This window comes from Kosakonia beeri (assembly GCF_054165705.1).
In genome coordinates, this window is record NZ_CM135106.1 from 4,310,680 (window position 1) to 4,541,365 (window position 230,686).

Sequence of the window (230,686 nt, forward strand, 5' to 3'; positions counted from 1 at the left end):
TCAGCGTTTTCCCAGGTGGTTGCTGTGCCCGCTTTGGTGCAACCATCTTTAGGACCATTGGTACGATCTACAAGCCATTGATCTGATTTTGCAATATGGCAGGTATCCATATGACCACCAGCCTTATCCTGCGCTTTTGCCCATTCTGCCGCTGACAGTTTGTCATCCGGGAATACGCAAGCAGGCCCCTTATTCTCTGCAAGTACGCCAGCCGAGAATAAAAACAGTGATGCTGCAACAGCAGAAATAATGCCGTGCGTTTTTACCTTACGTGATAAAACATATTTAACAGACATAATCATCTCCTGCGAGTGGAATAAAAGATATGCGAATTCGCAGGTTCAAATTAACGCCATTACAGCATGTGGAATATTTGGCAACTGGCCGGGAATGGAGTGATAAATGGCCTGGGCCATTTCACGGGGTAACCGGTTCGGCAGTTACCCCGTGTTGATTATTGTGCGGGGGTTCTTTTACGCGGCGTTCGCGGCGTGGTGGCTTTTTTGGTCGCGGGCGCTTTTTTACGCGCCGGGGCTTTTTTCGGTTTTTCATCTTTATGCATGGTGTGCCAGAAATAATAAATTGAAATCATCCCAATGCCGACATCTTTTAAGATCCAGAACGGTAATTCCTGTGCCATTAAAATAACGTTAAATAACAGAAAGGGTAAATTAAGGCAGCCCTGCACAGTAAAACCAAAGGCCGTAATTAATAAACCGATGCGATACCATAACGGAATCGTCAGCATTTTATTGCTCAACGCGCTAACAAAAATAATTACCGCGATCGCCACATCCAACAGTGTTACGACCCAGAATAAAAGCTTTAACGTCATGATGATTCCCCCGGTTTAGGCCGTCTGGGCGCGCGGCGGCGCGGCGCAGCTTTTGCGCCACGGGCGGCGCGTTTTAACTCTCCTGCCACCTGCAAAATATCGTGCCCTTCCCGGCGGTTAAAGAAGTTGGCCAGCCAGGCAATCATTCCTACGCTTATCGCCCCGACAAAATAGCCGATGCCCATAGCAATATCGCTGTCTTTAAAGTTCATGCCCAGCCAGCGCGCGATAAACCCGCCGAGCGTAAACGTGGTGCTGACGCTAATCGCGCCAATGATCACCCCGGCAGCAAGCCGGCCATGCTGATGCAGTTTTTTTGGCTGCCAGAAAAAAGAGACGCTCAGCCCGCCAAACAATCCGGCGAGCGCGGCCAGTCCCTGGCTTAATAACTGAATACCGTCAACGGCCATCGCGTTATCCTCCTGAACAGGCGGCCTCAACAAATAGGATGAGGCCGCTAACGTGCCTACTGGCAAGGGGGAAGCGTGACGGTAGTGGCGTCATTATCTGTAGTGAGATAACGCGTCGCGCTTTCCGGGCTGTAGATCAGATGCTTGTTACTGCGCAGACCGCGTACGCTATCCACATCTGCGCTGTACCATTTACCTTTGCCCGGTAGCGGTTTACCGGTCCAGAGATCGCCGCCCAGTTGCTTTTTATTCAGCGCCCAGACACTCCATAGCGAATCTTCCGCTTTGCCGCTCCAGCCCAGTTTTAGCGCCTGCTCGCGGGTGACGTAATCAGCGGGCAACACGTCATCGCGGTTCAGGGTTTTGAGCAGAGCCGTCAGCTTTTTCTCATCCTGAACAGTCTTCTTATTCTGCTGCGCCAGTAGCTGGTTGGCCGCCTGCACCACCGCGCTGCACTGCGGCAAGTCGGCACGGGCAGGCAGCACAAACAGCGAGGCCAGCAGTCCGGCCCCCACCATCATCGGGAAATAACGTTTCATCAATAATTCTCCTTGCGCTATCAGTTTAACGGAGCCAGAAACAGCGCACGTTCGGCCTCACGGCGGCGCGTCAGCCCCGCCAGGACGTTACCGCCGGCTTTATTCCAGCGCGGCAGTTGATCGGCCGCCGCCTGGTACTGCCCCTGGTTAAGCAAGCGTAGCAGGGTCGAACTCTGCAAATTGCCCAGCCCAACGTTAAACGCGAAGGCCACCAGTGCATCAAACTGGTTCTGATTAAGATCCACGGTCACCTGCTTGCGGATTCCGCGTTCGGTCATTCCTAAATCGGCGCGCAGCAGATCTTCGGCTTGCTCTTTGGTCAGCGCCTGCGGAAAGCTCTCGTTGGGCAGGATCAAGTGGCCGTAGCCAATGGTCCATTTGCCGACCGCGTCGCGGTACTTCTCAAGACTCAAACCTTCAAAGGATTTAATTAATGTCAGTCCGGCCACGCCGGTGTTCAGCGGTTGATTAGCCATTGTCATTACTCCTGTTGGTGGGTTGGGGAAGAACCTGCCTGGTGTACTCTTCAATGAGCCGCATTACGCTCTCTGGCGGCTCCAGCACGGTGAACTGCATTTCAATATCCACATGCCCGCTATCACGCCCGCTACCTTCACGGCCTGGCGGCGACATGCTGACGTGAAAGCGACTGACTGCGTCATCAGGGGCGCCTGAGAGGGTGCTCTGTTGCTCAACCGCATCGGTGCGTACGGTGAGGAAGACTTTCATCTTCTCGAGCATCAGCCCACGCGGCGTAGACAGCGCCACCAGCGGCAATTTGAAGTGGTGCTCATCGTCTAACGCCATCTCAACGACTTTCGGTACCAGTCGCCCGTCGTCGCTGTGTTCAAAAAAGGGATCCAGCGCCTGCATATACTGGTGGGCGATCAGCTGGTTCGCCGCCGATGCCGCGTGCTGCATACCGCGCGTGATATCCGCCAGCGTGACCGGAACCCCGCCAGGCGTGGAGGGTGGCGTACCGTCACCCGAGGGCGGTGGAGGCGGCGGCGGATCCTGTGGCGGGTCGGCAGGCGGCAGGCCAACGTTCTCTTCCGCGGGCGGATCGGCCGGCGGCAACCCGGCGCTCTCTTCCGGTGATGGGGGTGGCGGTGGTGTAGTTGAACCCGCCTTCGGTTCCGCGCCACGGTTGCCGCGAAGCCAGTCTTTCATTGACATAGTGCGCTCCGTGAGAAATGAGGCTGCCAGGCAGCCTCAGGGTGAACATCAGGGGTGTGCCGCCGGAGCGGGTTCCGCTGCCGTTGGCGTTGCGGGGTAGGCATCAAGCTGTTTGGACTCCAGCTTTTGAGCCTCAGACGGCAGAACAGCCGGGCGTGTTGCGGCATCCGTCAGGAAATCAATCACACGCATCAGGGCTTCCGGCGGTGGCTGACGTTTAACCTGGGTATGGATGCTGTACTTCGCACGGGTATCGCTGGAGCGGGTTTGCTGCGCTTTATGCGACACACGGCCGGAGATTTTCACGCTGAACGGCCCCCAGCCAACAGATGCTTCCAGTGAGGCTTCGGCACTGGTTTCGCTGTTGCTGGATTCGCTTTGAGACACTTCCAGTTCGAAGTCGATGGTGCCTTCTTCGATACTGATGTTCGGGTGAGAGATGGCGGCCAACAGCGGGATGCGCATGGTTTTTTTCACCACGCCCTGAATCACGCCCTTGTCGTCAACCACGGTTTCGTCGTAGTCAAACTGTACTGACTCCGCCTTACCGTCCTTGATACACACCGAGAGCAGGAAGTCGGCATACGCTTTACTTGCCTGCACCTGCGCTTTGATCATTGCCTGCAGAGGACCGCCAATCATGTGCTCCAGCGGCAGTGCATTAATGACCGATCCAATAAATTGTGAATCCATAATGCATACTCCTGTGGGTTATACGAAAACATCGCGTTGCGAATTCGCAAACCCACAGTAACGGGGGCAAGAGCGTGAAAATATTGGCTGGATGACGGTAAAAGACGGGGAAAATGGCCCAGGGCAGACAGCCCAGGGAAAACGCAGAACACGCGGCCTGGCGATCATCGCAGACAGGCCGCTATCCAACGCATCATACCTCTTTTAAAAACAGCGCTCGTTCCGCTTCGCGCCGCCGGGTCAGCCCGGCCAGCACTTTGCCGCCCGCTTTGTTCCAGCGAGGGAACTGGTCGGCAGCCTGTGAATACTCGCCAGCATTAAGCAGTCTGAGCAGTGTAGAAGTCTGCAAATTACCGGCCCCGAGGTTAAAGGTAAACGACACCAGTGCATCGAACTGGTTCTGATTGAGATCCACCGTTACCAGCCGGTGAAGACTGCGTTCGGCACTTCCCAGATCGGCACGCAATAGCGCGTCGGCTTCGGCCTGAGTAAGCGGCCCGGTGAAGCTCTCATTCGGCAGGATCAGGTGGCCGTAACCGATGGTCCACTTGCCGACGGCATCTTTGTATTTCTCTAATCTAAGCCCTTCAAAAGACTTAATTAATTGCACACCCGCATCGCCAGTGCTGTCCGGTTGATTGGCCATGATTTTGCTCCTGTTTTCAGTGGGGACATCCCCTCCATTTCAGGATGGTTCTGACACATCGTGTTGCAAAGTTGCGGGGCGGAATTAGCCTTGTGGAGATTCCGAAAATCCAGCCGGGAGGAGCCCTGCAGCCGCTCGGTGTTAACGAAACGGGCGATCTACGCGCCAGTGGGCTGCCAGCCGACCGCCAGATGCCCTACACTTCATGCGTTCCCCTCTCAATCAAAGGAATCCGTGATGAGCATCATTAAAAGTTACGCCGCGCCGCAGGCCGGTGCGGCACTGGAGTTGCAGGAGTTCGACGCAGGCCCGCTGTCGGCGGAAGATGTGGAAGTGCAGGTGGATTATTGCGGAATTTGCCACTCCGACTTGTCGATGATCGACAACGAGTGGGGCTTTTCGCAGTACCCGCTGGTCGCCGGGCATGAAGTGATTGGCCGCGTGGTCGAGCTGGGCAGTGCTGCGCAGAACAAAGGCCTGAAAGTCGGCCAGCGCGTGGGCATTGGCTGGACGGCACGCAGCTGCGGGCACTGCGATGCCTGTATCGATGGCAACCAGATCAACTGCCAGAACGGCGCCGTGCCGACGATCCTTAATCGCGGCGGTTTTGCCGATAAAATCCGCGCCGACTGGCAGTGGGTGATCCCGTTGCCGGACAGCATTGATATTGAAACCGCCGGCCCGTTACTGTGCGGCGGGATTACGGTGTTCAAGCCGCTGCTGATGCACAACATTACCGCCACCAGCCGCGTCGGCGTGATTGGCATTGGCGGCCTCGGGCATATCGCCATTAAGCTGCTGCACGCCATGGGTTGCGAAGTGACGGCGTTCAGCTCCAACCCGGCAAAAGAAGCGGAAGTGCGCATTATGGGGGCGGATTACGTCGTTAACAGCCGCGATCCAGAAGCGCTGAAAGCGCTGGCAGGCCAGTATGATTTGATCATCAATACCGTTAACGTCGATCTGAACTGGCAGCCCTATTTTGAAGCGCTGACGCACGGCGGACACTTCCACACCGTGGGTGCGGTGATGAAGCCACTGGAAGTACCAGCATTTACCCTGATCGCGGGCGATCGCAGCATCTCGGGTTCGGCGACCGGTACGCCATTTGAGCTACGTAAGCTGATGAAGTTTGCCGGGCGCGCCAAAGTGGCACCAACCACTGAAATGTTCCCGATGTCGCAAATCAATGACGCGATCCAGCATGTGCGTGACGGAAAAGCCCGTTATCGCGTGGTGTTGAAAGCCGATTTTTAACCCGCAGGCTTAGTGGCTTGCTGCCCAGGCAGGCCGTATATGCAACGCGCCCCCAGGTACATGCCGTGCCAGGGGGCGCTATCAGATAACGATTATCGGGCCTGTTCTGCGATGGCGGCAAACACCCCGGCAATGGCCACCGCCCCCGGATCGCTCACGCCATTAAGGTTTTCGCTGTTGACATAGGATGAGCGCCCCGCCCCCGCTTTTTGCATGGTCGCGGTGCTGGCAGCTCCGGTTTTTGCCGCTGCCACGGCCGCATCCAGCCCGCTGTCGCGCAGCGCTTCTAATGCCGGTTGCAGCGCATCGATCAGGGTGCGATCGCCCAGATCCGCCCCGCCATAATGTTTCATCTGCTTCAGCCCAAGGAGCAATGCTTCAGGCAGAGCCGTTCCGCTTTGTACCGCCTGGCCTGCGGCGGTAAAGAAGATTGACATCAGCACGCCGCTGGAGCCGCCCATTACCGTTGCCAGACGCTCGCCCGTCAGTTGCAGCAACTGGGCGCTGTTATTAAGCGGTAGCGCATTGTTTCCCAGTAAACGCACGATTTCATGCGCGCCTTCGGCAAAAGTGGAGCCGGTATCGCCGTCGCCAACCTTCGCATCCAGCGCATTGAGGCGGTTTTCCAGGTCGATCAGCGTTTGTGCGGCACGGCTGACCAGCGCCCTCACCTTCGGGTTCTCTGAAGGTTCAATTTCCAGTCCATCGTATACGGCATTGTGCGACTGTGTTTTCATCGGCGCGAACGGCACCGGTTTCTGCCAGCCGACGGTCTGCACCTCGGCGCAAATGGCCTGCTCAAACTGTTCATTCAGCCGCAGTAATGACAACGAGAAACCTTTCATATCCAGTGAACTGACCAGCGGCGCGGGACCAATCAGATAGGCAATCTGGTCTTTTAACGCGGAGTGCGCCAGTTCTTTGGTCAGCAGCGCCATTTCCAGTGCTGATACCCCGCCCAGGTTGTTGATCAGTACCGCGACGCGATCGTTACCGACCGCCGCCTGTAACGGTTTAACCAGCGTCTCGATCAGCGCTTTGCTGTTGTGGGTATCAACCGTGCTGGCGCCCGGTTCGCCATGGATGCCTAACCCCAGTTCAACTTTGCCTTGCTGAATACGCCCTTCCTCGCTGTCACTGCCCGGCAGGTTGCAGGTTTCCATTGCCAGCCCGAGGCTGTAGACGTTGTCGCAGGCCTGTTGGGCAATGTCGCGTACTTCGCTGAGCGATTTACCGTGTTCAGCAGCATGACCGGCGATTTTGTGGACCAGTGCAGTACCCGCAATGCCGCGCGGCTGTTTGTTGTCTGGCAGGGCGATGTCATCAGCGACAATCACCATCTCCACCTTCAGGCCGTAGCGCTTGGCTTTTTCAGCCGCGAGGCCAAAGTTCAGCCGGTCGCCAGTGTAGTTTTTGACAATCAGCAGGCAACCGCGATCGCCGGTGACCGCGACAATGGCATTGAGAACGGCATCGACACTCGGCGAGGCAAAAACATCGCCACAGACGGCCGCTGTCAGCATGCCTTTACCCACAAACCCGGCATGGGCGGGTTCGTGGCCGGAGCCACCGCCGGAAATCACCGCCACGCGGCTTTTATCCCAGTCGGCACGGGCAACAATACGAATAGCAGGATCAATATCGAGTCGGACGAGGTTGCCGTGCGGAGCTGAAATTACCAAACCTTCAATGGCATCATTGACCAGTTGTTTGCGGTCATTGAAAAAGAATCTGGACATGGTCTTCCACTATGTTGTGAATGGTATGCAAAAGCATAGCCCCTGGCGCGCGCCACGACACAAAGAACAGAATTTACTGAGTTACGGTTACGGTGTTGTCCGGCCAAAGATGGTGCGATACCCGCGAAGCGCGCGCAGCTGTTCAAGGCGATGGCTTTGCCAGAATGCGCCCACCATTGCCAGCACCAGCAACCCGCCGTGCAGGTACATAGAAAGGCGCTCATCAAGCAGGACAAAACCGGCAATCGCGGGCGGTAAAAAGATAAAACAGGCAAATTCGAGCGTTTTTTCCGCAAGATCAAAGCGGGGTAATACCCGATCAGCCTGCTTTTCTTCCGGAGAGCCTGGCCGCACTGTCCCCACGACGCGTGCCAGCGCATCGGCACGGCGGGTGAAATACGCCACCAGGCCTAACGCCATCATGGTGATCAGAACTTCAACTACCAGCACGACGCTGTCGCCAATCAACGAAGCAAACCACTGCGCGCCAATTACCGCCAGGATCAGCACGGAACTGAGCATGGCGAAAAAGAAAATAGCGGAAAAACGCAGGATACTGCGGATCAACCATGACAACATGCCAATTCCTTGCTGAAAAGCGAAGAGAGGCCGCAGCCTCTCCAGAGATAGACACAAACCGCTTCGGCCACTGCCTGAAAACGGTAGCGGGTTAACTTTTGCGCATCATCAACCATAAACTGATGCAGAAGAAGGTCGCACTTGGTAACAGTGCTCCCAATACCGGGGGAATGCCGTAATACAGCGTCAGTGGGCCAAAAATCTTATCCAGCAGGTAGAACACAAACCCAAAGCTGATACCGGTCACCACGCGTAGGCCCATCGCCACGCTACGCAGCGGGCCAAAGATAAACGACAGCGCCATCAACATCATCACCGCGACGGAGAGCGGCTGGAAGATTTTGCTCCACATGTTGAGCTGGTAACGCCCGGAATCCTGGCCACTCGACTTCAGATACTTCACATAGTTGTGCAAGCCGCTAATCGACAGCGCGTCTGGATCAAGCGCCACCACGCCGAGTTTGTCTGGCGTGAGGTTTGTTTTCCACGTGTTGCTGACGGTCTGCGTGCCGGTGATCTGTTTCGGATCGGTCAGGTTCGATTCATCCACCTGCGACAGACGCCAGATTTTCTGGTCGGTATCAAACTTCGCGGAGGCCGCATACCGAACCGACTGCAAGCGGCGCTCATTGTTGAACGCGTAAATACTGACGCCGCCCAGTTCATTCTCGTCTTTCACCCGCTCGATATAGACAAAGTCGTTGCCGTCTTTAGCCCACAGCCCTTGCTGGGTAGAGAGCAACGAACCGCCATACATCGACTGCGCGCGCTGATTACGTGCCATCTGCTCGCCCTGGGGAGCTACCCACTCGCCAATCGCCATGGTCAGCAGCACCAGCGGGATCGCTGTTTTCATCACCGATAACGCCACCTGCATACGGGTGTAGCCGGAAGCCTGCATCACCACCAGCTCACTGCGTTGCGCCAGCATGCCCAGGCCCAGCAGTGCGCCAAGCAGCGCCGCCATTGGGAAGAAGACCTGAATATCTTTCGGCACGCTGAGGATGGTGTACATCCCCGCGCCCAGCGCGTCGTACGAGCCTTGCCCGGCTTTTTTCAGCTGATCAACAAACTTGATAATGCCGGAGAGCGACACCAGCATGAATAACGTCATCATGATGGTGGTGAAAATGGTTTTACCGATATAGCGGTCAAGTACGCCAAAAGCCTGCATTATACCGCTCCTCCTGGCGCAAAACGGGCGCGGATCCGGCGCATTAGCACGGTATCCCAGAGATTCAGCGCGACAGCCAGCGCCAGATAAAGAAGGTTCACTGCCCACATCCAGATCATTGGATCCAGCTTGCCTTTCGCACCGTTGGAACGCAGCGACGTTTGCAGCAGGAAGAAAACAAGGTACAGCAGCATTGCCGGCAACATGGAGAGCACCCGCCCCTGACGCGGGTTCACCACGCTCAGCGGCACAACCATCAGCGCCATCATAAACACCGTGAATACCAGCGTTAAACGCCAGTGCAGCTCTGCGCGGGCGCGATCGTTATCGGTATTGATGAGCGTGCGCATATCCATCTGCTCGGTATCCGAAGGATCGAGCGTAACGGCCTGATGGCCAATAACCGCCTGGTAATTCTGGAAATCCGTGATGCGGAAATCACGCAGCATCGCTGTCCCTTCAAAGCGCGTGCCTTTGTTAAGCGTCACCACCTGGGAACCATCTTTATGCTGGCTAATTTGCCCCGAATCGGCAACCACGACCGACGGGCGCGCATTGCCTTTTGGGCGAAGCTGCGCAAGGAAGACGTTATGGAAAGTGCGGCCTTCCACCCCTTCGATAAACAGGACGGAATTGCCATCTGATGCCTGCTGGAACTGGCCCTGTGCCAGTGCGGCCATGCCGGGGTTGGCTTTGGCATCTGCCAGCACCTGATCCTGATGGCGAGACGACCACGGGCCAGCCCACATCACGTTGACTGCCGCCACCGCACCGGTAAACAGCGCAAGGATCATGGCGGCTTTCACCAGGACGCCGCGACTGAGACCGCAGGCGTGCATAACCGTGATTTCGCTTTCGGTATAAAGTTTACCCAGCGTCATGAGCAGGCCGAGAAACAGACTCAACGGCAGGATAAGCTGCGCCATTTCAGGCACGCCCAGACCCAGCAAGGAGAGTACAAGGTTGGTAGGGATTTCACCGTCTGCCGCTGCGCCTAAAATTCGTACCAGTTTTTGACAAAAGAAAATCAAAAGCAGGATGAATAGTATCGCAAGCTGGCTTTTCAGCGTCTCCCGAGCCAGATATCTTATGATTATCACTTTAATTACGCCCGTAAAAACCAGTCTTTTTCCTGGAAAATCGCTTGTTTCATGGCTTAAACGTCATTTATTCTCTTGAGTCGTCGAAATCATCGCTAAGATTAATATACTCAGCGGATACGTGCGTAAGACCCGATTCTGACGCGCCTAAACCGAAGTAACATTAAGATTAACACGAAGTCACCGCAACAGCGGACACGAGTTACGAAAGCTTGCAATTCTATCCGTAGCCGCCGCCGTTGTCTTTAAGATTCAGGAGCGTAGTGCATGGAGTTCAGTGTAAAAAGCGGTAGCCCGGAGAAACAGCGGAGTGCCTGCATCGTTGTCGGTGTCTTTGAGCCGCGCCGACTCTCTCCGATTGCCGAACAACTTGATAAGATCAGCGACGGCTACATCAGCGCGCTGCTGCGTCGCGGCGAACTGGAAGGCAAGCCGGGGCAAACGTTGTTGCTTCATCACGTACCGAATGTCCTCTCTGAGCGTATTTTGCTGATTGGCTGCGGTAAAGAGCGTGAACTGGATGAGCGCCAGTACAAGCAAGTAATCCAGAAAACAATCAATACGCTGAATGATACAGGCTCAATGGAAGCCGTCTGTTTCCTGACTGAATTGCACGTCAAGGGGCGTAACACTTACTGGAAAGTACGCCAGGCCGTCGAAACCGCGAAAGAGACGCTGTACAGCTTCGATCAACTGAAAACCAACAAAAGCGAGCCACGTCGTCCGCTGCGTAAAATGGTGTTTAACGTGCCGACCCGCCGCGAGCTGACCAGTGGCGAGCGCGCCATTCAGCATGGGCTGGCCATTGCCGCCGGTATTAAAGCAGCGAAAGATCTCGGTAACATGCCGCCAAACATTTGTAATGCCGGTTACCTCGCCTCTCAGGCACGCCAGCTGGCCGACACCTATAGTAAAAACGTCATCACGCGCGTTATTGGCGAGCAACAGATGCGCGAGCTGGGGATGCACTCCTACCTGGCAGTAGGCCAGGGTTCGCAGAACGAATCGCTGATGTCGGTCATCGAATACAAAGGCAACCCGTCTGAAGATGCGCGCCCGATCGTGCTGGTCGGTAAAGGCCTGACGTTCGACTCTGGCGGTATTTCGATCAAACCTGCCGAAGGCATGGATGAGATGAAATACGATATGTGCGGCGCGGCGGCTGTATATGGCGTGATGCGCATGGTGGCCGAGCTGCAATTGCCGATCAACGTGATTGGTGTGCTGGCGGGCTGTGAAAACATGCCTGGTGGGCGTGCGTACCGCCCGGGTGATGTGCTGACCACCATGTCCGGCCAGACCGTTGAAGTACTGAATACGGACGCGGAAGGCCGCCTGGTACTGTGCGATGTACTGACCTATGTGGAGCGTTTCGAGCCGGAAGCGGTGATCGATGTGGCAACGCTGACCGGCGCATGCGTGATTGCGTTGGGCCATCATATTACCGGCCTGCTGTCGAACCATAATCCGCTAGCGCATGAACTGATTGGCGCGTCTGAACAGGCGGGTGACCGCGCATGGCGTTTACCGCTGGGCGACGAATACCAGGAGCAACTGGAGTCTAATTTTGCGGATATGGCGAACATTGGCGGCCGTCCTGGCGGAGCAATCACCGCGGGTTGCTTCCTGTCGCGCTTTGCGCGTAAGTACAACTGGGCCCACCTGGACATCGCCGGGACGGCATGGCGCTCCGGTAAAGCCAAAGGTGCCACCGGCCGTCCGGTTGCGATGCTGTCGCAATTCCTGCTGAACCGCGCCGGATTTAACGGCGAAGAGTAGTTGTCGTCCACGCCGGATGGCTGCGATTGCCGGGTGACGGCAACTGTGCAAATCCCCAAGAGCAGAGTGACCTCTGTGACTGGGGTGCGCAAAGGCAGCCGACAAAGCGGCTACGCCAACGACGACAGATATAGCGTTTAAATCCTCAACCAAAAGCCCCATATATGAAAAATGCAACGTTCTACCTTCTGGACAATGACAACGCCGTTGATGGCTTAAACGCCGTAGAACAACTGGTGTGTGAGATTGCCGCAGAACGTTGGCGCAATGGCAAACGCGTGTTGATCGCCTGTGCTGATGAGCAACAGGCGATTCGGCTGGATGAGGCGCTGTGGGCGCGTCCGCCGGAAAGCTTTGTTCCGCACAACCTGGCGGGCGAAGGTCCACGCGGTGGTGCGCCAGTCGAGCTGGCCTGGCCGCAAAAGCGCAGTAGCAGTCCGCGCGATGTATTGATCAGCCTGCGCGTGGAATTTGCAGATTTTGCCACCGCTTTCACAGAAGTGGTAGACTTCGTTCCTTATGAAGACTCTCTGAAACAACTGGCGCGCGAACGCTATAAAGCCTACCGCGTGGCCGGTTTCAACCTGAACACGGCAACCTGGAAATAATGGAAAAGACATACAACCCCAAAGATATCGAACAGCCGCTGTACGAGCAGTGGGAAAAGCAGGGCTATTTCAAACCCAACGGTGATGAAAGCCAGGAAAGCTTCTGCATCATGATCCCGCCGCCGAACGTCACCGGCAGTTTGCATATGGGCCACGCCTTCCAGCAAACCATCATGGATACCATGATCCGTTACCAGCGCATGCAGGGCAAAAACACCCTGTGGCAGGCGGGGACTGACCATGCCGGTATCGCTACCCAGATGGTGGTTGAACGTAAAATTGCCGCAGAAGAAGGGAAAACCCGTCACGACTACGGTCGCGAAGCGTTTATCGATAAAATCTGGCAGTGGAAAGCGGAATCTGGCGGCACCATTACCCGCCAGATGCGCCGTCTTGGCAACTCTGTGGACTGGGAGCGTGAGCGCTTCACCATGGACGAAGGCCTATCCAATGCCGTAAAAGAAGTCTTTGTCCGCCTGTACCAGGAAGACCTGATTTACCGTGGCAAACGCCTGGTAAACTGGGATCCGAAACTGCGCACCGCCATTTCCGATCTGGAAGTGGAAAACCGCGAGTCCAAAGGCTCAATGTGGCATATCCGCTACCCGCTGGCCGACGGTGCAAAAACCGCCGACGGTAAAGATTATCTTGTCGTCGCCACCACGCGTCCGGAAACCCTGCTCGGCGATACCGGCGTAGCGGTAAACCCGGAAGATCCGCGTTACAAAGATCTGATTGGCAAATTTGTAGTACTGCCGCTGGTGAACCGCCGTATTCCGATTGTTGGCGATGAACACGCCGACATGGAAAAAGGCACCGGCTGCGTGAAAATTACCCCGGCGCATGACTTTAACGACTACGAAGTGGGTCGTCGCCACAAGTTGCCGATGATCAACATCCTGACCTTTGACGGCGATATCCGTGAAAGCGCGCAGGTGTATGACACCAACGGTAACGAATCCGACGTTTACCCGGCAGACATCCCGGCAGATTTCCAGAAACTGGAGCGTTTTGCCGCGCGTAAAGCAATGGTCGCCGCAGTAGACGCGCTCGGCCTGCTGGAAGAGATCAAACCGCACGACCTGACCGTTCCTTATGGCGATCGCGGCGGCGTGGTGATTGAACCGATGCTGACCGACCAGTGGTACGTGCGTGCCGACGTACTGGCGAAACCGGCAGTTGAAGCAGTGGAAAACGGCGATATCCAGTTCGTACCGAAGCAGTACGAAAACATGTACTTCTCCTGGATGCGTGACATTCAGGACTGGTGTATCTCCCGCCAGCTGTGGTGGGGCCACCGTATTCCGGCCTGGTACGACAACGATGGCAACGTTTATGTTGGTCGCAGCGAAGACGAAGTGCGTCAGGAGAATAACCTCTCTGCGGACATCGCCCTGCGTCAGGACGAAGACGTGCTCGATACCTGGTTCTCTTCTGCGCTGTGGACCTTCTCGACCCTCGGCTGGCCGGAAAACACCGACGCGCTGCGTCAGTTCCACCCGACCAGCGTCATGGTCAGCGGCTTCGACATCATCTTCTTCTGGATTGCGCGCATGATCATGATGACCATGCACTTTATCAAAGATGAGAATGGCAAACCGCAGGTGCCGTTTAAGACCGTCTACATGACGGGCCTTATCCGCGATGACGAAGGCCAGAAGATGTCCAAATCCAAGGGCAACGTGATTGACCCGCTGGATATGGTGGACGGTATTTCGCTGGCGGATCTGTTGGAAAAACGCACCGGCAACATGATGCAGCCGCAGCTGGCGGAGAAAATCCGCAAGCGCACCGAGAAACAGTTCCCGGACGGCATTGAACCGCATGGCACCGATGCCCTGCGCTTCACGCTAGCGGCGCTGGCATCTACCGGACGCGATATCAACTGGGATATGAAGCGCCTGGAAGGTTATCGTAACTTCTGTAACAAGCTGTGGAACGCCAGCCGCTTTGTGCTGATGAACACCGAAGATCAGGATTGTGGCTTTAACGGCGGCGAAAAAGTGCTGTCGCTGGCAGATCGCTGGATCCTCGCTGAATTCAACCAGACCATTAAAGCTTACCGTGATGCGCTGGATAACTACCGCTTCGACATTGCAGCAGGCATCCTGTACGAGTTCACGTGGAACCAGTTCTGTGACTGGTACCTTGAGCTGACCAAACCGGTTATGAATGGCGGTTCTGACGCGGAACTGCGCGGTACCCGCCATACGCTGGTTACCGTGCTGGAAGGTCTGCTGCGTCTTGCGCATCCGATCATTCCGTTTATCACGGAAACGATCTGGCAGCGCGTGAAAGTGCTGAAAGGCATTACTGCAGACACCATCATGCTGCAGCCGTTCCCGCAATACGACGCCGCTCAGGTTGACGAGAAAGCGCTGGCGGATACCGAATGGCTGAAGCAGGCGATCATCGCAGTACGTAATATCCGTGCTGAGATGAACATCTCCCCGGGTAAACCGCTGGAGCTGCTGCTGCGTAGCGCAAGCGAAGAGGTTAAACGTCGTGTGAACGATAACCTCAGCTTCCTGCAAACGCTGGCGCGCCTGGAGAACATCACCCTGCTCGCTGACAACGATAAAGGCCCGGTATCGGTTACCAAGATCGTTGATGGCGCAGAGTTACTGATCCCAATGGCTGGTCTTATCGATAAAGAGACTGAGCTGGCGCGTCTGGCAAAAGAAGTGGCGAAAGTGGAGCAAGAAATTGGCCGCATCGAAAGCAAACTCGGCAATGAAGGCTTTGTTGCTCGCGCACCGGAAGCGGTGATTGCGAAAGAGCGTGAGAAGCTGGAAGGGTATGCAGAAGCCAAAGCGAAGTTGATTGAGCAACAGGCCGTTATCGCCGCGCTGTAATCACTCTGCGTTAAAGAAAAAACCGGGCTATATGCCCGGTTTTTTTATTGGCAGGACGAAAAAGCCCTGCGCAATACACGCAGATTAAAACGCTGCCGGATAGAACGACAGACCACGCGCCAGCAGGTTTGCCGGATCTTTGGCCGGTTGCACGCCGTGATCTTCAAGCGTGACAGCTTCCAGATCGCCATGTACAAGGGTATTTTCCAGCAAGTAACGGGTCATACGCACTTTTGCCCACGGCCAGGCCAGGAACAGCGTAATGAAGCACACCAGCATGTTAGAGATGGAGATCCAGAACATGCGACCGATGCCGACCGTAGAAGAGAAACGAATCCCCCCTTCCAGAACCAGTTGCCCGTAAATGTAAGCACGCAGTTTCACAAACGCGAACAGGAAGCAGACAATCGCCCCGGCGATATAAATCAGGTAGCTCAGCATTAATTTGCCATACAGCGGCCCCATCATCATGGCTAATTGCTCCGGATCGCCGCCCGCTGCGTAGGCATACTCTTGCAACGTAATAAATGACGGAACGACCAGCACCATAACCAGCACGATAAACGGCACGAACAGCAACATCGACAGCACCACAATGGTGATGCATTTTTTCATTGAGATCTCGCCGGAGAATTTCAGTTTGCCGTATTGCAGATTATTTATCAGCATACCGAACCACTGCGCAGCATATACACCTTGCATAATGGCAATGCCCAGCAGTAATACCAACATACCGATGCCAATTAGCGTAGCAATAGCGCCATATGAGTCACTACTTAATGCCGATGTGGTAAAGAAAGAGAACACGACCACCGATGCGATAATAATCAGCAGCGGGCACCCCATCATTACCCACCAGGCGCGAAGCGGGCTCGCATAAAAGTTAAAACGTACGCCGTTGATTTCCGTCATCAACATCTGATAACGCAGCCCCTGCGTGATCAACCACGGGAAGAAAATCAGGAACAGCGCAATCATACAGAGTTGCAGAGCGATGTTTTCATACGCAACGTTAATAAAGAAAATCGCATACAGTACCAGCAGACACAGCCAGCCCACGAAAATAGAGCGCCCGGTGGCATGGTAAGAAAAACGGGCACCAGCGAGTTCGGTATTTTCGTAAAAATAACGGCGCGCGCGTACTAACGCCCAGGGCAAATATAACCCCAACGTTATTAAGGTAAGCAGAATATTTACCAGCCACACCAAGAAATAGCCTTTACCACTGCCTTGAAAAAGAAAACGACGCACAGGCGTGGCCGCGGAACCAGGAGTTTCGGAAGTCATAACAATCCTTATCGTAAAAGAGACATAAAAAAGTACACCACAACAATATTGCGGCAGGGTTATCTCCACAATTTATTTTAGATTAGTTAAGGCTAAAATATAGCGCCCAATATTCCTGGTCTTGCCAGAAGGTTTCTGTAGTGGTATTAAGCAGGATCACGTTATCCCCACAAAAACAGAGTGCAGAAATGAATGTGACCGCGCCGGTAGAGGTAAAAATGCGCCGGATTGCTGCGACAGACAACGCAGCTATCGCCTCGGTGATCCGTCAGGTTTCGGCGGAATATGGCCTTACCGCCGATAAAGGCTACACCGTTGCCGACCCGGAACTGGACGAGCTCTATCAGCTTTACAGCCGACCTGGCTGTGCGTACTGGGTTGTGGAACAAAACGGCAATGTCGTAGGCGGAGGCGGCGTTGCGCCGCTCAAATGCAGCGAACCGGACATCTGCGAATTGCAGAAGATGTATTTCCTGCCCGCCGCACGCGGCCAGGGCCTGGCGAAAAAACTGGCGCACATGGCACTGGAACACGCCCGCATTCAGGGATTCAAACGCTGTTATCTGGAAACCACCGCCTTTCTTACCGATGCCATCGGCCTGTATGAGCATTTAGGTTTTGAGCATATCGACGGGCCGCTGGGTTGTACCGGCCACGTGGACTGCGAAGTTCGGATGTTGAAAACGCTGTAATAGCGCAGCGCGCAGTATTACACCGGCACACCGCTGTGAAAACGAAACTCCGAATCCGGCGTCGTGATAAGCAACGCTTCCACCTCACCGAAATGGCGTACACGCGGGGCAATATCCACCGTTGAAATCGCCTGCGCCAGCGTCAGGTAATCCTGGTAATGGCGCGCCTCGGAGCGCAACAGCGACAAATAGAACTTGCGCAAATCCTCTTCCAGCCACGGTGCCAGAGCCGCAAAACGCTCACAAGAACGGGCTTCGATATAAGCCCCGCAAATTAATTTATCGACCAGCGTCAGCGGCTCATGGGTGCGAACTTCTTTCAGCATCCCTTTGGCATAGCGGCTGGCTGTGATTTTCACGTAGGGAATGTGACGGACCTGCATCGCTTCGCGCACTTGCCAGAAGTGGTGCAGCTCTTCTTTAATCAACAACACCATGCTGTCGATAAGTTGTTGGCCCCAGGCGTCATCAGTCTGCGGCATGACGCTTTTGCTGATTTGCTTATGCAGTGCAACAAAGTCCGGCTCCGGCCCTTCGCGAAAGGTGAATGCTTCATAGGGTTTCAGCCACGCCAGCAGCGCATCTGCGCCGCTTTTATCCGCCACATATTTGCGCACCAGTAACATCGCGGTTTGCGCGGCTTTCAGCTCGCACACCATATGATCGGTTAAGAGCAGCGGTAGCATTGCCGGATCGCGGGCTTTGTCTATCCAGGATTGCGGTGTCGGGCAGTGAAGGAAGGCTGAAACAGGGGCGAGTATTTGCAGGTAATCCATGGCTGTTCCTTGCTATGCGGCAGCCTGGGCTGCCGCAACGGTCACTCAGTGACGTACTCCATCATCTTCTTCGTCGAGGTACTCGTCATCATCATCCTCGTCGCCTTCTTCGGCGTTCGGATCTTCGTAGTAAGTGCCCCACCCGTCATATTCGACGTCGAACTTCTCGGCCAGATTCAGCAACTGCTCAACCTGCGCATCGATCAGATCGGCATTCAATGCACTTTCGCTCAGCACATCGCAACAGATCACGACGTCGCCCTCTTCCAGCTCCAGCTCTTCCGGCTCGGTCACTTCGTAACCCAGTTTGAACGCTTCAACCGCCGCTTTTTCCAGCGTCTCAAAGTCGTCTGCCGACAGGTGATGCTCAATGGTGTAAAGCGCGTCAGGATCGCTGCCGTCTTCCAGCAATTCTTCAATAATCAAACGCGTCTCTTCGCGCTGTTCTTCCAGGTGTTCCGGGTTCGCCATGGCTCGTTCCTCATAATGTGGCAGATACACTTATTGTCACACACCGCCGTCAATGCCTCCACTCTCTGCAGAAAAGATTTCTTTCCCGGGGTTGCAAATGCATATTCATACATATAAATTGAATTTTAATTCAACTAGTGGCCTTTGCCATGTGAGGAAAACATGTCTTCTTTTTATCAAAAACACTTCTTAAAATTACTCGATTTTACCTCTGCGGAAATCAATTCCCTGCTGCAACTTGCCTCTCAACTGAAGGCTGACAAGAAAAAAGGCCAGGAAGTCCAGAAGCTTACCGGCAAAAACATCGCGCTCATCTTCGAAAAAGACTCAACCCGTACACGATGCTCTTTCGAAGTTGCCGCATTTGATCAGGGTGCCCGCGTAACGTATCTCGGCTCAAGCGGCAGTCAGATTGGGCATAAAGAGTCAATTAAAGATACCGCGCGCGTACTGGGCCGGATGTATGACGGCATTCAGTATCGCGGCTACGGCCAGCCGATCGTTGAAACACTGGCGCAGTATGCCGGCGTGCCGGTCTGGAATGGATTAACCGATGAGTTTCACCCAACACAGTTGCTGGCGGATCTGCTAACGATGCGTGAGCATCTGCCGGGTAAACCGTTCAGCCAGATGACGCTGGTCTATGCGGGCGATGCGCGCAACAACATGGGTAACTCCATGCTGGAGGCTGCAGCGCTGGTGGGGCTGGACTTACGTCTGGTCGCGCCAAAAGCCTGTTGGCCGAATGCCAGCCTGGTGGCGGAATGCCAGGCGCTGGCAATCAAAAACGGCGGCAATATTACCCTGACGGAAGATATCGCTGCAGGCGTGAAGGGTGCGGATTTCATCTATACCGATGTCTGGTTGTCGATGGGAGAAGCCAAAGAGAAGTGGGCGGAACGTATTGCGCTGCTGCGTCCCTTCCAGGTCAACAGCAAAATGCTGTCGCTGACCGGCAACCCGCAGGTGAAATTCCTGCATTGCCTGCCCGCATTCCATGATGATCAAACCACGCTTGGCAAAAAAATGGCGGAAGAGTTTGGTTTACACGGCGGAATGGAAGTGACCGACGAGGTGTTCGAATCCCCGGCAAGCATTGTGTTTGACCAGGCGGAAAACCGCATGCACACCATCAAAGCGGTAATGGTAGCAACCCTGAGCCAATAACCTTTACAGGCCCGGTGTGCGCAACGCTACCGGGCCGCCATTTTTAGCCCACCAGCAGTTTCACAACCACTTTGCGTACCTGTGCGGGCGCGTTCACTGCACACAGCGGTTTATGCACTTCGCCCGGATAGAACACAACAAAGTCGCCTTCGTTCAGCACCACGGTCTTTTCCTGCACCCCTTCCGGCAAAAAGGCGATGTCTTTGTCTGCCAGCCAGTCGGTGTCCGGCGCGCCCGCGGGCTGCGTACTGAATGTCATCCCCTCCTGCCCTTTCAGCACGATCTGAATATCAAGATACCGGGCGTGATACTCCGCGCGACGTTCAACAAACGGTTGTGTCATATCTTCTGATACCAGATAAAACAAACGGCTACCGTCGATATCATGCTTACCCACCGGCGTTGCATCGGTAACATGCTGCTTAATATGCTCGATAGCCTGGCGCAGCTCCTGCGGCAACCAGGACTGTAAATGGTGAATATTGCCAACGATCATTGTTCAAACCCTCGATATAAAACACTGTTTCATTTCTCATGTTTATACGAAAATTCCCGCGCACCTACCACCCTTTTTTGCAGGAGATTTGTTACAGCGCATAGTTATTGGAAATGATGTTAATTGGCTGTTAAAGCGCAGGCCGAATTTATGCAGTAATCCTGCATAAAGCCAGAAATGATTAACGGTGGCTTGTACCACAATGCATTGATAATTAACCTCTTATCAAAAAACATGCTGGCACATCACATTTTATCATCCCGTTTATTTCTGCATAAAAACAATAATTATCCCTGACGAAGGCCAAGGGAAAGAATATTGTATTCCCTTTAGTGCATATCTATGTATCAAGAACCGCTAACACATTAAAAATCAACGAGTTAAATAATAATAAAAATCAATCAATCACCACATACTCATAACAACCATAAATAATTACACGCATTAACGCGTAGGCATTCATCCTTATATTATGGCTAAATTACTATTCTCTGATACGAATCATGCATTCGAAAACAAAGCATTCTGTCGCCATTTCGACGTGAGCCATGTCACATTTTTAATTCCCGTCACATCTACTATTAGCCGTGAAAATTAATTGAATTTACCCCGCCATGAAATTAATGCATTTACATGGCGCGCCCCCTTTTTATTCTTAAAAACAGTTAAAGGAATAATTATGGAAAAGCATTACGTCGGTTCTGAAATAGGTCAATTACGTAGTGTCATGTTGCACCGCCCAAATTTAAGCCTGAAACGCTTAACCCCGTCTAATTGTCAGGAGTTGCTCTTTGATGATGTTTTATCGGTGGAGCGGGCCGGTGCCGAACATGATATTTTTGCTAACACGCTGCGCGAACAGGGTGTTGAAGTCCTGCTGTTAACCGACTTGCTGACACAAACGCTTGATATAGCAGAAGCAAAAGCCTGGCTACTGGAGATGCAAATCTCTGATTATCGACTCGGGCCAACCTTCGCTGGCGATGTGCGAAGCTGGCTGGCAGATATGCCGCACCGCGAACTGGCGCGGCGACTGAGCGGTGGCCTGACTTATGGTGAAATTCCGGCAATGATTAAAAATATGGTTGTTGATACCCACACAGCCAATGATTTTATTATGAAGCCGCTGCCTAACCATTTATTTACCCGCGATACCTCATGCTGGATTTATAACGGTGTGTCGATTAATCCGATGGCTAAAACAGCCCGTCAACGCGAAACCAATAATCTCCGCGCAATATATCGCTGGCACCCAGCCTTCGCCGGGGGTGATTTTATTAAATATTTCGGCGATGAAAATATTAATTATGACCATGCCACTCTCGAAGGCGGCGATGTTTTAGTCATTGGTCGCGGCGCGGTATTAATTGGACTGTCGGAACGCACCACGCCGCAGGGCGTCGAGTTTCTTGCCAACAGCCTGTTTAAACACCGTCAGGCAGAGCGCGTTATCGCCGTAGAACTGCCGAAGCACCGGTCCTGCATGCACCTCGATACGGTAATGACACATATCGATGTCGACGTTTTCTCTGTTTACCCCGAAGTGGTACGCAAAGACGCCCAGTGCTGGACGCTCACCCCGGACGGGCGCGGCGGCCTGCAACGCACCCAGGAACAGGACTTATTGCACGCCATTGAAAAAGCCCTCGGCATTGATCAGGTGCGTTTGATCACCACCGGCGGCGATGCCTTTGAAGCGGAGCGCGAACAGTGGAACGACGCCAACAATGTCCTGACGCTGCGCCCAGGTGTGGTGGTGGGCTATGAACGCAACATCTGGACCAACGAAAAATACGACAAAGCGGGGATCACTGTTCTGCCAATCCCCGGCGACGAACTGGGACGCGGGCGCGGCGGCGCACGCTGCATGAGTTGCCCGCTGGAACGAGACGGAATTTAAAGGAGCCATCATGGACAGAAAACCGACGCTGGTTGTCGCTCTCGGCGGCAATGCACTACTCAAACGTGGCGAACCTCTTGAAGCGGCAATCCAAAGGCAGAACATCGATCTCGCCGCCCGCACCATCGCCGCGCTGACCGGGCAATGGAACGTGGTGCTGGTGCACGGCAACGGGCCGCAAGTCGGCTTGCTGGCGCTGCAAAATAGTGCCTATGACAAAGTGACACCCTACCCGCTCGACATTCTGGGAGCGGAAAGCCAGGGAATGATTGGCTACATGCTGCAACAGGCACTGAAAAATCAGCTGCCACAGCGTGAAGTGAGCGTCCTGCTCACACAGGTCGAAGTGGATGCAGCCGATCCGGCATTCCGCAACCCGACCAAATATATCGGCCCGGTTTATAGCGAAGCGCAGGCAAATGCGTTACAGCACGAAAAAGGCTGGTTATTCAAAGCCGACGGGCGTTATTTCCGTCGCGTTGTTCCCTCTCCACAACCCAAACGCATTGTAGAAAGCGACGCCATTATGGCGCTGATCCAGCGAGACCATCTGGTGATCTGTAACGGCGGTGGCGGCGTGCCGGTGGTGGAAAACGCCAACGGCTACCACGGTATTGAAGCCGTGATCGACAAAGACCTCTCCGCCGCGCTACTGGCACGCCAGATCGAAGCCGATGCCCTGCTGATCCTGACCGATGCCGACGCTGTCTATCTCGATTGGGGAAAACCGACGCAGCGCCCGCTGGCGCAAATCTCACCCGCGGTTCTGAAAGAAATGACCTTCGACGCCGGTTCGATGGGCCCCAAAGTCGCCGCCTGTCGCCAGTTCGTTGAAGCCTGCAACGGCATCGCCGGGATCGGCGCACTGGCCGATGGCCTTTCCATCCTCGCCGGGGATAAAGGCACTCTGATTCGTAACTGATTTCATAAGGACACTGAAATGACTATCACGCTGAAAAACCGTAACTTTCTTAAACTGCTGGACTACACACCGGCCGAGATCCAACACCTGATCGATCTGGCCATTACGCTAAAAGCCGACAAAAAAGCCGGGCGAGAAAAGAAAACACTGGTCGGCAAAAACATTGCGCTGATCTTTGAAAAAACCTCTACCCGCACCCGTTGCGCGTTTGAAGTTGGTGCTTTCGATCAGGGCGCACAGGTGACTTATCTCGGGCCAAGCGGTTCACAAATTGGCCATAAAGAATCAATGAAGGACACTGCACGCGTACTGGGCCGGATGTATGACGGCATTGAATATCGCGGTTACGGGCAAGCGATCGTGGAAGAGCTGGGGCAATATGCTGGCGTGCCGGTATGGAACGGCTTAACCAACGAGTTCCACCCCACGCAGATCCTCGCCGATCTGATGACCATGCTGGAGCATGCGCCCGGTAAGTCCCTGCAAGATTTGAGTTTTGCCTATCTGGGCGACGCCCGTAACAACATGGGTAACTCGCTGATGGTGGGGGGGGCAAAAATGGGGATGGATATCCGCCTGGTGGCACCGAAGTCCTTCTGGCCGGAAGAGACGCTGGTTGCCCGCTGCCGCGACATTGCGCAGCAGACCGGCGCTCGCATTATGCTCACCGAAGATGTGGAGGAAGGCGTTCAGGGTGTTGATTTTCTTTACACCGACGTCTGGGTGTCGATGGGTGAGCCGAAAGAAGCCTGGTCTGAACGCGTCAGCCTGATGAAACCCTATCAGATCAATGCCGCCGTAGTGAAAGCGACCGGCAACCCTAACGTCAAATTTATGCACTGTCTGCCCGCCTTCCACAACGAGCACACCAAAGTGGGCAGTGAAATTGAAATGGCGTACGGGTTGAAAGGGCTGGAAGTCACCGAAGAGGTGTTTGAGTCCCCTGCCTCTATCGTCTTTGACGAAGCAGAAAACCGTATGCACACCATTAAAGCGGTCATGGTGGCAACACTCGGCGACTAACCTTCACCCGGCGCGCCACGGGTGCGCCGGGGCTACGGAGAACATCATGGGCAAGTTCAAATTCCCTTCCGCTTACACCATTCTCTTTTGTCTGATTGCCGCTGTTGCAGCACTAAGCTGGGTGATCCCCGCCGGGCAGTATCAAATGGCAATGAACCCGGCGCTCGGTAAAGAGGTGCCCATTGCCGGAACCTATGCGCACGTTGCAGCCCATCCACAAGGGCTGATTGCGGTGATCATGGCGCCAATCAGCGGCCTCTACGATCCCGTGAGCGGCCAGGCGGGCGCCATTGATGTGGCGTTATTTATTCTGATCATCGGCGGTTTTCTGGGCATCGTCACCAAAACAGGGGCGATCGATGCCGGTATTGAGCGCGTCACTACCCGTCTGCGCGGGCGTGAAGAGTGGATGATCCCGATTCTGATGGCGCTCTTCGCCGCAGGCGGCACCATCTACGGTATGGCGGAAGAGTCGTTACCGTTCTATACGTTGCTGGTGCCGGTGATGCTGGCTGCCGGGTTCGATCCAGTGGTTGCGGCCTCGACCATCCTGCTCGGCGCGGGGATTGGTACACTCGGTTCGACCATCAACCCCTTTGCCACGGTGATTGCCGCCAACGCCGCCGGGATCCCCTTTACCCACGGCATGATCCTGCGTGTTGTTATGTTATTAACTGGCTGGCTAGTCTGCGTGGCGTGGGTGATGCGTTACGCGCGGAAAGTGCGGAGTAACCCGGCGCTATCAATAGTCGCCGACAAGCAGGAAGAAGACCGGGCCTGGTTTCTCGGCAATAAATCGGCACAGTCGCTGGCGTTTACGCCGGTTCGAAAAATTATCCTGATGATTTTTGTGCTGGCTTTCGCGGTGATGATTTACGGCGTTTCGGTGCGCGGCTGGTGGATGGCGGAGATCTCGGCGGTGTTTCTCGCCAGTGCGATTATCATTGGCGTTATTGCCAGAATGAGTGAAGAGGAGCTGACGTCCACCTTTATCAACGGTGCGCGGGACTTGCTGGGCGTGGCACTGATTATTGGCATTGCGCGCGGCATCGTGGTGATCATGGATAAGGGAATGATTACTCACACGATTCTGCACAGCGCAGAGGGCATGGTCAGCGGGTTATCCACGATTGCGTTTATCAACGTGATGTACTGGCTGGAGGTGGTGCTGTCGTTTCTTGTGCCTTCTTCATCCGGGCTGGCGGTTCTGACGATGCCGATCATGGCGCCGCTGGCTGATTTCGCTAACGTCAACCGCGACCTGGTGGTCACGGCCTATCAATCGGCATCTGGCCTTGTCAATCTGGTCACGCCCACCTCCGCGGTGGTGATGGGCGGTCTGGCGATTGCTCATGTTCCCTATGTGCGTTACCTGAAATGGGTGGCACCGCTGCTGGCGATCCTGACTGTTCTGATCATGGCGGCGTTGAGCCTTGGCGCCCTGCTGTAGCGTACCGGATGACGCTGTGCTTATCTGGCCTACAGTCAGGTTTATGTAGGCCCGGTTGCACTGTATTGCCGGGCTGTTGGCACATCAATGGGAAAAATAACATGAACGAATATGGAGATTATTCTGCAAAAGAGCAGCTACAGCTGGAGGTTTGCCAGCGTCTGATCAGCGAAAAAAGCTACCTCTCGCAGGAGGAAATTCGCCGCGATCTGCAGGATCGCGGTTTTGACAGTATCAGCCAGTCTACCGTTTCCCGTCTGTTGAAATTGCTCGGCGTGATTAAAATTCGCAACGCAAAAGGGCAAAAAATTTATTCGGTAAATCCGCAGTCACGTCCCGCGCCGGATGCCGCCAGATCGGTATCTGAAATGGTGGTCAGCGTCGAGCACAATAGCGAATTTATCCTTATCCATACGGCGGCAGGCTATGGCCGCGCCGTGGCTCGGATTCTGGATTACCAGCAGTTATCCGGCGTGCTCGGGGTGGTGGCCGGCAGCAGCATTGTCTGGGTCGCTCCGCGTGAGGTCGCACGCACTGCGCTGGTGTACAAGCAAATAAAATATTTACTTAAAACGCATTTATATTCATAGAGAACCGTTTGCCATGATTAAAATGTGCATCATTCGCTTGATCCGCAAAAACAGCTGCGTATAATCCGGGACAATTTGCCGGGAGGATGCATGGTCAAGTGTGTACGACAAACTGTCTTACCGCGCCTGAAAAAGGGCGCTGACCTGCCGTTTTTCTTTCCCGTTGCTCACCGTATTCCACAGCCCCTCTATTGAGGGGCTTTTTTTTTGCGCAGTCGTCAGGAGATAAACATGGCTAACCCGCTGTATCAAAAACATATCATTTCCATAAACGATCTCAGCCGCGAAGAACTGGAACTGGTACTCGACACCGCAGCACGCCTGAAGGCTAACCCCCAGCCAGAACTGCTGAAGCATAAAGTGATCGCCAGTTGTTTCTTTGAAGCCTCTACCCGCACGCGTCTCTCTTTCGAAACGTCGATGCACCGACTCGGCGCCAGCGTCGTCGGTTTCTCTGACAGCAGCAACACCTCGCTTGGCAAGAAAGGTGAAACGCTGGCAGACACCGTCTCGGTGATCAGCACCTATGTGGACGCTATTGTGATGCGACACCCACAGGAAGGTGCGGCACGACTGGCCACGGAGTTTTCTGGCGGCATTCCGGTCCTGAACGCAGGCGACGGCGCGAATCAGCACCCGACGCAAACCTTGCTGGATCTGTTTACCATTCAGGAAACGCAGGGCCGCCTGGAAAATCTTCATATCGCGATGGTCGGCGACCTGAAGTATGGCCGTACCGTGCACTCGCTGGCGCAGGCGCTGGCCAAGTTCAGCGGTAACCGTTTCTACTTTATCGCGCCGGATGCGCTGGCAATGCCGCAGTACATCCTCGACATGCTGGATGAGAAAGGCATGGCCTGGAGCGTACACGCCAGCATCGAAGAGGTGATGGCAGACGTCGATATCCTGTATATGACCCGCGTGCAGAAAGAGCGCCTCGACCCGTCGGAATACGCCAACGTTAAAGCGCAGTTTGTGCTGCGCGCCAGCGACCTGACCGGGGCGCGCAGCAATATGAAAGTGCTGCACCCACTGCCGCGTGTTGATGAAATCACCACCGATGTGGATAAAACGCCGCACGCCTGGTATTTCCAGCAAGCCGGTAACGGTATTTTCGCCCGCCAGGCACTGCTGGCGCTGGTTCTCAATCGCGATTTGGCTCTGTAAGGGAGAATGACAATGACTCACGATAATAAACTGCAGGTCGAAGCCATCAAATGCGGCACCGTGATTGACCATATTCCGGCACGGGTCGGCTTTAAGCTGCTGACGCTGTTCAAACTGACCGAAACCGATCAACGCATCACCATCGGCCTGAATCTGCCATCGGGCGAGATGGGCCGTAAGGATTTGATTAAAATTGAAAACACCTTTCTGACCGCCGAGCAGGTTAATCAGTTAGCACTGTATGCCCCGCACGCCACGGTAAACCGTATTGACGATTACGAAGTTGTGGGTAAATCGCGCCCGAGTCTGCCGGATCATATTGTCGGCGTGCTGGTGTGCCCGAACAGTAACTGCATCAGCCACGCGGAGCCGGTCTTCTCCAGCTTCGCCGTGAAAAAACGGGCGGACGATATCGCGCTGAAGTGCAAATACTGTGAGAAAGAGTTCTCGCACCATGTGGTGCTGGCGAACTAATTGCGGTTGGTATTGGGGTACGCCCTCCCTATAATGAGCAGGAACCCCTATTTGTAGTCATTCAGGAACTATTATGACCAAAGTTATCGCGACGGAAAATGCACCAGCAGCTATCGGCCCGTATGTGCAGGCTGTTGATCTTGGCAATATGATCCTTACTTCCGGTCAGATCCCGGTTGATCCGAAAACGGGTAGCGTGCCGGACGACATCGCAGCACAGGCGCGTCAGTCGCTGGAAAACGTGAAAGCAATCGTCGAAGCGGCGGGTCTGAAAGTGGGCGACATTGTGAAAACCACAGTGTTCGTCAAAGATCTTAATGATTTCGCGACCGTAAACGCCACCTACGAAGCGTTCTTTACTGAGCACAATGCCGCGTTCCCGGCGCGCTCCTGCGTGGAAGTGGCACGTCTGCCGAAAGATGTGAAGATCGAAATCGAAGCCATTGCTGTACGCCGTTAAGACACGGGCCTGATGGCGGTTCCGTCATCAGGCCTGCGCTCTTCAGAGCCGGACATACTCACTCGCTGTCCGGCTCTTTTATTATCGGTTATGTGTTGCCCGCAGCAGTGTTTCCAGCGGTACGACGGCGGCAATCACCACTTCATCCTGGGTCTTCGCCGCATTATCCAGCTCATTCTGAATCGCGGTAATTTCGCCCTCATCCAGCGTTCCCTGCCTCGCCACCAGATCCGTCAGCCGCAGGCCAATCGCTGCCAGTTTGTCGACCTCGGTTATTACCGGCTGCATCGGTTTTAACAGCGCGTTGCTGGTGCTGAGCGCCAGCGCATCGCTGGTATTGTTCTGCCAACGGTTGAAGATATGGCGCAGTGCATCGGCACTTTCGCTATCTTCTGCATCGCTGACCAGTCGCTCGGCCCATTTATTCATCTGCCGCACGGTATAGCTCTCTGCAGCCAGCGCATCGGCAAAACGGTTAAGCGGCTCAAACTGATGGTAATTGCCCGCCTGGAATTTCAGATGCTGGCGCGTGTAGTAATGCGCCGGTTCAATCGCCTGGGCGAGGATTTGTAGCGGCACCGTATCGGCACTGTTCGCCAGACGGGTAAACTGTGCGAGTTGCTGGCTATGCTGCTGCAGACCAACCGAAACCGTGGACCAGCTGTCCATCGCTTGCAGGCGGGTGTACATATTGTCGATATCGTTCACATCCTGCGCCGACCACAAGCGCTCTGCCACCGCAAACGCGCGCGGCCACAGTTTGATATCCAGTACGGGTGCCACGACGTTTTCCGCCCACAGCGCCGCTTCGCCCCCAAGCAGGTTCGCCTGTTGACTGGCGTCCGGCACCACGGGAGGCTTCCCGTCGGGTACCGCATCCAACCGCATACCGGAGATGGGGTAACGCGTATTGCCCAGCAGGAAATAGCCGCCGATGTTGTTCTCGTTAATGGTGATCACCGGTCGGGTTTCGCCCATCCAGCTGTCGACGGTAAACGTGACCTGATGGTCGCTGTACCAGTGAATGTTCTGCACAGCGCGCCGCGATTTCCCTTTAAAATCAATAAAGCCGCGCCAGCCTTCCCGGCCTTTCACCAGCGTAAAACTCCCTTCGACCGGGCTTCCTTTCAGGCGCGGCATCGAAAACGCCCAGCTCTGGGCACTGTCGTTATCGGTGAGCGTATCCACACCGTTCAACCCTTGCGGCACAATTTCATTGCGGTAGTGATAAGCCGTGTACTGCGGCTGATCGAGATAAAAGCCTGTCGAAAGGATACCTTTGTAACCCTGTTTCGCTACCTCGCCCAGCGCATCCTGCCCTTGCCAGGATTGGATCAAAATACGCTTCGGCAGATCAGGGTGGTAAATCTCATCCCAGCCAACCATCTGGCGGTGGTGTTTTTCGAGGAGTGTTTCCAGTTTGCGGTTGAAATAGGCCTGCAACGCATGGCTGTCGGCCAGCGCGTTTTGCTGCATAAATTGCTGGATCGCCGCATTGTTCTTCCATTGCGTGTCATCCACCTCATCGCCGCCAACATGCAGGTAAGGATCGGGAAAGATCGCGGCCAGTTCGCTGATCATTGTCTCAGCAAAAGCGTATGTTGCCGCTTTTGTCGGATCCAGCACCGGTTTCAGTACGCCCCAGTGACGTTCCATTGTGTAAGGCCCTGGCGCACTCATCAGCTCCGGGTAAGCCACCGCAATGGCCGATGCATGCCCCGGCATGTCGATTTCCGGCACCACACGAATACCGCGCACCATGGCATAACGCACCACATCGCGCATTTGATCTTCGCTGTACCACTGCCCATCGCTGGCGAGTTGGGTCAGTTTGGGGTAGCGCTTCGAGCTGAAGCGCCAGCCTTGATCGTCGGTTAAATGCCAGTGCAGGACGTTCAGTTTTGCCGCCGCCATACCGTCAATCTGGCGTTTGATGTCTTCGACGGGCACAAAATGACGGGCCGAGTCGAGCAGTAAACCACGCCACGGAAAACGCGGCGCATCATGAATGGTAACCCATGGCAGCGCGGTATTTTCTGCACCGTTTTGCATCAGTTGCAGCAGCGTTTCCATTGCGCGTAGCGCGCCGAAGCGTGTGTTTGCCGCGATTGCCACACCACTGGCGTCCACGTTCAGGGTGTAGCTTTCATCGCTATCCGGCATCGGCTGTGCGGGTACTTTATGGGCAATGGCGATCGTGATGGTGGCGGTGTTCGGGTGGTCCGCTTGCGGCTGGAGCGTCCAGCCGGTCTGGCGTGCAATACGCGCACGTAGTCGACTCACGGCATCACCCAGATCGTCGCCCTGGACGCGCACCGACAGCGCATTATCAAGTACCAGGCTTCCCTGCGTCGCCGGACGTTCAACATGTGCCGGCCACGGCATCAAGGGTAAATCCCCGGCGGGTGCAGCAAGGGCAGACGTGCCGAGCAGCAACCCGGCGGTTAAGAGGCTGTGACGTAACATAATGTTCCTTCAGACGGCGGGAAGGCGAAGTAGAACATTGGGTTAGCATGCGCCGGATGCGGGGTCAAGCGCACGGCCAGACGACGATCACAGGTTATTGAAATTAAGAGAAATACCCGGCTTTTATACCGGGTATTTAATGGGGTTATTGCCAGCCGTAACGACGGCTGTAGCGCCCTTTAACCCACTGGGTCAGCGTCATATAGCCTGCCAGGATAGCCACCAGCCAAGGGAAATAGCTGAGCGGCAGCGCCTGCAATTGCAGGTAAGTTGCCAGCGGCGAGAACGGCAGCGCAATGCCAACGCCAATAACCATCACCGTCATCGCCATCAGTGGCCATGCAGCGCGGCTCTGGATAAACGGCACGCGGCGAGTGCGGATCATATGCACAATCAAGGTTTGCGACAGCAAACCCACCACGAACCAGCCGGACTGGAACAGCGTTTGCGCTTCCGGCACGTTAGCCTTAAACACAAACCACATCAGGCAAAAGGTCAGAATATCGAAGATAGAGCTGATAGGGCCAAAGCAGATCATAAACCGCCCCAAATCGGCCGGGTTCCAGCGCTGCGGTTTCTCGATCTGTTCGTCATCGACGTTATCAAAGGGGATCGCCACCTGTGACACATCGTACAGCAGGTTCTGGATCAACAAGTGTAACGGCAGCATCGGCAGGAAGGGCAGAAAAGCGCTTGCCACCAACACGCTAAAGACGTTACCGAAGTTCGAACTGGCGGTCATTTTGATGTATTTCAGCATATTGGCGAAAGTACGACGCCCTTCAATCACCCCCTCTTCGAGCACCATCAGGCTCTTTTCAAGCAGGATAATGTCGGCCGCTTCCCGGGCGATATCCACCGCACCGTCAACAGAAATACCGATATCAGCAGCGCGCAGCGCGGGCGCGTCGTTAATGCCATCGCCCATAAAGCCCACCACATGCCCTTCACGTTTGAGCAAAGTCACAATGCGCTCTTTGTGCATTGGCGTCAGGCGGGCGAACAGCGTGGTACGCTTCGCCAGCGCGGCTAACGCATCGTCGCTCAGCGACTCAATCTCGTTACCCGTTACAGCCTCGCCAACGTCCAGCCCCACTTCGCGGCACACTTTGCTGGCAACCAGTTCACTGTCGCCGGTCAGAATTTTCACGGTAATACCACTGGCTTTTAGCGCTTTCAGCGCCGGAGCGGTACTTTCTTTCGGCGGATCGAGAAAGGCAATGTAGCCTTCAAGGATCAAATCCGACTCATCCACGCGCTGGTAGTCACCGCTGCGCGCCGGGAGATATTTTGTGGCAACGGCCACAACCCGCAATCCCTGCCGATTGAGATTACTGGTCACGCGCTCAATGCGGCGCAGCATGCTGTCATCCAGCGGAACAATCTCACCGTTGAAACGCACCTGCGAGCAAACGCTCAGGATCTCGGCCAGCGCGCCTTTGCAAATCAGTTGATGAACCTCCGCCTGCTGAGCCACAACAACTGACATCCTGCGGCGCTCAAAATCAAAAGGAATTTCGTCGATTTTGCGCCAGTCTGCCGCCAGCGTCCGGGCAACATCTGCATCGACGCCTTCCAGCACAGCGGTATCAAGCAGGTTTTTCAGCCCGGTCTGGTAATGGCTGTTCAGCCAGGCGCTGTGCAATACCCGCTCGCTGCTTTTACCGCTTATATCCGTATGATTTTCAAGTACAATTTTATCCTGCGTCAGCGTCCCGGTTTTATCGGTGCACAGAATGTCCATCGCGCCAAAGTTCTGGATCGCATCCAGATGTTTGACGATCACTTTTTGTTTCGACAGTTTCACCGCGCCGCGCGCCAGCGTGGAGGTCACAATCATCGGCAGCATTTCCGGCGTCAGGCCAACGGCGACGGACAGCGAAAACAGCGCCGCTTCCCACCAGTCACCTTTGGTAAAGCCGTTGATCAGCAACACAATCGGCGTCATTACCAACATAAAACGGATCAACAGCATGCTGACGCGACCAATCCCTTTCTGGAAGGCGTTCGGCTCGCTTTCCTGCTCGCTTACCCGCCCGGCCAGTTGTCCGAACCAGGTCTCCGCGCCAGTAGCGATAACCATTGTCTGCGCCGTGCCACTCACCACATTGGTGCCCATAAAGCACAACGTGTCGCATTCCAACGGATTCAGTTGCCCTTGCTGACGGGTCGTGGCCACCTTCTCTACGGGTAACGATTCACCCGTCAGCGAGGCCTGCGCAACAAACAGATCCCGCGCCTGAATCACCCGCAGATCGGCCGGGATCATATCGCCGGCGGCCAGCTTGACGATGTCGCCCGGCACCAGTTGATCAATAGGGATCTCGCACCAGACGTTTTCACCTTTCTCATTCACCACGCGCAACACGGTCGCGGTATTGCTGACCATCGCTTTCAGCGCATCCGCCGCTTTGGTCGAGCGTGCTTCCTGCAAAAAGTTAAGCAGCGTGGAAATCGCCACCATCAGGGCGATCACCCCGGCGGCAAACAGATCTTCCGAGGCATAAGAAAAGGCGCCAAGGCACGTCAGCAAAAGGTTAAAAGGATTGCGGTAACACACCCATAAATGTACCCACCACGGTGAGGGTTTTTGCGCCGGGATTAGGTTGGCACCGTGCGTTTCCCGCGCCAGTTCGACTTCCTGTGGATTCAGCCCTTCCGGGTGACTGGCGAACCTGTGCCACAGCTGATCCTGCGCCATCAAAGCCAGCGTCAGGCAGCGCTCGCTTAACGAAGCCGGAATATCGCCATGCGTGACATGCTGTACGCCGGGCAGCGGATCGCGCTGTACCAGACGACGTGGTAAATGGCGGTGAAGGCGAGCAAAAAGCTGCCGGGTCATGTTTTTCAGCATAATTGTGTCCTTGCCCCCGCATCTCGCGGGTGCATTCCTACACCTCATTTCACTCATGGCCTTGTTGTGGAGTGTGGTGTCGGCTCCCGGCGCTAAGCACCATGGTTCCGCCACCGAAACGCCCCGGCACATCAGGCAAGGTAAGGTGTAAATTGTTGACAAGTGGCGTAGCAAAGCCGCGCCAATTGGCGTTTATTGGACAGGGACGAAAATGGCGTCGCTGCCTTACGCATCCGGTAAGGCAGCAAAAGCGAGCTTACCGGAAAAGGTTTCTCCGTCGCGGGAGAGGGGTGGGATCGGGATCCATCTGGCCTCCGGTAAGTGAGTGAAAAGGGAATTATTGCGTGGCCGTATCATAACTCCGCTGAATTAAACCAAGCGTATACACACTTCTGTTTATCGGGTCGCGCCGCAAAGTGCATAAACCAGACTTTGCTCATTGTTGTGAGTTGGAACCAGGACGAAACTCCTTTATTCTGCAAACCGCCTTAATAAGGAACAGGACAGAGCGTATGCAAAACCGGCTGACGATCAAAGACATCGCGCGCTTGAGCGGCGTGGGTAAATCCACCGTTTCTCGCGTGCTGAATAATGAAAGCGGCGTCAGTGAGCGTACGCGTCAGCGGGTGGAGGCGGTGGTTAATCAGCACGGTTTCTCCCCGTCCCGTTCTGCCCGCGCCATGCGAGGGCAGAGCGATAAAGTCGTGGCGATTATTGTCTCCCGTCTTGATTCTCTGTCAGAAAATCTTGCCGTGCAGACCATGCTGCCCGCCTTTTATGAACAGGGCTACGATCCCATCATGATGGAAAGCCAGTTCTCGCCAACGCTGGTTGAGGAACATTTGCAGATGCTCAGCCGCCGCAATATTGATGGCGTGGTGCTGTTTGGTTTCACTGGCGTAACAGAGAGTTTGCTCGCCTCCTGGCAATCCTCACTCGTGTTGCTGGCACGCGACGCCAGTGGTTTTGCCTCGGTGTGCTATGACGATGAGGGCGCAATCCAGTTGCTGATGGAGAAGCTCTACGCGCAGGGTCATCGCCATATCAGCTTTATTGGCGTACCGCATAGCGATATCACCACCGGTAAACGCCGCCACGACGCCTATCTGGCGTTCTGCAAAACGCATCAACTTGCGCCGGTGTCAGCGTTGCCGGGTCTGGCTATGAAACAGGGTTATGAGCATGTGGCGGAGGTCTTAACGCCTGATACCACTGCGCTACTGTGTGCCACTGATACGCTGGCGCTCGGTGCCAGCAAATATTTGCAGGAGCAGCGAATTGATAACCTGCAACTCGCCAGCGTTGGCAACACGCCGCTGATGAAATTCCTGCATCCAGAAATAGTCACCGTCGATCCCGGTTATGCCGAAGCCGGTCGGCAGGCTGCCGCACAGCTAATCAATCAGGTCAATGGCCGCGCCGATCCACGGCAAATCATCATCCCACCACAACTGGTTTAACTGCCCCGCCGTACGGTTTATTGTGATCCTCGCCCGATTTCGGGAACGTTCCCATTTTCTATTAACGCGCTCCTGGTTACGCTTCTTTCCGGTCATTACCCAGCATTTCTCCCCCGAGAGGCACCACGATGAGCAAAGTAAATCAGGCAGACATTGAACAGCTGATCGCGCTGGTCGGCGGGCGCGAAAATATCGCCACCGTCAGCCACTGTATTACGCGGTTACGCTTTGTATTGAATAACCCGGCCGCCGCCGATCCAAAAGGCATTGAACAGTTACCGATGGTAAAAGGGTGTTTTACTAACGCCGGGCAGTTCCAGGTCGTAATCGGCACAAACGTGGGCGATTATTACCAGGCTCTGCGCACGGCCACCGGACTGGCGCATGCGGATAAAGAGCAGGCTAAGCTGGCAGCGCGGCAAAATATGAAATGGCACGAACGCCTGATTTCGCATTTTGCGGAGATCTTCTTCCCCCTGCTGCCAGCGCTGATCAGCGGCGGGTTGATCCTCGGTTTTCGTAACGTCATCGGCGATGTGCCGATGAGCAACGGGCAAACGCTGGCGCAAATGTTCCCTGCGCTGAAAACGGTCTATGACTTCCTGTGGCTGATCGGCGAAGCCATTTTCTTCTATCTGCCCGTCGGGATTTGTTGGTCGGCGGTGCGCAAACTCGGCGGTACGCCAATTCTCGGCATCGTACTTGGCATCACGCTGGTGTCGCCGCAGTTGATGAACGCGTATCTGCTCGGCTCGCAAACGCCAGAAGTGTGGAACTTCGGCCTGTTTAGCATCGCCAAAGTGGGTTATCAGGCGCAGGTGATCCCGGCTCTGCTGGCGGGTCTTGCTCTGGGCTTTATTGAAACCCGTTTAAAACGCCTGGTGCCGGATTACCTCTACCTGGTGGTGGTCCCGGTCTGCTCGTTGATCCTCGCTGTTTTCCTGGCTCACGCTCTTATTGGCCCGTTTGGCCGCCTAATCGGCGATGGTGTCGCCTTCGCCGTGCGTCATCTGATGACCGGTAGCTTTGCACCGATTGGCGCGGCGCTGTTCGGTTTCCTGTATGCCCCACTGGTGATCACTGGCGTGCATCAGACCACGCTGGCGGTCGATATGCAGATGATCCAAAGCCTGGGCGGCACGCCCGTATGGCCGATGATTGCGCTGTCGAATATTGCGCAGGGCTCGGCAGTGGTGGGCATTATTATCAGCAGCCGGAAACACAACGAACGTGAAATCTCTGTACCTGCCGCGATTTCCGCTTACCTTGGGGTGACGGAGCCGGCCATGTACGGCATCAACCTGAAATATCGCTTCCCCATGCTGTGCGCCATGATTGGCTCCGGCATCGCCGGGTTACTGTGCGGCCTGAACGGCGTAATGGCCAACGGGATTGGTGTGGGCGGATTGCCGGGGATCCTCTCCATTCAACCCGCATTCTGGCAGGTCTTTATGATGGCGATGGCCATCGCTGTGGTGGTTCCCATGGTACTGACATCATTTGTCTATCAACGCAAGTTCCGTCACGGCACCTTGCAGATTGTGTAATGTTTTGGGGCGCCTTTGCGCCCCTTCCTTTTTTGCAGGAAATCGCTATGAATACCCTTCCCCACTGGTGGCAAAACGGCGTTATTTACCAGATCTATCCCAAAAGTTTCCAGGATACGACCGGTAGCGGCACCGGCGATCTGCGCGGCGTGATCGCGCGTCTCGACTACTTACAAACCCTGGGCGTTGATGCCATCTGGCTGACTCCGTTCTATGTCTCGCCGCAGGTGGACAACGGCTATGACGTGGCCAATTACACGGCTATCGACCCTTTATACGGCACGCTGGACGATTTTGACGAACTGGTGGCACAGGCACATCAGCGTGGTATTCGTCTGGTGCTGGATATGGTGTTTAACCATACCTCGACGCAGCACGCATGGTTTCAGGCATCCCAGGATCCTGCGAGCCCTTATCGCGACTTCTATATCTGGCGCGATGGTGAACCGCAAACGCCGCCGAACAACTGGCGCTCCAAATTCGGTGGCGGCGCATGGCGCTGGCACAGCGAGAGCGGGCAATACTATCTCCATCTGTTTGCACCCGAGCAGGCCGATCTCAACTGGGAAAACCCGGCAGTACGCGACGAATTGAAAAAAGTGTGCGCCTTCTGGGCCGATCGCGGCGTCGATGGCCTGCGCCTCGATGTGGTGAATCTGATCTCCAAGGCGCAAACTTTCCCGGACGATCCTGAAGGTGATGGTCGCCGACACTACACAGACGGCCCACGTGCCCATACTTTTCTTCAGGAAATGAGCCGCGAGGTCTTTCAACCTCGCAACTTGATGACGGTAGGGGAAATGTCTTCTACCTCGCTGGCGCATTGCCAGCGCTATGCCGCACTGGACGGCAGTGAATTGTCGATGACGTTTAACTTCCATCACCTGAAAGTCGATTACCCCGGCGGCGAAAAATGGACGCTCGCGCGGCCAGATTTTAGTGCCCTGAAAGCGCTTTTCCGCCACTGGCAACAAGGCATGCATAATGTGGCATGGAATGCGTTGTTCTGGTGTAACCACGATCAGCCACGGGTTGTTTCACGCTTTGGTGATGAAGGCCCGCTTCGCACCGTCTCCGCTAAAATGCTGGCGATGATACTGCACGGAATGCAAGGCACACCGTACATTTATCAGGGTGAGGAGATCGGCATGACCAACCCCCACTTCACCCGAATTACCGATTACCGCGACGTTGAAAGCCACAATATGTTTGCTGAAAGGCGGGCTGCAGGCAGAGAGCCGGAAGAATTACTGGCGATCCTGGCCAGTAAATCACGTGATAACAGTCGCACGCCGATGCAGTGGACCGCACGCAAAAACGCCGGTTTTACCACCGGCGATCCGTGGATTGGCTTGTGCGATAACTACCGCGAGATCAACGTGGAAAACGCCGTCAGCGATCCTGGCTCCGTTTTCTACACCTATCAAACGCTGATCCGCCTGCGCAAAACCTTGCCACTCCTCACGTGGGGCGACTATCAGGATCTGCTCCCAGCCCACGCGGATTTGTGGTGTTACCGCCGCCAGTGGCAAGGGCAGACGCTGCTGGTTATGGCTAATCTCAGCAATGCGTGCCAGCCCTGGCGTCCTGAGATCATGCCTGGCAACTGGCAAGTATTGCACAGCAATTATGCCGAAGTTGCGTCCTGCCCCGGCGAGATGACCCTGCGCCCGTTTGAAGCGGTGTGGTGGCTGCAAGCCTGATTTTTCGACGTTGCGCACAGAAAAACAGCAGGGAATAAACCTGCTGTTTTTGTTGAATTTTTAGTCAAAATAAGAATCAGAAAATTTACATTCCGCCAGGCCGCCCGTCCTGTGTGCTATCTGATTTTTACTTTGTCCTGAGTCAATAAAAGCGTAAACATGTTTGATGCAAATCACTATATATAGAAATTAGAATGCACGCCGACCCAATATGTTGTATTAATCGACTAAAATTCACTCAGCCCAATCGGCTGGACAGCGTAACACGCTGTGGATAACACGGGTCAGGAAAGGACGAACTTATTGGTTTTGGTAATGAATAACCCACCAGTCAGTGCCTCCTTCATTGTGGATAACCTGTTTTCTAAAATGGAGTGATCATGACACCGCATGTGATGAAACGAGACGGCTGTAAAGTGCCTTTCAACTCAGCGCGCATCCAGGAAGCTATTTTGCGTGCAGCTAAAGCAGCGGGAGTCGATGACGCAGACTATTGCGCCACCGTCGCAGACGTTATCAGTGGCCAAATGCAGGGCCGTTCGCAGGTGGATATCAGCGAAATTCAGACCGCAGTCGAAAACCAGCTTATGTCCGGGCCTTACAAACAGCTGGCACGCGCCTACATTGAATATCGTCACGATCGCGATATTGCGCGTGAAAAACGTGGCCGCCTGAATCAGGACATTCGCGGGCTGGTTGAGCAGACCAACTCAGCGCTGCTGAACGAAAACGCCAACAAAGACAGTAAAGTGATCCCTACCCAGCGCGATCTGCTGGCCGGCATTGTTGCCAAACACTACGCACGCCAGCATTTGTTGCCGCGTGACGTTGTGCTGGCGCACGAGCGTGGCGAGATCCACTATCACGACCTCGATTACTCCCCGTTCTTCCCCATGTTCAACTGCATGCTGATCGACCTGAAAGGCATGCTGACCCACGGTTTCAAAATGGGTAACGCAGAGATCGAACCACCAAAATCGATCTCTACGGCCACCGCCGTGACGGCGCAGATTATTGCGCAGGTCGCCAGCCACATTTATGGCGGCACGACCATCAACCGTATTGATGAAGTACTGGCACCGTTTGTGGCCGCCAGCTTCGAAAAACACCGCCGTGTCGCCAGCGAATGGAATATTCCGGACGCAGACGGCTATGCGCGCAGCCGCACGGAAAAAGAGTGCTACGACGCGTTCCAGTCGCTGGAATATGAGGTCAATACGCTGCACACCGCCAACGGTCAGACGCCGTTCGTGACCTTCGGTTTTGGTCTGGGCACCCGTTGGGAATCCCGCCTGATCCAGCAATCGATTCTGCGTAACCGTATTGCCGGCCTCGGTAAAAACCGCAAAACGGCGGTCTTCCCGAAACTGGTTTTCGCCATTCGCGACGGCCTGAACCACAAGTTTGACGATCCGAATTACGACATTAAGCAACTGGCGCTCGAGTGCGCAAGCAAACGGATGTATCCGGATATCCTTAACTACGATCAGGTCGTCAAAGTCACCGGGTCGTTTAAAACGCCGATGGGTTGCCGCAGCTTCCTGGGTGTATATGAAGAAAACGGTGAGCAGATCCACGATGGGCGTAACAATCTTGGTGTGATCAGTCTGAACTTGCCGCGCATCGCACTGGAAGCGAAGGGTAACGAAGAGGCGTTCTGGGCATTGCTGGACAGCCGACTGCTGTTGGCACGTAAAGCCCTGATGACGCGTATTGCCCGCCTGGAAGGGGTAAAAGCCCGCGTTGCGCCGATCCTTTATATGGAAGGTGCCTGCGGTGTACGCCTGAAAGCGGATGACGATATTGCGCCAATTTTCAAAAATGGCCGCGCGTCGATCTCGCTGGGGTATATCGGTATTCACGAAACCATTAATGCTTTGTCCGGTAATCAACATATTTACGACAGCGAAACTCTGCGCGCGAAAGGCGTGGCGATTGTTGAACGCTTACGTAAAGCGGTAGACGAGTGGAAAGAGGAAACCGGCTACGGTTTCAGCCTTTACAGCACACCAAGCGAGAACCTGTGCGACCGTTTCTGCCGTCTCGATACTGCAGAGTTTGGCGTGGTAGATGGCGTAACGGACAAAGGCTATTACACCAACAGCTTCCACCTTGATGTGGAGAAAAAGGTTAACCCGTACGACAAGATCGATTTCGAAGCGCCTTATCCACCTTTGGCCAGCGGCGGTTTCATCTGCTATGGCGAGTACCCGAACATTCAGCATAACCTGCGGGCGCTGGAAGATGTCTGGGATTACAGCTATCAGCATGTACCGTATTACGGTACCAACACACCGATCGATGAGTGTTACGAGTGCGGCTTTACCGGTGAGTTTGAGTGCACCAGCAAGGGTTTTACCTGCCCGAAATGCGGCAACCACGATGCGTCACGGGTGTCGGTAACGCGTCGGGTATGCGGTTACCTTGGTAGCCCGGATGCCCGCCCGTTTAACGCGGGTAAGCAGGAAGAAGTGAAACGCCGCGTGAAGCACCTGGGTAATGGGCAAATCGGGTAACCGGACTTTGCCCAATGGCACTGCACGATCAATTTGTTATGTATCCGCAACGCACTTAATGTCAGAACAAGGCGGCAATGTCGTGTCTCCCGGGGAGCGTAATCTCCGGGTGCTCGCAAACAGCCAACGCAGTAATGGCGTCAATTGCTAAGCGGATGAGATACGAAAGATGAATTTTCACCAATATTACCCTGTCGATATCGTCAATGGCCCGGGCACACGCTGCACCCTGTTCGTTTCCGGTTGTGTGCATGAATGCCCCGGCTGCTATAACAAAAGCACCTGGCGGCTGAATTCTGGCGTGCCGTTTACCGCTGAAATGGAAGAGCGGATTATTGCCGATCTCAACGATACGCGCGTGAAGCGCCAGGGCATCTCCTTGTCCGGCGGCGATCCGCTGCACCCGCAAAACGTCCCGTCTGTCTTAAAGCTGGTCACCCGCATCCGCGCAGAGTGCCCGGGCAAAGATATCTGGGTGTGGACCGGTTACAAAATTGACGAGCTCAATGCCGACCAGCAAGAAGTGGTGGCGCTGATTAACGTGCTGGTGGACGGTAAATTTGTCCAGGATCTGAAAGATCCGATGCTGATCTGGCGCGGCAGCAGCAACCAGGTGGTGCACCATTTACGTTAATCTCCCTTCGGTAAATCATTAGAGGCTGAATAATTTACTCTCCTTTTTAGTAAGGAAAGCCCTCTTCCTCTCGTCTCAAACTCAAATCAAAACATTATTTCAAATACATTAATCCTTATTTTTAATTTTAGATAAGGATCGCGTATATCTTCGTCTGGTTGCCAGTAAACCTTCAACACTGGCAGTAAGGCAAAGGTGGTTGAAAAAACATCGGATTACTCTGCTGACTATTTTCAACCTTTAATGAAATAACGGCCGACATGCACTAACTAACCCAACATAACATTGAAAAAGACCATTTACTCTCTGGGTAATATGGTTCTATAACAGGAACAAAAACATGCACATTCGGTATGGTGTTACCGCTTTACTTTTATTTTCTTCACTGAGTTACAGCAATACCGATTTACCGGTATCGCTGACTGTCTCAGGGATGAATGCCACCCTGGATAATGGCTTGCTGCACGTCGAATTTAATGAGGATGCCAGCGCCGTCGCGATGGTGAAAGACGGCATAAATTTGCTGACCTCATTATCTGGCGCGCAGCGTGATCCCAGCAAAACACGCAGTGCTTATCTCGACTTTTATTCGAAAGGCGTAAAAGATTTTCTGCCGGAACGCCTGGAGGTCATCCGCAATGATAAAGACATGGTACATATTGCATGGGTTGATGACAAAAAAAGCCTGTTACGGCTGGAATACCATTTAATCATGCGTAAAGGCATTAGTGGTATTTACAGTTATGTAGTTGCAGAAAATACCGGTCAACAAACGGTACAGGTCAGTGAATTGCGCAATGTTTACCGCTTTAACCCGCAACGTCTTGATCATATTTTTAACGGCGAACGCCACGGCAAACCGTATTTATATGCGCAACTGGAAAAAATGCCGAAAGTGCAGGACGAAACGTGGCAGTTACCGAACGGCGACGTCTATTCAAAATATGATTTTGCCGGTTATCAACGCGGCAGCGCGTTTTGGGGGGTATACGGCGAAGGTATTGGCGCGTGGTTGATCCCCGGCAGTGGCGAATATTTTTCTGGCGATGCATTGAAGCAGGATCTGATGGTGCATCAGGACGCCATCATACTGAACTATATGACCGGGGCACATATGGGCACGCCAGATATGCAGGCGCAACCCGGCTGGAAAAAAGTCTACGGCCCCTGGTTGCTGTACATCAACCGCGGCGACAAAAAGCAGATGCTTGTAGATGCAGGCCAGCAATCGCGCACCGAGCGCGCCAACTGGCCCTATAAATGGGTAGATGACGCGCGCTACATCGACAAACGGACACAGGTGACTGGCCATATCAGCAGCGCTACGCCGGTCACCGTGGTGCTCTCTTCCTCACTGGATGAGCCTTTCGATTTGCAGACGCGGGGTTATCTGTTTTCGGCCAGCACGGACAATCAAGGTGCTTTCCACCTCGACAATGTCATCCCCGGGCGTTACCAGCTCGCGGTATATGCCAATGCCGGAACACAGCCCGGCATACTGGCCCAGCAGCAGGTGGTCATTGAAGGGGATAAACAAACGCTGGGCGATATTGCCCTCAAACCGGCCTCCAGGGTGTTGTGGTCGATTGGCCAGGCCAACCGCCAGGCGCGCGAGTTCCGTTATGGTAACGAGCCGAGAGGCTATCACTGGCAGAACGATGTGCCTGCCGACCTGGTATTCGACATTGGCCGCAGCGACTATAGCCGCGACTGGTACTATGCCCAGACTAAACCTGGAAAATGGGACATACGCTTTGCCATGATGCCAGATAAGCCCGTCTACACGCTGAATATTGCGCTGGCTGCCGCCAGTAACAGCGGAATGGGCAGCAGCAACAGCGCGCCGTCACTGGTGGTTAAAGTGAATGGCAAAGCGGTGAATACGCTGAAATACGCCAACGATAAAACGCTGTATCGCGGTGCATTACAAAATGGGCAATACCATCTTGCCGCTATTCCACTCAATGCCGACCTGTTACGTCAGGGAAATAATACGATTACGCTGCAATTAACAGGCGGTAGCGTAATGTACGATGTGATTACCCTTAGCGAATAATTTTATTGATACCCCCCGTATTGTGAGAATGCCACAGTACGGGTGACTGCCCTTGCCGATAATAAATGAAAAAGGCTTTCGACCATGAATAAGAAAACCATCAATACGCTCTGTGCCGCACTCCCTTTATTTGCCATTAGCTATGCCACAGCAGATGACATTGTATTACGCAATGTCAGCCTGGATTATCGTCATGAGTATCGCCTTCGCGATCGCACCCATTACGACAAATTAACCCTGGCCACCCAGCTGCCGCAAAACTTCTCTTTCGCCGTGGAAACGAAATTCAAAACCGGCGGATCTGATGTCAAAGATAAATATTATGAAGATCCCGTTCTCAATGCGGTGGAAATGACGCTGGCGAAAAAATACAGTTTTGGCAACTGGACCGTCTCTCCGTTATTTCAACCGGAATTTAACTCAACCCGCACTGAATGGAAAGTTGGCGTGTCGCCATGGTACAAAATTAATGATAGTTGGTCAGTCGGCGGCCTTTACCGCCTGGAATTAACGGATTACGCCCATGATAATAGCGGCTGCGCCAACTGCAGCACCAATAAGCATCGTACGGTCAATCGTGTGGATGGTTACCTGCGTTATAACATTGCCAACCTGACGACCACCTACAAATTGATTTACCAATATGGTGATGAAAATCTCTATGCCAACAAAAAGTATAATTATGAGCAGGAATTACAATTTAATTATGCGTTAGGCGATAAGCGGGAATGGAGTCCCTATATTAGCTTTGGCGACATTAACCGCTCATCGAAATCCAGCGAACGCCAGCTTCGCCTGCGCGCCGGTATCGCCTATACCTTTAAATAATCCGCCCAGGAGAGGGGGTGCCCCTCTCCTCTACTTAAAAACGGCTGAGGGATTCCATTGCCACGCTTTTAAAGGCGGCAAAGTCCTTGCACACACATAACCTGGCGGTCGCCCGCTCGCGCAAAAAGGTGACGAAGATATCGTAGATGGCCATCGCCTCTTCGTACTCGCTTTTACTGATCGCCAGTAAAAAAATAACGTGAGCGGTTTCATCCCCCCACGCGATGCCCTGCGGAGCCAGCACGGTATAGACCACGGTTTTTTTCGCCAGCAGCCCAAGAGCGTGTGGTAATGCAATGCCTTCCCCCAGCAGGGTGCTGACAATCGCCTCACGTTCGACCACCGAATCGAGAAACGTCGCGTCGACAAACCCTTCGTCATATAACTGATCACAAAGCGTTTTGAACAGGGTTTGCTGATCCATTGCCCCATCAATAATGCGGAAATGGAGCGCGTCAAAATACTTTTCAAGCATCCACGGCCGCGTTCTGTCTACCAGCACCAGCTTGCCGATCTGCTCGAGTTGGTAATCGCTCGGGAACGGCGCAATGGTAACAACGGGTTTATCTTTTTCGCTGACCCTGGCCGTCGAGATAACAAAATCTTCTGCAATGCCCGCGCACTGCTCATATTCACGCAACGTCACCGTGCGCGTGACCCTAACCTGCGGATATTTACGCGCCAGTACGGCTTCAATCATCCGCACCATTGCATTCCCGGCGTCGCACACTAACAGCACGCAGGGCTGACGCTGGTAACCGACGTTGTAATGGCGTTCCAGCCCAACACCAATGTGCAGAACGAGAAATCCAATCTCGTTTTCGCTGATCACATACGGGGTGTATTTTCCCCAACTGGACACCGCCGCCAGTGTCATATCCCATGCCATTGGGTAGTGCTGCTTGATGTTATCCAACAAGGGATTGGGGATCATTATCTGGTAGCGCACACGGGTGATCATGGTTTTGATATGGGTGAGCAGATCCGCATGCAGTTGCGTGTCGTTTTGCAGGTTGTAGTTATAGTGCGTGTTGATATAGCCAAGGATGTAGTTAACCAGGGTTTCATCGTCATCGGCGCTGATGGCGCTTGGTGCAAGCTCCTGTACGCGTCGCCCGGCAATATGCACCCGCAGCCAGTGCTCTTCTGCTGCCGCCAGCGGTTTTCCCGCCAGTTGCTGTAACGCCGTTGAGATATCCCGCGCGGCATCACGCACATTTTCATCCCCATCTTCGGCGGTGAATTCCGACAGCGGATATCCTTCGCTAATGCGACGTATCGCCACGGCACAATACAAGCGGATAAACAGCTCGCCCTCATCGGTCAGGCGAATATGATAACGGCTAAAGCTCGCCTGCAGCACGGGCACCAGCGCCTCCGGCACGCCGGGATTGAGGGCCTCTTCGGTGATCAGTGGATTGTGCGCATTTTGTTGCGCCAGCTCCCACAGTAAATCGGTCAGGCAGGCGCGCAGCGCCATTTCACTGCCAAACAGCTTCATGCCATGACGCGGGCGCGTCTCCAGCGTCAGACGGTAGCGAGAGAACCATTCCCGTACTTCGGTCATATCGTTCTGGAGCGTCGCGCGGCTCACAAACCATTCGTCTGCCAGATCTTCCAGCTTGAGCGAAAACGCCGAAGTCAGAAAGCGCACCACCAGATAATGCACGCGCTCCTGCCCGTTACGCGGAATGCGCAACGCACGCGGGCGGGCAGCCTGCAGACTCTGATAACGCACGGCATCGTCAATTTTTAGCTGGTAGCCACTGCCACGCGTTAATACAAACTGCGCGCCGTGGTGATGCAGCAACGCATTTAATGCGGTGATGTCAGCCCGAACGGTACGCGTCGACACCGCCAGCCGCTGCGCCAGCTCGTCCTGCGGCAGCGTCTCGTTTTGCAACATCATAAACAGTTGCGCTAAACGTTGGTTCGGGAATCGCACGTCGTTCTCCAGGGCTTAAGGTTGAGTAGAAATGACCATCTGAGATGGGCTGCCCACCGGCGTATAATCCGGTGTAAAGCGCAGTTTGCCATCCTGCGCTACACGAAAACGGGTAATGTTATCGCTGCGCTGATTCATGACATACAGCCAGCGGCCGTGATTATCCAGCGTGAGTGAGCGGGGATAATCACCGCGCGTCCAGACATCATCCAGATGCGTGAGTGTGCCGTCAGGCTGGACGCGAAAATGCCCGATGCTGTTGTGCAATCGGTTGGCGACATACAGTTGACTGCCATCACGGCTTAGTACCAGCCCGGCGGCAAAACTGGTGCCTTTATACTCTTTCGGCAACGCTGAAATTGTTTTCCCCTCTTTCAACGTGCCGCTGGCGTGATCCAGACGGTAGTGAGTCAGCGTCGAGGCTTCTTCATTAATCAGCCACAGCCCATCGCCCTGCGGTGTAAAAACAAAATGACGCGGCCCCGCGCCTTGTGAGGACGCCTCAATATAAGGTGGGTCGTTTGGCGTCAACTTGCCACTCTGTTCATCAAACCGATATTGATAAATGCGATCCAGGCCCAAATCGGTAGAAAAGACAAATTTCCCGCCCGGATCCGCCGCAATCATATGCGCATGCGGCCCGTTATGATCGCTGATGGCAAAGCTGCCCTCTGCCGCTGCCTGCGGTTTTGCTGCCCCCGGCGTTCCCTGATCCTGATGACTGTCCACGGCCTCACCGAGGCTACCATCCGCATTCACTGGCAAAACGGTGATTGAACCGCTGACATAATTCGCCACCAGCAGATGATGCCCCTGTGGTGTCAACGCCAGCCAGACTGGCCCGGCGCCGCCCGAAGCGACCTGGTTTAATGCGCTCAATTCACCGTCACTGCCTATGCGCAGCGCCTGTACCATGCCTTTTTCCACTTCGCTGGCCACATACAGTGTTTTGCCATCATGCGACACCGCAAGCTGTGCGGCATTGGGCAACTGGCTGACGAGCATTCTCTGGCTGAGTGCGCCAGATTGTGGGTCGACGTTAAAGCGATAGACGCCTTCGCCATTCGGATTATAGGTCCCTACCCAGGCGTACTGGGTCTGGGCTATGGCAGTGGTCGCCAGCAGCGAAAGTGACGCGGCAAGCAAATGGCGGGCAGTGTGCATGGTCGCTCCTTAATGGTTGTCTCAAACGCCCCTTCTCCCGCCTGGAGCAGGAGAACAGGACTACTGTACCAACGCTTTCGTCATCGCCAGTAATTGGCGTACATCCTGCGGGCGGGTGTTGCCGCTCGCTTTATCAATAATCGAACTGTAAATATGCGGAATGATTTTGCTGACGCCCGCATCCAACGCGATTTGCAGGATGTCATTGTAATTATCCAGATCGATCCCTCCCGTCGGCTCCAGCCAAAAATCGTAACGGGCACAGGCTTCGGCCACCGCCTGGTACTCGTCGCGGCACGCCAGGCCGCCCATCGGGAAATATTTAATCGAGCTCCCGCCCATGTCTTTTAGCAACGCAATCGCGGTATCGATAGGCACGATGCCCGCCGCCGCTTTGCTGCTCAACGGCCCGGTCGAAATCTTCACCTGCCCCGGCGTCCCCGTTGGCGAGACCAGACCATTGACCACCGTCTCGCGCTGCCCCAGCAGCGCGCGGCTGGTTGCCACGCCAGTAAAGACCTGATTAACGTGCTGTGGTTGCACTTCCCGCGAGATGGCGCTGACCATCGCCGATTGATTCGGATCGCCCGCCCCCAGCCCAACGGAGAGCGCGTTATCAATGCGCGCAGCATAGTCGCGCATATCGGCAACCGCCGTTGCAACGTCCGGGTAGTTTTTTGACAGTACTCCCACCAGCACATGCCCTTCTGCCGCCTGATAAATGGCGCTGGCATTATCTTTACTTCCGGCCAGCACATTCAGGCAGACACGATCGCGGTAAAAATTGGGGGTCAGTTTCATGCCTGTTGCTCCTTGTTCAGTTCTTCGGCGATACGGCGATAAACAATGTCCAGTTGGTCTGCCGTTACACTGCGCACATCGGCTTCAATAATGCCTTCATTGGCTTTATAGCCCCGGAAATAAATGGCGTACTCGCCCTGTTTCAGCGCGCTCACCAGATCACCGGTTGCCATGCCGGTGACTGCTTCATCAAATTTGATTTCACTGCGGGCGATATCACGCCCGGCGCTGTCCCACACTACGCGAGCGCTTACGCCCTGCAGGGTATTTAGCTGGTCGATAAAGGGCGTCATTTTGGCGACCATCTCCGCCCCGCTCTCTTTACGTGCGCTAAGGTAGTGTTCAATGGCGCAGGTCAAACCGAGAATGCCCTCTTTGCCCACTTTCATGGCGCGGCCAATGCCCGCCGTCTGGCGTTTTACCCACTCCACATACTGGGTTTTGCCAATCACAAGCCCGCTGGTTGGCCCTTCAATGGCCTTTGCACCACTGTAAATCACCAGGTCTGCACCGGCGCGGTAATAGCACTGCAAATCTTCTTCTGCGGCCGCATCCACAATCAGCGGCAGGTTGTGTTTACGTGCTACAACAGCAGCCTGCTCCACGCTGAGCATGCTTTTTTGTACGCAGTGGTGTGACTTGATGTAGAGGATCGCCGCCGTGCGGGGAGAGATCGCCGCCGCCAGTTGATCGGCGGAGCATTCGTTGGCGTAGCCGGCTTCCACCACTTTTCCGCCGCCCAGCGCCACCATGGTGCCGACCGGCGCACCAAAGTTGACGTTATGCCCACGCGGCAGCACGATTTCGTTATTTTCGACGGGCGTGCTGTGCAGATTTTCGAGCAGCCAGTCGCTATCGCGCACCAGCACCGCAGCCACCGACTGAGCAAGGCCTGCCGACGCGCAGGAGACGACCGTCGCGCCCTCCACCTCCAGCAACTTCGCAATGTACTCGCCGGTTTTATTCACCAGATCTTTCATTTCGAAGTAGTGGTTCATGCCGCTTAACACCGCGTCAACCACCTCCGGGCGCGGGGTAGAAACACCGAGGGCCGTCATCCGCCCTGAAGCATTAATCACATGTTTCAACTGGTACTTATCATAAATCGAAGGCATTTTCCGCACTCCCTTGTTCGGTCATATAGCCGTGGCCCGCGCGAATAGCAGCCAGCGGCGTGATTATCTGTTCGGCCTGTAAGCCCACCTTTTCCGCATCGGTAAATACCACTGGCTGGCGCTTCAGGTCGAAAATCGTCAGGTCAGCATCAAAACCGACCGCCAGACGCCCTTTTTGCGTCAGACGCAGGGCTTCAGCGGCGTGATCGGTCACACAGGCAATGACCTGCGGCAGCGACAAGCCAATGGCGAGGAATTTAGACATGACATTCGCCAGCGATCGCACCGGGCCGTCAATTCGATTGCGGCAGTAAATATCTGAGCTGATGGTGTGCGGCAAAATACCCAGGCTGATGGCCTGCCTGGCAACGGCAAAGCTAAAGCTGGCGCTACCGTGCCCTACATCCAGACGCACACCGCGGCGGATAGCGCGGGCAACTGAGGCTCGTAGTTCGCCACCAGGCGTGAGAATGCGGTTCGGCTTCCCGTTGTAACAGTGGGTAATGATATCGCCCGAGGTCAGCAGGTCGGCGATCTCATCCAGATTGGGCGGGTTATTGCCGATATGCACCATTAGCGGCAAATCGCCGTTCTCTTTCTGGATGGCTTTCGCTCGCACCAGCGGCGTGATGCCGTTCTCCCCCACCACGCTACTGCTCATGCGCGCCTTCAGCCCGACAATAAAATCGGGATGGCGCTGCACTGCCGCGCGTACCGCTCCGGCATCGATATGGCTCAGGTTTGCCAGTTCGTTTTGGGCAATCAGCCCCACGCGGGAGATATTCAGCAGGGCAAAAACGTCGGTCGTTGCCTGGCGGGTCAGAGCATAAAAATCGTCAATGTCATCAGCGCCGGTGCTGCCTGCATCGATCACCGTGGTCACCCCGGTGTGGATACCGACGCTGTCGGGCTGGTCATGATAAATCGGAGAGTTCGGGTAACAGTGCACGTGGGAATCAATCCACCCGGCGCTGACGTAATACTCGCCGCATAAATCGACGGTTTTGCTCGCCGGATCGCGGATGTCGCCCAGTGCGGCGATTTTCCCCGCCTCGATGGCGATATCCGTCACCGTATCGTCAACCAGACGCGCCCGGCGCAGGAGTAAATCAAACATGCGTATCTCCAGGAGTAACGGGCGCCGCAGCGCCCGTGTGTATCAGAGGGCTACCGGGAAGAGTGATCCCAGCAGCATCGCGCCAAGGATCGCGCCCCCGGTAATCGGCTTTTGCCAGAGGTAGAACAGCAGCGCGCCCACCAGCGACCCCATGCCGATAGGAATCGACGCGGTCATGGCGCTGAGAATAATCAACGGGCCAAGAAAACGGCCAGACGCATTGCCTGCGCCCATCATTACGTCAGCACCGTAGGTGGAGTCGCTCTGGTTGATGGTGAATTTACGCGCCAGGATAATCAGGTAACCAATCGCCAGCCCAATCACCAGGCCAGTTGCCAGCGAAGCAACAAAGTTTGCCACCGGGAAGACAAAGCCTGCGCCCAACAACAGCGCCGGGACACCCAGCCCTACACCGGTCTGGATCGCCCCGCCGATGTCGAGGATGCCGACCAGCGCCCCTTCAATAATGCGGGCAAAGAGAAAACTGGCGCCAAACGCGGCTACCGCGCCATAGACGCCGGTATCCATACCGGAACGCAGCATTGACACGAAAGCCACCTCGTTAAACGCGCCAATACCGTACAGGTAGTACATGTGCGTCCCGGCAAACACGCCGGATGAGAGCAGGCCGACAAAAATCGGAAATGACCAGTCGGCGTACCAAAAACCTTTATTCTGTTCCATGTCGGTTCCTTATTTGCCGCTGAGCGAGTTATGGATGAGCTCCAGCCAGTTCGGCGCGCTCAGATTAAAAGAAGCGATCATTTTCAGGTCGAAGCCGCGGAAGAAAGCGCTGAGTACAAACAGCGCGACAATCGCCGTCATCATGACTTTAGTGACGCGGTTCCAGCCGCTCTCCTCAACGCCTTTACCAATCAGAATGCCCAGCACCAGACCGGGTACGGCGTTACCCATTATCAGTTGCGCCGCACCACCAAAGACAGTTGCCCAGAAGCCGGATTTTTTCCCCGCGTCGATGGCCGCCAGCCAGAAAATTACCGGCATCACGGTGTTCACCAGCAGGTTTGCCGCCGGCACCAATACTTTTACCGCGGTCACTTGCAGCGCCGCCGGAACGGATGAGGCCGTCAGGTTAAGGAAGGTGACCACTACCATGCCGATCAGCGCACAGGCGATGGCCATTTTTTTCGGATCGTGCAGGGTTTCGCCCACGTTGCGGTTTTTCACCATCAACGCTGCAGCGCCCCAGTTGGGGATAATGCGGTGATCAACATCCTGGGTGAACGACCCCGCCGCCACAGACGACGCCCAGGCGTTAAAAAAGAAGCCCAGGCCAAAGGAGAAGTGAGACGCCGGATCACCCTCACAGGAGTTGAGTTCCCCCAAAGTACGAAATGCGCCCATCCCCTGAGTGGTCGGCGCATGGAACATGCGTGCAGCCCCGGCGCCTACACCCACGCCGACCAGACCGCCAATGATGAGCGATTTTATTAGTATGATTAAGAACATCAGTCTGCCCTCTTCTACCCTGTGGGTCTGACTCACGGGTATGCGTTTAGTTACTTCGTGACGAAATCCACTTTGTCGAGATTGATGGCGGTCACGTTGACAGTCACATCCAGCTCCACGCTGTATGCACGTCGTTCCCGACGCAGAAAAAGGAACAAAAAGGCCTCTTTCCGCGTCGTTTCCTGCGCATGAACAACCCGCACATCCTGTGGCTCAATACGCAGTAAAATATGCGGCGACGTTTTCATCACCGCGGCCTGAACATGGTTCAACGCATCGGCGAAGGCGCGCGCTTTCGCATCGCCCTTGCCTTTAACCCTGACCGTGGTGGTGAACTGTTCTTTCATGGTTATGCGCCGTATTTTTTCAGCCACGCCTGCACCAGACGCTCGCCCAATTCTTCTTTATCCATAAAGCCGAAGCCCAGCACATTGCAGCCTTCATTGATGGCGGTAACGCCCTCTTCGACTGAACGCATGCCATATTTGGCTTTGTAGCCATGTTTGTTCTGCGCGGTGATAGCGCCCGCACCGCCGCTACCGCAAAACGAAATGCCGAAGGTGGCGTTTTCTGCTTTCATCACATCTCCCAGCTTCATATCTGCCGCCACACCCGGCACGACCACTGCGCGGCCGCCTGCTTTTTCCACGCCTGCAGCGACTTTTTGGCCTTTGCCCAGACGATCGCCAATCACTACGGTAATTTGTTCCATCGTTTGCTCCTTACAGGTTGTATTTCGCCACTTCGAAGTGCACGGAGAGCAGCCAGGCTTCTTCTTCCGGGAGGTTGCCAAAAGCGGCCACCACATCGCGGGCAAGGTTCATCGACTCGGCCGAGATTTCGTCAAACAGGCTGGCATCCACATCCGGCAATGGTTCGCCGGTCACCGAGCGGTGCGCCATCGCCCTTACATGAGAAGTCAGCATCTGTTGCTGTACTGCGTTCGGCGTGATGTTCTGCTCGCTTAACAAGCGATACACCTGCGCCAGCATGCGTTCCGCGAGGGTCGCCATTTGCTCCGCGTCGTTCATTACTGCTCCGTTATTCACAGGTCTGCCCCATTAATGGCCCTGAATAAAACTAGCGTCGCAGGTTACGAGTTTGTAGCGAGGAGTTTTCCACTTCGAAGTGGAAAGGAGACAGGTGTTAGTGATCTGCGCCACATAAATGCACCCAGGAGGGATTTTTCACTGTGCGGCGGTCACAGGATTGAAGAAAAGTGGCGGAAATTTGCGTCTTCGAAAGCATAACAACGCAGGTAACAGAAAGGAGAAAGTGTGAGATGAATAAGGTTTGCTTATTGATTAAGCGGGGCCGTAGCCCCGCTCAGGTATTTTAGCGGAACTTCTTGTGGTAAGTGTTGCGGGTATTGGCAAGACCTTCTGCTGCGGCCTGCGCCTCTTTCACTTTGCCTTCGTTGGCCAGTTTCAGCGCACCGTCAATCTGACCGACCAGGATATCAAAGCCGTGGCGGTAATCTTTCATCTCGGCGCTGTCCGGCGCTTTGCCTTCCAGCTTCGGCGGGGTGGCTTTTTGCGCATCCAGCGCGGCGGTACGCATTTTGGTTAATGCCGTTTTCATTTCACTGGCATCACTGGTTTTTTGCACCACTTTCAGGTTATCGCTGAGGATTTCCATATCATCTTCCAGATCGGCGGCAAACGCCGCAGAGCCGATAAACAACGAAGATACGGCAAGGATTGCTAACAGGTTTTTACGCATTGCTCACTTCCTTTTTTATTATTACGCTTCAGGCGCAGGTCTTAGCGCCACGGAGTTATTGTCCGGCGATTTTCATCTCCGGGAGTAACACTGAACCACATTGAATGTTGCTGCGATGTTCAATATCGTCGCCAATCGTGACAATATTGCGCCACATTTCTTTCAAATTACCTGCGATGGTGATCTCACTTACCGGATACTGGATTTCACCGTTTTCCACCCAAAAACCCGCCGCGCCGCGCGAGTAGTCACCGGTAATCCCGCTGACACCCTGGCCCATCAGCTCCGTAACCACCAGGCCAGTGCCCATCTCCTTCAACATCTGCTCAAAACTCAGCCCACGCCCGGCGATACGCCAGTTGTGAATGCCACCTGCGTGACCCGTGCTTTTCAGCCCGAGCTTGCGTGCCGAATAATTGGTCAGCAGCCACTGGGTGAGGATGCCCTCTTTCACAATATCTCGCCGTTCGGTGCGTACGCCCTCGCTGTCGAACGGCGTTGATGCCAGCCCCTTGCGCAAGTGCGGATGCTCTTCAATGGTCAGCCACTCCGGCAGGATCTGTTTGCCCAGATAATCCAGTAAGAAGGTGGATTTACGGTACACTGAACCGCCCGCAATCGCTCCGACCAGGTGACCAAACAGCCCGGTCGCCACTTCATGACCAAAAATCACGGGCGCTTTCATCGTCGGTAGTTTGCGCGGAGAAAGGCGGGACAAAGTACGACGCGCGCACTCTTCACCAACCCACTCCGGGGTTTGCAGATCGCGAATGTCGCGCCCGATGGTGTAAGCGTAATCCCGCTCCATATCCCCGTTTTCTTCGGCAATCACACAACTGGAGAGTGAGTGGCGCGTTGAGCAGTAGCTCTGCAGCATTCCGTGGCTGTTGCCGAACACTTTGATGCCATAGTGACTGTTAAAGCTGCCGCCTTCGGTATTGTTGATGCGTTTGTCCGCTTTCAGCGCGGTCTGCTCGGCGCGAGCTGCCCATTCGATGGCTTCATCCGGCGTCACTTCTGCCGGGTGAAAAAGGTCAAGATCCGGCGCGTCGAACGCCAGCAGCTCTTTGTCCGCCACGCCCGCATACGGGTCTGGCGAGGTATAGCGGGCGATGTCGAGCGCTGCCTGCACGGTACGGGCTATCGCATCCGGGCTAAGGTCGGTCGACGAGGCACTGCCTTTACGGTTCTGGTGATAAACCGTGATGCCCAGCGCCCCGTCGCTGTTAAATTCCACATTCTCCACTTCGCCGTAGCGTGTGCTGACACCAATGCCGGTGGTTTTGCTGACGGCCACTTCCGCACCGTCCGATTTCCCGGCGGCCAGCTCCAGCGCCGTGGAAACTGCGTCTTCCAGTACTTTGCGTTGTTGTGCAACTTGTGTGATCACTTTCATCGCCAATGCCATAATTAAGGGAGAGAATCTTTGAAGTCTAACAGAGAACCGTTTTTCAGTGCGCGCCTTAACTGGTAACATTAGCCTCTTTTTTAAGGAGCCTGAGATGACAAAGCAGCCCGACGACTGGCTCGACGACGTGCCCGGTGATGATATTGAAGACGAAGATGATGAGATCATCTGGGTCAGTAAGAGTGAAATTAAGCGCGATGCGGAAGAGTTAAAGCAGCTTGGCGCGGAAATGGTAGACCTGGGGAAAAACGCGCTGGATAAACTCCCGCTCGACCAGGATCTGCGCGACGCGATTGAACTGGCGCAGCGCATTAAGAAAGAGGGCCGCCGCCGTCAAATGCAGCTGATCGGCAAAATGCTTCGTCAACGCGATGTGGATCCCATTCGCCAGGCGCTGGACAAGCTGAAAAACCGTCATAACCAGCAGGTGGCGTTTTTCCACAAGCTGGAGCATTTACGTGATCGTCTGATTGAAGAAGGCGATGATGCCGTGCCGGAGGTACTGAACCTGTGGCCAGCTGCTGACCGTCAGCAATTGCGTTCGCTGGTCCGCAACGCCCAAAAAGAGAAAGAAGGGAACAAAGCGCCAAAATCCGCGCGTTTGATCTTCCAGTACCTGCGTGAACTGGCTGAAAGCAGCGAAGCCTGATTGCCGTCTCTGAACCCTCCCCGCCGGGAGGGTTTTTCTTTTCTGCCTGCTGCGTTTTGGTTAGTGGTTTCTCGTTTTTCCTTTTTTGCCTGTGATTTCTGTCTGGTAAAACGACCGCAAGTTTAGCTGAATCGTTAAATCTAAAATCTGCTCACTTCACAAATTTATTCTATCAATACTTTGCATTTCAATTATAAATGCGATCAATATCTGCTATTGACGCTCTTCTCGCTGCTCATTTTCATCAGATGAAACGGATCACATTTTCTTTTCTGCGCAATCCGTAAATTCCGGTTGCGACACATCTAATCGATTCAGCATAAAAGGAAGAAATGATGAAAAAGACGGTAATGTTCTCTGCGCTTGCTCTGCTTATTTCTGGTCCGGTAATGGCAAAAACCTGGGTGCTGACCAGTGCTGAAGGCGGTACTGAACAAGGAAACTGGCGTATTACCAGCGATCAGCTGAACATCAAAAATCAACAGTTCAGCATTGAGCAGGTTGTGCTGCACGGAGGGAAGCAGGAAGGCAGTAAAGTCATCAAAATAAGCGATAAAAACGGCCTCAGCATTGCCCTGAGTCCGACTCGCGGTATGAACTTACTCTATGCCGATGGTTTCGGGGTGCATTTGGGCTGGAGTTCGCCAGTGAAAGAAGTGGTGAACCCGGCGTTTATCAATCTGGAAAGCCGTAATGGCCTGGGCTGGCTGGAAGGTTTCAACGAGATGGTTGTGCGTTGCGGCTACGAATGGACCGGCCATCCGGTGACCGCTGACGGGCAGATTTATACTCTGCATGGCAAAGCCGGCAATACCCCGGCGTCGCAAGTTTCTGTCGAGGTCAGTGAAAAAGCGCCATACGAAATCCGTATACGCGGGCGTGTGTTAGAGAGCACCTTCAAAAAGGCTGACCTGCAAACTGAAATGGAGCTGCGTTACATTCCGGGCAGCAACAGCTTTAGCCTGCATGATGTGCTGACGAACCATGCCGATTACCCACATGACTACCAAATCATTTACCACAGCAACTTCAGCAAACCGATCCTTGAACAAGGCGCGCGTTTTATTACACCGCATGAAAATGTCAGCCCGTTCAACGATTATGCAAAAGATGGACTGAAAACGTGGCAAACCTATGCCGGGCCGACCAAAGGTTTTGATGAAATGGTCTTTAATATCAAACCGCTGGCCGATGCCAACAAGCAGACCGTTGCCGCCTTGCTGAACAAAGCTGGCGATAAAGGGGTGGCCATCGGTTATAACACCGACCAGCTGCCGGTACTAACGCTGTGGAAAAACACCGACACGGAAAAACAGGGCTACGTCACCGGTATCGAACCGGGTACCAGCTACGCCTATCCGGTTACTATTGAGCGGGAGCAAAAACGCGTGAAACAGCTGCAACCCGGCCAGAGTACCCGTTTTGATCTGACCTACACCCTGCTGCACAACAGCAATCAGGTGGCGGAAGTGGAAAAACGCGTACAGACGATCCAGGGAAGCAAAACTCCACAAACCATTGAAACACCGATGGCAAAAGAGTAATCACCGCATAAAAAAAACCGCGCCGGTGTACCGGTCGCGGTTTTTATTCAGCCACGCAGGCTCAGACGTTTTCAGCCGCCAGTTCCGCTTTCTTCGTCAGGCCATCCAGCAGTTTCTGATGAATGCCGCCAAAACCACCGTTGCTCATCACCAGAATGTGATCGCCCGGCTGCGCACTCTTCACGATCATATCGGCCAGCGTGTCGACATCCGCGCTCCAGTAAGCTGGCTGCACACAGGCATCTGCCACTTCGGCAACCTGCCACGGAATATGCTGCGGCTGCAGCAGGTAAACTTCATCAGCACGTCCCAGAGACGGGGCCAGATCGTCTTTGCACACGCCCATTTTCATGGTGTTGGAACGCGGCTCCAGCACGGCGATGATCTTGGCCGTGCCACCCACTTTACCGCGCAGTGCAGCAAGCGTCGCCAGAATTGCCGTCGGATGGTGAGCAAAGTCGTCGTACACCGTTACGCCGTTGGCTTCACCACGCAGTTCAAGACGGCGACGGGCATTGATGAACGATCCCAGCGCATTGGCCGCATCTGCCGGCGCAACCCCCACGTGGCGCGCCGCAGCAATCGCCATCAGGCCATTGTGCATATTGTGCTCGCCAACCAGACCCCAGTTCACCTGGCCGACACATTCGTTATCCAGCCAGACTTCCCAATGGGAGGCATCGGTATTGAGTTTTTTCGCCTGCCAGTGGCCTTGTTCACCCACCAGTTCCTGCTCGCTCCAGCAGCCCATCGCCATCGTCTGTTTCAGATTGATGTCGTTTTCAGGCCAGATAATTTTCCCCTGCCCTGGCACAATACGCACCAGGTGGTGGAACTGTTTCTGGATCGCTTTCAGATCGTCAAAAATATCCGCATGGTCAAACTCAAGGTTGTTGAGCACCAGCGAACGCGGGCAGTAATGCACAAATTTGGAACGCTTGTCGAAGAAGGCGCAATCATATTCATCTGCTTCGATAACGAAGAACGGGCTTTCACCCAGACGTGCAGAAACCTCAAAATTACCCGGAACACCGCCGATCACAAACCCAGGCTTGTAACCGCACGCGTCAAGGATCCAGGTCGCCATTCCGGCGGTGGTCGTTTTACCGTGTGTCCCGGCAATGGCCACCACCCAGCGGTCGCGTAGTACGAAGTCGTGCAGCCATTGCGGGCCGGACATAAACGGAATGTTTTTCTCCAGAACGGCTTCAACACACGGATTACCGCGCTTCATTACATTACCGACAATCACCAAATCCGGCGCAGGATCGAGCTGGCTGGCGTCGTATCCCTGCGTCAGCGCAATGCCTTCTTTTTCGAGCAGGGTGCTCATCGGCGGATAAATATCGGTATCCGACCCGGTAACCTGGTGTCCAAGGGAGCGCGCCAGCATGGCAAGCCCTCCCATGAACGTGCCACAAATCCCCAAAATATGAATGCGCATGCGTCATTATCCTTTCTTAAACTGGCGCACATTTTACTCATATGTTTAACGTCTGAGAAATGCATTTCAGGATAATCCGTATGTAGCTGGCGCGATTCACCTGAGCACGAACTTTTGAATCTTTGTTAGTATTGTTGCATGTACGTCGCGTTTTCGTTTGCGAAAGCTCTGGCTGTTACAGCGTCAGCTGTTTAATATCCGGAACTTGCTGTCATCAGCAACCTGAAAACCACAGGCTACAATCGCTTTACTCCATATTAAAAATGCAGGGAAAGTGTTATGAAAACGTTAGGTGAATTTATTGTCGAAAAGCAGCATGAGTTCTCGCATGCAACGGGTGAACTGACTGCTTTGCTGTCGGCGATAAAACTGGGCGCCAAGATCATTCATCGCGATATCAATAAGGCCGGTCTGGTCGATATCCTGGGTGCCAGTGGTGCTGAAAACGTGCAGGGCGAGGAGCAACAAAAACTCGATCTGTTCGCGAATGAAAAACTGAAAAATGCACTTCGCGCCCGCGATATCGTGGCGGGTATCGCTTCCGAAGAAGAAGATGAAATTGTCGTTTTCGAAGGTTGCGAGCACGCCAAGTACGTGGTGCTGATGGATCCTCTGGATGGCTCTTCCAACATCGACGTTAACGTCTCTGTCGGGACGATTTTCTCTATCTACCGCCGTGTAACCCCAGTGGGTACGCCGGTTACGATGGAAGATTTCCTGCAACCGGGTAACAAACAGGTCGCAGCGGGTTATGTGGTGTACGGCTCCTCCACGATGCTGGTTTACACCACCGGCTGCGGTGTTCATGCCTTTACGTATGACCCGTCGCTGGGCGTGTTCTGCCTGTGCCAGGAGCGGATGCGCTTCCCGGAGCAGGGTTACACTTACTCCATCAACGAAGGTAACTACATCAAGTTCCCGCAGGGCGTGAAGAAATACCTGAAATTCTGCCAGGAAGAAGATAAGGCCACGCACCGTCCTTATACTACGCGTTACATCGGCTCACTGGTGGCGGATTTCCATCGTAACCTGCTGAAAGGCGGTATTTATCTCTACCCTAGCACCGCCAGCCACCCGGAAGGGAAACTGCGTCTGCTGTACGAATGCAACCCGATGGCGTTCCTCGCGGAACAAGCGGGTGGCAAGGCCAGCGATGGTAAAGCACGTATTCTGGATATCCAGCCGGAAAGCCTGCACCAGCGCCGTCCATTCTTCGTCGGCAATGAGCATATGGTTGAAGATGTTGAACGTTTTATGCGTGAGTACCCGGACGCATAATCCGTTTTGGCGCTGTAAGCGCCAGTTAGGGACTTGCCCGGCCACAGCCTGACACGCCTGGACGGGCAAATTTCAGAGCATCAGCGTACAAATGTGCGTTTTACCCGCACAGAAACAAGGAAATAAGGGATCCAGATACAGGCGCTAAGGATATTGCGGATCACCGGCTGTACTGTCTCATAGGCAAAGGGCATTGCCAGATACTGATGCGCAAGCAACAAATCAATCACCATAAACGCAACCCACATCACCAACAGCGCGATATAGCAGCGCGGCAGCAGACGCTTCTTGCGGAAAAACAGGCTGCTGGTAAACAGCGAAAACCCAAACAGAATCAGCCAGGCAAACAGTTCAAAAAACAGAATGGCTTTTCGCGTGCCGTCAATCTGGGCGTAGTACTCCATTAACAGGCGCAGGCTGCTGTTAATGCTGAGGACTGTGCTCAGAATGCTCATGATCAGCCCGAAGGCGGCCACATACAGCCAGCCACGAATTTTTTTGAATTCGCGCTCCTCACACTGTGCACAATAATCACTGTCTTTGAGTGCTTCTTTATCGCACTGAATACAAACGCCCATGTTCCTTCCTGATTACGCCTGAGTTTGCAGGCGAAATGATGCCATAGCCTGTAACAACTCGCGAGACTGTTCTTCCAGTGAACGCGTCGCCGCAGAGGACTGCTGCACCAGCGCTGCGTTTTGCTGCGCCGTTTCATCCATCTGGCTGACCGCAATGTTCACCTGCTCAATGCCCCGGCTCTGTTCCTGCGATGCATTGGCGATTTCGCGCATTAATTTGGTCATTCGCAACACTTCTTCTGCGATTTCGTCCATCGTTTCCCCGGCCTGCATTGCCAAATCACTCCCTTCAGAGACTTGCGCCTGCGAGCTGCTGATAAGCGTGCGGATCTCTTTGGCTGCTTCTGCGCTACGGCTGGCGAGGTTACGCACTTCACCGGCTACCACAGCGAAACCACGGCCCTGCTCTCCGGCGCGGGCGGCTTCTACCGCTGCGTTCAGCGCCAGAATATTAGTCTGGAAGGCGATGGAGTCGATAACGCTAAGAATGTCGGCGATACGGTCAGAACTGCCGGAGATATCGCGCATTTTTTCAATCACATAACACACCATTTCGCTACCGCGATCCGCGGTATCAGAGACGGTCTGCGCCAGTTGGTGCGCCTGCTCGGCATTGTCGGCATTCAGTTTTACCGTGGCGGTGATCTGTTCCATACTCGCGGCCGTCTGCTCGAGCGACGTGGCCGTAGATTCCGTACGCTGTGACAGATCGACGTTGCCGGCAGCGAGTTCGCGGCTACCGGTATCGATTTGGGAACTGGCATCGCGCACCCGCGTTACTGAGTTGATCAGCGCATGGCGCATCTCCTCAATGGCGGCGTTCAGGCGGTTGAACTCCTGGCTCGCCACTTCGGCTTTCACCTGTGCCAAATCACCCGCGGCAACCTTTTCAAGCTGTTCGATGGAGCTTTCCAGCGGTTTCAATAGCATATGGCGCAGCGCCAGCCAGGCCAGCACGATAATGCCCGCCACCAGCAGCGCCACGACCATAATCAGCAGCATCACCACGTTTTTACTGCTCTGTACGGCGGCCACTTCGGTTTTACCCCGCGCCTCGCCCCAGCGCTGGAAAGATTGCATATCGTTGTCGAACTGGCGGGAGATAGGGATAAGTTTGTTTTCCAGCAGATCGTAATACGCATCGGCGCTCTGTTTGTTCAGGGCATCCTGCATCGGCGTAATGCCCTGGTTGACGTAATCGCCATAGCTTTTTGCCATTTGCCCCAGCAGCGCAGCGCCTTGTTCGTCATCCACACCCATCTTGATCACGCCGGACAGCGCATTCTCGCCCTGGGCGATTTCGGTGTTGATCATCTTAACGGATTTTGCTGCATCATCCAGCAGGCCGACTTCCATCATACGCACAGCCTGGCCTGCTTCATTACGTGCGCGCAGGATCAGGGTATACCCTTCACTCAGACGCGCCATTTTCTCGCCCTGCAACTGACTAATACGCTCCAGCGACGAAGAGCTTTTATTTAATGCATACACTCCAATACCGCTGACCAGCAGCAGCAGGAGGGTCATAACAGCCAACAACGAAAGTAAACCAGTACGGATCGAAAGCGTTTTAAGCATGATGTGAATTCCGGTAGCAGTGATACTTTTTGGCGCAAATTAAGCCCATTCGTCAGTTATCGACTGCTAACGGAATTACTTTAGGAATACATCAATTTTTCATGACGTTACTATTTTGTTACGGTTGTGCTAACACGTGTTACAGGAGAGCTTTGTCGGTTCTCCCACAATACTGTCAGGCCACGTTGCAACGCGATAAAAATAAACAACAGAATACCAATGGCGATTTTGGTCCACCACGAGCTGAGCGTACCATCAAAGTTGATATAGGTCTGAATCAGCCCCTGGATCGCTACGCCAAACAGCGTGCCGAGCACCGTCCCCACGCCGCCGCTCAATAAAGTGCCGCCAATCACCACCGAGGCAATGGCGTCCAGCTCCACGCCAACGCCCGCCAGCGCATAGCCAGCCTGGGTATAAACAGAGAACACAATCCCGGCCAGCGTCGCCAGTCCGGTCGACAACATGTAAATCCGCACCGTGGTACTTCGGGTAGAGATGCCCATTAAATTCGCCGAGGTTGCATTACCGCCGATGGCATAAACCTCATTACCGAACCGGGTACGGTGCGCCAGAAAAATACCCATCACCACAACCAGCAACATCAGTAACCCCATTGCGCTTAAGCGCCCGCCGCCAGGGATTTTCCACGCAAGGCTGGAGAGCGTGTCGTAAATGGGGTGGTTGATAGGAATGGACTCCTCCGACAATAAGTAGCTGACCCCACGCAGGAAAAACATCCCCGCCAGGGTAATGATAAAAGCGGGAATTTTTAACGCATCAATCAGCAACCCCATAAACGCACCGAAAGCGCAGCCCATCGCCAGGATCAGCGGGAAAGCCAGCAGTGGTGAGATGCCCCAGTCGCCAATGGCCTTCGCCAGGAAGACGCCGCTAAAAGCGATGACGGAACCGACCGATAAATCGATACCGCCGGAGAGGATCACAAAGGTCATACCAACGGCGATAATCCCGAGAAACGCATTATCTGTCAGGATGTTGCAGATAACCCGCGTCGAGGCAAAGCCCGGAAACTGTGTCAGGCAGTAGAGGTAGCCGAGCACGAACACGCCCAGCGTGATCATGAGCGGCAAATTACGTTTTATCATGACCGCGGACTCCTTTAATCAACGCGATAAAGCGCGGCGACTGCACAATCAGTACGCACATCACCACCACGGCTTTCACAACCTGGTTGAGTTCTGGCTGGAACCCGGAGAGCAGAATACCGGTGTTCATCCCTTGAATAATCAATGCGCCCACCACCGACAACACGAGATTGAAGCGTCCCCCCATCAGCGAGCCGCCGCCGATCACCACCGCCAGGATAGCGTCCAGCTCCAGCCACAGCCCCGCATTATTGGCATCGGCACCGCGAATATCGGCCGTGACAATGACACCTGCAATCGCGGCGCAGACGCCGCTCAGCACGTAGGTCAACATAACCACGAGGCGGGTGCTGACCCCGGCGTTTTTCGCCGCGCGAATGTTGATCCCCACCGCTTCGATAAACATACCCAGCGCGGTTTTACGGGTGAATAACCAGAACAGCACCAGCGTCGCCAGCGCAATCATCACCGGCGTTGGGAATAACAACAGCGAACCGCTGCCCAGCCACGCCAGCGAGGGGGCATTGAAAGTAACGATTTGCCCCGAGGTGATCAACTGCGCAACACCGCGCCCCGCCACCATCAGGATCAACGTGGCAACAAAGGGCTGAATTTTCAGGATCGCCACCAGAATGCCGTTCCACAGCCCCGCCAGGATGCCCGTCCCCAGCGCTGCCAGCAGCACCATGCCCAGGCTGTAGCCGGCAACGGTCATCGACGCCGCCGTCGCCCCGGCGATGGCCATCACCGCTCCAACAGAGAGGTCAATGCCGCCCGTGGCAATCACCAGCGTCATACCGATCGCCAGCAACGCGACCGGCGCGGCACGGTTAAGAATGTCGACAGGGCTGCCGAACAGCCGCCCGTCCTGCAACACCACCTGGTAAAAATGCGGTGCGACAAGGCTATCCACCACCAGTACCAGCAGCAGAGCTATCAGTTGCGGCGTGCCGACAGGCCACTTAAACCGCCGCTTTGGCTGCCCGGTTTGCCCAAGAGATTGAGGCATCACACTCTACTCCTTATGCCGCAATGGCATTCATGATCGCCGGAACCGATAGCTCAGCGAGCGGGATCTCTGCGACCTGTTTGCGATCGCGCATGATAATCACCCGATCCGCATAGCCTACTAACTCTTCCAGTTCGGACGAAATGACCAGCAGCGCCAGGCCATCAGCACATAGCGTCTCAATCAGACGGATGATCTCGGCATGTGCGCCCACATCGATGCCGCGTGTCGGCTCGTCGAGAATAAGAAATTGCGGGCGAGTCAGCAGCCAGCGCGAAAGCAGGACTTTTTGCTGATTGCCGCCAGAGAGGAACTCAATGGGTTGTTCCGCGCTGGGCGTGCGAATGCCTAACTGGCGGATAAAGCGTTCGGCAATCGCATTTTGCTCTTTGCGGGGAATGGGTCGCAGCCAGCCGCGCTGTGCCTGCAGCGCCAGCACAATATTTTCCCTTACGGAAGCCGCCGCAATAATGCCGTCGGTTTTGCGATCTTCCGGGCAAAAGCCAATACCAAGACAGGATGCCTGGTGCGGAGAACGTAACGTCTGCGCTTTGCCTTTGATGGTGGCGCTACCGCTGTCGGCAGGTTTGATGCCAAAAATCACTTCGGCAGTTTCAGTACGCCCGGAACCAAGCAGCCCGGCCAGGCCGACGATTTCACCAGGGCGAACCTCCAGATCAAACGGCAAAATCGTGCCTTTCTTACCGAAGCCTTTAAACGCCGCTACCGGTTTTTCGCTCAACAGCGTACGCCCGGCACGTTGCAGTGCATTACTCTCCAGCTCGCGGCCCAGCATCATTTTGACCAGTTCGATTTGCGGCAATTCGCTGGTCGGCTGACAGCCAACAAAGCCGCCGTTACGCAGAACGGTAATGCGGTCGCTGACTTCATAAACCTGGTCAAGAAAATGGGTGACGAATATCAGGCTGACGCCCTGCGCGCTAAGCTGGCGCATCAGGGTAAACAGCATTTCCACCTCCTGGGTATCCAGGCTGGCGGTCGGCTCGTCGAGGATCAACACTTTTGCGGAGAGATCAATCGCGCGACAGATCGCCACGATCTGCTGCATCGCCACTGAATAGCGGTTTAGCGGCTCGCGCACATCCAGCGAAAAGCCGTAAGACTCCATTAATGCGGTTGCGCGCGCTTCCATCTCTTTTCGGCGCAGCAGGCCAAACCGTCGCGGCTCACGGCCAATAAAAAGATTATCCGCTACCGACATATTCGGCAGCAGGTTCACTTCCTGGTAAACCGTGCCAATGCCCAGTTGCTGAGCGTGGGCGGTGTTTTTTGGCCGAATCTGCTGGCCTTCCAGCCAGATTGCGCCTTTATCGGCCTGGTAAACCCCCGTCAGGGCCTTAATCAGCGTTGATTTTCCCGCGCCGTTTTCGCCGAGCAGAGCCATGATCTCGCCGCGTCGCAGGCTAAAATCCACGTTATCGAGCGCCTTAACGCCGGGAAAGAATTTACTTAATCCTTCGGTTCGCAGGATCTCCTGCGGTGCTGCGTCAGTCATGACCCTCTCCCCTTCTACATCGCCCTCTCCCCAGCGGGGAGAGGGAACTCAGGACTCAATAGCCCATGTTTTTCTTCTTCTCGAGCTCCTCTTTCGCCGTATCCGGCAGATAGAGCGTGGACTTGGTAATGGTCAGCTTCGGCGGCTGAGTACCGTCTTTTTTAAATTTCTCCAGTGCATCGAAAGCCGGGCCGGCCATATTTGGCGTCAGCTCGACGCTGGCGTTCGCTTCACCGTCAATCATCGCTTTGTAGATATCCGGCACGCCGTCGATAGAGCCGGTCAGAATGTCTTTGCCCGGCTTCAGGCCTGCTTCTTTGATCGCCTGGATGGCACCGATCGCCATGTCATCGTTATGGGCGTAAACCATGCAAATGTTCTTGCCGTTGTTTTCCGCCTTGATAAAGCTCTCCATCACCTCTTTGCCCTTGCTGCGGGTAAAGTCGCCAGACTGAGAACGAATAATTTTGATGTTCGAGGCTTTTGAGATGGCTTCGGCGAAACCTTTTTTACGATCGATCGCAACGCTGGCACCCACGGTACCCTGCAGCTCTACAACGTTACAGGGCTTACCCGCCACTGTTTTCACCAGCCAGTCGCCAATCAATTTGCCTTCCAGCACGTTGTCAGCGGTGACGGTGGTCATATAGAGCGATTTGTCTTTTACATCAATGGAGCGGTCGAGAAGGAAAACCGGAATTTCGGCATCTTTCGCTTCTTTCAGTACCGGCTCCCAGCCGGTCGCTACCACCGGGGCAATAAAGATGGCGTCCACGCCCTGGGCGATAAACGAACGCACGGCTTTGATCTGGTTTTCCTGTTTTTGCTGACCGTCAGCAATCTTCAGCGTAATGCCGCGTTTGCTGGCTTCGCTTTTCGCGACGTTGGTTTCAGCGGCACGCCAGCCGGACTCTGATCCGACCTGCGAAAATCCCACGGTTAACGGGGCGGCCATTACCATAGACGACATGGCTGCCGAAACTGCTGTGACAAGAAGTAAGCGCTTCCACATAAGAGCATCCTCGTAGGGTTATTGTTGGCTACAACTTCACCTGCGGGGAAACTATAGACAATCGGGGATGTAACAAAATGCGTTACATCACAAATCGGAAAAGTGAATGAATTGTTGTGAGTCAGTTGCGATCTGGCGCGCGAAAAGGGGTGGTTTAATTCACCTCAATTATCCATTGAAATTGCAGAAATTTACTGCGCTGAAACAGTGCGACAATTTCACTGTAATCGCTTACATAAATTTATTCAGTATGCTGCTATGGTTATGGACAAAACTGTCACAAACTGGCACAAGAAAAGCGTCTGAAAAGTGTGAGTAAGTTAAAACAAGCAAAGACATTCACAACCAGTTGGCTATAATACCCGGCACTTGTTTGCCACACATTTTAAAGGAAACAAACATGAGCTTACTTAACGTCCCGGCGGGTAAAGATCTGCCAGAAGATATCTACGTTGTTATCGAAATCCCGGCTAACGCAGACCCGATCAAATACGAAGTCGACAAAGAAAGCGGCGCGCTGTTTGTTGACCGTTTTATGTCCACCGCGATGTTCTATCCGTGCAACTACGGTTACATCAACCACACCCTCTCTCTGGATGGTGACCCGGTAGACGTGCTGGTCCCGACGCCTTACCCGCTGGAGCCAGGCTCTGTTATTCGCTGCCGTCCGGTTGGCGTGCTGAAAATGACCGACGAGTCCGGTGAAGATGCGAAACTGGTTGCTGTTCCGCACACTAAGCTGAGCAAAGAGTACGATCACATTAAAGATGTGAACGACCTGCCGGAACTGCTGAAAGCGCAGATCACCCACTTCTTCGAGCACTATAAAGATCTTGAAAAAGGCAAATGGGTGAAAGTGGACGGTTGGGACAACGCTGAAGCGGCGAAAGCTGAAATCGTTGCCTCCTTCGAACGCGCTGCCAAGAAGTAATTCGCTTTTATGGCCAAAAGCCCTGACGCGGTTAACGCGGTCGGGGCTTTTTTATGCCTGTCTTTTTTTCGTCTGCCACAAACCACGCTCAGACCCGGGAAAAAGCCTTAGCGACGGGCCCTGACGAAGAGCACTACGATCACTGTGCTCAATAACATTTCCGGAGAGAAATACTGGTGGGTGATATTAATACTGATCCCGTCAGGTAACGTCGGTGCCAGCGCGAACTTGTGGATAACGACAAACAGGCTGTAGAGCACGGCGTTGCTGATCACTACCCCCACGCCGGTGAGTGCCAGACCATGTGTTGTGAAACGGCGCCGGGCATTCCGGCGTATCAACACCATCAACATTAAAAAGCCGCAGAAGGCAAATTGCAGGCCGTTGAGCAGATTGGCCACCAGCATATCCTGTATGGATGTGGTAACCAGTTCGGCCGGCCCCCAGAAATAGCGCAGGAACGAGTAGTAAGTCTGATAGCCAAAACTGAACGATCCGATCAGCAGCAGTACGCCCACGATTGCCCAGACTGTTTTTCTCATTGACCCTGCCGTCCTTTATTTTACCCAAAGAAAAACCGCGCCCTGCGGCGCGGTCTTCTGATACTGACTATTTCTGGTACTTATCTCTGTCGAGCCAGTTACCGGTTTCGATGAGGGTTTTACCCTCAACCGAACGCTGATACACATACATCCAGGCGCTGCCATAAGGCGTCTGGATAAGCTGACGTTTATATTCGCCGCCAGCGGTGCGCAGCGCATCCAGCTCGCCGAGCGTTGCCGCATCAATACGATACACTTCGCCCTGCACGCTTCCTTCACCCGGCACTGCACCCGGGTAATGTCCCAGACTAAACAGCTGATGATTTTCGACGCAAAAATCCCCCAGCCACTGCGCATTGGTCATCCAGTGACTGTTGCCTTGTTTGCTTCGTAAACTGCCGTAGACAAATATTCGCATTGCTAAAACTCAAACTGATAGAGCAAATCAAGTGCCTGATCTACGCCAGACACCGCTTCAAGATACAGCTTAGGCATCAGGCGATAACGTAACGTGAGAGTCGCCAGTGAGTCAAAAATTCCGACACCATATTTTACCTGTAGACCCGGCAGCACATAACCACTGACCACCACCTGAGAGGAGTCGCCTACTCCCTGGGTATCCAGCGCCAGGTTGCTTACGCCAAACGTCTCGCCGATTTTACCCACAACCTGACCACTTTGTGCAACCCCCAGGCCTACCAACATAGAGGTCATTGCTGCACTATCGCTCTGTTGACTGTCCAGACCCTGCCCGCGCAGCAGGTAGGAGAGCGCTTCCTGCTGCGACATCGCCGGATCGGAGAAGATCTCCGCTTTCGGCTCGTCTGCAGTCCCGGTGACCCGCACCCCGGCGATCACATCGTTTTCTGTCGAGTCCGGGTTACGGATCGCCTCAATGTTCAGCAGCGGTTGATCGGGCGGCCCGGAGAACAGCAACTCGCCTTTACGCACGATCAAATCCTGACCATAAGCATGGAATCGCCCTTCAGGAATATTAATTTGCCCATTAAGCCCCAGTCCCTGTTTATCCTGCGCCACTTTCAGGTCGCCGGTCAGCCTGGCTTTCAGGCCAAACGCATCCAGACGAACGTTATTCCCAACGTGGATAACCAGATTACTGTTTATCGGGATCGATGCGGTCTGCGGCTTCTCGGGTTTCAGCTGATCGTTAAGCATCACCTCATCACTGGAGACGCCGACTGCGCTTTCCGGTACGTCATGCACCACAATGCGCGCCCACGGCACGTCGACACTGCCATCAAGCGTAAACAAGCTTGGGGTGGCCTCAAACACCACGTCCGGCGACACGTCCAGCCGCACCATCGGCGGTACGGTAATGCGCACTTTACTGCCCTTCGCCGCAATGCGTGCGCGCCAGTTATCAATTTGGCTCCAGTCGGCATCGCCACTGAGGTTGATTTGCCCCTGTCCGGTCCGCACCACGCCCTGCAATACAGATCGCATGCCATTGAAGTTAATCGCCAGCTGGCTGGGTTGCATATCGAACGGCATAAAATTGCCTTCCACATCAATGCCATTCAGGCCCAACTGACCGAACAGTTGCGGGCTCCGGGCATTACCTGCCAGCCGCAGGTTCGCATTCAGGGTACCGGCTACTTTCTCGCCACGGCTGAAAATGGCATTGGCCATAGCCAGTGAGAAGTTGCGAATATTGACGTTACCGCCCAGATTGCGCCGACCTTGCGGATCGGTGATCTGCACCTGTCCATCGAATTGCCCGTTATTAGTCAGGCGGATCAGCCAGCCCAGATCGGCGCGGTTATTACGTAACTGGGCATTAAGATTCAGCGTCTCAAAGGCCACCGGCAGCGGCGCATCGTTTACCACCTGCGTCACTTTCACATTGCGCCCGGATAACGTCACCTGTCCTTGCGGTAGCCCCTCTTTGCTGGCATCCCAACTGACGTCCGCTTTACCGCTAAACACACCGCTCGCTTGAGTAGTGTCTGGCATAAAGGGTTTCAGCATTGCCAAATCGAAACGGTTGAGGTTCACCACCGCATGCCCCTGCGCGCCAGCATCGATGGTTTGCGGCACACACAGCTCCGCATTAGGGTTAAGCCAGCAGTGCGGGCCAATGGCGATTTTCTGCTCCTGGTTTCGGTAATCCAGCGCGATCGGTCTGTTAATCGACCAGGGCCCTACCGGCGTGGCGAAGCGCGTATCGCTCAGAGTGCCTTTCCAGCGCTGTTCCTGGCGATCAAAGCTCCCTGCCAGGTTCAGTTGCCCGGATACCGGCTCGCCCTGGACACGCAACTGTAGCTTGTGCTGTTTTTCATTGCCGTCGGCCGCCAGCGTCACCAGGCTGACGTTAACACCCGGCTGGCTGATACGCTCGACACGAACATCCAGCTTGCCGGCGATCTGATCGCTGGATTTCACATCCCCTTCCACCCGAACCCGGGCAATGGAAAGATCCTGCCAGCGTAATCCGTTGGCCGTAATGTCCGCCAGCGCCTGCGGCGCATCGACTGTGCCGCGTATTTTTACGATCCCTTTTGCCGTACCGCCAAGTCCTGGCAGAGCGTTATCCAGTCCTGGCGCATCAATGTTGGCATCCAGATTGAGATCTTTAACCCCCAGCTCACCTTTGATATCAGCGCTGTTACGCCCCAGTTCCAGGTGCAAATCAGGGATCGTCCACTGCAGGTAGCTGTTGCCTTTCACCTGCCCGGCCACATTAACTTTGTTATTCTTCACATTGCCATTGAGCTTCAGTTCTGGCACATCCAGTTGCCAGCTTCCGCCATAAAGGCTGCCGCGGGTTTTGATCAGGCCATTCAGCTTTGATGGCCATTCCGGGAAAGCTTTTGCGGTATCAATACCGTTCAGGGTCAGTTCACCACGCCAGCTAATCGCCTGCTGCCAGTCGAGCAGCGCGGTTAATTCGGTTTTACCTTCCAGCGCCGCGATGGTGAGCTTATCGATGCTGATTTGCTGCTCATTACCTTTCCCTGCAAGCTGGAAAGTCGCAGGGGGGATCTCCTGGCCTTTAACCGCAGCCCGGAACGCCAGCGTGTAATCGGTCATTTTGCCGCTAAAGGTCAGCGCCAGATCGTCCGCCTGGAACTCCTTTTCGCCGGTAAACGGCCAGTACAGCTGTTTACTGGTGATCGCCAGGTTCAACGGCAGCCCGGCTTCCGCCAGTTGCGTTTGCGCCTGCATTACCATATCCACCGGGCCGGAAAGATTGACGTTAACGTCCAGCTGCTTGCGCATTTCGCCGCCAATGTGCAGCTTCACTTTCTCGCCTTGCAGCGGCGCCATATTCAGCGCGCTGTTCAGGGTGATATCCACCGGCCAGTTATCACGCAGTTGAGCACTGCCAGTGGCGCTGACCTGCCCCTGGTTTGAATCCACCTCCAGCGCGTCGAGCTTCATCTGTCCGTTCATGCTGCTCACTTTAAGCAGCAGGTTACGCACCAGGATGTCGGTGTCCCCCGTGACACGCAGTTGCTCGCCGCGAAATTCCTCAATGTTAAGATTGAGCGGCAGATGCACATCGGTCATTTCTGGCAACAGCGGTTTTTCAAACAGCGCTTTCAGCGTTTCGCCAAGCGGTTTCTCTTCCGGTTTCGGGTTGTCTATCTTGGGTTCAATGACCTGTTCCTGCGCCACTTTCTCCACTTTTGGCAACGCTATCAGCAACCCTTGTAGCGATGTCGGTTTCAGCGTCAGATCTTTGTCTTGCCAGTTCAGCCCGGTGCTGAAATCCATTACTGAGACCGTGGTGTCATCGATAGTGACATTGACGTTGTTCAATGCCACGCGGCTCAGGGTAATCGGGTACGGTGTTGAGAGATTGAGCGGGCCGCTATCCTCTTCCTGTACCGGCGCGGCAGGGGGCATTTTTTTGCTGTCGATGGCGACATTAATGTCTTTTAGCGACAGATCGTTCACACATAAACTGCTGCTGCGCAGGCAGCCCAAATTGACTGCAAGGTGAAACTCCCCGGCATTGACGGCGACACCCGGCTGGTCATAGCGAACATTTTTTAATGTCAGATCGCGCCAGCCACCGATGACCTGACCGATATGCAACCCGGGCACCCAACGGTTCGCGGCGCTAAACAGCAGATGCAGCCCGCTGGTGGTGCCAACCAAAAATGCCACCGTACCCAGCACCAGCAAGATAAACACCAGTACACTGAGGCTGATTTTCTTCCATAAACTCATAATTCTGGCCCCAGACCGATGTAAAACTGTAACCCATGCTCATCTTTGTCGCCGACCGGTACGGCAAAATCGAGCTTGATTGGCCCTACCGGCGACTCCCAGCGCACGCCAATACCAGTGCCGGTTTTGATATCGCTCTTGCGGATATCGCTCACCGCTTCGCCGCTGTCGACAAAGACGGCGCCCCACCATTTACCGCTCACGTTGTACTGGTATTCCAGCGATCCGGTCGCCAGTTTCGAGGCACCGATCAGCTTGCCATCGTCATCTTTCGGCGCGATAGATTTGTATTTGTAGCCGCGAATACTGCGATCACCCCCGGCGAAGAAACGCAGATCCGGCGGGACACGATCAAAATCACCGGTTTCGATCCAGCCAAGATTGCCGCGCACCACAAAGCGGTGGCGATCATAGAGGGTACGGATCCAGACGTTTTGCGCCTGCAGCACAAGGAAGTCGACATCCGATCCCCATGCGGTGTTGGAGTAGTCCACGGAGTAGCGCTGCGAGTCTCCCCACGTTGGCATCAGGCCGCCGCGTGAGCGGGTGCGGCTGATCATCACGCCAGGGTAAAGCAACATAGTGGTATTGGTCACGCTGGCCTGGGTAAAGTGATCGAGACTCCAGCGCAGGTTAATGGCACGCTGCCAGCCGCTGGAGAGGTCCCAGTAGCGCGAGAGCGCAAGCGTGGTGGAGTCGGCTTCGGTATCGTTAAGATCCGTGCGTTTAAAGCCGCCCTGCACCAGGTAATACTGTTCCAGCGGATTCTTCAGCAGCGGCATTTTATAGCTGAAATCCAGCTGCTGCTCCGGTGCCGACACACTCATGCTGGTGGTCAGGCTGTGGCCGTAGGAGTTCATCCACGGTTTTTTCCACGTCGCTTTGACGCGCGGCCCCACATCGGTAGAGTAACCCACCCCGGTTTCGATGGTGTTCTCCGTGCGCGGCGAAACAACGCCCTTCAGCGGCAGCACTTTGGTCTGACGGGCTTTATCAAACTCTGGCGCCACCACCACCGAGTTAAACCAGCCCGTGGCTGATAAGCGGCGGTTCAGCTCGGCCAGATCTTTGGTCTGGTAATAATCACCTGCGTGGAAAGGAACCAGATTTTGCAGATATTCTTCGCGGATTTGCGACCCTTCAAAGGTGACCGCGCCAAAACGGTAACGCTGGCCGCTGTCGTAATCGATATCCCAGAATGCAAGACGTCTGTCGAGGGCGATGCCCAGCTGGCTTTTACTAAACTGGCTGTCAAAGTAGCCTTTACGCAGAGCGACGTTGGTGAGGCTCTTTTTAAAGGCGTCATAGTCGCCGTGATTCAGCACCGAGCCAATGGCCGGGCGTTTCTTGAGTAAATCGAGGTAGTCGCTGTCGGTGCGTGCGCCGCCACGCAGCACCACATCGGTGCCGCCAATGCGCACCGGCTCGCCAGGTGACACGCGTGCCACCAGCACCTGACGCCCCTTTTTCGGTGGCGGACGCAGTTCAAAATCAATCGTCGGCTCGTAGTAGCCCAACGCTTTTAATCCTTCACGGATGGCATCGTCCACACGTGCCTGAAAACGTCGATCGGGCGTGACTTCATCGCTCTCGATGGTCGACAACTGGGCGCGGACATTTTTTTGCAGCGCTCCGGTCAACCCTTCCAGTTGCAATCGCACATTGGCAGCGAAGGCCGTTTCGCTCGCCAGCAACAAACCGGCAAAACATAACAGACGGATCTTTGGCACGTTCTCTCCTGAATATCCTTGTTCCCACCCCTGGAAGGAAACGTAAGCGCAGCTCCGCGCTGAGCTTTGCACCGCGTTGTTGGCGGTACACAAGCCGATAAAAACCCAAAACATGGGTTGAAAAACGGACGACTACCCCAAAATTTCTTATGTTTAAATCTAGTCGGTTTACGGTGCATATTGTGTTAAAACACACGCTCCGTTACAACCTTAACCGCAATTCGACCCTCCGGGAGGTTCAACCGTGAGTCTGTTTGATAAAAAAGAGCTTGTTTCTCAGTCGGATGCATTACCCGGACGCAATACACCGATGCCTGTCGCCAGTTTACATGCCGTCAACGAGCATTCAATGACGCATGTTCCGGATGGGATGGAAATTGCACTGTTCGCCATGGGCTGCTTCTGGGGCGTTGAACGTCTTTTCTGGCAATTACCGGGCGTTTACAGCACTGCGGCGGGTTATACAGGCGGGTACACCCCAAACCCGACCTATCGGGAAGTGTGTAGCGGGCAGACCGGTCACGCCGAAGCCGTGCGCGTGGTGTACGATCCCCAGCTAGTGAGCTACGAACAGCTGTTGCAGGTATTCTGGGAGAATCACGATCCGGCGCAGGGCATGCGTCAGGGCAACGATCAGGGTACCCAGTACCGTTCCGGGATCTACCCCTTAACGCCAGAGCAAAGCGCAGCGGCGCAAGCCAGCCTCGAACGTTTTCAGGCCGCCATGCGTAGCGCAGGCGATGATCGCCAGGTGACAACCGAAATCAAAACCGCCACACCGTTCTATTACGCAGAAGATGACCACCAGCAGTATCTGCATAAAAATCCGTATGGTTACTGCGGTATCGCTGGTATTGGCGTTTGCCTGCCGCCGCAAGCGTAGGCGCAGTAATAACCGATCCACGGGGTGGATCGGTTTTCTCTTCCTTTGGCCTGGCGGCGGGCAAATCGCATCTGCATCTATATCCCCTCACAAAGTGTGCTTTTTTATCGCCGTAACATAATGCTTACACCTCTGGCAGGCTGTAACAGGCTTACGCTATACTAACGGCGAAATTGCCTGCCCACCGCTTCGGTCAGGCTTTCAGTGTGTTTACCACATGGATATTCAAAAAACCCTTCCGAGGATCCGGTTAATAGCTGGATAAATTATGTTAAACAGTATCTTAGTCATACTCTGTCTGATCGCAGTAAGTGCGTTTTTCTCGTTATCGGAGATATCGCTTGCCGCATCGCGAAAAATCAAACTCAAGTTGCTGGCGGATGAAGGCAACATCAATGCGCAACGTGTTCTGAAAATGCAGGAAACGCCCGGTATGTTCTTTACCGTGGTACAAATCGGTCTTAATGCCGTTGCAATCCTTGGCGGTATCGTCGGCGACGCGGCCTTCTCACCGGTCTTCCACAGCATCCTGATCAACGTTGTCTCCCCGGAGCTTGCTGAACAGCTCAGTTTCATTATCTCTTTCTCGCTGGTGACCGGGTTGTTCATCCTGTTTGCCGACCTGACACCGAAACGCATCGGTATGATTGCGCCTGAAGCCGTGGCTTTGCGTATCATCAACCCGATGCGCTTCTGTTTATTTATCTTCCGCCCGCTGGTCTGGTTCTTTAATGGCCTTGCCAATGTCATCTTCCGCATTTTTAAACTGCCGATGGCGCGCAAAGACGATATTACTTCAGACGATATTTATGCCGTGGTGGAAGCCGGCGCGCTGGCAGGCGTGTTGCGTAAACAGGAACATGAGCTGATTGAGAACGTGTTTGAGCTGGAATCACGCACTGTGCCGTCGTCGATGACGTCGCGCGAGAACGTGATTTGGTTCGATCTGCATGAAGATGAGCAGAGCCTGAAGAACAAAGTCGCCGAACATCCGCATTCGAAGTTCCTCGTCTGTAAAGATGATATTGACCACATTGTGGGTTATGTGGATTCGAAAGATCTGCTGAACCGCGTGCTGGCAAATCAGAGTATGGCGTTAAATAGCGGTGTGCAAATCCGTAATACGCTGATCGTGCCGGACACCTTAACCCTCTCCGAGGCGCTGGAAAGCTTCAAAACCGCCGGGGAGGATTTCGCCGTTATCATGAACGAATACGCGCTGGTGGTGGGTGTGATCACCCTCAACGACGTGATGACGACGCTAATGGGCGACCTGGTCGGCCAGGTCGAAGAGATGATCGTGGCGCGTGATGAAAACTCATGGCTGATCGACGGCGGCACGCCGATTGACGACGTTATGCGTGTACTGGATATCGATGAATTCCCGCAGTCTGGTAACTATGAAACCATCGGCGGATTTATGATGTTCATGCTGCGCAAAATCCCGAAGCGCACCGATGCGGTGAAGTTCTCTGGCTATAAATTTGAAGTGGTAGACATTGATAACTACCGGATTGATCAGTTGCTGGTTACCCGCGTTGATACGCGTGCGGCAGTACTGACGCCGAAGCTGCCGGATGCGAAAGAGCAAGGCGCAGCGTAACGTTGCGCAGAAATATCAACGGCCCCATCGGGGCCGTTTTTTTATCGTACTTGAACTACTGCATAGCACTACGGATTACGCCATCTCGGTTTGCAAGCGCAAAACCTGACGGTTAACTTCAGACATCACAGATAAATGCTGCTTGTCTTTGACCTTCGGCACAAGGATCTTACCCTTGTCGAACTCGAAAGCCCCAACGTCCTTGATATACAACCGTCCACGAAACAGGATCTTAACGTACTTGGCCACCTGAAGTGGGTTGTAACGCTGGAAAATTTTCATTCTTGTATCTCCTGTAAAGCATTACGCCCTTGCGGTACCACAATCGGACCAGCGTTGATGAGCGCAAATTTAATGCTCAATGACTATAGTTCAGAACCTCACTCATACATAGTGTGAATAACTTTATTTACCTTTTGATGACAATTATTCAGAATTTTCTTTTCAGCACTTTTCTCTACGCAGTATAAATCCACGTTTTTTCACGGATATGTGCGTTCGCCCGCAAACTGGCATCCTGATTGCGGGAAAAACAGATTGATCGCACTTATGATTAAATCGACCGCTCAAGTGGTCGGATCACCTGCATAACAACAAGGAAACACCATGACCCTACGTAAGATACTGGCAGCGACATGCCTGTTACTGCCGCTGGTTGCTTCGGCACATAATTTCCAAACCAACCAACGCGTGCCGCCTGTGGGCATAGCCGACAGAGGGGAATTGATTCTTGATAACGACAAGTTTAGCTATAAAAAATGGAATAGCGCCCAGCTTCCTGGCAAAGTGCGGGTTGTGCAGCATATTGCCGGTCGGACCTCTGCCAAAGAGAAGAATGCAGCGCTGATAGAAGCGATTAAATCAGCCGGGCTGCCTCACGACCGCTACCAGACCACCACTATCATTAATACTGACGACGCCATTCCCGGCAGCGCCATGTTTGTGCGCAGCAGCATTGAGAGCAATAAGAAGCTCTATCCGTGGTCACAATTTATTGTCGATAGCGACGGTGTCGCGCGCAAAGCCTGGCAACTGGAAGAAGAGAGCTCGGCAATTGTCGTGCTGGATAAAGAGGGACGGGTTGAATACGCAAAAGATGGCGGCCTGAGCCAGCAAGAGGTGCAGCAGGTCATCGCCCTGCTGCACAAACTGCTTAATAAATAGAGACGCGGAAGCCGGGGTTCAGGAAGGATTCACGCGGGGTGTAATCCAGCGTGCGCCCCTGCCAGTCATGCACATGGGCCCCGGCAGCTGCCGCCACTGCATGGCCTGCCGCCGTATCCCAGACGTTGGTAGGCCCAAAGCGGGGGTAGAGTTGCGCCTTCCCTTCCGCCACCAGACAGAATTTCAGCGACGAGCCAATCGCGGTGGTCTGATGCTCGCCCAACTGGTGTAAATACTCCCTCAGTTCGTCGTCCGCATGTGATCGACTCACTACCACCAGCGGCGGCCGCGCATCGCGCACCTGAATGGCCTGCCGATTGCCCGCCTCATCTTTCCAGGCTTTGCCGCCGCCAGCGAAATACATCACCTTCAGCACCGGCGCGTAAACTACGCCCATTACCGGTTTACCGTTTTCAATCAGCGCGATATTGACGGTAAATTCGCCGTTACGCTTAATAAACTCTTTGGTGCCATCCAGCGGATCGACCAGCCAGTAGCGTTGCCAGGCCTGGCGGATCTCCCAGGCTGGCGGATCTTCTTCCGACAATACCGGAATTTCCGGCGTTAGCGCCTGCAACCCACGCACGATGACCTCATGCGCCGCAATATCCGCCGCCGTCACGGGGGAGTCGTCCACTTTGCTGGTGACATCCATCGGCTTGTGCCCCTCGTAAACCTGCATAATGGCGTCGCCCGCGTCACGCGCGAGCTGGCAAATTGCATCTAACATTATCCACCTCTTGTCTGTTCAGTGGTTTGTAACTCGTTGTTTTACTTATATCGTATTGCGCCCGGATCTGCCATCTGTGATAGCGATTGCGTTTTCTTCGCTCACTTTTATGGCAGTATTCACAATTCTGTAAGCAACAAAATGTACATAACAATTTCTTTTGTGGCCCAGATCGAAAAAAGGATGCCTCTGATGATTAAGTTTAGTGTAACGCTTCTTGCCACGCTGATCGCGGCAAGCGTGCAAGCTGCAACGGTGGATTTACGGATACTGGAAACCACTGATCTGCATAGCAACATGATGGATTTTGATTACTACAAAGACTCGGCGACGGAAAAATTTGGCCTGGTGCGTACCGCCAGCCTGATCAACGCCGCCCGCCAAGAAGTCAAAAACAGCGTGCTGGTCGATAATGGCGACTTAATCCAGGGCAGCCCGCTCGGTGACTATATGGCGGCAAAAGGGCTGAAAGCCGGGCAGGTTCATCCTGTTTATAAGGCAATGAATACGCTGGATTACGCCGTTGGTAATTTGGGTAACCACGAATTCAACTACGGCCTTGATTACCTGCATAGTGCGCTGGCGGGGGCGAAATTCCCCTACGTCAACGCCAATATTATTGATGCCAAAAGCAAAAAGCCGCTATTCACGCCATATCTGATTAAAGAAACCGCTGTTCAGGATAAAGACGGCAAGACGCACACCTTACGCATTGGTTATATCGGTTTTGTGCCGCCACAAATCATGGTCTGGGATAAAGCCAACCTGAACGGCAAAGTGACGGTTAACGACATTACTGAAACCGCACGCAAATATGTGCCAGAAATGCGTGCCAAAGGTGCCGATCTGGTCGTGGTGGTGGCGCACTCCGGGTTATCTGCTGAGCCTTACCAGGCTATGGCGGAAAACTCTGTTTATTACCTTAGTGAAGTCCCCGGCGTGGATGCCATCCTCTTCGGCCACGCCCATGCGGTTTTCCCCGGCAAGGAGTTTGCGTCCATTAAAGGCGCCGATATCAGCAAAGGCACGCTGAATGGCGTCCCTTCTGTGATGCCTGGCATGTGGGGCGATCATCTGGGGGTCGTCGATCTGGTACTGAATAATGATGCCGGGAAATGGCAGGTCACCGACTCGAAAGCCGAAGCGCGCCCCATTTATGACACAGCAGCGAAAAAAGCGCTGGTCGGCGAAGACAGCAAACTGGTGGCGATACTGAAACACGATCATGACGCTACCCGCGAGTTTGTCGGTAAACCTATCGGTAAATCGGCAGACAACATGTACAGCTACCTGTCGCTGGTACAGGATGACCCGACCGTTCAGGTGGTGAACAACGCGCAAAAAGCCTACGTTGAGCACTTTATTCAGGGCGATCCGGACCTGGCGAAACTGCCGGTATTGTCGGCAGCCGCCCCGTTTAAAGCCGGTGGCCGTAAAAACGATCCCGCCAGCTTTGTGGAAGTGGAAAAAGGCCAATTAACCTTCCGAAACGCGGCCGATCTTTACCTTTATCCCAACACGCTGGTCGTCGTCAAAGCGAGCGGAAAAGAGGTAAAAGAGTGGCTGGAGTGTTCTGCGGGCCAGTTCAACCAAATTGATCCCAACAGCGACAAACCGCAAAGCCTGCTGAACTGGGAGGGTTTCCGTACCTATAACTTTGATGTTATTGACGGTGTGAATTATCAAATTGATGTCACGCAACCGGCGCGCTACGACGGTGAGTGCCAGAGCATTAACCCGCAGGCAGAGCGTATTAAAAACCTGACGTTTAACGGCAAGCCCATCGATCCGAATGCGCAGTTCCTGGTGGCCACCAATAATTACCGCGCCTACGGCGGTAAATTTGCCGGTACTGGCGACAGCCATATCGCCTTTGCCTCGCCGGATGAAAACCGCGCGGTACTGGCGAAATGGATTAGTGATGAATCAAAACGTGCGGGGGAAATCCACCCTGCGGCGGATAACAACTGGCGACTGGCTCCCATCCACACCCATAGCAAGCTGGATATTCGCTTTGAAACTGCGCCAACAGACAAAGCGGCGGCATTTATCAAAGAGAAAGCCCGCTACCCAATGGAAAAGGTGGGCAATGATGAGATCGGTTTCGCTATTTATAAAGTCGATTTAAGCCAGTAACTGCAGGGAAAATGGCCGGATAACGCGGGTGCGTATCCGGCCTGATCCCCCGGCAAGCCGAGCGACTGCGACGTGCTTACACGGACCGGTCAGCATGCAGCGCATGGTGTGCCAGCACCTGCGGAATATTGACTTCTATCCAGTCCGCCAGCGCGGCGACTTTCTCACTCACCTGCTCCCCTGACGGGGTCAGGCTATACTCCACATGTGGCGGCACCACCGGATAAGCCACGCGGTTGATAAAACCATCCTGTTCCAGCCACTGCAGGCTCTGTGACAACATCTTTTCACTGACGCCGCCCATCTTGCGACGCAGATCGCTAAAACGATGGGTGCCATCGCGCAGCGCAACCAGAATCAACACGCCCCAGCGGCTGGTCACATGTTTCAGTACGTCGCGCGAGGGGCACTGTTCGGCGAACAGATTGCCGTCGCGCACTTGTTCACTTAACGTTCGGGAAGGGGTTTTCATACTTACCTTTTTGTACGTACTTACTAAAAGTTAGTTAAGGTGTTAGCTTACCACAACACTTACCGAACACGTCAGGAGAATACTCATGATCGCACTTACCGGCGCTACCGGCCAACTCGGCCAGTTTGTGGTAGAAGCACTGTTGAAAACCGTGGCAGCAAAAGAAATTGTCGCTATCGTTCGTAATCCGGCCAAAGCTGAAACGCTGAATAAACAAGGTCTGCTCGTTCGCCAGGCTGATTACGGCGACCAGGCGGCACTCACCCAGGCCCTCGCAGGCGTCGACAAACTGCTGCTGATCTCCAGTAGCGAAGTCGGCCAACGCGCCACCCAGCATCGCAACGTGATCACTGCCGCCAAAGCGGCCGGGGTGAAGTTTATTGCCTATACCAGCCTCCTGCATGCGGATAAATCACCGCTCGGCCTGCATGTTGAACATGTCGAAACCGAAAAAATGCTGGCGGGATCCGGCATTCCTTACGCACTGCTGCGCAACGGCTGGTACAGCGAGAACTACCTTGCCAGCGCCCCTGCAGCGCTGGCGCATGGAGTGTTTATTGGTGCGGCAGGCGATGGGAAAATCGCTTCTGCGACCCGCGCCGATTATGCCGCTGCTGCAGCGCGCGTGATCAGCGAAGAGGGGCATGCAGGTAACGTCTATGAACTGGCCGGTGATGATGGCTGGACGTTGAGCGAGCTGGCGGCCCTGCTGAGTAAAGCCAGTGGCAAAACGGTGGTCTACCAGAACCTGAGCGAGGCCGATTTTGCCGCCGCGCTGAAAGAGGTCGGCCTGCCGGACGGCTTCGCTAACCTACTGGCCGATTCCGACGCCGGTGCAGCAAAAGGCGGCCTGTTTGACGACAGCAAAACGCTGAGCACCCTGATTGGTCGCCCGACTACGCCGATTGCCGATAGCGTTAAAGCCATCCTGTAAAGGTTACAAACTGGTTAATTTTTGTAGCCTCCCGCCGGGCCATCCCTAATAATGGAGAGATGGCCCGCGCGGAGGAACCCAAGTGGAAGGTGTACCAGAACAGTTTAACGATGAGAAAGATTGCGCCCGCTTTCGCCATCTGGCGCTGTTGCCGGGTGTGGAACTTTACCACGCGCATATCTCCCGTTACGCTTTCGAACCGCACACCCATGAAGCGTTTGGCATTGGCGCCATCGAAGCCGGAGCCGAACGTTTTCGCTATCGCGGCACGCAGCACGTCGCGGCGATGAATTCCGTTGTCACCATGAATCCTGATGAGCTGCACACCGGCGAGGCGGAAACCGCAGACGGCTGGCGCTATCGCATGGTTTATCTTGAGCCGGATTTGCTGGAACAGATCACCGGTATCCGCCAGTGGTGGTTCAGCGATGTTACCCGCCACGATCCCCGGCGCACCCGCCAGATTTGCACGCAGATCCACAACCTCTGGCATACCGACGACCCGCTGGCGCAACAAGGTATTCTGCTGGATCTGATCGATACTTTTCGCCCGCTGGCACACCATGCGCCGCAATTACCCGAAGGCGCACACCGCTTTGATCGGGTACGCGACTACCTGCATGACAACTACATGCACAGCCTGACGCTGGATGAGCTGGCGAACGTAGCCGCGCTCAGTCCTTATCATTTTCAGCGTCAGTTTAAGGCACATTTTCATGTCACTCCGCATCAAATGCTGATGGCCATCCGTCTGTGGCGTGCCAAGGCCTTTCTCACTCAGGGCATGCCTGCCGCCGATGTCGCCGCCGTGACCGGTTTAACCGACCAGTCACATCTTACTCGCACGTTTACCCGGCGTTACGGCATTACCCCGGTGCGTTACCAAAAACAGGTCACGCGCCGTTAATGCGCAATCTCATACAATATTCTCCCCCTGCACTTTCCTACACTGACGTTGAACGCAAGGAAAATGGACGGAAAGATGATTAGTGGTGTGTTGTATGCCCTGCTTGCCGGGCTGTTATGGGGGCTGATTTTTGTCGGGCCGCTGATTGTGCCGGACTACCCCGCCATATTGCAGTCGACCGGACGCTATCTGGCATTAGGGTTGATTGCGCTGCCGCTGGCCTGGCTGGGTCGGGCACGGCTACGGCAATTGACCCGCAGCGACTGGGTCACTGCATTGGGGCTGACCATGATGGGCAATCTGATTTATTACGTCTGCCTGGCGAGCGCCATTCAGCGCACAGGCGCGCCAGTGTCGACCATGATTATTGCCACCCTGCCGGTGGTGATCCCGATATGCGCCAACCTGCTGTACAGCCAGCGCGACGGTAAACTGTCATGGCGACGGCTGGCACCGGCGCTGGTCTGCATTGCGTCAGGCCTGGGCTGCGTGAATATTGCCGAACTGCAGCATGGCTTGCCGGACTTTAGCTGGTGGCGGTACGGCTCTGGTATAGCGCTGGCCTTTATCTCGGTGGCGTGCTGGGCCTGGTATGCGCTGCGTAATGCCCGCTGGCTGCGGGAAAACCCGAATAAGAACCCGATGATGTGGGCCACAGCACAAGCACTGGTCACACTGCCGGTGTCGCTAGTCGGTTACTTTGCCGCCGGCGCGTGGCTCGCACATCAGCAGCCCGATTTTGTTCTACCTTTTGGTCCACGCCCGCTGGTGTTTATCGGTCTGATGTTTGCGATTGCCGTGCTCTGCTCATGGGTGGGTGCATTGTGCTGGAACATTGCCTGTCAGCGGTTACCGACGGTGATAGTCGGCCCGCTGATTGTCTTTGAAACCCTCGCCGGTCTGCTTTATACCTTCCTGCTGCGCCAGAGCATGCCACCGTTACTGACACTCGGCGGCATTGTGTTGTTGGTGGGAGGCGTGGTGATGGCCGTATTGTCGAAGCCGAAAAAAGCCAGCGTTACCCCGCTGAACGAGACGGCATAACGCTGGCGCGGCGAACGTTTGCTACCCATGCTGCTCTGCCTGCACACCTGCCGCTACTCGTATCGGCAGTGGCGGCAGGCAAGAGAGACATCAGAATTTTTCCCAACTACTGTCGCTGCTATCCGCCTGACCTGGCAAAGCAGATAGCGGGCTTTCGGTTGGTAACACCGATAATGCGCGCGAGCGGCTTACTTTAAACACCGAAACCGCCTTATTGAGCCGCGCCGCCTGGTCTTCCAGCGCTGCCGCCGCTGCGGCAGATTCCTCAACCAGCGAGGCATTCTGCTGAGTGACCTGATCCATTTCAGAAACCGCCAACGCCACCTGATCAATGCCGCGACTCTGTTCATCAGATGCGGAAGAAATTTCACTCATGATATCGGTGACATGCGATACCGCATTTACAATTTCCGCCATGGTTTCCCCGGCTTCATGCACCAGCGCCGCACCCGCACTCACACGGCTCCCGGAGTCTTCAATTAACGTTTTGATCTCTTTCGCCGCCTCGGCACTGCGCTGCGCCAGAGTGCGCACCTCTCCGGCCACAACGGCAAAACCGCGCCCCTGCTCGCCGGCACGGGCCGCTTCGACAGCGGCATTCAGCGCCAGGATGTTGGTCTGGAAGGCAATACCATCGATCACGTTGGTAATCTGAGCGATTTTGCTGGAACTGGTGGCGATTTCGTCCATCGTGCGCACCACGTCGTCTACAACTTGTCCCCCTTTTTGAGCCGTACCGGAGGCATTTTGCGCCAGTTGCGTTGCCTCGCGGGCATTGTCAGCATTGCGTTTCACGGTTGCGGTTAACTGTTCCATACTGGCGGCGGTCTCTTCCAGCGAAGCGGCTTGTTGCTCCGTTCGGGAAGAGAGGTCATTGCTGCCTGCCGAGATTTCGCCAGCGCCGGTATAGATAGTGTTCGCACCATCGCGTACCTCGCTGACCGTTTTCATCAGCGACTGTTGCATCTCCTGCACATTTTTTGCCAGCAGCGCAATTTCGTTTTCGCCATCGGCGGCAATATCATGGGTTAAATCGCCAGCGGCGATATAACGAATATGCTCCATCACCACACGTAGCGGTTTTATCAATACTTCTTTGATAAACACCCAGCTTGAAACCACCACAACCAGCACCAGCGATAACACCAGCGCCATGATCCATAACATGCGCTGGTAGCCGCTCTCATTCTCTTTAACCCCGGCAGCCGCCAGTTTTTCCTCCGCATTACGCCATTGCTGGTAAAGCTGCTGCGTCAACGCTTGTTTTTCTTGCGCGCCCTGATGCAACATGCCAGCCACATCACCTTTTACCAGCAGTCGGTTCATTTCAGTGAGCGAGGAAAAATAACGCTCAAACGCCTTTTCCATATTGCGGGATAAGGCAGGATCCATACCCGGTGTTTCTTCCAGAGAGGTAAAATGGCGAAAATGTTGGTCAGATTCCTGAAGCAGGAGCGACGCCGAATTATGCAGTTCCTCGAGACTCGCATCATCTAATTGACTGTCATCCGTACTTTGTAACCGGAGCAGGCCGCGGTTAATGTCCACCCGCGCCAGGTTCACCTTTATCCAGGCATCCGTAAATGAAATGACATTGCCATTCATTGCCTTCGATATCATAAAATTCTGTTTATCATTATTCAGCGCACTGATTGATAAACCTAAAGTAAGAAATTGAAGCGTACCCAGACTGGCCAGCACCATGACCAGCAAATACATCACCTTTATTCTTTTAAACATATTTATTCCCTTTTATTAACGTCCATTGACTTTCACCTCCCCGTTATCGGCCATATCGTTTAATTATTTACTTCACAAAGCACGAATAATTAATTAATTCGCCATAAGCGGCAAAGCTGAAATAAAATAAATAATCATAAAGAATGTGTTTGTTTAATATATTAATAATGAAAATGAATTGACGGGGTAAAATAAAAAACCCGGCACAAGGCCGGGTTAATACAAAGGGAATAAGCAGGGATCAGAATGTTTCCCAATTTGCCTCGCTAAACCCTTCTGCCGCTTTCGCTTTCGGTTTGCTCTCCTGCGGTCGCAGCAGCGTGGTTTTCGCGTTACGAGAGCGATTCACTTTAAACACCGCCACGGTTTCGTTCAGGCGGGCTGCCTGCTCTTCCAGCGCCGCGGCAGCAGCAGCAGACTCTTCAACCAGCGAGGCGTTCTGCTGGGTAACACGATCCATCTCTGCAACGGCCTGGCCAACCTGGTCAATGCCACGGCTCTGCTCATCAGATGCGGAGGAGATCTCACCCATAATGTCCGTTACTCGTGTTACCGCGCTGACGATTTCCGCCATCGTTTCACCCGCTTCATGTACCAGTGCAGCCCCTGCATCAACACGGCTGCCAGAGTCTTCAATCAGTCCCTTGATCTCTTTCGCCGCCTGCGCACTGCGCTGCGCCAGAGTACGAACTTCCCCGGCAACCACCGCGAAGCCACGACCCTGTTCACCCGCACGGGCCGCTTCAACGGCCGCGTTCAGCGCCAGGATGTTGGTCTGGAAGGCAATACCGTCGATCACGTTGGTGATCTGGGCGATTTTACTGGAGCTGGTCGCGATTTCGTCCATCGTACGTACCACGCCGTCAACCACTTCACCGCCTTTCTTCGCAGTACCGGAGGCCGTTAACGCCAGTTGTGTTGCCTGACGCGCGTTGTCTGCGTTCTGTTTCACCGTGGCGGTCAACTGTTCCATGCTGGCTGCGGTCTCTTCCAGCGATGCCGCCTGCTGTTCCGTACGGGAGGAGAGATCATTGCTGCCCGCTGAGATTTCACCGGCACCGGTATAAATGGTGTCCGCGCCGTCACGCACTACACTGACGGTCTGCACCAGTGACTGCTGCATCTCCTGCACGTTTTGCGCCAGCAGCGCCATCTCGTTTTTACCTTCCGCGTTAATGCTATGCGTCAAATCGCCGCCAGCAATATGACGAATGTGGGCCATAATTTCATGTAGCGGTTTCAGCAGTACACGCTGCATCGCCATCCAGCTCATCACGATCACCATCAGCACCACGACCATCACGGTGCCGAGGATCCACATAATGCGCACGTAATCGCGCTCATTTTGCGCCACGCCTTCGTTGGCGAGCTGCGTTTGCGCATCGCGCCATGCGCGATAGCTTTTCTGCATGGCTACCTGTTTCGATTCCGCATTCTGACGGAACATATCTTCCAGCTTACCGGCTAACAGCAGGCGATTCATTTCAGTCAGCGTGGCGTGGTAGACACCGTATTGGGTTTCCAGATCCTGCGACAGGTTCTTATCAAGCCCTGGCGTTTCCGGAATTGTTTTGTACTTATCGAAATGCTTCTGTGCGGAGTTCAGCAGTGCGGTGGCATTGTTAGCCAGCTCGCTGAGTTGCCCACCATTAATCTGGCTGGCGGTGCTGCTTTGCAGACGCAGCATGCCGCGGTTCAGCGTCACGCGCGCCTGGTTCAGGCTGATCCAGGCATCGGTAAATTCAGAAACGTTCTGGCTGGAAACCTGAGAAACCGTGAAGTTGTTTTTATCATTATTGAGGGCGCTGATAAATACACCCGCTGAGATCAATTGCATGGCACCCAGTACGAGTAATACCATGATTAATAAAGTTATAACTTTGATACGTTTAAACATCGGAGGCCTTTGTTCTGTGCAGGATATTGTCTGAAGACTGGGTATCGGCAGCGGGGCAAAGTTGTTTAATCCTGCACGTTGGCCCTATCCAAAACTTTCCAGAAATATCATCTGTATTCAACATGTTAAATTCGAAAGAATTTTTGTGATGAATGTCACTGTTTTTGCGTAAGAAAAGCATAAGGCCCTTCAGGATCCCCCGGAAGGGGTATATCCTCCATTATAAGATGCATTTAAAATGCATCTTATAATTCCATGATGAGGTAACTGCTATGGCTTTCCGCGATCAACCCCTGGGTGAGCTGGCGCTCTCTATCCCCCGCGCCTCGGCTTTGTTCCGTAAATACGACATGGATTACTGCTGCGGCGGTAAACAAACGCTGGGGCGCTCTGCGGCCCGTAAAGAGCTGGATATTGAGGTTATCGAGTCGGAGCTGGCAAAGCTGGCAGAACAGCCGATTGAAAAAGACTGGCGCGTTGCAGGGCTGGCGGAAATCATTGACCACATTGTCGTGCGCTACCACGATCGCCACCGTGAGCAGTTACCGGAGCTGATCCTGCAAGCCACTAAAGTCGAACGCGTCCATGCCGACAAACCCAATGTGCCGCGCGGGTTAACCAAATACCTGACTATGCTGCACCAGGAACTCTCCAGCCATATGATGAAAGAGGAGCAGATCCTGTTCCCGATGATTAAACAGGGCATGGGTTCGCAGGCGATGGGGCCGATCAGCGTGATGGAGAGCGAACATGACGAAGCGGGTGAACTGCTGGAAGTCATCAAGCACATTACTGACAATGTGACGCCGCCGCCAGAAGCCTGCACCACCTGGAAAGCCATGTACAACGGCATCAATACATTGATAGATGACCTGATGGAACACATCAGTCTGGAAAATAACAACCTGTTCCCGCGTGCCCTCGCAGGCGAAAAATAAAGGCGCCCGAGAGCGCCCTTGAACCATGGAAGTTTAGAGCCGCCACGCGGCTCTTTTTTATGGCTGACGGTTCGCCGCCAGACGCTTTTTACCGGCATACAGCCAGCCTGCGCCCAGCACGACAAACCACAACGGCGTCACAATCAGCGCCTGGCGTGTATCCGCTTCCAGCGTCAACAGTACCAGTACAAACACAAAGAAGGCCATGCACACCCAGCACATCACCTTGCCCAGCGGCATTTTGTAGATCGATTGCTCATGCAGATGCGGACGTTTTTTGCGATACACGAGATAAGAGCAAAGGATAATCGTCCAGACAAACATAAACAGGATCGCCGACACGGTGGTGATCATGGTAAAGGCCGCGATGGCGCTAGGATTAACATACAGTATCGCGACACCGCCAAGCAGGCAGATACAGGAGAAGGTCAGCCCTTTTGCCGGAACAGCGCGCTTAGAGAGTTTGCCGAACGATTTTGGCGCTACGCCATCCTGTGCCAGGCCAAACAGCATACGACTGGTGGAGAACACGCCGCTATTGGCCGATGAGGCCGCAGACGTCAGCACCACAAAGTTAATGATGCTGGCCGCCGCCGGGATACCCACCAGCACAAACAGCTCAACGAACGGGCTTTTATCCGGCACGACCGAGCTCCACGGCGTCACCGACATGATCACAATCAGCGCAAACACATAAAACATGATAATGCGCACCGGAATTGAGTTAATCGCGCGCGGAAGAGATTTTTCAGGATCTTTTGTTTCCGCCGCCGTGGTACCCACCAGTTCAATACCCACAAAGGCAAAGACCGCTATCTGGAAACCAGCAAAGAAGCCACTGATGCCTTTCGGGAACCAGCCGCCATCATTCCACAGGTGCGCAAACGACGCCTGAACGCCTGTTGGCGAGGTAAAGTGCATTAGCACCATCACCACCCCGACGATGATCAGCGCTACAATCGCGACAATTTTGATCATCGCGAACCAGAATTCCATCTCGCCGAACATTTTCACCGTCGCAAGATTAAGGCTCAGCAGCACGAAGACCACCGCCAGCGCGGCAACCCAGTCGGAGAGATGTGGGAACCAGAACTGCGCATACGCGGTAATGGCTACTACATCCGCCATGCCGGTCACTACCCAGCAGAACCAGTACGTCCAGCCAGTGAAGTACCCCGCCCACGGCCCCAACAGGTCGGCGGCGAAGTCGCTAAAGGATTTGTATTCGAGGTTTGACAGCAACAGCTCACCCATTGCCCGCATAACGAAGAACAACATAAAGCCGATGATCATATAAACGAAAATGATCGACGGACCCGCGAGGCTGATCGTTTTGCCCGAGCCCATAAACAGCCCGGTGCCGATAGCGCCGCCGATTGCAATAAGCTGGATATGCCGGTTTGTAAGATTGCGCCGTAGCGACTGTTCAGCCGGAGCCTGTTCGTCGGCCGCGACTTTAACCTGATCTACCATGTTTAATTCCTGTCTGTGTTGTGTTGGGGCTCTGCTGGCCTTTTTTATCTGCGTGTTCCGCCCTTTGCAGGACGCAACGATATTAGGTAAGAATCGGCGGGATGAATACTCAGAAATAAAATCAATGTTAAATATTTGTTTAAAGTGAGTGTCATATCACTTACTTAACGCGAAACAGCTCACAAAAATACACGCGATTGTGCAGTTTGCAAGATAATATATTGATAATAGTTTTATTAACAAACGATCAGCGCTGTGGCGTAACCTCTCCCCTGACGGAGAGAGGTATTCACGCGGGGAATTACAGGATTTCCAGCAGTTCCACTTCGAAAACCAGCGTGCTGAACGGCGGAATAGATGCGCCAGCGCCACGCTCGCCATAAGCGAGATTGTGCGGGATAGTCAGTTCCCATTTGGAGCCAACCGGCATCAGCGTCAGCGCTTCAATCCAGCCTGCAATAACGCCATTGACCGGGAATTCAGCCGGTTCGCCGCGGGCAACGGAGCTATCGAACACGGTGCCGTCGATAAGCTTACCGGTGTAATGCACACGAACGCGATCGGTACGCGCCGGGATCGCGCCTTCACCCTGGGTGATCACACGGAACTGCAGACCGGACTCGGTGCTGTTTACACCTTCACGGTCGCGGTTCTCGTCGAGGTATTTCACCCCTTCTGCCGCCATCTCTTCAAAACGCGAACGACGAACAGCATCGGCGCGCTCGTGGATTTCACGCAGGGCACGATGAACAACGTCAACCGGCACGGCAGGTTGTTTACCCGCCAGCGCGTCGGCGATACCGGCAACCAGCGCTTCCGGTAACAGCCCCTCTAACCCGGATTCGCTCAGCTGCTGTCCTACCTGCAAACCAATGCCGTAGCTGGCTTGCGCTTCGATCGTGTCAAAAGTTGGGGTTGTCATGGGTTTTCCTTTCATCACTTTTTAAAGTAGCGCGCAGCATAACAGTCGCGCTGCACGGGGTAAAACGTTGTCGCAGGAAAGATGACAAATCGCAGGGAAAGGAAAAGAATAGCGGAAGTAAGATAATTCCCGATTTGCCCTTGCGATATTCACGTTTTGTGCCCGTGATCAGGCAGTTATGCACAAGGGAAGCCACGCTTAAATGATAAAGTGTATATACTTCAACAAGACAGGATATTAAATGACGCGGAGCAGGAGGAAAGCCATGCCCGGGCGCTTTGAACTGAAACCTACGCTGGCGAAAATCTGGCACGCCCCGGACCATTTTCGCCTTATGGACCCGCTCCCGCCTATGCACCGCCGTGGTGTGATCCTCGCTGCTTTACTGGTGGTGATCGGTTTTCTGTTGCCATCGACGAACGATAATAACGCGCCGGCCCCTTCCTCTGGCGCGCGGGATGCGCAACTCAATTTCCCCACAGCCTCACAAACCCAAACGCCCCCCGTGCAACCCACTCCGCCGCAGGTTGTGAGCGAACCGCAACAGAGCACACCGAGCGCGGAGGACGCGTTGCAACAGCAGCAGCCGGTTCAGCAGCAAACCGCCCCGGCGCAAAACCGGCCGGTGGCCGCTTCCGGTATTGAACAACAGTGGCGCACATACCGTGTTGAAGAGGGAAAAACACTGGCGCAGTTATTCCGCGACCATAATTTGCCGCCGACCGATGTATACGCCATGGCGAAAGTAGAGGGAGAGGGTAAACCGCTGAGCAGCTTGCAGAGCGGCCAGATGGTGAAAATCCGCCAGAACGCCAACGGTGTGGTTACCGGGTTAACCATTGAAACGGGCGGCCAGTCAGTACTGTTTACCCGCCAGTTGGATGGATCGTTTATTCGCGCACGTTAAATCCGCCGCCGGGTAATTTCCCTACCCGGCGCGCTTATTGACCCACCAAATCCCTGAGCAAACCAGCACCAGCGCCACGGCATATTTGATATCCATGATATTCTCACCGAGAAAAATGGCGGATAGTACGCTGCCAGCAACGGGGATCACAAAGTTGAACGGTGCAATCATACTGACGCGATTCACTTTCAGTAACATGCTCCATAGCGCGAAGGCAACGGACGACAGCAACGTCAGATAGCCTAGCAGCGCCACCGCACTTACGCTATGCACTTCCAGCGTGCCTCCCGTCAGATATCCTCCGGCCAGCAGCGCCAGGCCGCCCATTGCCAGCTGCCAGCCTGTCATCACCGTAGGATCAACAGTCTGGGAAATACGTTTGCCATACAACGTGGCCGCAGAGAGGATAAACGCCGCCAGCACAATAAAACCATCACCCTGCCAGACAAAAACAAAATCGCTTAAACCACTGTGGAAATTCACCAGCAATACGCCGACAAAGCCCAGCACACAGCCCAGCGTTTTGTTATAGCTCAGTTTGTCGTTCTGGTAGATAAAGTGCGCTAACAGAACGCTGAAAAATGTCCCGGTCGCGTTCATGATCGAGCCGTTTACGCCAGTCGTATAAGCAAGACCGATATAAAAGAAGGTGTACTGGAGTGTCGTTTGCGTCAGCCCCAGAATCGACAGTTGTCCAAACTGTGCGGCTGTCAGTCTGCCGACAGGTTTACGCTGTGCCAGCGCGAACAACAGCAGTAAAACGCCAGCAAAGAGAAAACGGTAGCCTGCAAAGACCACTTTTGAGGGGATGTCATCAGTGCCGATGTGAAACAGTTCATAACCGCTTTTAATGGCGGGATAAGAGCTTCCCCAAAGCAGGCAACAAAGCGTAGCGCAGGCATAAGCAACATTTCGGCGGGCAAAAACCGGAGTGGGTAAAGCGGTGTCCATGGCAAATCTCAGAAATAAAATTGCGTTTCAATTTATTATCGAAGAATGCGATGAAAATAGCTACCTTATGCAGTGAAATGACAGATTCTTGACGCGTAGAAAAGCAAAACGCCGGCACAAGGCCGGCGTTTCAACATCGTTTCAGAGTAAGAAATTACTCAGCAACAACGTTTACAGTCAGTTTAGCGAATACTTCGCTGTGAACCTGGAAGTCCACTTCGTGCTCGCCAACAGTACGCAGAACGCCGTTCGGCAGACGAACTTCGCTCTTAGCAACGTTAACGCCAGCTGCAGTAACAGCGTCAGCGATATCGCGAGTACCGATGGAACCGAACAGTTTACCTTCGTCGCCTGCTTTAGACGCGATGGTAACGGTGCCCAGTGCATTGATGCTTTCAGCACGAGTGTTAGCAGCCGCCAGAACGTCAGCCAGTTTGGCTTCCAGTTCAGCACGACGTGCTTCGAAAAACTCAACGTTTTTCTTGGTAGCCGGAACAGCTTTGCCCTGCGGTACCAGGAAGTTACGAGCGTAACCCGCTTTAACGTTAACCTGATCACCCAGGCTACCCAGGTTTGCTACTTTATCAAGCAGAATAACTTGCATTACCTTATCCTCTCAAAGTCGTATTAATGGACCGTGACCGATTACTGATGACGATCAGTGTACGGCAGCAGGGACAGGTAGCGAGCGCGTTTGATAGCGCGAGCCAGCTGACGCTGGTATTTTGCACGGGTACCGGTGATACGGCTTGGGACAATCTTACCGCTTTCGGTGATGTAGTTTTTCAGCGTAGCGATATCTTTATAGTCGATCTCTTGAACGCCTTCCGCGGTGAAACGGCAGAACTTGCGACGACGGAAATAACGTGCCATTTGGCTAGTCTCCAGAATCTATCAATTCAATCTGCTCGGCATGCAGAACCATTTTGCTCAGGCCGTTTTTTGCCTTATGGCAACTAATGAACCCCTGAACGATTACTGCGCTACCGACCGTTATACTGTGAGTAATGGCCTGGTTCTCCTGCCCGCTGATTATTACAGGCATTTGGCACCACGCCTGCCGGTGAAAACCGGCTTCCTCCTGCACAGAGCGATGCTCAAGCACGAACTGGCAATGAGGAATTCCTGATGGGCTGACCTTTCGAAGCGGCGTCCTGCACACGGTACCGGACAACTTCAGACGGTTAACCATCAATGATTACTCTTCAGAATCCCCAGCATCTGCATCATCTGCGGTTTCGTTGGCGAAATCATCGCGACGCTCACGACGCTCGTCTTTCGCTTTAACCATCGGAGATGCTTCAGTAACAGCGTGTTTAGTACGCATTACCATGCTACGGATAACGGCATCGTTGAAGCGGAAGTTTGTTTCCAGCTCATCGATCACTTCCTGCGGAGCTTCAACGTTCAGCAGAACGTAGTGTGCTTTGTGCAGTTTGTTGATCGGGTAAGCCAGCTGACGGCGGCCCCAGTCTTCCAGACGGTGGATCGTGCCTTGCGCACCGGTGATAGCACCCGTGTAACGCTCGATCATGCCCGGAACCTGTTCGCTCTGGTCAGGATGGACCATAAAAACGATTTCGTAATGACGCATCGAATTGCTCCTTACGGATTATTCAGCCTCCTGTCTGGGTCAGCCGAATCCCGGGGAGGCAAGGAACGTGTTAAAGGTCGGCTGAAAAATTGACGCGTCATAATACTTATCTACCCCGGCAAACTCAAGCTGATTGCACAAATAATTCGCACTAAGCGCAAAGAGAACCGGCCAGCAGGATTTAAAATTAAAGAAAATCTCTTACGGCAATTTTTTGAACGACAGCATCAGAAATGGTCGCGATACGTTTTCAGGCGAGCGCGTACACTTTATATCAGGCCTCCAACAGAGGAGAAAACACCTTCAAAAACACGCATTGACGATGTCTCACCGGAGCACAAAACCATGAAATATTTAACATTATTATTAACCACCTTGCTGCTCAGCCTTAATGCCACAGCGGCAATCAAACTCGACAATCAGCAAGCCCGGAACATGGACGATGTACGCAGCTTAGGCGTTATCTACATCAATCATAACTTCGCCACCGAAACGGAAGCTAACCAGGCGCTCAACGCTGAAACCGATACCCGCGGCGCCAAATATTACCATGCCGAATTGATGCATGAGCCGGGAAGCAACGGCACTCTGCACGCCAGCGCCTATATTTACCGCTAATCGTACAGAGCCCCCCTTTTTACTGGTGCGGCCTCTGAACGGGAGGCCGTGCGCAAGAACGTATTATTTCCTTTAAGATCTTATAAAACTGTTTCTAAACAGGTTTAATGGCCCTCTGACTGCATAAAGCATGGTGGGAAATGATGTCCGGGCGTTTCGCAACGTTAAGCCGTATACCCAAAGGCGTGTGGGTTCTTGGCGGCGTAAGTATGCTGATGGATATCTCATCAGAAATGATCCACAGCTTATTGCCGCTGTTTATGGCCACTACGCTCGGTGCAAGCGTTGTGCTCATTGGGCTTATTGAAGGCCTGGCGGAAGCCACCGCGTTGATGGTGAAAGTGTTTTCCGGTGTGCTTAGCGATTATATCGGTAAGCGCAAAGGGCTGGCACTGCTGGGCTATGGCATGGGTGCACTGAGCAAGCCGCTGTTTGCACTGGCCTCCTCCACGGGCGTGGCTTTCGGCGCACGGATGATAGACCGCCTCGGCAAAGGTATTCGTGGGGCTCCGCGTGATGCGCTGGTCGCCGATGTCACTCCCCCAGAGATCCGTGGCGCGGCGTTTGGTTTGCGTCAGTCGCTGGATACCATCGGCGCGTTTCTTGGCCCGCTGCTCGCCGTTGCCTTTATGCTGCTGTGGAATGACGACTTTCAGACCGTCTTCTGGATTGCAGTGATCCCCGGCGGGCTGGCCGTCGCGCTGCTGTTTTTTGGTTTGCACGAACCAAAAATACCGGTGGGGCAAAAGCGCACAAACCCCATCCGCCGTGAAAATCTCAAGCGGCTGAGCAAAGCATACTGGTGGGTGGTCGCGCTCGGTTTTATCTTTACCCTTGCCCGCTTCAGCGAGGCCTTTCTAGTGCTGCGTGCGCAGCAAATGGCGATACCGCTGGCAACAATTCCCCTGGTCATGGTGGCCATGAATCTGGTCTTCTCGCTGACCGCTTACCCGTTTGGCAAGCTGTCGGATCGCATGTCCCATAGCTATTTATTACAGGCGGGCCTGGTAGTGTTAATCCTGGCCGACATCACGCTGGCGCTGAGCCAACACTGGAGCACGCTATTGCTGGGGGTGGCCTTGTGGGGTGTGCATATGGGTATGACGCAGGGACTGCTGGCAACCCTGGTCGCTCAGACCGCGCCGGCAGAACTGCGCGGCACCGCCTTTGGCATGTTCAACCTGCTCAGCGGCATTGCTCTGCTGCTGGCAAGTCTTGGCGCTGGCATCCTCTGGGAAACACACGGTGCTGCCGCGACGTTCTGGGCTGGAGCAGCCATTTGTCTTCTTGCCATTCTTGGGATGCGCCTGGCACCCAAAACGCCGTCAGCCCATTAGAGATAACGCTGAAAGAAGCGGGTCGTTGCTGTCAGCGCCTGCGGGGTAATACGATGTGTTACCCCGGCTTCCCACAGATAAGTGAGATGCGTATCGAGGCCTGCATCCTGCAATGCCTGCTGTAAACGGAATGACTCCGCTGCAGGAACAACGTCATCCTGTTCACCGTGCCACAGCAACAACGGGCGATCGGCCAGGCGCGAGAGCTGATGACCCACCTCCCACTGCGCCAGTGAGGCGATAACAGCTTCCCGCTCCCCGGGTTCTGCCGCCTGCGGCGGAAAAAGCGAGTGCGCAAGCGTGGTGAAATAGCCGGAGCCCATTAAGCTTGCTACACAACGCACTTCCGGGTGGTGCGTCATAATGCCCAACGCGGTCATTCCCCCCATTGATGCGCCCCCCACGGCCAGCCGCCGGTTCTCAATCAATTGATGGCATTCCAGTGCCTCGCGCAGCGCGGAAAACTCCTCAAGATTACCACGCAGGATCTGCCAGAACTGGCCAAGGCGCTGTTGATCATCTCCATGAAAACGGGCGCCGTGATCGGGCGCATCCGGCATGATCACGCGCAAGCCAGCCTGTGCCAGCGCCACGGCAAAATAGCTATAGACCAGCTTTGAGGAGGTAAAGCCGTGGTAGAACACCACAGTAGGAAGCGGCTGCGCGCGTTTTCCCGCCGGAAAAGCATGCAGCGTTTCGATGCCAGCAAATTGTTCGGTTTGAAGCTCAATCATTGCACTCTCCTTGATCTATAGTGCAGGTATGCCACTGGTGAATGGCGGCTGCAAGTCAGAATTCATCTATGAGTTTGGCGAGGTTGAGATATAGATTACGCTTTCAAAATACTTTCATTCGAAAACAGTGCTCGAGCTAACAGTTCGGGAACATTCCCCCAAAGGGAAATCCATCAGGAACTACACTATGGCTATCAGGAGAAGTGAGAAAACAATGCGCGCCTTACTGACGGTGCTGTTTGCCCTGCTGCTTAGCAGCTGTTCAATGCTGGAGGGTAAACCTCAACCCGCACCGCCCGTTAGCGACCATCCGCAGGAGATCCGGCGCAATCAAACGCAGGCGCTGCAGGAAATCGGCGCGATAAGTGTCACCGTATTGGGTTCTCCCATGGACGTGGAACAGGCAATCAAGACCAGAGCCGCCGCCGCGCAAGCCGATTACTATGTTATTCAGATGATGGATGACACCGTGATCCCCGGCCGCTGGTACTCGCGCGCCATGCTTTATCGGCAGTAGCGAAACGTTGATTTTCAGGACATTTACACTGCTTTTCGTCCATTGATGTTCTCCTGTGCACAATGGGATCTGATGGATCCGTTGCGCGAAGGAATGCCCTGCAATGAATCGGGGTAACGTAAAATGGAGCTGACAATGAAACGATCTCTTGCCTTAAACTCACTGTTGCTTTCTACAGGAATGCTAAATACAACAGCGCAGCCCGCAGAGTTCGCCAGCGCAGACTGCGTAACGGGACTTAACGAAATCGGCCTGATTTCGGTCAACAATGTCTCAGGAAGTCCACAAGATGTGGAACGCGTGATTGCGTTAAAAGCGGATGAACAAGGAGCGTCATGGTATCGAATCGTTCAAATGCAAGAAAATCAACGTGTTGATAACTGGCGTGTGCAGGCTATTCTCTACGCCTGAGCCGTCGCAAAAAGCCACCCAATTCCGGTGGCTTTTTAATGCCCATACTTTTACTAAGATTATGTTAATGTAAATAATTAATAACGTTACATCTTGTTACATTGATGTGCTAAATGTTATCCGCTTTGTGCCGTTGAAGGAGCCTCACACACAGAACAACGGACAAATTATGAGCGCCTTTATTCGTCGCGCCAGCCTCGGTGCCAAATTGTCACTGCTCACTGGCGCAAGCGTTGCGACGCTTTTTCTCTTATTTACTTTTTTGATGAGCAATAACGCCAGCCAACAGTTGGAAAAGCTGGCGATGGAAGATCTTCATAATCAGTCTACCGGCGTGGTGGATATGGTTGAGATGTTCAACAGCAGCCTGAGTGAAGAGGTCGAAAGTTACACGCGCTTGTTCACCAGTTTTTTACCGCAACCCTTATCGATTGACCCGCAACAGCGCCGGGAAATTAACGGTATTAACGTACCGCAATTGAAAGGCGGCGATACCGAACTGCACAATAACAATACCATTCCAGATGACTTCCTTAACCGTACCGGGGCGATTGCCACGCTGTTTGTTCGCAGCGGCGATGACTTTGTGCGCGTCGCCACTTCGCTACGCAAAGAAAATGGCGATCGCGCCATTGGCACGAAACTGGATACCGCCAGCCCGGCATTCGCACCGGTTATGAAAGGGGACGTTTATCGCGGCCTGGCACTGCTGTTTGGCAAACGCTATATCACCCAATATCAACCGGTGAAAGATGCCAGCGGCAATACGATCGCCATTTTGTTTGTTGGCGTGGATATCTCCCGTTCATGGCAAACCATGCGCAGCAAAATCCTTGGTCGTAAGCTGGGTGAAAGCGGTCACTTTTATGTTATCGACCGTAACGCGGGCAAAAATTACGGCAATTATCTGTTCCATGACAGCGAGGAAGGTAAACGCCCGCAGTGGAACGAGAGCGATCTGCAGACCCTGCTGAAAAGTAGCAGCGGCACGCTGCAACGCCAGGGCACAGATGGGCGCACCCTGCTGATGTCTTATACCACGTTGCCCGGCTGGAACTGGGCCGTGGTAGGCGAAGTAGACAAAGCAACGCTGCTGGGGGATGTGACCCGCATGCGCGATCAATTCCTGCTGGCAGGCGTGGTGGTTTCCCTGCTGTTTGCTGCACTGTTTGTGGTGATCATCCGTCGCTGGCTGAGCCGCCCGCTGCGTGATGTGATTGATCTGGCCCAGCGTTATGCCGACGGCGATTTGCGTGCAACGCTGAAGGTTGACCGCCAGGACGAAGTCGGCCAGTTGATCACCGCGATTAATGGCATTGGCGACGGTCTGCATACCATCGTGTTGCAGGTACGCGAGTCGGCTGCGGAGATCAACCTTGGGACCTCGGCGCTTGCCGCCGACAGCGGCGAGATCAGCGAACAGATCAACAAGCAGGCCAGCAGTGTGGAAGAGACGTCCGCCAGCATGGAGCAACTGGCCGCAACGGTGCAGCAAAACGCCGCCAATATGGAGCAAACGCAACATCTGGTGAATGAAACCACTGACGTGGTGAAAAAAGGCGGCGAAACCGTGAATAACTCAGTTGCCACCATGGAAGACATTCGTAGCGCATCGCAGCGTATTGCCGACATTACCCATGTCATTGAGTCGATCGCATTCCAGACCAACATTCTTGCGCTTAACGCAGCGGTCGAAGCGGCCCGCGCGGGCGAGCACGGTAAAGGGTTCGCCGTCGTCGCCCAGGAAGTGCGTGCGCTGGCGGCACGCAGTGCTAATGCGGTGAAGGAGATCGACGCCCTGATTGCCGATACGCTGAAAAAAGTCGGCGAAGGGCATGCGCAGTCTGAAGCCACACGCGTAGCCATGCAGTCAATCATCAGCCATATGGGCGACATCAACCAGCTCGTGCACGAGATTAACCACGCCTCACATGAACAATCGGCGGGGATTAACCAGGTTAACCTTGCGATGACGCATATTGGCGACGCGACCCACGTAAACGCCGGGCGAGTCACTCAGAGTGAAGAAACCGCCCGAACGTTGCGGGAAAAAGGCGCACACCTCAGCGAACTGGTAAGCCTGTTCCGTTTGAAAATGGACTAACAGGCTCCGCCCGTGGCACGAAGCAGCAGGTCGTTTTGCACCTGCCCGCCAATTGGTGACACGCCACGGGTATCCAGCATCAAACGGCACCACGCCTGCGCGAGCGGCGGCGAAGCATATTGCAGCATTTGCGCACCGGTTCCCAATAACCACAATTGCTGCACCACTTCGCGCCCCTGCGCCTCATCAGGCTTATGCAGCCGTTGCTGTAACTGCCGCCACGCGCGATCAAAGTGGCGATCCTGCCCTTTCACGGCAGCAAAAACCTCGCCCAGCAGGTCCAGCACGCCCGCCTGTTTATTCAGAACGCGTAACACGTCCAGGCACATCACATTGCCAGAGCCCTCCCAAATGCTGTTAACCGGCATTTCGCGGTACAAACGCGGTAATTCGTTCTCTTCGCAATAGCCAATGCCGCCGAGCACCTCCATCGCCTCTGCCACAAAGGGGATGCCCGTTTTGCAAACTGCAAACTTGGCAACTGGCGTAAACAACCGCGCCCATAACGCTTCACGGGGATCGCTACGCCTGTCCCACGCCCGCGCCAGGCGAAATAGCATGGCGGTCTGCCCTTCCAGTTGCAGCGCCATCCGGCTCAGCACTTCTCGCATCATTGGTTGATCAACTAAATTCTTACCGAATGCCTGCCGCTGATGCGCATGATAAAGCGCCACGGAAAAGGCGCGACGCATCAAACCATGACTGCCCAACGCACAGTCAAAACGCGTCAGCCCGCCCATTTTCAGGATTTGCCTTACTCCCTCACCCTCTTCGCCCAGCAGCCAGCCACTGGCATCGCAAAACTCGGCTTCACTGCTGGCGTTAGAGCGGTTGCCAAGCTTGTCCTTCAAGCGTTCCAGACGCACACCATTGCGTTGGCCATCCGGTAAAAAACGTGGCACAAAAAAGCAGGAAAGCCCGCCTTTCGCCTGCGCCAGCACCAGGTGGGCGTCACTCTGTGGCACAGAGAAAAACCATTTATGCCCCACCAGCCGGTACAGGTCGCCATGTTTTTCCGCCCGCGTCGTATTACTGAGCACATCCGAGCCGCCCTGTTTCTCTGTCATCCCCATGCCGATTAACAGGCCGCGTTTCTGCCCTCCAGGCAGCAAATGTGAGTCGTAACGGTCACTGAGTAGCGGTTTCAGCCAGCCCTGAAAAGAGGCCGGCAGTGCCTGTTGAAGTAACGGCGTGGCCGCAAAGGTCATGGTGATCGGACACAGCGTGCCGGACTCTACCTGCGCATGCAGCACAAAGCGCGCTGCGCGAGCGACAAACGATCCTGAGCGCGCGTCGTCTTCCCACGCCAGATTGTGCACGCGGTTGGCGCACAAGCCCTGCATAAGCAAATGCCAGGCGGGATGGAATCGCACATCATCAAGCCGCGCTCCCGTGGCGTCAAAGCGGAGTAGCTCCGGTGGATTCGCGTTCGCCAGCCGCCCAAGTTCCAGCGACTCCGCCGTGCCCAGTTGCTGGCCAATACTGGCGAGCAGCTCCGCATCCCATGCTGCGCCTTCGCGCATCACGGCATCATAAAGCGCGCGGTCAGAAAGAAATAAATTGCTGTTATGTAAAGGAGAAGGTTGGTTGAAAACGGTGTGTGTTTGCCAGTGCATAATGCGTCCCTCCTTCAATGGCAATGAAGGTAAGTATGGACAGCCCCGGCAAACGCTGCATGGGAGTAGAGTCACAAGGCGGCGATCTCACCGTCTTCATTCGTGAATCAGCTCACACAATATAAGAATAATATATTTCACAGCTACTATTGTTGTTGAATAATTTATTCTCACCTTCGCAGAGATAATCATTATGCCTTCACCCCAATCTTCACCCATCGCCCACAAACGCGCGTTAATTGCAGGCTCTGTTGGTAACTTTATCGAATGGTATGAGTTTGCGGTTTATGGCTTCCTGGCTACAGTGATCGCGAAAAATTTCTTCCAGTTGAGTGGCGAAGCGGGGCTGACCAGCCTGCTTCTCACCTATGCTTCCTTTGCGATTGCCTTTTTCTTCCGTCCACTTGGGGCGATGGTTTTCGGGCGCATCGGCGACCGTATTGGCCGTAAACCGACCCTGATTATTGTGCTGGTGTTAATGACCCTGGCGACAGCGGCCATCGGCATTGTGCCGGTATATGCCACCATTGGTCTGGCTGCACCGCTGCTCATTACCGGGCTACGTATTCTGCAAGGGCTGTTTGCCGGAGGGGAATACGGCGGTGCGGTTTCACTGATGACTGAATTTGCGCCGCGCGGCAAACGCGGCCTCTATGGCGCATGGCAATCTTTTACGGTCGCTCTGGGGCTGTTGTCAGGGGCGGGTATTGTGGCGCTACTTTCGGCAGTGCTCACAGCAGATGCGCTCCATGATTGGGGCTGGCGTATTCCTTTTTTATTGGCGTTGCCCATGGGTGTGGTCGCGTTGTGGTTGCGGGTCAATATGGAGGAAACGCCAGGGTTCGTGCAGCAGCAGGAAAAACCACTGACGGTGCAGGCACAAGCCACCGCAACGCTGAAAGCCATCATGGTCGGGATTGGCCGGGTCATGGTCTGGTCAGCGGCGGGTTACACCTATCTGGTGATCATGCCGGCTTATTTGCAGTCATCCCTGCATACCGGTTTTAACCAGGCATTGTTAATTGCGGTGATCTCCAATGTCGGCTTTGCACTGACTATCATCCCGTCGGGCATGCTCAGCGATCGCATAGGCCGCCGGGCCGTGATGGTAACTGCCACCGCGCTGTTGCTGATCCTGGCACTTCCACTGTTAAACATTCTGCAATCGCCGTCGAGTACGCTGGCGGTAAAAGCTCTGGTGGTGCTGGTGGCAGGCGGCCTGGTGGGTATGCTGGCAGGTCCAGGCCCGGCCATGCTGGCGGAGATGTTCCCTACCCGTGTGCGCTACACCGGGCTTGGGCTGGCTTATTCACTGTCGAACGCCCTTTTTTCCGGTTGCGCCGGGTTAATCATTACCGGGCTGATTAAAGAGACCGGCAATCTGGATATCCCCGCCTACTACGTGATGGCAACCGCCGTGGTCAGTATGGTGGCGTTGATGACGCTCAATAAAAACGATCATCTGCGTACGCTAGATGAGTGATGCATGGGCATCGGCAGGTACGATCCTTACCGGATGGCGCGGGCATTTCGGCCCGCACCGCCGGTTAGCCCGCAATATAGTGAGGAATAAAGCGAGAGGTGTCCTTGGTGATAAGCGTGCTGTCTTCGCGGATCCCCATGCCGACTGCCTCATCATCCACTACCCAACTGCCAATCAGCGTATAGCTGTCGCCAAAGCGCGGTAACGGCTGAAACGCCTGGTAGATCATCGGTTCGTCAGCATAATCGCCCTCTTCATGGTCAATCACCTGATGTGCGCCGTCGAAGAGAGTGACATTGCCCCCCTCGCGCGAGAAAAGCGGTTTACGCACATAGCTTGCTCCAGCAGCGACTTGTGGTGTTTCGCCATCAAACCAGGCCGGCAACAAGTTTGGGTGACCAGGAAAATAGCGCCACAATAACGGCAGCAGCCCTTTATTACTGAGCACACTCTTCCATAGCGGCTCCAGCCACTGCTCCCGGCGCTTGCACAACAGCGGGCCGTTTTCGTCGCGCATCATCCATTCGAGCGGGTAAAGCTTAAACGCCTGGCGAATAACATTATCGTCGAGGTCCGTTAACACACCACCAAGGCCTAACCCGACATCTTCAATATAAATGAACCGTGTATCCAGACCTGCCTGGCGGGCGCAATCCTCAAGATAGAGCACGGTCCCGCGATCTTCTTCGGTATCCTTACAGCAGCAGAAATAGAGCGGATGCTGCCCCTGGATCTCGCCGAACCGGGCGATGAGCTTATCCTGAATAGCATTGTACTGATCGGCATCGCGCGGGATGGCCCCGCTGCGCCGGCAATCTTCCATCCACAGCCACTGGAAGTATGCTGACTCGTACAGCGAGGTTGGGGTATCTGCGTTATATTCCAGCAATTTCACAGGATCTTTGCCGCACCAGACAAAATCCATGCGCCCGTAAAGCGAAGGATCACGTTGACGCCAACTCTCAGCAATCGCCTCCCAGTAAAGCGGCGGGATCGCCAGCTGGCGGAGGATCGCCTCATCAGTCACCGCACGCTCGACCACCTCAAGACACATTTGATGCAACTCAGCGGTGGGCTTTTCGATCTGCTCCTCAATCTGCCGTAACGTAAAGCGATACGCCCGGCTCTCATCCCAATAGATTTCGTTATCAATAATATGAAAGTCAAAACCGTGGTCGCGCGCGATCCTTTCCAGACCGGGACGGACAGCCACATCGTGCCGTAACATCGTTAACCTCCCCAGCTTCCGCGCGCGCTGGATGAACGCCCGAAGCCCCCCCGGGAGAAAGTGGTCGCCTTTTTGGTGGTGTAACCATAATGGCTGCTGGCGCTGGAGTTACTGGTGCTGGTACCAGAGCGCCAGCTATAGTCGCCATCGCGGTTACGCCACACCGGGCGGGAAGAGTAGGTGGAGCCGCCACTGCTATAGCTATACTGCTCATCGCGGTTTTTGCGGATGGCCTGACTGAGCAAAAAGCCGCTGAGTACTGGCATCCAGCGCTGCCCAACATTGTCGTAATAGCAATTGTCATACTGCTGCACGCAATAAGGCTGCGACATATTGTGCGGGATTTCTTGTTCAAAACTCATGCGTGCATTATTCCACGCATCATTGCACACCTGTGCGCTATTACCGTCGTCGACGCAATCCTGTTGCGAGGAGTAATACACGCCGTCGCCATCATTGTCGTCTTTATGGTCGTTACAGCTTTTTAAGGCAAAGAAAGCCGCGCCCCCCATAATGGCCAGCGTCAGGTACTGCCCGCTTTTACGCTCCTTTGGCGCGGAAAAAATTGGCCGCTGATTGCGACGTTGTGCGGGCGAAATACTGTAATTCTTTTGCCGATTCTTGCTCTTTCTTGCCATGATCATCCATTACCATGTCATGCAGGCAGCGTTGAAAATGCCGCCTGCCAGCGCAGCTGCGCCCATAAACATCCCGGCGGCAATATTGCTGTTGATAATTTTATCGCTCAGTTTTGGCATATACAGACGCACGCCACCGTAAACAACCAATTGCACAACCAGCGCAATGAGGCCCCAGATTAAATAATCTGGAATACTGACGGAGTTAATCGCCGCACTGGATAACGGAATAACATAACCCAATAGCGAACCACTAAACGCCAGCGCCGCTGCAATATTATTCTCTTTGATTAACTGCCACTCATCGTGCGGCGTAATACGGGTATAAACAAAAAGAAAACACAGCATCATCGCCATGCCAATAAAGAAATAGGCACAAAAGGCCAACAGTGAACCCCAAATATGTATTTCCGTTCCCATAATTATCCTATGACTTTTAATGATGTCAGGGGAATATCTACCCCCAGCGCACGCGAGTAGATCCATTCCGGCTGGTTTTGCGCGTTAAAAGTTTCTTCACCGTTCAACAGTAAATATTCATACACGTCATCGGCGACCTGCCGCTGGTAAGCCATCATAAAGTTATGGACTTCCCAGCTTGCGCCCGCAGGGTTGTTAACGGTTTCCAGAGTATAAATCGGCTCAATATCGCCGCGCTCTTCCGCATTAAATACTCGCTGCCACTCGCAATCGCGCCAGCGTAAAAACGGTTTGCCCATGGCTTTCGCGCTCAGCATATCGCGCCAGTTTTTCTCAGACGAAACGCCAGCGCTCTCCTCATAGACGAACAGCTTAATATCATCGATATTCTGCGTTTCCAGACCGCCAGAAGTGCTGATTTGCAGGAACTCATCGCCGGTTGTGTAATAACGATGGATCATACAGCCGGCGCCAAGATCAAAGCTGCCGCAGGCGCCAATGGTGTACTCTTCGCCGGGCAGCGTAACCAACAGCTCCTCTTCGCATAAGCGAAACAGTAGCGTATCAATGGTGAAGCCAGCATGCAGATGCAAGCCGAGTGGCCCTCTGCGAGGGACGGACGATTCAGACCGCCCAAGCAGGTTTTTGAGAAAGGAGAGCATCACGGTTTTTGTTGCTGTTGCAGGCGCGCCAGCACATCCTGCGCCGATGTTTTATCACTGCCGCCAATGCCAGCCTGCGCCAGTTTTTCATCCAGATCGCGGCCATCGGCCACTTTCTCAAGCTGGGTGGCCGCATCCAGCCGTGCCTGGCGTTCTGCCTGTCGCGTTTGCAAACGTTTAAGAGATTCCGCTGCGGTCGCCACATTGTTCGATGCGCCAACGGTAGAAGTCGTCACCGCCTGCTGCGCACGCTGCATCGCCTCGGTCGCTTTAATCACTTCCAGTTGCTGCTCAAACTGTTCGATACGCTGCGCCGTCGCGGTCACTGCTTTCTCCACCGCATCGCGCGACGTTTCCAGATTCGCCAGCACCTGCTCTTCCGCAGTAATCGTGTTTTCAAGGCGGGCAATTTCCGTAGCGACTTCATTGAGCAGCGCGGCATCAACGCTTTTCGCCATCGCTTCCAGCGCCCGCGCTTCGAGGCTGGCTTTGCGTTCGCGCAGGTCGGCCAGTTTGTCATTGCTCAGCTTAACCCGCGCCAGCAGGTCAACACGGGATTTCCCTGCCTTATCCAGTTGCACGCGCGCATCGCGGATGTGCTGCTCCAGCATGCGCACGCCTTGTGTCTCTTCAATCGACTCTTCCGCCTGAGCAATAAAGGATTTACCCAGCGTAAACAGGCTTTTTAAAATTCCCATACGACCACTCCCTGATAATGTTATTGGGCAAAATCATCTGTTAATTCAGCAAGATCTAACGCATTTTCCGCAAGCGTGGTGATTTCCAGCAGGATATCGTCAAGCGAAGAGTTGAGCGACAGCGCGCCAAACGCGACATAGTACTCTTCACCGCCGACCGGCGAGATGCCCACAGAAGATAACGGTAAGAGTTTTTGATTACGCAGCAGGAAAGCGTTAAAAGCATCCTGATGCTTAATTTCGCTCAGCGGGCAGATGTAGGTTTCGACAATGATTTGCCGGGACGTGAGTGATACGTTTAATTGCAAATCGCCGTAATCATCCAGCTTCAGAATTAATACATCGGCTTCACGCTGAATATTTAACGCCAGCGTGGTGGAATCTAATAATGCTGCGCTCAGTGCCTCTACAGTCCATGCCATCATTTATATCCCAATCATTTCATTCAAATTAAAATAAAAGACCTGCAGGCAAATTCTACCAGCCTTAAGGATAAAAAAAACCACCCGAATCAGGGTGGTTTTCCAGGCGAAGCGCGCTTAAAGCCCGCGCTGGCGCACCGCTTCAAACAGGCAAATACCGGTGGCAACGGAAACGTTCAGCGACGATACGCTACCCGCCATTGGAATGCTGATCAGCTCATCGCAGTGCTCACGCGTCAGGCGGCGCATGCCCTCACCTTCTGCGCCCATTACCAGCGCCATGCGCCCGGTCATTTTGCTCTGGAACAGGGTGTGGTCCGCTTCACCGGCTGTGCCGACGATCCAGATATTCTCTTCCTGCAACAAACGCATGGTGCGTGCAAGGTTGGTCACGCGGATAAGTGGCACGTTTTCCGCCGCGCCGCAGGCGACTTTTTTCGCCGTCGCATTCAGTTGTGCCGATTTGTCTTTTGGAACAATTACCGCATGCACGCCCGCAGCATCCGCACTGCGCAAGCATGCGCCCAGGTTGTGCGGATCGGTCACGCCGTCGAGGATCAACAAGAAAGGCTGGTCGAGACTGGCGATCAGATCGGGCAGATCATTTTCCTGATACTGACGGCCGGGTTTTACGCGAGCAATGATACCCTGATGCACCGCGCCTTCGCTTTTCTCATCCAGATACTGGCGGTTGGCCACCTGAATCACCACGCCCTGCGCTTCCAGCGCATGGATCAGCGGCAGCAGACGTTTATCTTCGCGGCCTTTCAGAATAAAAACTTCCTGAAAACGCTCAGGGGCGCGCTCCAGCAGTGCCTGCACCGCATGGATGCCGTAAATCATTTCACTCATTAATGGTACTCAGTTGGGGGCGGCTTACGCCGCGTTATTGGGCCGTGATAGTCATCACCTGGCCTCATTATAACCGACCCATGCCTCAGAACGAACCATCCCCCTCGCTAACTGAGATGCCGTTGTGCTTCATGGCGGACGCGGTGCAGCATATAAAGCCCTTCACTTTCGAAGGGCTTGTTCATGATCACTGAGCGGCTTTCTTTTTCGCCGCTCGTTTTGCTTTGGTGGCAGCGGCGATTTTTTGCGTTTTCGCTGAGGGGTTTTTCGCTTTTTTCGGCTTGCCTTTCCCTGTGTCACCACGGAAGGCACTGTCCGGCTCGAAGTTCACTTTTTTGCCCATCTGGCGGCGTGGCGGTTTTTTGCCAGCCACTTTTTTACCCGTGGCCCCTTTTTTCGCTCTTTCGCGTTCGGTTTTCCCCACATTACGCGGGCCGCGCTCACTGGAGATCAGCGAGAAGTCGATCTTACGCTCATCCATATTGACCGCTTCAACTTTCACCTGCACACGGTCGCCCAGACGATAAGTTTGCCCCCCGGACTCGCCAATCAAGCGCTGACCAATCTGGTCAAAACGGTAGTAATCATTATCCAGCGAGGAAACATGCACCAGGCCATCAATAAACAGATCGTCGAGGCGCACAAAGAAACCAAAGCCGGTAACACTGGCAATTACACCCGGGAAAGTATTACCGACCTGATCCTGCATAAAGTCGCATTTCAGCCAGTCCGACACTTCTCGCGTGGCTTCATCGGCACGGCGTTCGGTCATCGAACAGTGCTGGCCAAGCTGTAACACCTCTTCCATGCTGTAGTGCCAGCCCCCGGTTTCAGTGCTGTTGCCCTTCAGCCCCTGCTCTTTCGCCAGCAGATATTTAATGGCGCGGTGCAAAGACAGATCCGGGTAGCGACGAATAGGCGAGGTGAAGTGCGCATAGGATTGCAACGCCAGACCAAAGTGGCCGCGGTTTTCGGGATCGTAGATCGCCTGTTTCATCGAGCGCAGCAACATGGTTTGCAGCATTTCATGATCCGGGCGGTCGGCAATCGACGTCAGCAGCTCGGCATAGTCACGCGGCTCTGGTTTGTTACCGCCAAGCAGTTCCAGCCCCAGCTCCGCCAGCACCGTGCGGAATGCCGTAATCGCATCATTAGTCGGTTTATCGTGAATACGGAACAGCGCAGGTTCACTGGCCTTTTCCACAAAGCGTGCCGCGGAGATATTGGCGAGGATCATGCACTCTTCAATCAGTTTGTGCGCATCGTTACGCTGAGTCTGTTCAATACGTTCAATACGGCGTTCGGCGTTAAAGATAAACTTCGCTTCTTCACTCTCAAAAGAGATGCCGCCACGCTCGGCCCGTGCCTGATCCAGCACTTTATAAAGGTTATGCAACTCTTCGATATGCTTCACCAGCGGGGCGTACTGCTCGCGAAGCTCCTGATCGCCCTGCAACATATGCCACACCTTGGTGTAGGTCAGGCGCGCATGCGAACTCATTACCGCTTCGTAGAACTTAAAGCCGGTTAAACGGCCTTTCGTCGAGATGGTCATTTCGCAGACCATACACAGGCGATCAACCTGAGGGTTCAGGGAGCACAAGCCGTTAGAGAGCACTTCTGGCAGCATCGGCACCACTTGCGACGGGAAGTAGACCGAGGTGCCACGGTTGCGTGCTTCGTTGTCGAGCGCGGTGCCATGACGCACGTAATAGCTCACATCGGCAATCGCCACCCATAAGCGCCAGCCGCCGCCACGTTTCTTCTCACAGTAGACGGCATCGTCAAAGTCGCGGGCATCTTCACCATCAATCGTAACCAGCGGCAGATCGCGCAGATCTACACGCCCGACTTTCGCTTCCTCCGGTACCTGCTCTTTCAGCCCGGCGATCTGTTTTTCGACTTCCGGAGGCCACTGATAGGGAATTTCATGGGTACGCAGTGCCATGTCGACAGCCATGCCGGTGCCCATATTGTCGCCGAGCACTTCAACAATCTTGCCTACCGCTTTCGTGCGGCGGGTCGGGCGCTGTGTCAGCTCCACCACTACCACATAGCCCATACGCGCGCCCATGATCTCTTCTGGCGGGATCAGGATGTCAAAGCTCAGGCGACTGTCATCCGGCACCACAAAGCCAACGCCAGCGTCGGTGAAGTAACGGCCGACAATCTGGCTGGTTTTCGGCACCAGCACGCGAACAATGCGCGCTTCACGGCGGCCTTTACGATCGGAGCCCAGCGGCTGCGCCAGCACCTGATCGCCATGGATACAGGTTTTCATCTGTTCGCTGGAAAGATAAAGGTCATCTTTGCGGCCTTCTACGCGCAGGAAGCCATAACCATCGCGGTGGCCAATGACTACGCCTTTCAGCAGGTCCAGACGTTCAGGTAAGGCGTAACACTGGCGGCGAGTAAAGACCAGTTGACCATCGCGCTCCATCGCGCGCAGACGGCGACGCAGCGCCTCGTTTTGTTCTTCGCCTGCAATATTCAGTTCGAAAGCCAGTTCGTCCCGGCTGGCGGGTTTTTCGCGTTTTGCTAAATGATCGAGGATGAATTCGCGGCTGGGAATGGGGTTGGTATATTTTTCAGATTCGCGTTCGAGGAAAGGATCTTGTGACATTGCGGTTCCTCCGTTGTCAGCTCTGGTGGAAATTTTCGTCATTCCACCAGCAATAATTTGTAAAGCGGTTGATTCTCTTCAACCAAATCGGCAAGCGTGTAGTTATCTAACTCCTTGAGAAAACACTGCACGGCTTTAGCGAGCGCCTTTTTCAGTCGGCAGGCGCTGGTGATGTGACAAAATTCGCTGCTGCAGTTGACCAGTGCAAGCGGTTCGAGGGAGCGCACAACATCACCAATCCGGATATCCTGTGCGGGCTTACCCAGACGGATACCGCCGTTTTTCCCACGGACAGCCGCAACATAGCCTTCGCGGCTTAGCTGATTGATTATCTTAACCATATGATTACGGGACACGCCATACGTTTCTGTGACTTCAGTAATGTTGGTCATTTGTCCTTCCGGCAACGACGCCATGTAGATCAGGGCGCGTAAACCGTAATCGGTAAAGCTCGTTAACTGCACATCAACCTCAGTAAGTGGGAAAAGATAAGATACCCGCAGGTATAAACACTATTGATGATAAACCAGCCACCTGTCAGGCCGCTAATTTATTTGAATGGATGGGCGAAAAAAGCGAAGAAACGGGGCGCGATGAACGCGCCCCGGCACAACATTATGCGTCGAACGGATCGCGCAGGATCATGGTTTCAGTACGATCCGGCCCCGTTGAGATGATGTCGATAGGTACACCGGTAACTTCTTCAATACGTTTGATGTAATCCAGCGCTGCCTGCGGCAGACCGCTGCGATCTTTGACACCAAAAGTGGATTCAGACCAGCCCGGCATAGATTCGTAAATCGGCTCAATGCCTTCCCAGTTGTCTGCTGCCAGCGGGGTGGTGGTCACTTCGCGGCCATCCGGCATGCGATACCCCACACACAGTTTCACTTCTTTCAGACCGTCCAGCACGTCCAGCTTAGTCAGGCAGAAACCAGACAGGGAGTTGATCTGTACCGCGCGACGAACGGCAACGGTATCCAGCCAGCCTGTACGACGACGACGACCGGTAGTCGCACCGTATTCATTACCCTGCTTGCACAGGAACTCGCCAATATCGTCGAACAATTCCGTCGGGAACGGACCCGCACCCACGCGTGTGGAGTAGGCTTTGATAATACCCAGTACGTAATCGACATAACGCGGGCCAAGGCCGGAACCTGTCGCCACACCACCAGCAGTGGTGTTGGAGGACGTCACATACGGGTAAGTACCGTGGTCGATATCCAGCAGCGTACCCTGCGCGCCTTCGAACATCACGAAGTCGCCGCGTTTGCGCGCCTGATCCAGCAAATCGGAGACATCCACAACCATCGCAGTCAGGATATCGGCAATCGCCATCACATCGTCCAGCACTTTCTGGTAGTCAACCGCGTCGACTTTATAGAAGTTCACCAGCTGGAAGTTGTGATATTCCATCACTTCTTTCAGTTTGTCGGCAAAGGTCGCTTTGTCGAACAGATCACCGACGCGCAGACCGCGACGGGCGACTTTATCTTCGTACGCCGGGCCGATACCACGACCAGTGGTACCGATCGCTTTCGCACCGCGCGCTTTCTCGCGCGCAACGTCCAGCGCAACGTGATAGTCAAGGATTAACGGGCATGCTTCAGACAGCAGCAGACGTTCGCGAACCGGGATACCACGGTCTTCCAGTTCTTTCATCTCTTTCATCAGCGCAGCCGGAGACAGCACGACACCGTTACCGATGATGCTGGTTACGTTTTCACGAAGAATGCCTGATGGAATAAGATGGAGGACGGTTTTTTCACCGTTGATTACGAGAGTATGGCCTGCGTTGTGACCGCCCTGGTAGCGTACAACATATTTAGCCCGTTCAGTCAGAAGATCAACAATCTTCCCTTTACCTTCGTCACCCCATTGGGTGCCCAGTACGACGACGTTGTTACCCATTTTTCAAAATCACCGTTTGCTTAAAAATGGATTCTACCACCGCTTTTTTTCAGATTCAGCACTTTTTCCCGGCAAAATGGCTTAAAGATAGGCTCTTTTCCCTCAGCCAATCGTTTTCCTCAACATGTAGTAGATCACCACTCCCGCGACCACAAGCCCACCGCCAAAGCGACGTAAAATATGATCGGGAAGCAGGCTCAGCGAGGCGATCATCCGACGCCACGCTCGTGGGTAGAACATAGGGCCCAGCCCTTCAAACACCAGCACCAACGCCAGGGCAAGCCAGATAGTTGAATTCATTCCTGATCCTTCCAAAAAGAAAACCACCGCCCTGAATCAGGCGGTGGTTTTTATCTTCTAAACCGTTGGCGCTATCTTAGCGCGTCGCGGAACTGGGTGTCTTCATATAACGGAAGAAATCACTGTCCGGGCTGAGCACCATTACATCCTGATTGCTCTGGAAGCTGCTTTCATAAGCGCGCAGGCTACGAATAAACGCGTAGAAATCCGGATCCTGGCTGAAGGCATCCGCGAACAGCTTCGCCGCTTCAGCATCGCCTTCACCACGCAGGATACGCCCCTGACGCTCTGATTCCGCCAGCGTTTTGGTTACTTCGTAATCCGCTGCAGCGCGCAGTTTCTCAGCTTCTTCCTGGCCTTGTGAACGGTGGCGACGCGCAACGGCTTCACGCTCGGCACGCATACGGTTGTAAATCGCTTCGGACACTTCGGTCGGCAGGTTGATCTGCTTGATACGCACATCCACCACTTCGATACCCAGAGCAGCCATACTGTTCGGGTTAATCACCGGCACTTTGCCGTTGGTTTCAGCCTGAACACGCTCTGCCGCTTTAGCAATGGCGTCATCCGCTGCCGGTGTCGACACTTCATCTTCGGTGCCCGCAGAACCCGAGTTCAGCGCATCCCGCACTTCAAGCGTCAGACGGCCACGTGAATCGGTCACAATGTCACGCACATCCAGACGACCAATTTCAGAACGCAGACGGTCAGAGAATTTACGTTTCAGCAGCACTTCCGCCTGAGAGACATCACCACCGCCCGTCGCCAGGTAGTAACGGCTGAAATCGCTGATACGCCACTTGATATAGGAATCGACGATCAGGTCTTTCTTCTCTTTGGTCACAAAACGATCGGCCTGGTTATCCATGGTCTGGATACGGGCATCAAGCATTTTAACCGATTCAATAAACGGCAATTTAAAGTGCAGGCCTGGCTCAAACACCAACGGTTTGTTTTCGTTGTCGCGCAGAACTTTGCCGAAGCGCAGCGAAATACCGCGCTCGCCCTCTTTCACCACAAAAACAGACGTGTAGAGCACTACCAGCACGATGATGATGATCGCGATAACTGACTTACGCATCGTTATTCCCCCTGACGCTGGTAGTCGTTACGCTGCGCGTTAACGCGGCGTTGGTCCATGATGTCTCCCGCCGACGTTGACGGGGCGCTGTTCGCACTGCTGCCAGAAGTAGACGCAGGCGGCAGGCGCAGCAAGTTGTTCGCGCCACTGCTGTCACTCTTTGCCGCAGGCGCGTTACCGCCTTTCAGCATCTGATCCAGCGGCAGCACCATCAGGTTGCCGCCTTTATCGTTAACCAGCACTTTGCGGGTATGGCTCAGCACTTTTTCCATGGTTTCAATGTACAAACGTTCACGCGTAATTTCCGGCGCGGCTTTGTATTCCGGCAGGATCTTCGCGAAACGGGCCACTTCACCCTGAGCCTCAAGGATGGTCTGCGTCTTGTACGCGCGCGCCTCTTCAAGGATACGCTGAGCCTGACCGTTAGCACGTGGCTGAACTTCGTTGGTGTACGCTTCCGCTTCACGGATGTATTGCTGCTCGTTCTCACGGGCGGCAATCGCGTCATCAAATGCCGCTTTCACCTCTTCCGGCGGGCGCGCTGCCTGGAAGTTCACGTCCAACAGGGTGATCCCCATGTTGTAAGGACGAATCGTTTCTTCCAGTTCACGCTGTGTATCGCTACGTATAACGGTACGGCCTTCCGTGAGGATACGGTCCATCACGTACTTGCCAATCACGCCACGCAGGGCGCTGTCTGTTGCCTGGCGCAGGCTATCATCAGCGCTGGTCACGCTAAACAGGTAACGTTCCGGATCGGTCACACGATACTGAACGTTCATCTCAACGCGAACCACGTTCTCATCAGAAGTGAGCATCACCCCCGATGCGGCCAGTTCACGCACGGACTCAACGTTCACCGCCGTCACGTTATCAATAAAGGTAGGTTTCCAGTTCAGCCCCGGTTCCACCAGATGACTGAACTTACCGAAACGGGTCACGACGCCGCGCTCCGCTTCTTTAATGGTGTAGAAGCCGGTAGCCGCCCAGATAATCACGGCTGCGGCGGCAACGATGCCGACAACACGCCCGCCCACATGGCCTCGCGGGCCAGAAGAACCTGGATTACCGCCGCCGGAACTTTTGCCGCCGCCCAAGCCACCGAGCTTTTTACTCAGTTTGCGGAAGATATCATCCAGATCAGGAGGCCCCTGATCGCGACCACCTTTGTTTCCATTTCCCTCAGAGTTGCCGCCTGGTTTGCTGCTTCCCCACGGGTCGCGGTCTTGTCCGTTGTTACCGGGCTGATTCCACGCCATGTATATGCTCCATATGTGTCTATCGTGCGGTGTATGCCCGAACTGGCGGGCACCCCCAAAGGGGAAAAATCTTCAGGCCTGTGCCGGTCAGACGACGTATTCTTCGAGTGCCGGTTCTTGTTTACAGAGTCGACGCCAGTCGACGATAGGCATGCGCACCTGCATACCGACACTGCCATCGTCTTCCACCCACTCTTTTTCTATTGCCTGAAGCTGATAAAACCGACTTCTCAGACGCCCTTCCTCCGGGGGTAAGCGCAACGTGTGCTGCGCGACTTCCCCGGCAAGACGCTCCGTCAAAGCCTGGAATAACAGTGGTACGCCAACCCCGGTCTGCGCAGAGAGCCAGACGCGGATTGGTTTATTCTCTTCATCCCTATCGATACGCGGCTCAAAATCGTCCAGCATATCGATTTTGTTCATCACTAGCAGCGTTGGGATATCGTGTGCTTCAATTTCTTCAAGCACGGTGTTCACTGCATCAATGTTTTCCTGCACGCGGACATCTGCGGCATCAATCACGTGCAGCAGCAACGTCGCCTGACGCGTCTCCTGCAAGGTCGCTTTAAACGCCGCGACCAGGTCGTGCGGCAGGTGGCGAATAAACCCTACGGTATCCGCCAGCACGGTTTCACCTACGTCTGCCACGTCAATACGGCGCAGCGTGGGATCCAGCGTCGCAAACAGCTGATCGGCTGCATACACTTGCGCCTCGGTTATTTGGTTGAATAGCGTAGATTTTCCGGCGTTCGTGTACCCTACCAACGAGACCGTTGGAATGTCGGCCTTCGTGCGGGAGCGGCGCCCTTGTTCACGCTGTTTTTCAACCTTCTCGAGACGCGATAAGATCTGGGTAATACGATTACGCAACAAACGACGGTCGGTTTCGAGCTGGGTTTCACCCGGACCGCGCAAACCAATCCCGCCCTTTTGTCGTTCAAGGTGGGTCCAGCCACGCACCAGGCGCGTCGCCAGATGGCGCAACTGCGCCAGTTCAACCTGCAATTTCCCCTCGTGCGTGCGCGCACGCTGGGCAAAAATATCCAAAATCAGGCCCGTGCGGTCGATAACACGACATTCGCACAATCTTTCCAGGTTACGCTCCTGGGCAGGGGTCAGCGCATGATCAAAAAGCACAACGGAAGCACCCGCGGCTTTAACAGCATCCGCAATTTCGATTGCTTTACCTTCGCCTACAAAATACTTGGGGTGCGGTGCTTTACGGCTACCGGTAATCACCTGCATTGCTTCGACACCGGCGGAAGAGACCAGAGATTCAAACTCCTGAAGGTCTTCCATATCTTTGTCTTGCGAAAAATAGATGTGTACCAGTACCGCCTGCTCACCGGCGTCATAACGGTCAAACAAGCGTATAACCCTCAATAAAGATCAGCGGGGAACGCAGATTTTCTGGCTCCCCGATAGAGATAAACAGCATTAAACCTTATTCGGTTTCTTCGCTGTCCTGCTGTGCAGAACCTTGCGCGTTGCTACCGTGATGGTAGTTACTGTTGGTACCGCCGCCGGCATTGTTGCTGTGATGTGAAACCGGACGAGATGGAACAACAGTTGAAATCGCGTGCTTATAGACCATTTGGCTGACCGTGTTTTTCAACAGGATCACGAACTGATCGAAAGACTCAATTTGCCCTTGCAGCTTGATACCATTCACCAAATAAATTGAAACTGGAACACGTTCCCGACGCAGTGCGTTCAGGAACGGATCTTGTAAAGATTGCCCCTTAGCCATTCTATCTTTTCCTTATATGCTTGTTTTGTACTTAGAACCCGAAAGCTCTGAAAACTGCGTAAAAATTCGCGCACGATACGGCCTAATTGTACACATTCACCTTGCGATAGCACTAACAACCTGTAACACGTCATGGTAAGACTTTTCTGGCTTTTCACTCTCTAACCAGTGAACGCCTTCCCATCCGCGTAACCATGTCATCTGCCGCTTGGCGAGTTGCCTCGTGGCGCAAATACCTCGATAAACCATTTCATCGTATGAAATCTCACCTTCCAGATAAGACCACATCTGGCGGTATCCCACACAACGAATGGAAGGCATCTCCGTATGCAAATCTCCGCGAGCAAAAAGCGCCCGCACTTCTGCTTCAAAACCCGAAGCCAACATCTGATGAAAACGCTGCTCAATGCGTTGATGGAGCAGTTCACGGCTCGCCGGGGCGATGGCGAACTGATGCACCTTGTAAGGCAGAGCGTCTCCCGACGTTTGCGTCAGATCTGTTAAAGTTTTACCCGAAATGAAAAAAACTTCCAGTGCCCGGGAAAGCCTTTGCGGATCATTTGGATGAATCCGTGCTGCAGCAACAGGATCAATCTCCCGCAACTGCTGGTGCAACGCTTCCCATCCGCGCTCTGCCGCCTGTTTTTCGATCCCGGCCCTGACTTCAGGATCCGCTGACGGCAAGGGGGATAATCCTTCCAGCAACGCCTTGAAGTAGAGCATCGTACCGCCCACCAACAACGGAATACGCCCCGCATCGGTGATGGCTTTCATTTCCGCCAGCGCATCGCGACGGAAATCCGCTGCGGAATACGCTTGTGCGGGATCGAGAATATCCAACAGCCGATGCGGAGCAGCACGCAACTCGTCGGCGTCAGGCTTCGCGGTACCGATATCCATTCCCTGATAGATTAGGGCGGAATCAACGCTTATCAACTCAACGGGCAAAACTTTACGCAGCTCAATGGCTAATGCTGTTTTGCCGGAGGCCGTCGGGCCCATCAAAAAAATAGCCTCAGGCAGGCCAGCCTTACTCACTTCACTCATGTTTCAGGGCGTTCATCGCCATTTGTAAATCAACAGGTTGTAATAAACCATCTGGTGGGGACTTCACCAGATGCGGACAAAGCCGTTCGACGTCGGCCAGCAGTGTTATCGCCTGCGCTATGCTCCATTGCGGATGATCGCTCGCCAGATGACGCGCCAGCCACTGGGCAATATTGGCCGCATGAATGCTTGTCTGCTGCGCCAGGTAGCCTATCAGTTCAGGAATCAAGATTTGTAAATTTTGTTGGCGCAAGGGTAAAGGCACTGCGCGAATGGTCACATGCTGTCCATCAGGCACAAATTCAATGCCCATTTCCCCCAGCACCGGCTGCGCGCGCTTCAAAGCCTCGCTCTCAGCAGCGGAAATTTTTAACCGCACCGGGATAAGCAACGGCTGGCCGCAGGTGGGAGCGTTGGCTGGCGAAAGCTGAGCCTGCCGCAACCAGCGTTCAGCAACCGGGAGCGCCAATAACGCGAGCGTACCGTGGCGTTCAAGCAACGCGAAGTGTGGCGCAATCAACGTTAATACGCGACCAAAGCTCTGACTGTGTCCGTCCAGCGCGGGCGAGGCGGGCGGCGGCGCTTCGCTTTTGCGCTCTGCCAGCGGCGTATCTAACAGCTGCCGATAAAGTGCGCCCTGCTGTTTCTGATAACCGGGCTGCGCATGGGGCCAGGAGGGAGCCGCACCGCCATTACCGCCGCTACGAGGAGCGGGTGCAGCCGTTTCCCTGCGGGGTGCTTCTGGCTCACGGGCAATCAACGGCTCAGCAAACTGATTGCGCCCTGCCGCTACGCGGTTTTCCGGCAGCGTACGCAACACAGGTTCGTTCGCCAGCGGTAACGGCACAGCAAGCTGCTGTTGCAGCACGCTCAGTACGCCCTGGTAGATAAAGTCATGCACCAGGCGTGACTGGTGGAAGCGCACTTCGTGTTTCGCCGGATGCACATTGACATCCACCTGGTGCGGATCGATCTCCAGATAAAGCACAAACGCGGGCTGTTGGTCGGCACCCAGTTTGTCTTCGCATGCCTGACGAATGGCGTGATTGATCAAGCGATCGCGCATCATCCGGCCATTCACATAGCAATACTGGATCTCAGCAAAAGCGGTGGTAGTACTCTTCGGATCAGCTACCCAGCCATGCAAGGCTAAATCACCATGCTGCCATTCGATAGCCAGCGCGTGCTCAAGGAATGCCGTACCGCAAATGGCACCCAGCCGCCGCTCTTGCTGGCCGCCTTTCGCCACTGCACGATACTGACGCACCAGCTTACCGTTGTGACTGAGATTAAGAGTCACATCAAAGCGTGCCAGCGCGATGCGACGGATCACCTCATCAATATGGTTGAATTCAGTTTTCTCGGTACGCATAAACTTACGTCGCGCCGGGGTGTTATAGAACAGGTCTAGCACTTCGAGCGTCGTACCAACCGGGTGCGCGGCAGGCTTAACCGTTACCGCCATATCGCGCCCTTCCGCGTAAGCCTGCCAGGCTTCTTGCTGTTCAGCCGTGCGGGAGGTGAGCGTTAAACGGGAAACAGAACTGATACTGGCCAGTGCCTCGCCGCGAAAACCGAGGCTGATGATTGCCTCCAGATCGTCCAGCGAGGCGATCTTACTGGTCGCATGACGCGCCAGCGCCAGCGCCAGTTCCTCTTTTTTGATGCCCGCGCCATTATCGCGGATGCGAATCAACTTTGCGCCGCCGCGTTCAATATCAACATCAATACGCGTTGCGCCAGCATCAAGGCTGTTTTCTACCAGCTCTTTCACTACCGACGCAGGGCGCTCTACCACTTCGCCAGCGGCGATTTGGTTCGCAAGCTGCGGCGGCAGAACCTGAATCGGCATCAAGATGTCCTTAATTAAGCAGACCGCTACCCGGCGCAGCAGCGCTGGCTGTTTGCCCGCCCCCGCTGCGTGGCGCGGATTGCAATGGATGTGCGAGGAAATAGTTACGCAGACCGCTATAAATGGCTTCGGCAATCTGCTGCTGATAGCTGTCGCTCCCCAATAGACGCTCTTCGCCCGAATTACTGATAAATCCGGTTTCAACCAGCACTGAAGGAATGTCCGGGGAACGCAGCACACCAAGGCTGGCATGTTCCGGGCGACGCTTATGCAAGGCCCCCACGCGCTGAAGCTGGCCCAGCATATTGGTGGCGACATCATAACCTACACGCTGAGAATGGCCGAACTGTAAATCGAGCACCGCCTGGCTCAGGTAAGGGTCAGACTGGCTATTTGCCAGCACATCTCCGGCGCCGCCCAGCAGTTCGGACTGCTTCTCATGCTGTTCCAGCCAGCCGGCCATCTCGCTGTTGGCACGGCGGTTAGACAATACCCATACGGAAGCACCTGTCGCGTCGCGGTTTGGTGCCGCGTCGGCGTGGATCGACACCAGGAAGTTGGCGTTCTGTTTGCGCGCCACATCTGACCGCCCCATCACCGAAATAAAATAGTCGCCATCACGCGTCATGACCGGTTTAAACATCGGATCGTCGTTCAGCAGCGTACGTAGCTTGCGGGCAATCGCGATGGTCACGTTTTTCTCTTGTGTCCCACCGGAACCGATCGCGCCAGGATCCTGACCGCCATGCCCGGCATCAATAGCAATGACGACTTTATCGCCGGATACCGCCTGCGCCGCCGGACGGGTTATCGTATTGCTGTTGGTTACGCTGGTAATACGGTCGTTTTCGGAACGAAACGGGTTTCGTCCAGGTTGCGAAGGCTGGACCGGGCGCGCCGTAACGACTGGCGTTTCAGCCCGCTGTACCACCGCTTTTGGCAGCGGGGGCGGAACGTCAGCATCGATCGTAAAGATGACGGTATAACCCGCACCGTTTTGCTGTTTGACCGCCCGGGTTTTGCCATTCTGCGTTAAGTCGACCACCAGACGAATCGATTGATTATCCCTGGCAGTACCGGCCCGAATGCTTTTGACAAGATTGTTACCACTGAACTGCAAAGGTAATCCCTGAATAATGCCGGTCTGTTTGATGTCCAGCGCAACACTGCGTTTGTCCTGTTGCGAAATAGCATAATCAGGATCGCCCATAAAACTGAACGTTATACGAGCCTGGTTATCGCCATTAGATACCTGAATATCCGCCAGGCTTGCCGCACCAGCCTGCGCGCAGAGTAATAATAACGCCGTTGCCAACCAACTTTTCACGCGAGAGATCATCCCGTCACCCTTCCTGTCAACCGGCTATACGCGCCAGTAACGAATCGCCAGATGAGGATACAGCGCTAATGCGCGCCTCACGCCCCTGCGCCTGGTAATCTAAATGAATTTCGACATCCGGGTCAGGCAATACACCCGCACCTTGTTGCGGCCACTCGACCAGGCAAATGGCGTCGTTGGCAAAATAATCGCGGATCCCCATAAATTCCAGCTCCTCAGGATCGGCAAGGCGATACAGATCGAAGTGATACACCATCAATTTATCGAGGGTGTACGGTTCCACCAGCGTATAGGTCGGGCTTTTGACATTTCCGTTATGGCCTAAGGCCTGTAAAAAGCCCCGGCTAAACGTGGTTTTACCCGCGCCGAGGTCGCCATACAAATAAATCACCGTTGCGCCATCGCAGGCCTGCGCGACACGCTTGCCGAGATCCAATGTCGCTTGCTCGTCAGGTAAAGGAATAACTCGATTAATCATCTTTTGTATCAACTACATCCGGGTTAACAACACGCAAGAGCGTGGTAAAAAGATCGGTGGCCAGCATACCGCGCATACCGCTCGTTGCCGCCAGCCTATCGGCTGCCGCGCCATGCGCTACACAACCCGCACAGGCAGCATCATACAGGGTTAATTTCTGTGCCAGTTGCGCACCGATAATACCCGACAATACGTCACCCATACCGCCGCTCGCCATGCCAGCGTTACCGGCATCAACAATGCCCATTGCGCCTTCCGCGCTCGCCACTACCGTCCCGGCACCTTTCAGCACCACCACGCCTGCATAGCGTTTAACCAGACGTTGGGCCGCAAGTAAGCGATCGCTTTCAATTTCCGCCACGCTGCCATTCAGCAGACGCGCAGCCTCGCCGGGGTGCGGCGTCAGTACGCGATTGTGACGTTTATCGGGGTTGATTGCCAGAAGGTTCAACGCATCCGCGTCCCAGAGCATCGGTTTGCGAAAATTTTCCACCTTATGCAGCGCTTTTTTGCCCCACTCTTGCTGGCCGAGGCCCGGCCCAACGACCACGACATCGGCCCATTCAAGGCTCTCATCCAGCGTACTGGCCGTCAGTTCGTGCACCATAAGCTCCGGGCGGGCAGTTAGCAAGGGTGCAATATTCTCGCGGCGTGTCAGTACCCGCACCAGGCCAGCACCTGCCCGCAGCGCCGCTTCACCCGCCATACGGATTGCTCCTGCCGTGCCATGATCGCCGCCAATGATGAGCAACCGACCATGATCCCCTTTGTGCGATGTGGGCCGTCTCGGGGTAAACCACTGCGCCAGTTGGCTGGCATCGTAACGGGCAAGGGCACTCTCCTGCCCGTTTAGCCAGGCATCAAGCCCAAGGGCACGATGATGCAGTTGACCGACCACATCACGGGCTTTCCCGGTCAGCAGACCAGGTTTGAGAGCAATAAAGGTGACAGTGTGCCGGGCATGGATAACGGCCCCGGGGGTTGCGCCAGTTTGCGCGATCAAGCCAGAAGGAATATCCAGCGACAGTACAGGAGCTGGATGAGCATTAGCCTGGGTGATAAGCCGTGCAACATTGTCGCGCGGTGCGCAAGTAAGGCCGGTACCGAGCAAGCCATCGATAATCAAATCTGTCTCTTCCGGCCACAGCACATCCACGGCATGAATAGTACCGCCAGCGTTAAGCCAGGCCTCTCTTGCCTGCGCGGCCTCTTCCGGCAAGGGCTTACTGCTTTCCAGCGCCAGTAAGGTTACCTGCACTCCTGCCGCAGCGGCCAGCCGTGCGACCACATAACCGTCGCCGCCGTTGTTGCCGTGCCCGCAAAGGATCAGCCAGCATCGGGCGTGCGGAAAATGCTTCCGCGCCACGTCAAACGCCGCTTCACCTGCGCGCTGCATTAATTCATAGAGCGTAATGCCAAGGCTATCTGCAGCGTCTTTTTCTGCCTGTCGGAGTGCCTCAGCATGCCAGATGGAGTGTGGTATACTTGCTGCGATTTTCTTCATCTTTATGGTCCGTCATGTCACAGCCCCTCGATCTCAATCACTTAGCGCAACAAATCAAACAGTGGGGCTCTGAACTGGGTTTTCAGCACGTCGGCATTACCGATACCGATCTCAGCGCCTCTGAGCCAAAGCTGCAGGCGTGGCTGGATAAACAATACCATGGCGAAATGGAGTGGATGGCGCGTCACGGTATGATGCGCGCCCGCCCCCACGAACTTCTCCCCGGTACGCTGCGCGTTATCAGCGTGCGCATGAATTATCTGCCTGCACACGCCGCATTCGCCAGTACGCTTAAAAACCCCTCGCTCGGTTATGTCAGCCGCTACGCGCTGGGGCGTGATTATCATAAGTTGCTGCGCAACCGGCTTAAAAAGCTCGGCGAAATGATTTCGCAGCATTGTGCTTCGCTGAATTTTAGACCGTTTGTGGATTCCGCGCCCATTCTTGAGCGCCCGCTGGCGGAAAAAGCGGGTCTGGGCTGGACAGGTAAGCACTCACTTATCCTGAGCCGTGACGCCGGTTCGTTCTTTTTCCTTGGCGAGTTGCTGATTGATTTGCCACTCCCTATCGATACCCCGGTGGAAGAAGGCTGCGGGCGCTGCGTGGCCTGCATGACAATTTGCCCCACCGGCGCGATTGTTGAGCCCTACACTGTCGACGCCCGCCGCTGCATCTCCTATCTCACGATTGAGCTGGAAGGTGCAATCCCGGAAGAGTTTCGCCCGTTAATGGGTAACCGCATTTACGGTTGTGATGACTGCCAGCTTATCTGCCCGTGGAATCGCTATTCGCAATTAACCGAGGAAGAGGACTTCAGCCCGCGCGAAGTCTTGCATGCGCCGGAGTTGATCGAACTGTTCGGTTGGAATGAGGCCTGGTTCCTAAAAGTTACGGAAGGCTCCGCAATTCGTCGTATTGGCCATCTGCGTTGGCTGCGTAATATTGCCGTAGCTCTGGGTAATGCCCCCTGGGATGAGGCCAATATTCGGGCGCTGGAGAAACGGTTAGGTGAGCACCCACTTCTTGACGAACATATACAATGGGCGATTGCGCAGCAAATCGATAAGCGAAAAGCCTGCATTGTTGAAGTACAAACGGCGCAAAAACAACGCCTGGTACGGGTGATTGAAAAAGGCCTGCCGCGCGATGCGTAAATCGTCCACAGCTTGTGAATAAAATAAAAAACACATTGCGATTCAACGTCAACAAAATCGTCAAGCGATCGCGTTAACACTTTCCAATGTTAATTTATTAAGATTTTTCAGCACGTTAAACAGAGACTATTTACCCAGCGAAGCAATGATTATGTTGCGAATGAAAGCGCAGCCTGTGGATAAGTCTGTTCACAATGATTTTCAGATGACAATAAAAAACGCCCCCAACGAGGATTCCCGCTGTGGATAATTTTTTGATGTGAAAATTTGGAGCGGGAAACGAGACTCGAACTCGCGACCCCGACCTTGGCAAGGTCGTGCTCTACCAACTGAGCTATTCCCGCATACTTATCTGGACCAGCTTGCTAGCCGGAACCAGTAAATCTGGATGGTGCGTGCCTTACGGCATTTCAAATTTGGAGCGGGAAACGAGACTCGAACTCGCGACCCCGACCTTGGCAAGGTCGTGCTCTACCAACTGAGCTATTCCCGCATATTTATCCGGCTTCAGCGTCAATGCTAAAACCCGTAAATTTGGATGGTGCATTTCAAATTTTGGAGCGGGAAACGAGACTCGAACTCGCGACCCCGACCTTGGCAAGGTCGTGCTCTACCAACTGAGCTATTCCCGCTTATCATCGATTTTTCAGCAACTTACAAACATTTTGCACTGAAATTTCGAGATGCCGTGTTTCACATTTCTGTGTCTTCACGGGAGGCGCATTATACGAGAATTCCTTCTTGCTGCAAGCCCCTGAAAGCAAATTTTCTTTTTTTTTGTTCAAGTGACGATTTAATCGACAAAATGAACATTTTTCCAGCAAACCCGCGCCAGTACTGGCCTTGCAGGGCAAGGCAAACACATTCCCTGCCCTGCAAGAAACGCATTACAGCTTAATAAAGTGCTCGCGATAATAAGCCAGCTCCGCCACCGATTCGCGAATATCGTCCAGCGCCTGGTGGGTATTCTGCTTTTTCAGCCCGTCCAACACTTCAGGCTTCCAGCGGCGCGCCAGCTCTTTCAGTGTGCTGACATCCAGGTAGCGATAGTGGAAATAGGCCTCCAGTTCCGGCATGTACTTAAACAGAAAGCGACGATCCTGACCGATACTGTTGCCACAAATAGGCGATTTCCCGGCAGGCACCCACGCTTTTAAGAATTCGAGAGTAGCCAGTTCCGCCGCGCGGTCGTCAAGCTGGCTCGCTTTTACCCGGTCAACCAGTCCGCTACCAGTATGGGTGCGCACGTTCCAGTCATCCATTAATGCCAGTTGCGCATCGGATTGATGGACAGCAATCACCGGCCCTTCTGCCAGAATATTAAGATTGGCATCGGTCACCAGCGTCGCGATCTCAATAATGCGATCGCGCTCGGGATCTAACCCCGTCATCTCCAGATCGATCCAAATGAGGTTGTTTTCATTTGCGCTCATGCTATTTTCCACCCTTCTCGCGTCACTATATTCATCTAGAATTGCGTGTATCATAGTCGTTTTGCCCATCCAGGGCGACCAGGAGCCAGCACGATTGAGTAAAAATAAACTCTCCAAAGGGCAGCAGCGCCGCGTTAAAGAGAATCACCAGCGCCGGCTGAAAACCTCTACGGAGAAAGCTGACTACGATGACAACCTCTTCGGCGACCCGTCCGAAGGTGTGGTTATCAGCCGCTTCGGCATGCATGCTGATGTGGAATCCGCCGATGGCGAAGTGCACCGTTGCAATATTCGCCGCACCATTCGTTCGCTGGTCACGGGTGACCGCGTGGTCTGGCGTCCTGGCAAAGAAGCCGCAGAAGGCGTTACTGTCAAAGGCATTGTTGAAGCCGTGCATGAACGCACCACAGTGCTCACACGCCCCGATTTTTACGACGGCGTCAAACCTATTGCTGCCAATATCAATCAGATTGTGGTGGTCTCAGCTATCCTGCCGGAACTGTCGCTGAATATTATCGACAGATATCTGGTGGCGTGCGAAACGTTGCAAGTCGAACCACTGATCGTGCTGAACAAAATCGATCTGCTGGACAATGACGGCATGGCTTTCGTGAATGAGCAAATGGATATCTATCGCAAGATTGGCTATCGCGTATTAATGGTATCCAGCCATGCGCAAAACGGCCTTACCCCGCTGACAGAAGCGTTGACTAACCGCATCAGTATCTTTGCCGGGCAATCGGGCGTGGGTAAATCAAGCTTACTGAACACACTGCTCGGTTTGCAGGAGAGGCAGATCCTCACCAATGATGTGTCCGATGTTTCCGGGCTGGGGCAACACACCACCACCGCAGCGCGCCTCTATCACTTTCCGCACGGCGGCGATGTGATTGACTCGCCGGGCGTGCGCGAGTTTGGGCTCTGGCACCTTGAACCGGAACAAATTTTTAACGGCTTTGTCGAATTCCATGATTATCTGGGCCAGTGCAAATATCGTGACTGCAAGCATGATACCGACCCGGGTTGCGCCATCCGCGAAGCGGTGGAGAAAGGCGAAATCGCTGAGAGCCGTTTCGACAACTATCACCGCATTCTGGAAAGCATGTCGCAGGTAAAAACGCGTAAAAGCTTTTCTGAATCAGATGACTGACAACTAACCTAAGCATCGCTAGAATCGTCCCCCATTTGGAAAAGGATCCGGCGCACAGCGGCGGATCAGGAACGACAAAAACAATGGCCTGGAGGCTGCTTTGTTAAACTCATTTAAACTTTCGCTACAATACATTCTGCCGAAACTGTGGCTCACTCGCCTGGCGGGCTGGGGCGCAAGTAAGCGAGCGGGCTGGCTGACCAAACTGGTTATCGATCTGTTTGTGAAATACTTCAAGGTCGATATGAAAGAGGCACAAAAGCCAGACACCGCCAGCTATCGCACGTTCAATGACTTCTTTGTTCGTGCATTGCGCGACGAGGTTCGCCCACTGAACACCGACCCGAACGTGCTGGTGATGCCGGCAGACGGCGTGATCAGCCAGCTTGGTGATATTGAAGAAGATAAAATTCTGCAAGCCAAAGGTCATAACTACAGCCTTGAAGCCTTGCTGGCGGGCAACTACCTGATGGCCGATCTGTTCCGCAATGGTAGCTTTGTCACCACCTATCTGTCGCCACGCGATTATCACCGCGTTCATATGCCCTGCAACGGTATCCTGCGTGAAATGATTTATGTGCCGGGGGATCTCTTCTCCGTCAACCATCTGACCGCACAGAACGTACCGAATCTCTTTGCCCGTAACGAACGCGTCATTTGCTTGTTTGATACCGAGTTTGGCCCGATGGCGCAAATCCTTGTCGGTGCAACCATTGTCGGCAGTATCGAGACGGTATGGGCTGGCACCATTACCCCGCCGCGCGAAGGCGTCATCAAACGCTGGACCTGGCCTGCGGGCGAGAGTGAGGGCGCGGTCGCCTTACTGAAAGGTCAGGAAATGGGCCGCTTCAAACTCGGCTCCACCGTCATCAACTTGTTCGCGCCGGGCAAAGTGAAGCTGGCGGAACAACTGCAAAACCTGTCGGTCACTAAAATTGGCCAGCCGCTGGCCGTATCCAACGAGCCTTTCGTCCCCGCCGCTGAACCGGCACCGTTGCCGGAAGCGGAAATTAAAGCAGAACACGACGCCAGCCCGCTGGTTGACGATAAGAAAGACGAAGGCTAATCCCCAACCCAGGAAGACTGACGTGCGCCTGATTATCACTTTTCTGATGGCCTGGTGCCTCAGCCTGGGGGCCGTAGCTGCTACGGCCCCCGATGCCCGACAAATTTCACAAGAACTGGAGCAGGCCAAAGCGGCGAAGAACACGCCGGAGCAGGCCGAAACCATTGAGGTGCTCCAGGCTGCGTTGAATGCACTCGAAGAACGCAAAGGTTCCCTTGAGCGTGCGCAGCAATATCAGCAAGTCATTGATAACTTCCCCAAGCTTTCCAGGACATTACGTTCGCAGTTGGATAACCTGCGCGACGAACCGAAAGCCGTTCCCACCGACATGAGCAGCGATGCGCTAAATCAGGAGATCCTCCAGGTCAGCAGCCAGTTGCTGGAGAAAACACGCCTGGCACAGCAGGAACAGGAACGTGCGCGGGAAATCAGTGACTCCTTAAACCAGTTGCCGCAACAGCAAACTGATGCCCGCCGCCAGGTGACTGAAGTAGAACGTCGCCTCAGTTCGCAAACGGCAGCCACACCGCTGGCGCAAGCGCAAAATCTTGCCGCGCAGGCAGAGTCAGCGAAGCTGAAAGCGCAGGTCGATGAGCTGGAACTGGCGCAACTCTCAGCCAATAACCGCCAGGAGCTGTCGCGCATGCGTTCAGAGCTGGCGCAGAAGCAGAGCCAGCAGTTGGATACGTACCTGCAGGCCTTGCGCAACCAGCTTAACAGCCAGCGCCAGCGCGAAGCGGAACAGGCGCTTGAAAGCACCGAATTGCTGGCGGAAAACAGCGCCAACTTACCGGCAGGTATCGTCGAACAGTTCCGTATTAACCGTGAGTTGTCGCAAGCGTTGAACCAACAAGCGCAGCGGATGGATCTGGTGGCCTCTCAGCAACGCCAGGCCACCAGCCAGACCTTACAGGTGCGCCAGGCGCTTAATACCCTGCGTGAGCAATCACAATGGCTGGGCGCATCCAATATGTTGGGCGAGGCGTTGCGCGCGCAGGTTGCCCGTCTGCCGGAAATGCCCAAGCCACAGCAACTGGATACCGAAATGGCGCAGTTGCGTGTGCACCGCATGCGTTATGAAGATCTGCAAAACAAGCAGCCACAGCTACGGCAAATCCGTCAGGCTGACGGCCAGCAGCTGACTGCCGAGCAAGGGCGTATTCTGGAAGCGCAACTGCGCACGCAGCGTGAGCTTTTGAATTCCCTGTTGCAGGGCGGGGATACGCTCATCCTTGAACTGACCAAACTGAAGGTCGCCAACAGCCAACTGGAAGACGCACTGAAAGAGGTGAATGAGGCAACCCACCGTTATCTATTCTGGACAGCGGATGTCAGCCCGATAACCTTTAGCTGGCCCATTGAAATCGTTCAGGACCTGCGTCGCTTGCTGTCGCTGGATACCGCCAGTCAGTTGGGGAAAGCCAGCGCCATGATGCTGACCAGCAAAGAGACGCTGTTCCCGCTGTTTGGCGCGTTAATTCTGGTTGGCTTCAGCATCTACTCGCGCCGCCATTTTACCCGCTTTCTGGAGCGTTCCAGCGCCAGAGTGGGTAAAGTCACGCAGGATCATTTCTGGCTCACCATGCGCACCGTGTTCTGGTCGATCCTTGTTGCCTCTCCCCTACCGGTACTGTGGGCGACACTGGGGTATGGTTTGCAGGAAGCCTGGCCCTGGCCGCTGGCGGTGGCCATTGGCGATGGCGTAACGGCCACCGTACCGCTGCTTTGGGTTGTGATGATCTGCGCAACCTTTGCCCGTCCAACGGGGCTGTTTGTCGCCCACTTTGGCTGGCCACGCAACCGTGTTGCTCGTGGTATGCGTTACTACCTGATGAGCATTGGCTTGATTGTCCCGCTGATTATGGCGCTGATCATGTTTGATAACCTTAACGACCGCGAATTTTCCGGATCGCTGGGCAGGCTGTGTTTTATTCTGATCTGCGGCGCGCTGGCGCTGGTGACACTGAGCCTGAAACGAGCCGGTATTCCCCTTTATGTGGATAAAGGCGGCAATGGCGATAATATGCCGAACCACCTGCTGTGGAACCTGCTGATGAGCGCGCCGTTGATTGCCATTCTTGCGGCAGCTGTCGGCTACCTTGCCACAGCGCAGGCACTGCTGGCGCGGCTGGAAACGTCGGTGGCTATCTGGTTCCTGCTGCTGGTGGTGTACCATATTATCCGTCGCTGGATGCTGATTCAGCGTCGCCGTCTGGCCTTTGAGCGCGCACGTCATCGCCGTGCGGAAATCCTCGCGCAGCGCGCACGCGGAGAGGATGAACCCGCCCATCAAACCAGCACGGAAGGTGTGGCCGACGTCGATGAAGCCGAAGTTGATCTGGATGCTATTAGTGTCCAGTCGCTGCGGCTGGTGCGCTCGATCCTGATGCTGATTGCGTTGTTGTCGGTCATTGTGCTGTGGTCGGAGATCCACTCTGCATTCGGTTTCCTCGAAAACATCACGCTATGGGATGTCACATCTACCGTGCAGGGTGTGGAAAGTCTGGAGCCGATTACGCTGGGCGCGGTGCTGATTGCCATTCTGGTCTTTATTATCACCACCCAACTGGTGCGTAACCTTCCGGCTCTGCTGGAACTGGCTTTGCTACAACACCTGGAGCTGGCGCCGGGAACCGGTTACGCCATCACCACCATCACCAAATATCTGCTGATGCTATTTGGCGGGCTGGTGGGTTTCTCCATGATCGGTATTGAATGGTCGAAATTACAGTGGCTGGTGGCAGCACTGGGGGTAGGTCTTGGGTTTGGTCTGCAGGAAATCTTCGCTAACTTTATCTCTGGCCTGATCATCCTGTTTGAAAAACCGATCCGCATTGGCGATACCGTAACGATCCGCGATTTGACGGGCAGTATTACCCGCATCAATACCCGCGCCACAACGATCAGCGACTGGGATCGTAAAGAGATCATCGTACCGAACAAAGCGTTCATCACTGAACAGTTTATAAACTGGTCGCTATCAGATTCAGTAACCCGTGTGGTACTGACGGTGCCAGCGCCAGCAGATGCCAACAGTGAAGAAGTGACGCAAATCCTTAACGCCGCAGCCGAACGCTGCTCGCTGGTGCTCGACAATCCCGCACCGGAGGTGTTCCTGGTTGACCTGCAACAAGGGCTACAACTGTTTGAACTGCGTATCTATGCCGCGGAAATGGGGCACCGCATGCCATTGCGCCATGAGATTCATCAGTTGATTCTGGCGGGCTTCCGCGAACACGGTATTGATCTGCCCTTTCCACCGTTCCAGATGCGTCTGGAGAGTCTGGACGGCAGGCGCAGTGCGAGAACGCTCACCTCAGCAGGTAAGAGCTCACGCCCGGCAGGCAGTTTATAAACATGCTGCGCCGGAAGGCGCAGCATGTTACTGGCAGAGAGTAGCCGTCCGGAGGGAAATCAGCTACGGGTGATGAGACACTTATGCCCGATCGACGGTAAAAGCGATCACGTCCGCCAGGCTTTCTGCCTGCAACGCCAGCATGATCAGGCGATCAACGCCTAACGCCACACCGGAGCAGTCGGGAAGCCCGGCCTTCAGTGCTTCCAGCAGGTTCATATCCACCGGTTGCTGCGGTAAACCCCGCGCCGCACGCTTGCGGTTGTCCTGCTCGAAACGCTGTTGTTGTTCACGCGCATCGGTCAGCTCGTGGAAACCATTCGCCAGTTCAATGCCCTTGAAATACACCTCGAAGCGCTCCGCCACCCGATGATCTTCCGTACTGATTTGCGCCAGCGATGCCTGGCTTGCCGGAAAATGGTAAACAAACGTTGGACGATCTTTACCGATCTGCGGCTCTACGCCCATGGTGAAAAGCAGTTGCAGCAACGTATCGCGATCTTCTTCGCTATCGGCGATATTGCTCAGATCGAGCTTTGCCGCGACTTCACGCAGTTGGGTTTTATCGGCAGAGAGCGGATCGATTTCCAGATAGCGCTGGAATGCCTGCTGATAGGAGAGCGATTCCGCCGCCGGGCATTCCAGCACCTGCTGCAGTAAATCATCCACCTCGTTCATCAGACGGTACATGTCGTAATGCGGACGATACCACTCCAGCATGGTGAATTCAGGGTTGTGATGACGACCCATCTCTTCATTGCGAAAGCTTCTGCACAGCTGGAACACCGGGCCGCAACCCGCAGCCAGCAGGCGTTTCATGTGGTATTCCGGGCTGGTCATCAAGTAGAGATTCAGACCCTGAGAGTGGCCGGGACCAACAAAACGGGTTTCAAACGGGAACAGGTGAATATCCGTTACCGTCGCCTGGCTCATACAGGGCGTTTCCACCTCAAGTACGCCACGATCGGCAAAGAATCGACGGATCTCCGCCATCATTGCCGCGCGTTTCAATAGGTTGGGGATGGATGCGCTCGGCTGCCAGGTTGCCGTCTCGCTCATGGTACTTTCTCCATATTCAGACAAGGGGACGAAGTCTACCCGCATCGATCCACAGAGACAAATTTTGCACAGAAAATTTTCAGTTATGTCGTCTATAAATAGAGAGGACGGATTAAGTGATGATATCAATCAACTTCAGTGACGCATCACACGACAGAACAGCAAAAAAATCGAACACATCAAATTTCCCTTCGATCCCTACGGTTATACTGCCCTTACCCAAAAAGGAGCAGTGGAACATTTCCGCAATTACCTAAAGCGCTTCAGGCTTATCGTTGCGGAACAACAATAATCTGGAGGAATGTCGTGCAAACCTTTCAAGCCGATATCGCTGTGATTGGCGCAGGCGGAGCAGGATTACGTACCGCGATCGCCGCGGCGCAAGCCCACCCTAACGCCAAAATCGCATTGATTTCAAAAGTCTACCCCATGCGCAGCCATACGGTTGCCGCAGAAGGCGGCTCTGCCGCCGTGGCCCAGGATCATGACAGCTTCGAGTATCATTTCCACGATACCGTCTCTGGCGGTGACTGGCTTTGCGAACAGGATGTCGTTGACTATTTTGTGCACCATTGCCCGACAGAGATGACTCAGCTTGAGCAGTGGGGCTGTCCGTGGAGTCGTCGCCCGGATGGTACAGTCAACGTGCGCCGCTTCGGTGGGATGAAAATCGAACGCACCTGGTTCGCGGCCGATAAAACCGGCTTCCACATGCTGCATACACTGTTTCAAACCTCGCTGCAGTTCCCGCAGATCCAGCGCTTCGACGAACATTTCGTACTCGATATCCTGGTCGACGATAACCACGCTCGCGGCCTGGTCGCAATGAACATGATGGAAGGCACGCTGGTGCAAATCCGCGCCAATGCCGTTGTGATGGCTACCGGTGGCGCCGGCCGTGTTTACCGCTACAACACCAATGGCGGCATTGTGACCGGTGATGGTATGGGCATGGCGCTGGCACACGGCGTTCCGCTGCGCGACATGGAATTTGTTCAGTATCACCCGACCGGCCTGCCAGGTTCCGGTATTCTCATGACGGAAGGTTGTCGTGGCGAAGGCGGGATCCTCGTGAACAAAAACGGCTATCGCTATTTGCAGGATTACGGCATGGGGCCAGAAACACCCCTTGGCGAGCCGAAAAACAAATATATGGAACTTGGCCCGCGCGACAAAGTGTCGCAGGCATTCTGGCACGAGTGGCGCAAAGGCAACACGATCTCAACACCGCGCGGAGATGTAGTGCATCTGGATTTACGCCACCTTGGCGAGAAAAAAATCAAAGAGCGTCTGCCATTTATTTGCGAACTGGCGAAAGCCTACGTGGGTGTCGATCCTATCAAAGAACCGATTCCAGTTCGCCCGACCGCGCATTACACCATGGGCGGTATCGAAACCAATCAGAACTGTGAATCCCGCATTACCGGTCTGTTTGCCGTTGGTGAATGTTCTTCCGTGGGGCTGCATGGCGCCAACCGTCTCGGCTCGAACTCGCTGGCGGAACTGGTGGTGTTTGGCCGCCTCGCGGGCGAACAGGCGATGGAACGCGCCGCCACGGCAAGCCGTGCCAACGACGATGCCCTCAACGCGCAGGCTGCGGACGTTGAGCAACGGCTGAAAGCGCTGGTTAACCAGAATGGCACCGAAAGCTGGGCGAAAATTCGCGATGAAATGGGGGAGTCAATGGAAGAAGGCTGCGGTATTTACCGTACGCCAGAATTGATGCAGAAAACCGTTGATAAGCTGGCGGAGCTGCAGGAACGCTTTAAACGCGTACGTATCACCGATACTTCCAGCGTCTTCAATACGGATGTGCTTTACACCATTGAACTGGGCCATGGCCTGAACGTTGCCGAATGTATGGCGCACTCTGCGCTGGCGCGTAAAGAGTCCCGCGGCGCGCATCAGCGTCTGGATGAAGGCTGCACAGAACGTGATGATGTCAACTTCCTCAAGCACACTCTTGCCTTCCGCGATGCCGACGGCTCAACGCGACTGGAGTACAGCGACGTGAAAATCACGACACTGCCCCCGGCGAAACGCGTCTACGGTGCAGCGGCTGAAGCGCCCGAGAAGAAGGAGACGAACAATGGCTGAGCTGAAGAATCTGAAAATCGAGATCGTGCGCTATAACCCGGAAGTGGACAATGCGCCGCACAGTGCCTTCTACGATGTCCCCTTCGATGAGGCAACGTCGCTGCTCGACGCGCTGAGCTACATCAAAGACAACCTTGCTCCGGATCTGAGCTATCGCTGGTCGTGCCGTATGGCGATCTGTGGTTCCTGCGGGATGATGGTCAATAAAGTGCCAAAGCTGGCCTGTAAGACCTTCCTGCGTGATTACGAGAAAGGGATGAAAGTGGAAGCACTGGCGAACTTCCCGATTGAGCGCGATTTGGTGGTCGATATGACTCACTTTATCGAGAGTCTCGAAGCCATTAAGCCTTACATTATTGGCAATACGCGCACACCCGATCAGGGACCAGGTACGCAGACGCCGGCACAAATGGCGAAATATCACCAGTTTTCTGGCTGTATTAACTGCGGTTTGTGTTATGCCGCCTGCCCGCAATTCGGCCTCAATCCTGAGTTTATTGGCCCGGCAGCGATTACGCTGGCGCACCGCTACAATCTGGATAGCCGCGATAAGGGTAAAGCGGAGCGTATGGGGCAACTGAACAGCAAGAACGGCGTATGGAGCTGTACGTTTGTCGGCTACTGCTCGGAAGTCTGTCCGAAGCATGTCGATCCGGCCGCTGCTATTCAGCAGGGCAAGGTAGAAAGTTCGAAAGACTTTCTTATCGCCACCCTGAAACCACGCTAAGGAGCGCATTATGACGACTAAACGTAAAGCCTGGGTTCGTCCTGTTCCCGCAAGCTGGTGGAAACAGCTGCCGTTTTATCGCTTCTATATGCTGCGTGAAGGCACGGCGGTAGCGGCGGTCTGGTTTAGCATTGTGCTGATCTTTGGGTTGTTTTCCCTCAAACATGGCCCGGAAAGCTGGGCCGGTTTTGTCAGTTTCCTGCAAAACCCGGTTGTTGTGATCCTCAACCTTATTTCACTGGCAGCGGCGTTGCTGCATACCAAAACCTGGTTTGAACTTGCGCCAAAAGCATCGATCATCATCGTAAAAGGCGAAAAAATGGGGCCAGAGCCGGTTGTGAAAGGGCTTTGGGCAGTTACAGCTGTGGTCACGGTAGTGATCCTGTTTGTCGCACTGTTCTGGTAAGGAGGCCAAAGTGATTAACCCGAATCCAAAACGTTCCGACGAACCCGTATTCTGGGGCTTGTTTGGCGCAGGTGGTATGTGGAGCGCTATCGTCGCTCCGGTTATCATCCTGCTGGTTGGCGTGCTGTTACCTCTGGGCTGGTATCCCGGAGAAGCGCTGAGTTACGAACGTATCCTGGCGTTTGCACAAAGCTTTGTCGGTCGCGCTTTTCTCTTGTTAATGATTGCGTTGCCGGTGTGGTGTGGTCTGCATCGTATTCACCATATGATGCATGATTTAAAAATTCACGTGCCGAGCGGCAAATGGGTCTTCTACGGCCTGGCCGCTATCCTGACGGTAGTAACGCTTGTCGGCGTAATTTTTATTTGATACCTGTCGCTCTCCTGCATTCGCAGGAGAGCATATTTCTCGCCAGCGTCTATACCTGAAAGAAACAGCTGGAAGGAAAATACCATGCGTCTGCCGCTCATCATCGTTATGCTTGCCGCTGCGTTTTTGGTTTCTGCCTGCAGTTCCCCTACTCCTCCCGACGGCGTGACAGTGGTTCAGAATTTTGAAACCCAACGTTACCTCGGCAAATGGTATGAAATTGCCCGTTTGGATCACCCCTTCGAGAGCGGTCTGGAAAAAGTCACCGCGACTTACAGCCTGCGTGATGATGGCGCGCTGAATATCATCAACCGTGGCTATAACCCGGATCGCGGCATGTGGCAACAAACCACCGGCGAGGCCTGGTTCACCGGTGACCCGCGCACCGCGGCGCTGAAAGTTTCCTTCTTTGGCCCGTTCTACGGGGGTTATAACATCATCGCGCTGGACGATGACTACCGCTACGCGCTGGTTTGCGGGCCAGACCGCAACTACCTCTGGCTCCTGTCGCGCACGCCAACACTTCCTGAGAAGGTCAAACAACAGATGTTAGCTATCGCGGCGCGACAAGGCTTCGCCGTTGAAAAATTACTCTGGATTAAACAAGCGCCTTAATGGGTGCTGAGTTTCAGACCGATAATACCTGCGACAATAAGACACAGGCTGACGATACGCGCCAGACTTGCGGATTCACCAAGCAGGACAATGCCGGCAATAGCCGCGCCGACCGCGCCAATACCGGTCCAGATAGCGTATGCCGTTCCTACTGGCAAGGTTTTCATTGCCCATGAGAGCAACAGCACGCTGGCGATCATCGCGGTAACAGTAATGATACTCGGCGTTAAGCGTGTAAATCCCTGCGTGTACTTCAGGCCGATAGCCCAAACCACTTCCAGAAGACCTGCAATAAGAAGAATAAACCAGGACATCATTGGCTCCGTTGCGGGGCCGTCCCCAGTGAGAATTGGCGCAAACGGGTCGTCCCGTTTGGCGTTTGAACAGGGAACAGATTTTGACCGTTTCAGAGTATTATTTCAACATTTTTGCTCTTACCCAATTTTAGGGGGTTAAAGCAAGAAATAGCCACTGTTCGCAGCGCAGTTCAGGCATTTATTAAGCAGATATACATCCTATGATGAATCGCTTTCCTGAATACAGGAAGTCGTGCGCCACCTTCTGACTGCGAATAATGATATGTTCAAAATTCTTGTGATTGACCGTTGTTACTTCACCCGTTCAGGGATGGAATCCTGGCTCAATCAAACTGATTTGTTTCCCGCGTCATTCCTTGTGACCGCACTGCATAACTTAATGTTAGCGAAAGAACATATTGTGCAATGGCAACCGGATTTGATCATCGCCGATCTCCATGGATTTAAAAGCGAAATTCATCATAGTCAGCAGCTTGCTTCACTCTTTTCTGTTTGCGGTGAAGACAACCAGCTTATCTTGCTGGAGTCGGGTGAGGATGCACAACTCTCCACGTTTTACGCGCAATTCAAGGTAAAAGCGAAGCTGCAAAAAACGGAATCATTAGAGTCGCTTGCCCGTACCATTGATGCAATGGTGCTGGCCCGCCCGTTACGCGCCATTCCACGTATCGTCACGCCGTTACTCACAAAGCAGGAAGAGAAAGTGTTAACTCTGTGGATGGAGGGGAAAAGTAACCAGATGATTGCCAACAAAATGAGCATTAACGGCAAAACGGTTTATACCTACAAGCGCAATATCAGAATGAAATTGGGAATGGGGAACCGCTTTACACCGTTCCTGTCACTGCCCGAGAACCCACTGCCGGAAAACCCAAATTAACGGTACGGCGTAAGCCGTACCGACAGGGATGACTACTGCGCTCGTGTTGCCGCACCAGAAATCGCGCTACCGCCTTCGGAGATATCCTGACCGACGCCACGCGTCGTGTTACAAGCGGTCAGAACCGAAGAAAGGACCAGTACAGAAAAGATCGCAGCAATTGTCTTCTTAACCATAATATCTTCCTTTTGTGACCAATATTGTTTGTGTATAGCCACTTAAGCATAGACAAGATCCCGGCATATGACCGGAACGGAAGCATTTTTAAGAAGATGTGAAGTTTTTAGTTCGCCGCGCGGGAAATAACATGACCAAGACTCTGGATGTCTTCACCGACGCCGCGCGCGGTATTACAGCCAGAAAGAAAGGCACAACTGATAAGCATTAGTGAGAGGAATTTCGCAAAACGTTTCATCATCCCTGCCTGCAAAGTTCTGCGGCGTAGCACTGCGCTACGCCGACATCGCGATGATTATTTCACGCGGGAAACGTATTCGCCAGAGCGGGTATCAACTTTAATCACTTCACCGATCTGCACGAACAGCGGCACTTTCACCACGGCGCCAGTGCTCAGAGTAGCCGGTTTACCGCCAGTACCGGCAGTGTCGCCTTTCAGACCTGGATCGGTTTCAACGATTTCCAGTTCGACGAAGTTCGGCGGCGTTACGGAGATCGGCTGGCCGTTCCACAGGGTCACGATGCATTCAGCCTGATCCAGCAGCCATTTTTCGTTGTCGCCAATTGCTTTAGCATCAGCAGAGAGTTGTTCGAAGGTTTCGTTGTTCATGAAGTGCCAGAACTCACCGTCGTTGTAAAGGTAAGTCAGGTTCATATCGACAACGTCCGCGCCTTCTGCGGAATCAGTAGATTTGAAGGTTTTCTCAACACGTGTACCGGTCAGCAGGCGACGCAGTTTCACGCGCGCAAATGCCTGGCCTTTGCCTGGTTTTACGAATTCGCTGGCTTCAACCGCGTACGGCTCGCCGTCCATCATGATTTTAAGACCGGCACGAAAATCGTTGCTATAGTAAGTCGCCATAAGGCCCTCTGAAATTGTTAACTGGTAGCTAAGCCACAAAATGGCGCATATTGTAACCCTAAAAACCCCGTCCAGAGAAGATTGGTTATTGCAACTTAACGATGTAATCACCGATCCGGATGAACTGTTACGTCTTTTAAAGATAGACAATGACCCTAATTTAATCGCTGGTAGCGCGGCAAAGCGGCTGTTTCCCCTGCGCGTTCCTCGTGCATTTGCTGCGCGCATGCAGCCTGGCGATCCTAATGATCCACTTTTGCGTCAGGTACTTACCACATCGGAAGAGTTTCTCGCTGCGCCAGGTTTTACCACCGATCCACTGGAAGAACAAAGCAGCGTTGTGCCCGGACTGCTACATAAATACCGCAACCGCGCTCTGCTTCTGGTCAAAGGAGGCTGCGCGGTAAATTGCCGTTACTGCTTCCGCCGCCACTTCCCCTATGCCGAGAACCAGGGTAACAAGCGCAACTGGCAAGGTGCGCTGGATTATATTGCTGCCCATCCGGAACTGGATGAGATCATTTTCTCTGGCGGCGATCCGCTGATGGCCAAAGATCATGAACTGGACTGGCTGATCGAGCAGTTGGAAGCGATCCCGCATATCAAACGGCTGCGCATTCACAGCCGTTTGCCGATTGTTATACCGGCTCGCATTACCGATACGCTGGCAGCACGGTTTGCGCGTTCGTCATTGCAGATTTTGTTGGTTAACCATGTGAATCACGCACAAGAAATTGACGGTGATTTCCGGGCTGCTATGGGTAAATTACGCCAGGCTGGTGTGACATTGCTCAATCAAAGTGTGCTGCTGCGCGATGTCAACGATAACGCCCAGGCGCTGGCGGCATTGAGTAATGCCTTATTCGATGCGGGAGTGATGCCGTACTATTTGCACGTGCTGGATAAAGTTCAGGGCGCGGCACATTTTATGGTGAGCGATGAAGAAGCGCGTAAGATCATGCGCGAATTGCTGACGCTGGTTTCCGGTTATATGGTGCCTAAACTGGCTCGTGAGATTGGCGGTGAGCCCAGTAAAACGCCGCTGGATTTGCAACTGCGCCAGCAATAAAAAAACACGGCTGCGCGCCAGGCGGAGCAACACGCAGCCGTGAAAACAAGCCCCTTTACCGGGGATTCGTTATTCCCTGTTAAAATTTCTCCCACCCTTCATCATCAGCGCTGGAAATAGAGACAACAGACCGACTGTTTTTGGCGGAAAGCGAAGAGGCCTTCATTTCCTGCTGGCCTGGCAGACGGAACACATCCACAAGTTGTTGCAGTTTCATCGCCTGATCCTCAAGGCTACCGGCCGCCGCAGAAGACTCCTGTACTAACGAGGCGTTTTGTTGCGTAGTGGTGTCCAGTTCGGACATGGCCTGCGCAATCTGCGTGATCCCGCGATCCTGCTCATCCGAGGCAGCGGCAATTTCCTGCATCAGATCTTTCACTTGCATGACAGAATGTACGATGCCATTCATTGCTTCACCGGCCAGATCAACCTGTCGGGAACCATCTTCAACATAGCTCACCGACTCTTTGATCAGACTTTCGATCTCTTTCGCTGCCTGGGCGCTACGCTGCGCAAGGGAGCGGACTTCCCCGGCAACAACAGCAAACCCTCTTCCCTGATCGCCCGCACGAGCAGCTTCTACCGCGGCGTTGAGCGCCAGGATGTTGGTCTGGAAAGCAATGCCGTTAATGACAGACGTGATTTCAGAAATTTTATTCGAGCTTTCAATAATGTCTTTCATACGGCTAACGGTGGCGCTAACGACTTCGCCCCCTTGCGACGCCGCCTGTGATGCCGCAATCGCCAACTGGCTCGCCTGATGCGAGTTTTCCGCGTTCTGTTTCACCGTCGAGTTGAGTTCTTCCATACTCGCCGCCGTTTCTACAACCGCAGCGGATTGCTGCTCGGTGCGCGCAGAAAGCTCATTGTTGCCCATGGCAATCTCATTCGCTGCCGTATTGACTGAAGAGGACGCGGAACGCACCATCTTCAACGATTCGGCCATCCGGGCGATGAGCTGGTTGAATGCGCTGGCAGCCTGCCCGATTTCATCCATTTTCCCGGTATTCAGTGAGTAGCTGAGATCCAATTTTTCACTGATATTCACCATGCCGTCTTTCATTTCATTCAGTCGGCGACGAATATTAAGCACCGTCACCAATCCAAACAGACCCAGCGAGATCGTGGCAATAAGAGTGGTTGAAATGGATAATACGATTGAGCGGGAAATAAGTGCACTGCTTTGTTGTTGCGCGGCATCGACCAACTGCGTGTTATAGGCCACCTGGTCGGAAAAATCACTTATTAACAAATTAATATTACTTGCAATCATGCCATCGCTCTGCATGGCGTTTGAAACCGCTACGCGATCATTCGCTTCAGACAGTTTAAAATATTCATCCATCAGCCCTCTGAATTTATCCAGATCGGCAAGAGATTTTTTAGACTGTTCTATATCATGGGCATCAACGGTTAACTCTTTCAAATAATATTGATGCATGTTATACAATTTATTGTATGTCTCTAATGCATCTTTTTTTATTTTCGCCATCTCAACAGCGTCGTCAGACAGTGCGTGGAGGAAAAGCTGCCCACGAACGGCCATTATCTGCAGCATCTCAGAATTCATCGCGTCAAGACTGGGTAAGGTATTCTCCTGAAACGTCTCCTCTGATTTACTGATCTCCTGAAGCGAAATCATCGCAATAAGGTTCGTGCCGATAAGACTGATTATCAGCAAAGAAAAAGAAAGCAATAAGCGCTTGGTAATATTCATGCAAAACTCCCAACACCATCTCAATTAAATTATGAAGCATGCGGGAAATCCATTTCGCAATTCTTCCTGCTTGGGGATATCGGCAGATGGTGAAAACACTTTATCTGTTCCTTTAAAAAAAACAAAAAAGTGAGAGGTATAATGGCTTAAATCATTATTTTAAAAAACAACATTCATGGAGATTATTTAGCAGCAAATAAATATAGGGGAATAATATATATAATAATAAAGTTATTTTCTTTTTATTAAATAAATCACTCCCGTCATGGTTAACGGGAGTCGTCATGCATACTCAGTTTTGGCACTTATAAACCTGGCCGGTCATTTCGCTGGCTGTAGGTACAAAGCTGGACAACAGACCTTGCGTCGGACTGGTTACACCATACAGCACGTTACCGCCCATGGCGGCCGCCTGGTTGCGCAGGGCGTTTGCCGCGCCACGCATAGAGCCGCCTTCTTCCCCGTGCTGTCCAGAAAGCCAGTTGCTCTGCTTACCGGTTGCTGTGCCAAGGTACTGGCAATTAGCAGCAGGTTTATCCTCTACCAGGCGCACATTCTGCCCGCCAGAGGACAAATCGCTACTGCTGCTACACCCAGCCAACAACAGCGCAACACCAACCATCCCCACGAAATGTTTTACGTGCATGTTATTCCCCATAATCAATGAGCTGGACGCAAGTCGTCCGTGTGTAAACCTTATACTAAAAAGATGACCAAAAGAAAAATGCCGTCATCGCAGGCCGCACAATTCGGGACAGATAACGGCAAACAGGGTGTGTTTCACTTTCGTGTTGAGCAATGTTGTTTACGTACCACTTCAACATTCATATTGAGATACAGGCAGGCACCACCGACTCTGACCAACCGCGGTGAGTGGCAAAATGCAATAAAAAAAGAGCGGGGATTAACCCGCTCTTTTTCGATGAACTCACATCAGGGCACGCCCTGACTGTGTGTCCGGCAGCAATTACATCATGCCGCCCATACCACCCATGCCGCCCATACCGCCAGCAGCACCTAAGTCCGGCGCGTCGCCTTTAGGCAGGTCAGTAACCATGCACTCGGTGGTGATCATCAGGCCGGCTACGGAAGCCGCGTACTGCAGTGCAGAACGGGTCACTTTAGTCGGATCCAGAATACCCATGTCGATCATGTTGCCGTATTCTTCGGTCGCTGCGTTGTAACCGTAGTTACCGTCGCCACCTTTCACAGTGTTAGCTACAACTGACGGTTCTTCACCGCAGTTCAGCACGATCTGACGCAGCGGAGCTTCCATTGCGCGCAGCGCAACTTTGATACCCACGTTCTGGTCTTCGTTCTGGCCTTTCAGGTCAGCGATTTTGCTTGCTACGCGAATCAGCGCCACGCCGCCGCCAGCAACCACGCCTTCTTCTACCGCAGCACGGGTCGCGTGCAGGGCATCTTCAACGCGGGCTTTTTTCTCTTTCATTTCAACTTCGGTAGCTGCACCGACTTTGATAACTGCCACGCCGCCTGCCAGTTTCGCTACGCGTTCCTGCAGTTTTTCACGGTCGTAATCGGAGGTCGCTTCTTCGATCTGCTGACGGATCTGAGTAACGCGGCCCTGAATTGCGCTCTCTTCACCCACGCCATCGATGATGGTGGTGGTGTCTTTGTTGATCACAACACGTTTAGCCTGACCCAGGTCTTCCAGAGTTGCTTTTTCCAGTTCCATACCGATTTCTTCAGAAATCACGGTACCACCGGTCAGGGTTGCAATGTCCTGCAGCATGGCTTTACGACGGTCGCCAAAGCCCGGCGCTTTAACCGCAGCCACTTTCACGATACCGCGCATGGTGTTAACCACCAGCGTAGCCAGTGCTTCGCCTTCAACATCTTCAGCGATGATCAGCAGCGGTTTACCCGCTTTAGCTACTGCTTCCAGAACCGGCAGCATTTCGCGGATGTTAGAGACTTTTTTATCTGCCAGCAGGATGAACGGGCTTTCCAGTTCTACTGCGCCCGTTTCCGGCTTGTTGATGAAGTACGGAGACAGGTAGCCGCGATCAAACTGCATACCTTCAACCACGTCCAGTTCGTCCTGCAGACCGGTGCCGTCTTCAACGGTGATCACGCCTTCTTTACCCACTTTGTCCATCGCTTCGGCGATGAGCTTACCAACGGTTTCGTCGGAGTTCGCGGAGATGGTACCAACCTGAGCAATTGCTTTAGAGTCAGAGCACGGTACAGACAGCGCTTTCAGTTCTTCAACCGCAGCAGCGACAGCTTTGTCGATACCACGTTTCAGATCCATCGGGTTCATGCCCGCAGCAACAGCTTTCAGGCCTTCAGTAATGATGGATTGCGCCAACACAGTCGCGGTGGTGGTGCCGTCGCCCGCAGCGTCATTCGCTTTAGAGGCTACTTCTTTCACCATCTGCGCGCCCATGTTTTCGAACTTGTCTTCCAGCTCGATTTCGCGTGCTACAGAAACACCATCTTTGGTGATGGTCGGCGCACCGAAAGATTTATCCAGAACCACGTTACGGCCTTTCGGGCCGAGGGTAACTTTCACTGCATCTGCCAGAACGTTAACGCCGCGCAGCATTTTTACACGAGCGTCGTTACCGAATTTTACGTCTTTAGCTGCCATTTTCTCTTTCCTTAAATTCGTTCAGGTTCGCGCGTGAACTTACGCTTCAACAATTGCCAGAATGTCGCTTTCGGACATGATCAGCACTTCTTCATTGTCGATTTTCTCGGCTTTAACACCGTAGCCGTCGTTGAAAATCACGATATCGCCCACTTTCACGTCCAGCGGTTGCACTGTACCGTTTTCCAGGATGCGGCCCTTACCGACAGCGATGATTTCGCCACGAGTTGATTTGCCTGCTGCAGAACCGGTCAGAACGATGCCGCCAGCGGATTTGGATTCAACTTCTTTACGTTTGACGATCACACGATCATGTAACGGACGAATACTCATTGATAGCTCTCCTTTGAGAAAGTCATTATCAGTTATGGATGACGCCGGGCCGCACAGGGTTTCCGGCTGGTGACCTGAGAGATGGGGTTCGATATTTCCCCCTTCAAGGGGGAAGAACAAAAAAAATTTACGAAAGTGCCTGCTACCCCATAACCCTGCGCTATACCCCCATTGCTGGCAGGTGTCATTAAGCCATAAGTAAAATCGATTGTGATAACATCAAGCCTCTTTACAGCAGGCGGACAAAGGTTCATGAGCGGATTAAAACAAGAGCTGGGATTAGCCCAGGGCATCGGGTTGCTTTCCACCTCCCTACTCGGCACCGGCGTTTTTGCGGTACCCGCGTTGGCGGCACTGGCGGCAGGCAATAACAGCCTGTGGGCGTGGCCGTTGTTGATCCTGTTGGTGTTCCCGGTGGCGATCGTCTTCGCCGTGCTGGGACGGCATTTCCCTAGCGCCGGCGGTGTCGCCTACTTTGTCGGCATGGCCTTCGGTCCGCGTCTGGAACGCGTCACCGGTTGGCTATTTCTCTCTGTTATTCCGGTGGGTCTGCCTGCTGCGCTCCATATTGCCGCAGGTTTCTGGCAAGGAATGTTTGGCTGGCAAGGGCCGCAATTATTGATCACTGAACTGGGTACGCTGGCGCTGATCTGGCTGCTTGGGACGCGCGGTGCAGGCTCCAGCGCTAACCTGCAATCGATCATCGCCGGGCTGATTGTTGCGCTGATTGTCGCCATCTGGTGGCGCGGCGGCATTCATTTCAGCGAAATCCTCTTTCCCCCGCTGTCGCAGGTGCCGGTTTCTGCGATGTCGGCATCGCTGGCGGTGATGTTCTGGTGTTTTGTCGGGCTGGAAGCCTTCGCGCACCTGGCTTCTGAGTTCAAAAACCCCGAGCGCGATTTCCCGCGCGCGTTGATCATCGGTTTGCTGCTCGCAGGCTCAGTGTATTGGGCTTGTACCGTGGTGGTGCTGCATTTCGACGTCTGGCGCCACGACGGAGCCGCCGCCTCCCTGCCGTTGATTGTGGTGGAACTCTTCGGTAAGCAGGCACTGTGGATAGCCTGCATTATTGGTTACCTGGCCTGCTTTGCCAGCCTGAATATTTATATCCAGAGTTTCGCCCGACTGGTCTGGTCGCAGGCGGCCTATAAGCCTGATGGCGCGCTGGCGCGACTGTCAAAGCGCCAGCTACCGCAAAATGCCTTAAGTGCGGTGATCCTCTGCTGTATGGTCTGTACCCTTGCGATTTACGCCTTCAGCATCGATCTCGATACGCTGATCATCTATGCAAACGGCATTTTCATCATGATCTATCTGCTGTGTATGCTGGCAGGATGCCGGCTGTTGAAAGGGCGTTATAAAGGGCTGGCTGTATTGGGTAGCGCGCTGTGTTTGCTGCTGCTGATCGTACCCGGGTGGAAAAGCCTGTATGCGGTGGTGATGTTAGCGGCGCTCTGGATCCTGTTACCCAAACGCCGCTCAACAACTATTCGTTCAGTACAGCCTTAGAACAGGCCCGGCGCCGGGCCTTATATCAGCGATCGTCTTTGTCTTCGAGGCGATTACGTGGATCATCCTTGCGCTGGTACTCCCCTTCAAAAGTGTCTCCACCGCCGCTTCCCGCGCTAAAACCCCCCCCCGGCATGCGCGAGAAGCGCAAATGCGGCATCAGTTTCAGCGTGAGATGTTTTTGCACTGGCGGTAATAATAAGAGCAGCCCGAGGAAATCGGTAAAGAAACCGGGCAGTACCAGCAACAGGCCTGCGATGATCAACGACACGCTTTTGATCATTTCTGCCGCCGGGCTTTCACCTTCCGCCATTTTCTGCTGCATCAGCATAAAATTCTTGAAGCCCTGGTTACGCACCAGCGACATGCCAATCACCGAGGTAAAGATCACCAGAATCAGCGTCATCAGCACCCCAAAGACATGCGCGACCTGAATGAAGATCGAAATCTCAATGTAAACGTATAAAAAAACAGCAATAAAAGGTATCCAGCGCACTGGGGTCTCCTGTCTGCGGACAGACGCCCTGTGGCGTCGTTCTGAATGAGTTTGCGAATTGCGTAATTACTCAGATGGAGACAAATCAGAAAAATTCAATTTCACAAGGGATGAAAATTTTTCTGGCGTCGCGAAGCGGTGACTCAATTCACATATTATTAATTCTGATGTCACGGCGAAGATAATAAGTGATCAAGATTACGGCATTTCGCTATCATCAGCATATCATTCCGGGTATCCGGCCGATTAAGGGGATAATCGTCGGTCGGAAAAGACACATAACCATATTAATACTGTGGTTTTGGTGTATTCATTCGTAGCTTGAAAAAGAAGGTTCACATGTTAAACAACATTCGTATCGAAGAAGACTTGTTAGGTACCAGGGAAGTGCCAGCGGATGCCTACTACGGCGTGCATACTCTGAGAGCGATTGAAAACTTTTATATCAGCAACAGCAAAATCAGCGACATACCTGAATTTGTGCGTGGCATGGTAATGGTGAAAAAAGCGGCGGCGCTGGCGAATAAAGAGCTGCAAACCATCCCTAAAAGTATCGCGAACGCTATCGTTGCCGCATGTGATGAGGTCCTGAACAATGGCAAATGCATGGATCAGTTCCCGGTAGATGTTTACCAGGGCGGCGCAGGCACCTCCGTGAACATGAACACCAACGAAGTGTTGGCTAACATTGGCCTGGAGCTACTGGGTCACCAAAAAGGCGAATACCAGTTCCTTAACCCGAACGATCATGTGAACAAATGCCAGTCCACTAACGATGCCTACCCGACCGGTTTCCGCATTGCGGTCTATACCTCGGTGGTCAAGCTGGTCGACGCGATCAAACAGCTCGGCGAAGGCTTTGAAAATAAAGCCGTTGAGTTCAAAGATATCCTGAAAATGGGCCGCACCCAGTTACAAGACGCGGTACCGATGACGCTCGGTCAGGAGTTCCATGCTTTTAACGTGCTACTGAATGAAGAAACCAAAAACCTGCTGCGTACGTCAGAACTGCTGCTGGAAGTGAACCTCGGCGCGACCGCTATCGGCACCCGCCTCAATACGCCGGATGGCTACCAACAACTGGCGGTACAGAAACTGGCGGAAGTGAGCAACTTGCCGGTCGTCCCGGCGGAAGACCTGATTGAAGCCACCTCTGACTGCGGTGCATATGTCATGGTCCATAGTTCGCTGAAACGCCTGGCAGTGAAGCTCTCCAAAATCTGTAATGACCTGCGTCTGCTCTCCTCCGGTCCGCGCGCCGGGCTGAACGAAATCAACCTGCCGGAATTGCAGGCAGGCTCCTCCATCATGCCGGCCAAAGTGAACCCCGTGGTGCCGGAAGTCGTGAACCAGGTGTGCTTTAAAGTGATCGGTAACGACACCACCGTTACGATGGCCTCTGAAGCGGGCCAGTTGCAGCTTAACGTGATGGAGCCGGTTATCGGTCAGGCGATGTTTGAGTCAATCCATATCCTGACCAACGCCTGCTACAACCTGCTGGAAAAATGCATTAACGGCATTACCGCCAACAAAGAAGTGTGCGAAGGCTACGTCTACAACTCTATCGGCATCGTGACCTACCTCAACCCGTTTATCGGCCATCATAACGGCGATATCGTCGGCAAGATTTGCGCCGAAACCGGCAAGAGCGTGCGTGAAGTCGTGTTGGAGCGCGGTCTGCTGACCGAAGCGGAGCTGGACGATATTTTCTCCGCGCAGAACCTGATGCACCCGGCATATAAAGCGAAACGGTTTACCGATGAAAGCGAACAGTAACAGTAACCCCTACGGTTAACCCGATAAAAGGCACGTCCAATGCGACGTGCCTTTTCTTTTGGATGGTTACTAAAATATAACAAACCGATATCACTTAATTAAACAAGGAAGCCTGATTATGTTTGCTGCAGAACTTGTTCTCGTCCTGCTCGCGATTTATCTGGGAGCCAGACTTGGCGGCATCGGCATTGGTTTTGCCGGTGGATTCGGCGTGCTTGTGCTGACGCTCTTTTTTCAAATCAAACCCGGCGCAATCCCTTTTGATGTCATTGAAATCATTATGGCGGTCATCGCCGCTATCGCCGCGATGCAAGTGGCAGGCGGTATGGACTACCTGGTCAGTCTGGCGGAGCGCATGTTACGCCGTCATCCAAAATACATTACCTTTCTCGCGCCGCTGGTGACCTGGTTTATGACCATTCTGGCGGGAACAGGGCATACGGCATTTTCAACGCTGCCGGTGATCACCGAAGTCGCCAAAGAGCAAGGCATCCGCCCCTCCCGCCCGTTATCGATTGCCGTGGTAGCATCGCAAATTGCCATCACCGCCTCGCCCATTTCGGCGGCAGTAGTCTTTTTTGCCGGAATTCTTGAACCGCTGGGCGTAAGTTACCTGACGTTGCTGGCTATCTGTATTCCGGTCACGCTGATTGCCGTTATGATCACCGCAGTACTGTGTAACTTCCTCGGGTGCGAATTAAAAGATGATCCGGTTTACCAGGAACGTCTGGCCAAAGGCGAAGTGAAGCTGCGTGGTAGCCAGGTATTTACGCTGAAGCCGCATGCCAGACGCTCGGTGATGCTGTTTCTGATTGGCATTATTGCAGTCATGCTGTATGCCACCGCGATTAGCCCGACTGTGGGGCTGATTGCCAACCCGGTGCTGCCGCGTAACGAAGCGATTGTGGTCTTTATGCTGACCATCGCCACACTGATCTGCCTGACCTGTAAAGTCGATACCGGCGAGATCCTTAACGCCGGTACCTTTAAGTCCGGAATGAGTGCCTGCGTCTGTGTACTGGGCGTAGCATGGCTCGGCGACACCTTTGTTAAGCATCATATTGAAGATATTCAAATGGTTGCTGGTGATTTGCTGCACAGCTACCCGTGGCTGCTGGCGGTGGTGCTGTTCTTCGCGGCGACACTGCTCTACTCTCAGGCGGCAACCACCAAAGCGTTGATGCCTGCGGCGCTGCTGCTTGGCGTGACACCGCTGACGGCCATCGCCTCGTTTGCTGCGGTCTCTGCGCTGTTCGTGCTGCCCACCTACCCGACTCTGCTGGCAGCAGTCGAAATGGATGACACCGGCTCAACACGCATCGGTAAATTTGTCTTTAACCACCCGTTCCTGATACCCGGCGTGATCGCCATTGCCCTGTGCGTGATCCTGGGCTTCGTGTTTGGCGGCATCCTGTTGTAAAAGTGCTTAAAATCGGGCCGCCTGGCGGCCCGATCCGTCTGCGCGTGGTATAGTCCTTGTTTTCGCTGATACGAGGTTGACGATGAACACGCCTGACGCTGTTGTTGTACTCTGTACCGCCCCGGATGAAGCCACCGCCCAGGAGCTGGCGGCAACAGTGCTGGCGGAGAAGCTCGCAGCCTGCGTCACTATTTTGCCCGGCGCAACCTCGCTCTATTACTGGGAAGGCAAGCTGGAACAAGAGTACGAAGTGCAACTGCTGTTGAAAACCGACGTCACGCATCTCGAAGATCTCTTCGCCAGCATCAAAGCTCATCACCCCTATCAAACCCCGGAATTACTGGCTCTACCCGTCACCCACGGAGATTACGACTACCTCACATGGCTCAACGCATCTTTACGCTGATCCTGCTGCTGTGCAGCACATCCGCCTTCGGTGGCCTCTTTGACGCGCCCGGTCGCTCTGACTTTGTGCCTGCAGACCAGGCCTTTGTCTTCGACTTTCAGCAACATCAGCATGATTTAACGCTTAACTGGCAGGTCAAAAAAGGCTACTACCTTTACCGCCAGCAGGTTCACATCACTCCGGCACAAGCCAGCATCGGCCCGCTTTCATTACCCAAAGGGGAGCAGCACAAAGATGAGTTTTACGGCGAAACGGAAATCTATCGCCAGCGGCTGATAGTACCGCTCACGGTGAATCAGGCGGCCAAAGGCGCAACACTCACCGTCACTTACCAGGGCTGCGCCGACGCCGGGTTCTGCTACCCGCCAGAAACTAAAGTGGTTCCGCTGATGGAGGTAGCGTCAGCGCAGGCAGCGCCGGTCCCCCCTGCCGAAAAGCAGAGCGCAGAGCGCGCGCCATTGCCCTTTTCTGCACTATGGGCGCTGTTGATCGGCATTGGCATCGCCTTTACCCCGTGCGTGCTGCCTATGTACCCACTGATTTCCGGTATCGTGCTGGGCGGTAAACAACGCCTCTCTACAGCACGTGCATTGCTGCTGGCGTTTGTCTACGTGCAGGGCATGGCGCTGACGTATACCGCGCTGGGGCTGATTGTCGCCGCTGCGGGATTATCGTTCCAGGCTGCGCTGCAACACCCCTATGTGTTGATCGGTCTGTCTGTGGTGTTTAGTTTGCTGGCGTTGTCGATGTTTGGCCTGTTTACACTGCAATTGCCCTCTGCTTTACAAACCCGCCTGACACTGTGGAGCAATCGCCAGCAAGGCGGCTCGCCAGGCGGCGTATTTGCCATGGGCGCGATTGCCGGGTTGATTTGTTCCCCCTGCACCACCGCGCCGCTCAGCGCTATCCTGCTGTATATCGCCCAAAGCGGTAATCTGTGGCTCGGTGGCGGCACGCTTTATCTTTACGCGCTGGGCATGGGCCTGCCGCTGATTCTGGTTACCGTTTTTGGCAACCGCCTGCTGCCGAAAAGCGGGCCGTGGATGGAGCAGGTCAAAATCGCCTTTGGCTTTGTGATCCTCGCGCTGCCTGTGTTCCTGCTGGAACGTGTACTCGGCGAGAACTGGGGCTTACGCTTGTGGTCGCTGTTAGGCGTGGCGTTTTTCGCCTGGGCGTTTATTACCAGTCTTGCCGCAAAACGCCCTCTGGTACGGGTACTGCAAATTGCGCTGCTCGGCGCTGCGCTGGTTTGCGCACGCCCGTTACAGGACTGGGCCTTTGGCACACCGGCTACGCAGCCCCGCACGCAGCTCCACTTCACGACGGTAAAAACCGTAGACGAGTTAAATCAGGCGCTGGCACAGGCTAACGGGCGACCCGTCATGCTGGATCTGTATGCTGAATGGTGTGTGGCCTGTAAAGAGTTTGAGAAATATACCTTTAGCGATCCGCAGGTGCAGGCGGCGCTGAAAAATACGCTGTTATTGCAGGCCGATGTTACCGCCAATAACGCCGGGGATGCCGCGCTGCTGCAGCATCTGAACGTACTCGGTCTGCCGACCATTCTGTTTTTCGATACGCAGGGGCATGAGCAGCCCGCAGCCCGGGTGACCGGATTTATGGATGCCGCCGCCTTTACCTCGCATTTGCGCAATCAAGCCAGGTAAACAACACTTGATTGGGGTAATACGCTTCACATAACGGAGGAGAACGCCGTGCAACGCGAAGACGTTTTGAACCAAACTTTACAGTTGCTTGAGTTAAAAGGGATCGCAGAGACCTCGCTGGAGATGGTAGCCGAACGCATTGATTACCCCATTGATGAGTTCCGCCGTTTCTGGCCTGACAAAGAAGCTCTGCTGTATGACGCCCTGCGTTATCTGAGCCAGCAGGTGGATATCTGGCGCCGTCAGTTACTACTGAATGAAGAGCTGAGCAGCGAGCAGAAGCTGCTGGCGCGTTATGGCGCGCTGACTGAGTGCGTCAGCAATAATCGCTACCCCGGCTGCCTGTTTATTGCTGCCTGTACCTTCTTCCCGGACCCGGGCCACCCCATCCATCAACTGGCGGACCAGCAGAAAAAAGAGGCCCACGATTTCACCCATACACTGCTGAGCAAACTGGAAGTGGATGATCCGGCGATGGTGGCGAAACAGATGGAACTGGTACTGGAGGGCTGCCTGAGCAGGATGCTGGTGAACCGCAGCCAGGCGGATGTGGATACCGCGCAGCGGCTGGCGGAAGATATTCTGCGTTTTGCCCGTTGCCGCCAGGGCGGCGCACTGACGTAAGCATCGGGAAACACTGCCCATTTAATGTGCCCCATTGCCCGGATAACTCAGTCACCAGAGCTGGGGATATTAAAAGTCCTCGTGTTGTTTAAAGAAAGACAACGCTGCAACCCGTATTTACAAGGCCTCGCTGCAAAGTGGGGCTTTTTCCTTTTATGGCTACGGTAGATTTCTGGTCGTTGCAATACGTTCCTTGTTTGCCAGATCCTTTGTCGTTTTCTTCGTTATTCTTTGCTTTTAAAGACATCTCTACCCTCTGGCAAGCCTCATTCTTACTTCTCAGCTACGGTCTTACCACAGTCAGTTACGGTTGCTCTCATTTATCACTGTTCATAATGATGCAAAAGCATGGGGAACGGGAGAATTAGCATTTAACCTTCATCTGCTGGTCTTAAATGGAATGCTGGCGCGGGGAAAATGGAAAGGAAACCAGACAGGCGGCTGAAAAAGATATGCGTTAAGCAGTTTAGTTTTACCCTCAGAATCGCCTCCCCAACAAAAGGATAAAAAATGGATTGCTGATAAATTTTGGCAGGTGTAGAACCAGACAGCTGTCAGGGATTTGTGCAACAGCCTTCAAAATATATCCAACCATTAAACATAAACCAAGCCGACAGCTTTTTAAATGTAAAAGCAACAACGTGTGCTAACTAAACATAAAACAGAAAGCACGGGTTAAATTTATAAGATAACCGCTTTCTAAGTGGTTTTTCATACCCTTGATATGATTTTCAAATCAAACGGTTTTAATAAGGACTGTCTGAATCCTTGATTGTAATAGTATAGATTTTATCGAATTCTCCACCAGTCGCAACATTAGTGCCAAACAATCCGCCAGATACTCGCACTGTGGCGACCCCTGGCTTTATTGGCACACCCTGAATCCTGATACAATTATGAGCAGGGGAATCATTACAATACCTTAAAGTTAATCCTATATTGGATGGGGTTATTTCACCTACAAATCTTTCCTTTCCATTAGAATCTAAAGATGATACAGCGCCACCAATTATATTTATCTCACTGACATATAACTCTCCGAGTTTCGCATTATTAAGAAAATCACCATGCGGAGTAACATCTGCATGCAAAGCGCACGCTGATAATAAAAATGAAATACACACAATGTAAATTATTTGCACAGTTATTTTAATGGCTTAAAGACCATCCTCCAAAAAAATCTAAAAACAAAGAAAGTGATATCTTTCTTATGCTTTAATGATTATATGTTTGATTTATTTGCTGTTCTATTATAACTTTTTTTCAAAAGGATCCAGGGAATTACTAACTGGATATTCTTTCGCAATATATGGACGTTTGGGCAATGTGATTTGTATGAGTTTTGTTTCTCCCCCCTGACTTTCAGGCTTCATTGTCCCTTTTGACTCAACATAACAGGGGTTCTCACGCTTCACCGGAGACCAGGCCTTACCTGATGCAAATTCTTCAAGCGTGTACATTTTAGTAAAGGGTACAGGCGTCACACAGTGTGTATACAACATGGTTTACGGTAAAGTCCCGTTTCCATAACATACATGATGGAGAGAGACTCATTTATATTCCTAGTGATGTGATTTTGCGTTTCGTAACTACTCTGAAAAGAATGTTGCTTCACATCAATCAGGGGGTATTTATTCCTTTCAGGATCCATACGGTAAATATGCCAATCAAAAAATTCAAGAAGCCCCTTCTGAATCCTTGATTGTAATAGTATAGGTTTTATCGAATTCGCTAGATTTTTGAAACATTGCCACATTGAAAAACCCCGAAACGCTAACTTTAATTACTCCTGTTTTAGTAGGCACCCCTCTAACTTGAAGGCAATTATTATCATATTTATCATTATCACAATAAGTCAAGTATAATCCCATATCACCTGGTGAAATACTACCTAATAACTCCCGATCACCATAAGAGTTTGTCAACGTAGCGACATTCCCACCAAAAATATTTATCTGCGCATAGTAAGATTGACCAACCAATCCATCATTAAGTTCGTTTATTTCTGGAGAAAATTCAGCATGTAATGTACATCCTGAAACAATTAACAAACAAAAAACAGCTAACGATTTCTTCATGCTATTTTAATGGTTTAAAAACCATCCCTCCAAAGAACCTGGAAACAAAGAAAGAAATATCTTTCTTATGTTTTATTTGATCGTAAACATTACCCCATGAGAATAAATTCAAATGCATATAACCGTTGGGATCCTGTGTTGCAGGACTCTCCCAAACAACCCAATGTGTTGGTACTGTTAGATTCGATTCACTTCTACCTAAAAGTCCGTCATTAATTAATGTAATGACTTTGTATCCATTTTTTGCATATTCATTTAAATCCCGAATGCCTCGAATACCGGCCTGTACAGGGCCTACGTTACTGAACACTTTTTCATAACCGGCTTTTTCAAACCACTCCGTTAGTGTTTGCCACATAGTGATCCCCGCAACTGGAGAATCAAGAGTATCAAAACTTAAAACAGTATTCTCTGAATCTCTAAGCCCAGCCAATGTCATCCAGTCAAGACCTAATATACTTGGCCGACCATTCTTTGTATAAAAAAAACCTGAAGGATGCTTACATCCTTCTCCAGGAGAAATTGTCAATGCACCTATTTTTGTCTTTCCATATCGCCAGAGTTCCCTGGCAGCCTGTGCATATACATCAGGGCGATCTATTTGGACACAGTAAAAAAATGCGGCAGGCCCACAAGCGCTTGCCGCATTTTGATCTGGAAAAGCATCTGGACAATGATTATATCTTTGATTTATTTGGTGTTCTATTATAACGTTTTCAAAAGGATCAAGAGGATCACCAACTGGATATTCTTTCGCAATAAATGGACGCTCGGGCACGGTGATTTGTATGAGTTTTGTTTCACCCCCCTGACTTTCAGGCTTCATTGTCCCTTTTGACTCAAAATAACAGGGGTTCTCACGCTTCACTGGAGACCAGGCGTTACCTGATGCAAATTCTTCAAGCGTGTACATTTTAGTAAAGGGTACAGGCGTCACGCAGTGTGTATGCAACATGGTTTTACGGTAAAGTCTGACTTCCATAATATAGATGGTGGAGAGAGGCTCATTTATATTTCCGGTCATGTGACTTTGCGTTTCGTAATTACTCTGAAAAGGATGTTGCTTCACATCAATCAGGGTATAATTATTCCTTTCAGAATCCATGCGATAAATGCACAGATCGTACAACAAACAATCGGTCGGAACATTAGAATTTATACGGGTACTAAGATAATACACAGCCATAATTAATCCATTAATATATGCAGTTTAATATTTTCAGCAGATTCAGCAAAATGCCATTCTGCGATTCCCTCGTTATCCATGCTCCCCTTCTCTGTGTGACCATCCGGGAACAACAGCACATACCGACAGGCGATTATCATTCTGCCATCATCATAATCAGCACACTGAAGAAGTGTGTGATGTGAAGAAAGTTGTTCTGCAGGCTGGCTCTGCGCACAGATAATTTTTGCCGTTAACGGATTGTCTGCAGCAATGGCATCGTTCGTTCCATCGGCACCGTACTGCTGCACCAAAGAAAACCACCGCTCTCCCCTGCGTATTGCTCTGCCAGAGATCGCCTGAAACAATGACACCGGGCTTACCACATCCTGGGCCGGGTGAAATTTTTATCTCCCACCCGGAGCTTTCGCCTTCCGTTTACTGACCAGCCCTGACTCCCGGCATAACAGACAGCTCATGTTGATGTTTTATCACCAACCAGCCCGGAGTTTGTGTCATCTACACCGCTCTAACGATTGTCGGACAGTCGTTTTCCTCAGTCGGTAAGAATATGCATACTGACATCGTCTGCCGATTCGGCATAATGCCACCCTGTAATCCCGTGCTCATCAGTAACGCCATCTTCAGAACGTCCGTCCGGGAAAATCAAGGTGTAACGACAACCAGCCATCAGGTGTTCATCGTCATCGGTACACTGAAAGCGAATACAGTTCCTGACGCTGGAACCCTGATCCTGCTGCGCAGACAGGGGGGCCTGGCTCGTATTGCGGGAAGCAAGGGTTCCCGGCATCGTACGGGTATACTGTGTGGCAGAGCCGAAAACATAGTGCTCCGGGCAGCGACATAACACTCTGTCACCTGTGGCAGCATACGCTTTGCCTTCTTCTGCCCAGTCTTGTGCAGAGGCAAGAATAACAAAATACCCGTTACATTTGCTGCAAGAAGCCTTGTCGCCAGTTCTGGCTATTGCTTTATTACCCTCAAACCAAGCCGCTGTAGCGGAAATGATTTGCCCATAACTCGTTTTGTCACCAAGGCAGGCCAGTGCTCTTGCCATCATTAATCCCTTAATAGAAAGTTAGGTTTGAGCATATCCATGCATTTACCAAGGTAATTGTCTTTTAGTTAACCAGCAATAACAAGCCTTTTGCGACCTACACTTCATTGATAAATCGTCGACTTCCAGTAACCAAACCAAACGCCAGAAATCATATGAAAGTCTTTCAGCAGAACCCTGTTCTTCAATGTCGAAGAGTTTTGGCAGAAGCAAATAGACTAATATTTGAGCTGTTTCACTGTTTTTTGCCGAAAAAACACGCTCCTGAACGATGCAATGAAGATTTTGCATTGACGAGGCCAAGGTAATCCAGTTTAATACGCCCCGTTGCCCGGATAGCTCAGTCGGTAGAGCAGGGGATTGAAAATCCCCGTGTCCTTGGTTCGATTCCGAGTCCGGGCACCACTATTCAGAGAACCCAGCCTTTGGCTGGGTTTTTGCTTTTCTGGGTACGGACTCTCCATCGAACTGCGTTCGATTATTCGCCGCAAGCGGCTCACCCCTTCGGGGCCAGCGCGACCAGCGCGCTGTTCAACGCCTGACGGCGTTAGTCCGGGTCCGGGCACCACTTATTCAGAGAACCCAGCCTTTGGCTGGGTTTTTGCTTTTCTGGGTTCTGCCGCCAGGTTACACCACGCTTATCTCCTCAATTCACTTCTCGCCGGTAGACTGGAACCCGTCGTGTTGTACCGGTCAGGTTATCGAAGACATCGACTTCTGCAGTGGCAATGCGCAGGCCGGATTTTCTGAGCCGCTGTATATCAGCGGCGATACGCTGGCTACCAAACCAGAACAAGGCATCCAGCGCGGTGACTGGTAATCCCTGCTCCAGCGCCAGTTTCAGGCGTTCGCGTGGCGCGCGTACCTCTTTAGCGATTTGCTGGTAAGGTGCCGCAGTCGTTCCTGAGGCATCAACCCGCCGGATTCGGGTCGACAGACGGTACTGGAAGGCATCCGGGACATCGCTCAGCGTGTTTTTCAGGCTGTACACGCAGCCAAAGCGCTTACCGTTGAAGATGACGTTTTTCTGGCTGATTTGCAGTTCATCGCGCAGGCTGGCAATCAATTGCGGTGCTCTGATCAACAACAAACGGAAGGGCAATTCAAAGCTGGTTACGTAATCCACATTCAGTAATGCAATCCGTAACCGCTCTTCCGCTCCGGCGCGCTGTTGCAGGCACTCTTGCGCTACCTCCGCCCACTGCTGCGTCAGACGCGGTGTTTCAGCGGCTTCCGCAAAGCTGTATTTTTCAATTTGATAATCAATGCGTTCACTCACGCTGAGTGCCCCTCTGCTCGCTTATCCGTACCGGTTGTTTACTGTACCAACACTCGAATATAACCGGAAGAAGGCGCGCGGAGAGAAAACAGAAGCCAACCAGACAGGCTACATTTACCGGCACATTGGTGTTTTAGCCAGCAACCCCGGCCACAGCGCGGCCCAGTCACTGCCATGCTTCATGCCCGACACCGTCTCAATTTGTGCACAGCGAGCCCCCGTCGCCTGTTGAAAACGCACCGCCACCGCCTGCGGCACCGTCGCGTCTTCACTACCGCTAAAGTGGATTTGTGGCACGCTGGCCAGCTTCGCTGCAACATCTATCGCGTTCATCGCATCCGGCATTGGCGTAACCTGATGGATCTGATTAACGTAAGCGACATCAAGATTCCCCGCCACGGTGCGCAGAGATCGCACATCGTGGCGCCGTGCCGCCAGTTGCGCAGCAATATTCGCCCCGCCGGAGTAACCCACCAGTTCGAGCTCAACGCCCGGCATACGGCTAACAACGCGCGTCAGGGCTTCATCCATCGCATCGATTACCACGGGCGAAAAGCGCTGATCGGTCCACCACTTCACCGAACAATCAGCAGGCAGCGGTGGGCCAATGAACTGGCACGGTCGCGCCAGGTAGAGCACGTTGGGCGAGGGATCGGCGGCGGCCAGCTTCAGCCCAACGGGGTTATGCGGCGTGGGATCGCGGGAAGGTTGCGTACGGCTCACCCAGGCAAAACCGTCTCCTTCTATATAGACGCGCAGCACTTTCGCCTGCGGTGACGTTTTACTTAGGGCGCTTAACAGAAACGTTTTTGTTTGCAATGCTTCCTGGGTAAAACCGGCATGTTGAGTCAACTCAACGGCAGAAGTTCGCGCATCGTGCTCGGCGCATCCGGAGAAGCAAAAGACCAACGCAATCAAAGTCCCGGCGAGAAACTGTTTATCGTTCCTAATCATTATCTGTCTCTTTATTAGCAGGTTACGTGTTTTATTTCGCCGTTGAATCGCGTCGCAATTAAGAAATAATTAAGCAGGACTTATTGTTTTTTGCAACCGGATGTATATTCTGCGCATAAATATCATTAGGAAAAATCTTAATGGTATTTACACGCGATCTGTAAAGCATCACGCCTCTATCTCAACGGTAAATCATGACAAAATCACGCCTTAACCAGCATGGGTCTTTGCTGGTGGCTATTACCTCTGCGCAAGGATTGCTCGCCCCCTACGCTCACGCGGTTCCAACAAGCGAAACAATCAGCACAGCGGTAACATCCGGGCGCGTATATACCACAGGTTTTGACACACTGGAGATTACCTCTCAGGGCACATTGACTGCAGCCAGCAACACCGCAGCGCTACAGATAGCCTCTTCCGGCAATCTGGCCTCGCTGGCTAACCACGGACTCCTGTTCGCCACGGGCAATTTCGGCGTGGTGAGCACCGGCACTCTCGGCACCCTAACGAATACGGGCATGATTAACGCGCCAGGCTTTAGCGGTATTTACCTTGATTTAGGCAGTGCCACCAGCGCCATTATTAACAGCGGGACTATCGGTAATACCAGTAGCAACAGCTATGTCGGCTCCGGGATCACCACCGCTGGCGTGCTGGGTACCCTGACTAACACTGCCAGTGGCGTTATCAGCGGCCGCACCGGGGTCTATAACCGGGGTACACTCACTCTGCTGAATAACGCAGGCACAATCACCAATCAGAACAACCTTGGTGTCAGCGATCTCGGTGCGATTTTTAATAATGCTGGCACCATTACAACACTCGTGAACACCGGCACAGTGATTTATGACCATACCGGCACCAATCAGACCGGCGGTGCAGCAGTGCGTAACTTAGGCGTGATCGGCGAGCTGACAAACGCCGGTACGATCCTCAGCGATACCTTTGGTATTCGCAGTGATGACTTTATGAGTACGATCGGCACGATCACCAACAGCGGGTTAATTCAGGCCCCGCAGGCGATTTCGCTGGAAAATTACTTTGCCGCCTCAGAGCCAACGTTGATTAACAGCGGAACCATCGCAGGGGATATTGCTAACCTCACCAATCTGCCGTTCACGATCACAGGTGGGACAGTGACCACCGGTACACTGACAGGCTATGCAAATAGCATCGGTACGCTGCAGACCAACGGCAATGCCCTGACCTTCGCATCAGGATCGCTGCTGCTGAATGACAACATCACCTCACACAATGCGACCATTCTCAACGATGCCGCACAACTGCGGGTGGTGAACCCGATAACGATAACGGGCAACTACCATCAAAACTCCGCCGCAACGTTGCTCCTCGGTGTGGCTGATGGCACCAGTGCCGCCGGCATTACCCAGAGCGATTACGGTTATGGCCGACTGATCATCAACGGTACCGCCACGCTCGACCAAGGCTCTCATATCTCCCTGGCACGCACGGGCAACACTTACCAGTTTGCGCCGGGCCAGCGTTATGTGGTTATCGACGCCAGCAGCACCGGTACGAATTACAACGCCAGCACACTGAATTACAACGCCGCGGGTTACACAGGCGCAGTATCAGGCACAACAGTCAATGACGGAAGCCGCAGCGCCCTGGTCGTCAGCCTGGCGCGCACCGAGCCTGACGTGACCACTCGCCCGACACCGGGAACTGTCACACCACCGGAACGTGGTCGGGCGACCCGGCCTGGTGCCGCCGCCGCGCTGGGTGGCCTCGGCAATTATGCTGGGATCTCGCCGCAGTTGCTGGAGCTGTACAACGCCTCGCTGGCCATTACTCATACCCAGGAAGCGAACCGTGTCGGCGAAGGGCTCTCCTCCAGCCAGAACATTAACGCCAGTGCGGCGACCGCCACGGCAATTAACAAAGCAATGACTGTCGTTGCCACGCATATGAACAGCGTGCGCAACCCGCACACTGCAGGCGCAAGCGGCGTTGCAACAGGAGATGACTACAGCAGCAACTGGATCTTATGGGGTCAACCGTTTGGTGGGTTTGCCCATCAGGGAACCACTGACAGCGTCAGCGGTTATCATGCAAAATTCGGCGGGATACTGCTTGGCGCGGATCGGGCGCTGGGAAGCCGCTGGCGCGCGGGCGCAGCCGTCAACATCAGCAATACATCGGTACACGGTCAGGACAGCCTGAAGGGCAGCACCTCCACGGCAGATAACTACGGGGTGATTGGCTATGCAGCCTACAGTGGGGAACCCTGGTATCTGAACCTTTCTGCTGGCCTGAACCGCCAGAATTATCACTCGCGGCGCCAGGTGGACTTTACCGGTTTTTCAGGCACCGCACAGAGCACGTTCAATGGTCAGTCCGTTACGCTGCAAAGTGAAGCTGGCTATCCGTTTACTCTGCCGCATGAAGTGGTGCTGACCCCGTTGGCGAGTTTCACTTATGGCTATCAGCACATTGAGGGTTACCAGGAGACAGGCGGTAACGGTATGGCGCTGAACGTGGGCAGTACCCATGGGAAGTCGCTGCAAAGCGATATTGGTCTGCGTGTAGAAAAGAGCGTAGCAACGCGACTCGGCAACCTGACGCCGTTCGCACAAATTACCTGGCTGCACCAGTATGGCAACCGTCAGATGAGCAGCACGGCGAATTACGCGGCAGACACCGTTGGCGAGACGCAATTCACGACCAAAGGTGCGTCACCGGTAAAAGATATGGCGGGTGTCGCCATCGGCAGCACGCTGTATGAAGCCAACGATATGAGTCTGGATGCCCGTTACGATTTACAGGCAGGCCAGCAATATCAGGCCCATACTTTTAGTCTGCGCTTACGAAAAACATTCTAACGAACATCGCAACGGGGGCCGCTACGGCCCCCGTTTTTGCATGGAGGGTTACTATGACGACGTCCCTTTCTTTGCAGCAGGCGCTGGATCTCGCCAGGCAACACTGGAACGCCGGGCAAGCGCCGCAGGCGGAACACTATTGCCGTCTGATCCTCAACCAACTGCCGGGGCAACCGGATGCCCTGCATTTGCTTGGCCTTATCGCACACACCTTCGGTCATATTGATCAAGCTATTGCACATCTGCGTGAAGCCTGCTCTGCCCCGAAATTTCCCGCACTCTATGCCAGCAATCTCGCTGAGATGTGCAGGCAAAAAGGGGCGCTTGAGGAAGGGGAGCGCTGGGCGCGCAAAGCCATCAGCCTCGATGCCACATTGGTGAATGCCTGGAATAACCTCGGCATTTTGCTGCAGGAGCAAAACAAGCTGGTGGAGAGTGTGCTCTGCCTGGAAAAAGTGCAGTCACTGACCCCGCATTCGGCCTGTGCACACGGTAATCTCGCGAATACCCTGCGCCGCCTTGGCCGCTTTGATGAGGCGCTGGCCCACTACCAACACGCCCTGATCCTGGCACCTGATGACGCCGCGATTAATAATAATGTCGCCGGTCTTTTGCTGGAAGCCGGGCGGCTGGACGATGCCCTCGCCCAGTGCCAGCAGGCGCTGCGAATCAACCCCAAGTTTGCAGAAGGCTGGCTCAACCTGGTCACCATTCACATTGCGCGCGGCGATCTCACCCCAGCCGCACAAGCACTCGTACGCCTGCAGGGGTTGGCCCCCTTGCACCCGGCAACCCGGCAAAAACAAGCCCAACTGCAGCAACTCCAGGGATCCGGCAGTACGGAACTCAGTGCGGCAGAATATGCGCCAATTCTGCAACAAGCCTTACAACTATTACAGCAAGGGCGCTTTGCAGATGCCGAAACGCTTCTGCGCCCGCTCGTTGCCTCCGGCAGTGGTCCGCTGGCTGTCTGGCATATGCTCGCCACGGTCCTGCGCGTTCAGGGTAAGCTGAGTGAAACGCTGGCCATTCAGCATATGCTGGTCGACCATCTTCCCGGCGATGCTGTTAGCCGCTTCGACCTGGCAGAAACGCTACTGCTGACTGGCGATTTTGACCGCGGCTGGCAGGAATATCGTCACCGCTATGACATGGCGCACACAAGGCAAATTGCCCGTCATATCAACGCAACCCGCTGGGCGGGGCAGCCGCTGCCCGATAAAACCTTGCTGATTTTTGATGAACAGGGGTTTGGCGACACACTGCAATTTATCCGTTTTGTGCACCAGGCAAAGCGGCAAAGCCAGGCGCGGATTGTCCTTGACGTTACCCCGGAGTTGCTGGCTCTGGTGCGCCGCGCCTTTCCGGAAGAACAGGTCATCGGGCGCGGTGAGCTGCCCCCCGTCTTTGACGCTTACTGTGAATTAATGGATTTACCGCGCCTGTTTCGTCTGCAACCTGGCGATCTGCCGATGGCAACGGGCTATTTGCATGCCGATCCTGAGCGTGTCTCGCAGTGGCAACAACGCCTCGCCAGTGTACCGCGCCCGTGGGTGGCGCTGGTGTGGGCAGGTCGCCCGACACATACCAACGATCACCGTCGCTCCCTGCAGTTGCAACAACTGGCACCGCTGGCGCGCGCAGAGGCCACATTTTTACTGATCCAAAAAGGCGATGCCGCATCGCAATCACCGCCGGAAGGGATGCGTACCGTCGCGCTCAGTCAGGCGATTGCAGACTTTGACGACACCGCGGCGATCCTGACGCTGGCGGATCTGCTTATCTCGGTCGACTCCTCGCCAGTACATCTGGCCGGGGCTCTACAGCGCCCGTGCTGGACGCTGCTACCGTTTATTCCGGACTGGCGCTGGCTGATGACGCGGGACGACTCGCCGTGGTACCCGGGCATGCGCCTGTTCCGCCAGCCTGCCGTGGATGACTGGTCGACGACGCTCGACACCGTTGCCGATGCGCTGGTCGCCCGCTTCCCTCCAGCGGGAGATTAACCGACGCGGGGGCTGGAGTCCCCTCTTGCCCCGGCCTATACTTCGGGCATGTTCTGTTCATGCCCGTAGGCCTATGACCACGCAAACCCTCTCCCGCGACTGGCGACTGCCGCTCGCGTTTATCCTTCTGGCCGTGGTGTTGGCGCTCGCTTTTACACTGCACACCCACTGGGGCGCATTTCTGCAATGGTGCCTGGCAACGCAAATTACCCTGCACCGTTATCTGGTGATGTACCTGCTACAACTCAATAATCATCAGTACAGCGGCGGATTATGGCTGCTGACTGGCGCATTTTTTTATGGTGTGTTGCACGCTATCGGGCCTGGACATGGCAAGTTTATTGTTACTACCTGGCTCAGCACTAGCCACGAAAGCCAGATGGCGTCCCGCGTGGTCCCTGTGCTCGGCAGCCTGATGCAGGGCGTCAGTGCCATTCTGTTTGTCTTTATTCTGGCGGTCGGTTTTAACCTTGCCGCAGGCGATCTCAGCGAAAGCCGCTGGTATGTCGAGAAAGCCAGTGCCGTAATGATTGGCAGCTTCGGCGCGTATATCGCATGGCAGGCCATCAACAGTCTGCGCCCACCTAAGCTGACCATTACCGCCCTTTCGCCACTGCATCAGCACAACGGTAACTGCGGCTGCGGCCATCATGGGGTGGGTGCCCGTGTGGGCGGCGACTGGAAGACACGCCTTGGCGTCATTCTCGCCATCGGCGCGCGCCCGTGCAGTGGGGCAATCATGATTTTGCTGTTCTCGAATGCGCTGGGCATTGTGACGTGGGGTATTGCAGCTGTGATGACGATGGCCGTTGGCACTGCGCTGTCGATTGCGGGCTTGTCGCTGGCAGTGCGATATGCTCGTAACACTACGGCAGCGCTGTTTGGCCGTGATAAGCGTCAACTTAGCTGGTTCGTGCCTGTACTAAAGATCGCAGGCGGCGTGGCGCTAGTGTTGTTTGCTGTGGTGCTGTTTTTGACCGTGATCCCGGTCAGTGCTAACGGGGATTATATTGCGGCGGGATGTTGAAAAAAGCCCGGAGGGCGTTGCCATCCGGGCTTTCAGGCTTACTCGTTAATCTTCGGATGTTGCTGCACCAGACGGGCTCGTTTTTCCTGCAATTGCGCAATTTCTTCATCGAGATCTTCGATTTTCTGCTCAATATTGTCGTGATGCTCCTGCAAGATTTCCCGCGCTTCCTGAATGTCAGAAGCCGCAGGCGTTGCCCCTTTAAGCGGCAGGTTCGCTGTCTCTTTCATGGTCAGACCGGTTATCAGGCCAATGACAGCCACCACCATCAGGTAGTAAGCCGGCATTAACAGATCTTCTGAGCTTTCCACCAGCCACGCGGCAAGGGTCGGCGTAATACCGGCAATCAGAATCGAGATATTAAACGCGCTCGCCAGCGCACTGTAGCGGATGTGCGTCGGGAACATGGCGGGCAATGTCGAAGCCATCACGCCGGTAAAGCAGTTAAGCACTACCGCGAGCATCAGCAGCCCCGCGAAAATCAGGCCAATAATGTTGCTGTTAATCATGATAAAGGCCGGGATAGCCAGCGCAAACAGCGCCACACTGCCCATCAACACAAACGGACGGCGACCAAAGCGGTCACTCAGCAGCCCCATGACCGGCTGGACAAACAGCATACCAATCATGATAGCGATGATGATCAACACACCATGATCTTCCGAGTAATGCAGGTTATGTGACAGGTAGCTTGGCATGTAGGTCAGCAACATGTAATAGGTCACGTTGGTGGAAATCACCAGACCAATACAGGTCAGCAGGCTACGCCAGTGTTTCGTGGCGATCTCTTTAAAGGAGATCTTCGGCCCATCCTGTAATCCTTCGCGATCGCCCTGCTCCAGCTTATCAACATGCTGCTGAAATGCGGGTGTCTCTTCTAAGGCGTGACGCAGGTACAAGCCGATAATGCCCAGCGGCAGCGCCAGGAAGAACGGAATTCGCCAGCCCCATTCCAGGAAGTTATCTTCACCGACCACCGTGGAGAGTAGCACCACGACGCCTGCGCCCAGGACAAAACCGGCAATCGAACCGAAGTCCAGCCAGCTGCCCATAAAGCCGCGTTTACGGTCCGGAGAGTACTCGGCAACGAAAATAGACGCGCCGGTATATTCCCCACCGACTGAGAAGCCCTGCGCCATCTTACACAGCAACAGCAGTATCGGCGCCCAGATGCCAATGGACGCATACGAGGGAATAAGCCCGATACAGAAGGTACTGACGGACATAATTACAATGGTAATGGCGAGGATTTTCTGCCGACCGTATTTGTCGCCCAGCATGCCGAAGAACAGGCCACCCAGTGGACGAATAAGGAAAGGTACGGAGAAGGTCCCAAGCGCAGCGATCATCTGTACGCTGGGATTTGCCTCAGGGAAGAAGACCTTACCCAGTGCGTAAGCCACAAAGCCATAAACACCAAAATCAAACCACTCCATGGCATTACCCAGCGACGCTGCGGTAATCGCTTTACGCAATTTGGCATCATCAATGATGGTCACATCACGAAGCGTAATAGGTTTTATTTTTTTCCTTTTTAGCATGCCTGTTTTCCTCTTTAGACTCTCGCCCTGACCGCCCGACTATCCTTTCCCTGCCGGGCGTTTTTACAGTGTTTCCCACTGATATATTCAAGCGTAGCAGGTTTACTTACACTGGCAGCGACTGCCTGTACAACCGAACCTGTTGACGCCTGTTGGGCAGTGAATGACCTTTTTACCCTAACAGGGTTTCAAAAAGTGATCAAATTCACATAATTCTCTCCAGTGATAATCAACCCCCTCTTCTGGCCCAAAATAATCACCCACGAAATCATTAGCATACAACTGGTATTTTGCCGTTTTTTTACAACCCCTTTACAGGCCTTTTCATTACGGAATGGCTCAGAAAATCTTTACATAAAATATGTGACGAAGATAACTAAAACAATGTTTTATTCTTATTGAATCGATATTCCAAAGATCGGATTATACGCGCAGAAACAGCGGTACGGAAAACGGTTATGCCCTTGTTCCGGCCAGCCATGCCGGGCAATAACCGCAGACTGGAGAGTACCTCCTGACGTCACACCATTCTAATTAATTGAAAATATTACATATTAATCTTTGGGTTTCCTCGCTCATGTTAATGACGAGAAATGAGGGTTCATGATGAAAATTAAGGCCACAATTGAACGTATTCCCGGCGGGATGATGCTAATCCCTCTGATCTTAGGTGCAGTTTTGAATACACTCGCACCAGACACCGGCGCTTATTTTGGTTCCTTTACCAAAGGAATGATCACCGGCACGGTGCCCATTCTGGCGGTGTGGTTTTTTTGTATTGGCGCGTCAATTGATTTACGCGCTACCGGCACGGTATTACGCAAATCCGGTACGCTGGTACTGACCAAAATCGCTGTCGCATGGCTGGTGGCGATGATTGCCGCCTCGTTTATTCCGGACACCGGTATCCAGACCGGGTTCTTTGCCGGCCTTTCCGTACTGGCTATCGTTTCCGCAATGGATATGACCAACGGCGGTCTGTATGCCAGCCTGATGAACCAGTACGGCAGTAAAGAAGAGTCTGGCGCGTTTGTCCTGATGTCGCTGGAATCCGGCCCGTTGATGACGATGGTGATCCTCGGATCTGCCGGGCTGGCCTCATTCGAGCCGCACCATTTTGTGGGCGCTGTACTGCCGTTCCTGATTGGTTTTACGCTCGGTAACCTCGATCATGACCTGCGGGCATTTTTCAGCAAAGCCACGCCGGTACTGATCCCCTTCTTCGGCTTTGCGTTAGGTAACACGATCAATCTGCGTGTGATTATGGATACCGGCCTGTTGGGGATCGTCCTCGGCGTGGCGGTAATCATCATTACGGGTATTCCGCTGATTATTGCCGACCGTTTGATCGGCGGTGGCAACGGCACCGCGGGTGTGGCAGCCTCTTCCGCTGCCGGTGCAGCAGTCGCTAACCCGGTGATCATCGCGCAGATTAATCCGGCGTTTGAACCAGTCGCCGCCTCTGCCACGGCGCTGGTCGCCGCCAGTGTGATTGTCACTGCGATTCTGGTGCCTATCATCACCGCACTGTATGCAAAACGCTTCGGCGCAATCCCGGCTGCCGCCAGCGAAGCGGAAAAACCGGTCGAATCCGCCAGCCATTAAACGTGATAAAAAAGCCCCTTTCGGGGCTTTTGCTGTCCGCTATGTCCTGCAATTGACGACCGCTCCGGCCAGACCATTGCAGGGCATACCGCTTAGTCGCCGAAAATCTCTTCTACCATGGCAGTGGCTATACGCGTTGCTGAACAGAGCCGCGGCATGCCAAGCGCCACCGTTTGCCAGCTCTGCGTGACCGACCAGCAAATGGGGTGCTGCTCAACGTCACACCAGTCACCCAGCCAGCCAAGGAGATCTTTGTAGTCCATCAGCCCTGGCGTAGAAGGCGTCGCCAGCCATTGATGATAGAAGTGGCGCGTGGTGGGCGCAGCGTTGATCTCCTGCGCCAGAAAATCCGCCGCCATGACACGCACATTATCTTTCAGCATTTTTGCCACGTCGGCATTCGCCAGCCGGCAGGCATCGCCAAAAGCCCCCCAGCGCAACTCCTCCAGAGCGACATAGCAGCGTCCGGCCATCGACCAGCCGTTATAATTCCCGGCGCGCCACTGGGTAAAGACGTGCTCGCTATGGTTCCCTGCCTGCACTGCCAGCCCGCGCTGCGTCAATGCTTTCTCTTTCCACGCGGTACGCTGGCTAAAATGCTCTACCAGTTCATCATACTGTTGATGTAAACCCGGCGTCGTATTGGCAGGGCGGCGTTCAGCCTGTTGCATTGCCGTCAGGCGCTGGGTAATACGGCTTAATGCCAGGTGGCCAGGATCAAGCATGCTGGCGAGTTTCTCGGCCAGGCCAAGCCGCAACGCATCATTCTCGTTTAGCACGCCCGACATCGCCCACGGGCGCAGTTGCGTTTGTGCCATGACTTCCTGCGTCAGACGTTCACGAAATAGCTGCTGTTGCGGCACAATAGCGCTCTGGCGCGAGGCATCGCCGCCCTGCACCAAATCCACGATAAATTTCGGATGAATACATTCCAGTACTCGTCCCGGCCCATCCAGTAGTCGATTTTTCATGGTTGATCTGCTGCGAATAGAGTTTGTATGTCATCGCGTAACAGACGTGCGTCCTCATGGATCCAATTCGCCGTCTTGATGCAGTGTTGCAAATGTTGCTGCAACGCTAGCACTGACGACTCGTTTTGCTGCCGTATCGTCAGGCTGTCACGCAAACTTTCCTGCAGTCCCGCCAGACTTAACGAGAACTCGGCGAAAAATGTTGCCATCCCTGCCGTAACAGAAACATCGACCTGCGCGGCTAAAGCTTTACGGATTTGTGCGCAAAAATGGGCAATATGATCAATCAATTTGGCGTGTAACGTTGCGATATCGATAACATAACGGGTACGGGTTACCACATAATCTTCCCAACCCCAGCTGGGATTATTTAGCCAGCGCGAGACCGTTTCCCGCACGCTGTTGCCACGCATCGCCTGCCCGGCAGGCACATCTTCCGATGCGATTGCATTGCTGAACAACGCGCGAGTATTAAAATTCAGCGTACTGGGCTGAAAAGCCGGAAAACTGATACGCGCCCGGAAGCCGGCATGACTCAGTTCTTCTTTTATGCGCATCTCGATAGGACGCATGGCGTCGTTCAGCGAGCGGCCCAGCGTATTTTCCAGTTCGTCAAAACGCAGTGCCAGCTCGCGGCTGATACGATCCTGGGCCGCCAGTAAAATTGTCTCGCATGCCGAGCGGATTTTGCTGAGCACGCTTTGCGCCTGACCTTCATCTTCCAGTATCAGTTGATGAGGGTTCAGCGCATCATCCAGCCGCAAGTCCGCTTTACTTTCGCGAGCGATACGCGCCAGTTTTCCATCGTGGAACCAGCCATCAATGGCCTCAACAATTTCAAACTGCTGACCATGAATAAAGGTTTCCGCCGCCGCCAGCGCCCCTTCAACCTCATGCTGGATTTCATCACTGACGCCTTCCTGGCAAGTGTGAAGCAGCGCCATATCCTCTTCCAGCCGCGTAATATTGTGTTCCAGTTGCTCATAGGCAACGGTCAGTCCCTGATAACGGAAATCGAGGTATTCACGAGCGCTTTGGGTGTAATTCAGTAATTTGTGCGAAGCCGAACGCAGCGCATAGAGTGACGCGTTGGCATAGGCGGCATGCAGCAGTTTGCGGATCGGCTGTTCAAACAGAGAGTCCTGCCACAGCAATTCAGCTGCATGGTGAATGTGCTCTATATCGTCTAAGTCGGCAGTACGCCAGCGACGCCCCAGCGCCGCCTCGGCAAAGTCCTGCACCCAGCGCTGATCCTGGGGATCCGGTAACCGCCCCTGGTGTTTGATCTCGTTGCGAGCCCGGTTCGCCAGATAGCCCCACATGGAAGAAACAGGAAATATCTGCGAAGGATTGATATGGCCTTTCATCAGCGTGCCGGAAATCAGCGCCCGAACCTGATCTTCATCGTCGCTGTTACGATCTTTTTGATCGAACTTATTGACCAGCGCATACAGCGGAACCGAACGACCCACTGCAGAAACCGCGCGACGCACTTCTTCATCGGATATCGATTTAAGCTGCGTATAGTCCATGACCGCCAGTACCGCAGAGGCCCGCGCTAGCTGTTCATTAAGCATTTTCTGCAGATGGGGCTGACCGGCTTCGTTTGGGCCGGGGGTGTCCAGCAGCGTCAACTGGCCCAGCTCTTTCTCCAGCCCCGCCAGATGGACAAATTCCACTTCAATGACCGGAATATGCTCAATAGCGGCATACGCCGAAAAGGGGAAATCCACATCCAGCGCTTTCGACAGGCGAACTAAATCATTCAGGCTCTTCAGGCAGTGAAAGATCGGCTCAGCACCCAGATAGTGTTTATCGAACGCATTACCCTGAGCGATACGGTCCAGCAAACCGGCCATGTCTTTATCGATTTCGATTTTTTGCGCCAGTTTGTCACGATCGTAATTAAATAGGCGGGTTTGTAATTGCTGTGACAGCGCGTCAATCGGCCCGACATGCGAAAAATGAAGAATAGGCTCTTTCTGGCCCGGAGTATGCCGAATAAGTGTCGGCAGCGCCGTCATTGGCCGATTACGATTAGGCAAAACCTCAGTACCCACTATCGCATTGATGGTGGTTGATTTGCCTGCCTTCATGGTGCCGACAATAGCCAGCACCATTTCCAGGCGAGTTATTTTGCGGAATTCGTTATGCAGTGTGGCCTGCTGAGCCTCAACGCCACGAGCGCTGAAATGTAAAGGAAGCACATTGGCGTTATCCGCCATGCCGGGAATCGCCGCCTCATCAAGCGTCGCCACCGGCATTTTTTTCAGGGCCTGGAGATTATGCAAAGAAAGTTGTAACAATCTCTCTGCTTCCTGGCTTAACTCAAAAATTGTTTGTGTGTGCATGTCAAAAGTCTTTCCTTAACGCAAATTTTCTTACTTTTATTTAGCCGCGATCTTTTATTAGTGAAGTTTCGGCTTTTATAATTACGTGTGGAAAATATCTTCAAAAAGATAAATACCTGATGGGACTCAGGAAAGTATATTTTTTCTCTCAAAAAGTGACAGCAATACGCCCCCGGTCATAAAAAACCGGAGAGTTAGAGCGTAGCTCATTTTCAAGAACAACCTGGATATATCGTCATTTATTTACCCACCCAATTTGAGAGGTAATTATCTGCCAATGGCGGCAGACACAGCAGGTATGACAGTTTGTGGCGAATTACACCGGATACTAACTGCCACAATATATGAATTAGTAAATGGTGGCAATTTCCACCCTAAAATATTCTAAATGTTCGCATCAGTTTTTCCTTAGTGGCTTATCCGGGATTAGCATCGCTTAAGCGAATGACAGGTTATGTCAGCCACATCACCTTTTTATCTTTTATGTGAAAAAATAATAACAACGTCAACTATACGGTTTTGCTGTATAATTGCGGCCTTTTCAGGCAATACGCCTTTTTTGCACCCGCTAAGTGCGTGTGCTGTATGTATATTTTGAGGAAAAACCCTATGCAACTGCCCCACTGCCCACAATGTGACTCCGAATACACTTACGAGGATAACGGCCTGTTCATTTGCCCGGAATGCGCGCACGAGTGGAGCGACGCAGCCCCCAGCTCCGATGTCGACGAATTAATCGTCAAGGATGCTAACGGCAATCTGTTAGCCGATGGCGACAGCGTAACTGTTATTAAGGACTTGAAAGTAAAAGGCAGTTCTTCAATGTTAAAAATTGGTACCAAAGTGAAGAATATTCGTCTGGTAGAAGGCGATCATAATATCGATTGTAAAATCGACGGTTTTGGGCCAATGAAACTGAAATCAGAATTCGTTAAAAAGAACTAATGAATGACGGGGAGTTTTTGCTCCCCGCCTGGTTTACCTTTACCGGCACCTCTACACTTATCCGCAGACTCGTTACCCGAGGTACTGATTATGCCCCTCAGTCCCTACATCTCTTTTTCTGGTCAATGTCATCAGGCCATACAGTTCTATCAAAACGCGTTAAATGCTGAATTAACTTATAAAATAACTTTCGGCGAAATGCCTGAACCCGACGCCGATGAAGGCTGTGCCGCTGGCCAAACATTTAACGATAGCGATATTGCTCACGCCAACCTGCGTATAGCAGGCAGCGAGATCATGATGAGCGATGGTAAACAGAACGATGCCGCCTGCAATGGCTTTACATTGAGCCTCGCCACCCAGGATCTGGCACAAGGTAAAGCCTGGTTCGATGCCCTTGCCGACAGCGGGCACGTCACCCTGCCCTGGCAGGAGACATTCTGGGCGGAGGGTTTTGGTATGGTGACCGACAAATTCGGCATCCCATGGATGGTAAACGTCGCCAAACCCCAGTAACGTCTCATCCTGCCTGAACGGTAGCCACCCGCGTCTGCCGTTTTTTTCTTACGCTTGCAAGATTCATCCCCGCGCAATCCACGCATAACCCAAATGCAACATTTCCCCCTCAGCATAAGGGCACACTTTCTGTGGCCTGCGGGGCTTTGATGACCATGCACTTATCCAGACATCCGACCAGTTACCCAACACGCTACCAGGAGATCGCCGCCAGGCTTGAGCAAGAACTGCGCAGCCACTATCGCTGCGGCGACTGGCTTCCCGCTGAGCAGCAACTGGCCGCACGCTTTGAGGTTAACCGCCACACCTTACGCCGCGCCATTGATCAACTGGTGGAAAAAGGCTGGGTCCAGCGCCGTCAGGGCGTGGGCGTTATGGTGCTTACGCGCCCGTTCGATTACCCGCTCAATGCACAGGCGCGTTTCAGCCAGAACTTACTCGATCAGGGAAGCCATCCCACCAGCGAACGTCTGCTGGCAGTGTTGCGCCCGGCCTCCAGTCACGTCGCCGACGCGCTGGGAGTGCAGGAGGGCGATAACGTTATTCATTTGCGCACCCGCCGCCGGGTCAATGGCATCGCCCTGTGTCTGATTGACCACTACTTCTCCGACATGGCGCTGTGGCCGCTGCTGCAACAGTTCGACAGCGGCTCGCTGCACGACTTTCTGCGCGAGCACGCCGCCATTGACCTGAAACGCACCCAGACGCGCATTAGCGCACGACGCGCACAGGCGAAAGAGAGCCGCTGGCTGGAGATCCCGAATATGGCGCCGCTGCTTTGCGTGCGGACGCTTAATCATCGTGAAGGCGAGATCAATGCCACGGAATACTCCGTAAGCCTGACGCGTGCCGACATGATCGAATTCACCATGGAGCACTGAATGCATTTTGATACCTCCACTCGCCAGCGCTGGATGGCGGCGCTCGCCCAGTCCACTCCGGAGATGCTGCGGGCACGAATGCGCACGCTCGGGCTGGCTCCGGACTATGAGTTTGTTCGCGCGCCGCAAACCGGGCTGGTGCAGATCCAGGCACGTATGGGCGCGACCGGCGATCGTTTTTTCCCTGGCGATGCCACATTAACCCGCGCTGTCGTCCAACTCGGTAGCGGTCAGCTCGGCTTCAGTTGGGTGCTTGGCCGCGATAAAGGTCATGCCGAACGCTGCGCGGTGTGCGATGCATTGCTACAGGAACCCGAGCATTACCCAACCCTGATGGAAACCCTTATTGTCCCGCTGGAAGCGGACCGTGCCGCGCGCCTTCAGGCACGCCAGGCCGAAGTCAACGCCAGCCGGGTCGACTTTTTTACCCTGGTTCGCGGAGATAACGCATGACCTTACAACCCGCATTCGCATCCGCTGTTCATGATGCTCAACACTGTTTTCGCCGTCTGCTAAAAGCCATGAGCGAGCCTGGCGTTATCGTCTCGCTGCCGCAATTGAAACATGGCTGGCCGCCGCTGGGTGCGGCTTCCACCAGCGTACTGCTGACGCTGGTGGATAACGACACGCCAATCTGGATCTCCGGCGCGCTGAGTCATGATTTGGTGCGCCAGAATCTGCGCTTTCATACCAACGCGCCCCTGGTGGATCAACCGCAGCAGTCGCTCTTTGCCGTCGCCGATCACACCCTGAGCGCCGGGCAACTAAGCGCACTGCCGACCGGCACCGCCTTCAGCCCCGAAACCAGCGCCACGCTAATTTTGCAACTTCAGGGATTAAGCGGCGGGCGCATGCTGCGCCTGACTGGCCCGGGCATTCTTGAGGAGCGCATGATTGCGCCGCAACTGCCGGAATGCATTACCGATGAGTTTACCGACCGCCCGCATTCGTTCCCGACCGGTATTGATGTGATCCTGACCTGCGGCGACCGGGCGCTGGCCATCCCCAGAACCACACTTGTGGAGGTGTGCTGATGTACGTTGCTGTCAAGGGGGGCGAAAAGGCGATAGCTGCCGCCCACGCTCTGCAGGAACATAAACGCCGTGGCGACAGTGAACTGCCCGAACTTAGCGTCGGGCAAGTCGCCGGACAGTTGCATCTGGCAGTCGATCGGGTGATGACCGAAGGTGGCATCGCCGATCGTGAGCTAGCCGCACTGGCGCTAAAACAGGCCAGCGGCGATAACGTCGAAGCCATCTTTCTGCTGCGCGCTTACCGCACGACGTTACCGCGTCTGGCTGTGAGTGAACCCGTCGACAGCGCCAACATGCGTTTAGAACGCCGTATTTCCGCCGTTTATAAAGATATTCCCGGCGGCCAGTTACTTGGCCCTACCTATGATTACACCCACCGGTTGCTGGACTTTGCCCTGCTCGCCGAAGGTGAAACGCCGCCGCTGAAGAAAGCCGCACCATGCCCGCAAGAGAGCACACCACATGTGTTTAGCCTGCTGGTCAATGAAGGGCTGGCGAAAGCGGAGCACGACAGCGGTGCCACACCGGATGACGTAACCCGTCAACCGCCAGTGTATCCCTGCTCACGCGCCTCGCGGTTACAACAACTGGCGCGTGGCGATGAAGGGTACCTGCTGGCGCTGGCCTACTCCACGCAACGCGGCTACGGGCGCAACCACCCTTTTGCAGGGGAGATCCGCAGTGGCTATGTCGATGTCCATATCGTGCCGGAAGAACTGGGTTTTGCAGTCAACATCGGCGAATTGCTGATAACCGAGTGCGAAATGGTCAACGGTTTCGTCGCACCTGAGGATGAAAAGCCGCATTTTACCCGTGGCTACGGGTTTGTCTTCGGCATGACCGAGCGTAAAGCGATGGCAATGGCGCTGGTTGACCGCGCCCTGCAAACCGCCGAATACAGCGAACCGGTGCGCAGCCCGGCACAGGACGAAGAGTTCGTGCTGGCACATGCCGATAATGTCGAAGCGGCCGGTTTTGTCTCACACCTCAAACTTCCCCATTACGTTGATTTCCAGGCTGAACTGGACTTACTGCGCCAACTGCAACAGGAGAAGCACCGTGGCTAACGCGCTGACTGGCTATAACTTCGCCTTCCTTGATGAGCAGACCAAACGCATGATCCGCCGTGCGCTGCTGAAAGCGGTGGCGATACCCGGTTATCAGGTGCCGTTCGGCGGGCGGGAAATGCCCATGCCCTATGGCTGGGGCACGGGCGGTATTCAGCTCACAGCCAGCGTGATCGGTGAAGACGACGTGTTGAAGGTGATCGATCAGGGCGCGGATGACACCACCAACGCGGTTTCCATTCGCCAGTTCTTCAGTCGCGTAACGGGGGTGGAAACCACCGAACGCACCACCGACGCCACGCTGATCCAGACCCGACACCGCATTCCGGAAACGCCGTTGGTCAATGATCAAATCCTCATTTATCAGGTACCTATCCCGGAGCCGCTGCGCTTTATCGAGCCTCGAGAAACCGAAACCCGCACCATGCACGCACTGGAAGAGTACGGTGTTATGCAGGTGAAGCTGTATGAAGATATCGCCCGCTTTGGCAACTTCACCACCCGCTACGCCTGGCCCGTTAAAGTGAACGACCGCTACGTCATGGATCCGTCCCCCATTCCGGCATTTGATAACCCCAAAATGCATATGATGCCTGCCCTGCAGCTGTTTGGTGCCGGGCGCGAAAAACGCATTTATGCCGTGCCACCTTATACCCCCGTCGTCAGTCTCGACTTTGAGGATCACCCCTTTGCGCCGCAAAAATGGGATCAGCCCTGCGCTATTTGCGGATCGATCCACAGCTATCTGGACGAAGTGGTGCTGGATGATACCGGAAAACGGATGTTCGTCTGCTCGGATACTGACTACTGCCGCCAACAGAGCGAGGCTTTACGTAAATGATCCAACCGCTGCTTTCGGTGCACCAACTTTCACATCTGTACGCCCCGGGTAAAGGTTTTACTGATGTGTCGTTTGATTTATGGCCAGGCGAAGTACTGGGCATTGTCGGCGAGTCCGGTTCCGGTAAAACCACGCTGCTGAATGCTCTCTCAGCCCGCCTGCCGCCCCAGCAGGGTAATGTTATCTATCAGGGCCGCTCACTCTATGCGATGAGTGAGGCCGAGCGCCGTCGCCTGTTGCGTACCGAGTGGGGCGTCGTCCATCAGCACCCACTCGATGGTCTGCGTCGGCAGGTTTCCGCTGGTGGCAATATTGGCGAGCGCCTTATGGCGAAAGGGGCCCGGCATTACGGCGCGATCCGCGCCACGGCGGAGCAGTGGCTGAGCGATGTCGAGATCCCCCCCTCCCGTATAGATGATTTGCCCACCACTTTTTCCGGCGGCATGCAGCAGCGCCTGCAGATCGCCCGCAACCTCGTCACCCAGCCCAAACTGGTGTTCATGGATGAACCGACTGGCGGGCTGGATGTGTCCGTACAGGCGCGACTGCTGGATCTGCTGCGCAGTCTGGTGGTGGAAATGAACCTTGCGGTGGTAATGGTCACCCATGATCTCGGCGTGGCGCGCCTGCTGGCAAACCGCCTGCTGGTGATGAAACAGGGTCAGGTGGTGGAAAGTGGGTTAACCGACCGCGTGCTCGACGATCCTCATCATCCTTATACCCAATTGCTGGTCTCCTCGGTCTTACAAAATTAAGGAGCGTCCGATGACTGTTTTGCGTGTGGAAAATGTCAGCAAGACCTTTGTCCTGCACCATCAACACGGCGTACGTTTGCCGGTACTGCGTGAAACTTCGCTGAGTGTAGAAGCAGGAGAATGCGTGGTGCTGCATGGTCACTCCGGCAGCGGCAAGTCGACGCTGTTGCGCTCGCTGTATGCCAACTATTTACCCGACGCCGGGCATATTCATGTCCGGCATGGCGAGGAATGGGTCGACCTGGTACACGCGCCGGCGCGCAAAGTGCAGGAAGTGCGCCGCCACACCATTGGCTGGGTCAGCCAATTTTTACGGGTCATTCCCCGGGTCAGCGCACTGGATGTGGTGATGCAGCCACTGCTTGAACAGGGCGTGCCTCGTGAGGTCTGTGCTCAGAAAGCCGGGCAGCTACTCACCCGATTGAATGTACCAGAACGTTTATGGCATCTCGCCCCGGCAACGTTTTCCGGCGGAGAGCAGCAGCGCGTCAATATCGCCCGTGGTTTCATTGTCGACTACCCCATTTTACTGCTTGATGAGCCTACTGCCTCGCTGGACGAAAAAAACAGCGCCGCTGTGGTGGAACTGATCGCACAGGCGAAAGCGCGCGGGGCGGCAATTGTGGGCATTTTTCACGATGGCACGGTGCGGGAACGCGTTGCTGACCGTCTGTATCCGATGGGAACTCACGCATGATCATCAACAACGTACAACTTATCCTGGAAGACGAGGTCGTGAAGGGATCGCTGGAAGTCCGCGAGGGTGTGATCCGCGCGTTCGCCGAAACGCAGAGCCGCCAGCCGGGCGCGCACGATGGCGACGGCGGCTGGTTGCTGCCAGGGCTAATAGAGCTGCATACCGATAATCTGGATAAGTTCTTCACTCCGCGTCCAAAAGTGGACTGGCCCGCGCACTCGGCGATGAGCAGCCATGATGCGCTGATGGTCGCCAGTGGGATCACTACCGTGCTGGACGCGGTGGCCATTGGCGATGTACGCGACGGCGGCGATCGGCTGGAGAGTCTGGAAAAGATGATCAACGCGGTAGAAGAGACGCAAAAACGCGGCCTGAACCGCGCGGAACACCGCCTGCATTTGCGCTGCGAACTCCCCCATCACACCACACTGCCGCTGTTTGAAAAGCTGGTCGACCGTGAACCGGTCACGCTGGTATCGCTGATGGATCACTCACCAGGCCAGCGTCAGTACGCCAGTTACGCGAAGTACCGTGAATATTATCAAGGCAAATATCACCTGACGGATGCGCAGATGGACCTCTTTGAGCAAGAGCAGCTGGCGTTGGCAGCACAGTGGTCGCAGCCCAACCGCATGGCCATTGCTGCCCATTGTCGTGAACGCAATCTGCCGCTGGCGAGCCATGATGATGCCACCCGCGAACACGTTGTGGAATCACATCAGCTAGGCACACTTATCGCCGAGTTCCCGACCACCTTTGCGGCGGCGGAGGCGTCCCGTGAGCATGGAATGCGTATTCTGATGGGCGCGCCAAACATCGTGCGCGGTGGCTCTCATTCCGGCAACGTGGCGGCGCATAAGCTGGCGGAGCTTGGCCTGCTGGATGTGCTGTCGTCCGATTACTACCCTGCCAGCCTGCTGGATGCAGCGTTTCGCATTGCTGCTGACGAGGAGAACAGTTTCACGTTGCCGCAGGCGATCCGTCTGGTGACGAAAAACCCGGCGCAGGCGTTGAGCCTCCACGATCGCGGTGTGATTGGCGAAGGGAAACGGGCTGACCTGGTACTCGCGCATCACAAAGGCGATCATGTGCATATCGACCATGTCTGGCGCCAGGGAATAAGGGTGTTCTGATGAGCAGATTGATCTGGCTGATGGGGCCGTCCGGCGCGGGAAAGGATTCACTGCTGGCGGCGCTACGCAGTCGTGAACACCCGCAATTGCTGGTCGCGCACCGTTATATTACGCGCCCGGCCAGCGCAGGCAGTGAAAACCATATCGCGCTGAGCGAAAAAGAGTTTTTTACGCGCGCCGAGCAGCATCTGTTTACCCTTAGCTGGCATGCCAATGGCTTTTACTATGGCATTGGCGCAGAGATCGATCTCTGGCTGCAAACGGGTTTTGATGTGGTGGTCAATGGCTCGCGCGGGCATCTGCCACAGGCGCTGGCACAGTACGGAGATCGGTTAATGCCGGTGAACGTGCAAGTGTCGCCGGACATTTTGCGACAGCGGCTGCAGCAGCGCGGTCGGGAAAATGCAACGGAAATCGCCGCCCGCCTGGAGCGCGCCGCGCGTTATCATCCTTCAGGCTGCCTGACGCTTAACAATGATGGAAGTTTGCTACAGTCAGTCGAAGGACTGATTACGATGATACGCGCGCAACAAGGGAAAAGTGCGTAATGACACCGACGCAGTGACGCTGCGTTGATGACGTTTTCTCAACCGTTGTAAGAGGTCGTATGAGCTTAACCATCACCCTTACCGGCACTGGCGGCGCACAGCTGGTGCCGGTGTTTGGTTGCGACTGCGCCGCCTGCCACCGTGCGCGCCAGAACGTCGCACATCGCCGTAAGCCCTGCAGCGCCGCCGTGCAGTTCAATGACGCGATCACTTTGCTTGATGCGGGGATCCCCGACCTGATGGATAACTTTCCTGCGGGTCACTTTCAGCAATTCCTGCTGACCCACTACCATATGGACCATGTTCAGGGCTTATTCCCACTGCGCTGGGGTGTGGGCGATAAAATCCCGGTGTATGGCCCACCGGACGAACAGGGTTGCGACGATCTGTTCAGGCACCCTGGTTTGCTGGATTTCAGCCACACCGTCGAACCTTTTGTGGTCTTTGATCTGCAAGGCTTGCAGGTGACCCCCCTGCCGTTAAACCACTCAAAACTCACGTTTGGCTATTTGCTGGAATCCGCGCACAGCAGGGTCGCATGGTTAACCGACACGGCGGGCTTGCCGAATAAGACATTGACGTTCCTGCTCAATAATCGTCCGCAGGTGGTTATCATAGATTGTAGTTATGAACCACGCCCGGAAACGCCGAAAAATCACAGCGATTTAACCACCGTTCTGGCGCTGAATGCGGTTATTGGCTGCCCGCGTGTGATCCTAACGCATATCAGTCATGTCTTTGATCAATGGATGATGCAAAACCCGCTGCCGACGGGGGTTGAAGCAGGTTATGATGGCATGCGGATTGTGCTGGATTAGACCGCACAATATGGATATATTCATTCCGGTTATTTCCCGCAGGAACCGGGACAAGAAGACGCAGCCTGTAAAGAGGTAGTTTGAGGGATAAAGCGTACAGACTCGCACTAAAAATTGTTGCGCATAACGCAACGGGGTCTTTAATACCCGCGTGTGATCAGGCAGTTATTTGCACTACGCGGCATAAATGAGTATCGACTTGCCATGAATGTGCTTTTTATTTGTAGCCGAAACCAGTGGCGCAGCCCAACGGCTGAGCAGGTTTTTCGTCGCTATCCAGGGCTGAATGCCCGCTCCGCTGGCACACAACGCCAGGCAAGAAAAACCGTCTCGCCCGCTATTCTCTCCTGGGCTGACGTAATTTGTGTGATGGAAGAACATCACAAAAGCCGGATTATGGCCGACTTTGGCCGCCTGATGCAGCATAAGCCGGTACACGTGCTGGATATTCCCGACGAATACCACTTTATGGATCCGCAACTGGTTGCGATTCTGGAAGATGTCGTTCCGGCACGTTTGGGTTTGCGCGTTCGCGTTCCGGCATAAGCGGTTAGCGATCGTCATCGTCTTCCAGTCTGCGCTGTTCATCATCAAGCTGGCGTCGCTCCTGATCGAGCTGGCGCTGACGATCGTCAAGCTGCTGGCGGCGGTCTTCCAGCTGCCTGCGACGTTCCTCATACCGCCGCTCGCGATTGTCGCGACGCAGACTATCTTCCCGATAACTGTCGTCACGGTTGCTGTTATCGGTATTGTAAGCATCGCCAATCGCCCGCTGAATATTGCCAATGGCATCATCAATCATATCGGCATGGGCCAACTGAGCGCTGAGAGAGAGTGCGCCGAATAACAGCGCTGTCGCGTAACGTTTCATAAAACCCGTCTCAAAAGGGGACTGGCGCTACGGTAATTCACCACTCAGCGGGCGAGTAGCGGAGGATTCTCAAATCCCTGACGGCTAACGCGCCACGTGAATGCGCGCCGCCGGCGGCTGTAGCGCGGTGTGACGGTTCACGTAATCGGCCAGCAGCGAGGCCATCGTCACCTCGTAACGATCGCGGACTGGCACCTGCCGGATACCGTAGTCGCTCACCTGCTCATTGCAGGCGACCCGGTAGATTTTGCTGCTCTCCAGCGGTGCGCCATTCACCTGAATCTGCGTCATTCTGTCGCCAACTGGTCGACTGAAATCCACCGTAAACGTCATACCGCTAACGTGTGCATACGCGCCAGAAATCACCTGCCGATCAGTGTAATTATGCTCGATAAAATCTTTGATCTGCTGCCCGCTCATGTCACGCGTTACGAGCGGAAGGGTGAATGGCAGTGCATTGCGTAACTGCCCTAACGAAACTGGGCCGGCCTGAATGCTGTCTCGCAAGAAAGCCCCGACGGTAAAAGCAATGTCAGCGCGGGCATGTTCCCGCTGCGCATCGGCCAGCAACATACCAAGATTAGTTTGCCCTGAACGGACATGTTCACGCTGCCCGTCCAGCGTAAAAGGCAATGTCATGACGACCTCGCTCAGCGTTGCCGCACTTTTCGCCCGCTGCTGCTGAATAAATGCCTCTACATGGCTCTCTGTAGTCACTGCGGCCAGTGCTGTCCTATCCAGCAGTCGTTCGCGCCAGGCCACTATTTTTTTATCTTTCAGGGTAAGGGTTAGCTCGCCAAGAAAGCGGCCATACTGCCCGACATTCACCATTATGGTGTTACCGATTCGCGTGCCGTCGGGCACTTCAATGTGATCGTGGCCATCAACAAGCACATCAATGCCCGGTACCGCGGCCAGCAATTTGCCGATATTGACATCAGGATCAACCTTGCCCAAATGCGCCATCACAATAATCACATCCACTTTATTTTTGATAAGGGCAACGGTGGTCTTAATTGCCGCTATTGGATCGCTCACCTCGAATCCGGTTAATTTATTGTCTGTTGTCGCCACCATTGCATTGAGGGGAGTAACGCCAATAATTCCTACATTCACTCCGGAAATATTCTTAATGACAAAAGGGTTAAATATTTGTTGACCTTGATAATAAACATTTGCCGAGACAAAAGGAAAATTCGCTTTTTTATCTAATGTCCGCAACACTTCACCGCCGAAGATAAAATCCGCATTACCTGGTGTAAATGCATCATAGCGCATGTAATTCATGGCGGTAATATTTGCAACGCCCAGGGATAAATCTGTCATCGCGATTCCGCTGACCGCATCGCCGACATCCAGCAACAGTACAGGGTGATTATTTTTTCTCATCGCCTCTGCATAAGCGCTGATTTTTCCATAGCCTATTCCCTCTTCACTCATGCCCCGCCCGTGCGTATCGCCCGTATGCAGAAGCGTGAGTGTTGTCTCGCGGGCAAAGTTGGAGAATGAAGTCAAAATAAGCATTCCGCAGTACAACCACTTTTTCATAGTGAATTCCCTTTATATTCCCGTTTAATAATTCTCTTCTAAATATATTTATTCATGATGAATAAATACAAAAAAAACCTGAAATCCAAATCTCTCAAAAAAGAGAGATATGCGGATTTCAGGTTTAGCCTTAAATAAGTAGCAATCCTTTCAATCTAATTTATCGGCCGTTGGAGAAATGAGCAAGAACATTACGCTCAGGTCTGTGAAGATCATCACCAGAAATAACTACCGCTCTTATTTTTTCCGGCTGGAACCACAATTAAAGGTGTGCGTATTTTATGCGGCGATTCGCCGCAATGCCTGCGCCAGTTGGCCACGGGTAAAAGGTTTACGTAGCAGTTCCACATCTGGCAACGCAGGGTTCTGCGCCGGGCGCAGATCCTGGCCACTGATCAACAACAACGGCAAGTGTGGATAGCGCTGACGCGCAACCGCAATCACCTCTGCGCCGCTTAAACGCCCCGGCAGCATCAGATCGCTGATTAACATGCCGATCTCCTGTGAGGCCTCCAGCAGTTGCAGCGCCTGTTCGCCGGTTTCCGCTTCCAGTGTTAAATACCCCAACTCGTGCAATTGTTCACAGAGCGTCTGTCGCACATCAGCTTCATCTTCCAGCACCAGTACCAGCGTGTCGCGGGTATCGTGTGCCTGCATTGGTAAAGCCTCAACATGGCCGACTGCCTGCACGGCAGCGCGCGGCAGTTGTAATCGTACAGTAGTGCCCTGCCCCGGTGCGCTTTCGATCTCTACCCGGCCACCAGACTGGCGCACAAAACCGTAGACCATCGACAGCCCCAGACCGCTGCCGCTACCGGTTTGCTTGGTGGTAAAGAAGGGTTCAAATACCTGCGCCTTCACCTCCTGCGACATTCCGCAGCCATGATCGATAACCTCCAGCGCCACCATATCCTGCTTGCGTCCATCGCTACGGGTCACGCGTTGATTCCAGGTGCGTACTTTCACCGTCCCGCTTTGCCCTTCCATCGCGTCACGGGCATTCATCACCAGATTGATAATGGCGTTTTCCAGTTGCCCCACGTCGATCCACGCAGGCCAGGCCGGATGCTGAGCTTCAATGTCCAACGTTAACGTCGCAGGCAGCGAGTGGCGCAATAATTCCCCCAGATTCTCCAGCAATGGCTGCATCTCTACTGCATGCGGATGCAGTGACTGTTTACGGGAAAATGCCAGCAAGCGCTGCGTAAGCAATGCACCGCGTTCCGCTGCTTTCAGCGCGCGAGAAATCCGCGGCGAACCTGGCTGCTCCAGTTCGAGGCTGCCGATGATCACCGCCAGCAAGTTGTTGAAATCATGCGCCAGTCCACCGGTCAGTTGCCCGACCGCTTTCATTTTCTGGCTATGCAGCAACGCTTCTTCCAGGCTTTTACGTTCCGTTCTGTCCAGGACCACATTGACCATGCCGCGTCCCGGAACCGGGCTGAAACGCAGTTCAATAGTACGATTATCCACCAGGCGAAGTTCCTGGGTTTTAGGTAACGGGCGGGCAAGATTATCCTGTACATGCGCTGGCAGAGGAGCAAGCTGCTGGAGCAGGCTTTGATAATGCTGACCGCGCTGCAACGCGTGCGCCGTTAACCCCAATAACAAGGGATATTGCGGGTTCCATACCACCAGGCACCCCTGATTATCGAACAAGGCAAACCCGTCTCGCATGGCGAGGAAGGTGGTTTCGAGCTGCGTGCTTTTCTCTTTGAGCAGCTTTGAGGTGTGCTCCAGTGACGCAGTGTTACGGGCAAAAACGTTGAACGCGCGAGCCAGCTGGCCCAGTTCATCGCGCCGCTGCAAGGCCGGCACGGAGACATCCTGCTCGCCGCGCGCCAGTTGCGACATTGCGCGCGAGATCGCCGTCAGGTTAGACCCCAGATTGCGGTAGATATACCACCCGGCGAAACCGGTGATCACCAGCGCCAACAGCGCAAACACGCTGATAAAAATGATGATGGAGCGCATCTCCTGATGACTTTGCGCCGTGCGCTGTTCTGAGGCCTGTGCCACGGCAAAAACATAGCGGTTGATATCGCTATTCAGCAGTGCCACCAGCGCTTTGATATGAAACATTGACCAGCTGATCGCTAAATCACTCTCTTCCAGCTGGCGCGACAGCGGCTCAAGCTTCCGCAACTCGGCGCTGAAATCCGGCAAAATAAATGCCACTGCCGGCTCGCTCGCCTCATTGGGCAACTGACCCATAATGTCGCTCAGTTGCCTGATCGTCGGCCGTGGCGAGGGTGTCTGGATCGCCGCAATCATTAACCGGTCCATCTCCTCCAGCAGCCGCTTGTCGGGTACGTTGCGACCATTAAGGGCATTCAGATCCTGTAAATGACGTAAATAACTCTGGTTCTGATACAGCGAACTGAGCAACGCGTTGCGCTCAAGGTGGCGGCGCTGCCCGCGTTGTAGCATGTCGGTTACGCTCTGTTGTAGTTCATGGCTACGCCGGGTGATTTGCGCCACCAGTTGCGGTTCCAGCGAGGCCAGTGGCGCATTCGCCAGTTGGCTCAACGCGTGCTGGAGTGCGCCTTGCGTCGCCTTCAGTTGCTCCGCTTCCCCTTTATATTCCAGCGCCCCCACAACCTGGGACAGCCGAACCGCGGCCGTGGCGACGCTGGCGGTATCACGCGCCAGATTCATACTGGCGGTCATATCATCCAGTGTTTGCTGTTGTACCTGCTCCTGTAACTGGCTGGCGTGGCGAAACCCCAGTACCGCCACCCCGCAGACCATTAACGTGACCGCGACCACCAGCAAATTGAAGAACAACAGCCGCCCTCGGGCGCTGGCGAAAAAGGGGCTTGCACGATACGGCATGAGGGCTCCGGATAGGGTTCAGCACGGTTGCGTAACATCACTATGACAAATATGAACAGCTTCTGACATTTTGCATTTACCAACGTGTGATGAAGTGCGGATATCGTTCTTCTGAGGAGCCAGGACATGAGCAACATGCCCGTGCTGGAGATGCGCAATATTGCCAAAGCGTTCGGCAAGTTTTACGCACTCAAAGGGGTGGATCTGACGGTCTGGCCCGGTGAAATCCACGCGTTAATGGGTGAGAACGGCGCCGGTAAAAGCACGCTGATGAAGATCCTTGCCGGTGCGTATAGCGCCACCAGTGGCGAGATCCTGATTGACGGCCAGCCCTATGTGATCAAGGGGCCAAAAGATGCGCTGGCAGCAGGCATTACCTTGATCTACCAGGAGATGCAGCTGGCCCCCAACCTCACCGTCGCCGAAAACATTTTCCTCGGCAGCGAACTCTCCCGTGGCGGCCTGGTGCAGCGTAAAGAGATGGCCGCGCAGGCGCAGGCGGTGATCGATCGCCTCGGCGCGCATTTTAAAGCCACCGACCGGGTGATGAAGCTGACCATTGCGGAGCAACAGCAGGTGGAAATCGCCCGTGCACTGCATCGCAAGAGTCGTATCCTGGTCATGGACGAACCCACTGCCGCGCTCTCTTCCCGCGAAACCCATCGCCTGTTTGAACTCATTTTGCGCCTGCGCGATGAAGGAATGGCGATCATCTATATCAGCCACCGCATGGCTGAAGTGTATGAGCTGTCTGACCGCGTGAGCGTACTGCGCGACGGGCAGTACGTTGGCGGCCTGACCCGCGACAAGCTGAACGCGTCCGAGCTGGTGCGAATGATGGTCGGTCGCCCGCTCAGCGACCTGTTTAATAAAGAGCGCGATATTCCTCTCGGCAGCCCGCGGCTGACAGTGCATAACCTGACCGATGGCGAAAAGATTTCGCCGGTCAGTTTGCAGGTACGTTCCGGCGAGATAGTCGGCCTTGCCGGTCTGGTCGGGGCGGGTCGTTCGGAGCTGGCGCAGTTGATCTTTGGCGTGCGCAAAGCAACGGGCGGGATGATCGAAGTGGATGGCGAACCGGTGGTGATCCATTCCCCGCGCGCCGCCATCGATCTTGGCATTGGTTTCCTGACAGAGAACCGCAAAGAGCAGGGCTTATTTCTGGAACTGGCAGCGCAGGAAAACATCACCATGGCGACGCTGGAGCGTGATGCCGCATGGGGCATGCTCAACCGTAAAAAGGCGCAGACCATTTCGGATGATGCCATCAAATTACTGAATATTCGCGTGCCGCATGCACAGGTTCGGGCGGGTGGATTGTCGGGCGGCAACCAGCAAAAATTGCTGATTTCCCGCTGGGTGGCTATTGGCCCACGCATCCTGATCCTGGATGAACCAACACGCGGCGTCGATGTCGGCGCAAAAAGTGAAATCTACCGCATCATGAACCAGATGGCGCGCCAGGGCGTAGCCATCCTGATGATCTCCAGCGAACTGCCGGAAATTGTGGGCATGAGCGACCGTGTCTATGTCATGCGTGAAGGCAGCATTGCGGGCGAACTGCACCACGGCGACATCACCCAGGAAAACATTATGACGCTGGCAACCGGCGTAAACGAATCTCATCACCAGGCGGTATCGCATGACTGACTCCAAAGACACGACAGCCGTAGAGGCCGCTAAATCGGCCTCCGCCAAAAAGATGCTGATGGGCGATCTGATGCAAACGGTCGGCATCCTGCCGATTTTGATCCTGATTGTCGCCGTTTTCGGCTTTGTTGCGCCGAACTTTTTTACTGAAAGCAACCTGTTGAATATTACCCGCCAGGCATCGATCAACATCGTGCTGGCAGCGGGGATGACATTCATCATTCTGACAGGCGGTATCGATCTCTCCGTCGGCTCGATCCTCGGCACCACGGCCGTGGCGGCCATGGTGGTGTCGCTGATCCCCGAATTCGCCATGCTCTCGGTGCCAGCGGCGCTGATGCTCGGTCTGCTGCTTGGCACATTTAACGGCGCACTGGTGGCGTTTGCCGGGTTGCCACCCTTTATTGTCACACTCGGCACTTACACGGCGCTACGTGGTGCGGCCTACCTGCTGGCCGACGGCACGACGGTGATCAATTCAGATATCAGCTTCGAGTGGGTGGGCAACGACTATCTTGGCCCGGTTCCCTGGCTGGTGGTGATTGCTCTGGCGGTGGTGGCGTTGTGCTGGTTTATTCTGCGCCGCACCACGCTCGGGGTACATATCTATGCAGTGGGCGGCAACATGCAGGCCGCGCGCCTTACCGGCATCAAGGTATGGCTGGTACTGCTTTTTGTCTACGGCATGAGCGGCTTGCTGTCCGGACTGGGTGGGGTGATGAGCGCCTCGCGCCTGTACAGTGCCAACGGCAACCTTGGCATGGGCTATGAGCTGGATGCTATCGCAGCCGTGATCCTCGGCGGCACCAGCTTTGTGGGCGGCATTGGCACCATCACCGGCACGCTGGTGGGGGCGCTGATTATCGCCACGCTGAATAACGGGATGACGCTGATGGGCGTCTCCTACTTCTGGCAATTGGTGATCAAAGGGGCGGTGATCATCATTGCGGTGCTGATCGACAAATACCGTACCCGGCATCATCAGGCAGCATAACAATACCCTACAAAACAGAAGCGAGGATTACAGCATGCGTCTTAAACCTCTTGTCACTGCGCTTTGCGCTGGCGCGTTACTGGCCAGTGCGCCATTTGCGCAGGCCAAAGATTTGAAATCCATCGGCGTCACGGTGGGCGATCTGGCGAACCCGTTCTTCGTGCAGATCACCAAAGGCGCGGAGCTGGAAGCACGGAAACTGGCGGGCGATAAGGTCAAAGTCACGCTGGTTTCCAGCGGCTACGATCTCGGTCAGCAAGTGGCGCAAATCGATAACTTTATTGCCGCGAAAGTCGACATGATCATCCTCAATGCTGCCGACTCGAAAGGCATCGGCCCGGCGGTAAAACGCGCGAAAGAGGCTGGCATTGTGGTTGTCGCAGTCGATGTGGCGGCAGAAGGGGCTGATGCGACCATCACCTCCGACAACACCCAGGCGGGTGAAATGGCGTGCAAATACATTACCGATCGTCTGAAAGGCAAAGGCAATGTGGTGATCATCAACGGGCCGCCGGTTTCCGCTGTACAGAACCGCGTTGAAGGCTGCCAGACCGAGTTTAAGCGCCACCCGGATATTAAAGTGCTTTCGGATAACCAGAACGCCAAAGGCAGCCGTGAAGGCGGACTGGAAGTTATGACCTCGTTGCTGGCTGCTAATCCGAAAATCGATGGTGTATTTGCGATTAACGATCCCACTGCGATCGGCGCCGATCTGGCGGCAAAACAGGCACAACGTAATGAGTTCTTTATTGTTGGCGTTGACGGCAGCCCGGACGGTGAAGAAGCGCTGAAACGTAAAAACTCACTGTTTGTTGCGACCCCGGCACAGGATCCTCAGGTGATGGCGGCCCGCGCGGTGGAAATCGGTTATGACATTTTGCAGGGCAAAGCCGCGCCAAAAGAGCCGGTGCTGATCCCGGTCACTCTGATCGATAAACAAAATGTCGGCACTTATAAAGGCTGGACGGTGAAATAAGGTCTTTCGCCCTCTTTCGTCAGGGAGAGGGCGTGCCAACACAGGGGAAACCATGAAACGCTCTGCGATTAATGAAATTCTCGGGCATACGCGGCAGTTCTTCTCCATGCATGATGTGCATTTGCCGCCTTTCGCCAGTTTTCCGCCAACCAAATGGCAGCAACTGGACCGGGACGCCTGGCGCGAAGTTTTTGATCTGAAACTGGGGTGGGATGTCACCGCTTTTGGCGGATCGAACTTCGACGCGCAAGGGCTAACGCTCTTCACCTTACGCAACGGCTCACCCGATGGTGCGCCCTATGAAAAATGCTACGCGGAAAAGATCATGCACGTGCGCGACACGCAGATTACACCCATGCATTTCCACTGGCGTAAACGGGAAGACATCATTAATCGCGGCGGCGGCAATTTAATTATCGAACTGTGGAACGCCGATGCGCAGGAACAAACCGACAGCAACGACGTTACCGTAGTCATTGATGGCTGCATTCAGACTCACGCGGCAGGCAGCCAGTTGCGCCTCTCACCAGGGGAAAGCATCACACTCACACCAGGGTTGTATCACAGCTTCTGGGGCGAACCGGGCTTCGGCGATGTGCTGGTCGGCGAAGTCTCCTCGGTCAACGATGACGAGCATGACAACCGTTTCTTGCAACAGTTTGATCGCTTCAACAACGTTCTGGAAGACGAACCAGCACAACTGGTGCTGTGTAACGAATATCACCTGTTTCTGAGATAAGTTTCAGGTTAAAGGGGACAGCTATGCCGATGATTTCTCTCGCCGACGGGCTGGCGCATGCGCGCGAGCACCACTATGCCTTAGGTGCCTTCAACGTGCTCGACACCCACTTTTTACGTGCGCTGTTTGCCGCTGCAAAACAGGAGCGGTCGCCTTTTATCATCAATATTGCCGAAGTCCATTTTAAATATATCTCGCTGGAGTCCCTGGTGGAGGCGGTGAAGTATGAAGCCGCGCACCATGATATTCCGGTGGTACTGAACCTCGATCACGGCCTGCATTTTGAATCAGTGGTGCGCGCATTGCGTCTCGGTTTTAGCTCTGTCATGTTCGACGGCTCCACGCTGGAGTACGAAGAGAATATTCGCCAGACCCGCGAAGTGGTGAAAATGTGCCATGCCGTCGGCGTTTCGGTCGAGGCGGAACTGGGCGCGGTAGGTGGCGATGAAGGCGGTGCACTCTATGGTCACGCTGATGAGGCCTATTTTACCGACCCTCAACTGGCGCGGGACTTTGTGGATCGCACCGGTATCGACACGCTTGCGGTGGCCATTGGCAATGCGCATGGCAAGTACAAGGGCGAACCGAAACTCGACTTTGAGCGACTGGACGCGATTCGCCAGCAGACCGGTCTGCCACTGGTGCTGCATGGCGGTTCCGGTATCAGCGATGCCGATTTCCGGCGCGCGATTTCGCTGGGCATCCATAAAATCAACTTCTACACCGGCATGTCGCAGGCGGCGCTGGGCGCTATTGAACGGCAAATGGCAAACCGCCAGCCGCTGTATGATGAGTTCGCGCAGTTGTTGCTGGGGGTTGAAGAGGCCATTACGGACACGGTTGCCGGGCAAATGCGCATTTTTGGCAGTGCGGGGCAACTCTGATGGAACGCAAAGGGATTATCGCCGCGGGTAATATGCTGGTCGATCATGTTCACCAAATTGTGCAATGGCCGGAGCGCGGCTGGCTGGCGGAAATCACGCATAGCGAGCGTTCTACCGGCGGCGCGCCGCTGAATGTGCTGCTGACGCTGGCGAAAATGCATACGGGCATGCCGCTACAGGCGGTGGGGCTGGTGGGTGAAGACAGCGATGGCGACTACATTATGGCGATGCTGGAGCAGTACCATATCAACCGCCAGCATGTCCAGCGCACGCACGTTGCGCCGACATCAATGTCACAAGTAATGACCGATCCCTCCGGGCAGCGCACCTTTTTTCACTCGCCTGGCGCTAACCGCCTGTTGGATCTCCCCGCCTTTGATAGCCTTGATAGCAGCATGAAAATCTTCCATCTCGGCTATTTACTGCTGCTCGACAGCCTGGATATGCCGGATGAAGAATTTGGCACCCGCAGCGCGCGATTACTGGCACAGATGCGCGAACAGGGTTATGAAACCTCGCTGGATTTGGTATCACGCAAGGGTGATCCGCGCTATCAGCCGCTGGTGTTGCCGTGCCTGACGCACCTGGATTATCTGGTGATTAATGAACTGGAAGCCGGCGAATTCAGCGGGCTTGCCATGCGCACCACAGACGACAAACCCCATATTGACCATATTGCGTTAGCGGCGGCAAAGCTGTTGGCGGCAGGCGTAAAACAGCGGGTGGTGATCCACTGCCCGGAAGGTGCCTGGGGTGAAGCCGCCGGGCAGGCCGGAGAGTGGATCCCTTCGCGTATGTTAAGCCAGGCGGAAATTATCGGCAGTGTCGGTGCGGGTGATGCGTTCTGCGCCGGGTTTTTATACGGATGCCATGAACACTGGACACTGCATGCCAGCGTCCAGTTAGCCCATACCTGCGCCCGCGCCAGCCTGCTGTGCGCTAACGCCATTGACGGCGCCAAAACACTGGAGGCGTTGCAGGCGGAGATCGCCGCCGCAACCTAACGGCCCGATAATGCGCAAGGCAAGGCAACTAGGCTGCTTTCGCGTTATCAATAACATCAGCCGCGAAGACATAACCCAGCCCGCGCAGCGTTTTGATAAAAGCAGGCTGGTGCGGATTGAGCTCGATTTTGCGCCGCAGGCGCATAATCAGCACATCAATGGTACGGTCAAAAACCTCGACGCTTTCGCTATGGGTTAACGTGAGCAGTTGTTCGCGGCTCAGCACTCGCCGGGCGTTTTGCACCAGTGCCAGCAGCAAACTGTATTCCCCCTGCGTCAGGGCAATATTCTGCTGCTGCGGGTTAAACAATTCGCATCGCACAGGATCGAGATGCCAGCCGTTAAACAGGAAACCTGCCGTTTTCACGCCAGCGGTGTCGGCCGCCAGCACGCCAGTGCGGCGCAATACCGCATTAACCCGCGCCACCAACACGCGCGCGTTGAAAGGCTTGCCAATATAATCGTCTGCGCCCATTTCCAGCCCGACCACCACATCCGACTCACTGCCTAAACCGGTTAGCATCACGACCGGCAGTTCAGGCCGCTGTTTTTGCAACTGCTGTAAAACACGCAATCCGTTGATATCCGGCAGCATCATATCCAGCAGCACCAGCGCGATATCGGGTTTCTGCCCGGCAAGCGCTATCGCATCCAGCCCGTTATGGCAGACGTAGACCATAAAGACATGCTCACTGAGCACCTCTTCCAGCAGTTCGCATACCGCCGTATCGTCATCTACCACCAGAATTGCAGGTTTCATCTGTCGCATCCGCAGGCGTTGTTGGGCTAAGTGTGATCCATTCTGTAAGCAGCCAACGATAAATGCAGTGAATAAATGCCGGTTTTTTAATCGGGGTCACATCCCCTCGCCTTTCGACACGTCACTTTTGACGATGACCTGCGTTTCGTCAGTATTTTGACCAAATTTGCGCCGTAATATCCGTTAATAGCCCCAATAACGCTATGGCATAGAAGATGCATAATGGGGAAGACAATTTTAACTGGAGCGAAAGTGATGAAAAAAGTCGTCACGGTTTGCCCGTATTGCGCCTCGGGATGCAAAATCCATCTGGTGGTCGATAACGGCAAAATCGTTCGGGCTGAAGCAGCGCAGGGGAAGACCAATCAGGGTACCCTTTGCCTGAAGGGGTATTACGGTTGGGACTTCATTAACGATACCCAAATCCTGACGCCTCGTCTGAAAACCCCGATGATCCGCCGCCAGCGTGGCGGCAAACTGGAATCTGTGTCCTGGGATGAAGCCCTCGACTATGTCGCCGGGCGTTTAAGCGCGATCAAAGAGAAATATGGCCCGGATGCTATCCAGACCACCGGCTCATCCCGCGGTACGGGTAATGAAACCAACTACATAATGCAAAAATTCGCGCGCGCCGTTATTGGTACCAATAACGTCGATTGCTGCGCTCGTGTCTGACACGGCCCCTCGGTTGCAGGTCTGCACCAATCGGTCGGTAATGGCGCGATGAGTAATGCCATTAATGAAATCGATAACACGGATTTAGTGTTTATCTTTGGTTATAACCCTGCAGATTCTCACCCTATCGTCGCCAATCATGTTCTTAGGGCGAAACAAAACGGGGCGAAAATCATTGTCTGCGATCCGCGCAAAATTGAAACCGCGCGCATTGCCGATATGCACGTTGCGTTGAAAAACGGGTCGAACATCGCCCTGCTTAACGCTATGGGACAGGTGATTATCGAAGAAAACCTGTACGACCAGGCGTTTGTTGCCAGCCGTACGGAAGGCTTTGAAGAATATAAAAAAATCGTTGAAGGCTATACCCCGGAATCGGTTGAAGATGTCACGGGTGTAAGCGCCCAGGAGATCCGTCAGGCAGCACGTATGTATGCCGGGGCAAAAACAGCCGCGATCCTGTGGGGTATGGGCGTCACCCAGTTCTACCAGGGTGTGGAAACCGTGCGCTCGCTGACCAGTCTCGCGATGCTGACCGGAAATCTGGGTAAAGCTCACGTGGGCGTTAACCCGGTACGCGGCCAGAACAACGTTCAGGGTGCCTGCGATATGGGTGCGCTACCGGACACGTTCCCGGGCTATCAGTACGTGAAAGAAGAGGCGCACCGCGAGAAATTCGCTAAAGCTTGGGGCGTGGACAGCCTGCCTGCGCACACCGGTTATCGCATTAGCGAGTTACCGCACCGCGTCGCGCATGGCGAAGTGCGCGCGGCGTACATTATGGGTGAAGATCCTCTGCAAACCGATGCCGAGCTTTCGGCAGTGCGTAAAGCGTTTGAAGAGCTTGAGCTGGTGATTGTGCAGGACATTTTCATGACCAAAACCGCGTCTGCGGCGGATGTTATTTTGCCGTCTACGTCGTGGGGTGAGCATGAAGGTGTGTACACCGCTGCAGATCGCGGTTTCCAGCGCTTCTTTAAAGCGGTTGAGCCGAAGTGGGACTTGAAAACGGACTGGCAAATTATCAGTGAGATTGCCACCCGTATGGGTTACCCGATGCATTACAACAACACGCAGGAAATCTGGGACGAATTGCGTCATCTGTGCCCGGACTTCTACGGCGCTACCTACGATAAAATGGGTGAGCTGGGCTACATTCAGTGGCCGTGTCGCGACACATCGGAGGCCGATCAGGGTACCTCTTATCTGTTTAAAGAGAAGTTCGATACCCCGAATGGACTGGCGAAGTTCTTTACCTGCGACTGGGTCGCGCCAATGGATAAACTGACCGAAGAGTATCCGATGGTGTTGTCCACCGTGCGTGAAGTGGGTCACTACTCCTGCCGCTCCATGACCGGTAACTGCGCCGCGCTTGCCGCGCTGGCGGATGAACCGGGCTACGCGCAAATCAACACTGCCGATGCCGCAAGGCTGGGCATTGAAGATGAGGCGCTGGTGTGGGTGAACTCGCGTAAAGGGCGGATTATCACCCGTGCGCAGGTCAGCGAGCGTCCTAACAAAGGCGCGGTGTATATGACCTACCAGTGGTGGATTGGTGCCTGTAATGAGCTGGTCACAGAGAACCTCAGCCCAATTACCAAGACGCCGGAGTATAAGTATTGTGCCGTGCGCGTGGAGCCGATCGCCGATCAGCGCACCGCCGAGCAATATGTTATTGATGAATACAATAAGTTAAAAACCCGACTGCGTGAAAGCGCGCTGGGTTAATAACCGAACATAGTCATCTTATTAAAGCGGAGTGATTAATTCACTCCGCTTTTTCTTTATTGAGGCACATAAATAAATTACAGATGATATTTGAGAGCAAGCCCGAATAAAAATCTAATTTAACGCAAAGGAAATTACATACTTCATTTTAGACGTGAAGGAATAGTATATCAGGCAGCCACGTAATCCTTTTAAATTTAACCATGTTAGTATTTATGAATAGGAGAAGTCAGCCCCGGATCTGTTTCCATAACCCAGGGCTACTCCTCAACTCCTACATCGGTTGAAAGTTCGCTTCTTATTCTTTTCTTTAAAAAGAGTAAAAGGCATGACGCCATTAAGATACTTGTTAAGCATTCTATTAATTCTTTGTGTATCAATCCTGCTGCTCACCTTTATTGATCGTGGGAGCCTCTGGGAATTAACAATAAAGCGTCAACACCAGGGAGTGGCGGAAAAATTAACCTGTCTCTCTGGCTAAACCTGGCAGGGGGAAAGTTTTCCTGGCCGTGATCCGCAAAAGCGTTACCCGCGCACGTTAAATATCGCTCAACAGGCCCCGCGCCGAGCGATTGCAGGGCAACACACCTGAGAGGCGCATCAGCGGATCTTCGCTATTCACCAGCATGGCAGTTAGATAAGCGGTGTTAACAAGTTAGGTAAACGGAAGGGAAGGAATGAGAAGCGTAACGGGATAACGAAAAACCCTGTCGGCGCGAGCGCGCTAACAGGGTTTCAGCAAGCTTACTGATCGGCGGTTTTGTCGAATTTGCCCAGCACTTCGCGCTCATACGCCAGCGCTTTTTTGCGGTCAAATTTGTGTTCCCACTTGGCGATAACCAACACTGCCAGTGCATTACCCACCACGTTCAGCGCGGTACGGCCCATATCGAGAATACGGTCAACACCGGCAATAAACGCCAGACCTTCCAGCGGAATACCGACGCTACCCAGCGTTGCCAGCAGTACCACAAACGAAACGCCAGGCACACCGGCGATACCTTTCGAGGTCACCATCAGCGTCAGCACCAGAATAATCTCCTGACCAATCGACAGGTCGATGCCATACAGCTGTGCAATAAAGATGGCAGCAATACTCTGGTACAGCGTAGATCCATCAAGGTTAAAGGAGTAGCCGGTCGGTACCACAAAGCTGGTGATTGACGCAGGTGCGCCGTAGGCTTCCATCTTCTCAATGATACGCGGCAGCACGCTTTCAGAGCTGGCCGTTGAGTACGCCAGGATTAGCTCTTCTTTGAGAATGCGGATCAAAATCCAGATGCTGAGACCGCAAATACGCGCCACGATGCCCAACACCACCAGCGCAAAAAACAGAATGGCGAAATAGACCAGGATCACCAGTTTAGCCAGTGGCCACAGCGAGGCAAAACCGAAGTTCGCGACCGTCACCGAGATGAGTGCGAAAACCCCTACCGGTGCATAACGCATCACCATATGAGTAACTTTGAACATGGTTTCAGAGATCGAACGGAACACCGTAACCAGCGGCTCGCGGTGCGTTGCCGGCAGGGAAGAAAGCCCCAGGCCAAACAATACGGAGAAGAAGATGATCGGCAGCATGTCACCCTTCGCCATCGACGCAATGATATTGGTCGGTACCAGCGATAAAATCGTCCCCATCAGGCCGTGAGCGTGGCTTTGCACTTCTGCGGTGGTGCTTTGGTATTTCGAAATATCCACCGCCGCCAGTTGTGACATATCAATACCTGAACCCGGCTGGAAAACATTCGCCAGCGTGATGCCCAGAACGATAGCAACCGTAGTGATCACTTCGAAATAAATGATGGTCTTCGCACCGATACGACCAAGTTGTTTTGCATCGCCAACACCTGCAATCCCAACAACCAGCGTGGAGATAACGATTGGCACCACAATCATTTTAATCAAATGAATAAAGATATCGCCTGCCGGAGACAGGAGGTTCGCAATCAGCCACTCGCGGCTGTCGCTGTGATAATGCAGGTAACTACCCAGAAGAATACCCAGCACCAGGGCCAGCAAAATTTGCCAGGCCAGGCTGACTTTCATGTTTTTCATAATTACAGACATCCTCAATGAAGCACCATTCCATGGTCAGGAACGACACATACTGAAAGGGTATGATTCGCATCGCACGGTATTGCGGGGTTTTTTAAAGCGCATTATCAGTATCATTTGCAGGGTGTAATACGCAACCCTATACCGTAAGGGGGTTTGACTGAATTTTCTCATAAAAATGGCTTTTTATTTCAGTTATTACTTATAACTTGCTGTTATAGAAAAGTTTTCTACAAGACCATTTACAATATTTACTTTTGGAAATTATTCACCGAATGATGTTCATTTGCGTATTTTTTGACCGGCAATAATGCCACACCGGTCATCGAACATGGAAATTTCGACTGCTTTTTATCCATCAGCCAGTCATTCGCTCAGCGGTGAGTCGTTAACATACACATAACATTCCGAGGTTAATTTCCGACATCGCCCATGATAACAAGCTGCGTCGGGTCAGCGTCCCGATAACGGATTACGACCGTATTCCCGCGGCGGTATTTGTCGGCGTCAAAAACCTTAACAATGATCTCTCGCTGGGTGGCGATCGGCCTGGTGCCAGCAGTAAATTCCAGCGTCAATTGCAGGAATATCCCCCCTTCGGTAGTGCGGCCGTCAGGTTGTCGGGCATCGGTAATTCGCGCCACTGTCTCAATGCCGGTGCGTTTAATCGCTTCATTTTCCCGCGAAGAAATAACAGAGTTTCGGACGCCAATAAAGACGATTACAAGCCCCCCGGAACAGAGAATAATACAGAGCCACATCGCGAGTGTTGGCAGCAAATCCATAACATCCTTTTCCTTCTTTCATGTATAAACCGGCTCGTGGCGACTCACGTGTTTTCAGCTTGCCAGGCACCTATTTGCATCACTGCGATACGACCTCGCTTGCCGGTTTTCACCACCAGCGGCAGCCCTTTTCGCAGCAAGTGAACCTGCCCCAATGTAATTAATGCCTTAGCGCTATAAAGCTGCTGAGAGTGGCCGAGGTAGAAAGAGATATCAAAAAACAGGTTGCCGCCGTAGAGAATATTGCTCTGCTGCCAGCTTTCGATACGGGTATTGTGCAATTCCCCTGGCCAGCTATCGCGTTTCAGAAATACCTTTGCAGCCCTTTCGCTGGCAGCGCTGCCTCTGAACGTAAGCCAGGTGGCGATCATAAATACGCACGGCGTCGCAATGCCAATGCACAGCGAAGTCATCTCAAGGGTGGACATAGAAGTGAGCCAGTGTGGAAGCGTCATCGCTTTCTCCGTTGCGATTATCCCGTCGGTACTCTAGCACCGGCGCATGCACACGCTGCCCTGACGGGCATTTTTTTAAGAATGTTCTCAACCGGGCCTGCGTCAAAGTGTAATCGAATCGTCATTTTCCATAACCTACTGTTATGAAGCTTATTTATCTCCGCTGGGTGTTTTTCGCCCGCTTTTTGCAGCTAGCGCATTTATTTTGCTGGTTTTTCATCCCATGCAATTAATGCGTGATCTGTCGCGCAAATAATAAACAAACCGGGCAACGCATCTTCAATTAACGTTTGCGTGACATATCATTAACATCCTACAAGGAGAGCAAATGCCATGAGCCAGATACATAAACATGATATTCCCGCAAACATTGCGGAACATTGCCTGATTAATCCGGAGCAGTATGCAGAGAAGTATCAGCAATCGGTGACCGATCCTGAAGCGTTCTGGGGCGAACAAGGCAAAATCCTTGACTGGATCACACCTTATAGCAAGGTAAAAAACACCTCCTTTGCGCCTGGCAATGTGTCGATCAAATGGTATGAAGACGGCACGCTTAACCTGGCGGCCAACTGCCTGGATCGCCATCTGGCTGAGCGCGGCGATCAGCCAGCGATCATTTGGGAAGGGGATGACGCCAGCCAGAGCAAAACCCTCACCTACCGTGAATTGCACCGGGATGTCTGCCGTTTTGCCAATGTACTGGTCTCACTGGGCATTAAAAAAGGCGATGTGGTGGCTATTTATATGCCAATGGTGCCAGAAGCCGCTGTTGCGATGCTGGCTTGCGCACGCATTGGTGCCGTGCATTCTGTCATTTTTGGCGGCTTTTCACCGGAAGCCGTCGCCGGACGAATTGTTGACTCCAGCTCCCGGCTGGTGATCACCGCCGATGAGGGTGTGCGCGCAGGGCGTAGCATTCCGCTGAAAAAGAACGTCGACGATGCGCTGAAAAACCCCGCCGTGACCAGTGTGGAACATGTAGTGGTACTGAAACGCACCGGCGGCAACGTTGACTGGCATGAGGGCCGCGACCTGTGGTGGAGCGACCTGACCGAAAAAGCCAGCGATCAGCACCAGCCGGTGGAAGTCGGTGCCGAAGCTCCGCTGTTCATTCTTTACACCTCTGGCTCTACCGGTAAACCCAAGGGCGTGCTGCATACTACCGGGGGTTACCTGGTCTATGCCGCCTCAACCTTTAAATATGTTTTTGACTATCATCCGGGCGATGTTTACTGGTGCACCGCCGATGTGGGCTGGGTGACAGGCCACAGTTATTTGCTATACGGCCCGCTGGCTTGCGGCGCTATTACGCTGATGTTTGAAGGTGTGCCGAACTGGCCAACCCCGGCACGCATGAGCCAGGTGGTCGACAAGCATAAGGTGAATATCCTCTATACCGCGCCGACCGCTATCCGTGCGCTGATGGCAGAAGGTGACAAAGCGATTGCCGGTACGGATCGCTCATCACTGCGTATTCTTGGATCTGTCGGCGAGCCGATTAATCCGGAAGCCTGGGAGTGGTACTGGTCGAAGATTGGCAATGGCAAATGCCCGGTGATGGATACCTGGTGGCAGACCGAAACTGGCGGATTTATGATCACCCCGCTGCCTGGCGCAACCCAACTGAAAGCCGGCTCCGCCACGCACCCGTTCTTTGGCGTTCAGCCTGCGCTGGTCGATAACGAAGGGAACCCGCAGGAAGGCGCAACAGAAGGGAACCTGGTGATCACTGATTCCTGGCCGGGCCAGGCGCGCACGCTGTTTGGCGATCATGAACGCTTTGAACAAACCTACTTTTCCACGTTTAAAAATTGCTACTTCAGCGGCGACGGCGCACGCCGTGATGAAGATGGTTACTACTGGATCACCGGTCGTGTGGATGATGTGCTCAACGTTTCTGGCCACCGGCTCGGTACGGCTGAGATTGAATCTGCACTGGTGTCACATCCGAAGATCGCCGAAGCCGCCGTTGTGGGTATCCCGCACAATATTAAAGGCCAGGCGATTTATGCCTACGTTACCCTGAATCATGGCGAAGAGCCCTCCCCGGAACTGTATACCGAGGTGCGCAACTGGGTTCGCAAAGAGATCGGGCCGCTGGCAACACCGGATGTGCTGCACTGGACCGACTCACTGCCGAAAACCCGTTCTGGCAAAATCATGCGCCGTATTTTGCGCAAGATCGCCGCTGGTGATACCAGTAACCTGGGTGATACCTCCACACTCGCCGATCCGGGCGTGGTAGACAAACTGCTCGAAGAGAAGCAGGCCATTACCATGCCATCGTAATTCTGTCCTCAGCTCAACCCTCTCCCTTTCCGGGAGAGGGAATAATAAAAAACCCTACCCCCCAACGGATTTCGTGTTGCAGGCAGGCGGCAAAGGCGCTTATCCCCAGGCGCATGGGCTAAGCGAGTGCAGCCAGCACACCTGCGGCGTAAAAGACGAAGGGGAAACTTCTGGAGAATCTGCGATGAATAACATCTATCAACAGATTGAAGACAGTGCGCATTTCAGGGAGTTAGTTGAAAAACGGCAACGGTTTGCCTTTACCCTTTCCATCATCATGCTGATCATTTACGTCGGCTTTATCGTGTTAATTGCGTTTGCGCCAGCCTGGCTTGGGACACCGCTGCATGCGGGCACCAGTGTGACGCGGGGCATTCCCATCGGCATTGGCGTGATTGTGATTTCGTTTTTGCTGACCGGCGTATACGTCTGGCGGGCGAACGGGGAGTTTGACCGCCTGACAAAAGCAGTGATGAGCGAGGTAAAAGCATCATGATGAGAGTCCTGACGGCGCTTGCCGCCACACTTCCTTTTACCGCCAGTGCCGCCGATGCCATTACCGGCGCGGTACAACGCCAGCCTACCAATTGGCAGGCGATCATCATGTTTCTGATTTTCGTGGTGCTGACGCTCTATATCACTTACTGGGCCTCCAAACGCGTCCGTTCGCGTAGCGATTACTACACCGCGGGCGGCAACATTACCGGTTTTCAAAACGGGCTGGCCATTGCCGGGGACTTTATGTCCGCCGCGTCATTCCTCGGGATATCCGCGCTGGTTTACACCTCCGGCTACGATGGGCTGATTTACTCGCTTGGTTTCCTCGTCGGCTGGCCGATTATTCTGTTCCTGATTGCAGAACGTCTGCGTAATCTTGGACGCTATACTTTCGCAGATGTCGCCTCTTATCGTCTGAAGCAAGGCCCTATTCGCATCCTCTCGGCCTGCGGTTCGCTGGTGGTAGTGGCGCTCTATCTCATCGCTCAGATGGTGGGTGCAGGCAAACTGATCCAACTGCTGTTTGGCCTGAACTACCATGTTGCCGTTGTACTGGTCGGTGTGTTGATGGTGATGTATGTGCTGTTCGGCGGCATGCTGGCCACCACATGGGTGCAAATTATCAAAGCCGTGCTGCTGCTGTTCGGTGCCAGTTTTATGGCCTTTATGGTAATGAAGCATGTTGGCTTTAGCTTCAATAACCTGTTTACCGAAGCCATGGCCGTGCACCCGAAAGGCAGCGCTATTATGAGCCCCGGCGGACTGGTGAAAGATCCTATTTCCGCCCTCTCGCTTGGCCTGGGGCTGATGTTCGGTACCGCTGGCTTGCCGCATATCCTGATGCGCTTCTTCACCGTCAGCGACGCACGGGAAGCCCGTAAGAGTGTGTTCTACGCCACCGGTTTTATGGGTTATTTCTATATTCTGACCTTTATCATTGGCTTCGGCGCGATCATGCTGGTGGGGGCAAATCCGGCATTTAAAGATGCAGCGGGCGCGCTGATTGGCGGCAATAACATGGCGGCGGTACATCTGGCAGATGCCGTTGGCGGCAACCTGTTCCTGGGCTTTATCTCCGCCGTGGCTTTCGCCACTATTCTCGCGGTGGTCGCCGGGCTGACGCTGGCGGGGGCATCGGCGGTGTCTCACGATCTCTACGCCAACGTGTTCCGTAAAGGCGCAACCGAACGGCAGGAGCTGAAGGTGTCCAAAATCACCGTACTGGTGCTGGGCGTGGTGGCCATCCTGCTGGGGATCCTGTTTGAGAAACAGAATATCGCGTTTATGGTCGGGCTGGCTTTCTCCATCGCTGCCAGCTGTAACTTCCCGATTATTTTGCTCTCAATGTACTGGTCGAAGCTGACAACGCGCGGCGCAATGATCGGCGGCTGGCTGGGTTTACTGACGGCGGTGATCCTGATGGTCCTCGGCCCCACCATCTGGGTACAGATCCTCGGTCATGCCGCACCGGTATTCCCGTATGAATACCCGGCACTGTTCTCCATTGCCGTGGCGTTTATCGGCATCTGGATCTTCTCTGCCACCGACAATTCCGAAGAGGGTAAACGTGAACGCGAGCTGTTCCGCGCGCAGTTTATCCGTTCACAAACCGGCATTGGTATCGAACAAGGCCGCGCTCATTAATCGCCTTCCCCGGTCAGTAATGGCCGGGGATCACATTTTCCTCGCTTGCCAGTACCTCTCTCCCGCTATCGCGCTACAGTACAAAAATCACAATTGAAACACCGTTTTTAATACGTCAACACGTTAATTCATTTATCACTTGCGAGGGTGCAATGAAAAAATATGCGCTAGTAGGTACGGGCGGGCGGGCCGGATTGTATATCTCTGCCATTGGCGGGCAATGGCGAGAAACAGCCCGTATGGTGGCTTTTTGCGATACCAACCAAACGCGTATGGACTACGCTAACCGGTTGCTGAAAAACGAAGGGGCCGCGCCGGTTTCAACCTGGCACGCGGGGCAATTTGAAGCCATGATCGCCGAAACCCGCCCCGATACGGTCATCGTAACCACCATGGATCGCACACATGATGATTACATTGTGCGGGCGCTACACGCCGGCTGTGACGTGATCACCGAAAAACCGATGACCATCGACGAGCACCGCGCGCTGCGTATTCTTGATGCGATTGAACAGACCGGGCATACCGTGCGCGTTGCCTTCAACTACCGCTATGCACCACACCACAGCAAAGTGCGCGAGCTGCTGATGAATAACACCATTGGCGAGGTCTATTCCGTGCACTTTGAATGGCTGCTGAATACCGAACATGGCGCAGACTATTTCCGTCGCTGGCACCGGGAAAAACGCAACAGCGGCGGGCTGCTGGTGCATAAATCGACCCATCATTTCGATTTGATGAATTTCTGGCTTGATAGCTACCCACAGCGGGTATACGCCGAAGGTGGATTGCGTTTTTACGGCAAAGAGAATGCGGAAAAACGGGGCATTAACGCTTTTTATCCCCGTGCGCACGGTTATGCCGCCGCCAAAGACGACCCTTTTGCCCTGCATATGGCCGACAATCCCCAACTCAAAGCGCTGTATCTCGATGCGGAACACGAAGATAACTACTGGCGCGATCAGAGCGTGTTCAGCGATGGCATTACCATTGAAGACACGCTCTCTGTCCTTGTGAAGTATCAAAACCAGTGTCAGCTCAGTTACTCACTTAACGCCTGGTTACCGTGGGAAGGATTAAACGTCGTCTTTAATGGCAGCCAGGGAAGACTGGAGATGAAAATCGTTGAGAAATCCTATGTCAACGCCGGGGGCGAGCGCGCCAGTGAAGGGAGCCTGGAATCGTGCGATATCACTATTTTCCCGATGTTTGCCGAACCCTGGAAAGCGGACTTTACTCTGGGTGAAGGCGGACACGGTGGTGGTGATAACGCCATGCTGGCGGATCTGTTTGGTGAACCGACTGATGACCCGCTGAAGCGTGCTGCGGATCATCGCGCCGGGGCAATGTCCATTCTTACCGGTATCGCCGGGAACCTCTCCATGCAACAGCAGCGCCCGGTTAATTTTAGCGAATTTGAACTCATTACCCGCCTGAAAAAACAGTAGCCTCCCCCGCCCCGCGACCACAGGCGGGGCATTTTCCTCTTATTGCGCTAGCAAGCGCCACAAGCGGGTGCAGAAATGCATTACACTCAACGCGGGCAAAATCTAAAGGCATAACTATGGACATCAGAACGCTGCGTTATTTTGTGGAAGTGGTGCGCCAGCAAAGCTTCACTCGCGCCGCGGAACGTCTTTTTGTTACCCAACCGACCATCAGCAAGATGCTGAAAAATCTGGAAGATGAGCTTAACTGCACCCTTCTGATCCGCCACGGGCGCAAGTTATTGCTTACCGATACCGGGCGAGTAGTGTTTGAGCGCGGCGTGGCTATCCTCGCGGAATTTCGCCAGCTTGAAGCAGAGCTCAGCGATATTAACCAGCTCAATAAAGGGGTGTTGTGCCTCGGCATTCCTCCGATGGTCGGCATGCTGATGGCCGGGCCAATCAGCCTGTTTCGCCAGCGTTTTCCGGGTGTGGAACTGAAAATCGCGGAGTTTGGCAGCCTGACGGTACAACAGGCGGTGCTCAACAGCGAGCTGGACCTGGCGATGACGGCACTGCCAGTGGAAGAAGAGAGCAGCCTCACGGTTATGCCGCTGTTCAGCCACCCCCTGTGCGTGCTGGTTCCGCGCGAGGAGAGCTGGCTTCAACGCGATTCCGTTACACCGGAGGAACTTGGCAAGCATCCGCTGCTAATCTACAACGAAGATTTCGCCCTCAGCCGCCAGTTAATGCAACTCTTTAACCAACACAATGTTAAACCGCGCATCGCGGTACGTAGCGGGCAGTGGGACTTTCTGGCGGCGATGGTGCAGGCCGGCGTCGGAGTTGCCATTCTGCCTGAACCCATTTGTCAGCGGCTCGATCAGCAAACGTTGCTCTGGCTGCCGCTCCAGAGTGATTTACGCTGGGAACTGGGGATGATTTGGCGTGAAGGAAGCTACCTTTCACACAGTGCGCAGGCCTGGCTGACGTGTTGCGAAGGGTACTGGCTGGAAGCCCGCGGAAGCCAATAGCAGCCGGATAACATCGCGCTATCCGGCCCGGTGATTTATTTGTTTTCCAGCAGCAGGGCTTCCAGCAAATCGAGGTCGTGCAGCAATTTTTGCAGCGTCTCGTTGCTGATCTGCCGGGTAGCGCGCAGATGATAAAGTTCGGCGCGCTCAGAACGCAGTGCCGCAAGGCGGAAGCGGCGTTCCAGATTCTCTTCCTGCAGGGAACTTTCCACATTGTTACGCCCATCGGCGCGGCGTCGCAGATTACCAATAACCCGTGAACTGACTTCCGTCAGTAGCTGATTATCAATATTCTCCTCGGTGTCTGCCGCCAGACGTTCTTCCATTTTCTGAATCGCGACAATCGCCACATCCGCCGTGGCCGCACGCGCCATCCGCTCCTCTTTGTGCTGCTGCGCGTGGTCGCGCACTTCAACATGCTGCAACAGCGCAGGCAGGGCGATGACGCCGACAAAGAGCGAAAACAGGATCACCCCGGCAGCAAGGAACACCAGTTCATAGCGTGCGGGAAAGACATCACCCGTCGGCAGCAACAGCGGAATAGAGAGGACACCTGCGAGGGTGATCGCCCCGCGCACGCCGGCGAAGGTAGCAATCAGCAGTTCTCGATCGCTCCAGGATGCGAACTCCATCGGTTTTTTGCGCAGGAAACGGCGGCTGAATCTCTTCATCGTCCACAACCAGCCAAAACGCACCAGCATCAGCGCCAGGTAGATCAGCACGATATCAGTAAACAACATCCAGGTTTCAACGTTCGGATCCGCCTCTGCCGCCACCAGCGAAGACTCCAGGATGCCCGGTAACTGCAGCCCCAACAGCAAAAACACCATGCCGTTAAAGACAAACTCCAGCATCGCCCAGGTGCTGTTGGCACGCAGACGCATCGCCAGCGGCGCAGTGCGCATGACGCCCGAGCGGGTGATTGTCATGCCGGCTGCGACAGCAGCAAGGATGCCGGAGAAACCAATATGTTCAGCAATCAGATAGGACGCGAACGGCAACAGAAACAGCAGCACGATTTGCGTTGCAGGCTCATCGCCGCCCCAGCGGCTAAGAAAACGCAGCGAACGACCATACAACCAGCTAACAACAAAGCCCGCCAGCAAGCCGCCAATGGCAACTTTTAAAAATTCTACCGTTGCGCCGCCCACGGTAAACACCATCGTTCCCATGGCGACAGCAACAGCAAACTTCAGCGATACCAGGCCGGAGGCGTCGTTCATCAGCGCCTCCCCCTGCAAAATACCCATGATTTTCTTTGGAATGCGCCCTTCACCGACAATGCCAGAAAGCGCCACCGCATCGGTTGGCGACAGCACTGCGGCCAGCGCAAAAGCTGGCACCAGCGGAATACCCGGCACCATCCAGTAAATTAAGAAGCCGATGCCGACTACCGTCACCACCACCAGCGCCAGCGCCAGGCCAAAAATTTCGCGCCCATGTTCGAGAAACTCTCGCGTGGGGGTTTTCCAGCCATCGGCAAACAGCAGCGGAGGAATAAACAACACCAGGAAGAGTTCCGGGTCGAACTCCACATGCAAACCGAAGGTAGGAAAGGCCAGCAGTGCGCCAATGGCGATTTGCATCAGCGGTAGTGGAATTTGAAACGGTAAAACACGGGTGACTACGCCCGAGAGCGAAACCACGAGGGTCATGATGAGAATGGTAAAGAATATTTCCATGCGTTCCCTGTTTGCGATGTCTTGTTATAAAGGCCTCAGACCTTGATGCCAGAACATCCAGCTTAACGCAAAGAAACCGGGCTGTGGGCAAAAAAATGGGCAACCGAAGTCGCCCATTGTGCTTATGTTAAGGTGCGCAAGCGCGGTCAGATAGCCCAACCGCCAGCGTAGAACACCACCAGGGCGACAGCAATCACCACGGTGCCGATATTCAGTTTGCGCCATTCGCCGGATACCACGCGGCCAATCACCAGCGAAGCAAAGCCAATCATAATGCCGGTAACAATGTTACAGGTCAGGACGATAAATACCGCCGTGATCAGGCCAGACATCGCATCAACAAAGTCAGCGAAGTCGATTTTCGCCACGTTGCTCAGCATCAGCAGCCCGACATACATCAGCGCCGGTGCAGTAGCATAGGCGGGCACCAGGTAAGAGAGCGGGGAGAGGAACAGGATCAGCATAAACAGCACGCCAACCGTCACCGCCGTCAGGCCGGTTTTACCGCCCGCCGCAGTACCTGCCGCAGATTCAATATACACAGCCGCCGGCGCAGCACCCACCAGACCGGAGAAGACGCTGCTCAGGGAGTCGGTGGTCAGCGCTTTGCCGCCATCGATAATCTGGCCGTCTTTATCCAGCAGGTTTGCCTGCCCTGCCACTGCGCGGATGGTCCCGGTGGCATCGAACACCGCCGTCATCACCAGCGCCAGCACGCTTGGCAGCACGACCGGGTTCAGTGCGCCGACAATGTCGAGACTACCGATCAGCGAGTTGCCTTTGTCATCGCTCAGCGACGGCATGGCAAAAATACCGGAGAAGTGCACGCTCGGGTCGAAAATCAGCCCGACAATAGACACGCCGATAATGGTCAGCAGAATGCCACCTGGCACTTTTAGTTTTTCCAGACCGATAATCACCGCCAGACCAATCAGCGACATGATCACCGGGAAGCTGGCGAAGTGACCCAGCGCAACCGGCAGGCCGTCCAGCGGGTTTTTGATGACCAGGCCAACACCGTTGGCGGCAATCAGCAGCAGGAACAGGCCAATACCAATACCGGTACCGTGCGCAACGCCCTGCGGCAGGTTGCGCAGGATCCAGCTACGAATGCCTGTCGCGGAAATCACCGTAAACAGCACACCCATCAGGAACACGGCACCCAGCGCAACCGGTACACTAATGTGCTGGCCCAGCACAAGGCTGAAAGCAGTAAACGCCGTGAGCGAGATTGCGCAGCCGATAGCCAGCGGGAGATTCGCCCACAGCCCCATCACGATGGAGCCAACACCTGCCACCAGACACGTGGCAACAAATACGGCTGCAGGTGGGAAACCTGCTTTACCGAGCATGCCGGGTACAACGATGACGGAGTAAACCATCGCCAGGAAGGTGGTTAAACCGGCAACGATTTCCTGACGGACAGTACTGCCGCGGGCAGAAATTTTAAACAGTGCGTCAAGCGAACCGCCAGTACGCGCAGAAGGCGTAGACATAGAAAACATCCCCTGAGAATTTTATTGTTCATTGGTATGCGTGGTAACAGTCCACTGCAGGTTAAACGTCATCTCCCTGTGCTGCGTTGTGGCAAGGGGGCCACAAAAAAGCAAACGTTTAACTCCGCGCAAACAATGGGTGGTCAAAAAAAGGCAAACGATTATCCAGCGTTTAGATACCGCTTTTCAACTGAACTTTGCCGCTTTTTGCTAAATTTCGCTTATGACGGCGAAGAAGTGAACGGCAGATGCGCAAACGTTATCGTCGCTGCGCAACTTTGCAACATTTTGGGATCATTTTAGCCGCCGGGAAGTTCGAACGGCCCTCCCTGGACAATCGCCCGTTGCCACGCTGGACGCATTTCGATGCGCTTTTTCCACGCGCGTAAATTGGGCAGGTTGTCCACGCCGCCCCGCGAAAGCAGTGCAAAGACCGGGAAACTCATCTGGATATCCGCCATGCTGAGTTTTTCACCGGCAAACCAGCTACGGTGCGCCAGCTGTTCTTCAATAAAACGCGCATGCGTGTCAATTTGCGGGTTAAGCCAGGCTTTCTGCACACCCTGGCTCAATACTTTGCCAATATGGCGCACGCCAAACGGCACCGGCGGTTTGCCGAGGCTGGCAAAAACCAGTTTCATTAACAGTAAGGGCATTAACGATCCTTCTGCGTAATGCAGCCAGAAGCGGTAATCCAGTTTCTGTTGTAATGCGTCTGGTTTAAAGCGCTGCCCGGTATCGTAGGTTTCCTGCAAATATTCGAGGATCGCGCCGGATTCAGCGAGGATCAGACCATTATCTTCTACCACTGGCGATTTACCCAGCGGGTGGATCTTTTTGAGTGAGTCCGGCGCCAACATGGTTTTTTCACGCTCGTAACGCACAATTTGGTACGGCACGCCAAGTTCTTCCAGCGCCCAGAGCACGCGCTGTGAGCGCGACTGATTCAGGTGATGCACCGTTAGCATGTATTTCTCCCGAGGATCTTTATGAATTAACTATAGAAAAGCGCCGCAGTTGCGTATGGAAAAGTGCGCATAAAAAAGCCAAAAAAAAGTGCTCAAAAAAGTAGCAATTTTACCCACCGCGCCTACACTAAAAGTGTCAGCACAATCCGGAACCTCCAACATACATGAGGGGTGCTGATGTCGGGGGAAACCCTCCTGCAACAGAGCGGGATAGAGAGAAAGACAAAGACCGGGAAACGACTAAAGCGCCCCAATGGGCGCTTTAGTTTTTCTATGCTCAGTCATCTTCAAGCAGGCGCGCGCCGGTTCCCTGCTGGCCCAGTTGATCGCCGGGGTTACGCAGTGGGCAGTCGCTGCGCGACAGGCAACCGCAACCAATGCACCCGTCCAGTTCATCGCGTAGCGCCACCAGGGTATGAATACGCCGGTCTAACTCCTCCCGCCACTGCGAAGAAAGCTGCCTCCACTCTTTTTTACTCAGCGTATGTCCTTCCGGCAGAACGCCGAACGCATCGCCTATGGTTGCCAGCGGAATGCCAATGCGCTGCGCAATCTTAATGATCGCCACGTAGCGCAGCACATCACGGGTATAGCGCCGCTGATTGCCGTTATTTCGGGTGCTTTTGATCAGGCCTTTGCTCTCGTAGAAGTGCAAAGCAGAGACGGCCACCCCGCTACGCTTCGCCACTTCACCGGGGCTGAGCAGGGCTTTGATACGCGGCATTCTCTTTTCCATAAAACCTCTTTACCTCAAGTTAACTTGAGGAATTATACTCGCTTCCAGACAAAACGACGAATCGGGAAATGAGGAAGCTTTATGTCCCATCAGCAGATAATTCAGACCCTTATTGAATGGATTGATGAACATATCGACCAACCAATGAACATTGATGTAGTCGCCAGAAAGTCCGGTTATTCAAAATGGTATTTACAGAGAATGTTCCGCACCGTGATGCATCAAACGTTGGGGGACTATATCCGTCAGCGCCGTTTGCTACTCGCAGCAGAAGCGCTGCGCACGACGCAGCGCCCTATTTTTGATATCGCAATGGATTTAGGCTATGTCTCGCAGCAGACTTTCTCGCGCGTGTTCCGCCGGGAATTTGACCGCACACCGAGCGATTATCGACATCATGCCTGATGAGAGATCATTTTAATGAAGGCGGCTGTTTCACCCAGTTTTTGAATTCCTGCGGTGGCAGCGCCTTCGCAAAGAACCACCCCTGACAGAATTGTACCCCACGCTTCAACAACCAGGTCACCTGCTCCGCTGTTTCGACCCCTTCGGCAATAATCTTCAGACGCAAGCTCTGCGCCATCTCAATAATATGCTCGGCAATTAAATGGCTGGTGCTATTAGTAGTAAGGGTATCAATGAAAGATTTGTCGATTTTCAGGATGTCGACATTCAGTGAATAGAGGTTGTGCAGATTGGAGTAACCGGTACCAAAATCATCAATCGCCACTTCATAGCCCGCCTGGCGAAACGCCTGAATAACGGGGGTGGTTTTCGGCACATCAATAAAGCCGCGTTCGGTCACTTCTATTTTAATTTGCTCGGCGCGCACCGCGTGCATCTTGGCTTTGCTGGCTATCAACGAGATAAGGCGCGACGAGTGGAAATCGGCAGCGGATAAATTGATGGATATATAAAGACCTGGCGTTTGAGCGAGAAAATCACCCAAATCGCTAAACACCTCGTCAACGACATAATCGGTAATGCGCTCGATCATGCCCTCTTTCTCCGCCAGCGGGATAAACTCCGCCGGACTCATCACCTGGCCGTTAAAACCCGGCCAGCGTAGCAATGCTTCCGCGCCGACGCATGTGCCATTTTTGATGTCGATAATCGGTTGATAATGAAGTCGAAGCTGTCGCTTCGTTAACGCACGGTGCAGCATACGCCGTGGGGAGTTAAACTCCTGCCGTGTTCGCGACCATATTAATAGAATGATCACGCTGCATATCATTCCCAACGGCAACGTGATCATTGCCTGGTGATAAAAGAACTGGAAATAACGATCTTTGGAGGTTGAAACAATAATCGCAATCGGCCGTTTATCGGCGTGCGCGATGGTATAAAAACGCTGGCCTTGCTGGAAGGTGAAGTCGTTAATACCAATCAGTTTCGATAATGTCGCGATATCTGCCTGGCGACTCACAGAGAAGAATAAATGCGTAACAGTATCGTAAACGCCATACGCCAGTTCGTTGTCTTCCGACATCACATCACTATAGGCAAGCGGGTTTACCACCGCCACATAATTGCCACGCTGCATATAGACCATTTTATAACCAGCGTAAAACGGCGTATCACGATAGTAATAAATAGCGATATTCGGGTTGCGTTTGTACTCCGCAGGCGAAATAACATACGGCTTGTCGGGCGTTATTACGCTCGAGCACAAAAACTGATCACCACGGGCATAAATTAAATCTGAAACATACAAACTGCCGCGCACGATATTGAGCATGGATGCCCGGTGTTCTGCGGAGCAAATTTTTCCATCATATTTTTCGGCTTTAGAACGGAGGATATCGACTTGATGAACAACCGCTTCCGTTTTATTTAACGCAAGTTGCGCAAAAGAACGAAGTTGGATTCCAGTTTCTTTTACTGCACGGATATGCGCAAACCATAGCGACAACATCACCGGCAGGAGCACTACCATGATGATCCCGACAATTCTGAGCATCTTGCGACGCACGCTATGATTCATGTCCGCCTATATCCCTGCATTTAATGTGCCTTTCAATGTACGGCAGGATGCTTTGATAAACAGGTGATTACGTTGCATGAATCATACGACATTAGCAACTGACTTTTACCATTAAAAACCTAATATTTGGTTATGACGATAATATTCGACCGTAAGCCAAACTAAAAGTAGAGCCAATCTTTATTTAGGGAAAAATATTAATCCATTGATCAGGTGAGTTTTTACTTAATGCAACAGAGTATCGTTGATTAAGCCAAACTTACCACAGGATAAAAAAGAACTGACGTCACAAGGTTTTTTTCACCTTAAAAATGCAATTCCTTCATAATTCCTCCTTTATTATAAAAAGGCGTCGGCAATGACGGTTTTGCTACGTCCCGCGCGCTTTGCCTCGTACAGTGCGTTGTCGGCAAGCGTAAGCAGCACTGAAGTATCGACTCGATCGTCAGTCACCGATACTAAACCTGCGCTAAAGGATAAGATGATCTTTTCATCAATACTAAACAAGGGGGTTCGCACCAAAGAGGCGCGAATTTTTTGGCTAAATCGCAGCGCAGATTTGCTGCTGGTATAAGGCATTAAAATCAGAAATTCCTCACCACCGAGTCGCCCAAAAAACCATGAGGGATCGCTATGCTCGCGGATATGATCGCAAAAATGGATCAGCGCGGCATCACCTGTTGGGTGGCCCCAACGATCGTTAATGCTTTTAAAATGGTCGAGATCCAACATTAACAGACTGAAATGACTGCGCGGATCGGCCATGTTACAGCTCCGCAGCGACGCGTTAAGCTGCTGCAAAATAGCGAAACGGTTATAACACCCCGTCAGATCATCAATCGTGGCTTTCCTCTCTAGTTGCCGCTCAGCCTTTTTACGCTCGGTGATATCAAGACCAATACTGAGGATAGAATGGTCAGGCAGCAGAATGTTTGACCACAGCACGGTCAGAACCTGACCATCCCGTCGTATCGGGTGCCATTCATCCATATCCACACCAGGTGAAGCATTAACCGAAGCGCGAACTTTTTGGCGTACCAGCGGATCGGGGAAAAACAACGCTAATGGATCGGGTTGCTGATTGAGCTGTTCCAGAGTCCAGCCAAAGAGACGTTCACACTCGCCGTTCCATAATGTACAGCGGTTATTTTTATCAAACGAGTTCATTAATACCGGAGCTCGATCGAATAACACCTTATATTGCGCAACTATATGTTGCATCTCTTTCTCAACACGATCGCGAACAATAATATCCGCAAGAAAATCTTTTAATTTTTCGACTAATATAACGACCATGTTTTTCATGATCGATAATGAAGGGACGACTTGAGAAAATGCCAGAAAAAAATATCCATTAATGCCAGCATCTTTAGCATTCAATTTACAGAGGATACCGCTTTTTAATTTATTGCTGGCCTCTTTGTCGCCAGGGAATAGTAATGTTGCCACCTGCCGCCGCCAGCAAATAACGCGCCAGGCGCGCTGGTGCCGCCGTAATTGTGAGTGTGCCAGTAAGGCCTGCGCGTCCTGCAAGGTACAGCCGACCTCGCCGACGCTGGTGAGCTGCTGCTCTGCCCCCTGCTCGATCAGCACCCATGCCAGGCTTGCGCCCAGGGCTGCATTAATACTCCCGAGGATCTCTTCCATTGAGCGTTTCCCTGTCAGCCACGGCATCAGCTTCGCCAGAAGCGTCAGCGCCGCTGCTCCGTCTCCTAAAAGTGCGGCGGAAATCTCTGTTTTCATATTTCATCAATCGCAGGTTATTAAGTACAGACCGACCCACAATGATTTAATCAGGAAGAAAATAACATACAAAATTAGCCCGGATAACAGGCGAAAAATTCATACCGGACGGCGTTGTAACATCCTACCAGCGAAGAATATATCGATTGAAATCAAGTCCCCTGAATAATCACTAACAGGCAAATTAAGCTGTTCAATGAAGCATAATAGATGTTCTGCGAACTGTAAATGTTGTACCAATTAGCCGGTATAATAATTCCGTACCGGTAGTAATAAATTTAAGTTAAATCATCTCATCGCGCGGGATATAGATCCGTAAAGAGCATAACGTTATTACTTGTTGTAGAAAATCGATGATAAAAACCGCAAAAAGCCGCTTTTTCGCACTGGCGAATAAAAGAACAAGTGTGATATAGTTCACATATTCCTGAAACAGGAAACAAAGTTTCATTTTGTTGTGCTACTCCGCGGACCTCAGCGTTAACGCTGCCACGCGTGCATCACGCCAGTCCGCCCGGTATTCGATTCTTTTGAGGATGGTTTGATGGCTACCTTTACCACCAGCGTCGTGCTCTTTCGCTGGCAGTTGTTGAGCGCAGTATTAATGTTTATGGCCAGTACGCTGAACATTCGTTTCCGCCGGGCGGATTACATTGGTCTGGCGGTTATCAGTAGCGGCATGGGACTGGTAGCGGCATGCTGGTTTGCCACTGGCCTGCTCGGCATTACGATGGTAGACGCTGCCAAAGTCTGGCATAACCTGGTGCTGGTGATGGAAGAGGTCGCCCGTCAGGCACCGCCAGAGTGGCCGATGGTGATTACGTGATTAAAAAAGCGCCTGCGGGCGCTTTTTTGTTGTTACGACCAGGCCATACAGCGGTGGATTATTTCCCCAGTTTTGACAGCATCTCCGGACGCATAAATTTATGAATGACCAGCATAAACAGCACCGACGGTACCAGCAGGATCAGCGCAGTGATTGACGACACCTGGTAATTGCCAGACATACTGGCGGTATACAGCAGGATAGGCAGGGTGGTGATATCCGGCGCGCCGACAAAAAATGTGGCGGTAAACTCATCCAGCGACTCCAGAAAGACAAAGATACTGGCGGCAATTAACCCTGGCGCAGCCTGCGGCAACACAATATGGAAAAAGGTATAAACCGGCCCGGCCCCCAGATTACGCGACGCGCGCGCCAGCAGCGGATCGACAGCGGAGAACGCCGCCACGCTGATCCAGATGGAATACATCAAACCGTGCACACTGTGCACCAGCACCACGCCGGCCACCGTTCCGTTTAATCCCCACTGATAAAACAGCCGCGCCACGTTCATATAGACCGTCAGATTCGGAAACGCCTGCGGAATGAGAAACAGCAGCATAAAAAAGACGCGCAGCGGCATGGATCGTTGCGCCAGCGCATACCCTGCCGGTACGGAAATGACCAGACAAACAGCCACCGCCAACACCGCGATCGCCACACTGACCGACAAGGATCCGGACACATCACTGTAAGGGCTAAACACCTGGCTCCAGTATTTCAGACCCCACTGGCCCGGTAGCGCATGCGGGAAAAACCAGCTCTCCGCAACCGTCCAGATCAACAGGTTAAGCAACGGGCCAAACAGTGCCAGCACCAGAAAAGTCAGCAGCAAGGTTTGCAAGACCAAACTGGCCCGGATCTTGTGCAGAATGGCACTCATGATTGTGCTCCTTTAGCATGCAGGCTATGGCGCAAATAGAACCAGGACAACAGCGCGCAAATCAAATAGGAAATGACACCCATGGCATTCGCCACCGGGTAATCACCATACGAATTCACGCGAAAGGCCATATCGACGGTCATCATCGTTGGCGTACCTGTACCAATCATCAGCGGCACCGAAAGCACAGACATCATCGTCACGGTGGACAGCACCAGCGCGACGCCGATGGTTGGCAACACCTGCGGCAGAATAATGTCGAACAAAATGCGCAGACGTGAGGCGCCCAGATTTTTCGCAGCCAGAATATGCGAGGCATCCACCGCCGACATTGCGCCACAAATCAGGAGGGTGGAAAACGCCATCTGCTTCCAGACAAAGGTAATAATGATCCCGCTCCAGCCGAGTAGCGAGGTGGTATCCATCGGCGTAAGCACCCCGGCCGCCACCAGAGCGTTATTCATCAGCCCATTTTTCGCCAGGAAGGTCCGCATCATTTGCGCAGTGACGATAAAAGGAATAAACAGCGGCAGGCGGTAGAGAAAACTCAACGCTTTTACGATCCCGCGATAAGGAGAAAGCACAATCACTGCTGAAATGCTTATCGACAACAGTGCGAGGATCGCCAGCGAAACCAGCACGATAACAACCGTAAACAGGATGTCGTTTGAATAGAGCGTCAGGACCTTTTCAAAATGCACCAGCGTAAATTGCCGGGTATCGCTGGTAAACGCTGAAACCAACGAGAAACCTAATGGCCAGAGGAAAAACAGCGCTATCATCAGCGTTGCCGGGGCAACCAGCAGTAAATATTTTGTCGCGTGTCGCATGGTAAACCTGAGTCGTCACAAAAAAAATGCCCGGCCATAAAGTGACCGGGCACCCACGCTAATCAGTTAGATACCTGGCTCTCGTAGCCTTCTTTGATATCGTTAAAGTACTGACTAATTGGGAAGCTTTTACCATTTTTCGCCAAATCATCCGGCGAAATTTCAGCAAACAGCTTCTGCCATGTTGCAGCATCCAGCTTGTCTTTTACGTACTGAGCATCGATACCTGGATACCAGTTAAATTGTTTGACGATCCCCTGAGCCTGAACTTCCGGACTGGTGGCCAGCGCAATAAAGTCCTGCGCCAGTTTTGCCTGGGCCGCATGTGCTGGCACCACGTAATACATCGGCTGGCCAGGCATGCCGGGGGAGATCAGCGTCAGTTTAATCGACGGCGGCAACTTGCCCTGGTCTTTCCAGCTGTAGAACATATCCACCCATACTGGCCCCATCGTGATTTCACCCCGGCTCAGCATATCGAGCGTTCCGGCATTACCCGGCGTAAAGGTGACATTCTGATTAAAGGCTTTCAGTTTGCTCCATGCCTGATCCCATGTTTTTTCCACGCTTTTATCGTAAGGCAACGCCGACAAACGCGCCGCGTCCGTGCCGTAGGCATATATCCAGCCCACGACAAAGCTCACCCCGGACATGCCATTCTTAATGCCGTTGTAACCAAAAGCTTTTGGGTTTTTCTGCGCCCACTGCACCAGTTCGTCATAGGATGTCGGCGGCGTTTTGATCAGGTCACTGTTAAAGGCGATCGCCGTCTGGCTTAAAAACATGGGCATCACATAGCCGTCAACATTCACGCCGAGGGCATTTTTGGCATTATCCGCAGTGACCATTGACCCGGTATTAATCGTCTGGCGGTACTTCTCCAGCAGCCCTTTCTCTACCAGCTGCCCACCCGCAGCCTGATGCACAACCGCCACATCAATGTCCCAGCTTTTGGCACCGCTCTGCTGCTGCGCTGTTAACTTCTCGATAATTTTATTCGACCCGGCATCCCCGGGCCCGGTTCCTACTACCTGCACTTTCACCCCTGGATGGGTGGCTTCAAATTTCGGCCCCAGCCAGGTTTTGACATAATCCACCATATTCTGATCGCCCGCCGTTGCGACGTTAAGTACCGTTTCGGCGCTGGCGGCCGTCACGCCATAACCCAGACAGAGCGCGGTTATTGCAGCAAGTTTCTTATTTACGGACATGATGTATCCCCAGGAAAAGTGTGTGTCAGTTGGCATTACAAAGCGGTTTCAAAAACATGCAAAGCAGACTCAGGCACATGCAGCACTACCGGCGCGTTCGCCGGGCGGAACTGCGGTGAATCAGCCAGTAAAATGTGTCCATCGCAGCGCACGCTATGGCGATATTGATGCCCCAGGAAAGCGCTCTCCAGCACCACGCCCTGCAGCAATAGTCCCGAGGCTTCCGGCTGCGGTAAGCCATGCAAAGTGACATCCGAACTGCGAAACCAAATCGTTTTATTCGGTGCGTCCGGGTGGGTAATGCAGTTATCAGCGCCCATAAAATCCGCCACAAACGGCGTTGCAGGGCGATGGTAAATATCCTCCGGCGTGCCGATTTGCTCGATTCGGCCGTGATTCAACACGGCGATCCGATCGGCCATTACCAGCGCTTCTTGCTGATCGTGCGTCACAATCAGCGAGGTAAAACCGAGTCGTTTTTGCAGGGCTTTGATTTCATGGCGAACGTTAAGGCGGACTTTGGCGTCCAAATTCGATAACGGCTCATCCAGCACCAGCACATCTGGTTCAATTGCCAGCGCACGTGCCAGCGCCACACGTTGACGTTGGCCCCCGGAAAGCGCGGTAACTTTTTTATCCGCATATCCCTCGAGGTTGACGATTTTTAATAATTCCTGCACCCGTTGTTGGATAGCATCTTTTTTCCAGCGGCGAACTTTCAAGCCATAGCCGATATTTTGCGCGACAGTGAAGTGCGGCCATAGTGCATAACTTTGAAATACCATGGTGATATTTCGCTGCTCTGGTGTGAGCCGGGTAATATCACGACCATCAATCGCAACATTACCCGATCGTACGTCTATGAACCCACATAACGCGTTGAGTAATGTGGTTTTTCCGCAACCGGACGGGCCAAGAAGAGCGATCATTTCCCCCTTCGCGACCGCTAAATCAATACCGTGCAGGACGATGTTTTCGCCATAGCCAATTTTTAGCTTTTCAATTTGCAAATAACTCACAGGCGATCCTTTTTTCCGGCATTTTTTCACCGATGAACACGTGTTCATTTATTTGTAAAAAAAATGCAACTTTGCGCCGACATTATGTGAGCCTACTTTGTCGTCTATTTGTGACAATTTGATTAAGTCATCAATAAATTTGGTGAGGCCAAATGAAAATAGATGTTTTGGGCTGCGGCAGTGCGTTCTCATTGCAACACAACACCTCGGCTATCTGTGTGACCGACAACCATCAGCAGCGGTGGTTAATCGACTGTGGCCCAACCATACCCCGCGCACTCTGGCAACGGCGCGGTGACGTTAACGATATTGATGCCATCTACTTCACCCACGTTCACCCGGATCACTGCACCGGCCTGACCGCTCTGCTGAATCACTGGAAGAGCTTCGGTCGCCGTAAGCCCCTGATAATTTGGTCGCAGCGCGAACAGCGCGCCGTACTGATGCAGCTGGCCAGGCTTGCCAACTGGCCCAACAGCGATCTCTGTTTTGGTATTGAGTGGCGCGACAGTGAGCCCGACTTTCACTGGCAGGGCTGGCGCATCCGCACGGCTTTTACGCACCATGAAATACCCAACCTTGCGCTGCGCATTGACGCGGATGAACGCACGCTGTTCTACAGTGGTGATGGCCGCCCGACCCCGGAAAGCATTGCGCTGATGCACCGCGCAGATGTGGCGTTTCAGGAGTGTGCCTCGCTGACCGCACTGCCTGCTGATGCCTCGCACGGCGATCTTCCAGGCTGCCTGGCGTTGCGTGACCAGCTTCATTTGCCGCGCCTTGGCCTCTACCACTGCAATGACGCGGCACGCGAAGCCCTGGCGCAGGCATGTGCGGTATACCCGGGGTTATTTCTCTGCCAGGATGGGATGGTGATTGATCTCAGCCATTGCACGGAGGAGCACGCGTGAGCCCCACGACACGCAAGGCCGCTGTCACCGCCGAAGACGTCGCCAGGCGCGCCGGGGTATCGCGCGCGGTCGTCTCACGCGCGTTAAGCAGCAACGGCAGCATCTCCCCGGCGACGAAAGAGAAAGTCCTGCGCGCGGCACAAGAGCTGGGCTACCAGGTCAATTTTCTCGCTCAGGGGCTTAATCGTCAGCGCAGCCATTTGATCGGCGTGATCGTTTCGCGTATTGGCGATCCGTTTCGTAGCAGCCTGCTGGAAGGGTTACTGCACGAGATCCAACGCCGTGGTTACCAGGCGCTGGTGACGGAAATCACCGGCGAACAGGATCTGGCCCCTACCCTGCGCCGCTTTACTCAGTTTCGTGTTTCCGGGGTCGTCGTCACTTCCGGCAAACCCCCCGAAGCGCTGGTTAACGAATGCGTTAGCCAGCAGATCCCGGTTGTGGGCATTAACCGCCATCCGGATATCCCATTGGTTGATTTTGTCTGCTCGGACAACGATGCTGGCGCGCGCCTGGCCGCCGAACAGCTTTTTCGCTCAGGCTGCCGGCGATTTGGCTGGCTGAACAATCAGGGCTCGACCTGGGCAGGGATAATGCGTGGCGAGGCGTTTTACCAGGCGCTGCAACAGCTGGGCGTTGATACCGCGTTACATGTGCACGCCATTACCGCCTGCGAAGAGGGTTACGAAGGGGGTTTTCAGGCAGCGCAGGAGTGCGACGAGGCTCTTCCGCATGGCATCTTCTGCGCTAATGCGCAGCTTGCCTGCGGCTTCCTCGACGGTATGCGCCAGCGCGGTAAAAAGGCGCCGCAGGATTTTCATTTGATTGGCTTTGACAATACACCGCAAAGCGGTCAGTTCAGTTACCAGCTTACGACGCTGCATCAGGACGTTGCAGAAATCTCCCGCCGGGCGCTCACGCGTCTGCTGGAGCGGGCGAAAAACCCACTGCAGCCTTCCCGCGTGGAGTGGGTTAAGGTAGAGCTGGTTCATCGACAAACATCACCACGCATTGGCTAAGAGTCCGGATATGACAGAACAGTTTACCCACGCGCTTTGTGCGTTGATTCGACGTCTCGGTCAGGAGGCGAAACAGCTTCGCGATAGCGGGCTGACCATTGAACAAAAAGGCCGCCAGGATTTTGTTTCCCAGGCGGATGTGTATGTCGAAACAGAACTGCGCGCGTGGCTGAAAACCCAACGCCCGCAGGACGGTTTGCTCGGTGAAGAGCGCGGGCTGGAGCCCGGCAGCGAGGGGGTGTGGGTCATCGATCCGATTGATGGCACTACAAACTTTATTCTCGGTATGGATTACTGGTGCATTTCCGTGGCGTATGTCAGAAACAATGACATTGTCCTGGGCGTGATTTATGCCCCCGATCGCAACGAGTTTTTCTTTGCCGAAGCCGGAAAAGGGGCGTTTTTAAACGACGAGCGATTAACAATCCGCGATCCTGAACCGGACGCGATCGTGCTCGGGCTGGGGCGCTCCAGCCGTACCGCGCCGCGGGACTATACCCGTACCATTGAAATGCTGTTTGAACAGGGTGTCGAACATCGTCGTTTTGGCGCTGGCGCGCTGATGCTGGCCCACGTTGCCGCAGGCCAGGTGCATGGCTACTTTGAGGCACATCTGCACAGCTGGGATGCGCTGGCCGGGCTGGCCATCATTAAAGCCGCCGGCGGAATGCATAATGACTTTCTTGCCAATAACGGGCTGACGCAGGGCAATAATGCCTGGGCCGCCAGTCCGGCTGTCTGGCAGCGTTTACAGCCGCTATTGCTGCCAGACGAGTGAGGTGATCCGCTCAGGCATAATGTACCGCCAGCCAGAGGGTTGGCGGTTCGGCCTGTGTCCAGTTAACCCGGTGGCGGCACTGCGCCGGGATATTCACAAAATCCCCAACCTGCAACACACGCTCTGTGGTTTCCCCTTCCAGTTGTAAACCCGCAGCTCCCTGAACAATCAGCACCCACTCCGCCTGCGGCTGGCAGTACCAAAAATCGGGCGGACTGGCCTGCCCGGTAGAGATAATGCGCTCGATTTTCACCCCAGGGCGCGATAACAGATCGTCAAAAACCTCCGCGTCCTCCGCCTGTCCGGCATCCGGAAGCTGTTGGAAAAAGTTGCTCAGCATACGCCGCCCTCCCCAGTGATACAGGTTTAAGCATGGCAGGTTGCGCCCGCCGCAGCGAGCGCTTGCCCGACAGTTTTACGTCGCGGGCCACTGATTCAGGTGAATACCGCGCCGCGGCGCGCTTTCGGCAAAGTCGCGCAAGACCGCTTTCACATCCGGGTCGAAATAGTCAGCATTGTCATGCTCCACAATCACCACGCTGCGCTCGGGGATCCTGGCCAGTAACGTCTGCAAACGTGGGTTGTGCAGAAAGGTCAGGTTCTGGTGAATGCGCAGCACATAGTGATCGTCAAAACGGGCGAGTTGCAATGCATTGCGGTGACTGTGGTAAATACTCAGCGCAATTTGCATCACCAGCCCCAGACCGATACCGACCAGCATGCCAAACGCAATGATCCCGACCACTGTAGTGAGGAAAGGCACATATTGCTGCGGCCCGGCGCGAAACTGCGCAATAAACAGGCGCGGTGTCGCCAGCTTATAACCGGTGTAAATGAGCACGGCGGCAAGACTTGCCAGCGGGATCACCGACAAAAAGCCGCCAAACCACAACCCGCATACCAGCAACAGCACACCGTGCAACAAGACGGAGAATTTCGATTGCGCCCCGTTGCTGACATTCACCGAACTACGCACAATCACCGCGGTGATCGGCATAGCCCCAACCAGACCGGAAAGCAGGTTCCCCGCGCCTTGCGCGACCAGCTCTTTGTTTGGCGAGGGCTGCGGGTTCTGCGGGCGCAGTTTTTTCAGCGCTTCCTGGCTCAACAGCGTTTCGAGGCTGGCTACCAGCGCCAGGGTAATGGCGACGGTGTAGACCGCCGGGTTCTGCCACGCCTGCCAGTCCGGCCCATCCAGCTCGGCCAGCAGATCGCCAAAGGAGCCGAACGCAGGCAACGTAATACGCGGTAGCGACGGTAGCAGGTGCGGGGCGGCAACGATCAGCGTTAACACCACGGCGCTGCCCAGCACCACGGCCACCAGCGGCCCCGGGATCCAACTCAGACTTTTGAGCCGCTTAATGGCCGTTAAGTCCCAACACCACAGCAGTAGCAAGCCCGCCGCCGCCACGGCAAACGAGGTCATCGAGAAGGTGAAATCGCCGCTGAACAACGCACGCAAACTGCTCTCTTCTACCACGCCGAAGGCCACCGGGATCTGCTGCATAATCAGCAGCAAACCAATGGCTGCCAGCATCCCCTTGATCACACTACCCGGAACAAGGGCAATAAAGCGCCCGGCACGCAGCAGGCCCATCGCGAATTGCAACACGCCTGCCAGTACCAGCGCGAACAAAAAGGCTGAGAACGATCCCAGTGTTTCTACCGAAGCCACAACAATGGTGACTAACCCTGCCGCAGGGCCGCTTACCGCAAAGCGGGATGGGCTAAGGGCCGTTACCAGTAATCCGCCAATGATGCCGGTCAGCAGGCCGACAAAGGGAGGTAAACCGCTGGCCTGAGCGATCCCCAGACACAACGGTAAGGCCACAAGGAAGACGACGACACCTGCCAGCGTGTCCTGGCGTAACGTATTGTTCTTCATGTGCTTGCCTCCGCAGTTTTCTCCACAAGGGTCTTCAGATGACCGGTGGCCAGGTCATAAACACAGCCATAAATATTGAGTTCTCGCTGGCTACGCCAGACATCCAGCACCGGCGCTGTTTGCACCAGGCGTGAAAACTGGATTTTTACGTTGTCTTCGACCAGCTGGTTCAACGTTTCTGCGTCAGGCGTACTGGGGAATGCGGCACCATCGATTTTCTGGCCGAGGACATCGCGCAACAACGTAATGCGCCGCGCCAGCGCGGAAGATTCCTGTGCGAGGGGTATTTGCGGCAGTTGCAGGGCCGCCTGAACGCCACCGCAACCGTAATGACCGCACAGCACGATGCGGTGCACCTTCAGATAATGCAGAGCGTATTGCAACACGCTCATAAAGTTATCGTCCGTTGGGTCGACCATATTAGCGATATTGCGATGAACGAATAATTCACCGGGATGAGAGCCGGTGAGCACTTCTGCAGGAACACGGCTATCAGAACAACCAATCCATAAAGAGTGCGGCTGTTGTTGATGAAGATGTTGTTCAAAATAGTGTGGATCGCTTTGAAGTTTCAACAGCGCCCAACTCCGATTTCTGGCCAGCAGCGGTTTTAATGTGTTCACAGTGCGACTCCCTTATTGTCAGTGGTTGGCCTGGCAGGTTTTATGCGGGAACTTTTACTACTAGCACTGTCTGGAAAAATACATACTTAAGGAAATTCCTATTATGGTATTAAAATAGTAAAAAAAGTCCAAATGTAAAAAAACGAAAATACGTAATGGCACGCATATACAGATATAGAGATTTTATTGAGCTTATTGATATGTACGCTAATAGTCACCCATACAAGGCTAAATAACTGTGAGCTTTCTGAGAAAGGATATATTGCGTCGCCAGCAGAGAGCTGTTGCAGTAATTAACACGTCATCACCAGGCAATACACTTACGATAGAAAATATTGCCAGCGTTATTATAAGGACAAACAAGACGTTCTTGTTTAGTTTACATCGAGAAAATTATCATTTTCGTAATAATAGTTTAGCGCCCGGATATACTCGTCCAGCGAGGCACCCGGTTTCTGGCGGTTAACCAACATAATGACACTGGTGGCATCTTCACCTGAATAAAGGTACTCCAGTTCATTTTCGATTACCGCCGGGGGGTAAATTTCCGTATCGTCCTCCACCTGCGGGTAACCAGCAAACAGATAGATCCCCTCTGCCGTCAGTTTCTCCCCGGTGCCATAAAGACAAAAGTTGTCATCCTGGCAGTCAGTCTCGTTTATCCAATGGATAATCTCCGCCAGGCTGTATTGGCGATTTTTCGTCAACATATCGTCTCACTCGTCAGCGTATAACACGGTTTATCAACGTCATAGCTTACTTTTTTTGCGCTCCGCCTGGTAAAAGGCGAGGTATTTTTTATCACGTCCCAAAAACGCCTGCGTTTTTGCGTAACCGTAAGCCGCGTGGAAATGAGCGTAAGCTTCCTCGTACTGTTGAAGCTCATAACACACCATGCCCATGATGACCGCCGGCGCCGTGTCCCTGTCGCTTTTAAGCCCCAGCAGCATTTCTGCCCAGACTTTGGCTTTTTCAAAATCACCTTTATCGAACCAGGCAGAGCAAAAGCTTGAGATGATCCACAAAGAGGGCATCATCCAGTCGGTTTTCGGTTCCGGCACTAACGCCCAGGCTTTCTGATATAAAGAAACCGCCCCATCCATGTCACCGCCCTGCCGTGCGTCATCCCCTTCTTCAACAATCTTATCGATTGCACTGCCTAAGGCAGGGTCTATGTCGTATAAATCTCGCACAGGAGCGACTCCTTATTAATTGAATGATAGGGGTAAATCAGCAAGTCATATTGTCGGTTGTCAGGGGTGAATGAAATCAGGCAAATTCTTATTTGCACCCACGTCGTTAAAACGTAAAAATCACTTATCCTAAATTAGACAGCGCAACATGTTACGCATCAACACGGTCTGCCTGAAGTTATATCGACCGCAACGCGTTACGACAACATGTAATATTTCAGGGAAAGGATTAACAGCCTATAATAGGGCATTTAACGATTATTCAAGATAACGCATCCCACCTGAGCCAACCTTGCTAATTATTTAGCATCATTTGCTGAAATAATCAAAAAAATGACACAGGGAAAGGTAGTCATGAAATAAGACTTAAGATAAATTAACCTGCCAATACAAAGTACACAGTAAGCAAGAGTTCTTTAACTACGCTGTTGTCAGTTGTCCTCTCTTGCTCTCGCCGCCGGATTTATTCTGTTCAACGCACCGGGTCTGAACCAGTAATAAACATTTCACTCAGATATTTTTTAATAGCATCATCATATTGGGTTCAATCGCTCCACTATCATTCCTGATTAGAATAAAAGTTTACTCTCTTCACAATAAAGAAAAAAATATCCCAAAAATAACCCTTTATCCTTTTGCGATTATCCGCTGTCGGTGATCCTTATCCCCTTTGACCCAGAACATCTCGCTCGGCGGTAACAACCCGGAAGAACAGAAATCGATTATCGTGCCCGACCAGCCCTCCGGGACATAGCGCTCATAATGCATATTTTCAACAAATTGCGCATACAGCGTTCTGGTATCAAAATCGATAAACAGGTCGGGCATCAGATCATGAATGTCCCACCAGGTCGTATCCGGTGAGAGCCTTCTGTAAAATTCGTCACTTAATACGTCTTTGTCTATTAAATAGCCGTCATTGATGAGTAATGACATAAAGTTATCTGCGTTATCTTCATTAACAATGGGCAGATGGTAACGCTCCTGGTGATCATAGGTTTTTACGCCAAAAACCCCGTGTTTTATAAAGTCATTAACCCAGTTTATTCGGTCTAATACCCAACACGTTTTGAAAGCCGCAAACCAGTATATTTGGTTCTTTCTTTTAATAAGGACAATACTATTTTCGTCTTTATCGATTGGCATAGTAAACATCCATTAATTTCTGTAAAACATTAACACACTTCAATATTGACATCCAGAAAGGCCATAAGCCACCTCACCTTTCCAGCTACCGGACGATAGTTTGGTTTGCAAAGGCGTTGATTATGAATATTGCCAGAAACCGGCTACGATAGATTCATCCGTTTTATTTTTATATAAGTATAAGGCACCATAGCCAAATATATAATCACCGTCGATGACATCGGGTGGATAAAAGTCTTCATCGATCTGCACGAAGAACTGATAATCATCGTGTTTAAGATTCTTATAATAACACTCTTCATCCTGAATCAATTTTGGATGTTCGCTTTTGGTGATAAATCCGAAGTCGTCTGTTTCTCTTTCATTAAAACCAATAATATATGATTGATTAATACGTTCTATTGTATAGTTTTTATTGGTACTTTCACCGGTATAGGGATGAACAAAAACTTTTACTGCGCAGGCAGGGTAAATATTATTCTCCAACAACACATCATATTCTTGCGGAACAAAAATAGAAATAAACAACTGCGAATTTTCCGGATGTTGGAAATTGATATAAAATTTAAGTCCTTCGATTTCAGAGAGTTTATCAGTAAAGTATTGAGGAATATTTCCACCAATTCGGCCAATAATACATTCACTTTGAGAATTATCAATATGAGCCAGTATGTTTACTTTTTTCATTCAGATTTCCTGTTATCGAATAAACTCGCGTAAAAGCCATGCAAGGCATTGATATGTACGTTATTTCCATTTAAATCGCAACACGCATCAAACACATAATAACAAATTGATATTTAACAATTTTTACATACCTTATCCACCTGAAAATCTGTCAGATGAAGCAATCCATAAAAGAAACCACTGGTGATATTTCTGGATAATTAAAAAATAACACCGGGAGATTACGACTCCCGGCAGTACATTACTTCTTCATTTCATTATATCGCTTGAAAAAATTATTTAGCGCATCATGCTCATCTTGTGAAAATAATAAAATAATCTTATCCCATGAGTGCCCTGTCACTTCATAATACTCTTCAATATACGATTGAAAGTTTACTAACGTTTCAATATTGACGATTCCCGTCGGTTCTCTCATTTGCCAACCATCCAGGAAAGCTTTTAACGCCGAAATCGTATGCCGACTTAAATATAAAGCAGGCCTTTTCTCTATCATATCAATCAGTTTAATAATATCGTTCATAATCAAAACCTTAATGGAGTAACATCCAAATCACCGCCAGGAGAGAACAGATCATTTCGCCAATCTTCATATTTTACACCCGTTGGGTTCATATTATCAAAAACTGTATCTCCGACTCTGATTGCTTCGTGGTGACCATTGGTGGCAATATTGGTACCGGCTCTATCACTCCAGATATTACCAAAGAAACCTTGTTTATTCGGCGTTTCGACGATCAGATGCTCACCATGTATTCCTGCTTGTTGCATTTTGGTTTTTAACGCTTTGGCAAATTTATCGCATTTAAAGATCGCTTTAAATTTATCGCTGACTGTCGCAGCCAGATCTCTGGTTTTTGCGACATCACATTCCGTTAATCCTAAAGGATCGATATAACCAAAGGGGTTATGAACATAAGCATAGGTGTTTATTCCGCCTTTTAGCCCTATCGGATCCTGGCTGATGTAGGCGGCAATTGCCGGATCATAATAGCGGTAACGGTTATAGTGCAACCCGGTTTCCGTATCATAATACTGGCCCTGGAAGCGCAGCGGGTTATCAATGCGGTTAGCATAAACCTGCCCCTTTTCGCCCCAGGCACCCGTGTTCTCTGCCCAGACGATGTCCCCGGCAGGCGAGGTCAGCCGGACTGGCGCACCGTTCGGGTCGCAGTGATAGTGCCAGCTCTGTTTTGCCCCTCCTTCCTGTGTCAGCAGCGCCAGCGGCCGGAAGCTGCCGGGGTAGTAGATGTATTCACGCATGCGGCTGAATAAGGGCGCCTGCGCTTTCTGCCGTTTTAACCTACCGCCGGTATCGAAAATGCTCAACGCCGCCAGCGGTTCTTGCGTAGTGGTAACGGTTTCGCCCGCCAGCGCATCACCCTGCCAGTAGAACCAGTGCGTTGATGTGGCGGTCTGTTTAAATACTCGCCGCCCAAGCCCGTCATAACCATAGCGCACCAGGCTGTCACCTTTGCGCACCGCAATAAGCTGGCGGTGATCATCCCAGGTAAAATCTTCTTTTTCGCCCTCGTCCTGCACAGGACGACGCTGGCGCAGTTCTCCTGCGCGGTCAAACACATAACGGACGCCATGACGGGTGCCTTCGCGGAACCAGCCGCCTGCACTGTCGTTGACACTGCGTGTTTTGGTCTGCAACGGGCTCCCTGTTGCCTCCTGCACAAACTGCCGCAGCACGCCATCCGGTGAGGTATGCGCCGTTAACCGGCCAATCGGATCATACGCGTACCGATCGTTTCCCCACTGGCTATCTTCGCGCAACGTCAGGTTGTTCGCGCGATCGTAGGAAAAACCGCGGGAAAACAGCGGCAACGCGTTTTGCAGCACCTGCTGCGAGGTAAGCCGACCAAAGCGATCGTAATTGAAATGACGCGTCACCTGTCCGGACAGTTGCTCGCTGATCCTACGCCCGCTCGCATCGTAGGCGAAAATAATGGGCGCATCATCGTTGAGTTGCACCTGCGCCAGGCGGTCATACTCATCACGCTCATAACGCACCTGATGGCCGCTGTCACTGTCGCGTGAGACCAGCAGCCCGCGCGCGTTGTAACCGTAACGCAGCTGGAAACCGTCCTGCTCTTCCTGCAACAACCGCCCGGCATCGTCATAACGCCATGCCAGCCGTCGCCAGGGGTTTTCGCATAACACCATGCGCCCACAAGGATCATAGTGATATTTCGCCTGTAGCGTATCGCCGCTGCGCCGTTCACTTAATCGCCCGGCTTTATCATAGCCATAGCGTACTTCACGTCCGAGCGCGTCTTCACGGCTGACCAGGCGACCTGCCTTGTCCCAGCCGTAACGCGTCAGCTGCCCCCAGTAATCGCATTCCGAGGTTACCCGTCCAAGGGCATCGCGGGTCAGTTGCCAGCGCTGACCGTTTTGATTAATCACCGCCAGTAGCCGATCTTCCGGGTCATAGTGGTAACCAAACGTCGCCCCATCCGGCGTTTCACTGGCGGTCAGCATGCCGGTGCCGTTATAACGAAAACGGGTCACGTTGCCCTGTTCATCGGTCACGTGGAGTGGATTGTCTTCCCTGTCGTAGACGATACGCACTTCACCGCCCGCCGGATTAACCGTCGCCACCAGCCGGTCTTTGCTATCCCAGTGGTAGCGGGTGCTTCCTCCGTCCGCGTCAATACGCTCAAGCAGTGTGCCGCGCACCGAATAGCGGAAACGGATGGTGCCCGCGCCGCCGGGGCTTGCCGATTGTACAAAACCGAAACGGTCATAGTGATAGCAACCCGACAGCGAGCCCGGTTCCTGCGCCTCAATAAGCTGCCCGTAGCGATCATAGAGATAACGCGCCGTGACACCCGTCGGGTCCGTACTGGCAACCTGATTCCCGTTCGCATCGTACTCGGAACGCCAGATGGCCCCTTTCTCATCGGTCAACGCCAGTAGCTCGCCAAACGCATCATACGCCGCCTGAATCACGCTTCCGTCCGGCATATACTCGGCGGTCATACGTCCCAGCTCGTCATATTCCCAACGATGGGTGCTGCCGTCCGGCTCAATCAGTTCAAGCGTACGACCGAACTCGTCATACCTAAACACAGTGTTGCCACCCAGTGGATCGATTTCCGATACCGGCAGGCCGTTTTCGTCAAAGGTGATGCGTGAGATATTGCCCAGCGAATCCGTCACTTCCACTTCGTTGAGCAGATCGTGATACGCAAAGTGATAATCCCACACGCCGCCATCGCCCCACGCATGCACAACCTGCCAGGCGTCGTTGTACTGATAGTGAAAACCCTGCCCGTTACGATCAATATGACTGACCATATGATGCTGCTGGTAAGAGAAACGGCGCGGATGCGACAGGGCATCAATCTCCGCACTCAGTTGCCCTTCGTCGTCATACTCGTAGCGGGTCAGCGGTGTGA

Annotated in this window: 217 protein-coding genes and 4 tRNA genes (2 of these 221 running past the window's edge); 95 read left to right on the top strand and 126 right to left on the bottom strand. The window is 53.8% G+C overall.

Translation table 11 applies throughout. The features are described from left to right. The 8 genes from ACUY4S_RS20405 to ACUY4S_RS20440 all read right to left on the bottom strand — a co-directional run. Positions 1-296, bottom strand: the 5' portion of a protein-coding gene (locus tag ACUY4S_RS20405) for an RNase A-like domain-containing protein (RefSeq protein WP_458021729.1). It extends 244 nt beyond the left edge of the window; 296 of the gene's 540 nt are visible here — the first part of the coding sequence; its start codon is at positions 294-296; the stop codon falls past the left edge of the window. 158 nt (positions 297-454) lie between these two features. Then, positions 455-835 (bottom strand): hypothetical protein, encoded by a 381-nt coding sequence (locus ACUY4S_RS20410; RefSeq protein WP_312691157.1) that lies wholly within the window; start codon positions 833-835, stop codon positions 455-457. Then, positions 832-1,245 (bottom strand): hypothetical protein, encoded by a 414-nt coding sequence (locus ACUY4S_RS20415; protein WP_458021730.1) that lies wholly within the window; start codon positions 1,243-1,245, stop codon positions 832-834. Before ACUY4S_RS20415 ends, ACUY4S_RS20410 begins: the two co-directional genes overlap by 4 nt. Before the next feature lie 56 nt (positions 1,246-1,301). After that, complete coding sequence (locus ACUY4S_RS20420; protein WP_458021731.1) at positions 1,302-1,784, bottom strand: ribonuclease; 483 nt, start codon at positions 1,782-1,784, stop codon at positions 1,302-1,304. Positions 1,785-1,804: 20 nt separating this feature from the next. Next, entirely contained in the window at positions 1,805-2,260 is a 456-nt protein-coding gene (locus ACUY4S_RS20425; protein WP_312691154.1) for a lysozyme, read from the bottom strand. After that, entirely contained in the window at positions 2,253-2,960 is a 708-nt protein-coding gene (locus ACUY4S_RS20430) for a DUF2589 domain-containing protein (RefSeq protein ID WP_458021732.1), read from the bottom strand. The genes ACUY4S_RS20425 and ACUY4S_RS20430 overlap by 8 nt, the downstream gene beginning before the upstream one ends. A gap of 48 nt (positions 2,961-3,008) precedes the next feature. Further along, positions 3,009-3,653, bottom strand: coding sequence for a DUF2589 domain-containing protein (locus ACUY4S_RS20435; RefSeq protein WP_312691152.1), 645 nt, complete (start codon positions 3,651-3,653; stop codon positions 3,009-3,011). A 193-nt stretch (positions 3,654-3,846) separates the two neighbouring features. Next, positions 3,847-4,299, bottom strand: a complete 453-nt coding sequence (locus ACUY4S_RS20440; RefSeq protein WP_458021733.1) for a lysozyme — start codon at positions 4,297-4,299, stop codon at positions 3,847-3,849. Positions 4,300-4,536: 237 nt separating this feature from the next. Between ACUY4S_RS20440 and ahr the strand changes: the two genes are divergently transcribed. Continuing rightward, positions 4,537-5,556: an NADPH-dependent aldehyde reductase Ahr gene (ahr, locus tag ACUY4S_RS20445; protein ID WP_312691150.1), complete on the top strand. Its 1,020-nt coding sequence runs from the start codon at positions 4,537-4,539 to the stop codon at positions 5,554-5,556. Positions 5,557-5,648: 92 nt separating this feature from the next. Here ahr and ACUY4S_RS20450 read toward each other — a convergent pair whose 3' ends face one another. The 5 genes from ACUY4S_RS20450 to ACUY4S_RS20470 form a co-directional block, all read right to left on the bottom strand. Beyond that, entirely contained in the window at positions 5,649-7,295 is a 1,647-nt protein-coding gene (locus ACUY4S_RS20450; protein WP_458021734.1) for a dihydroxyacetone kinase subunit DhaK, read from the bottom strand. An 87-nt stretch (positions 7,296-7,382) separates the two neighbouring features. Further along, positions 7,383-7,874, bottom strand: a complete 492-nt coding sequence (locus tag ACUY4S_RS20455; RefSeq protein WP_458021735.1) for a hypothetical protein — start codon at positions 7,872-7,874, stop codon at positions 7,383-7,385. A gap of 91 nt (positions 7,875-7,965) precedes the next feature. Then, positions 7,966-9,048, bottom strand: coding sequence for an LPS export ABC transporter permease LptG (lptG, locus tag ACUY4S_RS20460; protein ID WP_312691147.1), 1,083 nt, complete (start codon positions 9,046-9,048; stop codon positions 7,966-7,968). After that, a complete protein-coding gene (lptF, locus tag ACUY4S_RS20465) occupies positions 9,048-10,148 on the bottom strand; it encodes an LPS export ABC transporter permease LptF (protein WP_312691146.1) in 1,101 nt (366 codons plus the stop codon). Before lptF ends, lptG begins: the two co-directional genes overlap by 1 nt. Positions 10,149-10,211: 63 nt before the next feature. Next, a complete protein-coding gene (locus ACUY4S_RS20470) occupies positions 10,212-10,262 on the bottom strand; it encodes a hypothetical protein (protein ID WP_216637209.1) in 51 nt (16 codons plus the stop codon). Between the two features lie 153 nt (positions 10,263-10,415). On the opposite strand from ACUY4S_RS20470, the gene pepA reads away from it, so the two are divergent. The 3 genes from pepA (at position 10,416) to ACUY4S_RS20485 (ending at position 15,390) form a co-directional block, all read left to right on the top strand. Further along, positions 10,416-11,927, top strand: a complete 1,512-nt coding sequence (pepA, locus tag ACUY4S_RS20475; RefSeq protein ID WP_312691145.1) for a leucyl aminopeptidase — start codon at positions 10,416-10,418, stop codon at positions 11,925-11,927. 164 nt (positions 11,928-12,091) lie between these two features. Next, entirely contained in the window at positions 12,092-12,535 is a 444-nt protein-coding gene (holC, locus tag ACUY4S_RS20480; RefSeq protein WP_312691144.1) for a DNA polymerase III subunit chi, read from the top strand. Then, the gene (locus ACUY4S_RS20485) at positions 12,535-15,390 is read left to right on the top strand and encodes a valine--tRNA ligase (RefSeq protein ID WP_458021736.1); all 2,856 of its coding nucleotides are present in this window, start codon (positions 12,535-12,537) and stop codon (positions 15,388-15,390) included. Before holC ends, ACUY4S_RS20485 begins: the two co-directional genes overlap by 1 nt. Before the next feature lie 84 nt (positions 15,391-15,474). Here the strand turns inward: ACUY4S_RS20485 and ACUY4S_RS20490 are convergent, their stop codons facing one another. Further along, positions 15,475-16,677: a YjgN family protein gene (locus tag ACUY4S_RS20490; RefSeq protein ID WP_458021737.1), complete on the bottom strand. Its 1,203-nt coding sequence runs from the start codon at positions 16,675-16,677 to the stop codon at positions 15,475-15,477. Positions 16,678-16,865: 188 nt separating this feature from the next. Here ACUY4S_RS20490 and ACUY4S_RS20495 point away from each other — a divergent pair, with 188 nt between their 5' ends. Next, the gene (locus ACUY4S_RS20495; protein ID WP_312691141.1) at positions 16,866-17,369 is read left to right on the top strand and encodes a GNAT family N-acetyltransferase; all 504 of its coding nucleotides are present in this window, start codon (positions 16,866-16,868) and stop codon (positions 17,367-17,369) included. A 17-nt stretch (positions 17,370-17,386) separates the two neighbouring features. Here ACUY4S_RS20495 and miaE read toward each other — a convergent pair whose 3' ends face one another. Beyond that, positions 17,387-18,145 carry a tRNA isopentenyl-2-thiomethyl-A-37 hydroxylase MiaE gene (gene miaE, locus ACUY4S_RS20500; protein WP_458021738.1) on the bottom strand — a complete coding sequence of 253 codons (759 nt, stop codon included), beginning with the start codon at positions 18,143-18,145 and terminating at the stop codon, positions 17,387-17,389. A 45-nt stretch (positions 18,146-18,190) separates the two neighbouring features. Then, a complete protein-coding gene (rraB, locus tag ACUY4S_RS20505; RefSeq protein WP_312691139.1) occupies positions 18,191-18,616 on the bottom strand; it encodes a ribonuclease E inhibitor RraB in 426 nt (141 codons plus the stop codon). Between the two features lie 97 nt (positions 18,617-18,713). Here rraB and argL point away from each other — a divergent pair, with 97 nt between their 5' ends. Next, a complete protein-coding gene (gene argL, locus ACUY4S_RS20510; protein ID WP_458021739.1) occupies positions 18,714-18,809 on the top strand; it encodes a putative translational regulatory protein ArgL in 96 nt (31 codons plus the stop codon). Continuing rightward, positions 18,779-19,783: an ornithine carbamoyltransferase gene (gene argF, locus ACUY4S_RS20515; protein WP_458021740.1), complete on the top strand. Its 1,005-nt coding sequence runs from the start codon at positions 18,779-18,781 to the stop codon at positions 19,781-19,783. The genes argL and argF (ACUY4S_RS20515) overlap by 31 nt, the downstream gene beginning before the upstream one ends. A gap of 43 nt (positions 19,784-19,826) precedes the next feature. On the opposite strand, the gene ACUY4S_RS20520 is transcribed toward argF (ACUY4S_RS20515), so the two are convergent. Continuing rightward, on the bottom strand, positions 19,827-20,279 hold the full coding sequence (locus tag ACUY4S_RS20520; protein WP_458021741.1) for a YhcH/YjgK/YiaL family protein: 453 nt from the start codon (positions 20,277-20,279) through the stop codon (positions 19,827-19,829). A 679-nt stretch (positions 20,280-20,958) separates the two neighbouring features. Here ACUY4S_RS20520 and arcA point away from each other — a divergent pair. The 9 genes from arcA (at position 20,959) to ridA (ending at position 28,265) form a co-directional block, all read left to right on the top strand. Beyond that, positions 20,959-22,179 (top strand): arginine deiminase, encoded by a 1,221-nt coding sequence (gene arcA, locus ACUY4S_RS20525; RefSeq protein WP_312691136.1) that lies wholly within the window; start codon positions 20,959-20,961, stop codon positions 22,177-22,179. A gap of 10 nt (positions 22,180-22,189) precedes the next feature. Beyond that, positions 22,190-23,101: a carbamate kinase gene (gene arcC, locus ACUY4S_RS20530; RefSeq protein WP_312691135.1), complete on the top strand. Its 912-nt coding sequence runs from the start codon at positions 22,190-22,192 to the stop codon at positions 23,099-23,101. Between the two features lie 18 nt (positions 23,102-23,119). Then, a complete protein-coding gene (gene argF / locus ACUY4S_RS20535; protein ID WP_458021742.1) occupies positions 23,120-24,124 on the top strand; it encodes an ornithine carbamoyltransferase in 1,005 nt (334 codons plus the stop codon). Between the two features lie 46 nt (positions 24,125-24,170). Next, entirely contained in the window at positions 24,171-25,574 is a 1,404-nt protein-coding gene (locus ACUY4S_RS20540; RefSeq protein WP_312691133.1) for a YfcC family protein, read from the top strand. 101 nt (positions 25,575-25,675) lie between these two features. Beyond that, positions 25,676-26,164, top strand: coding sequence for an arginine repressor (locus ACUY4S_RS20545; protein WP_312691132.1), 489 nt, complete (start codon positions 25,676-25,678; stop codon positions 26,162-26,164). 163 nt (positions 26,165-26,327) lie between these two features. Further along, a complete protein-coding gene (locus tag ACUY4S_RS20550) occupies positions 26,328-26,393 on the top strand; it encodes a hypothetical protein (RefSeq protein ID WP_458021778.1) in 66 nt (21 codons plus the stop codon). Positions 26,394-26,395: 2 nt separating this feature from the next. Then, positions 26,396-27,331, top strand: a complete 936-nt coding sequence (gene pyrB / locus ACUY4S_RS20555; RefSeq protein WP_458021743.1) for an aspartate carbamoyltransferase — start codon at positions 26,396-26,398, stop codon at positions 27,329-27,331. Between the two features lie 12 nt (positions 27,332-27,343). Continuing rightward, positions 27,344-27,805: an aspartate carbamoyltransferase regulatory subunit gene (pyrI, locus tag ACUY4S_RS20560; protein ID WP_312691129.1), complete on the top strand. Its 462-nt coding sequence runs from the start codon at positions 27,344-27,346 to the stop codon at positions 27,803-27,805. A 73-nt stretch (positions 27,806-27,878) separates the two neighbouring features. Next, positions 27,879-28,265: a 2-iminobutanoate/2-iminopropanoate deaminase gene (ridA, locus tag ACUY4S_RS20565; RefSeq protein ID WP_312691128.1), complete on the top strand. Its 387-nt coding sequence runs from the start codon at positions 27,879-27,881 to the stop codon at positions 28,263-28,265. Between the two features lie 81 nt (positions 28,266-28,346). Here ridA and ACUY4S_RS20570 read toward each other — a convergent pair whose 3' ends face one another. The 3 genes from ACUY4S_RS20570 to mgtL all read right to left on the bottom strand — a co-directional run bounded on the left by ACUY4S_RS20570 (position 28,347) and on the right by mgtL (position 33,892). Next, positions 28,347-30,731, bottom strand: a complete 2,385-nt coding sequence (locus tag ACUY4S_RS20570; RefSeq protein WP_458021744.1) for a beta-N-acetylhexosaminidase — start codon at positions 30,729-30,731, stop codon at positions 28,347-28,349. Between the two features lie 145 nt (positions 30,732-30,876). Continuing rightward, positions 30,877-33,585 (bottom strand): magnesium-translocating P-type ATPase, encoded by a 2,709-nt coding sequence (gene mgtA, locus ACUY4S_RS20575; protein WP_458021745.1) that lies wholly within the window; start codon positions 33,583-33,585, stop codon positions 30,877-30,879. Between the two features lie 256 nt (positions 33,586-33,841). Next, positions 33,842-33,892 carry a mgtA regulatory leader peptide MgtL gene (mgtL, locus tag ACUY4S_RS20580; RefSeq protein ID WP_312691168.1) on the bottom strand — a complete coding sequence of 17 codons (51 nt, stop codon included), beginning with the start codon at positions 33,890-33,892 and terminating at the stop codon, positions 33,842-33,844. Positions 33,893-34,097: 205 nt separating this feature from the next. Here mgtL and treR point away from each other — a divergent pair, with 205 nt between their 5' ends. From treR to ACUY4S_RS20615, 7 genes are all read left to right on the top strand, one after another. After that, the gene (treR, locus tag ACUY4S_RS20585) at positions 34,098-35,045 is read left to right on the top strand and encodes a trehalose operon repressor TreR (RefSeq protein WP_312691126.1); all 948 of its coding nucleotides are present in this window, start codon (positions 34,098-34,100) and stop codon (positions 35,043-35,045) included. A 128-nt stretch (positions 35,046-35,173) separates the two neighbouring features. Then, the gene (gene treB, locus ACUY4S_RS20590) at positions 35,174-36,592 is read left to right on the top strand and encodes a PTS trehalose transporter subunit IIBC (RefSeq protein WP_312691125.1); all 1,419 of its coding nucleotides are present in this window, start codon (positions 35,174-35,176) and stop codon (positions 36,590-36,592) included. A gap of 47 nt (positions 36,593-36,639) precedes the next feature. Beyond that, positions 36,640-38,295 (top strand): alpha,alpha-phosphotrehalase, encoded by a 1,656-nt coding sequence (gene treC, locus ACUY4S_RS20595; RefSeq protein WP_458021746.1) that lies wholly within the window; start codon positions 36,640-36,642, stop codon positions 38,293-38,295. Positions 38,296-38,675: 380 nt separating this feature from the next. Beyond that, positions 38,676-40,811: an anaerobic ribonucleoside-triphosphate reductase gene (nrdD, locus tag ACUY4S_RS20600; protein WP_312691123.1), complete on the top strand. Its 2,136-nt coding sequence runs from the start codon at positions 38,676-38,678 to the stop codon at positions 40,809-40,811. A gap of 169 nt (positions 40,812-40,980) precedes the next feature. Further along, positions 40,981-41,445 (top strand): anaerobic ribonucleoside-triphosphate reductase-activating protein, encoded by a 465-nt coding sequence (gene nrdG / locus ACUY4S_RS20605; RefSeq protein ID WP_458021747.1) that lies wholly within the window; start codon positions 40,981-40,983, stop codon positions 41,443-41,445. Positions 41,446-41,785: 340 nt separating this feature from the next. Further along, a complete protein-coding gene (locus tag ACUY4S_RS20610) occupies positions 41,786-43,501 on the top strand; it encodes a polysaccharide lyase family protein (protein WP_458021748.1) in 1,716 nt (571 codons plus the stop codon). Between the two features lie 84 nt (positions 43,502-43,585). Continuing rightward, positions 43,586-44,329, top strand: a complete 744-nt coding sequence (locus ACUY4S_RS20615) for an oligogalacturonate-specific porin KdgM family protein (RefSeq protein WP_458021749.1) — start codon at positions 43,586-43,588, stop codon at positions 44,327-44,329. A gap of 34 nt (positions 44,330-44,363) precedes the next feature. On the opposite strand, the gene ACUY4S_RS20620 is transcribed toward ACUY4S_RS20615, so the two are convergent. From ACUY4S_RS20620 to pmbA, 12 genes are all read right to left on the bottom strand, one after another. Next, positions 44,364-46,274: a BglG family transcription antiterminator gene (locus tag ACUY4S_RS20620; RefSeq protein WP_312691115.1), complete on the bottom strand. Its 1,911-nt coding sequence runs from the start codon at positions 46,272-46,274 to the stop codon at positions 44,364-44,366. A gap of 15 nt (positions 46,275-46,289) precedes the next feature. Beyond that, positions 46,290-47,438 carry a lactonase family protein gene (locus tag ACUY4S_RS20625; RefSeq protein ID WP_458021750.1) on the bottom strand — a complete coding sequence of 383 codons (1,149 nt, stop codon included), beginning with the start codon at positions 47,436-47,438 and terminating at the stop codon, positions 46,290-46,292. Between the two features lie 60 nt (positions 47,439-47,498). Further along, positions 47,499-48,239: a 2-dehydro-3-deoxy-phosphogluconate aldolase gene (dagF, locus tag ACUY4S_RS20630; RefSeq protein ID WP_458021751.1), complete on the bottom strand. Its 741-nt coding sequence runs from the start codon at positions 48,237-48,239 to the stop codon at positions 47,499-47,501. Then, a complete protein-coding gene (locus ACUY4S_RS20635; protein ID WP_312691109.1) occupies positions 48,236-49,354 on the bottom strand; it encodes a DgaE family pyridoxal phosphate-dependent ammonia lyase in 1,119 nt (372 codons plus the stop codon). The genes dagF and ACUY4S_RS20635 overlap by 4 nt, the downstream gene beginning before the upstream one ends. Beyond that, positions 49,338-50,471 (bottom strand): amidohydrolase/deacetylase family metallohydrolase, encoded by a 1,134-nt coding sequence (locus ACUY4S_RS20640; RefSeq protein WP_458021752.1) that lies wholly within the window; start codon positions 50,469-50,471, stop codon positions 49,338-49,340. Before ACUY4S_RS20640 ends, ACUY4S_RS20635 begins: the two co-directional genes overlap by 17 nt. A gap of 42 nt (positions 50,472-50,513) precedes the next feature. Further along, positions 50,514-51,155: a DUF4310 family protein gene (locus tag ACUY4S_RS20645; protein WP_458021753.1), complete on the bottom strand. Its 642-nt coding sequence runs from the start codon at positions 51,153-51,155 to the stop codon at positions 50,514-50,516. Positions 51,156-51,164: 9 nt separating this feature from the next. Further along, a complete protein-coding gene (locus ACUY4S_RS20650; protein WP_312691103.1) occupies positions 51,165-51,941 on the bottom strand; it encodes a DUF4311 domain-containing protein in 777 nt (258 codons plus the stop codon). 50 nt (positions 51,942-51,991) lie between these two features. Then, positions 51,992-52,288, bottom strand: a complete 297-nt coding sequence (locus ACUY4S_RS20655; protein ID WP_312691102.1) for a DUF4312 family protein — start codon at positions 52,286-52,288, stop codon at positions 51,992-51,994. 2 nt (positions 52,289-52,290) lie between these two features. Further along, positions 52,291-52,653 carry an SFCGS family glycine-rich protein gene (locus ACUY4S_RS20660; RefSeq protein WP_061498291.1) on the bottom strand — a complete coding sequence of 121 codons (363 nt, stop codon included), beginning with the start codon at positions 52,651-52,653 and terminating at the stop codon, positions 52,291-52,293. Positions 52,654-52,663: 10 nt separating this feature from the next. Next, positions 52,664-52,972: a glycine dehydrogenase gene (locus ACUY4S_RS20665; RefSeq protein WP_458021754.1), complete on the bottom strand. Its 309-nt coding sequence runs from the start codon at positions 52,970-52,972 to the stop codon at positions 52,664-52,666. Between the two features lie 304 nt (positions 52,973-53,276). Then, positions 53,277-53,663 (bottom strand): cytochrome b562, encoded by a 387-nt coding sequence (gene cybC, locus ACUY4S_RS20670; protein ID WP_312691096.1) that lies wholly within the window; start codon positions 53,661-53,663, stop codon positions 53,277-53,279. Positions 53,664-53,718: 55 nt separating this feature from the next. Continuing rightward, complete coding sequence (gene pmbA / locus ACUY4S_RS20675) at positions 53,719-55,071, bottom strand: metalloprotease PmbA (protein ID WP_312691094.1); 1,353 nt, start codon at positions 55,069-55,071, stop codon at positions 53,719-53,721. 94 nt (positions 55,072-55,165) lie between these two features. On the opposite strand from pmbA, the gene yjgA reads away from it, so the two are divergent. Together yjgA and ACUY4S_RS20685 are read left to right on the top strand one after the other, a co-directional pair. After that, complete coding sequence (yjgA, locus tag ACUY4S_RS20680; protein ID WP_312691093.1) at positions 55,166-55,720, top strand: ribosome biogenesis factor YjgA; 555 nt, start codon at positions 55,166-55,168, stop codon at positions 55,718-55,720. A 335-nt stretch (positions 55,721-56,055) separates the two neighbouring features. Next, positions 56,056-57,264, top strand: coding sequence for an aldose 1-epimerase family protein (locus ACUY4S_RS20685; protein ID WP_458021779.1), 1,209 nt, complete (start codon positions 56,056-56,058; stop codon positions 57,262-57,264). A 61-nt stretch (positions 57,265-57,325) separates the two neighbouring features. Here ACUY4S_RS20685 and mpl read toward each other — a convergent pair whose 3' ends face one another. After that, positions 57,326-58,708 carry a UDP-N-acetylmuramate:L-alanyl-gamma-D-glutamyl-meso-diaminopimelate ligase gene (mpl, locus tag ACUY4S_RS20690; protein ID WP_458021755.1) on the bottom strand — a complete coding sequence of 461 codons (1,383 nt, stop codon included), beginning with the start codon at positions 58,706-58,708 and terminating at the stop codon, positions 57,326-57,328. A gap of 279 nt (positions 58,709-58,987) precedes the next feature. Here mpl and fbp point away from each other — a divergent pair, with 279 nt between their 5' ends. Further along, complete coding sequence (fbp, locus tag ACUY4S_RS20695) at positions 58,988-59,986, top strand: class 1 fructose-bisphosphatase (protein ID WP_458021756.1); 999 nt, start codon at positions 58,988-58,990, stop codon at positions 59,984-59,986. Positions 59,987-60,066: 80 nt separating this feature from the next. Here the strand turns inward: fbp and ACUY4S_RS20700 are convergent, their stop codons facing one another. From ACUY4S_RS20700 to ytfQ, 6 genes are all read right to left on the bottom strand, one after another. Continuing rightward, the gene (locus tag ACUY4S_RS20700; protein ID WP_458021757.1) at positions 60,067-60,564 is read right to left on the bottom strand and encodes a DUF2569 domain-containing protein; all 498 of its coding nucleotides are present in this window, start codon (positions 60,562-60,564) and stop codon (positions 60,067-60,069) included. A gap of 12 nt (positions 60,565-60,576) precedes the next feature. Further along, complete coding sequence (locus ACUY4S_RS20705; RefSeq protein ID WP_312691089.1) at positions 60,577-62,142, bottom strand: methyl-accepting chemotaxis protein; 1,566 nt, start codon at positions 62,140-62,142, stop codon at positions 60,577-60,579. Positions 62,143-62,252: 110 nt separating this feature from the next. Then, positions 62,253-63,251: a galactofuranose ABC transporter, permease protein YjfF gene (yjfF, locus tag ACUY4S_RS20710; protein ID WP_312691088.1), complete on the bottom strand. Its 999-nt coding sequence runs from the start codon at positions 63,249-63,251 to the stop codon at positions 62,253-62,255. Beyond that, on the bottom strand, positions 63,238-64,263 hold the full coding sequence (ytfT, locus tag ACUY4S_RS20715; protein ID WP_312691087.1) for a galactofuranose ABC transporter, ATP-binding protein YtfT: 1,026 nt from the start codon (positions 64,261-64,263) through the stop codon (positions 63,238-63,240). Before ytfT ends, yjfF begins: the two co-directional genes overlap by 14 nt. A gap of 10 nt (positions 64,264-64,273) precedes the next feature. Next, complete coding sequence (gene ytfR, locus ACUY4S_RS20720) at positions 64,274-65,776, bottom strand: galactofuranose ABC transporter, ATP-binding protein YtfR (RefSeq protein WP_312691086.1); 1,503 nt, start codon at positions 65,774-65,776, stop codon at positions 64,274-64,276. A 55-nt stretch (positions 65,777-65,831) separates the two neighbouring features. Continuing rightward, positions 65,832-66,788, bottom strand: a complete 957-nt coding sequence (gene ytfQ / locus ACUY4S_RS20725; RefSeq protein ID WP_312691085.1) for a galactofuranose ABC transporter substrate-binding protein YtfQ — start codon at positions 66,786-66,788, stop codon at positions 65,832-65,834. A 400-nt stretch (positions 66,789-67,188) separates the two neighbouring features. Here ytfQ and ppa point away from each other — a divergent pair, with 400 nt between their 5' ends. Then, positions 67,189-67,719, top strand: coding sequence for an inorganic diphosphatase (gene ppa / locus ACUY4S_RS20730; RefSeq protein ID WP_023478348.1), 531 nt, complete (start codon positions 67,189-67,191; stop codon positions 67,717-67,719). A 107-nt stretch (positions 67,720-67,826) separates the two neighbouring features. On the opposite strand, the gene ACUY4S_RS20735 is transcribed toward ppa, so the two are convergent. The 4 genes from ACUY4S_RS20735 to tamA all read right to left on the bottom strand — a co-directional run bounded on the left by ACUY4S_RS20735 (position 67,827) and on the right by tamA (position 74,188). Further along, complete coding sequence (locus ACUY4S_RS20735) at positions 67,827-68,261, bottom strand: hypothetical protein (protein ID WP_458021758.1); 435 nt, start codon at positions 68,259-68,261, stop codon at positions 67,827-67,829. A 67-nt stretch (positions 68,262-68,328) separates the two neighbouring features. Next, positions 68,329-68,679: a gamma-glutamylcyclotransferase family protein gene (locus ACUY4S_RS20740; RefSeq protein ID WP_312691083.1), complete on the bottom strand. Its 351-nt coding sequence runs from the start codon at positions 68,677-68,679 to the stop codon at positions 68,329-68,331. A 2-nt stretch (positions 68,680-68,681) separates the two neighbouring features. Beyond that, positions 68,682-72,458, bottom strand: a complete 3,777-nt coding sequence (tamB, locus tag ACUY4S_RS20745) for an autotransporter assembly complex protein TamB (RefSeq protein WP_458021759.1) — start codon at positions 72,456-72,458, stop codon at positions 68,682-68,684. Further along, on the bottom strand, positions 72,455-74,188 hold the full coding sequence (gene tamA, locus ACUY4S_RS20750; RefSeq protein ID WP_458021760.1) for an autotransporter assembly complex protein TamA: 1,734 nt from the start codon (positions 74,186-74,188) through the stop codon (positions 72,455-72,457). The genes tamB and tamA overlap by 4 nt, the downstream gene beginning before the upstream one ends. A 244-nt stretch (positions 74,189-74,432) precedes the next feature. Between tamA and msrA the strand changes: the two genes are divergently transcribed. After that, on the top strand, positions 74,433-75,071 hold the full coding sequence (msrA, locus tag ACUY4S_RS20755; RefSeq protein WP_312691079.1) for a peptide-methionine (S)-S-oxide reductase MsrA: 639 nt from the start codon (positions 74,433-74,435) through the stop codon (positions 75,069-75,071). A gap of 268 nt (positions 75,072-75,339) precedes the next feature. Further along, positions 75,340-76,674, top strand: coding sequence for a polyamine export protein PaeA (paeA, locus tag ACUY4S_RS20760; protein WP_312691078.1), 1,335 nt, complete (start codon positions 75,340-75,342; stop codon positions 76,672-76,674). A gap of 75 nt (positions 76,675-76,749) precedes the next feature. Here paeA and ACUY4S_RS20765 read toward each other — a convergent pair whose 3' ends face one another. Continuing rightward, positions 76,750-76,956, bottom strand: a complete 207-nt coding sequence (locus ACUY4S_RS20765; protein WP_028016471.1) for a DUF1107 domain-containing protein — start codon at positions 76,954-76,956, stop codon at positions 76,750-76,752. Between the two features lie 324 nt (positions 76,957-77,280). Here ACUY4S_RS20765 and ACUY4S_RS20770 point away from each other — a divergent pair, with 324 nt between their 5' ends. Next, a complete protein-coding gene (locus tag ACUY4S_RS20770) occupies positions 77,281-77,838 on the top strand; it encodes a YtfJ family protein (RefSeq protein ID WP_458021761.1) in 558 nt (185 codons plus the stop codon). Here the strand turns inward: ACUY4S_RS20770 and cysQ are convergent. Further along, positions 77,828-78,568, bottom strand: coding sequence for a 3'(2'),5'-bisphosphate nucleotidase CysQ (gene cysQ, locus ACUY4S_RS20775; protein WP_312691076.1), 741 nt, complete (start codon positions 78,566-78,568; stop codon positions 77,828-77,830). The two genes, ACUY4S_RS20770 and cysQ, sit on opposite strands and share 11 nt — an antisense overlap. Before the next feature lie 192 nt (positions 78,569-78,760). Here cysQ and cpdB point away from each other — a divergent pair, with 192 nt between their 5' ends. Next, entirely contained in the window at positions 78,761-80,704 is a 1,944-nt protein-coding gene (gene cpdB, locus ACUY4S_RS20780) for a 2',3'-cyclic-nucleotide 2'-phosphodiesterase (protein WP_312691075.1), read from the top strand. 76 nt (positions 80,705-80,780) lie between these two features. Here cpdB and ACUY4S_RS20785 read toward each other — a convergent pair whose 3' ends face one another. Continuing rightward, on the bottom strand, positions 80,781-81,176 hold the full coding sequence (locus tag ACUY4S_RS20785; protein ID WP_312691074.1) for a winged helix-turn-helix transcriptional regulator: 396 nt from the start codon (positions 81,174-81,176) through the stop codon (positions 80,781-80,783). Positions 81,177-81,261: 85 nt separating this feature from the next. Here ACUY4S_RS20785 and ACUY4S_RS20790 point away from each other — a divergent pair, with 85 nt between their 5' ends. The 3 genes from ACUY4S_RS20790 to ACUY4S_RS20800 all read left to right on the top strand — a co-directional run bounded on the left by ACUY4S_RS20790 (position 81,262) and on the right by ACUY4S_RS20800 (position 84,061). After that, positions 81,262-82,110 (top strand): SDR family oxidoreductase, encoded by an 849-nt coding sequence (locus ACUY4S_RS20790; protein WP_458021762.1) that lies wholly within the window; start codon positions 81,262-81,264, stop codon positions 82,108-82,110. 82 nt (positions 82,111-82,192) lie between these two features. Next, complete coding sequence (locus tag ACUY4S_RS20795) at positions 82,193-83,017, top strand: AraC family transcriptional regulator (protein ID WP_458021763.1); 825 nt, start codon at positions 82,193-82,195, stop codon at positions 83,015-83,017. Positions 83,018-83,092: 75 nt separating this feature from the next. Then, on the top strand, positions 83,093-84,061 hold the full coding sequence (locus ACUY4S_RS20800; RefSeq protein ID WP_312691071.1) for a DMT family transporter: 969 nt from the start codon (positions 83,093-83,095) through the stop codon (positions 84,059-84,061). 90 nt (positions 84,062-84,151) lie between these two features. On the opposite strand, the gene ACUY4S_RS20805 is transcribed toward ACUY4S_RS20800, so the two are convergent. Together ACUY4S_RS20805 and ACUY4S_RS20810 are read right to left on the bottom strand one after the other, a co-directional pair. Beyond that, positions 84,152-85,801: a methyl-accepting chemotaxis protein gene (locus ACUY4S_RS20805; protein WP_312691070.1), complete on the bottom strand. Its 1,650-nt coding sequence runs from the start codon at positions 85,799-85,801 to the stop codon at positions 84,152-84,154. 241 nt (positions 85,802-86,042) lie between these two features. Continuing rightward, positions 86,043-87,698 carry a methyl-accepting chemotaxis protein gene (locus ACUY4S_RS20810; RefSeq protein WP_312691069.1) on the bottom strand — a complete coding sequence of 552 codons (1,656 nt, stop codon included), beginning with the start codon at positions 87,696-87,698 and terminating at the stop codon, positions 86,043-86,045. Positions 87,699-87,970: 272 nt separating this feature from the next. Between ACUY4S_RS20810 and ytfE the strand changes: the two genes are divergently transcribed. After that, on the top strand, positions 87,971-88,636 hold the full coding sequence (ytfE, locus tag ACUY4S_RS20815; protein WP_458021764.1) for an iron-sulfur cluster repair protein YtfE: 666 nt from the start codon (positions 87,971-87,973) through the stop codon (positions 88,634-88,636). 57 nt (positions 88,637-88,693) lie between these two features. On the opposite strand, the gene cycA is transcribed toward ytfE, so the two are convergent. Continuing rightward, entirely contained in the window at positions 88,694-90,109 is a 1,416-nt protein-coding gene (cycA, locus tag ACUY4S_RS20820) for a D-serine/D-alanine/glycine transporter (protein WP_312691067.1), read from the bottom strand. A 301-nt stretch (positions 90,110-90,410) separates the two neighbouring features. Next, a complete protein-coding gene (bamJ, locus tag ACUY4S_RS20825; protein ID WP_312691066.1) occupies positions 90,411-91,031 on the bottom strand; it encodes a BamJ family beta-barrel-assembly machinery protein in 621 nt (206 codons plus the stop codon). Between the two features lie 265 nt (positions 91,032-91,296). On the opposite strand from bamJ, the gene ACUY4S_RS20830 reads away from it, so the two are divergent. Next, positions 91,297-91,938, top strand: a complete 642-nt coding sequence (locus ACUY4S_RS20830; protein ID WP_458021780.1) for a LysM-like peptidoglycan-binding domain-containing protein — start codon at positions 91,297-91,299, stop codon at positions 91,936-91,938. Positions 91,939-91,959: 21 nt separating this feature from the next. Here the strand turns inward: ACUY4S_RS20830 and ACUY4S_RS20835 are convergent, their stop codons facing one another. From ACUY4S_RS20835 to rpsF, 5 genes are all read right to left on the bottom strand, one after another. Continuing rightward, complete coding sequence (locus ACUY4S_RS20835; RefSeq protein WP_312691064.1) at positions 91,960-92,889, bottom strand: DMT family transporter; 930 nt, start codon at positions 92,887-92,889, stop codon at positions 91,960-91,962. Between the two features lie 154 nt (positions 92,890-93,043). Further along, positions 93,044-93,493, bottom strand: a complete 450-nt coding sequence (gene rplI / locus ACUY4S_RS20840; protein WP_312691063.1) for a 50S ribosomal protein L9 — start codon at positions 93,491-93,493, stop codon at positions 93,044-93,046. Between the two features lie 41 nt (positions 93,494-93,534). Then, a complete protein-coding gene (gene rpsR, locus ACUY4S_RS20845; RefSeq protein ID WP_000135199.1) occupies positions 93,535-93,762 on the bottom strand; it encodes a 30S ribosomal protein S18 in 228 nt (75 codons plus the stop codon). Positions 93,763-93,766: 4 nt separating this feature from the next. Beyond that, on the bottom strand, positions 93,767-94,081 hold the full coding sequence (priB, locus tag ACUY4S_RS20850; RefSeq protein ID WP_312691062.1) for a primosomal replication protein N: 315 nt from the start codon (positions 94,079-94,081) through the stop codon (positions 93,767-93,769). A 6-nt stretch (positions 94,082-94,087) separates the two neighbouring features. Beyond that, complete coding sequence (gene rpsF / locus ACUY4S_RS20855; RefSeq protein WP_312691061.1) at positions 94,088-94,483, bottom strand: 30S ribosomal protein S6; 396 nt, start codon at positions 94,481-94,483, stop codon at positions 94,088-94,090. 345 nt (positions 94,484-94,828) lie between these two features. Between rpsF and yjfY the strand changes: the two genes are divergently transcribed. After that, complete coding sequence (gene yjfY, locus ACUY4S_RS20860) at positions 94,829-95,101, top strand: DUF1471 family protein YjfY (protein ID WP_312691060.1); 273 nt, start codon at positions 94,829-94,831, stop codon at positions 95,099-95,101. A 143-nt stretch (positions 95,102-95,244) separates the two neighbouring features. Beyond that, the gene (locus ACUY4S_RS20865) at positions 95,245-96,438 is read left to right on the top strand and encodes an MFS transporter (RefSeq protein WP_312691166.1); all 1,194 of its coding nucleotides are present in this window, start codon (positions 95,245-95,247) and stop codon (positions 96,436-96,438) included. Here the strand turns inward: ACUY4S_RS20865 and yjfP are convergent. After that, positions 96,435-97,172 carry an esterase gene (gene yjfP / locus ACUY4S_RS20870; RefSeq protein ID WP_312691059.1) on the bottom strand — a complete coding sequence of 246 codons (738 nt, stop codon included), beginning with the start codon at positions 97,170-97,172 and terminating at the stop codon, positions 96,435-96,437. The genes ACUY4S_RS20865 and yjfP overlap by 4 nt on opposite strands. A 187-nt stretch (positions 97,173-97,359) precedes the next feature. On the opposite strand from yjfP, the gene bsmA reads away from it, so the two are divergent. From bsmA to ACUY4S_RS20885, 3 genes are all read left to right on the top strand, one after another. After that, complete coding sequence (bsmA, locus tag ACUY4S_RS20875) at positions 97,360-97,689, top strand: biofilm peroxide resistance protein BsmA (RefSeq protein WP_312691058.1); 330 nt, start codon at positions 97,360-97,362, stop codon at positions 97,687-97,689. A gap of 123 nt (positions 97,690-97,812) precedes the next feature. After that, complete coding sequence (gene yjfN / locus ACUY4S_RS20880; RefSeq protein ID WP_312691057.1) at positions 97,813-98,100, top strand: DUF1471 family protease activator YjfN; 288 nt, start codon at positions 97,813-97,815, stop codon at positions 98,098-98,100. A gap of 169 nt (positions 98,101-98,269) precedes the next feature. Then, the gene (locus ACUY4S_RS20885; protein WP_312691056.1) at positions 98,270-100,204 is read left to right on the top strand and encodes a methyl-accepting chemotaxis protein; all 1,935 of its coding nucleotides are present in this window, start codon (positions 98,270-98,272) and stop codon (positions 100,202-100,204) included. Here ACUY4S_RS20885 and ACUY4S_RS20890 read toward each other — a convergent pair. Further along, positions 100,201-101,820, bottom strand: coding sequence for an isovaleryl-CoA dehydrogenase (locus ACUY4S_RS20890; protein ID WP_312691055.1), 1,620 nt, complete (start codon positions 101,818-101,820; stop codon positions 100,201-100,203). The genes ACUY4S_RS20885 and ACUY4S_RS20890 overlap by 4 nt on opposite strands. Before the next feature lie 193 nt (positions 101,821-102,013). On the opposite strand from ACUY4S_RS20890, the gene ACUY4S_RS20895 reads away from it, so the two are divergent. Next, positions 102,014-103,303: an MFS transporter gene (locus ACUY4S_RS20895; RefSeq protein ID WP_312691054.1), complete on the top strand. Its 1,290-nt coding sequence runs from the start codon at positions 102,014-102,016 to the stop codon at positions 103,301-103,303. A 64-nt stretch (positions 103,304-103,367) separates the two neighbouring features. On the opposite strand, the gene ACUY4S_RS20900 is transcribed toward ACUY4S_RS20895, so the two are convergent. From ACUY4S_RS20900 to nnr, 20 genes are all read right to left on the bottom strand, one after another. Next, positions 103,368-104,531 carry a glutathionylspermidine synthase family protein gene (locus tag ACUY4S_RS20900; RefSeq protein WP_458021765.1) on the bottom strand — a complete coding sequence of 388 codons (1,164 nt, stop codon included), beginning with the start codon at positions 104,529-104,531 and terminating at the stop codon, positions 103,368-103,370. Between the two features lie 2 nt (positions 104,532-104,533). Then, positions 104,534-105,169, bottom strand: coding sequence for a DUF1190 domain-containing protein (locus tag ACUY4S_RS20905; RefSeq protein WP_458021766.1), 636 nt, complete (start codon positions 105,167-105,169; stop codon positions 104,534-104,536). A gap of 9 nt (positions 105,170-105,178) precedes the next feature. Further along, positions 105,179-105,577 (bottom strand): DUF350 domain-containing protein, encoded by a 399-nt coding sequence (locus ACUY4S_RS20910; RefSeq protein ID WP_458021781.1) that lies wholly within the window; start codon positions 105,575-105,577, stop codon positions 105,179-105,181. A gap of 14 nt (positions 105,578-105,591) precedes the next feature. Next, positions 105,592-106,251, bottom strand: coding sequence for a DUF2491 family protein (locus ACUY4S_RS20915; protein ID WP_458021767.1), 660 nt, complete (start codon positions 106,249-106,251; stop codon positions 105,592-105,594). Further along, a complete protein-coding gene (locus ACUY4S_RS20920) occupies positions 106,251-106,949 on the bottom strand; it encodes a PspA/IM30 family protein (RefSeq protein WP_312691050.1) in 699 nt (232 codons plus the stop codon). Before ACUY4S_RS20920 ends, ACUY4S_RS20915 begins: the two co-directional genes overlap by 1 nt. Positions 106,950-106,969: 20 nt before the next feature. Further along, positions 106,970-107,371 (bottom strand): YjfI family protein, encoded by a 402-nt coding sequence (locus ACUY4S_RS20925; RefSeq protein ID WP_312691164.1) that lies wholly within the window; start codon positions 107,369-107,371, stop codon positions 106,970-106,972. A gap of 117 nt (positions 107,372-107,488) precedes the next feature. After that, positions 107,489-108,223 carry a 23S rRNA (guanosine(2251)-2'-O)-methyltransferase RlmB gene (gene rlmB / locus ACUY4S_RS20930; RefSeq protein WP_312691049.1) on the bottom strand — a complete coding sequence of 245 codons (735 nt, stop codon included), beginning with the start codon at positions 108,221-108,223 and terminating at the stop codon, positions 107,489-107,491. Positions 108,224-108,410: 187 nt separating this feature from the next. Further along, the gene (rnr, locus tag ACUY4S_RS20935; RefSeq protein ID WP_458021768.1) at positions 108,411-110,846 is read right to left on the bottom strand and encodes a ribonuclease R; all 2,436 of its coding nucleotides are present in this window, start codon (positions 110,844-110,846) and stop codon (positions 108,411-108,413) included. A 38-nt stretch (positions 110,847-110,884) separates the two neighbouring features. Beyond that, positions 110,885-111,310: a nitric oxide-sensing transcriptional repressor NsrR gene (gene nsrR, locus ACUY4S_RS20940; RefSeq protein WP_312691047.1), complete on the bottom strand. Its 426-nt coding sequence runs from the start codon at positions 111,308-111,310 to the stop codon at positions 110,885-110,887. Between the two features lie 151 nt (positions 111,311-111,461). After that, on the bottom strand, positions 111,462-112,760 hold the full coding sequence (gene purA, locus ACUY4S_RS20945; RefSeq protein ID WP_312691046.1) for an adenylosuccinate synthase: 1,299 nt from the start codon (positions 112,758-112,760) through the stop codon (positions 111,462-111,464). Positions 112,761-112,862: 102 nt separating this feature from the next. Next, positions 112,863-113,060, bottom strand: coding sequence for a DUF2065 domain-containing protein (locus ACUY4S_RS20950; RefSeq protein WP_061498457.1), 198 nt, complete (start codon positions 113,058-113,060; stop codon positions 112,863-112,865). Between the two features lie 76 nt (positions 113,061-113,136). Further along, positions 113,137-114,141, bottom strand: a complete 1,005-nt coding sequence (gene hflC, locus ACUY4S_RS20955; RefSeq protein ID WP_312691045.1) for a protease modulator HflC — start codon at positions 114,139-114,141, stop codon at positions 113,137-113,139. A gap of 2 nt (positions 114,142-114,143) precedes the next feature. Continuing rightward, positions 114,144-115,400 carry an FtsH protease activity modulator HflK gene (gene hflK, locus ACUY4S_RS20960; protein ID WP_458021769.1) on the bottom strand — a complete coding sequence of 419 codons (1,257 nt, stop codon included), beginning with the start codon at positions 115,398-115,400 and terminating at the stop codon, positions 114,144-114,146. An 87-nt stretch (positions 115,401-115,487) separates the two neighbouring features. Further along, positions 115,488-116,768 carry a ribosome rescue GTPase HflX gene (hflX, locus tag ACUY4S_RS20965; protein WP_458021770.1) on the bottom strand — a complete coding sequence of 427 codons (1,281 nt, stop codon included), beginning with the start codon at positions 116,766-116,768 and terminating at the stop codon, positions 115,488-115,490. Between the two features lie 76 nt (positions 116,769-116,844). Then, positions 116,845-117,150 (bottom strand): RNA chaperone Hfq, encoded by a 306-nt coding sequence (gene hfq, locus ACUY4S_RS20970; protein ID WP_312691042.1) that lies wholly within the window; start codon positions 117,148-117,150, stop codon positions 116,845-116,847. 96 nt (positions 117,151-117,246) lie between these two features. Then, positions 117,247-118,197, bottom strand: coding sequence for a tRNA (adenosine(37)-N6)-dimethylallyltransferase MiaA (miaA, locus tag ACUY4S_RS20975; RefSeq protein ID WP_312691041.1), 951 nt, complete (start codon positions 118,195-118,197; stop codon positions 117,247-117,249). Continuing rightward, the gene (mutL, locus tag ACUY4S_RS20980; protein WP_312691040.1) at positions 118,190-120,049 is read right to left on the bottom strand and encodes a DNA mismatch repair endonuclease MutL; all 1,860 of its coding nucleotides are present in this window, start codon (positions 120,047-120,049) and stop codon (positions 118,190-118,192) included. The genes miaA and mutL overlap by 8 nt, the downstream gene beginning before the upstream one ends. Positions 120,050-120,059: 10 nt before the next feature. Next, positions 120,060-121,388, bottom strand: a complete 1,329-nt coding sequence (gene amiB, locus ACUY4S_RS20985; protein WP_458021771.1) for an N-acetylmuramoyl-L-alanine amidase AmiB — start codon at positions 121,386-121,388, stop codon at positions 120,060-120,062. A gap of 16 nt (positions 121,389-121,404) precedes the next feature. Next, positions 121,405-121,866, bottom strand: coding sequence for a tRNA (adenosine(37)-N6)-threonylcarbamoyltransferase complex ATPase subunit type 1 TsaE (gene tsaE, locus ACUY4S_RS20990; RefSeq protein ID WP_458021772.1), 462 nt, complete (start codon positions 121,864-121,866; stop codon positions 121,405-121,407). After that, positions 121,859-123,370, bottom strand: a complete 1,512-nt coding sequence (nnr, locus tag ACUY4S_RS20995; protein ID WP_458021773.1) for a bifunctional ADP-dependent NAD(P)H-hydrate dehydratase/NAD(P)H-hydrate epimerase — start codon at positions 123,368-123,370, stop codon at positions 121,859-121,861. Before nnr ends, tsaE begins: the two co-directional genes overlap by 8 nt. Positions 123,371-123,384: 14 nt before the next feature. Between nnr and queG the strand changes: the two genes are divergently transcribed. Further along, positions 123,385-124,524: a tRNA epoxyqueuosine(34) reductase QueG gene (queG, locus tag ACUY4S_RS21000; protein ID WP_458021774.1), complete on the top strand. Its 1,140-nt coding sequence runs from the start codon at positions 123,385-123,387 to the stop codon at positions 124,522-124,524. Between the two features lie 268 nt (positions 124,525-124,792). Here queG and ACUY4S_RS21005 read toward each other — a convergent pair. The 4 genes from ACUY4S_RS21005 to orn form a co-directional block, all read right to left on the bottom strand. Next, a tRNA-Gly gene (locus tag ACUY4S_RS21005) sits at positions 124,793-124,868 on the bottom strand. A 73-nt stretch (positions 124,869-124,941) separates the two neighbouring features. Next, a tRNA-Gly gene (locus tag ACUY4S_RS21010) sits at positions 124,942-125,017 on the bottom strand. A 63-nt stretch (positions 125,018-125,080) separates the two neighbouring features. Further along, positions 125,081-125,156 (bottom strand) — tRNA-Gly (locus ACUY4S_RS21015). 255 nt (positions 125,157-125,411) lie between these two features. Then, a complete protein-coding gene (orn, locus tag ACUY4S_RS21020) occupies positions 125,412-125,957 on the bottom strand; it encodes an oligoribonuclease (RefSeq protein ID WP_458023512.1) in 546 nt (181 codons plus the stop codon). Positions 125,958-126,051: 94 nt separating this feature from the next. Here orn and rsgA point away from each other — a divergent pair, with 94 nt between their 5' ends. The 3 genes from rsgA to mscM all read left to right on the top strand — a co-directional run bounded on the left by rsgA (position 126,052) and on the right by mscM (position 131,528). Continuing rightward, positions 126,052-127,107 (top strand): small ribosomal subunit biogenesis GTPase RsgA, encoded by a 1,056-nt coding sequence (gene rsgA, locus ACUY4S_RS21025; protein ID WP_458023513.1) that lies wholly within the window; start codon positions 126,052-126,054, stop codon positions 127,105-127,107. A 100-nt stretch (positions 127,108-127,207) separates the two neighbouring features. Beyond that, positions 127,208-128,173 carry an archaetidylserine decarboxylase gene (asd, locus tag ACUY4S_RS21030; RefSeq protein WP_312690221.1) on the top strand — a complete coding sequence of 322 codons (966 nt, stop codon included), beginning with the start codon at positions 127,208-127,210 and terminating at the stop codon, positions 128,171-128,173. Positions 128,174-128,195: 22 nt separating this feature from the next. Continuing rightward, positions 128,196-131,528, top strand: a complete 3,333-nt coding sequence (gene mscM, locus ACUY4S_RS21035; RefSeq protein ID WP_458023514.1) for a miniconductance mechanosensitive channel MscM — start codon at positions 128,196-128,198, stop codon at positions 131,526-131,528. 81 nt (positions 131,529-131,609) lie between these two features. Here mscM and epmA read toward each other — a convergent pair whose 3' ends face one another. Continuing rightward, complete coding sequence (epmA, locus tag ACUY4S_RS21040; protein WP_312690225.1) at positions 131,610-132,587, bottom strand: elongation factor P--(R)-beta-lysine ligase; 978 nt, start codon at positions 132,585-132,587, stop codon at positions 131,610-131,612. A 306-nt stretch (positions 132,588-132,893) separates the two neighbouring features. On the opposite strand from epmA, the gene frdA reads away from it, so the two are divergent. The 5 genes from frdA (at position 132,894) to ACUY4S_RS21065 (ending at position 136,802) form a co-directional block, all read left to right on the top strand. Further along, entirely contained in the window at positions 132,894-134,684 is a 1,791-nt protein-coding gene (gene frdA / locus ACUY4S_RS21045) for a fumarate reductase (quinol) flavoprotein subunit (RefSeq protein ID WP_312690227.1), read from the top strand. Next, positions 134,677-135,411, top strand: a complete 735-nt coding sequence (locus ACUY4S_RS21050; protein ID WP_312690228.1) for a succinate dehydrogenase/fumarate reductase iron-sulfur subunit — start codon at positions 134,677-134,679, stop codon at positions 135,409-135,411. The genes frdA and ACUY4S_RS21050 overlap by 8 nt, the downstream gene beginning before the upstream one ends. Before the next feature lie 10 nt (positions 135,412-135,421). Next, positions 135,422-135,817, top strand: coding sequence for a fumarate reductase subunit FrdC (gene frdC / locus ACUY4S_RS21055; protein WP_312690230.1), 396 nt, complete (start codon positions 135,422-135,424; stop codon positions 135,815-135,817). A gap of 10 nt (positions 135,818-135,827) precedes the next feature. Then, positions 135,828-136,187, top strand: a complete 360-nt coding sequence (gene frdD, locus ACUY4S_RS21060) for a fumarate reductase subunit FrdD (RefSeq protein WP_458023515.1) — start codon at positions 135,828-135,830, stop codon at positions 136,185-136,187. A gap of 84 nt (positions 136,188-136,271) precedes the next feature. Beyond that, entirely contained in the window at positions 136,272-136,802 is a 531-nt protein-coding gene (locus tag ACUY4S_RS21065) for a lipocalin family protein (protein WP_312690234.1), read from the top strand. Here the strand turns inward: ACUY4S_RS21065 and sugE are convergent. Further along, positions 136,799-137,116: a quaternary ammonium compound efflux SMR transporter SugE gene (sugE, locus tag ACUY4S_RS21070; RefSeq protein ID WP_312690502.1), complete on the bottom strand. Its 318-nt coding sequence runs from the start codon at positions 137,114-137,116 to the stop codon at positions 136,799-136,801. The two genes, ACUY4S_RS21065 and sugE, sit on opposite strands and share 4 nt — an antisense overlap. Before the next feature lie 265 nt (positions 137,117-137,381). Between sugE and ACUY4S_RS21075 the strand changes: the two genes are divergently transcribed. Next, positions 137,382-137,999 carry a helix-turn-helix transcriptional regulator gene (locus ACUY4S_RS21075; RefSeq protein ID WP_458023516.1) on the top strand — a complete coding sequence of 206 codons (618 nt, stop codon included), beginning with the start codon at positions 137,382-137,384 and terminating at the stop codon, positions 137,997-137,999. Positions 138,000-138,031: 32 nt separating this feature from the next. On the opposite strand, the gene ecnB is transcribed toward ACUY4S_RS21075, so the two are convergent. The 3 genes from ecnB to efp all read right to left on the bottom strand — a co-directional run bounded on the left by ecnB (position 138,032) and on the right by efp (position 139,038). Next, a complete protein-coding gene (ecnB, locus tag ACUY4S_RS21080) occupies positions 138,032-138,175 on the bottom strand; it encodes a lipoprotein toxin entericidin B (protein WP_192466363.1) in 144 nt (47 codons plus the stop codon). Positions 138,176-138,282: 107 nt separating this feature from the next. Beyond that, positions 138,283-138,414 (bottom strand): entericidin A/B family lipoprotein, encoded by a 132-nt coding sequence (locus tag ACUY4S_RS21085; RefSeq protein WP_312690504.1) that lies wholly within the window; start codon positions 138,412-138,414, stop codon positions 138,283-138,285. A gap of 57 nt (positions 138,415-138,471) precedes the next feature. Then, positions 138,472-139,038, bottom strand: a complete 567-nt coding sequence (gene efp, locus ACUY4S_RS21090) for an elongation factor P (protein WP_312690240.1) — start codon at positions 139,036-139,038, stop codon at positions 138,472-138,474. A gap of 40 nt (positions 139,039-139,078) precedes the next feature. Between efp and epmB the strand changes: the two genes are divergently transcribed. Next, positions 139,079-140,107 carry an EF-P beta-lysylation protein EpmB gene (epmB, locus tag ACUY4S_RS21095; RefSeq protein WP_312690242.1) on the top strand — a complete coding sequence of 343 codons (1,029 nt, stop codon included), beginning with the start codon at positions 139,079-139,081 and terminating at the stop codon, positions 140,105-140,107. A gap of 79 nt (positions 140,108-140,186) precedes the next feature. Here the strand turns inward: epmB and ACUY4S_RS21100 are convergent, their stop codons facing one another. The 4 genes from ACUY4S_RS21100 to ACUY4S_RS21115 form a co-directional block, all read right to left on the bottom strand. Next, positions 140,187-141,824 (bottom strand): methyl-accepting chemotaxis protein, encoded by a 1,638-nt coding sequence (locus tag ACUY4S_RS21100; RefSeq protein ID WP_312690244.1) that lies wholly within the window; start codon positions 141,822-141,824, stop codon positions 140,187-140,189. A 292-nt stretch (positions 141,825-142,116) separates the two neighbouring features. After that, the gene (locus ACUY4S_RS21105) at positions 142,117-142,470 is read right to left on the bottom strand and encodes a DUF4156 domain-containing protein (protein WP_312690246.1); all 354 of its coding nucleotides are present in this window, start codon (positions 142,468-142,470) and stop codon (positions 142,117-142,119) included. 321 nt (positions 142,471-142,791) lie between these two features. Beyond that, positions 142,792-144,438, bottom strand: coding sequence for a chaperonin GroEL (gene groL / locus ACUY4S_RS21110; protein WP_312690248.1), 1,647 nt, complete (start codon positions 144,436-144,438; stop codon positions 142,792-142,794). Between the two features lie 39 nt (positions 144,439-144,477). Then, positions 144,478-144,771, bottom strand: a complete 294-nt coding sequence (locus tag ACUY4S_RS21115) for a co-chaperone GroES (protein WP_007372708.1) — start codon at positions 144,769-144,771, stop codon at positions 144,478-144,480. Between the two features lie 252 nt (positions 144,772-145,023). Here ACUY4S_RS21115 and yjeH point away from each other — a divergent pair, with 252 nt between their 5' ends. Further along, positions 145,024-146,280 (top strand): L-methionine/branched-chain amino acid transporter, encoded by a 1,257-nt coding sequence (gene yjeH, locus ACUY4S_RS21120; RefSeq protein WP_312690250.1) that lies wholly within the window; start codon positions 145,024-145,026, stop codon positions 146,278-146,280. Between the two features lie 25 nt (positions 146,281-146,305). On the opposite strand, the gene ACUY4S_RS21125 is transcribed toward yjeH, so the two are convergent. Next, a complete protein-coding gene (locus tag ACUY4S_RS21125; RefSeq protein WP_312690252.1) occupies positions 146,306-146,776 on the bottom strand; it encodes an FxsA family protein in 471 nt (156 codons plus the stop codon). A gap of 339 nt (positions 146,777-147,115) precedes the next feature. Between ACUY4S_RS21125 and aspA the strand changes: the two genes are divergently transcribed. From aspA to ACUY4S_RS21150, 5 genes are all read left to right on the top strand, one after another. Beyond that, the gene (aspA, locus tag ACUY4S_RS21130) at positions 147,116-148,552 is read left to right on the top strand and encodes an aspartate ammonia-lyase (RefSeq protein ID WP_312690254.1); all 1,437 of its coding nucleotides are present in this window, start codon (positions 147,116-147,118) and stop codon (positions 148,550-148,552) included. Between the two features lie 118 nt (positions 148,553-148,670). After that, positions 148,671-149,972: an anaerobic C4-dicarboxylate transporter gene (locus ACUY4S_RS21135; RefSeq protein ID WP_312690256.1), complete on the top strand. Its 1,302-nt coding sequence runs from the start codon at positions 148,671-148,673 to the stop codon at positions 149,970-149,972. An 82-nt stretch (positions 149,973-150,054) separates the two neighbouring features. After that, positions 150,055-150,378 carry a divalent cation tolerance protein CutA gene (cutA, locus tag ACUY4S_RS21140; RefSeq protein WP_312690258.1) on the top strand — a complete coding sequence of 108 codons (324 nt, stop codon included), beginning with the start codon at positions 150,055-150,057 and terminating at the stop codon, positions 150,376-150,378. Then, positions 150,354-152,045 (top strand): protein-disulfide reductase DsbD, encoded by a 1,692-nt coding sequence (locus ACUY4S_RS21145; RefSeq protein ID WP_458023517.1) that lies wholly within the window; start codon positions 150,354-150,356, stop codon positions 152,043-152,045. The genes cutA and ACUY4S_RS21145 overlap by 25 nt, the downstream gene beginning before the upstream one ends. A gap of 48 nt (positions 152,046-152,093) precedes the next feature. Then, on the top strand, positions 152,094-152,669 hold the full coding sequence (locus tag ACUY4S_RS21150; protein ID WP_312690261.1) for a transcriptional regulator: 576 nt from the start codon (positions 152,094-152,096) through the stop codon (positions 152,667-152,669). 1,676 nt (positions 152,670-154,345) lie between these two features. Here ACUY4S_RS21150 and ACUY4S_RS21155 read toward each other — a convergent pair. The 4 genes from ACUY4S_RS21155 to ACUY4S_RS21170 form a co-directional block, all read right to left on the bottom strand. Beyond that, complete coding sequence (locus ACUY4S_RS21155; RefSeq protein WP_458023518.1) at positions 154,346-154,747, bottom strand: hypothetical protein; 402 nt, start codon at positions 154,745-154,747, stop codon at positions 154,346-154,348. Between the two features lies 1 nt (position 154,748). Next, positions 154,749-155,933, bottom strand: a complete 1,185-nt coding sequence (locus ACUY4S_RS21160; protein ID WP_458023519.1) for a hypothetical protein — start codon at positions 155,931-155,933, stop codon at positions 154,749-154,751. A 2-nt stretch (positions 155,934-155,935) separates the two neighbouring features. Beyond that, positions 155,936-156,286, bottom strand: a complete 351-nt coding sequence (locus tag ACUY4S_RS21165) for a hypothetical protein (protein ID WP_458023520.1) — start codon at positions 156,284-156,286, stop codon at positions 155,936-155,938. 182 nt (positions 156,287-156,468) lie between these two features. Continuing rightward, the gene (locus ACUY4S_RS21170) at positions 156,469-156,993 is read right to left on the bottom strand and encodes a PAAR domain-containing protein (protein WP_458023521.1); all 525 of its coding nucleotides are present in this window, start codon (positions 156,991-156,993) and stop codon (positions 156,469-156,471) included. A gap of 326 nt (positions 156,994-157,319) precedes the next feature. On the opposite strand from ACUY4S_RS21170, the gene ACUY4S_RS21175 reads away from it, so the two are divergent. Beyond that, positions 157,320-157,395: transfer RNA gene (locus ACUY4S_RS21175), tRNA-Phe, on the top strand. A gap of 241 nt (positions 157,396-157,636) precedes the next feature. On the opposite strand, the gene ACUY4S_RS21180 is transcribed toward ACUY4S_RS21175, so the two are convergent. Continuing rightward, positions 157,637-158,269, bottom strand: a complete 633-nt coding sequence (locus ACUY4S_RS21180) for an ECs1377 family protein (RefSeq protein WP_458022834.1) — start codon at positions 158,267-158,269, stop codon at positions 157,637-157,639. Between the two features lie 114 nt (positions 158,270-158,383). Beyond that, complete coding sequence (locus ACUY4S_RS21185; RefSeq protein ID WP_458022833.1) at positions 158,384-159,223, bottom strand: alpha/beta fold hydrolase; 840 nt, start codon at positions 159,221-159,223, stop codon at positions 158,384-158,386. 194 nt (positions 159,224-159,417) lie between these two features. Here ACUY4S_RS21185 and ACUY4S_RS21190 point away from each other — a divergent pair, with 194 nt between their 5' ends. The 3 genes from ACUY4S_RS21190 to ACUY4S_RS21200 all read left to right on the top strand — a co-directional run bounded on the left by ACUY4S_RS21190 (position 159,418) and on the right by ACUY4S_RS21200 (position 165,099). Then, positions 159,418-162,066, top strand: coding sequence for an autotransporter family protein (locus ACUY4S_RS21190; protein WP_458022832.1), 2,649 nt, complete (start codon positions 159,418-159,420; stop codon positions 162,064-162,066). 53 nt (positions 162,067-162,119) lie between these two features. After that, positions 162,120-164,072, top strand: a complete 1,953-nt coding sequence (locus ACUY4S_RS21195; RefSeq protein WP_458022831.1) for a tetratricopeptide repeat protein — start codon at positions 162,120-162,122, stop codon at positions 164,070-164,072. Positions 164,073-164,145: 73 nt separating this feature from the next. Further along, positions 164,146-165,099: a nickel/cobalt transporter gene (locus ACUY4S_RS21200; RefSeq protein ID WP_458022830.1), complete on the top strand. Its 954-nt coding sequence runs from the start codon at positions 164,146-164,148 to the stop codon at positions 165,097-165,099. A gap of 38 nt (positions 165,100-165,137) precedes the next feature. Here the strand turns inward: ACUY4S_RS21200 and proP are convergent, their stop codons facing one another. Further along, entirely contained in the window at positions 165,138-166,640 is a 1,503-nt protein-coding gene (proP, locus tag ACUY4S_RS21205) for a glycine betaine/L-proline transporter ProP (protein WP_312690282.1), read from the bottom strand. Positions 166,641-167,246: 606 nt separating this feature from the next. Between proP and kdgT the strand changes: the two genes are divergently transcribed. Further along, a complete protein-coding gene (gene kdgT / locus ACUY4S_RS21210) occupies positions 167,247-168,245 on the top strand; it encodes a 2-keto-3-deoxygluconate transporter (protein WP_458022835.1) in 999 nt (332 codons plus the stop codon). 92 nt (positions 168,246-168,337) lie between these two features. Here the strand turns inward: kdgT and ACUY4S_RS21215 are convergent, their stop codons facing one another. After that, the gene (locus ACUY4S_RS21215) at positions 168,338-169,216 is read right to left on the bottom strand and encodes a diguanylate cyclase regulator RdcB family protein (protein ID WP_312690283.1); all 879 of its coding nucleotides are present in this window, start codon (positions 169,214-169,216) and stop codon (positions 168,338-168,340) included. Beyond that, a complete protein-coding gene (crfC, locus tag ACUY4S_RS21220; protein WP_312690284.1) occupies positions 169,213-171,567 on the bottom strand; it encodes a clamp-binding protein CrfC in 2,355 nt (784 codons plus the stop codon). Before crfC ends, ACUY4S_RS21215 begins: the two co-directional genes overlap by 4 nt. Positions 171,568-172,176: 609 nt before the next feature. Between crfC and ACUY4S_RS21225 the strand changes: the two genes are divergently transcribed. The 13 genes from ACUY4S_RS21225 (at position 172,177) to ACUY4S_RS21285 (ending at position 181,348) form a co-directional block, all read left to right on the top strand. Beyond that, a complete protein-coding gene (locus ACUY4S_RS21225) occupies positions 172,177-172,512 on the top strand; it encodes a zinc ribbon domain-containing protein YjdM (protein ID WP_312690286.1) in 336 nt (111 codons plus the stop codon). A gap of 90 nt (positions 172,513-172,602) precedes the next feature. Next, complete coding sequence (yjdN, locus tag ACUY4S_RS21230; protein WP_312690288.1) at positions 172,603-173,028, top strand: VOC family metalloprotein YjdN; 426 nt, start codon at positions 172,603-172,605, stop codon at positions 173,026-173,028. Positions 173,029-173,183: 155 nt separating this feature from the next. Continuing rightward, positions 173,184-173,909, top strand: a complete 726-nt coding sequence (phnF, locus tag ACUY4S_RS21235) for a phosphonate metabolism transcriptional regulator PhnF (RefSeq protein WP_312690508.1) — start codon at positions 173,184-173,186, stop codon at positions 173,907-173,909. Next, positions 173,910-174,362, top strand: coding sequence for a phosphonate C-P lyase system protein PhnG (gene phnG, locus ACUY4S_RS21240; protein WP_312690290.1), 453 nt, complete (start codon positions 173,910-173,912; stop codon positions 174,360-174,362). It abuts the gene before it with no gap. After that, a complete protein-coding gene (phnH, locus tag ACUY4S_RS21245; RefSeq protein ID WP_312690292.1) occupies positions 174,359-174,943 on the top strand; it encodes a phosphonate C-P lyase system protein PhnH in 585 nt (194 codons plus the stop codon). Before phnG ends, phnH begins: the two co-directional genes overlap by 4 nt. Next, the gene (locus tag ACUY4S_RS21250) at positions 174,943-176,010 is read left to right on the top strand and encodes a carbon-phosphorus lyase complex subunit (RefSeq protein WP_458022829.1); all 1,068 of its coding nucleotides are present in this window, start codon (positions 174,943-174,945) and stop codon (positions 176,008-176,010) included. Before phnH ends, ACUY4S_RS21250 begins: the two co-directional genes overlap by 1 nt. Beyond that, on the top strand, positions 176,003-176,851 hold the full coding sequence (locus ACUY4S_RS21255; RefSeq protein ID WP_458022828.1) for an alpha-D-ribose 1-methylphosphonate 5-phosphate C-P-lyase PhnJ: 849 nt from the start codon (positions 176,003-176,005) through the stop codon (positions 176,849-176,851). The genes ACUY4S_RS21250 and ACUY4S_RS21255 overlap by 8 nt, the downstream gene beginning before the upstream one ends. Continuing rightward, positions 176,848-177,606: a phosphonate C-P lyase system protein PhnK gene (gene phnK / locus ACUY4S_RS21260; protein ID WP_458022827.1), complete on the top strand. Its 759-nt coding sequence runs from the start codon at positions 176,848-176,850 to the stop codon at positions 177,604-177,606. Before ACUY4S_RS21255 ends, phnK begins: the two co-directional genes overlap by 4 nt. Before the next feature lie 10 nt (positions 177,607-177,616). Further along, positions 177,617-178,303 (top strand): phosphonate C-P lyase system protein PhnL, encoded by a 687-nt coding sequence (gene phnL, locus ACUY4S_RS21265; RefSeq protein WP_458022826.1) that lies wholly within the window; start codon positions 177,617-177,619, stop codon positions 178,301-178,303. Next, on the top strand, positions 178,300-179,436 hold the full coding sequence (gene phnM / locus ACUY4S_RS21270; RefSeq protein WP_458022825.1) for an alpha-D-ribose 1-methylphosphonate 5-triphosphate diphosphatase: 1,137 nt from the start codon (positions 178,300-178,302) through the stop codon (positions 179,434-179,436). The genes phnL and phnM overlap by 4 nt, the downstream gene beginning before the upstream one ends. Continuing rightward, entirely contained in the window at positions 179,433-179,984 is a 552-nt protein-coding gene (phnN, locus tag ACUY4S_RS21275) for a ribose 1,5-bisphosphokinase (protein WP_312690510.1), read from the top strand. Before phnM ends, phnN begins: the two co-directional genes overlap by 4 nt. A gap of 59 nt (positions 179,985-180,043) precedes the next feature. Beyond that, positions 180,044-180,802 carry a phosphonate metabolism protein PhnP gene (phnP, locus tag ACUY4S_RS21280; protein ID WP_312690304.1) on the top strand — a complete coding sequence of 253 codons (759 nt, stop codon included), beginning with the start codon at positions 180,044-180,046 and terminating at the stop codon, positions 180,800-180,802. Positions 180,803-181,006: 204 nt separating this feature from the next. Continuing rightward, positions 181,007-181,348: a low molecular weight protein tyrosine phosphatase family protein gene (locus ACUY4S_RS21285; RefSeq protein WP_312690306.1), complete on the top strand. Its 342-nt coding sequence runs from the start codon at positions 181,007-181,009 to the stop codon at positions 181,346-181,348. A gap of 4 nt (positions 181,349-181,352) precedes the next feature. Here the strand turns inward: ACUY4S_RS21285 and yjdP are convergent, their stop codons facing one another. From yjdP to ACUY4S_RS21300, 3 genes are all read right to left on the bottom strand, one after another. After that, on the bottom strand, positions 181,353-181,673 hold the full coding sequence (yjdP, locus tag ACUY4S_RS21290) for a DDRRRQL repeat protein YjdP (protein WP_312690308.1): 321 nt from the start codon (positions 181,671-181,673) through the stop codon (positions 181,353-181,355). A gap of 84 nt (positions 181,674-181,757) precedes the next feature. After that, positions 181,758-183,221, bottom strand: coding sequence for a bifunctional metallophosphatase/5'-nucleotidase (locus ACUY4S_RS21295; RefSeq protein WP_458022824.1), 1,464 nt, complete (start codon positions 183,219-183,221; stop codon positions 181,758-181,760). Positions 183,222-183,500: 279 nt separating this feature from the next. Then, positions 183,501-186,056 (bottom strand): ATP-binding protein, encoded by a 2,556-nt coding sequence (locus ACUY4S_RS21300; protein WP_458022822.1) that lies wholly within the window; start codon positions 186,054-186,056, stop codon positions 183,501-183,503. 126 nt (positions 186,057-186,182) lie between these two features. Between ACUY4S_RS21300 and ACUY4S_RS21305 the strand changes: the two genes are divergently transcribed. Genes ACUY4S_RS21305 through ACUY4S_RS21330 form a run of 6 tightly spaced genes read left to right on the top strand, consistent with a single transcriptional unit; the run spans position 186,183 to position 192,303 of the window. Then, on the top strand, positions 186,183-187,706 hold the full coding sequence (locus tag ACUY4S_RS21305) for a sugar ABC transporter ATP-binding protein (RefSeq protein ID WP_458022821.1): 1,524 nt from the start codon (positions 186,183-186,185) through the stop codon (positions 187,704-187,706). Next, positions 187,699-188,700, top strand: a complete 1,002-nt coding sequence (locus tag ACUY4S_RS21310; protein ID WP_458022819.1) for an ABC transporter permease subunit — start codon at positions 187,699-187,701, stop codon at positions 188,698-188,700. Before ACUY4S_RS21305 ends, ACUY4S_RS21310 begins: the two co-directional genes overlap by 8 nt. Before the next feature lie 34 nt (positions 188,701-188,734). After that, positions 188,735-189,676: an ABC transporter substrate-binding protein gene (locus ACUY4S_RS21315; protein WP_312690318.1), complete on the top strand. Its 942-nt coding sequence runs from the start codon at positions 188,735-188,737 to the stop codon at positions 189,674-189,676. A gap of 52 nt (positions 189,677-189,728) precedes the next feature. Beyond that, complete coding sequence (locus tag ACUY4S_RS21320) at positions 189,729-190,415, top strand: D-lyxose/D-mannose isomerase (RefSeq protein WP_312690320.1); 687 nt, start codon at positions 189,729-189,731, stop codon at positions 190,413-190,415. Positions 190,416-190,438: 23 nt separating this feature from the next. Beyond that, on the top strand, positions 190,439-191,299 hold the full coding sequence (locus tag ACUY4S_RS21325) for a ketose 1,6-bisphosphate aldolase (protein WP_312690322.1): 861 nt from the start codon (positions 190,439-190,441) through the stop codon (positions 191,297-191,299). Beyond that, positions 191,296-192,303, top strand: coding sequence for a carbohydrate kinase family protein (locus ACUY4S_RS21330; protein ID WP_312690512.1), 1,008 nt, complete (start codon positions 191,296-191,298; stop codon positions 192,301-192,303). Before ACUY4S_RS21325 ends, ACUY4S_RS21330 begins: the two co-directional genes overlap by 4 nt. A gap of 28 nt (positions 192,304-192,331) precedes the next feature. Here ACUY4S_RS21330 and ACUY4S_RS21335 read toward each other — a convergent pair whose 3' ends face one another. Next, on the bottom strand, positions 192,332-193,063 hold the full coding sequence (locus tag ACUY4S_RS21335) for a response regulator (RefSeq protein ID WP_458022818.1): 732 nt from the start codon (positions 193,061-193,063) through the stop codon (positions 192,332-192,334). 255 nt (positions 193,064-193,318) lie between these two features. On the opposite strand from ACUY4S_RS21335, the gene fdhF reads away from it, so the two are divergent. Continuing rightward, complete coding sequence (gene fdhF / locus ACUY4S_RS21340) at positions 193,319-195,466, top strand: formate dehydrogenase subunit alpha (RefSeq protein ID WP_312690326.1); 2,148 nt, start codon at positions 193,319-193,321, stop codon at positions 195,464-195,466. A 328-nt stretch (positions 195,467-195,794) separates the two neighbouring features. Then, positions 195,795-195,947: a Hok/Gef family protein gene (locus ACUY4S_RS21345; protein WP_458022816.1), complete on the top strand. Its 153-nt coding sequence runs from the start codon at positions 195,795-195,797 to the stop codon at positions 195,945-195,947. 263 nt (positions 195,948-196,210) lie between these two features. Here ACUY4S_RS21345 and gltP read toward each other — a convergent pair whose 3' ends face one another. The 3 genes from gltP to ACUY4S_RS21360 all read right to left on the bottom strand — a co-directional run bounded on the left by gltP (position 196,211) and on the right by ACUY4S_RS21360 (position 198,764). Continuing rightward, entirely contained in the window at positions 196,211-197,524 is a 1,314-nt protein-coding gene (gene gltP, locus ACUY4S_RS21350; RefSeq protein WP_312690330.1) for a glutamate/aspartate:proton symporter GltP, read from the bottom strand. A 413-nt stretch (positions 197,525-197,937) separates the two neighbouring features. Further along, positions 197,938-198,309: a DUF3592 domain-containing protein gene (locus tag ACUY4S_RS21355; RefSeq protein WP_312690331.1), complete on the bottom strand. Its 372-nt coding sequence runs from the start codon at positions 198,307-198,309 to the stop codon at positions 197,938-197,940. Between the two features lie 44 nt (positions 198,310-198,353). After that, entirely contained in the window at positions 198,354-198,764 is a 411-nt protein-coding gene (locus ACUY4S_RS21360) for a hypothetical protein (protein WP_312690332.1), read from the bottom strand. 333 nt (positions 198,765-199,097) lie between these two features. Between ACUY4S_RS21360 and acs the strand changes: the two genes are divergently transcribed. The 5 genes from acs (at position 199,098) to ACUY4S_RS21385 (ending at position 205,659) form a co-directional block, all read left to right on the top strand. Continuing rightward, positions 199,098-201,056: an acetate--CoA ligase gene (gene acs / locus ACUY4S_RS21365; RefSeq protein WP_458022815.1), complete on the top strand. Its 1,959-nt coding sequence runs from the start codon at positions 199,098-199,100 to the stop codon at positions 201,054-201,056. 184 nt (positions 201,057-201,240) lie between these two features. Beyond that, positions 201,241-201,552, top strand: a complete 312-nt coding sequence (locus ACUY4S_RS21370; protein WP_312690514.1) for a DUF485 domain-containing protein — start codon at positions 201,241-201,243, stop codon at positions 201,550-201,552. Further along, positions 201,549-203,198: a cation/acetate symporter ActP gene (gene actP / locus ACUY4S_RS21375; RefSeq protein WP_312690335.1), complete on the top strand. Its 1,650-nt coding sequence runs from the start codon at positions 201,549-201,551 to the stop codon at positions 203,196-203,198. Before ACUY4S_RS21370 ends, actP begins: the two co-directional genes overlap by 4 nt. A 152-nt stretch (positions 203,199-203,350) precedes the next feature. Further along, positions 203,351-204,646, top strand: coding sequence for a Gfo/Idh/MocA family protein (locus ACUY4S_RS21380; RefSeq protein WP_312690337.1), 1,296 nt, complete (start codon positions 203,351-203,353; stop codon positions 204,644-204,646). Between the two features lie 116 nt (positions 204,647-204,762). Continuing rightward, the gene (locus ACUY4S_RS21385) at positions 204,763-205,659 is read left to right on the top strand and encodes a LysR family transcriptional regulator (protein ID WP_458022813.1); all 897 of its coding nucleotides are present in this window, start codon (positions 204,763-204,765) and stop codon (positions 205,657-205,659) included. Between the two features lie 35 nt (positions 205,660-205,694). Here the strand turns inward: ACUY4S_RS21385 and ACUY4S_RS21390 are convergent, their stop codons facing one another. The 4 genes from ACUY4S_RS21390 to soxR all read right to left on the bottom strand — a co-directional run bounded on the left by ACUY4S_RS21390 (position 205,695) and on the right by soxR (position 210,541). After that, positions 205,695-207,341 (bottom strand): Na+/H+ antiporter, encoded by a 1,647-nt coding sequence (locus ACUY4S_RS21390; protein WP_312690341.1) that lies wholly within the window; start codon positions 207,339-207,341, stop codon positions 205,695-205,697. Between the two features lie 146 nt (positions 207,342-207,487). Further along, positions 207,488-208,837 (bottom strand): guanine/hypoxanthine transporter GhxP, encoded by a 1,350-nt coding sequence (gene ghxP, locus ACUY4S_RS21395; protein ID WP_312690343.1) that lies wholly within the window; start codon positions 208,835-208,837, stop codon positions 207,488-207,490. A gap of 299 nt (positions 208,838-209,136) precedes the next feature. Further along, positions 209,137-209,805 (bottom strand): glutathione S-transferase family protein, encoded by a 669-nt coding sequence (locus ACUY4S_RS21400; protein ID WP_458022811.1) that lies wholly within the window; start codon positions 209,803-209,805, stop codon positions 209,137-209,139. Positions 209,806-210,082: 277 nt separating this feature from the next. Continuing rightward, positions 210,083-210,541: a redox-sensitive transcriptional activator SoxR gene (gene soxR, locus ACUY4S_RS21405; protein WP_458022809.1), complete on the bottom strand. Its 459-nt coding sequence runs from the start codon at positions 210,539-210,541 to the stop codon at positions 210,083-210,085. 81 nt (positions 210,542-210,622) lie between these two features. Here soxR and soxS point away from each other — a divergent pair, with 81 nt between their 5' ends. After that, positions 210,623-210,946, top strand: coding sequence for a superoxide response transcriptional regulator SoxS (gene soxS / locus ACUY4S_RS21410; protein ID WP_061498717.1), 324 nt, complete (start codon positions 210,623-210,625; stop codon positions 210,944-210,946). A 7-nt stretch (positions 210,947-210,953) separates the two neighbouring features. Here the strand turns inward: soxS and pdeC are convergent, their stop codons facing one another. Together pdeC and ACUY4S_RS21420 are read right to left on the bottom strand one after the other, a co-directional pair. After that, positions 210,954-212,525 carry a cyclic di-3',5'-guanosine monophosphate phosphodiesterase PdeC gene (pdeC, locus tag ACUY4S_RS21415; RefSeq protein WP_312690352.1) on the bottom strand — a complete coding sequence of 524 codons (1,572 nt, stop codon included), beginning with the start codon at positions 212,523-212,525 and terminating at the stop codon, positions 210,954-210,956. A gap of 339 nt (positions 212,526-212,864) precedes the next feature. Beyond that, the gene (locus tag ACUY4S_RS21420) at positions 212,865-214,268 is read right to left on the bottom strand and encodes a GGDEF domain-containing protein (RefSeq protein ID WP_458022807.1); all 1,404 of its coding nucleotides are present in this window, start codon (positions 214,266-214,268) and stop codon (positions 212,865-212,867) included. A gap of 544 nt (positions 214,269-214,812) precedes the next feature. On the opposite strand from ACUY4S_RS21420, the gene ACUY4S_RS21425 reads away from it, so the two are divergent. Continuing rightward, complete coding sequence (locus ACUY4S_RS21425; RefSeq protein WP_312690356.1) at positions 214,813-215,094, top strand: YjcB family protein; 282 nt, start codon at positions 214,813-214,815, stop codon at positions 215,092-215,094. A 58-nt stretch (positions 215,095-215,152) separates the two neighbouring features. Here ACUY4S_RS21425 and ACUY4S_RS21430 read toward each other — a convergent pair whose 3' ends face one another. The 4 genes from ACUY4S_RS21430 to ACUY4S_RS21445 form a co-directional block, all read right to left on the bottom strand. After that, positions 215,153-215,974: an ABC transporter permease gene (locus ACUY4S_RS21430; RefSeq protein WP_458022805.1), complete on the bottom strand. Its 822-nt coding sequence runs from the start codon at positions 215,972-215,974 to the stop codon at positions 215,153-215,155. Continuing rightward, positions 215,971-216,804 carry an ABC transporter permease gene (locus tag ACUY4S_RS21435; protein ID WP_312690359.1) on the bottom strand — a complete coding sequence of 278 codons (834 nt, stop codon included), beginning with the start codon at positions 216,802-216,804 and terminating at the stop codon, positions 215,971-215,973. The genes ACUY4S_RS21430 and ACUY4S_RS21435 overlap by 4 nt, the downstream gene beginning before the upstream one ends. Before the next feature lie 62 nt (positions 216,805-216,866). Then, on the bottom strand, positions 216,867-218,015 hold the full coding sequence (locus tag ACUY4S_RS21440) for an ABC transporter substrate-binding protein (RefSeq protein ID WP_458022803.1): 1,149 nt from the start codon (positions 218,013-218,015) through the stop codon (positions 216,867-216,869). Positions 218,016-218,050: 35 nt separating this feature from the next. Beyond that, positions 218,051-219,034, bottom strand: a complete 984-nt coding sequence (locus ACUY4S_RS21445) for an ABC transporter ATP-binding protein (RefSeq protein WP_458022801.1) — start codon at positions 219,032-219,034, stop codon at positions 218,051-218,053. A gap of 152 nt (positions 219,035-219,186) precedes the next feature. On the opposite strand from ACUY4S_RS21445, the gene ACUY4S_RS21450 reads away from it, so the two are divergent. The 3 genes from ACUY4S_RS21450 to ACUY4S_RS21460 are packed head-to-tail and all read left to right on the top strand — an operon-like array spanning position 219,187 to position 221,742. Next, complete coding sequence (locus ACUY4S_RS21450) at positions 219,187-219,945, top strand: MBL fold metallo-hydrolase (RefSeq protein WP_458022799.1); 759 nt, start codon at positions 219,187-219,189, stop codon at positions 219,943-219,945. Further along, the gene (locus tag ACUY4S_RS21455) at positions 219,942-220,964 is read left to right on the top strand and encodes a LacI family DNA-binding transcriptional regulator (protein ID WP_312690365.1); all 1,023 of its coding nucleotides are present in this window, start codon (positions 219,942-219,944) and stop codon (positions 220,962-220,964) included. The genes ACUY4S_RS21450 and ACUY4S_RS21455 overlap by 4 nt, the downstream gene beginning before the upstream one ends. Positions 220,965-220,974: 10 nt before the next feature. After that, on the top strand, positions 220,975-221,742 hold the full coding sequence (locus ACUY4S_RS21460; protein ID WP_458022797.1) for an inositol monophosphatase family protein: 768 nt from the start codon (positions 220,975-220,977) through the stop codon (positions 221,740-221,742). A gap of 10 nt (positions 221,743-221,752) precedes the next feature. On the opposite strand, the gene ACUY4S_RS21465 is transcribed toward ACUY4S_RS21460, so the two are convergent. The 9 genes from ACUY4S_RS21465 to ACUY4S_RS21505 form a co-directional block, all read right to left on the bottom strand. Next, positions 221,753-222,082 carry a cupin domain-containing protein gene (locus tag ACUY4S_RS21465; RefSeq protein ID WP_312690369.1) on the bottom strand — a complete coding sequence of 110 codons (330 nt, stop codon included), beginning with the start codon at positions 222,080-222,082 and terminating at the stop codon, positions 221,753-221,755. A 75-nt stretch (positions 222,083-222,157) separates the two neighbouring features. Further along, the gene (locus ACUY4S_RS21470; RefSeq protein WP_458022795.1) at positions 222,158-223,627 is read right to left on the bottom strand and encodes a SulP family inorganic anion transporter; all 1,470 of its coding nucleotides are present in this window, start codon (positions 223,625-223,627) and stop codon (positions 222,158-222,160) included. Then, positions 223,624-224,250 carry a carbonic anhydrase gene (locus ACUY4S_RS21475; RefSeq protein ID WP_458022793.1) on the bottom strand — a complete coding sequence of 209 codons (627 nt, stop codon included), beginning with the start codon at positions 224,248-224,250 and terminating at the stop codon, positions 223,624-223,626. The genes ACUY4S_RS21470 and ACUY4S_RS21475 overlap by 4 nt, the downstream gene beginning before the upstream one ends. 374 nt (positions 224,251-224,624) lie before the next feature. Next, complete coding sequence (locus tag ACUY4S_RS21480) at positions 224,625-224,960, bottom strand: DUF7716 domain-containing protein (RefSeq protein WP_458022791.1); 336 nt, start codon at positions 224,958-224,960, stop codon at positions 224,625-224,627. A 39-nt stretch (positions 224,961-224,999) separates the two neighbouring features. After that, complete coding sequence (locus tag ACUY4S_RS21485; protein ID WP_312690376.1) at positions 225,000-225,443, bottom strand: hypothetical protein; 444 nt, start codon at positions 225,441-225,443, stop codon at positions 225,000-225,002. Positions 225,444-226,070: 627 nt separating this feature from the next. Next, a complete protein-coding gene (locus ACUY4S_RS21490; RefSeq protein WP_458022789.1) occupies positions 226,071-226,589 on the bottom strand; it encodes a hypothetical protein in 519 nt (172 codons plus the stop codon). A 120-nt stretch (positions 226,590-226,709) separates the two neighbouring features. Continuing rightward, on the bottom strand, positions 226,710-227,276 hold the full coding sequence (locus ACUY4S_RS21495; protein WP_458022787.1) for a hypothetical protein: 567 nt from the start codon (positions 227,274-227,276) through the stop codon (positions 226,710-226,712). 241 nt (positions 227,277-227,517) lie between these two features. Beyond that, the gene (locus ACUY4S_RS21500; RefSeq protein ID WP_312690382.1) at positions 227,518-227,799 is read right to left on the bottom strand and encodes a hypothetical protein; all 282 of its coding nucleotides are present in this window, start codon (positions 227,797-227,799) and stop codon (positions 227,518-227,520) included. A gap of 2 nt (positions 227,800-227,801) precedes the next feature. Next, positions 227,802-230,686 carry the 3' portion of an RHS repeat-associated core domain-containing protein gene (locus ACUY4S_RS21505; RefSeq protein WP_458022785.1) on the bottom strand. Its footprint extends 1,186 nt past the window's final position, so the window shows 2,885 of its 4,071 coding nt (coding positions 1,187-4,071); its start codon lies beyond the right edge, outside the window — the gene reads right to left on this strand; the stop codon is at positions 227,802-227,804.

Coding starts and splice junctions, on each gene's coding strand:
- ACUY4S_RS21310 (WP_458022819.1), top strand. CDS start 187,699: ATGACTGACTCCAAAGACACGACAGCCGTAGAGGCCGCTAAATCGGCC.
- cycA (WP_312691067.1), bottom strand. CDS start 90,109: ATGGTAGATCAGGTTAAAGTCGCGGCCGACGAACAGGCTCCGGCTGAA.
- ACUY4S_RS20785 (WP_312691074.1), bottom strand. CDS start 81,176: ATGAAAACCCCTTCCCGAACGTTAAGTGAACAAGTGCGCGACGGCAAT.
- ACUY4S_RS21185 (WP_458022833.1), bottom strand. CDS start 159,223: ATGATTAGGAACGATAAACAGTTTCTCGCCGGGACTTTGATTGCGTTG.
- ACUY4S_RS21490 (WP_458022789.1), bottom strand. CDS start 226,589: ATGCCAATCGATAAAGACGAAAATAGTATTGTCCTTATTAAAAGAAAG.
- ACUY4S_RS21170 (WP_458023521.1), bottom strand. CDS start 156,993: ATGATGGCAAGAGCACTGGCCTGCCTTGGTGACAAAACGAGTTATGGG.
- frdC (WP_312690230.1), top strand. CDS start 135,422: ATGACGACTAAACGTAAAGCCTGGGTTCGTCCTGTTCCCGCAAGCTGG.
- epmB (WP_312690242.1), top strand. CDS start 139,079: ATGGCGCATATTGTAACCCTAAAAACCCCGTCCAGAGAAGATTGGTTA.
- ACUY4S_RS20435 (WP_312691152.1), bottom strand. CDS start 3,653: ATGGATTCACAATTTATTGGATCGGTCATTAATGCACTGCCGCTGGAG.
- ACUY4S_RS20700 (WP_458021757.1), bottom strand. CDS start 60,564: ATGGGCGTTTGTATTCAGTGCGATAAAGAAGCACTCAAAGACAGTGAT.
- soxS (WP_061498717.1), top strand. CDS start 210,623: ATGTCCCATCAGCAGATAATTCAGACCCTTATTGAATGGATTGATGAA.
- crfC (WP_312690284.1), bottom strand. CDS start 171,567: ATGCACACACAAACAATTTTTGAGTTAAGCCAGGAAGCAGAGAGATTG.
- ACUY4S_RS20640 (WP_458021752.1), bottom strand. CDS start 50,471: ATGTTTGATTTACTCCTGCGCCGGGCGCGTCTGGTTGACGATACGGTG.
- ACUY4S_RS21495 (WP_458022787.1), bottom strand. CDS start 227,276: ATGAAAAAAGTAAACATACTGGCTCATATTGATAATTCTCAAAGTGAA.
- ACUY4S_RS20655 (WP_312691102.1), bottom strand. CDS start 52,288: ATGAAAGAACAGTTCACCACCACGGTCAGGGTTAAAGGCAAGGGCGAT.
- ACUY4S_RS20645 (WP_458021753.1), bottom strand. CDS start 51,155: ATGGAACAGAATAAAGGTTTTTGGTACGCCGACTGGTCATTTCCGATT.
- ACUY4S_RS21195 (WP_458022831.1), top strand. CDS start 162,120: ATGACGACGTCCCTTTCTTTGCAGCAGGCGCTGGATCTCGCCAGGCAA.
- ACUY4S_RS21430 (WP_458022805.1), bottom strand. CDS start 215,974: ATGAGTGCCATTCTGCACAAGATCCGGGCCAGTTTGGTCTTGCAAACC.
- ppa (WP_023478348.1), top strand. CDS start 67,189: ATGAGCTTACTTAACGTCCCGGCGGGTAAAGATCTGCCAGAAGATATC.
- ACUY4S_RS20950 (WP_061498457.1), bottom strand. CDS start 113,060: ATGAATTCAACTATCTGGCTTGCCCTGGCGTTGGTGCTGGTGTTTGAA.
- ACUY4S_RS20915 (WP_458021767.1), bottom strand. CDS start 106,251: ATGCTCTCCTTTCTCAAAAACCTGCTTGGGCGGTCTGAATCGTCCGTC.
- holC (WP_312691144.1), top strand. CDS start 12,092: ATGAAAAATGCAACGTTCTACCTTCTGGACAATGACAACGCCGTTGAT.
- ACUY4S_RS20415 (WP_458021730.1), bottom strand. CDS start 1,245: ATGGCCGTTGACGGTATTCAGTTATTAAGCCAGGGACTGGCCGCGCTC.
- pepA (WP_312691145.1), top strand. CDS start 10,416: ATGGAGTTCAGTGTAAAAAGCGGTAGCCCGGAGAAACAGCGGAGTGCC.
- ridA (WP_312691128.1), top strand. CDS start 27,879: ATGACCAAAGTTATCGCGACGGAAAATGCACCAGCAGCTATCGGCCCG.
- acs (WP_458022815.1), top strand. CDS start 199,098: ATGAGCCAGATACATAAACATGATATTCCCGCAAACATTGCGGAACAT.
- proP (WP_312690282.1), bottom strand. CDS start 166,640: ATGCTAAAAAGGAAAAAAATAAAACCTATTACGCTTCGTGATGTGACC.
- ACUY4S_RS21160 (WP_458023519.1), bottom strand. CDS start 155,933: ATGGCTGTGTATTATCTTAGTACCCGTATAAATTCTAATGTTCCGACC.
- nrdG (WP_458021747.1), top strand. CDS start 40,981: ATGAATTTTCACCAATATTACCCTGTCGATATCGTCAATGGCCCGGGC.
- hflC (WP_312691045.1), bottom strand. CDS start 114,141: ATGCGTAAGTCAGTTATCGCGATCATCATCATCGTGCTGGTAGTGCTC.
- ACUY4S_RS21460 (WP_458022797.1), top strand. CDS start 220,975: ATGACAGAACAGTTTACCCACGCGCTTTGTGCGTTGATTCGACGTCTC.
- ACUY4S_RS20770 (WP_458021761.1), top strand. CDS start 77,281: ATGACCCTACGTAAGATACTGGCAGCGACATGCCTGTTACTGCCGCTG.
- ACUY4S_RS21440 (WP_458022803.1), bottom strand. CDS start 218,015: ATGTCCGTAAATAAGAAACTTGCTGCAATAACCGCGCTCTGTCTGGGT.
- bsmA (WP_312691058.1), top strand. CDS start 97,360: ATGGCTATCAGGAGAAGTGAGAAAACAATGCGCGCCTTACTGACGGTG.
- ACUY4S_RS21465 (WP_312690369.1), bottom strand. CDS start 222,082: ATGCTGAGCAACTTTTTCCAACAGCTTCCGGATGCCGGACAGGCGGAG.
- ACUY4S_RS21200 (WP_458022830.1), top strand. CDS start 164,146: ATGACCACGCAAACCCTCTCCCGCGACTGGCGACTGCCGCTCGCGTTT.
- ACUY4S_RS21100 (WP_312690244.1), bottom strand. CDS start 141,824: ATGAATATTACCAAGCGCTTATTGCTTTCTTTTTCTTTGCTGATAATC.
- ACUY4S_RS20740 (WP_312691083.1), bottom strand. CDS start 68,679: ATGCGAATATTTGTCTACGGCAGTTTACGAAGCAAACAAGGCAACAGT.
- phnL (WP_458022826.1), top strand. CDS start 177,617: ATGACTGTTTTGCGTGTGGAAAATGTCAGCAAGACCTTTGTCCTGCAC.
- lptG (WP_312691147.1), bottom strand. CDS start 9,048: ATGCAGGCTTTTGGCGTACTTGACCGCTATATCGGTAAAACCATTTTC.
- ACUY4S_RS20790 (WP_458021762.1), top strand. CDS start 81,262: ATGATCGCACTTACCGGCGCTACCGGCCAACTCGGCCAGTTTGTGGTA.
- ACUY4S_RS20865 (WP_312691166.1), top strand. CDS start 95,245: ATGTCCGGGCGTTTCGCAACGTTAAGCCGTATACCCAAAGGCGTGTGG.
- ACUY4S_RS21050 (WP_312690228.1), top strand. CDS start 134,677: ATGGCTGAGCTGAAGAATCTGAAAATCGAGATCGTGCGCTATAACCCG.
- ACUY4S_RS20520 (WP_458021741.1), bottom strand. CDS start 20,279: ATGATCGTTGGCAATATTCACCATTTACAGTCCTGGTTGCCGCAGGAG.
- ACUY4S_RS20660 (WP_061498291.1), bottom strand. CDS start 52,653: ATGGAACAAATTACCGTAGTGATTGGCGATCGTCTGGGCAAAGGCCAA.
- ACUY4S_RS20685 (WP_458021779.1), top strand. CDS start 56,056: ATGAAAAAGACGGTAATGTTCTCTGCGCTTGCTCTGCTTATTTCTGGT.
- amiB (WP_458021771.1), bottom strand. CDS start 121,388: ATGATCTCTCGCGTGAAAAGTTGGTTGGCAACGGCGTTATTATTACTC.
- priB (WP_312691062.1), bottom strand. CDS start 94,081: ATGGTTAACCGTCTGAAGTTGTCCGGTACCGTGTGCAGGACGCCGCTT.
- cysQ (WP_312691076.1), bottom strand. CDS start 78,568: ATGTTAGATGCAATTTGCCAGCTCGCGCGTGACGCGGGCGACGCCATT.
- rlmB (WP_312691049.1), bottom strand. CDS start 108,223: ATGAGTGAAATGATTTACGGCATCCATGCGGTGCAGGCACTGCTGGAG.
- ACUY4S_RS20615 (WP_458021749.1), top strand. CDS start 43,586: ATGAATAAGAAAACCATCAATACGCTCTGTGCCGCACTCCCTTTATTT.
- ACUY4S_RS21075 (WP_458023516.1), top strand. CDS start 137,382: ATGTTCAAAATTCTTGTGATTGACCGTTGTTACTTCACCCGTTCAGGG.
- ACUY4S_RS20450 (WP_458021734.1), bottom strand. CDS start 7,295: ATGTCCAGATTCTTTTTCAATGACCGCAAACAACTGGTCAATGATGCC.
- ACUY4S_RS21145 (WP_458023517.1), top strand. CDS start 150,354: ATGGCTCAACGCATCTTTACGCTGATCCTGCTGCTGTGCAGCACATCC.
- argF (WP_458021742.1), top strand. CDS start 23,120: ATGACTATCACGCTGAAAAACCGTAACTTTCTTAAACTGCTGGACTAC.
- ACUY4S_RS21295 (WP_458022824.1), bottom strand. CDS start 183,221: ATGAAAAAGTGGTTGTACTGCGGAATGCTTATTTTGACTTCATTCTCC.
- ACUY4S_RS20890 (WP_312691055.1), bottom strand. CDS start 101,820: ATGCACTGGCAAACACACACCGTTTTCAACCAACCTTCTCCTTTACAT.
- ACUY4S_RS20420 (WP_458021731.1), bottom strand. CDS start 1,784: ATGAAACGTTATTTCCCGATGATGGTGGGGGCCGGACTGCTGGCCTCG.
- ACUY4S_RS21225 (WP_312690286.1), top strand. CDS start 172,177: ATGCAACTGCCCCACTGCCCACAATGTGACTCCGAATACACTTACGAG.
- phnH (WP_312690292.1), top strand. CDS start 174,359: ATGACCTTACAACCCGCATTCGCATCCGCTGTTCATGATGCTCAACAC.
- ACUY4S_RS20885 (WP_312691056.1), top strand. CDS start 98,270: ATGAGCGCCTTTATTCGTCGCGCCAGCCTCGGTGCCAAATTGTCACTG.
- ACUY4S_RS21105 (WP_312690246.1), bottom strand. CDS start 142,470: ATGCACGTAAAACATTTCGTGGGGATGGTTGGTGTTGCGCTGTTGTTG.
- yjdN (WP_312690288.1), top strand. CDS start 172,603: ATGCCCCTCAGTCCCTACATCTCTTTTTCTGGTCAATGTCATCAGGCC.
- mpl (WP_458021755.1), bottom strand. CDS start 58,708: ATGCGCATTCATATTTTGGGGATTTGTGGCACGTTCATGGGAGGGCTT.
- ACUY4S_RS21385 (WP_458022813.1), top strand. CDS start 204,763: ATGGACATCAGAACGCTGCGTTATTTTGTGGAAGTGGTGCGCCAGCAA.
- yjeH (WP_312690250.1), top strand. CDS start 145,024: ATGAGCGGATTAAAACAAGAGCTGGGATTAGCCCAGGGCATCGGGTTG.
- efp (WP_312690240.1), bottom strand. CDS start 139,038: ATGGCGACTTACTATAGCAACGATTTTCGTGCCGGTCTTAAAATCATG.
- ACUY4S_RS21305 (WP_458022821.1), top strand. CDS start 186,183: ATGAGCAACATGCCCGTGCTGGAGATGCGCAATATTGCCAAAGCGTTC.
- ACUY4S_RS21325 (WP_312690322.1), top strand. CDS start 190,439: ATGCCGATGATTTCTCTCGCCGACGGGCTGGCGCATGCGCGCGAGCAC.
- ACUY4S_RS20920 (WP_312691050.1), bottom strand. CDS start 106,949: ATGGGAATTTTAAAAAGCCTGTTTACGCTGGGTAAATCCTTTATTGCT.
- ghxP (WP_312690343.1), bottom strand. CDS start 208,837: ATGTCTACGCCTTCTGCGCGTACTGGCGGTTCGCTTGACGCACTGTTT.
- yjdP (WP_312690308.1), bottom strand. CDS start 181,673: ATGAAACGTTACGCGACAGCGCTGTTATTCGGCGCACTCTCTCTCAGC.
- soxR (WP_458022809.1), bottom strand. CDS start 210,541: ATGGAAAAGAGAATGCCGCGTATCAAAGCCCTGCTCAGCCCCGGTGAA.
- kdgT (WP_458022835.1), top strand. CDS start 167,247: ATGAAAATTAAGGCCACAATTGAACGTATTCCCGGCGGGATGATGCTA.
- miaE (WP_458021738.1), bottom strand. CDS start 18,145: ATGGATTACCTGCAAATACTCGCCCCTGTTTCAGCCTTCCTTCACTGC.
- rpsR (WP_000135199.1), bottom strand. CDS start 93,762: ATGGCACGTTATTTCCGTCGTCGCAAGTTCTGCCGTTTCACCGCGGAA.
- ytfQ (WP_312691085.1), bottom strand. CDS start 66,788: ATGTGGAAGCGCTTACTTCTTGTCACAGCAGTTTCGGCAGCCATGTCG.
- miaA (WP_312691041.1), bottom strand. CDS start 118,197: ATGAGTGAAGTGAGTAAGGCTGGCCTGCCTGAGGCTATTTTTTTGATG.
- ACUY4S_RS21315 (WP_312690318.1), top strand. CDS start 188,735: ATGCGTCTTAAACCTCTTGTCACTGCGCTTTGCGCTGGCGCGTTACTG.
- ACUY4S_RS21360 (WP_312690332.1), bottom strand. CDS start 198,764: ATGACGCTTCCACACTGGCTCACTTCTATGTCCACCCTTGAGATGACT.
- ACUY4S_RS20635 (WP_312691109.1), bottom strand. CDS start 49,354: ATGCCTTCGATTTATGATAAGTACCAGTTGAAACATGTGATTAATGCT.
- ACUY4S_RS21085 (WP_312690504.1), bottom strand. CDS start 138,414: ATGAAACGTTTTGCGAAATTCCTCTCACTAATGCTTATCAGTTGTGCC.
- mutL (WP_312691040.1), bottom strand. CDS start 120,049: ATGCCGATTCAGGTTCTGCCGCCGCAGCTTGCGAACCAAATCGCCGCT.
- ACUY4S_RS21335 (WP_458022818.1), bottom strand. CDS start 193,063: ATGAAACCTGCAATTCTGGTGGTAGATGACGATACGGCGGTATGCGAA.
- ecnB (WP_192466363.1), bottom strand. CDS start 138,175: ATGGTTAAGAAGACAATTGCTGCGATCTTTTCTGTACTGGTCCTTTCT.
- ACUY4S_RS20440 (WP_458021733.1), bottom strand. CDS start 4,299: ATGGCCAATCAACCGGACAGCACTGGCGATGCGGGTGTGCAATTAATT.
- dagF (WP_458021751.1), bottom strand. CDS start 48,239: ATGAAACTGACCCCCAATTTTTACCGCGATCGTGTCTGCCTGAATGTG.
- ACUY4S_RS21420 (WP_458022807.1), bottom strand. CDS start 214,268: ATGAAAACAGAGATTTCCGCCGCACTTTTAGGAGACGGAGCAGCGGCG.
- phnG (WP_312690290.1), top strand. CDS start 173,910: ATGCATTTTGATACCTCCACTCGCCAGCGCTGGATGGCGGCGCTCGCC.
- hfq (WP_312691042.1), bottom strand. CDS start 117,150: ATGGCTAAGGGGCAATCTTTACAAGATCCGTTCCTGAACGCACTGCGT.
- pyrB (WP_458021743.1), top strand. CDS start 26,396: ATGGCTAACCCGCTGTATCAAAAACATATCATTTCCATAAACGATCTC.
- nnr (WP_458021773.1), bottom strand. CDS start 123,370: ATGAAGAAAATCGCAGCAAGTATACCACACTCCATCTGGCATGCTGAG.
- groL (WP_312690248.1), bottom strand. CDS start 144,438: ATGGCAGCTAAAGACGTAAAATTCGGTAACGACGCTCGTGTAAAAATG.
- ACUY4S_RS20540 (WP_312691133.1), top strand. CDS start 24,171: ATGGGCAAGTTCAAATTCCCTTCCGCTTACACCATTCTCTTTTGTCTG.
- ACUY4S_RS21355 (WP_312690331.1), bottom strand. CDS start 198,309: ATGGATTTGCTGCCAACACTCGCGATGTGGCTCTGTATTATTCTCTGT.
- yjfF (WP_312691088.1), bottom strand. CDS start 63,251: ATGATAAAACGTAATTTGCCGCTCATGATCACGCTGGGCGTGTTCGTG.
- ACUY4S_RS20900 (WP_458021765.1), bottom strand. CDS start 104,531: ATGTTACGGCACGATGTGGCTGTCCGTCCCGGTCTGGAAAGGATCGCG.
- arcA (WP_312691136.1), top strand. CDS start 20,959: ATGGAAAAGCATTACGTCGGTTCTGAAATAGGTCAATTACGTAGTGTC.
- cpdB (WP_312691075.1), top strand. CDS start 78,761: ATGATTAAGTTTAGTGTAACGCTTCTTGCCACGCTGATCGCGGCAAGC.
- epmA (WP_312690225.1), bottom strand. CDS start 132,587: ATGAGCGAGACGGCAACCTGGCAGCCGAGCGCATCCATCCCCAACCTA.
- ACUY4S_RS20455 (WP_458021735.1), bottom strand. CDS start 7,874: ATGTTGTCATGGTTGATCCGCAGTATCCTGCGTTTTTCCGCTATTTTC.
- ytfR (WP_312691086.1), bottom strand. CDS start 65,776: ATGACTGACGCAGCACCGCAGGAGATCCTGCGAACCGAAGGATTAAGT.
- ACUY4S_RS20830 (WP_458021780.1), top strand. CDS start 91,297: ATGCCCGGGCGCTTTGAACTGAAACCTACGCTGGCGAAAATCTGGCAC.
- ACUY4S_RS21300 (WP_458022822.1), bottom strand. CDS start 186,056: ATGCCGTATCGTGCAAGCCCCTTTTTCGCCAGCGCCCGAGGGCGGCTG.
- ACUY4S_RS21480 (WP_458022791.1), bottom strand. CDS start 224,960: ATGTTGACGAAAAATCGCCAATACAGCCTGGCGGAGATTATCCATTGG.
- ACUY4S_RS20485 (WP_458021736.1), top strand. CDS start 12,535: ATGGAAAAGACATACAACCCCAAAGATATCGAACAGCCGCTGTACGAG.
- ACUY4S_RS21400 (WP_458022811.1), bottom strand. CDS start 209,805: ATGCTAACGGTGCATCACCTGAATCAGTCGCGCTCACAGCGCGTGCTC.
- bamJ (WP_312691066.1), bottom strand. CDS start 91,031: ATGACAACCCCAACTTTTGACACGATCGAAGCGCAAGCCAGCTACGGC.
- ACUY4S_RS21190 (WP_458022832.1), top strand. CDS start 159,418: ATGACAAAATCACGCCTTAACCAGCATGGGTCTTTGCTGGTGGCTATT.
- ACUY4S_RS20925 (WP_312691164.1), bottom strand. CDS start 107,371: ATGGCATGGACTGTAGAGGCACTGAGCGCAGCATTATTAGATTCCACC.
- ACUY4S_RS20665 (WP_458021754.1), bottom strand. CDS start 52,972: ATGAACGACGCGGAGCAAATGGCGACCCTCGCGGAACGCATGCTGGCG.
- actP (WP_312690335.1), top strand. CDS start 201,549: ATGATGAGAGTCCTGACGGCGCTTGCCGCCACACTTCCTTTTACCGCC.
- ACUY4S_RS20810 (WP_312691069.1), bottom strand. CDS start 87,698: ATGTTTAAACGTATCAAAGTTATAACTTTATTAATCATGGTATTACTC.
- cybC (WP_312691096.1), bottom strand. CDS start 53,663: ATGCGTAAAAACCTGTTAGCAATCCTTGCCGTATCTTCGTTGTTTATC.
- ACUY4S_RS21380 (WP_312690337.1), top strand. CDS start 203,351: ATGAAAAAATATGCGCTAGTAGGTACGGGCGGGCGGGCCGGATTGTAT.
- rpsF (WP_312691061.1), bottom strand. CDS start 94,483: ATGCGTCATTACGAAATCGTTTTTATGGTCCATCCTGACCAGAGCGAA.
- sugE (WP_312690502.1), bottom strand. CDS start 137,116: ATGTCCTGGTTTATTCTTCTTATTGCAGGTCTTCTGGAAGTGGTTTGG.
- rnr (WP_458021768.1), bottom strand. CDS start 110,846: ATGTCACAAGATCCTTTCCTCGAACGCGAATCTGAAAAATATACCAAC.
- pyrI (WP_312691129.1), top strand. CDS start 27,344: ATGACTCACGATAATAAACTGCAGGTCGAAGCCATCAAATGCGGCACC.
- ACUY4S_RS20895 (WP_312691054.1), top strand. CDS start 102,014: ATGCCTTCACCCCAATCTTCACCCATCGCCCACAAACGCGCGTTAATT.
- hflK (WP_458021769.1), bottom strand. CDS start 115,400: ATGGCGTGGAATCAGCCCGGTAACAACGGACAAGACCGCGACCCGTGG.
- ahr (WP_312691150.1), top strand. CDS start 4,537: ATGAGCATCATTAAAAGTTACGCCGCGCCGCAGGCCGGTGCGGCACTG.
- ACUY4S_RS20570 (WP_458021744.1), bottom strand. CDS start 30,731: ATGTTACGTCACAGCCTCTTAACCGCCGGGTTGCTGCTCGGCACGTCT.
- ACUY4S_RS21065 (WP_312690234.1), top strand. CDS start 136,272: ATGCGTCTGCCGCTCATCATCGTTATGCTTGCCGCTGCGTTTTTGGTT.
- yjfP (WP_312691059.1), bottom strand. CDS start 97,172: ATGATTGAGCTTCAAACCGAACAATTTGCTGGCATCGAAACGCTGCAT.
- fbp (WP_458021756.1), top strand. CDS start 58,988: ATGAAAACGTTAGGTGAATTTATTGTCGAAAAGCAGCATGAGTTCTCG.
- ACUY4S_RS21215 (WP_312690283.1), bottom strand. CDS start 169,216: ATGAAAAATCGACTACTGGATGGGCCGGGACGAGTACTGGAATGTATT.
- orn (WP_458023512.1), bottom strand. CDS start 125,957: ATGAGCGCAAATGAAAACAACCTCATTTGGATCGATCTGGAGATGACG.
- gltP (WP_312690330.1), bottom strand. CDS start 197,524: ATGAAAAACATGAAAGTCAGCCTGGCCTGGCAAATTTTGCTGGCCCTG.
- ACUY4S_RS20705 (WP_312691089.1), bottom strand. CDS start 62,142: ATGCTTAAAACGCTTTCGATCCGTACTGGTTTACTTTCGTTGTTGGCT.
- ACUY4S_RS20490 (WP_458021737.1), bottom strand. CDS start 16,677: ATGACTTCCGAAACTCCTGGTTCCGCGGCCACGCCTGTGCGTCGTTTT.
- treB (WP_312691125.1), top strand. CDS start 35,174: ATGAGCAAAGTAAATCAGGCAGACATTGAACAGCTGATCGCGCTGGTC.
- arcC (WP_312691135.1), top strand. CDS start 22,190: ATGGACAGAAAACCGACGCTGGTTGTCGCTCTCGGCGGCAATGCACTA.
- rplI (WP_312691063.1), bottom strand. CDS start 93,493: ATGCAAGTTATTCTGCTTGATAAAGTAGCAAACCTGGGTAGCCTGGGT.
- queG (WP_458021774.1), top strand. CDS start 123,385: ATGTCACAGCCCCTCGATCTCAATCACTTAGCGCAACAAATCAAACAG.
- ACUY4S_RS20735 (WP_458021758.1), bottom strand. CDS start 68,261: ATGAGAAAAACAGTCTGGGCAATCGTGGGCGTACTGCTGCTGATCGGA.
- ACUY4S_RS20625 (WP_458021750.1), bottom strand. CDS start 47,438: ATGCACACTGCCCGCCATTTGCTTGCCGCGTCACTTTCGCTGCTGGCG.
- ACUY4S_RS21155 (WP_458023518.1), bottom strand. CDS start 154,747: ATGAAGAAATCGTTAGCTGTTTTTTGTTTGTTAATTGTTTCAGGATGT.
- ytfE (WP_458021764.1), top strand. CDS start 87,971: ATGGCTTTCCGCGATCAACCCCTGGGTGAGCTGGCGCTCTCTATCCCC.
- ACUY4S_RS21135 (WP_312690256.1), top strand. CDS start 148,671: ATGTTTGCTGCAGAACTTGTTCTCGTCCTGCTCGCGATTTATCTGGGA.
- ACUY4S_RS21285 (WP_312690306.1), top strand. CDS start 181,007: ATGAATGTGCTTTTTATTTGTAGCCGAAACCAGTGGCGCAGCCCAACG.
- ACUY4S_RS21435 (WP_312690359.1), bottom strand. CDS start 216,804: ATGCGACACGCGACAAAATATTTACTGCTGGTTGCCCCGGCAACGCTG.
- phnK (WP_458022827.1), top strand. CDS start 176,848: ATGATCCAACCGCTGCTTTCGGTGCACCAACTTTCACATCTGTACGCC.
- ACUY4S_RS21390 (WP_312690341.1), bottom strand. CDS start 207,341: ATGGAAATATTCTTTACCATTCTCATCATGACCCTCGTGGTTTCGCTC.
- yjfN (WP_312691057.1), top strand. CDS start 97,813: ATGGAGCTGACAATGAAACGATCTCTTGCCTTAAACTCACTGTTGCTT.
- ACUY4S_RS20805 (WP_312691070.1), bottom strand. CDS start 85,801: ATGTTTAAAAGAATAAAGGTGATGTATTTGCTGGTCATGGTGCTGGCC.
- yjgA (WP_312691093.1), top strand. CDS start 55,166: ATGACAAAGCAGCCCGACGACTGGCTCGACGACGTGCCCGGTGATGAT.
- ACUY4S_RS21500 (WP_312690382.1), bottom strand. CDS start 227,799: ATGAACGATATTATTAAACTGATTGATATGATAGAGAAAAGGCCTGCT.
- paeA (WP_312691078.1), top strand. CDS start 75,340: ATGTTAAACAGTATCTTAGTCATACTCTGTCTGATCGCAGTAAGTGCG.
- aspA (WP_312690254.1), top strand. CDS start 147,116: ATGTTAAACAACATTCGTATCGAAGAAGACTTGTTAGGTACCAGGGAA.
- purA (WP_312691046.1), bottom strand. CDS start 112,760: ATGGGTAACAACGTCGTCGTACTGGGCACCCAATGGGGTGACGAAGGT.
- ACUY4S_RS20410 (WP_312691157.1), bottom strand. CDS start 835: ATGACGTTAAAGCTTTTATTCTGGGTCGTAACACTGTTGGATGTGGCG.
- ACUY4S_RS20495 (WP_312691141.1), top strand. CDS start 16,866: ATGAATGTGACCGCGCCGGTAGAGGTAAAAATGCGCCGGATTGCTGCG.
- ACUY4S_RS20650 (WP_312691103.1), bottom strand. CDS start 51,941: ATGTTCTTAATCATACTAATAAAATCGCTCATCATTGGCGGTCTGGTC.
- ACUY4S_RS20430 (WP_458021732.1), bottom strand. CDS start 2,960: ATGTCAATGAAAGACTGGCTTCGCGGCAACCGTGGCGCGGAACCGAAG.
- ACUY4S_RS21320 (WP_312690320.1), top strand. CDS start 189,729: ATGAAACGCTCTGCGATTAATGAAATTCTCGGGCATACGCGGCAGTTC.
- nrdD (WP_312691123.1), top strand. CDS start 38,676: ATGACACCGCATGTGATGAAACGAGACGGCTGTAAAGTGCCTTTCAAC.
- ACUY4S_RS21470 (WP_458022795.1), bottom strand. CDS start 223,627: ATGAAGAACAATACGTTACGCCAGGACACGCTGGCAGGTGTCGTCGTC.
- ACUY4S_RS20765 (WP_028016471.1), bottom strand. CDS start 76,956: ATGAAAATTTTCCAGCGTTACAACCCACTTCAGGTGGCCAAGTACGTT.
- treC (WP_458021746.1), top strand. CDS start 36,640: ATGAATACCCTTCCCCACTGGTGGCAAAACGGCGTTATTTACCAGATC.
- ACUY4S_RS20835 (WP_312691064.1), bottom strand. CDS start 92,889: ATGGACACCGCTTTACCCACTCCGGTTTTTGCCCGCCGAAATGTTGCT.
- ACUY4S_RS20610 (WP_458021748.1), top strand. CDS start 41,786: ATGCACATTCGGTATGGTGTTACCGCTTTACTTTTATTTTCTTCACTG.
- ACUY4S_RS21115 (WP_007372708.1), bottom strand. CDS start 144,771: ATGAGTATTCGTCCGTTACATGATCGTGTGATCGTCAAACGTAAAGAA.
- tamB (WP_458021759.1), bottom strand. CDS start 72,458: ATGAGTTTATGGAAGAAAATCAGCCTCAGTGTACTGGTGTTTATCTTG.
- yjfY (WP_312691060.1), top strand. CDS start 94,829: ATGAAATATTTAACATTATTATTAACCACCTTGCTGCTCAGCCTTAAT.
- tsaE (WP_458021772.1), bottom strand. CDS start 121,866: ATGATTAATCGAGTTATTCCTTTACCTGACGAGCAAGCGACATTGGAT.
- ACUY4S_RS21450 (WP_458022799.1), top strand. CDS start 219,187: ATGAAAATAGATGTTTTGGGCTGCGGCAGTGCGTTCTCATTGCAACAC.
- phnP (WP_312690304.1), top strand. CDS start 180,044: ATGAGCTTAACCATCACCCTTACCGGCACTGGCGGCGCACAGCTGGTG.
- phnM (WP_458022825.1), top strand. CDS start 178,300: ATGATCATCAACAACGTACAACTTATCCTGGAAGACGAGGTCGTGAAG.
- rraB (WP_312691139.1), bottom strand. CDS start 18,616: ATGGCGAACCCGGAACACCTGGAAGAACAGCGCGAAGAGACGCGTTTG.
- argF (WP_458021740.1), top strand. CDS start 18,779: ATGTCTTCTTTTTATCAAAAACACTTCTTAAAATTACTCGATTTTACC.
- phnF (WP_312690508.1), top strand. CDS start 173,184: ATGCACTTATCCAGACATCCGACCAGTTACCCAACACGCTACCAGGAG.
- treR (WP_312691126.1), top strand. CDS start 34,098: ATGCAAAACCGGCTGACGATCAAAGACATCGCGCGCTTGAGCGGCGTG.
- ACUY4S_RS21345 (WP_458022816.1), top strand. CDS start 195,795: ATGACGCCATTAAGATACTTGTTAAGCATTCTATTAATTCTTTGTGTA.
- ACUY4S_RS20425 (WP_312691154.1), bottom strand. CDS start 2,260: ATGGCTAATCAACCGCTGAACACCGGCGTGGCCGGACTGACATTAATT.
- mgtA (WP_458021745.1), bottom strand. CDS start 33,585: ATGCTGAAAAACATGACCCGGCAGCTTTTTGCTCGCCTTCACCGCCAT.
- cutA (WP_312690258.1), top strand. CDS start 150,055: ATGAACACGCCTGACGCTGTTGTTGTACTCTGTACCGCCCCGGATGAA.
- pmbA (WP_312691094.1), bottom strand. CDS start 55,071: ATGGCATTGGCGATGAAAGTGATCACACAAGTTGCACAACAACGCAAA.
- ACUY4S_RS21250 (WP_458022829.1), top strand. CDS start 174,943: ATGTACGTTGCTGTCAAGGGGGGCGAAAAGGCGATAGCTGCCGCCCAC.
- argL (WP_458021739.1), top strand. CDS start 18,714: ATGCATATTCATACATATAAATTGAATTTTAATTCAACTAGTGGCCTT.
- pdeC (WP_312690352.1), bottom strand. CDS start 212,525: ATGAATCATAGCGTGCGTCGCAAGATGCTCAGAATTGTCGGGATCATC.
- ACUY4S_RS21370 (WP_312690514.1), top strand. CDS start 201,241: ATGAATAACATCTATCAACAGATTGAAGACAGTGCGCATTTCAGGGAG.
- ACUY4S_RS20800 (WP_312691071.1), top strand. CDS start 83,093: ATGATTAGTGGTGTGTTGTATGCCCTGCTTGCCGGGCTGTTATGGGGG.
- ACUY4S_RS20905 (WP_458021766.1), bottom strand. CDS start 105,169: ATGGCAAGAAAGAGCAAGAATCGGCAAAAGAATTACAGTATTTCGCCC.
- ACUY4S_RS21425 (WP_312690356.1), top strand. CDS start 214,813: ATGGCTACCTTTACCACCAGCGTCGTGCTCTTTCGCTGGCAGTTGTTG.
- ACUY4S_RS20545 (WP_312691132.1), top strand. CDS start 25,676: ATGAACGAATATGGAGATTATTCTGCAAAAGAGCAGCTACAGCTGGAG.